The organism is Parachitinimonas caeni (assembly GCF_030129945.1).
GTDB classification, from domain to species: domain Bacteria; phylum Pseudomonadota; class Gammaproteobacteria; order Burkholderiales; family Chitinimonadaceae; genus Parachitinimonas; species Parachitinimonas caeni.
Genome location: NZ_JARRAF010000001.1, coordinates 1 through 230,686, shown reverse-complemented (window position 1 = coordinate 230,686; position 230,686 = coordinate 1). Strand labels below are relative to the sequence as shown.

Sequence of the window (230,686 nt, the reverse complement as noted above, 5' to 3'; positions counted from 1 at the left end):
CGGTTTGCTGGCCCCATACAGATTACGCACACCACAGGGCGTAACAGCCTGGGCCAGAAATTGCTCGTCATTGATGCTGATTGCCGGAGATCCACCCACCAACAGCAAGGTTTGGTGAGAAGGGAGCGTCTGATAGCGCAGCTTCAATGCCTGCCAGTCCTGAATAAACTTGCCAGCAAAGCGTTCTGCTTGCGCATCCGCGCCAACCAACCGGCCCAGCTCCTTGGCTGCGGCAGGGATCTGCTCAATTTTGCCAGGCGTACTGGCAAACACGGGTACGCCCAGATCGCGCAGGCGCTTCAAGCCGGCAGAGGAACCCGGCCCCTCCCAAGCCACCACCAGATCGGGCTTCAGCGCCACAATAGCTTCCACATTGATGGCACCGTAACTGCCCACCTTGGGTAATTTCGCCACTGCTACCGGGTAATCACTTGCGCTATCCACAGCGATCAGCTTCGACACCGCCCCAACCTCGGCCAATAACTCGGTTGCGTGGGGAGAAAGACTGACCACGCGCGCTGCCGCTTGCGGCAAGGTTAAAATCTGCCCACGGTCATCAATACCGGTCACCCCAGCCCAGGTGCAACCAAGCCACAAGAATCCCGTTGGCAGTAGGCGTCGCATCATGCTTCGTCATCATCCAGAGGCGCAATATCCGGATTTTCAACCAGATCTGGCATGGGCGGCGGATCTTCAGGCCTTTCCAGAGAGATGCGCCCCAGCTGGCCGCTTCGAAAATCCGTGAGCACCAGCTCAGAAATTTTCTGGCGATCAATCAGTCCACCCGGAAGCATCGCACCACGCCGCCGAGCCACCCGCTCGAACAGCTCATCCCCCGTGCCGGAACAGTCTTCCAGCTTGTAGCGTTGCTGCAGACCCTGAGGATAACGCGCTGCCAGCCATTCCAAGGCAAAGGTGGCAACTTCCTCTGCATCATAAGCATTGCGACCGATCGCACCGGACAAGGCAATCTTCAACCCAGCTTCCATTGACTCGATCTTCGGCCACATCAGCCCAGGGGTATCAATCAGCACCATGCCATCAGGCAACTCAACCCGCTGTTGCGATTTGGTAACTGCGGGCTGATCAGCCACATCGGCAACTTTACGTCGTACCAGGGTATTGATCAGGGTCGATTTCCCAACATTCGGAATACCTGCAATCAGGGCCCGCATCGGCTTCTCGAAGCCAGCGCGGTGGGGAGCCAATTGCAGGCATAGCGCTGCAATTTTCTTCGAGTCACGCAGCTTATTGGCCTGATCCAGCATCAAGACTGCCGTCTTGGGCTGATCAGCAAACCACTGCACCCAACGCTTGGTCACCGCCGGGTCAGCAAGATCGGTTTTGTTGAGAATTTTCAGCGCTGGCCGTTGCCGGCCCAGACGCAGAGTCTCGATCATGGGATTACTCGAGAGGCGCGGCAGGCGCGCATCGAGCACTTCGATAACGACATCGACTTTGGCAAGCGTTTCGGCGACTTTTTTACGCGCCTGATTCATATGCCCCGGAAACCACTGAATTGCCATGAAGCTACCTGCTTGATTCTGAATTAAGCAAATTATATCGCCCAAACATCAATCAATGAAAAATTAACGCAAAATCAATATAATGTGGCTTCAATTAAACCATGCTTTTCTCGAACTTTCCGTTTATTCACCGATCAAAACGACCAATACCCTTGTTCTCAGGAAATCCAGGATGAATCGCAAAATCGCTGCCAGCATCGCCGGTCTTGCCGTGGTTGCCGCCATTGGCATCATTACTGTGAGTACGAGCCACGCCCAGAAAGTACCGCAAGTGACTTACACCTCGATCAAGGGTGAGCAGCGCAGCACAGACTCATTCAAAGGCAAAGTGGTGCTGATTAATTTCTGGGCCACCAGCTGTACTGGCTGCGTCAAGGAAATGCCAAAACTGGTTGATACCTACAATAAATTTCAGGCACGCGGTTATGAAACCGTTGCGGTTGCCATGAGCTATGACTCGCCCAATTACGTTGCCAACTTTACCGAACAACGCAAGCTGCCATTTTTTGTAGCACTGGATACGACAGGCGAAATTGCCCAGAAATTTGGCGGTATTCAGCTGACGCCAACCAGTATTCTGGTTGATAAAAACGGCCAGATCATCCAGCGCTTTATCGGGGAGCCGGATTTTGCCCAGCTGGAAGCATTGATTGAACGCAAACTCAAGGAAACTGCCTGATTTTTAACGGCCTACGCCAGCGCATTCTTTAGGCGTTGGCCAAATCGCCTGCTAAGCTGAATCAACGCGTCCCGATTAGGATGAGGCATTGCCATGATCAGCTGGAAAAGCCACTACATTTATCAGATCGACTATCAGCACTGGGCAACAGATGCACTGTTTGCCAGTCTGGATAAGTTATCCGACGATGCCCGCAAGCGGGACGAGGGCTTACCCTCGAAAAGCATTCACGCCAGTTGCAACCATATGCTGGCCTTCAATCTGCTCTGGTGGGGACGGCTGAAAGGCGAGTCGCCTTCCTTGCGGCTGGATGCTGAATTACACGCCGAGTGGCGTGAATTGAAAGCAGCCATTCGCCAGACGCTGCGCCAGACCCAGCATTGGATGGAAACCCAGAATGAAGAATTCTTTGTTTCCGAAATCAAATATCTGACTTCAACGGGAAAAGAGCACAAGGGCTGGGTACATGATGTACTCACCAATCTCAGTACCCATTTTGCGCATCAACGCGGCATGATCGCAGGGGTCATCACCCGTCTTGGTGCTGCGCCACCGAATATGGATTTCATCGACTATCGACGGGATATGCAGGACAGTCTCGCGCATTTGCGCTCAAACAGTAATCTGAGCTGAAGGCGATGAGCTGTTGATGATTTCACGAATAGATTCAGCGTTTTGGGCCAAGACTGAAGGCAAATCAAAAGCCCAATAACCAGTAAAAAGGCAGATTAAAAAAACAAAAAGGGGCTTTTAGCCCCATTTTGTTTTACGGCATTCAATTCAAAGAATCAAACACGCTTCTTGAATTCATTGGTACGGGTGTCGATTTCGATTTTGTCACCGATCTCAACAAACGCAGCCACTGGCAACTCAAAGCCATTGGGCAGACGTGCAGGCTTCATGACCTTGCCGGAAGTATCGCCACGTACAGCGGGCTCGGTGTAAACCACTTCGCGGACCACGGAATTCGGCAGCTCAACCGAAATCGCCTTGCCGTCGTAGAAAGTTACTTCGCAGACATCCTGCATGCCGTCTTCGAGGTAGTTCAGCGTTTCGCCGAGGTTGTCCTTTTCCACTTCGTACTGGTTGTACTCGGTGTCCATGAACACATACATCGGATCAGCAAAATAGGAGTAGGTGCACTCCTTGCGGTCCAGCACCACAACGTCGAACTTTTCATCAGCCTTGAATACCGATTCGGTAGCAGTGCCGCTCAGCAGGTTCTTGAGCTTCATCTTTACCACGGCAGCATTACGGCCAGATTTGTTGTACTCGGTCTTTTGAACGACCATCGGGTCGTTGCCAATCATGATCACGTTACCGGACCGGATTTCTTGTGCAATCTTCATTGAATTAATTCCAGAGTTTAAGAGCGTAGCCCGATGGCCAATTTTCAATAAAACAATGGATTATAACCGACTTTGGCAAAAGTTCACCAAATTGCTGGCCAGATCAGGCTGCTGTGCCAGCTGATCTGCCCAATGGGCAGCATGAATCCGTAGCGGTTTGATTACCCTAATAAAATCGCGCCAAACCTCTTGCAGAGGCTCATCTCCACTCCAGGCCCGGCTTATCGCCTGCCAACATTGCGCCACCTCATCCGGCAGCTGCGCACAATAGCGCTGCATGAAGGCATCGAGCTTTTCCAGATGTGCGCCGTCATCTTGCCGATACGGTTGCCAAATCAATGGCACGGCCGCCCATTGCGCCCGAATCCACGAATCCTCACCCCGCACAAAATTCAGGTCACAACTCCACAACAGTTCGTCATAGGCCTGCACATTTAAAAAGGGAATGAATTGGATACTTAATGCGCCCCGTCGATAAATAGCCCGCATATCAGGCTGATCCAATTCAAGAAAACGGCAAACAGCCGGAACCATTTTTCCTGCCGGTACAATACAGCGCACGGCATTTTCGCCTTCGCGCAGACAATTCAATAAGTCTTCGACTTTGGCATAGTCATAACAAAACAGCGAAATCAGTAATTCATCCATTTGCCGGGCAATGCCCCATTGCTGCAAAAATGCCGGAGCCTGATTACCGGTTTGAAAAGACCGTCTACGACCTGGTAAATCCCGCTCACGCAACAAACCTCCCGAGGCGGAAGAAAAACCCGGAAAGAAAAAAAACTTCTGCAACGCCTGTGCAGGTTGCAAGGAAGCCAGCGCATGGCAACCATCTATCCAGCTTTCTGCCGTTAAATATTCCAGATTGATCCAAACCGGTTTTTTCGTCTGGCGCACCATCCAGCCAACCACCGCTTTGGGTAATTCGCAGGCAAAACTCTCGATGATGACATTGCTATCCGACTCGAATTCGACAAGCTCGTCCGGCCAGTGCACCACCTCGACACCCGCCAGCAGCTGGCGAGCCTGCTGGCAGTCAATCGCGGGTGCAATCGCCTGAAAGCTCGTCAGATCGTCCACCCACAAGCTCACCGAGGCATTGTGTTCGCTATGTAGCTGGCGAGCCAGACGCCAGCAAATACCAATATCACCGAAGTTATCGACGACTTTGCAGAAGATAGTGAAGTGAAGAGAGTTGGTCATATCAAGTGATTTGTATTTCAATCAAAATGCAAACTAGTATTCCCTGCTGTTGGTCACTTCAGTTGACGCGCCAATACACACGACACAAGAATAACGGGAAATCTCGGGAAATTACGAATATACAAAGATGATATCGCGCCCCATAGCAAAGAGAATTTTAATTCTTCTTACTGCGTTAGCACTAGCTTTTCTAGCTTACCTGATGGTGAAATTGCTCACACCCATTTATGAAAGAGAAAAAACTGAATTCACAATTGAAACATCCTTGGCCAATTACTTAGCCTCGCCCGATGCTGATTTGAGCAAAGGTGAACCCTATATGATCGTCATTGGCGACTCACTGGCAGAGGGTCGGCCGGGCTTGTCTGGCCAGCTGGACCACAGCGTCAACGGTACCTACAACCCCAAGCACCTGTCCTTACCCGGCCAGCTCAGCTATGAACTCTCCCGACCACTTGGCCTGCGCATCATTAATCAGGCGGTGGGTGGTCAAACCTCGTCGGGAATACGTCTACGCTGGCCACGCGATGCGCTCGGCCAGACAGTGGGTGGCCAGAAAACCGTACCGAACCATGCAGGTCAACCCAGGGTCATTTTTCTGCATGTCGGCATCAACGATATTGCCAATGGTGATGATCTGGAAAAAATAAAAGGTAATTTCCGATATTTTGCCCAATCAGCCAAAGAGCGCCGAATCTGGCTGGTGGTTGCCAATATTGGCGTCGATGCCGCTCCGAGCTGGTTTAACCCGGAAAAACAAGCCATTGCCAAACAATTCAATGTCTGGCTCGCTCAATCATTAAAACCGGAATACGATAATCTATTCCTGATCGACTATCTAAATTGGTCCAGCGCCGGCACCAATGATTTTCTACATCAGCGCCCCGGTATTTTCAGTGACGATGTGCATTTAACCAAATCTGGCTATCGGCAATATGGCCATTATATTGTCGAGCAATTAAAGCAAGCCAAAGCGCCCTTTCTGAATTAGGCGACATTTGGCGAGACCCTTGATTGTTGAAAGCACTTGGGGGGCCTCAGCCTCGGCACCCTGCCAGCAGTGCCTCCAGCTGATTGGCGTAACGCTCCAGCGCAGCGGCATCATCCGCCAACGCCTTGACCGCTGCCGCCTCGGCCAGAGGCGTTTGCGGGCGCTGTTGACCGGCGCGCATGCCGAAAGTAGGCGCCGGGCGCGACGGCATGGTGTCGACACAATGAACCGCCACAGGCAGCAAAACCTCTGTCGAAGTCGGGCTCGCACAGGCTGTGAGTAAAATTGTTGATAAGGTGATTATTTCGTCACGCATACGTGGGCCTTTCCCGGCTCAACCCGCATCAAACACTTGTCGAATGGCCTCTCCGCAATCACGGGCGGCCTGCTGTTGATAAACCTGTTGACGCGCCACAATCTGCCGGTCCAGCTCGGTCGCCAGCTGTCTGGCTTGCTGCCGGAGCGCGGCGTAAGCCTCGGCTTTGGCTGCCAGTTTTGCCATGGCCAGGTTCTGCCGGGCGAGGGTGGCCTGCGCAGCCATCAGCTCGGCCTGCGCCTGCGCAAGCTGGCCGTGTGTCTGTGCACGAACACGCCAGCCATTAAGGGTGGCCCCGGTCAGTGCTGCCAATAACAGCACGCCCAGCATCAAGCCGAGGCGGGGTTGTAGCAGCGCACTCATGCCCAACCCTCCCGCCTTTGCTGCAACCGTTGCCACAGCACCACCGCCCCCACCAGCAACAATAAAATCGCCAGCAGAAGTCCGGGCTGCACGCCGGTATCGCCGGTGGCACGCTGCAAGGGTTCTGCGATGCTGGCGGCGGCTGTAGCCGCCCCGCTGAGCAGGGTGACCACGCCGGATTGGGCAAGTGGGCTGCGATGCAAGCGGCTTTCCGGGTCAACGGCCTGGGGCATCGCCGGCGCTTCCTGTTCTTCCGGCTCCAGATACAGCGCTTTTTCACGCGCCCGACGGGCAGTCAAACCCGCACTTTCGATACCGCCAACGCGATTCCACAAGCCAAAAGCCCGTGCTGCCGCCTGCCGATTACCGGCATTGTGCTGGCGCAAGACGGTAGAACGGGCGAAGCCCGCCAGACCGATGTTGTAAGCCAGCGAGAGCATGGCGCCGAGTTCATTGGCACTGGCAGGGCGCGTCAGCAGGGCTTCGAGCTGGCGACAGAGGATTGTTAGATCGTGCAGGAGCAGTTGATCTGCAGCGGCCGCACTGTCGAGCCGGTCGCCGGGGCGCACACCGGCGGTATGGCCTCGGCCGATGGTCCAGACGCCCGCCTGACATCGATAAGCCGTCAGGCGCAGCCCTTCACTCCGGGCAATTTCGCAGATGGCGGCATAGCTGATCGGCCACGCCAGTTGAGAGTCAGGTAATTGCATGGAGTGGACTCCTCTTTGCAGTCAGCGTGTTCATTGAAAGAAGCGGCTGTAGACGCGCTCCAGCCGCAGCAAGGCGCGTGTTCCCATATGGCCGGAGATGCCAACGAGAACCGCCGTAAACGGTGCATTGACCGAAGCCGCCATGCAGAACCAGTAAGTCAGCAGGCCAACGAAGCCGCTGGTCAGCAATTCAATGGCCAGCGGCCCGAAGCGGAATTGCCGCCGCTGCTCGCGCAGATGACGAAAGTGGTTGACGGCGCCACCCACCATCGACAGCGCCACCACCCAGCCCACCGATAGCGCCTGTTTGGCGATCAGGGGCCAATCAAAATATTTTTCCAAGGTTTTCCTCCCAATGAAAAGGCCCGCATGGAGCGGGCCTTGGTTCGGGTAGTCATCTCCTGGCGGCGCACCCTACCCGTCGTGCGCCGAGTGTTATTTATTTTTAAGTCTTAAATAAAAACCTATTTAATTGGGTAAACAATATCGAAAGCGTTGGGGTTGGAAATGGCGATTTGGGGAGAAGTGGAAGAAGCAATCACCCAAAGTGAATTTACTGAGGCAATAAAGCATGAGCCATTGAACGGCAATGGCCGGTATGACCAATTCACCAAATCCTGCGAGGTATAACAAGTGTTGCCATTTGAAGCGACCACCGCATAACCACCAGCGTAGCCAAAGACAGCACGCCAGGACTGGCTAACCGGCAGAACAGGCAATGCCACCGTTTGCCAGGAGACTCCATCACTCGTAACTAGCAGTGTGTTGTTGTTATTGCTGAGCAGCAGCAGTTTGCCGCTACTCATCACCATCGAATGCGGTTCCCAATTTCCTGCCAGCGGCAACGATTTTGATACCCAGCCCGTCTTGCCATCCACCGAGGTATAGCAGGCTGAGTTTCCTGCCATGAACGCCCAGAATTGACCAAATGCATACAGAACTGCTGTGAATGACCCTGCACTTGGAAAAGCTCGCTGCACCCAGTTCACACCATCAACCGTCGTGGCGTAATTAACGCTTCCGGCAGCAGCCAAGTGAATACCCGCGCCAAAGGCACAGCTGTACCAAGTCTGGGATAGCGGCAGAGCCTGCTGGGTCCACACCTCGCCATCTGCAGAACTAATTGCGGTTGCACTCCCACTAGCAACCGCAACAAACACCCCGTTGCCATAACTCACTCGACCAGACCAGCTGGCCGAGACAGGTAGTGTCCGGGTGTTAAAGGTTTGGCCATCTACAGAACTGATCACCTGATTACCGCTGAGCATCACCAGCTTGTTATTGCCAGCCCCACCACAGAAAACGCCTGCCGATGCGCCGCTCGCCTTCACAGAGAAGGGGCTAGCCGCTGGCACCACCATCGGCGCCGCCGGATACTGCCTCGCAAAGGCGTTATCCCACACCGGCAATACCGTTGCCCCTTGCACCGGCGTGCTGCTGCCGCCCGATAAAAACTGCGTCAACATACTCATACCAAAGCCCATCCATTCGTTGCATCGACGTAGCGCAGGCCAACCCAGACGCCCGTCAGATTGATTGTCATGTCTTCTGCCTTGCCACACAGCAAGGCGCCGTTGCGGGCCAGCACCGGGTAGCCGTTGGCGATCGGGCAAGCGTTGTAGACGCTCACCAGACTGCCATTGGCCGGGTTGGCCGGCAGTGTCAGCGTCAGCGGTGTCGTCAGGGTGAGATATTCACCGGGCACGCAGCTGTCGTTGGTCGACAACGTGCGGCTGGCGGCGGGCAGATGGCGGCTATCCGCCTGTACACTGCCAGTCTGGCCATTCCAGCTGGCCACGGGCCCGTTCTGGATGCTGGCCAAAGCCTGCTGCACCTGGGTGCGCGCAGCTTCTGCCGTGGTCGCCGCTTGCGCCGCGCTGGCCGCACTGGCGACCGCCTGTAAGGCCGATTGATTCGCCGTGGTCTGGCTGACAGCGGCCGCCGTTGCCGACTGACCCACCGACTGGGCCATATCCGCCACGCCAATCCCCACATCGGCCACATTATTCAAAGCGCCGATAAAGTTGACCCGATGGCCGCCGTTATCCATGCCACCGGGGTTGGTCGGTCCCCAGGAACCACCGTTGTAAAAGCTTTTCAGCTTGTCGATTGCGTTTTGCACCGAGGCCGGGTATCCGCTCATGTGCCACTCCCTTGTATCAATTCCTCCAGTAAGAAGGATTTTTGTCGTGTATCGAAACCTACCCAGTCAATTGGTGACAGCTCGCGCAAGCGGGCTGGAAACGCCTGATGGGTAAAACTGCCGGGGTCTGCCGGATCGGCGATGTAAATCAGCTCACCCGCCAGCCCCAGCCTGCGTTCCAGATCCATCATGGCCCTTGCTTCGGTCGCGCTCAGATGCTCGAAAGCAATCTGCGCCACCCGACCCACATTGCCGCCCGACGAGTAAGGCAAACCTGCCTCCGACTTCACAATACGCTCGCTGGTCTCATGACCCAGCTTGGCGCCATAGCTGAAGTTGATGATGGGCTGCCAGCCGTCATACACCCCGGCCCGGCCGATCTTGATGGCCCCGTCCGGGTTGCTCGGGTCGTTGAGTTCACAGCGCACAAACGCCCCCAGCCGCTCATCCGGCAGCACGGTGAAGTGATGGCGCGGGTAGAAGGCCCGTCGTTCCTCATCGAGGGTGCCGCTCCACCAGTTGGCATCGGACCAGCGCATATCGGGCGTCGGCAAGGCCGGCCAGACCGGGCTCCAGCCGCTGTCGAATACGCTCTGACTGAAAGCCGCATCGAGGCTGACGCGCCAGCGCACCTGGGCCAGACTGCCCAGGTTATGCGCCAGCAGGGCCAGCACTCGTAAGGATCGCGGTTGATCCAGCGTCAGGGTGAACTGGGTGGCCGTTGGGTTCAGGCCATTGGATTGCGCCGCCTGACCATAGGGCCGGCTGGCGAGATTGGGACGGCTGCCGGCCAGCCAGTCGCCGCCGCTCAGGGTGGCGGCCTCGATCCGGTTCGGCGCCGCCAGAATGGCATTGGCCATGTGTCTTACCCCCATAGTTTCAAAGTGACGGCACCGGCCCGCAGATCCGGCGACCAGCCGATCAGGCGCAAGGCTTTGCCCGCCGCCAGACCGAAGCGCGGGTGTTGCAGCGTCAGGCTGCAACCGAGTGACAGCTGACCCAGCTCGGCCGCCGTCAGTTGCGCCTCCAGTTGCCAGGTGCGACGGACCACGCTGTATAGCGCCAGCCGGCGCGCGGCTTCGGCTTCGGCATCGATCCGCCGTCGCAGTAGCGTGGCCTGTGTCAGCTCGGCCGCCAGCGGGTGGCGGGTTTTGACGGCGGGTGCCTGTAAGGTGGCTTTGCGCGTCGCCTCCTTGGCCCAGGTCTGCATGGCTTCGCTGGCGGCGCCGATCAGCTCGGTCTGCACTGTGTCGTTGCGGTCGTATTCCAGATTCAGCGTGTGGCAAGGCAGGCCGCGATCATCGTTGCCACTGCCAATCAGCCGCAGTGAACCGGCGACGATCTGGGCCGGGCCCAGCGTCAGGATGGAATTGCTCGGCGCATCCAGCCGCCCCAGCCGGAACACATCGCGCCGGTCTGGCGCTACCCAGGCACCGATCGAGCCCGCCAGCCGGTTGATCGCCTCCAGCGCCGTCAGCTCGTCAGCGACGTACAGCCCCACCGGCGCCGGTTGCAGTGCATTCAGGGCATCGACGTCGGCTTGGCTGATGTCGCTGGCGGCAATGCCGGCCTCGCGCAGCACCTGCTGGATCAGGCTGGCGCAGCGGCTATCGGCGCTACGGGCATCAACGGTGATCTGTTGCGGGTTGCCACCGATGCGCAGATACGTCCCCGCTGGCGAAGACCAGACCCGGTAATGGCCGATGGCGGGCGCCACGCTTTCCAGATCGGCTTGCGAAGACGCTGGCGCATCGGCCAGCAGCTCGCCGCCCTTGTCGCGCACGGCGCTCACGCTGGCGGCATGGCTGCACAGCAGGTACAGGTTCTTGCTGGGGTTGACGCCAATCGGGCTGACATTGGCGACTTCGCCATAGAGCCGGGGTTTGCGCCGGTCCTTCAGCTCGGCCCGGCCTTCGACGCCATTGGGCGCGGTATCGGTGCCCAGCAGCCGTTCGGCACACAAGGGCTGATCCAGATCGACCAGCCGGTCTAGCACTTCCAGACTCAGCGTATCGGTCTCGGCCTTCAGCCGCTCCATCCGGCAGCGGAAGGCCAGGCTGGCGGCGGCAAAGGGCTGACGGGCATCGGCCAGATAGACCCGCAACGCCCGGCCGTCGATGGCGTGATCAAGCAGGCCATCGAGCCGGCCATCGGGGTTGACCAGCTTGAGCACGCCCCAGCCGATGCGGCTGGCGCCGTAGGTGGTGGCCTTGTCGAACAGGTTCGCTTCAAACGAGAAGGCCTCGGCCACCCGGGGTTCAAACCAGGCGGCCGGTGGGCTATCACTGGGCGCAGTCTGGAAACCGCCGCCGGCGGCCCAGCGTTGCACCGTGGGTTGGTTGGCGGCATCGAGGGTGTCGGCTTCAAATAACCAGATCGCGCTCATCGCCGATCCTCCTCGGCCGCTGCGGCCGTCCGTTGCAGATGACGGGTCTGCTGGCTGCGTTCGGCCGCTTCTTCGCGGTAGATGGCGGCAGCCTGACCCAGGCGGGCTTCGCTGGCATTGGCGCTGCGGGTGGCTTCGGCCTTGAGCTGAGCGACTTCGGCACGGAGTTGGCGCAGTTCAGCCACCAGCTCCACGTTGTCGCCGCGACCATAGCGTGACCAGTCGATCGAGACCGGAATGGTGCGACCATCGGGCAGCGGCACCACGGCTTCGGGGCCGGCTTCGCCGACGACCGAAGGCTCGTAAGCAATACCGCCTTGAGCCAGCAGCTGAATGCCATTGGCGCGGGCCAGTCCGATCAAATCATCCGGCGAAATCCGCTGCTTGGGGTTGGCGGTATTCCAGACATCGGCCAGATCGCTGGCGCGATAACCGAAGTTGATGCCGGTGCGAATCGCCCCCAGCACGTCGTTGGATTTGGCTTGCGCCAGAATCACCCCGTCGCGCAAAGAATCGCGGCCCGCCTTGGCGCCGCTGCCGATACTTTCCACACCCCGGATCGTGTCGCTGATCCGAGTTGGCAGATCGCGTAGCGCCTTGACGATTTCACCGCCTGCGCCCAGTGCTTCCAGCAATTTGGCTTGATCGGTTGCGGTCTTGATCGCTGCCAGCAATTTGTCATTGAGCCCAGACTGCAGCCCATCGGCCACTTGCCGGATCTGACGCAACTCGGCCAGCGTGCTGCCGGCATGGCTGTTCAGATCTTGCAGGGCGGCCAATTGCCGTTCGGCATCGCTACGGGCGTCGGCCCCCAGCGACAGCAAGTCGGCTTCACGGCCACCAAACAAATTGCCATAGCCAGTGGTATTGCCCCAGTAATCACGGCCCAGTTTCAGCTCGGTGTCGATAGCGCCCTGTACCTTGCCGCGCGCCTCCACATCGCCACCCCGAGCCTTGGTGATCAGCGCATTGGCCTGGCTGCTGGCTTCGGCCAAGCGCTGTTCAAGCGCCAGCGGCGAAAGCTCGCCGGTTTTCAGGCTCTTCAGGTAATCGCCCAGTTGCGCCGCAAACTCGCGTTGCTTCTGCAGCAAGTCCTTTTCCGCCTGATACCGTTCAAGCAGCAGGTGTTGATATTCCTGGCTGCTGTTGACGATCTCCGCCGTATTGCCACCGGCTCGCGCGGCATTCCAGACCTGACGGGCCAGCACCAGCTGGCTGGTTTGCCAGTCGGTCTTGCTGCGAGTGCCCGCGTCGATTTCGATCTGGGCAATGTCGTTATCAATGCCACGCACCAGGGTTTTGACCGATTCCAGCTCGTCGTTCAGCGCTTTCACCAGCTCCAGCTGGCTATCGAACTGGGCTTTCACGGCTTCGAGATACTGCGTCTTGGCCTCACCCGCCAGAATCACGGCTTGTTTCTGCTGGGCATTCAGCGTGGCCCAATAGCTGCCTGCCGCTTGTTCCCAGCTCTGGCCTGTCGAGAGCAACCAGGCCTGCAGACGCGCTGCATCGGCGCCAAAACTGGCCCATAAGCCCGTCATCGCCCGATCGTAACGACCCTGAGCCTGATCCCGATCGTAAGCCTGCACGCCGGTCGAATGGCCCTGCGCCCCAGCCAGCTGACGCCAGGTTTCGATACCGAGCGCATCAATCCCGGCTTGCTGCAGACGCTTGAGCTTGTCGATATTGGCTTCTGTCGCCCCGCCCAGATCAATCAGCTGACGACTGGTTTCGGCAAACTTGCGATTGATGTCCGCCAGCTTCTGCGCCGCACCGGTCTGACCCAGCGCCGCCAGTTCGCTGTCTATTTGACTCATTAACGCAGCCAGATCTTCAGCACGTTTACGGGCGTCATCAGCAGCCTGTTGCGCTGCTTGATCGGCACGGCTGTTATCGATCACTGGGGCCTTGGGGGCTTCAGCCACCTTGCTGATCTGGGCATAGCCATCAGCCAGTTTCAACAACTGGGCATAGGTGTCGCGACCCGATTCGGTGGTTAGATCCTGCGCCTCGACCAGTTTGCGAAATTCATCGCGGGTTTGCGGCAGGCCGAAACCCAGCTTGCTGAATTCGCCCGTCAACTGCTCGGTGGTTTTGGCGGTACGCTCGGCTTCGCTGTAGTAGTTCTGGTAATAGTTATTGAGTTGCTTGGTCAGACTGTCGAGGCCACCCGCCAATCCAGCCAGGGCTTCGCGGGTGTCATAGCTAAGGCCCGCTAGCTGCGGAAAGGTCAGCCCCAGCGCCAGAAATGCCTCGTTGAATTGCTTGACTGCATCCAGTGCTGCTTGCGCCGCCGTGATCTGCTCGGCAGTGGCCTGACCAATGTCGAGGCTATTGAGCACCTTGGCAAACTCCGCCGGCAGTTCGGACGCCTTGAGGCCGGCCAGCAGCATGCGCTGCATTTCCAGCTCGACCGCGGCATTGAACTGCTTGGCATCGCGGCCGACGCCTCGGTCACGCTGCTGGTAGATCTGGCGGTCGCCTGCGTAGACGGCTGAACTGATGCGGTTGTCGGATTCCCCCCCTGGGTCGAGGTCGAAACCCATGCCATAGCGTAGCGCGCTGCTACTACTCAGGCCCAAGGACTTGAGGCGTAGATTGACGCTGGCCGAGACCGAATCGGTCATCTTCTGCAGATCGGCATCGTAGCCATTGGGAGTAAACCAGCGCTCACCACCGCCCCCACTCCAGGCCGAGCCCCCCTGCTTATCGGCGTTATGGCCACCAAACACCTTCTGGATGATCGACGAGCCATCGAGCATGGCCGCCGTTTTGCCGCCGAACATGCCACCCAGCGCCTTGTTCTGCCAGCCATACACGGGTGACAGCCAAAGCTGGGCATCCGGACTGATGCTGTTGTAGTCAAAGTGGTAGCCGCGTTCGTACAGGTCTTTATTGGTCAACATGCCGGCAATCACGGCAAGCGGCCAAATATAGCCCCAGGCCGAGCCACCAGCCGCACCGCCAGCACTACTTGTGGTAACTGACCCGCCAGCCATATTGCCCAGCCCCCCGGCACCTGTGCCGAGGTAGTCAGCAGCCACCGGGCTGATACCGTTCATGCCGCCGAAGGTAGCCATTCCCTCACCGGCGAAGCCCCCCGACATCGAGCCCAGACCGCCAACACCCGTTCCGAGATAGTCAGCCGCTACGGCACTGGTGCCCATGCCGGCACTGCCGCCCCCGAACCAGCTACTGAACATCGACCAGCCTTTTTTTATCATGCTGCCCCAGCTGGCTAGATTACTTAGGCTATTACCGTCACCACCCTTGTTGTCAGAAGATGCACTGCTGATTTCGTTAAATGCTTTACCTAACCAACCGACAAAATCATGAATCGCTTTTTTTACTGTCGCATCGTATAAGGAATCAACCAGGGCTTTGGTCAAATTGGTTTTAATCGATTCGGCGAAGGATTTAAAAGCACTGGAACCTTGCGTCAAGACGTTATAAAACAGATCAGTCAACGATTGATCAACTGTTTTCAGCCATGCCTCGATTTGCTTTTGCTCTTCTTCCAGTTTCTTTTTGTTTTCATCCCATTTAGCGTAATCAAGTGCTTGCAATCTAATATCACGAATTTTTACCCAGTGTTTTATTTCCTGCTCATAACCAGCGCCTTGCTCTCTGGTCATCCTCTGGTAAATTTCCAGCTCTTTGTTTGCTTCTTCGACTGATTCTTTTGCCAGATCTAAACGGGATTTTTCGATACTGTCATATTGGTTTTTTAACGAATTCAGCCTACTTTTTTCAGCATTTATCTGCTTCTCCCGTTCTTCGTCCTGCAATTTCTGGTCTGCCAACAACTCCTTTTTCAAGTTGTTCCAGTCTTGGTTTACAGGCAGCTCCTTTTTTTCCGCCTTGCTGCGGCCCTTTTCCGGCGGTTTCCACTTTCCTACCGAATCATTCAGCCTATTCTGAACTTCTGTCGTGCTGGCAGCCGCTTTCTTATAGTCTGTCAGACTCTTTAATACTTTATTGACATGGGTATCACCGTCGGCAAACCCAGAAAAAATAGAATCTGCTAATTGATGGCCATAGGCGGGTATATCTCTGGTTAAATTGGCGGCTTTTTCATAAATCCCGGAAACGGATTGAAGAAACCCGGAAATTTGATGCTGGGCCTTTGACAATTTCTCAAGACCCAGAGAATCAGCCAGCTCAGCCCCGCTTTCCAGGAAATCACTAAATCCCTTAAACAGCTTGTGCATTAAATCGTGGCCAAGCCGAATGGGTGCTACCAGCCAATCAAACAGGTAAGCCCCTAGTTTTATGGACACGGCACTGAGAAAAATCATTGCATCCTGCATAGACGCAATAATCAGACGAACGGTCGTAAAAGCATTGGCAATGAATCCTGATTGAATCAGAAGCTCGCCTAGACCTCCGCCCACAGCGCCAAGGCTGGTACCGATATTTTTGAAAATGTCCCAAAGATCGCCACCCAAACCCTTGATCTGCTCCCAAGTGTCGAGCAAACCGTCCTTGTTCTGGTTGATCAGCTCTCCAACAGCCTGGAAAGCGGTCACCAGCCCATCTTGTACCGGTGGGATGAGCTCACGTACCAGATCTATGGCTTGGGCAATGCCATCCGTAAAACGGGTTTTGCTATTAATGGTGTCTGCGGCTTGCAGCAGGTCATTCTGGAATCGGGTAAGAGCATCGCCCGTGGCCTGCGGCATTTTGGCCAGTTCAGCGTTTAATTTGGGCAGCGCCTTCAGCATGGAATTGCCGATAAGGTCTGATGTGAGTGCCCCAGCTTTGCCCAGCTTCGTCACTTGCTCAACGGACTTGCCGGTGCCATCGGCCAGCATTTGTAAAAAACGCGGCGACGACGCGACGAGTTCGTTAAATCCTGAACTACTCAGTTTGCCTTCCTCAAAGGCTTTGGCCAGTGTCTTGGCGCCCGCAGCAGTCTGGGCTGCCGTCGCGCCATTCAGCAACATGGCCATGGTCAAAGCGTCCGTCACTTTGACAGCTTCACTCAGATTGCCACCCGCGCTTCGGATGGGACCTGCCAGCTGGGAATAGTTATCGCTGAGATCTTTGAGACCTACAGAGTTTCGCTGGGCCGACTCGAATAAAGCCGCTTGCACATCGGCAAATTGAGTCGCATTGTTGGTAGCTGCAGAAGTCTTTGCACGCAGTTGCAGCATCTGGTCAGACATGCTCGCCAGTTGCTTCAATCCATTGCCAATACCGAGCGCTGCAATGACGGCGGTGAATTTGCTGAAACCGGCTTTGAGAAAGCTCAAGGCCTGTTCTGCCTCGGACGCCGCTGCCTGGGTCTGCTGCAGCTGCTGATTTGCCTGTTGCAGGGTGATGTTGAACTGCTGGATGGCCGTGACATTAGTGACGACGGCTATCTGCGTCAGGTTTGCCATGATCGGTTTCCTTCGGTGATTTCAGGTGAACAGACAGAAACACCGCATCGATATGGGTCAGCAGCGCCGTTTCGGCCGGGGTCGGTGCTCGGTGGGTCAGGGCGGCCCAGGCAGCGATTTCAGAGTAGGTGAGCGGATTGGGGCCGAAGCCGTTGCCGCCGCGGCTGGTGGCAAGTTCCTGCCACCACAGCCACAGTTCGAGATACTCATCCGGACAATCTGCGGCGTCGGCCAGCTCGGGCGGCGCCTCGCCTGTTATGGCGGCGACGCGGGCCAAGTGCTCGGCCCGCGTGCCACCGCCTTCAAGCGCCTGACTTAGCCACGCTTCGGCTTTGACGAAGTCGAAGAGGGCTCGCTGGCGTTTCCCAGGAAGGCAGCCCGATCAAGCAAGGCAGCAAAAACCTGACCTTTAATCAGCGGGAAGCGGCGATACAGGGCACGGGCGACTTCGCGGCTGAACTTGAGTTGTTCGCCGTCGAGTTCACCGCCCAGATCTGCCGCCAGGGTGGCGTCGGCTTCGAGTTTGTCCCAGCCCGTGGTACAGGCCGCCAGCAAGCCGATATAGGCTTCTTCCAGATCGTCGCCGTCCAGTTCCTTGCCACGCTTGGTCGCCAGTTGTTTGCGTGCGTCGATGCGGCGTGATTCGTCGCGATAGATGGCCGAATCGACACCAACGATATGGACGCGAATGTCGGTTTCCACGCCGTCTGCATCACGAATGGTGACGGACATGCCTTTTTCGCAAGCGGAGATGGTGTCGAGTTGAGTCAGCTTCATGGGGTTTGCCTTTCAAGTAAGTGCAGAAAACAAAAAGCCCGCTCAAGGCGGGCTGGTGCTGGGTATTGGTGGTGCTTAGGCTGCGGTGTCGTGGATGAAGAACGACGTTTGCTCTGCGCCGCCCATCGGTACCGGTGCGGCCGAGAAATCGAATTGCTGGATGATTTCGTTGTCACCAGACAGCGAGCCGCCAGTGAGTTTGGCGCGGGGTACGGTCATGGCAATCGCGTTGCCCTGGCCGTCGTCGAGCTTCAACACCAGCGAGACCGGAACTTCGCCGGTCATGATGTCGTCGAGGGCGCCGCCAGTGAAGTAGGCCGAAATCTGGCCTTTGACGGTCACAGGGCCGACGAAGACATCGGGGGTGATGTTGGAGCCGACGACGGCCCCGGTCGTCATGCCGCCATCAATTTCCACCGAGAAGCCGGTGATGATGGCTTGCGCGACGCCGTTGACGCACAGAACGCCGCTAGGGCTCGCGACGGCACCTGTTGTGGTAGCCGCAGCCGGGCTGCTGAAATATTGAGCAGTGCCCGCCTGTCTATCCATGCCGAGCAGGTCGATATTGATGTTGGCGTTGGCATTGGGTTTGCAGTCGACCTTGATGTTGTTGACGCGGCAGCCAACAAAGCGGTGCGAAACGGCCACGGCGGAGTGCCAGTGCTCGATGGTGAAGCTCTTGGCCTGATGACCGGTTTGCGGTACGTAGGTCACCTTGCCGGGTACGGCGATATCGAGCGTGGTCGCCGCGTGCGGTGCAACGGCTTCCGCTACGGTGAGACCGGTGGCGGTAACGGCAATCACGGTGAACAGCTTGCCGGCATTGGCGCCAGCCGAGGGCTTGATCAGCATGCCGATGCGGATGCCGTCGGTCAGCCAGGAGCCGGCAGCCCGCACAAACTGGGGCGCGGTGGCGCTGGCAGTGACGCTGGCCCCGGTGACGGTAGTCACGGCGCTGAAGTCACGACGCAGCGAAGCGGCGATGAAGTCGGCGTAGGTTTTGGGCGAGAGTTCGCCCGAAATGGGCCCGCCAACTTTGCGCATGCCGTTGCGGGCTTCACCGCGCTGGTAATCCGGGCGAATTTCGCTGGAAGTGATCTGGTCAATCGACAGCGCAACGTCCGACTTGATGCGGCGTAGCGTCTGCGCACCGGCATTGCTGGCGATGGTGCCGGCGGGCGACTCCTGTTTGTAGGCAACAATGGTTGCCACGGTGGTTTGTACAGCCATGGGGTTTCCTTTCGAAAGGGCAGGGCGATACTTCCGACAGCCCGCCCAATGGAAGGCGACGGAAATTGCCAATAAAAAAGCCCGCATAAGCGGGCTGTGGAAGTGTCAGTCAGGCTGGTATGGCCTGCGACGGGTGGGCTTGGGCAGTCCCGATCAGCGCAGACTGGGTACGTGCGTCACCGGTCGCACCGGTGTAGACAAGAGCGGGCCAGATCGCTGGTGCTGGGTAGCAACCCAAATGCAAAAAGCCCGCCAGGGTGAGCTGAGCGGGCTTTTTGGACGCAACTCCCCCTGCCACCAGGGCAGAGGGAACACGGTATAAACCGGAAGTTGCGTTGCTGAAGTGAATTATACGCCAAACCTCCAACAAGTCAACAAACAAAAGAATAAAATTCCAATAATTTTAATTTTTGTGAAATTTATAGCCATGCACACTCAAATCTTCAGTGCGCCTCGTTCGCGCAGCACATTGGCCAACATCCACACGCTACGCTGACGAAAACTGGTCAGCTCCAGCCGCCCCAAGGCGTAGACGCGCCGTAACAAACCTTCCGGCTTGTTGAAGGCATACCAGTCGCGCAGAAAACGGCGACGTTCTTCAGGCAGGCTCTGTAAGGCAACTTCCACTTGATACGGATCGACCACCCGCGCCGACGCAATTTTGGGCTTGGCGCTGGCCAGGCAAGCCTGGCAGGGGTTGGGCAGTTCATAGCAGTCGAAACAACGCAGGTTGCGGGCATAGCGCCCGATCGAGTCTTTGCTGCCACGGCTACGGCTCTCGCGTAGCCAGTTGGCCCATTGCCGCATCATCATTTCAAGTTCTGCCGGCAATTCAGTTGAGGAAGTCAGTTGGGATTGGTCGGAAAGATTCATCGTCAGAATTCCTTTCTCTTGGTATAGCCCTCTGCAGTGATAGGCATGCAGAGGAGCTTCCGCCCGAGCAGAGTCAGGCAGGGTCAGCCACCGCCAACGTGTGGAGAGTCACCAATCAGGCTATGGATCCCTGCTGGCTCAGGGTTTCACATTGCGGTGTACTGGCAACTCCCGGCCAGCTCCATCGAAAGGCGTTCGAGTTGAACGAACGTGTAGAAACAGACTGGCAAGCGCTTATCGATACCGTGGTTCGATGGAAAAACCCGGTATCGCCCGCTTTATCAAAAAGAGATCAAAGAAAATCAGAAAGCCTCAGGCCGCGACGTTGCCGCGATAGCTGGACCCGATAAAGGCCACAAACTGGCCGCCGTCTTCTCGCAAACGATCAAATGTGCGTTCACCCAGATAATCACGACAGGCCTCCTGGTGAAGATGCGTCAGCAACAAGACCGAGCGACGCTGTGCATAGCGCTCGTGCAGGACATCGAAAAGGATTGCACGTTCAAGGTGGCTGGCCTCTGCCAACCCCAGCTCGTCGATGATCAGCAGATCAGGCTTGAGCAAAGCCAGCATGGCCGCCGTTTCTGTTTCGACGGCATCCGGGTGCCAGGTATCCCGCACCCGCCGGACCATCTGCCGCACCGTCTGGTAGAGCGCGGTTTTGGCATAGTCCTGCATGATTTGCAACGCAACCCCCACGGCCAGATGGGTTTTGCCGGTGCCGAAACCACCACTGAAAATGGCGCTGCGCCCCATTTCCGGATCGGAAAACTGTGCGGCAAATTGCTCGGCAAAGCACTTGACCAGTTGTTGTTCCGGGCTGTGGGCAATGAAGTGATCAAGGTGTCGATCGGCAAAACGATGGGGAATATTGGCCTGACGGAAAACCAGCTGCCATTGGCGCTCTGCATCACGCTGCTGCTGCAGCCGCTCTTCGTGAATTCTGGCAGCCTTTTTCCGAGCGCTGCATAGAGGGCAATCCGTCCAGATTTTTCGTATTAAATGGCGAGCCATATAACGGCCGTGTTCGGAACAAACCCGCATCTCATCCGGCAATCCTGCCGGTATTCCTAACCCGGCCGCCAAAGTACCCGATTTAGCCAATTGCAATGCATCCATTCAAGCAGTCCTCCTTCTGAACAGGGCCATAACCACCCAGCACCAGCCAGCAGATTCCCATCTGATACCAGCTGATTTAATTTGGGTCGAATAAAGATAAACCTCACCCGCAAAGGCTATTTAATAAAAGCTTGTTTGCCGGCAACGGTTTATCTTCCGATTAATAGGTTCTGAGCGGTGAAAAGCTGCTGCGATTTACCCGGCATGGGGCAAATAGACCAGAGTATTGGCAGCCCAGTTAGCCACATACTCCGTGGGACAATGCAATATGAAATCCTCCACCAGATCAGAATCATCGACGTTTCTGCCAGAAACTTTTGAGCACCTCGAAAAACCTCGATTTCACTATGATGCCGTATCGCTCGCAAAAGGCTTGCTCACCTACGGGCAACATTGCATTTTGCCTTCACATTCCGAATCGTTTAGAAATCAAGGCTTTTCGAGGTGCCCACTGGCTTGGCGCATGACTTGAGCCGGCATATAGCGCTGGCTGGCGCATGAAAAGAAAAACCGGGAATCTACCGGCCATGACCGGATGATTCCCTTATTATTTGTTTTATCTTACCCATATCGCCACTATTATTATTTGTTTTGGCGATATTCTGATACACATAAAAATATAAACGGTTAATGTATAAACCAGTATGTGCTTTTATATAACCGAGCAACCATCCAATATAAACAGCTACCCGGCATTTTATAACAATGACACCGGCCCGAAAATTCAGGGCGAAAAAGTCCCCGGATGCCAGTTCATGATTCAAATAGGCAAACCTGTGTCGATCTTTTCAAGAAAATACTCTGCCAGCCATGCTGGCTTATTTATTTATCAACGCAATGAGATTTCTGCATCTCTGGCGTGGCTTTATTGTTTTGCTGGCCCAGTGTGGGAGCCATTTGTTACGTAATGCAATGATAGCATGAGAACGATCGTTCTCCAAGAACTGTTTTGGGTGGCTGCCACCCTGCCTGTCCCAAACAACCGGAAACTCAAATTTCATATTGACAATCAATCGCTTAGGTAAGAAATCCTACCCAAGTAATTCGGTGATGGAAGTCGCGGTTGTGGTAAGAAGCCAACAAGCCAATCGCCCCCTGCAGCGCTGCCGTCATCCGCCTTGCTGCCATGCCCCAGACATGCGCTTAGCTGTTGAAAAGAAACCAAATTGCTTTTTCGGATGATCTAGTCTTAACGGACATAGCACTCAACATCGATCAAAACCGGACTGCGCAGAGAACGGGCCGGTCAGTCGAGAGTCAGCCAGACCCAATTCTGGCGCAGGAGGAATTTGCAGCATGCAGAGCCGATGGATCGCGCTGCCGGACGGCGCATTTGGGTCCGCGCTGACGCATTGGCGTCGCTACACACGACGACGAATGCGCAATGCCTTGAAGGAGGAATCTGTCAGCCTTCCTTTATTGCTGGCCAACGCGCCAACACCTCTGCTGGTGGTGAACAACCGGGGCATGATTCTGGCTGCCAATGAGCTGGCATCCCGTCTTTGTGGTTATTCGCCGCGTGAATTGGCCGGCCTGCGTGTCGAAGCTCTGGTACCGGAACGCTATCGCAGCGCTCACGGCCAGTTCCGGGCGGGTTATCAGCAGGCCCCTCGCACTCGTCGTATGGGTTCGGGGCGGGAATTGTTCCTGCTGCGTCGGGATGGCCGGGAAGTGCCGGTTGAAGTTGGCTTGGGCCCCCTACCTGGCGTGGCAGGAGAAAAGGTTCTGGTCTCGTTGATCGACCTGACCGAGCGCAGCAATGCAGAAGCGCGCATGCGCATGGCAATTGAGGCTTCGCCAGTCGCCATCATCATCACCGACGAACATGGACTGATCCAGCTGGTCAACAAACAGTCTGAAGATCTGTTTGGATATATGCGCAGCGAGTTGCTGGGGCAGTCGATCGAGATCCTGCTCCCCGACGAGTTGCGAACCCATCATGCCGAACAGCGCCGCAACTACGTGCAGGCCCCGCAAGCCCGACCCATGGGAAAGGGCAGGGAGTTGTACGCCCGCCATCGTCATGGCACTTGCATTCCTGTCGAGGTTGCTCTGTCGCCCCTTCATACCGGGGAGGGGGCTCTGGTGCAGGCCACCATTATTGACATCAGCACACACCGCGCCGCCCAGGCTGCCCAGCAGGAGTACGCCGAGCAGCTGGCCACGGCTTCGCGTTATAAATCGCAGTTTCTGGCCAATATGTCGCATGAGCTGCGCACACCACTCAACAGCATTCTGATCCTGAGCGAGCAATTGCTCCTGAACCGGCCGAACAATCTCAACACCAAGCAGGTCAGCCACGCCAACATCATCCACCAATCCGCCACCGATCTTCTGCACCTGATCAATGACATTCTGGATCTGGCCAAGGTGGAGTCAGGAAAGATGACGCTATCTCTGGAGCAGGTCACGGTGTCAGGTCTGGTAGACGAACTGAAACCACACTTTGAACCGCTCTGCCAATGTAAAGACATTCGCTTCCGGGTTATCTACAGCCACGCAGCCCCGCTAAGTCTGCACACCGATCGTCTGCGGCTGGCGCAAATTCTGCGCAACCTGCTAAGCAATGCGGTCAAGTTCACCGAACATGGCCATATTGAACTGGAAATCGCTGCAGAAAGCGGCCCGGCAGAGGAAGCGGGCATTTCATTTCTGGTACGGGATACGGGCATCGGCATTCCGGCGGCGCTACAAGACAAAATATTCGATGCCTTTGTTCAGGCCGATGGTTCCAGCAGCCGTCGCCACGGCGGCACCGGCCTGGGCCTGAGCATCTCACGCCAGCTGGCCATACTTCTGGGTGGCAGGCTTACCTTGAGCAGCCAGCCTGAGCAAGGCAGCACCTTCCATTTATGGTTACCGCTGGTGGACACTGACTCCACCCCCCATTCCCCGCCATTGGCACAAGCCGACGAAGCAGCGGCTTCGCCAGACCGTGCCGGGCAGATCAATCGCCAAGCTCAGACCAAGCTCTCAAATGCCAGGAAAGTTCTGCTGGTTGATGACGACATTCGCAACATTTATGCCCTGAGCAGCTTGCTGGAAGCCGCCGGCATGCAGGTTGAAGTGGCGCAAGACGGCAAGGAAGCGCTGGATCTGTTGGCAAAGTACCCCGCCGATATCGTACTCATGGATATGTCGATGCCGGTTATGGATGGGTTTGAAGCGACCGCCTTGCTACGCCGTCAGTGCCAGTACACCGGGCCGATCATTGCCTTGACAGCGCATGCGATGGCCAGTGACCGGCAACGTTGTCTGCAAGCCGGGGCTAACGATTATCTGGCCAAGCCGGTCAGTGAACAGCAATTGCTCGACATGATCGGGCACTGGTGCAAACCCTCAGAGTGAGGCGCCAATGTATACCGAAACTTCCCAGCCAACCGTCCTGCTGGTCGATGACAAGCCATCCAATCTGGTGGCACTCGAAGCTCTGCTGGATGATGGCAGCCGCAATATCATTGCTGTCACCAGTGGCAAAGAGGCGCTACGCGTACTGATCAAACAACCGGTTGCGCTGGTGCTGCTGGATGTACAGATGCCAGAACTGGACGGTATTGAAGTCGCACGCCTGATGCGCCTGAATCGGCGCACCCGTGACATCCCGGTGCTGATGATCACGGCTTACGGGGATGACATCAACCAAATGCTGCGCGGTTTGCAAGCCGGTGCCATCGACTATCTATGTAAGCCCATCACCAGCAAGATCCTCGAAGCCAAGGTGAACAATCTGCTGGGCAGCCGTCAACGCCAGATGGACCGGGAGGTCGCGCATAACGAAGCAAACAAGGCCAAGGCTTTTCTGGTGGAAATCCTCAATACCACAGGCGAAGGCATCGCCGTACTCGATAGTGGCCTGCACCTCATCTACACCAACCCGGCGGCGGCTGAAATCCTCTCGGTTCACCTGCCAGCAGAACCCAACGGCTCTCTTCCATTCTGGTGCGAAACCGGTGGGCTATACGACTTCCCCCAAACCGGAACCTCGGCCCGCACCCTGACGCATGAAGTCTGGTACGAATCAGACTCGAACCCGGCGTTTCCCCTTCAGCTCTCATGCTCACCTTTGTCGACAAACCAGGGCTGGGTGCTGGCATTTCAGGACATCAGCCGGATCAAACAATTGCAGGCCACCCTCAAGCGAATCGCCATTACCGATGCGCTGACCGGGCTGCTGAATCGCGCTGGCTTCTTTCAGGCTGTGGCAGCCGCACTCTCAAAAGCACAACGCTGGAACAAGCCACTGGCATTGATGTATCTCGACCTCGATCACTTCAAGGACGTGAACGACACCCACGGCCACCCGGTAGGGGACAAGTTGTTAACCGCCTTCTGCAAACGACTGACCACCAGCATGCGCGAATACGATGTAATCGGCCGTATCGGCGGTGACGAATTCGCGGTGCTCCTGGAAGAAGATGTCAGCGAAGAACAGGTTTCCACGATTGCCGAGAAAATCCTCAAGGCACAGACCAAACCCTATCTGATCGATGGCCATTCTCTGGTAGCCGGCGTCAGCATCGGCATTGCCTATTATCCGGATGATGGTGCCAATACCGACCAACTGCTGCAGGCAGCAGACGTGGCGATGTACCAGGCCAAACAAGATGGCCGGATGAGCTTTCGCCATCACTCGCCAGAAATGAATGCCCGTGTACGTGCGCGCAATCTGCTTATGGAAAGCCTGTATCAGGCCATGGAGCAAAATCAATTTGAATTACTGTATCAACCCCAGGTCGGTGTTGCGGACAATTGCATTCACGGTGTCGAAGCCTTATTACGCTGGCACCACCCTGATGCCGGTATGGTTTCACCAACAGTATTCATTCCCCTGCTTGAAGAAAGTGGACTGATCGTTAAAGTCAGTAGCTGGATATTAAAAGCTGCCTGCAAACAGCGCATGCTATGGAATCAATCCGTCAGTGAGAATTTGACGATAGCCGTGAATTTATCCGCCAAGCAGTTTTCAGATGAATTATTAATTCATCAGGTTGAACAATTACTGGATGAAACGGGATTACCCGCACATTGCCTGGAATTGGAAGTTACAGAGAGTACCATTATCCAGAATATTGCAACGAGCCAAAATGTTTTAAAACGCCTGCGTAGTATAGGGGTAAAAATGGCTATGGATGATTTCGGTACCGGTTATTCGTCCCTGGCTTATTTAAAGCAATTACCACTGGATGTATTGAAAATAGACAGGCTATTTGTAGCCAATTTACAGCAGGATGAACGCGACCGGGCAATAGCACGGGCCATTATTGGCCTGGCACACGAACTTGGATTAACCGTCATCGCAGAAGGTGTTGAATCAAAAGAACAATATGAACTGCTTGCGAATATGGGCTGCGAATTGATCCAGGGATTCTATTTCTCCAAACCCATCTCATCCTTGGAAATTCAAAACATTGGTTTGAAAAGAATAATACCGCAACACCCTTAAAAGTGCTGCGGTATCTATTTATAAAAATGCGAATAAATTCTATTTAAACGTCAATATTGCGAGCGATCAAGGCATTTTTCTCGATAAAATGCCGGCGAGGCTCGACATTATCCCCCATCAATGTGGTGAATATATCATCCGCTGCCATCGCATCCTCAATCTGGACTTTTAATAAACGCCTTACCGTAATATCCATGGTTGTCTCCCACAATTGCTCGGGATTCATTTCACCAAGACCTTTATAGCGTTGAATAGACATATTCTTGCGAACTTCTGCCATCAACCAATCCAATGCTTCCTTGAATTCGCCGACATTCATCTCACGCTCGCCGCGCTTGACATAAGCATCCGTTTTCAACAAACCCGACAACAACTGCGCCGTCTTTTTCAGCTGCTGATAATCACCAGATAAAACGAAATCATGGTCGATATATTGCGTGCTAAGGTTGCCATGCAGGTGTTTACGGATTTTGAGAATCGGACAATCATTGCGATCATCGTGCGCTACTTCAATTTCATAGCTGGAATCAGCCAGCGCACTAGCCAATTCCTGCCGACTATTTTCCGCGGCCGCCATGCTGGTAAAGTCGAGCGGAGAAATACGCATCAAAGCATACAGAATTGCCGGATCGACAAATCTGCTTTCTCTTTCAATCACGGCTTCCGTTGTCAAATACTGACGGGCAATTGCTTCCAATGCATCACCAGTTAGCGGTTCGCTCTGCCGATCTGGAAATAACGAAGCATCACTCAGCGCCAACTTCAATAAATACTGTTTCAGCTCATGGTCGTCCTTCAAATACTGCTCACTTTTGCCATGTTTGACTTTATACAGTGGCGGTTGAGCAATATAAACAAAGCCACGCTCTACCAGCTCCGGCATTTGTCTGTAGAAGAATGTCAGTAACAAAGTCCGGATGTGAGAACCGTCAACGTCCGCATCAGTCATGATGATAATGCGGTGATAACGTAACTTCTCCAGATTGAATTCATCTTTACCGATTCCACAACCCAATGCTGTCACCAGCGTTGCAATTTCCTGGCTCGACAATAATTTATCGAAACGGGCTTTCTCAACATTAAGGATTTTACCCTTCAACGGTAAAATCGCTTGGAATTTACGGTCACGTCCCTGTTTGGCAGATCCTCCTGCAGAATCGCCCTCTACCAGATAAAGCTCGGATAAAGCAGGATCTTTTTCTTGGCAATCTGCCAGTTTTCCTGGCAAACCCATCCCATCCATCACCCCTTTTCGCCGGGTTAATTCACGGGCCTTGCGAGCGGCTTCACGTGCTCTGGCTGCATCGACGATTTTTCCGCAAATTGTTTTTGCATCTGTTGGGTTTTCCAGCAGGAAAGTCGATAAGCCTTCATTAACGACCTCTTGAACTACAGGCCCGATTTCGCTGGAAACCAATTTGTCCTTGGTTTGACTACTGAATTTCGGATCAGGCAATTTTACGGAGAGTACGCAGGTTAATCCTTCCCGCATATCATCACCGCTCGTCTCGACTTTTGCCTTCTTTGCGTGATCTGTTTGCTCAATGTAAGTATTTAAAGTGCGGGTCATGACCTGGCGTAAAGCCGTCAAATGACTGCCACCATCTCTTTGCGGAATATTGTTGGTAAAACACTGTACCGATTCTTGGTAAGAATCATTCCATTGCATTGCCACTTCAACCGTCATGCCATCTTTTTCACCCGTGGCGTGAAAAATCTTTTGGTGCAATGCGGTTTTATTGCGATTCATGTATTCAACAAACCCGCGAACACCACCAGAAAAAGCAAAGTTCTCCTCTTTACCTGTGCGACGATCAATTAATTCAATCTGTACACCGTTATTCAGAAAAGAGAGTTCGCGAATTCGTTTCGCCAGAATCTCGTAGTGATATTCGACTTTTCCAAAGGTTTCAGCTGCAGCCATAAAGTGAACTTCAGTCCCTCTATGCTCTGTTTTGCCAACCATTTTCAAGGGTTCAACGGCTTCACCGTGATTGAATTCCATGAAATGAACATGCCCATCCCGCCGAATGGTCAGTCGTAACCACTCAGATAAGGCATTTACAACAGATACGCCTACACCATGTAAACCACCCGAGATTTTGTAGCTGTTGCTATCGAATTTTCCACCTGCATGCAGAATAGTCATAATGACTTCAGCAGCAGATCGACCTTCCTCCGGGTGAATATCTGTTGGAATTCCACGACCATTATCTTCTACAGATATTGAATTATCGGTATGGATAATGACTTTGATCAGGTTGCAATGGCCTGCAAGTGCTTCGTCAATGGCATTATCCAATACCTCAAACACCATGTGGTGTAGACCGGTTCCATCTTGCGTATCACCGATATACATTCCAGGACGTTTTCTGACTGCCTCAAGTCCCTTTAAAACTTTAATACTATCGGCGCCGTATTCTTGGTCGCTCATACTCTAATTCCTGGAAGTAGTCTCAAATGGAAAAAATCATGGCAATGCTGTTTTAGATACGCATTGGCATGACTACATATTTGAAATCGGGGTTATCAGGTATGGTGACCAAGGTGCTGGTTGTTGCCTGTTCACCAAAAGCAAACAATAGCGTTTCAGCATCTATATTGTTTAAAACATCAAGCAGATAACCGATGTTGTATCCAATATCGAGCGTGCTGTAGTCATAACTGATTTCCAGTTCTTCTTGTGCTTCTTCTTGCTCGCTGTTGTTACAAACAATTTTTAGCGAACCGGGACTGAGAAGGAAACGAACACCGCGGAATTTCTCATTTGAAAGAATGGCTGCGCGTTGTAGTGCCTGGGTTAGTTGGACACGATCCAATGCAATGATGCGTTCATTGGTTGTGGGGATTACACGATTGTAATCAGGAAACTTTCCATCCACGACTTTTGAATGGATGGTGATCGATCCAAATTTGAACTGAACCTGGTTTTTTCCAAATTCAATATGAAGCGGGTTATCGCTATCACTTAATAATTTGTAAAGCTCCGTGATTGTTTTACGCGGAAGGATAGTCTCGTGTCGATCGAGTTCAACATCCAGATTGCTTGCACAAAATGCCAGACGATGGCCGTCTGTTGCGACAAGTTTTAGGTTGTTGCCGTCAACGATAATAAACAGGCCATTCAGGTAATAACGAATATCCTGATGTGCCATTGCATACTGAACTTTTGACAGCAGGTTTTTCAATAAACTGTGCGGTAGGGTAATCGGTACTCTTGGTGAGTTTTCAATCGCAAGTTTTGGAAAATCTTCTGCTGGAAGTGTCTGTAAATTGAATCGGCTTTTTCCTGATCGGATAGTCAGACGACCATCTGCACTTTCAATGCATACGGTAGCGTGTTCTGGAATAGCACGCAGGATGTCCTGAAATTTCTTTGCTGATGCAGTGAACTGGAAATCAGGTCCATTGCCTTCGATGGCTTGTTCACAAGTAATCTGAATTTCCAAGTCTGTTGCTAGAAAAGAGAGAACATTACCTTGTTTCGAAATTAATACATTCGAGAGTATCGGCATGGTGTGCCGACGTTCAACAATTCCAGTGACGGTGGTGAGCGGTTTCAGGAGAGCGTCACGATCTGCTTGTATCAATAACATCTTGTATAGATTCCTGAAAATAAGTAATAAAGGGCGCCGGTTTCTGTGGAAAACCCAGTTTTTTTAATTTTTTCAATGGGTTATCTCACGTTTTGCGGTGTGGATAAACTACGCTGGGTGTTGTGGGTGTTTTGTTCATTGATTTTTTGGTCACCACGAAAACGGGGTTTATCCACAAACTATCAGTTCCTTAACATCTGAGTTAGTACGTTGTAGTCATGATTCAGGTTCGAATCGGTTTGTCTTAGTTGGGCAACTGTCTTGCAGGCATGCAACACGGTGGTATGGTCTCTTCCACCAAAGGCTTCGCCAATTGCAGGCAGGCTCATGTGGGTGAGGTCTTTGGCCAGAGTCATGGCTACTTGTCTTGGCCTGGCGATGTCTCGGGTACGCTTCTTCGAATGCATATCGGAGACTTTGATCTTGTAGAAATCCGCAACAATTTTCTGGATGGCTTCCACGGAGATCTGCTTGTTGCCTGCTGCCAGAATATCCTTCATTGCTTCTTTGGTCAGTTCAAGGGTGATGGGCTGACCTGTGAACCGCGAGTAGGCAAGTACCCGCTTAAGAGCCCCTTCCAGTTCACGAACATTGGAGCGGATATTTTTCGCTATGAAGAAGGCGACACCAGAATCAAGTTTGAACCCTTCGGTTTCCGCTTTTTTCATCAGGATGGCGACCCGCATTTCCAGCTCAGGAGGCTCGATAGCAACAGTCAATCCCCAGCCAAAGCGTGAAATCAGCCGATCTTCTATCCCTTCAATTTCTTTGGGATATCTATCGGAAGTGATGATGACTTGGCGATGACCTTCAATTAAGGCATTGAAAGCATAGAAGAATTCTTCTTGTGTACGGTTCTTTCCAGAAAAGAACTGTATGTCGTCAATCAGCAACAGGTCCAAGGAATGGTAGTAGCGTTTGAACTCGTCGAAGGCTTTATGCTGGTAAGCCTTTACGACATCCGCAACATAGCGCTCTGCGTGGATATAGCGGATCTTGGCTTGGCTGTTGTGTTGATGCACAAAGTTGCCAATGGCTTGAATCAAGTGTGTCTTGCCGAGGCCTGAGCCGCCATAGACAAACAGCGGGTTGTAAGCGTGGCCTGGATTTTCAGCAATTTGCAAAGCGGCTGCCCGTGCCAGCTGGTTAGCTTTGCCGGTTACCAGTGTGTCAAATGTGAAATTAGGGTTTAAGCGAGTGGTCTCGTGATTCGATGCTAGCTGCCTGAATGCGGCTGTCTTGGCTGCCAAGGGAGTTGCTTTGGCAGGCTCTACCTCAGCTTCCACTTCTGGCGTGACCGCCGATTTTTCAACAACTGGACGGCGAATTGCTGCATTGCTGCCTACTTTCAACTCAAGGCTCATCTGGTCGCCAAAGTGATCATTGGCGTACTTTTCGATTTTTGCGAAAAAACGGTCTTTCACGAACTGAAGCGTGAAATGGTTCGGTGCAAAAATTACGACAGCTTCCTCGTCAACCTGACACTGAAGTGGCTTGATCCAAGTATTGAATTGCTGGACCGATAGTTCTTTTTCGAACTTGGCCAAACAGTTCGTCCAAAATTCATCAACAGCGGACATGTGGGTAGCGTACCGTGAGAGTCAAATGACAAATAAAGCCATAAGCACCATGGAGGTGCGAGCACGGTTGGTAGAGTGAACGGTTAGTTATTCTAGTCTCTTTCCCCAGACTTATCCACAGCTGTGCAGTTGGCGGGATGGAGAGGTGCTGATGGTTTTTGTCAAGACGCGATTGACAGCTGAAATAAGTGGTTGTCTAATATCCCGTTTTTCGCATCGTAGAATCAACTGGGGTTCAGACAAATGAAGCGCACTTATCAACCATCTGTTGTTCGTCGTAAACGCACTCATGGCTTTCTGGTTCGCATGAAGACTCGCGGTGGTCGCGCAGTTATTCGTGCTCGCCGCGCCAAGGGCCGTGCCCGTATCGCTGTTTGATTTGCTGTCAGTGACCGGTAGGCCCTGCGTTACATGGCTAGCAATACCAATCGTTTCTCGCGGTTGGATCGGCTTATAAAAACGGATGAATTTTCATCCGTTTTTAATTTGAGGTACCAGGCTGGAAATGAACTTTTTCAGATCTGGGTCAAGCCCAACTCCTTAAGTCGCGGCCGTTTGGGGTTGGTTGTCTCCAAACGCGTTGATAAACGAGCGGTTGGTCGCAATCGTATCAAGCGCCAAGTGCGAGAATGGTTCAGATTGAATCCTGAAGTCACCTGCGGCTTGGATTGGGTTGTGCGTGCGAAAAAGCGTCTTGGACGAGAGGATGGGATGCTTGCCAGGGCGGCTTTAGAGCGCTTGGCCAAGCGTTTGCAACAATGTCGAAACTCCTCGTCAGCCTGATTCGGCTTTATCAGTATCTGGTGCGGCCATTATTAGGCCCCAGATGTCGATTCTATCCTTCCTGCTCCGATTATGGGCTTGAAGCACTTACGAAATACGGTGCCGTAAAGGGCTGCTGGCTTACAATGCGTCGGCTTTGCCGCTGCCATCCGTTTTGTCTCGGTGGATACGACCCCGTTCCGTGAACAATGTTTGATTGGATCTTTTGATGGATAACCGCAGACTCATCGTGTTTATCGTACTGTCGTTTGCCATTTTGTTTTTTTGGCAACAATGGGAAGAGAAACGCCATCCTAAGCCTGTAGCAACCACTCAAGCGGCTGCTACATCGAGTTCTGCTGGCAATGCCAAAGTGGCAGCGGAAGCGCAGAACGAGGGCAAGTGGTTACAGAAAGGCAATCGCCTTTTGGTGAAAACGGATGTTATTCAAGCCGAAATTGATACCATGGGGGGCGACCTGCGCAAGCTGGCTTTGCTTCGCCATGGCAGTCGTGCAAAGCCCAATCAACCCTTGCAACTGCTGGATGATGGAGCTCAGCATGTTTATGTTGCACAAACAGGTCTTCTGAACCCAGCGCTTCCGGCGTTGCCAAATCACCGCACCTTATTTACGGCAGCTGCCAATAAATTTGAATTGGATGCCGGGCAAAAGGAACTGCAAGTTCGGCTCGAAGCTGCTGAAGTTGCGGGTATCAAAGTCGCAAAAATTTACACCTTCCAGCGTGGTAGCTACCTGGTCAATGTACGGTATGAGGTGACTAGCACGGCGGACAAGCCAGTTCAGCTGTCGGCCTATTACAGATTGTTGCGTGATGGCTCTGCTGCTGAAGGTGATGGCAAGATGGTTAACACCTTTACTGGCCCCGCCGTATATACCGATGCTGAAAAGTTTCAGAAGGTCAGCTTCGAAGACATAGACAAAGGCAAAGCCAAATACGCTTCTCATGGTAACAATGGTTGGGTTGCCATGGTTCAGCATTATTTTGTCAGCGCCTGGATATTGTCACCGCAGGGCCAGCCTGCCGTTTGCCAAACGACTTCAAACTGTCGGTTTGAAGTGAAAGGTGTTGGGGATGGCTTGTATTCGGCTGGTGCAATTGTTGATTTACCTGTTCTTGCACCAGGCAAAACTGTCCAGATGTCCGTACCGCTGTACGCCGGGCCTGAAGAGACCAGGACACTGGAGTCTGTAGCACCTGGTTTTGAGTTGGTAAAAGACTATGGTTGGACAACTGTCATTGCTAAGCCACTTTTCTGGCTGCTCGACATGCTGCATAGCATGGTTGGAAACTGGGGATGGGCGATAGTATTGCTGACCATGCTGGTCAAACTGGCGTTTTTCCCTTTGGCAAATGCGCAATATCGTTCGGCTGCCAAAATGAAAAAGCTGGTGCCTCGTATGCAGCGCCTGAAGGAGCAATACGGCGATGACCGAGTGAAGTATCAACAAGCTGTCATGGAACTGTACAAACAGGAAAAAGCAAATCCATTGTCAGGTTGTTTGCCGATTCTAGTTCAGATTCCAGTATTTTTTGCCTTGTATTCCGCCCTGCTCGCTTCGGTCGAGTTGCGGCAAGCCCCTTGGCTTGGCTGGATCCATGATTTGTCTGTACCTGATCCTTACTACATTCTGCCGGTGGTCTTAGCCATCTCGAATTTTGTCCAGACCATGCTAAATCCACCTGCGACAGACCCGATGCAGGACAAGATGATGAAGATCATGCCGGTTGCGTTTAGCGTACTGTTCTTCTTCTTCCCTGCTGGTTTAGTGCTTTACTGGTTGGTGAACAATCTACTTTCCATTGCGCAACAATGGTTTATCACTCGTCAGATAGAACGTGCCGATGAGCGGGCCAAGCACTGATTTTTATCTCAAGGACACCATCGCTGCTGTTGCAACAGCCCCCGGCAGAGGTGGTGTCGGAATTGTCCGGGTTTCAGGCCCGGACTTAAGTCAATTTGCCAAAAAAATCTGTGGCAAGTCTCCCTCCCCACGAAAAGCCCATTACTGCGAATTTCAGGATTCGGCAGGTAACGCCATAGACGCTGGTTTAGCTCTCCATTTTCCTGCCCCTAACTCCTTTACCGGTGAAGATGTTCTGGAACTACAAGGACACGGGGGACCGGTAATTCTGAAAATGTTGTTAGCACGCTGCGTAGAGTTGGGTGCGCGCATCGCCAAGCCTGGTGAATTTACCCAGAGAGCGTTTCTAAACAACAAGATTGATCTGGCGCAGGCCGAGAGTGTCGCGGATCTGATTGATGCGCAGTCAGAAGCAGCCGTTCGTTTGGCATTCCAGTCATTGAGAGGTGAATTTTCAAGGCGGATCAATGCTTTGCAAGATCAACTGATTGAAATCCGGGCACTAATTGAAGCCACTTTAGACTTTCCTGAAGAAGAGGGTGTCGATTTTATCGATAGCCTGAATGCCAAGGGGCGCTTATCAGTGGTGCGTGAACACTTGTCGCAGGTGCAACGGTCTGCCAGACAAGGCAGCATTGTTCGCGAAGGAATGCGTATTGTTCTGATTGGCCAGCCCAATGTCGGTAAGTCGAGTTTATTGAATGCTTTAGCGGGCGACGATGTTGCAATTGTGACGGACATCGCGGGCACAACGCGGGACATCGTGCGCGAAACTGTCTTGGTAGACGGTATTCCTTTGCACGTGATCGATACCGCCGGCTTGCGCTCGACGGAAGATCCGATTGAAAGAATCGGCATTGAGCGTACTTGGGCCGCCATTAACAAAGCGGATATGGCTCTGATCATTGTCGATAGCCAGCATGGTTTGGGAGCGCAGGAACACCAAATTCTCGCCGCACTACCTATGCAACTGCCAAGGATTCTTGTGCATAACAAGATTGATGTCAGCGGTGAGTTGCCACGGCTGCAGTCGGATGCTGGCCAGACAGAGGTTTACCTATCGGCGAGAGAAGGGCTAGGAGTCGATTTGTTGCGCCAGTCTTTGCTGAATGCTGTTGGTTGGGCTGGAGGTGAAGAGGCCAAGTTTTTGGCACGTGAACGGCACTTGGCAGCTATTGGCGTGGCTTCCCGGCATTTGGACATCGCGGCGACGTGCTGGCAGCAGTTGGAGCTGTTTGCCGAAGAGTTGAGGCTGGCACAGCAGGCGCTGTCCGAGATTACAGGCGAGTTCACCGCTGATGACTTGCTTGGTGAGATATTTGGTCGTTTCTGTATTGGTAAGTGAACAGCCAGCTTGTTTGATAAAACCCGATAAATATATGATATTTATCGGGTTTTATTTTTTCTATTAAAGAAATCCGATGATTTTTAAGAAAGATTTTTGGAGGCAATAAAGATATCAGTTGGTTCTTATATACTACGCATTGCGCTGACAAGCACTGAAATTGCAGCAAAGATATGGTAGGTTATGCAAATTGGAAGGCAAGGTCGCTGACTTGCCTACTTGTCCAGTGGAAATACTTGTGAGAAATGGGGCTTTGCAAAATTCCAATATGCTATTAATGTTCAAGAGTTGTCGTTGTTTTCTGTTTTAACTATAGGTCGGTTGATGGTTGAATGGATCCTAGCGTCTGGTTCAACTTGCAATTAAAAATCTGAAAATTACCAACTTGAAAGGAAGCATTATGGAGTTAATCATGGCACTTATTTATCTGGTAATCATTGTTGCGACGGTTGCTGGGTGCTGGAAGGTATTTGTAAAGGCGGGTCAACCTGGCTGGGCGTGCTTGGTGCCATTCTACAACTTATACGTAATGCTTAATATGATCGGGAAACCTGTCTGGTGGCTGGTTTTGTTCTTTGTTCCAATTGTCAGTCTTGTAATGTCATTTATTGTCATGATTGAACTGGCCAAACGTTTTGGTAAGGGTGCTGGCTATGGTGTGGGACTGGCTCTGCTGCCATTTGTATTTTTCCCGATGTTGGGATTTTCAGATGCCCAATATCAGCGCTGATTAAGTGGAATAAATAGGGTTTATTCGGTTTTCCCAACTGCCTGCAGAAATTGAATTGACCTAAAATCCATTCCTCAATCATGAGTAAAAAGACCCTGGTTATCCAGGGTCTTTTTTTGACAGAGAGGCATGGACCATGCTGGAAATTCCAACGCTGATGGGGTTTGCCTTCGTTGCGGGGTTGATTGATGCTGCGGTAGGGGGGGGCGGGTTGATTCAGGTACCCGGCTTATTTGCAACGTTGCCACAAGCGGTTCCCGCCAGTTTATTGGGAACCAATAAGCTTTCATCGGTATTTGGCACGTTTGCCGCATGTTGGCGTTATGCCTGTAAATTAAGACTGAATTGGTCTTTGATATTACCGATCGCTTTTACCGCATTTGTATTTTCATTCTTGGGAGCTGGGGCGGTTAGCCTGCTTTCAAAAGATCTGGTCAGACCTCTGGTTCTGGTATTAATGATCGGGATGCTGGTTTATACCTTGTGGAAAAAGGATTTTGGTGCCAACCATTTTACTAAAGCGATAGGCAGGCGTGAGCGATTGCAGGCAATATTGATGGGAGGTGGCATCGGCTTTTATGATGGTTTTTTCGGGCCGGGAACAGGTAGCTTTCTGATTTTTTTGTTCATTCGTATATTTGGCTTTGATTTTCTACATGCATCTGCCGCTGCAAAGGTTGTTAATGCTGCTACAAATCTGGCAGCATTGGCTTATTTTGTGCCCAGTCAGCATATTATGTATCAGTATGGATTACCGATGGCTGTTGCGAATGTAGCGGGAGCAGCTGTGGGGACTCGGCTTGCTATAAAAGGTGGCGTGGGATTACTGCGCAGCTTATTTGTAGTGCTGGTGAGTGTACTGGTAGTTAAACTAATCTGGGATATAATTCATTAATTGCATGATTATTAAGTAGTTTTTTGCTTTACGGTATATGGGTTGTATAAGCGGTATGCAATAGGTAGAATAGCTTCTTTCTGCGGGTGTAGCTCAATGGTAGAGCAGAAGCTTCCCAAGCTTAAGACGAGGGTTCGATTCCCTTCACCCGCTCCAGTTTTCTTCGGCTGTAGTGTGTACAGCGGATGAAAAAATAAAGCCGGCAAACAAGCCGGCTTTATTTTTGGGTCTGGGGCCGAATTACTGGGCTGCTTTCAGCGCTTCAACCAGATCAATGTATTTCTGCATCGCTTCTTCTTTGCTCAAGCCTTTCAGACCGTCCCAAGCGTCAAACTTTGCGCGGGCAACGAAGTCGAACATACCTGGGCGTTCGCCTGAAGCATCTCCTTCGGTACCTTGTTTGTACAGTGCGTAGAGCTTCAGTTTGACTTGATTGTCAGGGGCTTCTGACAACTGAGTAACATCTTCTGCGGCTGTCTTGAATTGCGCTTCCAGATCGGACATGGCTTCCTCTTTCCAGGTTTATATTGATTGGTAAAGCATGAAGTAGATGCTTAACGCCGATAGATCACTCGGCCATCTACAATGGTGCATTGCACTTTACCACGCATTTCCATGCCGGCAAACGGCGTGTGTTTTCCTTGGCTGAGCAGGTTTTCCGGCTTTACCAACCAGGTGGCTGCTGGATCGAATACGGTTATGTCAGCCACATTGCCAACTGAGATATCACCCACATCCTTACCCAGAATCGCAGCCGGACCGGTAGTGAGCTTGGCGAGTGCATCGCCCAGAGAAAGGTGTTTTTGATCTGCCCAGCGTAAAGTTAACGGCAACAGCAATTCCAGAGCGGTTGCGCCTGGTTCCGCCTCGCCAAAAGGCAGGAGTTTGGCATCGTCATCAATGGGCGTATGGTCAGAGACAATAGCATCAATGGTGCCATCCGCCAGGCCATACAGCAGGGCATCGCGGTCTCGTGTACTGCGTAATGGAGGGGAGAGGCGAGTGTTAGCGTCGAAATAGCCGATGTCGATATCTGAGAGGTGCACGTGCTGGATGGAGACATCACACGTCAGCGGCAGGCCATACTTCTTTGCGGCGTGGATCATTTCGACCCCTTCTCGGGACGAAATGCGTTCAAGGTGAACCCGCGCACCGGTTTCCTTCATCAGAATAACAATGGTGCTGATGGCAACAGATTCCGCAAGGGTAGGAATGGACGGTAGGCCGAGTCGTGTAGCGACTTCACCATCGTGCGCAACACCATTATTGGCCAATGAGTGATCTTGGGGGCGCAGCCAGAGCGGTAGACCGAACGTTGCCGCGTACTGCATGGCACGGAACAGGATCAGGTTGTCGGTAATCGGCGCTTCGGCATGTGAAAAGGCAATGCAGCCGGATTCGCGCAACTCGGCCATTTCCGTCAGTTGTTTACCGTGCAGACCACGAGTGAGGGCGCCAACAGGGTGTACTTTGGCCAAGGCCAGACTACGGGCACGGTGCGTCAGCATTCTTACAAGCCCAGGCTCATCCAGCGTCGGGTCAGTATCAGGTGGGCAGGCCAGGCGGGTAATTCCTCCTGCAACTGCGGCTGCAAGCTCGCTCTCCAGGGTTCCCTTGTGTTCACTGCCGGGTTCACGCAGCCGGGCTGACAGGTCGATCAGTCCAGGGCAGACAATATGCCCGCTGGCGTTGATCTGTTCGTCGGCTACAAAGCCATCAGGCCGTTTTCCAATTCCTATGATGCGGCCGTCTGCAATAAACAGATCTGCCTGGTCATCAAACTGGTTGGCCGGATTGATGAGACGGCCGTTTACGATTTCTATACGTTTCATTGTTTACCCGCCAAAATTCCCATGACTGCCATTCGAACCGCAATCCCGAACGTGACTTGCGGCAGGATGACCGAGTGCGCACCATCGGCAACCGGCGAGTCGATCTCTACGCCCCGATTCATTGGACCTGGGTGCATGACGATGGCGTCTGGCTTAGCCAGTGCCAGTTTCTCCTGCGTGAGCCCGTAATGCTTGAAGAACTCCTGAGCTGAGGGTAGCAGGGCACCATTCATGCGCTCGTTTTGCAGGCGCAGCATGATCACCACATCCACATCGCGTAGCCCTTCCCTCAAATCATGAAAGACGCGGACGCCAAGTTTCTCCACACCCGTCGGCAGTAAAGTTTTCGGCCCGATGACCCGGACCTCTGGCACACCCAAGGTAGTCAGGGCATGGATCTGCGAGCGGGCAACTCGGGAATGCAATATGTCGCCCACAATGGCAACCCGCAACTGGGTGAAGTCGCCTTTGTAGTGGCGAATGGTGAACATATCGAGCAATGCCTGGGTCGGATGGGCGTGGCGGCCATCGCCTGCGTTGACCACGTGCACCCCCGGTTTGACATGGCGGGCAATCAGGAATGGAGCTCCTGATTCGGCATGGCGCACCACGAACATATCGGCGCCCATGGCTTCGAGGTTGTGGATGGTATCGAGCAGGGTCTCGCCTTTGGCGGTCGAGGAAGCATTGATGTTCAGGCTGATAACATCGGCCGACAGTCGCTTGGCGGCAATTTCGAATGTAGTGCGTGTGCGGGTCGAATTTTCGAAAAACAGATTGAATACCGAGCGCCCTGATAGCAATGGGACCTTCTTGCTATCTTGCTCCGCCATGGTGACGTATTGCTGGGCCCGGTCGAGAATCTGCCGGATGTGTGCCGCTGGCAGGCCTTCTATCGTCAGCAGGTGGTTCAGTTCACCGTGCTTGTTGAGTTGCGGGTTGTACATATTGTGCGGTCCTGAGTGTGCTATTGGGCTTACGGCTCCACGCTACGTCGAAGTGGGTCGTCAAAATAAGCTTGAAGAATGCGTTGGGCGGCGACTTGATCCAGCACGGGTTTCTGGCGACGGCCTCGCAGGCCGATGTCGTTGAGTGCACTGCTGGCATCATGTGAACTCAGTCGTTCGTCGATCATGCCGACGGGGAGCCCGAAACGCCCATGCAAGCGGCGGGCAAACCGGCGCGCCAGTCGGGACAGCTCATGTTCCTCACCATCCAGAGAGCTTGGCAGGCCAACAATCAGTTGGACGGGTTGCCATTCTTTAACCAGCTTGGCGATCTGGTCGAACCGGACTTCGGTTTCGATGGCGTCTATGGTGTGCAGGGGATGAGCGATGCCCAGCATCAGGTCGCCAGAGGCGACGCCGATGCGGCGCTCACCAAAGTCAAATCCCAGAACAGTTCCTGCCTCAGGCATGGCCGGCATCTTCCGACAACATGGCCAGATCAATGCCCAGAAGCTTTAAGGCAGCTTGATAGCGTAATTCGGCAGGGGTACTGAAAATGACTTCGGGGTCGGCGTTGACGCTTAGCCAGGCATTTTGCGCCAGCTCCGATTCCAGTTGACCGGCTTCCCAACCTGCGTAACCAAGGGTGACAAACATGCGTTGTGGCCCTTCGCCCCGGCCAACGGCGAGGAGAACGTCCTTGGAGGTGGTGAGCCCGAGCTCGTCATCCACGGCCAGGGTGGATTGCCAGTTGCCAAGTGGTTCATGGAGGACGAAACCACGATCAGTTTGGACCGGGCCGCCAAAGTAGATAGGCAAATCGGCGAGGTCTTGCCGACTCAAATCGATGTCGATCTGCTGGAAGAGCGCCCGCATATCCATGCCAAGAGGGCGGTTAACGATAATGCCCATTGCACCGTATTCGTTATGATCGCAGACATAAGTCAGCGATTTGGCGAAAATCGGGTCGGCCATATTGGGCATGGCGATCAGGAAATTACGGCTGAGGTCGATGCGATCCATAGGGTCAATTATCGCATAGTGTTTTCGGGCTCGCGCCCGGATTTCAATTGTCGATCGATTTTCGACGGGCATCTAAACGCATTTTTCTGAAGGTTCTCACCATGTCAGAGCATGACACTGCCTTGTGCTGGTTTCGCCGTGATCTGCGAATGGAAGATCATGCAGCACTGTATTCTGCCTGTCGTCAGGCAAAGCGAGTGATTGGGGTATTCATTTTCGATTCGGTCATTCTGGATCCTTTGCCGGATCGTCAGGATCGGCGCGTCGAGTTCATCTGGCGTAGCGTCGAGGCTTTGAAGCGGGAGTGGCAAGCACACGGGTCCGATCTCTTAATAAGAATAGGTGATGCACGCGACGAGATTGTGGCAATTGCCACCGAATATCGGGCGACTGCCGTTTTTGCCAGCAGAGACTATGAACCGGCTGCGGTGGCACGGGATCAAGCGGTGGCACAACGCCTGCAAGCGTTGGGTGCCTGCCTGGTCACCGTGAAGGATCAGGTGATTTTTGATACCGATGAGGTGTTGACCAAAGATGGCAGGCCGTATTCGGTGTTCACTCCTTATCGGAATGCCTGGTTGGCCAAGCTGTCACCGTTTTATGTGCAGCCCTACCCAATACAGCGCCATGTTGACCGGCTGGTCAAGCTCGCACCGGCGCCGATGCCGAGCCTGTTGCAAGTTGGTTTTGGCGAGAGCGATCTGACCCGTTTGAATATCGTGGCCGGAGAAGAGGGGGCGAGCCAGCGGTTGGCTGATTTTCTGGCGCGGATGGATCGCTATCGGGCAGAGCGGGATTACCCCGCCCGCAAAGCGCCTTCCTATCTATCGGTGCATTTGCGCTTTGGCACGGTTTCTGTGCGCAAGCTGGCGGCCTTGGCCTGGCAGCAGGGGAGTGATGGCGCACAGTGCTGGCTGGATGAACTGATCTGGCGAGAGTTTTATCAGATGATCCTGCACCATCATCCGCATGTTGTTGGGCGCGCGTTCAAGTCGGAATATGCCGGGCTGGTATATCCGGGACTGCCTGAACACTTCGAAGCCTGGAAACAAGGTGGCACCGGCTATCCGCTGGTGGATGCGGCGATGCGGCAGTTGAACTTCAGTGGCTATATGCATAACCGGCTGAGGATGGTTGCTGCCAGTTTTCTGGTGAAGGATCTGCTGGTCGATTGGCGGCTCGGTGAACAGTATTTTGCCGAGAAGCTGATTGATTTCGATCTGGCATCGAACAATGGGGGCTGGCAGTGGGCAGCCTCGACCGGCTGCGATGCGCAACCGTATTTCCGTATTTTCAACCCGGTGAGCCAGTCGCAGAAGTTTGACGAAGTGGGGCGCTTTATCCGGCGCTATGTTCCGGAACTGGCTGCCTTGCCGGACAAGCTGATCCACTCCCCCTGGCTGGCCACATCGGCACAGCTCGCTCAGGCCAATATCGTGCTCGGGCGAGACTACCCGTGGCCGGTGGTTGATCATGCGGTACAGCGACCGAAAGCTTTAGCGTTGTACGGACGGGGTTAGATTCTGTTGACGTCTTGTTTTTCAGCGAAGACAAAACCTCAGCGCAGTCTGTGTGTTGTCGAACAATTTTGGTGGTTTCGTTGCACAAACCCAGACACCCGGACTGGGCGTTGACTATAACTGAAGCAGTTCGTCGGTTTTTTTCAGGGGAAAGATGCCACTGTCTGCGCCGGTTCCTACACAACTTGCCCGTAGGGTGCTTTGGCGAATGGCGTCGCGAATCGCGATCGTCATCGTCATCGGCTCGGTGTTGGCTGGCTGGTTTCAGTACCAAGGGCTGCAGAAGACAACGCTGGAAGGGTTGCGCGATTACGTTGAGGTCCGCAGCAAGGCCGATAGTGAGCATTTCTTGCTGGCTGAAACGCAGACCCGCATGTTGGCGGATGAATTCCTGCGGCGATACCGGCTGGCGAAGCAGACGAATCCTGATGCCGAGTTTGATCGCGTGTTCAGCCGATACCCGGACGGCCTGATCCGGGTTCGGCCGGAGCTGAACGATTTTCGACATCGCGCTACCGTGTTTGTCCGGCATGATGTGCCGCTGACGGATGATCTGAAACGCCGTTTGCTGGTTGGCTACCACCTGTTGAGCGAGTGGGGACCGCTATCCACCAACCGCTTCCTCGATAGCTTCATGAACATGCCTGAGCAACTCTCGCTCAATTACGCACCGTTTGTAGACTGGAGCAACTCCGCCACGCGAGACACTGATATCTACAGCTATGAAACGGTGTGGCGCTCTACCCGCGAGAAAAATCCAAAGCGCCTGCCGTTCTGGACCGGCGTCTACTTTGATGATGGTGCCAGGAAGTGGATGGTGTCGCACGTTACGCCTGTGGATGACGACGGGCGCTGGATTGCTTCACCCGGTGAAGACATCGTGATTGATGATCTGGTTGGCCGTACCACCAACGAGCATCTGGCCGGTACTTACAACCTGATTGTGCGGCGGGATGGCCAGCTGATTGCCCACCCTGAGCTGACTCGACAGATCCAGTCTGCAGGTGGCGTGCTCGATATCGCCCGTCTGCAGAATCCCGAGCTGGCGAGCATTGTGAGTGCCGCCCGACGTACCGAAGGGATGCCTTCGGTGGTCGAGTCGGATGACGGTCGTTTCTGGCTCGGGGTAGGACGTTTACGCGGGCCGGATTGGTTGCTGATTACGGTGTATCCCAAACACCTGCTGCTGGGGCTGGCGCGGGAGTCGGCAACGATTGTGCTGGCGCTGGGGGCGCTGTCTTTACTGATTGAGTTGCTGGTGCTGCGCGCCGTGCTGCGAGCCCAGGTGGCGACGCCGCTGGCAGCCTTGCAGCAGGCTGTCTCACAGATCCGCGCCGGGCAATACGAGATCCGGCTCGATCAGCTGGGGCAGGATGAAATAGGTCATTTTGGCAAGGCTTTCAGCGAATTGGCCCAGGCATTGCGGGCCCGGGATGCGGCCTTGCAGACCGAAGTCCTGCAACGGCAGCGCGAGGCGGCGAATGCCCAGCAACTGGCAGCACGCCTCTCGGCTTTGTCTGAAGCGATACCTGACCCAGTTCTGGTGGTGGCGGCTGATGGTCATGTGCTGGAAGTGTTCGGGCACTGGTTGGCACTGTGGGATGAGTCGCCGCAGGGTTGTAATTTGCGGGATCTGTTGCCAGCATCGCAAGCGCAGCTGGCGATACAGTCGGTTGCCGATTGTCTGAGCAGTGGTAAGCCGGCACGGGTGGAATATCGTCAGGAGCTGGATGGTGATCTGCGTCAGTTTGAGGGGGTGTCGATACCACTGCCCAAGCAGTTTTCCGAAGAGTCGGCTGTTTTGTGGTTGGTGCGCGATGTCACTGAACTGAAGCGTGCAGAAGGTGCGATCCGCCAGGCGCGCGACCATCTGGAAGAAGTCGTACGCAGCCAGACTGCCGATCTGCTGGCGGCCAAGGAAAGAGCTGACGCTGCCAACCAGTCCAAGACGACCTTTGTCTCGAATATCTCGCATGAGCTACGCACCCCCATGCATGCGATCCTCAGCTTTGCGCGACTGGGTGCGGGCAAGGTAGATCAGGGCGATGCCGACAAGTTGAAGCGCTATTTCCTGAACATAGCCGAATCTGGCGAGCGCATGCTGACGCTTGTTAACGATCTGCTCGACATTACCAAGCTGGAGGCCGGAAAAATGGCCTATCGGTTTGAGCGGAATCGATTACGGCAGGTGACGGAAGTGGTGCTGGATGAGTTGGCAGAGCTGGCGGCCAAGCGTCAACTCAAGATCACTGTCGCCCAGGCTACCGTGGATGACATCGCGCAGTTTGATGCTTTGCGTATCGGTCAGGTCATCCGCAACCTGCTATCCAACGCCATCAAATTCAGCCCTGAGGGTGGGCTTATCACCGTCACCATTGGCGAGCACGATACGGACACGCTATCGCTGTCTGTTGCTGATCAGGGCCAGGGCATTCCAGAAGCCGAATGCGAGCTGATTTTCGATAAGTTCATGCAGAGCAGTCAGACGCCCGGCTTGGGTGGCACCGGGCTTGGCCTTGCTATCTGCCGTGAAATCGTCCGCCATCATGGTGGCGATATCGAGGCAAAAAATCTGGCGGTGGGTGGGGCGGTATTCAGCTTCCGCATCCCCCGCATGCCACCACAGACGGCCGGCAATGGCTCGGTTCTGGAGCCGTTGACGGGGTGAAGGGCTTCTTCTACCGCTCAGACATTGGCTTCGCGTAGATTCGGCACTTGCCGGAAGTCCTGTTCAACTTTACCGGCCGAGAGCCGGATCACACGTTCTGCCATGGCGATGGTTTCAGGGCGATGTGCAATGACCACCCGGGTCAGTCGCAGATTGCGCACCGAGTCATTCACTTCACGCTCGCGTCCTACGTCCAGATGGCTGGTTGCCTCATCCAGAAACAGGATTCTTGGCTGTTTGTAGAGCGCTCGCGCCAGCAGGATCCGCTGCTTCTGCCCACCCGAAATGGCCGTCCCCATATCGCCGATCAAGGTCTGATAGGTCATCGGCATCGCCATGATCTCAGTGTGAATGGCAGCAAGTTTGCAGGCAGCTTCGATTCGTTCCTGGTCGTGATCTGCGTTGAAGAATGCGACATTGTCGGCAATTGACCCGGCAAACAACTGGTCATCCTGCATAACTGCACCGAGCATTTCACGATAGTTGCGCAGGCCCAGTCCTTTGAGCGGACTGCCGCCGATCAGTATTTCACCTTCTGTCGGAGGGATCAGACCCAGCAGTATTTTCAGCAAGGTCGTTTTGCCGCAACCGGACTGGCCAACAATCACGACCGATTCTCCGGCCTCGATCTTGAGACTGACACCATCAATGACCCAAGGCTCGGTATCGGCATAGCGGAAGCGGATATTCCGCAATTCGATCGAGGGCTCGATCTCTCGTTGCATCTCGGGTGTGTCGAGCTGTGGCTCCGGCTCGTGCAGCACAATGTCGGCCAGCCGCTCGCTTTGCAGTCGTAGCATCTTGATATCGAAGAAGATATCAACCAGCTTGCCTACCCGGCTGCTGAATTGGGTCTTGTAGGCGGCATAGGCAAACATCATGCCGATTGAAAACTGGTTATCCATGACCAACTTGGCGCTCAGGTAGGTCACCAGAATGTTTTCGATACCAAACACCAGCCCATTGGCCGTGTGGAACAGCACATTCATCTTTTCGGTGGCCAGACCACGATTAGTCGTGTTGACGACCAGATTCAGCCACTGGGTACGTCGCTCATCTTCGCGATTGAATAATTTGATGCTCTGGATGCCGCGAATACTCTCGATGAAGTGCGTCTGCTCCTTGGCGGCATGGACGATCTGCTCTTCATTGGCGGCCTTATAGGGGCTGTAGGCGATCCAACGAATCAGGATGTACAGCGTCAGCGCGATCAAGGTCACCGTGGCGAGCTGAACGCTGTACAGCATCATCATGCCCAGCCCGACAATCGCCATCACCCCATCCAGAATGGCATCCAGGGCGGTGGTGGTCAGCACCCGGCGGATGGTCTGGATCGACCCAAACCGCGATACCACATCACCCAGATGGCGTTTCTCGAAATAGCTCATCGGCAGGCGGGTCAGCCGGGTAAACAGATTGGCGACCCATTGCAGATTAAGCGTGGTGGAAAAGTACAGCACCACCCAGGACCGCAGCGTCGAAATCGACATCTGCATCAACATCAGCATGAAAAAGCCGAAGGCCAATACCTGCAGTAGATCCCGATCTCGCGAGACGATGACGCCGTCCATCACCCATTGCTGGAAAAACGGAGACAGAATCGCCAGCACTTCCAGTGAAAACGATAGAACCAGCACCAGCAGCAGCGAGCGACGCAAGCCAACCACGGTGCCTACCAGGTTTTTCAGCTTGATCGACTGCGCTTCCTGTTTTTTTTCGAACTTGGGGGTCGGGGTCAGTTCGATGGCGATCCCGGTGTAATAGTCGGATGCCTCGGCATAAGTCATCTTGCGGATGCCAAAAGCCGGGTCATGAATGACGATGCCACGGCTATTGGCTTGTTTCAAAACCACAAAATGATTGAGACCCCAGTGCAGGATGCAAGGCACGGCGAGCATGGGCAATTGGTCCAGCTCGGTTCTCAGAGCACGGCTTGCCATATCCAGACCGTTGGCAATGCGCACCAGCTGCGCTGCTGTGGCCCCCTTTTGCGACACCGAGGAGCGCCGGCGCAGTGTCGCGACGTCCAGCCCGTGGCCGTGGTAGGTGGCGATCATGGCGAGGCAGGCCACACCGCATTCTGCGGCCTCGGTTTGCAGCAGCATCGGCAGCTTGCGGCTCATACCCCATTGCAGGGACTCAAGAATATTCATGTTGGGTGGCTTGGCGGTGTGTCATAGCTTGCCCTTGATCGACAGCAAGGGCTCAAAGATCCATTCGATCAGGCGACGGGTATCCAGCATCACGTCGGCTTCAACCGTCATGTCCGGTTGCAGCGGCATCCAGCGGCCATATGCCATCACTTGCTGCAACGCAGGCTTTACCGTAATGCGGAAGACCGGCTCGCTATTGGCTGGCTGACCAGGGCGGATGACCGCGCTGCGAGAGATGTCACTGACGATGCCTTCGGCCTGACCGAATTTTTGATAGGGGAAAGCCGGATAGCGCATCATCACCTTCTGACCGGGTTTTACAAAAGCGATGGCGCTGCTTGGCACGAAGAAATTGGCCACCAGCGATGAGCCGGACGGGATGATGGTTGCCAGGGCCTGATCACCCGTGACGGTCTGGCCTTGCTCAACCTGCAAAGTCGAGACCGTACCGGCGACCGGCGCCAGCACTGACAGCTCGCCACGCGCAGCGGTTTCTGCGGCTTCCTGTTCCAGTAGGGATAAGCTGCGTTCTGCGGCGGCTTTCTGGGTTTTTTCGCGTAAAGGCAGGCTGGCCAGCTCGGATTCGGTTGTACTGATCTGGCTCTTCAGATCGGCGGCTGCGCGGACCAGTGCAGACAACCGGCTCTGCTGATCAAGCAGCTCTTCATGCCGCTGCTGCACTTGAAGGGTTGGCACAAAGTTGGCTTTGGCCAGCTCGGTGTAGCGAGCCAGTGTCGCCTGAGAAATCTCGATGCGTCGTTTCTGACTATCGGCTTCCTGCGTCAGCTGCGCCAGCTGGGCTCGCAGTTCGATCAAGCGCTTCTGGCTGGCGGCCCGTTGCTCCGAAATCAGTAAGGCTCCATTATCGATTTCCTGGCGCAGGCTTTGTCGGCGCGATTCCAACGAGCGCATGGCCGCTGCCGTGGTTTCTCCCAGCTTGCCGACCCGCTCACCAGACAGCAGAAAGAGCGGCGATCCCGCAGCAATCTGGTCTCCTTCCCGTGCTTTGCGCGATACCACGCGGCCGGCTTGTAGCGGGTAGACCTGGACCAAACCCAGATCAGGTTCCAGTTTGCCCACCACATGGGCCCGGCTGGTGTAGTTGAAGGTAAAAAGCATGGCGACCAAGGCAACGGCAACACAGCCCGCCAGGGCGCTAAACCAGACGAAGGCTGCCGGGCTGCGCAATACCACCTTGCCAACATGCGCCCGCTTTTTGGCTTCAAAGACTTCCTGTCGAAATAGAGACACAGCTGTATTCAGCAATTCGTAAGAAATGGGTTGCGAAAAAGCTTTGCCACCACCTGTACCTCGCTTGGCACTAGGTCTGGTGGGCGGTAGCTTGCCACTGATCTTGATCGGGTAATAACAAGTGACGCATGACCATAACCATCAAACCTTGATGAAGCAGTTTGAAGTTGGTGGCGTTGATCGGCCCATCCCTGAATATTGCCAGCGATGGACGGGACAGATTGCCTAGAAGACGATCAACCTTGCGGTGCCAACTTGTCTGACCAGCTCATCATAATTGTTGCAAACTATACCACGGTCGAAAAGCATCGCCGTCTGGTGAAGTAAGATTGATTACTTATTCAAAATTACTTGACGGTCGGGACACTAAAATGTTGGGTTTAGCGATTTATGCCATTCAAGAGTTTATTTATAAAAGTCTTTGATATTCATATATAAAATATCTGGCTTGTTTTCTTGGGCGCATTATTTAGTAAGCAATAAAAAACCCGCCATGCAGGCGGGTTTGACCGATGCTCGGGCTTTACTGCATGGATCACTTGATCAGTGCCGCAAGCTCACCTTTCTTATAACGGTCTGCCATGGTCTCCATGGCAATCGGTTTGATCCGGTCGGCCTGTCCGGCACAACCAAAGGCTTCAAACCGGGCCTTACAAATATCCTTGGCCGACAGCATGGCGTCTTTCATGAATTTGCGTGGATCAAACTCACTCTTGTGCTGAGCCAGGTGACGGCGAATCGAGCCAGTCATGGCCAAGCGGATATCGGTGTCGATATTGATCTTGCGCACACCATACTTGATACCGGTCACAATCTCTTCGACTGGCACGCCGTAGGTTTCCTTCATCTCGCCGCCAAACTCGCGGATGATTTCCAGCCACTCCTGCGGCACGCTGGAGCTGCCGTGCATGACCAGATGGGTGTTGGGAATACGGGCGTGGATTTGCTTGATACGCTCGATTGCCAGAATGTCGCCGGTTGGTTTACGGGTAAATTTGTAGGCGCCGTGGCTGGTGCCAATGGCAATGGCCAGGGCATCGACTTGAGTTTTGCGAACAAAATCGGCCGCTTCATCCGGATCGGTCAGCAGCTGGTCGTGGCTGAGTACACCTTCGGCGCCGTGACCATCTTCCTTTTCACCCATGCCGCTTTCGAGCGAACCCAGGCAACCCAGCTCACCTTCTACCGAAACGCCAATGGCATGCGCCATCTCTACCACCCGACGGGTAACGTCCACGTTGTACTCGTAGGAAGAAGGTGTCTTGGCATCTTCCATCAGCGAACCATCCATCATCACGCTGGAGAACCCCGAGCGCATGGCCTGGATACAGACGGCGGGGCTGGCGCCATGGTCCTGATGCATGACAACCGGAATGTGCGGATAGGCTTCGACCGCTGCCAGGATCAGATGGCGCAGAAAGGCTTCACCCGCGTACTTACGGGCACCTGCCGAGCCTTGCATGATGACCGGGCTGTTGCATTCATCGGCCGCCTGCATGATGGCCTGTACTTGCTCAAGGTTGTTGACGTTGAACGCCGGCAGACCATAGCTGTGTTCGGCTGCGTGGTCGAGTAGCTGGCGCATGGATACGAGAGGCATGGGTCACTCCTTGTGGTGTGGGCTTGGCTGCGGTAGGTGCAGCCTGCCGGAAAGGGGCAATCGGCTCGGTTTGAACAGCCGATTATTGTAGTCAATGTAGGCGATACTACCTAATGGCCTGTCTGGCCCGTTTGCGACGACGCCACCAGATGACAATCGGGGTAAACAGCGCCAACCAGGGCAGAATGGCGGCCAGGAATTCCAGCACGGTTCCGAAGCTGGAGAAAAAGACATGGCCCAGATTGCGCCAGGCGTGGCGCAGAGGTTCCAACGCACTCGCTTCGCCAATGCTGCGTGGGGTGTGCAATGTCAGATCCAGACGGATCTTGCTGGTTTCTGCTGCCAGTACTTTGCGCTGCGAGGTCAGGCTATCGAGCTGGCTTTGGGTGTCGGTCAGGGCCTTGTCCACTTCGAGTACATCAGACAGCTTGCCGGTCTTTTCCGACTGCATGCGCCGCAGGCGGTCGCGGGCTTCGGTCAGGTTTTTCAGGCGGGCTTCGACATCGACGACTTCAATCGTCTTGTCTTCGCTGTTGGTGTGCTGGTCAACAATGGTGGCGCTACCTTCGAGCTGCTTCAGGAAGCCATCCACCCTGGTGGGTGGCAGACGCAGTGACAGTGTCGCCGTCGGGCTGCGCAGGTCGCTGCGTGACAGACGGGCGTTGATGATGTCCCCTCCCTGTTCTGCCACACGAATTTGCAGGCTACGCCACAGGGGTTCAACCTTGGCGGCATCGGTTTCCAGCTCGATTTCATGCCGGATGGCCAGGTAACGGGGAGCGGCACTGTCGGGACTGCCACCAGCGGCGCCACGCGCTTGCTGCTCGGCAGCGGCTGGTGGTGGTGCCGGTTGAGACGACTCCGCGACGGTCATTGGTGCCGTCCGCCCAACCTCGGGCATGGCTTCACTTTTTTTCTGCCCACATGCCAACAAGATTGGTAGCAGGGCGGATGACAGCAGCAGACGTCTCAGCATGGTTTAGCCCTTAGGCGCGTTGACCGAGAATTTCGACGGCGGGTAGGGTTTTGCCTTCCAGAAACTCCAGAAATGCGCCGCCTCCGGTCGAAATGTAGCCGACCTGATCGGTAATGCCATATTTGGCGACGGCGGCCAGGGTATCGCCCCCCCCGGCAATCGAGAAGCCGGGGCTGTTGGCAATGGCGTTGGCCAGAGTACGGGTGCCCTGACCAAACTGATCGAACTCGAACACGCCAACCGGGCCATTCCATACTATCGTTCCGGCTTTGCTGATCAGCTCGGCCAGTGCGGTGGCGCTATCCGGGCCAATATCAAAGATCATGTCATCACTGGCGACGTCGCTGAGTACTTTGGTGACGGCAGGCTCACTGGCATCGAATTTCTTGCCAACGACCACATCAGTCGGTAGCGGCACGTTGCCGCCACGGGCCTGGATCTTGTTGATGACGGTGCGGGCTTGTTCAACGAGGTCTGGCTCGGCCAGCGATTTGCCGATGGCCTTGCCTTCTGCCAGCAGAAAGGTGTTGGCAATGCCGCCGCCGACGATTAACTGGTCCACTTTGTCGGCCAGGGCTTCGAGAATCGTCAGCTTGGTGGAAACCTTGGAGCCGGCGACGATAGCAACCAGCGGGCGCTTTGGCTGTGCCAGCGCCTTGCCCAGGGCATCCAGTTCGGCGGCCATCAACAAGCCGGCACAGGCGGTTGGTGCAAACTTGGCCACGGCATAAGTGGAGGCTTCGGCGCGGTGTGAGGTGCCGAAAGCGTCGTGAACAAAAATGTCGCACAGGGCTGCATAAGCCTGGCCGAGTTCATCTTTGTTTTTCTTCTCGCCGACATTGCAACGGACATTTTCCAGCATGACCAGATCGCCAGCGGCAACCTGATAACCAGCCCAGTCGGCCAGTACCGGCACGTTCTTTTCCAGCAACTCGCCCAGGCGTTGTGCCACTGGCTCCAGACGGTCTTCGGCGTTGACCTGACCTTCAGTGGGGCGCCCCAGATGGGTCATGACGATCACGCCCGCACCAGCTTGCAGGCAGTGCTGGATGGTAGGAAGTGAAGCGCGGATGCGGGTATCGTCACCAATCTTGCCGTCGGCGATCGGTACATTCATATCGACACGAATCAATACACGCTTGCCAGCGAGGGAGAGGTCTGTGAGCTTTTTGAAGTTCATGGCCGGGGATCTGAACAAGGGTTGAAGGAGAGGGCTCCAAATGTAACAAGGACCGGAGCTGTAGTGCAGACGGGGCGCATACGCGCCCCGTCCCGTTAGTCTGACCGCGTGTGCAGTGCAGGGTCAGGCTGCAGCCATCATGGCTTTGGCAACGTCGAGCATGCGGCAGGAGAAGCCCCACTCGTTGTCATACCATGCGGCGACTTTAACGAGGTCGCCATCAATGACCTTGGTCAGTGTCGAGTCGAAAATCGATGATTCGTTGGTATGGTTGAAATCGACCGATACCAGCGGCAGATCGTTGTAGCCGAGTACACCTTTCAATTCGCCGCGCGAAGCATCTTTGAGGATGGCGTTGATTTCTTCCTTGCTGGTGGCGCGTGCAGCCTGGAAAGTCAGATCAACCATCGACACATTGATGGTGGGAACGCGCACAGAGTAGCCATCCAGTTTGCCTGCCAGCTCTGGTAATACCAGTCCAACGGCTGATGCCGCACCGGTTTTGGTCGGGATGATGCTCTGCGTGGCGGAGCGGGCGCGGCGCAGGTCTTTGTGTCGGACGTCGGTCAAAACCTGGTCGTTGGTATAGGCGTGAACCGTTGTCATCTGGCCCTTGAGCAGACCAATCGTCTGATGCAGCGGCTTGACCAGTGGAGCAAGGCAGTTCGTTGTGCAGGACGCATTGGAGACAACGGTCATGTTGCTACGCAGGATGTTGTGGTTGACGCCGTATACCACGGTGGCGTCCACATCCTTGTCTCCTGGGGCGGAGATCAAGACTTTTTTTGCCCCGGCATCAATATGCACCTGGCACTTGGCTTTGCTGGTAAATGCGCCAGTACATTCAAGCACGACATCAATGCCCAGATCGCCCCAGGGCAATTCCGCAGGGTTACGGGTCGAAAAGAAGCGGATGTGCTCATCATTGATGCGCAACCAGTCGCCATCTGCGCGAACATCGGCATTAAAGCGACCATGAACCGTGTCGAACTTGGTCAGATGGGCGTTGGTGGCAAGATCGCCCGTCGCGTTGATCGCGACAATCTTGAATTCTTCGGAGCGGTTGAGCTCGTACAAGGCACGCAGAACATTACGGCCGATTCGACCATAGCCGTTGATGGCAATACGGATACTCATTGACTTACGTTCTCCATTCAAGCAAATGGGCGCGAGGCGCCAGAGGTTCGACGGACTTGGGGACTTGTCCGCAAGCGCCAGAAAGCGCGCTTCGGCCGGCTGTGCCGGCTCCTCGGCTCGCTGCCTGCGTGGGCAGCGAGTCCATCTATCGACTCAAGACAACAAGGCTTTGGCCTTGGCGACAACCTGATCGACAGTAAATCCGAATTCCTTGAACAGGACGGGCGCTGGCGCAGACTCACCAAAGTGGTCGATACCGACCACATCACCTTCCAGTCCAACATATTTGCGCCAGAAGTCGCTGACACCGGCTTCGATGGCCAGTCGGGGCGCACCTGCCGGCAGTACCGACTGCTGATAGCTGCGATCTTGCCGATCAAACAGATTGGTGCAAGGCATCGAAACCACGCGGGTCGGCACGCCATCGGCTTCCAGCTGGTCTCGCGCCTTCAACGCCAGCTCGACTTCCGAGCCGGTCGCAATCAATACCAGTTTGGCGGCACCAGCCGTGGCTTCCCGCAGCACGTAGCCACCTTTGGCGATGTCGGTAATCTGTGCTGCATCGCGAGTAACGAAAGGCAGGTTTTGACGGCTCAGCACCAAGTTGCTGGGGCGGGTTTTCTGTTCAACAGCGGTAGCCCACGCAACGGCGGTTTCGGTGGTATCACACGGGCGCCAGGTGTCCATGTTTGGCACATAGCGCAAGGTGGTGGTCTGTTCGACCGGCTGGTGGGTAGGTCCATCTTCGCCCAGGCCAATCGAATCGTGGGTGAAGACAAAAATCGGATTGATTTTCATCAGCGCGGCCATACGCAGGGCATTGCGGGCGTATTCGCTGAACATCAGGAAAGTGCCGCCGTAGGGGCGCAGACCGCCATGCAAGGTCATGCCGTTCATGATGGCGGCCATGCCGAATTCACGTACACCGTAGCTGATGTAGTTGCCATTCCCGGCATTGTCGATCCATTTCGAACCAGACCAGTTGGTGAGGTTCGAGCCTGTCAGATCCGCTGAGCCGGCGACAAATTCAGGCAGCGTGGGTGACAGGGCTTCGATGGCAATCTGGCTGGCTTTACGTGTCGCAACGGTTTGTGCGGCTTCATTGATTTTGGCCAGGGCGGCTTGTTTGGTGCTGTCCCAGTCGGTGGGCAGATCACCCCGCATCCTGCGTTCGAACTCAGCGGCCAGCTCGGGGAAGGCTGCACGATAGGCGCTGAATTTTTCGTTCCAGTTGCGTTCTGCTGCGGCGCCTGTTTCCCGTGCATCCCAACCGGCATACACCTCGGCCGGGATTTCAAATGGGGCATGGCTCCAACCCAAATGAGCGCGGGCGGCGGCGATTTCGTCCTTGCCAAGCGGTGCGCCATGAACGTCATGTCCGCCCTGCTTGTTGGGAGCGCCTTTGCCGATAATCGTTTTGCAGCAGATCAGGCTGGGTTGGTCGGTGATCGATTTTGCTTCGCGGATCGCAGCTTCGACCGCTTCGACATTATGGCCATCGATATCGCGAATGACGTGCCAGCCGTAAGCCTCAAACCGCGCCGGTGTGTTGTCGGTAAACCAGCCTTCGACATGGCCGTCGATCGAAATACCATTGTCGTCCCAGAAAGCAATCAGCTTGCCCAGCTTCCAGGTGCCGGCCAAGGAACAGGTTTCGTGGGAGATACCTTCCATCAGGCAACCATCGCCCATGAATACATAGGTGTAGTGATCGACGATGTCGTGGCCGGGACGGTTGAATTGTGCGGCCAGCATTTTTTCAGCCATTGCCATACCGACAGCGTTGCTGATGCCTTGGCCCAGTGGCCCGGTGGTGGTTTCGATGCCAGGTGCGTAGCCGTATTCCGGGTGGCCGGGGGTCTTGCTGTGTAACTGGCGGAAGCGCTTGATTTCGTCGATGGGCAGGTCGTAACCGGTGAGGTGCAGCAGGCTGTAAAGCAGCATTGAGCCGTGGCCGTTACTAAGGACGAAGCGGTCACGATCAGCCCATTTTGGATTGGCGGGATTATGTTTCAGATGGCCCCCCCACAATGCGAGTGCGATTTCTGCCATGCCCATCGGGGCGCCGGGATGGCCAGAGTTGGCTTGTTGCACAGCGTCCATCGAGAGGGCGCGGATTGCATTGCTGAGTTCAGTGCGGGTTGCCATCGAGATCCTTTTCGCGAGATGCCGGGTGAGTGTCGAAACCTGCGCTGGTAGATTGGGCATCTGGCAGGTTTCGAATGCGCGGGGCGATCGCGCCTGCTTTTTGAAAGCGCGCATTATCGCCGAGCTTGCCGGGTATGGGCAAGCTAAGTCGTTGTAATGCAATTGGAACTTGCACTGATTACGTAGCTAAATTACCAATTGAATAACCATTTCAATGGCAATTAACTACTTATTTGAAATTGGCAGCGGGCGATGACATAAAAAGTCATGGAATGCCGGTTTTGAATACCTGCCGGCAAAGGGTCAAATTTCAAATACATAGGTGCCTGGTGCGTCAGACAGTTTGGGATAAGCGCGATTGGCGGCAGGGAGGGGGGAAATCATCTCGCCGCAACGGGGGCGTAGCCATTCAATCCACGAAGGCCACCAGGAACCGGGCGTTTTTGTGGTTTTTCCGAACCAGTCTTCGGGCAATGGGGTTGGCTTGGCATCGGCTTGCCAGTAGCTGCGTTTGGGTGGGTCTACCGGGGGGTTGATCATGCCCAGAATGTGGCCCGATGTAGAAAGCGTAAATTGAGCTGGGCCTTTGATTAATTGAGTGATTTTATAAGTTTCTCGCCAAGGGGTAATGTGATCTTCTTCGGCGGCGACAATAAACAGCGGTTGGCTGATTTGTCCCAAATCGATCGGATGGCCAGCCAGGACCAGGCTATCAGCTTCCACAACCCGGTTATTCAAATAGAATTCACGCAGGTAATAGCGGTGCATGGCGCGCGGCATTCGGGTCAGATCGGTATTCCAGTAAAGCACGTCCATGGCGGGAGGCGTCTCGCCCAGCAAATAACTTTTCACCCAGTAATTCCATATCAGGCTATTCGGTCGCAGCATGCGGAAACTCGATGCCATTTCCTGCCCGGATAAAAAGCCTTTGTCTTCCATTTTCCGATCAATGAAGTCCAGGCCGTCTTCGTCGATGAACACTTCGATGTCGCCGGGCTTGCCGAAGTCGACCAGCGTGGTCATCAGGGTCCAGTGCGCTACTGGTACCTTGTCCGGGTCGCGGCGATTGCACCAGGCCATGTAGATCGACAACAGGGTGCCGCCGATGCAGTAGCCGAGCGCGCCGACTTTTTCTGATTTACCGACACTGCGTGCGACTTCGACGATCTTGTCGATGCCATCGACGATGTAGTCATCAAAGGTGATGTCCGCCATCTCGGGCGTGGGGTTTTTCCAGCTGGTGATAAAAACGTTAAAGCCTTGTGCAACCAGATAACGGACCAGGCTCTTGGCGGGGGTCAGATCAAGGATGTAGTACTTGTTGATCCAGGGTGATACCAGTACCAGCGGCATGGCGTGGACTTGGGGGGTGGTCGGGCTGTAGTGAATGACTTCCAGCAAATGATTCTGGAAAACCACGGCGCCGGGAGTGGTGGCGAGATTCTCGCCCACCTTGAATGGGCTGCGATCAGTCATGCGTACGTCGCCGGTCTGCATATCGGCAGCGAAGTTCTGCAGCCCTTGCAACAGGCTGGCGCCTTGGCTTTCCCGGGCTTTGGCCAGAGCGGTTGGGTTGGTGAGCAGAAAGTTGGTGGGGGCGACAGCATTGAGCCACTGTCGAAGCCAGAAAGCTGCCATTCGCCGCTCTTTGTCGGTCAGTCCCGGTGATTCGTACAACATGTCCTGAATCCAGCGGGTGCTCATCAGATAGGACTCTTTGAGGTAGTCCCAATATGGTGACTCACTCCAGACCGGCTCAGAAAATCGTTGATCTTCGGGATTCTGCGGGAAGACGTCGGTATCTGGTTGGCCGAGCAGGCGAGCAAGACCGTGGCTGTTCAGGGTCAGCAGATCGTACTGGAGGCGGGTAACGGCCAGCGCCAGTTCCTTGGGGTGGGCGAGCCAGGCGGCCTGGGCGCGCTGCCAGATGCCGATCAGACCGAAGGGGTCATAGCGCTGGCGCAACTCGCGGCGGAGTGCAGAGAGACGGACTTCTTGTTGTTCAAGCCAGTGAGACGTAGGCATGGGGAGCTTTCAATAGCCTGGAGTTGACGGTTCAAGCCTAGCAGGCGCCGGCGAAACTGCGCGGTGTTTTGCGGTTTGTCTTGATGCAGCCTATCGCGGTGGATGCTTCAGAAGCTTGATCAAGGTCAGGCAAGTGCTTGAATCCTCGGCAGGAGCTGGCTGGCTGCGGGAATCCCTTAAAGGCTTCTCCTAATGGCGATGCGATGGGCACGGTTTGACACTGTGCCGCCTCAGATGGGTGACCTAGGTCACTCGCTGTATTTCTTATAACAAGGAGACATCGCAATGCCATTTATTCAAACCTGCCTGCGTGCCACGGCCGGACTTTGCCTGACTGTTGCCGTGCTGGTGCCCGCCTGGGCGGCAGAACGTCTGCCGAATGTCACTATTCTGGCGACAGGCGGCACCATCGCCGGTACGGGGGCCAGCAGTACCACAACGGTGGGCTATAGCGCAGCCAAGCTTGGGGTTGAGAAGTTGATTGCCTCGGTGCCTGAGTTGCAGAAGGTCGCGAATGTGCGGGGTGAGCAGGTATTCCAGATTGCCAGCGAGAACATGAATAACGACTACTGGCTCAAGCTGGCCAAGCGTGTGAATACCTTGCTGGCACAGGAGGATGTGGACGGCGTGGTGATTACCCACGGTACCGACACCATTGAAGAGACCGGGTATTTTCTCGATCTGGTGGTCAAAAGCCAGAAGCCGGTGGTGATTGTGGGAGCGATGCGGCCTGCGACGGCGCTCAGTGCCGATGGCCCGCTCAATCTCTACAACGCTGTCTTGATTGCGGGTAGCAAGGAGGCGGTCGGCAAGGGAGTGCTGGTGGCGCTGAATGACCAGATCAATGCCGCCCGGGATGTGACCAAGGCCAACACCTCCAGCCCGGATGCTTTCCGGACGGGTGAGCTGGGTTATCTGGGCTACGTGCAGGGAGGCCGGGTCGTGTTTTACCGCAGCCCGATCCGCAAGCACACCTTGCAGTCTGAATTCGACATCAGCAAGCTCGAATCCTTGCCGCAGGTCGATATCGTTTATGGCTACGCCAACATGAACCGGATAGCGCTTGATGCCTTGGTGGCTGCCGGAGCGCGGGGCATTGTGCATGCGGGGGTGGGGAATGGCAGCCTGGCCAATGCGGTCAAGCCTGGGTTGATTGAGGCCCGCAAGAAAGGCGTGCTGGTGGTGCGTAGTTCCCGCGTCGGGCAGGGTATTGTGGCCCGCAATGGCGAAGCGAATGATGATGAGCTGGATTTTGTGGCCTCGGATACGCTGAGCCCCCAGAAAGCCCGCATCCTGCTGATGCTGGCACTGACCCGTAGTAGCGACACCAAGCAGATTCAGGATTGGTTCTATCAGTACTAAGCCGATTTTTGCGCAGATTCAAAAAGAAAAGCCGGCCTCTTTTGAGGTCGGCTTTCTTTTTTCTGTAGTGCTGCGCTTACAGTGTGGCAGCGAGGCGTGTTCCTTGATTGATCGCACGCTTCGCATCCAGTTCAGCGGCCACGTCAGCACCGCCAATCAGATGCACCGGTTTGCCCAAGGCCTTGATACCCGCTTCCAGCTCGCGCAGAGGCTCCTGACCGGCGCAGATAATCACGTTATCGACGGGCAGCAGCTGGGCTTTGCCCTTGATGGTGACATGCAGCCCTTCGTCGTCGATCTTCTCGTAGCTGACCCCCGACAACATTTCCACCTGTTTCATCTTCAAGGTGGTACGGTGAATCCAGCCGGTGGTTTTGCCCAGGCCGTCACCTACTTTGCTGGTCTTGCGCTGCAATAGCCAGACCTTGCGCGGCGGGGTGTCGGCATGGGGGCCTTGTGGCAGCAGGCCGCCTTTTTCACCCAGGGATTTGTCGATACCCCATTCCTTGAGGAAAGCATCGGTATCCAGGCTGGTCGGCGTGCCCTCGGTGGTCAGGAATTCTGCGGTATCAAAGCCGATACCACCGGCGCCGATGATGGCAACCGAACGGCCAACTGGCTTGTTATGACGCAGCACATCGAGATAGCTCATCACCTTGGGGTGGTCGATCCCGGCAATCTCCACTTTTCGCGGTGCAATGCCGGTTGCCAGGACGACCTCATCAAACTCGGCCAGCATGGCGGCATCGACCCGGGTATTGAGTTGAAGGCTGACGCCTGTCAGTTCAATCTGCTTGGCGAAGTAGCGCAGGGTCTCGTGAAATTCTTCCTTGCCGGGGATGCGCTTGGCAACATTGAACTGGCCGCCGATTTCGGTGGCGGCATCAAACAGGGTCACGCTGTGACCACGCTGGGCTGCTGTGGTGGCAAAAGCCAGACCTGCCGGTCCGGCGCCGACCACGGCGAGCTTTTTCGGGGCTGCGGTCTTCTCGATTTTCAGCTCGGTTTCGTGGCAGGCGCGGGGGTTGACCAGGCAGCTGGTCATCTTGGCCTGGAAGATATGGTCAAGGCAGGCCTGGTTGCAGCCGATACAGGTGTTGATTTCATCACGCCGGCCTTGTTCTGCCTTGATGACCCAGTCGGAATCCGCGAGGAAAGGCCGTGCCATCGACACCATGTCGGCATCGCCACGCGCCAGTACCTCTTCTGCGACTTCAGGCATATTGATGCGGTTGGTCGTGATCAGCGGGATGTTGACCTGGCCTTTCAACTTGCGGGTAACCCAGGTGAAGCCAGCACGGGGCACCATGGTGGCGATGGTTGGAATGCGGGCTTCGTGCCAGCCGATACCAGTATTGATCAGCGTGGCCCCTGCTGCTTCGGCCGCTTTAGCCAGCTGAATCGTTTCATCCAGCACGCTGCCGTTGTCTACCAGATCCAGCATCGAGAGGCGGTAGATGATGATGAAATCGCTACCGACCCGTTCGCGAACCGCGCGGATGGTTTCCAGCGGGAAACGGATACGGTTTTCGAAGGAGCCGCCCCAGCGGTCGGTTCGCTTATTGGTCTTCTCGGCAATGAATTGGTTGATCAGATAACCCTCCGACCCCATGACCTCAACCCCGTCGTAGCCGGCGTCCTTGGCCAATGCGGCGCAGCGGGCAAAGTCTTCGATGGTGTCGAGGATCATCTGCTCGCTCATTTCGAGCGGTTCGTAGAAAGCGATTGGCGAGGCGATCGGCGAGGGGGCCACTGGCTTGGGCTGGAAGGAATAACGCCCGGTGTGCAGGATCTGCAGGCAGATCTTGCCGCCTTCGCGATGCACGGCGTCAGTCACTACGCGGTGGTGGGCGACCTCATCGGCGTTGGTGAGCATGGCGCCACCTTCGTAAACCCGGCCTGGCTCGTTGGGAGAGACACCTCCCGTCACAATCAGGGCTACCCCCCCTTTTGCCCGCTCGGCATAAAACGCCGCCATCCGCTCAAAGCCGTTGGGGGCTTCTTCCAGACCGGTGTGCATGGAACCCATCAGGACACGGTTCTTCAACGTGGTGAAGCCGAGGTCCAAGGGGGCAAGTAGGTGGGGGTATTGTGCGTGAGGCATGGCTGGCTCCAGATTTCAGAGTTGGCTGGCTTGGCCATGGTCGTGGCCAAACGTCAGGTTAAAGGGAAAACCTTGCATAAAGCTTAGGCGCTGTTGACGTTTTAGTTTCCGATCCGAAAACAAAGCATCCACAGAGCCTAGTTGAAGCTGGCACGGACGCGCTCCAGCACCGGTTGCACCCGGCTATGCCAGAGTGGCTCGCGGCTTTCGGGGCGGAAAAAACCAAAATGGCCGATTCGCCGCATGCCGGTAGTGTCGGGCGCAATGTGTTCTAACGCTGCCCGACTGCCGCTATACAGGGCGTGCAGGGCTTCAATTCCGGCAGGGGTCATCAGCTCGTCATCGGTAAAGGACAAGCCAGCAATCGGCAGTTGCAGCTGCTGATAACGTTGTCGCATGGGCTCGCCTTCCGCCATCAGATATTCAGGGTGCAGACACCAACGGCGCCACTGCCGGATAACGCCTGCAGGCAGATCGCCCACCATCTTCAGCCGCTTGCCGGGAAAATAGCCGCAGCTGGCGGTTAGCAGCGGGGCCAGCACATACCACAGCAGCAGCACCCGTCGCTTGAGTGGTGGCGCGTTCTGGCGCCAGTAGCCGCTACCGGAAGCAATGGTCAGTATCTGCGAAAAACGCTCAATGCCAGGCACCATGCCGGCAATCTGCCCGCCCAGGCTGTGACCAATCCAGAGCAGCGGTACGTGCGGTGCCAGCTGCTGGATGACTGCCACCATGGCTGCGCAATCTTGCGTGGCCCAGGTGCTGAGATCGGTGTCGAAGCCGCGTAGGGGGCTGCGGCGTGAAGCGCCCATCCCGCGATAGTCAAAGGTCAAGGTGAGCCAGCCCTGCTCGGCCAGCCATTCGGCAAAGGGGGCATAGAACGACTGGGCGGCTCCCATTGCTGGCACGATCAGAATTGCGCCCCGACTGGCTCCTGGTGGATCGAAGCGGGTGGCAGTCAGTGAAAAGCCATCCTGAGTCTGAACATCAAACGTCTGCATATTGGCCATGCTGACCTCCTTGCCGATCAAGCGGGGATTTGAGTGCTTGAAGGTTACTTACTGATTAGTAAGTGGTCAAGTCTGCAGGTAGACAGGGCGATGAACGGTGGCTCAAGCGGCCGGAGGTGCTTGTAGCAGTTGGCGATAAAGGCGGGTCAGCGCTTCTCCCATTGCCGCTGGCGAATAGGGAAGAATGGTTTGGCGAGCAGCTTCGGACATGACCTGCCAGTCAGCGGCGTGTGGCCGCTGTGCCAGCAGGGCGGCGAAGCCGGCGACGTCCAGTGCATCGCGCACAAAGCCATTCTGGCCTTCCCGTATGAATTCAGCGGCACCGGATTTGGTGCTGGTCAGTACCGGCAAACCACAGGCAAACGCCTCCAAGGCAACATTGGGAAAGGGGTCGTACAGCGTCGGTAGGAAGAGGGCATCCGCAGCACCATACCAATCAGCTACCTGCTTCTGTGCGCCAACAAAGTGCACGCGCTGGCTCACATTCAGTTGCTGCGCCAGCTGCTGGTACTGGCTGGATTTTTTGTCGTTCCCGACGACCAGCAGATGGGCTTTTCCTCCGGCCTGCGCCAAGGCGCGGATGCAGCAGGCGACACCTTTGCGTTCAAAACCGGCGCCCACATAGACCAAAGTGGCCACCTCGGCCGGAATGCCCAGGTTAGCGCGCAATACGTCCCGGCGCTGCCTGGCTGTTTCCGGGTGAAAGTTCGTGGCATCAATTCCGCTGTAAATCACATGCAGCTTGTCGGCAGGCAGACCAAACCAGCGCTGGATTTCGTCTTTGACCATCTGCGAATTGCAGATCACGGCTTTGAGCCGGGGACTATGGAACAACCGGCTTTCCGCCCACATCGCGTAGTGGTGATAAGGGTTGAGTTGATTCGCCAGTCGTCCCAGTGCGCTTTGCTGGCGGGTGCGCTGTGCCAGCCATTCGCGATGGACGCCATCGCCGGCACGGTACAGATCGCAATCGGGCAGTCTTTCATGCGATTGCACCAGATCGAAAGGCTGGCTGCGGACGGCCTGGGCGACGCCCCGTGCAAAACTCCAGTCCCGCCAGACTGAGCCCAGGTAGAACGGGTCTACCTTGATGGATTGATAGCCGGCATGGTCTTCCCATTTGCGGGTGATCAAGGTGACTTCCACCGATCCGGCCAGGGCTGCAATGGCGCGGCTGACAAAGCGCTCGGCGCCACCGGATGGATTGTATTTCTGGCGGACGATGGCCAGTTTCATGGTTTGACTCAAACGGGTCTCCAGACTGCAAAGCGGTGAATAGTATGACTTGCGCCAGCCAGTCGGCGCCGATGGGCGGCTGGCTGGAATCTGAACAGTGCAACGAAGTAGAGGGTAGCCAGGCGGAGCCTAGTTGGTACCAACCGAGTTGAGGTCGGCGAGCAGGCTGCGTACCCGATCGGCATCCTCGGCTTTCTGGATACGGGTTGCGATGGGGGTCACCATTGAAATATCGGTATTCAGGATGATTTGCTTGACCGTCAGCAGCTGCGCCGGGTGCATCGAAAAGCGGCGCAAGCCCAGGCCCAACAGCAAGCGCGTCATGCGCGGGTCGCCTGCCATTTCACCGCAGACGGACACCGGCACACCCGCTTTATCGGCAGAGCGGATGGTGTGGGCGATCAGGTGCAGCACGGCTGGATGCAGCGGATCATACAAATGCGAGACGGCATCATCTCCACGATCAACGGCCAGCGTGTATTGGATCAGGTCGTTGGTGCCGATGGAGACAAAGTCGAGTCGTTTCAGAAAGTGGCCAACGGTTAACGCCGCTGCCGGAATTTCGATCATCCCGCCAACCTGGATGTTGTCACCCAGTTTGACGCCTTCTTCCAGCAGGCTTTGCTTGGCCTGCTCGACGTGGAACAGGACCTGGTTGACCTCGTGCAACGAGGCCAGCATCGGCACCAGTAAGCGCAGATGGCCGTGGCTGCTTGCGCGCAGCAAAGCCCGCAGCTGGGTGCGGAACATCTGCGGCTCGGCCAGGCATAGCCTGACCCCGGTCAGGCCCAGTGCCGGATTGGGGCTATTGCTGGTGTCTGCCCACTTCGGCATCTTGTCACGGCCGAGATCGACAGTACGTATGGTGACCGGCCCGCCTTTCATACCTTCGAGTACGGCCTTGTAGGCTTCGTACTGTTCATCTTCCGGCGGCAGACCATCGCGGCCCAGGAACAGGAACTCGCTGCGATACAGGCCGATGCCATTGGCACCGTTGGCTCGCACATGCTCGATATCCGACGGCCCCTCGATATTGGCATATAGCTCGATCGGGGTGCCGCAGCGTGTGGTGGCGGCAGTCGATTTCAAGCTCTTCAGCCGCTTGCGTTCTTGAGAAATCGCAGTCTGGCGGCGTTTGTACTGGTCCAGAATGGTTTCGTCAGGATCGACAATCACGACCCCGGCAGCGCCATCGACGATGATCATTTCATCTTCGCGGATCAGCTGTCGGGCATGGTGCAGGGCCAGCACCGAAGGGATGTCGAGGCTGCGGGCGAGAATGGCGGTGTGCGAAGTCGGGCCACCCAGGTCGGTGATGAAGGCGGCGAACTCGGTGTCCTTGAACAGGATCATGTCGGCGGGCGAGAGATCATGCGCCACCAGAATATTGTTGCGTTGCCGGTCGGTAACCGGCTGGCTGGTGCTGGCCCGGCCGTCGAGAGACTTGAAGACCCGCTCAATGACCTGATTCACGTCATTGCGACGCTCGCGCAGATAGCTTTCTTCGATCTCATCAAATTGGGCCAACAGCCGGTCTTGCTGCAGCTTGAGTGCCCATTCGGCATTGCAGCCGAGCTCCTCGATGATTTCTCGCGGTTCGCGCGAGATTGTGTGGTCGTTGAGCAGCATGATGTGCAGCGAAAGAAAGGCGCCCAGTTCGGTTGGGGCATTTTCGGGGATGCTGCCCCAGAGCATTTCCAGTTCTTTGCGCGTGGCGCGGATGGCGGCATCGAAGCGGGCGATCTCGGCAGGGACTTGCTCCGGCGCGATGTCGTAGTGGTCGATATCAATATCCGCATGCGAAACGAGGTGGGCGCGGCCAATGGCGACGCCGCCGCCGATACCGATGCCATGCAAGGTAATCGCCATGTCCTGCCTCCCCGCAACCGCCCGACGGCGGCTCGCTATTCGGCCTCGTCGAACCGATTGTTGATGAGCTCCACCAGCGCTGCCAGCGCTGCCTCCTCGTCTGCGCCATTGGTCTCGATGCTGATCTTGCTGCCCTTGGCAGCGGCCAGCATCATGACCCCCATGATACTTTTGGCGTTGACCCGCTTGCCGTTGCGGGTGAGCCACACTTCACACTTGTAACGCCCGGCCAGCTGGGTCAGCTTGGATGAGGCGCGGGCATGCAAGCCCAGTTTGTTGATGATTTCGATCTCGATCTGTTGCATCACTTATCCTGTGTTGGCTGTGCCGATAGCATTTGTTTTTTCTTCATGCCGGACGGCGTTTTCGGGAGGCAGCATATACATGACGCCTTCGAGGCCACCGGTAATGGCCTTGCCGACAACGACTTCCAGTGATTCATGACTATAGGTGAGTGCCCGCACCAGCATGGGTAGATTGACCCCGGCCACCGCTTCGATATGGCCGGGCTCGATCAGGCGATAAGCAATATTCGAAGGGGTGCCGCCGTAGATGTCTGACAACACCAGCACGCCGGAGCCATCGTTGACGCTGGCAACCAGTGCTTTGGCGCGTTGCACGACTTCGTCGGGGTCATCCTGGCGACTGACCGCCAGTTGGGCCAGGTTATGCAATTCCCTGCCGAGGATGTGCTGAGCGCACTGGATCAGGCTGTCGCCCAGCGTGACGTGGGTCACGATCACAATGCCTATCATTCAGGTCTCTCGTTGCCGCTCGGGGCGGCGGGTAGGTTCAGAAGGCCAGTCGGTTGCCGCGCTGGTGGACAAGCGGTGCAGCCATACTGGTATTTTTGCCGATTCTACACCGTTTACCAGCCACTGCTGTGACAAGCAGGCGGCAGCCCAGGTTCTGTGGATGACAGGTTTTCCTGCGAAACGCGACGGTGAACCTCACGTCAACAGAACCTAACGCAGCCAATATAGATGACGCGGCGGAAGTAGCCACTTCAGTCGCGGTTGCAGGCTGGGAGTGATATAGACCGAGCCATCGTTGCTGACCAGCAGCGCATCGCGGATGCCAAAGCGGTTCGCATAGTCGCGGGCAGTGTCCAGGCCGCCGATGAACATCGGCTTGGTTGCGACATCGGATACCGTACCCGCCCGTAATCCTTTGGGGGCAATGACAGTTACGGCACGTATGCCCTGTGCGGGTCGGCCACTGCGTGGATCAATCAGGTGGCTGTAGCGTTGTCCGTCTTTTTCGAAGTAGCGCTGATAGTCGCCAGATGTACCGATGGCCTCCCCGTCCTGCAATTCGACCACAGCCATGGCTTCCGGCCGGCGCGTGTCCTGGATGCCGACTTTCCAGGCTTCGTTGCCTTTCTTGCCCAGGGCCAGCACATGGCCGCCGATATTGATCAGCGCGTTGTTGATGCGGTGTTTTTGCAGCATGGCTGCGGCATGGTCGAGCGCAAAGCCTTTGGCCATGCCCCCCAGATCTAGCTGCACGGTCGGATTGCGGCTGGATACTGTGGTGTCGCTGATGTCCAGATCACTGAGGCGTGGTTTGGCGGTGACAACACTGGTGATGACGTGTGGGTCCGGGTTGGCGGGTTTGGGTTGATCTTGATGAAACCCCCATTCCGCGACCAGCATGCCAATGGCCGGACAGAACAGTTCATCGCTGATGGTTTCGTAACGGGCGGCTTCCTGCAGGAGGCCACGCAGTTCGATGTCGATGGTGGCCGCCTCGCCAATCGAGAAAGCGGTATTGAGTCGTGTCAGATCGCTGGTTTGCCAAGCGTGCAGTTTGCGATGCAAGCGTTCCATCTCACCTAGCACGCGATCCATTTCCTGTCGGGATAGCGCTTCTGGTAATCCCCAGATGCTGATCTGGACGCGGGTGCCGAAAACATAGCGTTCCTGTTGCACCAGAGGAGGTTGCTGGCAGCCGGCCAGACAGGCTGTCAGCAGCAGGCAGCCTGTCATGCGCCACGGGGTCGGCGTTTCAGGCCAAAGCACGCTCAAGCCCATTCAGAAACAGTCCGGCAACATTGATGCCCGATTGCGCACTGATTTCCTGAAAGCAGGTCGGGCTGGTGACGTTGACTTCCGTCAGACAGTCGCCGATCACATCCAGTCCAACCAGTAACAATCCTTCAGCCCGCAACTGCGGGCCAAGTGCTTCGGCGATTTCTCGATCGCGTGCGGACAACGGCCGAGCGACGCCAGTGCCCCCCGCAGCCAGATTGCCTCGGGTTTCGCCGGCTTTGGGGATCCGCGCCAGGCACCAGTCAACGGGCTGGCCGTCAATCAGCAGCACGCGCTTGTCACCGTCTTTGATGGCGGGCAAGTAGCGTTGCACCATCACGGTCTGTTGGCCGAATCGGGTCTGGGTTTCGAGAATTACACCCAGGTTGGGGTCATTGCTGGTCAGGCGGAAAATGCCGCTGCCGCCCATGCCATCCAACGGTTTGAGGATGACGTCGCCGTGTTCCTGCAGGAAGTGGACGATATCGTCGGCTGCGCGGGTAACGATGGTCGGCGCAATGAATTCGGGAAAGCGCAGAATCGCCAGCTTCTCGTTGTAGTCACGCAAAGCCCGCGCCGCATTAAAGACCTTGGCGCCTTCGCGTTCGGCTTGTTCGAGCAGCTGGGTGGCATAGAGATATTCCAGATCGAACGGCGGGTCTTTACGCATGATCACGGCGTCGAATGCATTCAAACCGATTGTTTCAGCCTCGCCTGCCCGATACCAGTCGGGCGACGCACCTGTCAGCTGGATTGGGGTAGCGCGCGCCTGCACCCTGCCGTGCAGGCGCGCCATGTCTGTTTGCTCGAAAGCGTAGAGGGTGTGCCCACGCTGCGCGGCTTCCCGCATCATGGCGAAGGTCGTGTCTTTGTAGATCTTGAAGTGGTCGAGAGGGTCGGCGAGAAAGGCGATTTTCATGGTTTGGGTCTATGGCGGAAGGGTCAGAACTGGGCCGGAGTCGTAAAGAATGGTTCCCCAATGGTAGAGCTGGCCTGGGGCAATGACGGGTGGAATCGGATTGCCGTGGTCGCTTTCGGCTGCGGAGGTGTAAATGCTGATTGCCAGCTCCGTACAGTAGTAGCGTTCTGGCTGATTCAGTCCAATCAGGCCAGTGTAATCGTAATGCCGCCCCAGCAGTTGGTAGGCGCGGGCAACGGCGACCTCGCCACCAGACCATTGCGGGCGGATTAGCATCAGCCGGGCAGATTTGCCGATAAATTCCGGCAGTGGCGTGAGATGGACGCCACTGCCATCTGCTTCAATCACCTGCATCTGCGCAAGATCCAGTACGCCCGCATGCGACAACGCCATATTGGTCATGGAGGCAACCAGGTTATCGGTGGCGTGTACGCCACGGATGACCAGCCAATCACCCGTCTGGCCCCGTTGCCGGATCGCCACCAGCGTGGCGTGCTCTTGCTGCTGTCGGGACAGTGAAGGTTCTGCCAAGTTGACAATCGGGCGCACAGCGCAGCCTGTGAGGCTTAGCCAAAGCAGGCCGGTCAGGCTCAGGTTATGCACGATGTGGGGGCGGTGAGCGGGCATGGCAAGGGGCGGGGTGCCTGCAAGTCTTTATAGCGGGTTGCTCTGCGAGGTTTCGGTTCAGCGCCCTGCCGGCGGGTTGCCAAAAACGGCAGGGCGCATACGGCGGTCGATATCAACGACTAGCAGATTGCAAAGAACCACGGCGATGCAGATCCCGTCCGGATAAAGTCCGAAACGGCGGACTGTGCCAATCAGGGCGCCGATCAGTGCGGCATAGACAAGGCGGCCTTTGAAGGTGACTGGACTGGTGACGGGGTCGGTCGCAATGAAGAACGCTGCCAGCATCAAGCCGCCATATAACAGTTCAGTGAGAGAGTCTGCCCAGCTTTCACCGAGCGCAACGCAGGTCAGCGCACAGCTTGCCAGCAGCATCAACGGAATCTCCAGCCGGATGACCCGTAACGCTGCCAGCGCCAGTCCGCCCAGCAGATAACCAAACACCGACCAATGCACGCTGAACCCGCCTTGATAGTGATTAGCGAGCGGGGTGGCGCTCGCCATGGCGTCAAAATGCAGACGCGGTCCAATGCGCAGGATGGCTTGCCAGGCCTGGGCAAGATCAACCTGGGCCAGCCAGGGGGCGTGGGCAGAAGGGGCGGGATAAAGCAGGGTGGGAAATGCCAAGGCGACGACCATCAAGCCACCCATTGCAGGATTGATCCGGTTCTGGCCCATGCCGCCGGCGCCATGTTTGATCAGGTTGATGGCAACGATTGTCGCGAGGAGGTCCAGATAAATCGGGGTCAGCGGCGCCAGGGACAGACCCAGTAGCAGGCCCGTGGGAACCCAGCTGCAGTCGGCCAGGGTTTTTACCAGCCCGACTTGGCGATAAAAAGCCGCCGCCAGTTCGGCCAGCAGGGCTGCGACAAGACAGATGCCCACCTGTAGCCAGACGGCAGGACCAAATTGCAGACCGTGTAGCACCATGCCCGGCATGAGGGCGATGGCGACTGCCAGCATCAAGGCAGGGGTTGACTTGATTACATACATGGTGCGCTGATCCGGATGCGATCAGGCCCGGATGCGGTCGCCGCAGCAGGGGGCGCTGACCGGGGGAAAGGCTGGCAGGAAACCGTACGGCTCGCGTTTCTGCCTGGTAGTGCGGGCGGCCTGAGCCTAGCGCTTGGCCTGAGCCCGCTTCTGCTGCCGGAAGGTATCTCGCAATGGGATATTGCTCGGACAAACATAGCTGCACGCACCGCATTCGATACAGGAGTTGATCTTCAGTGTAGCCAGTAACGGCCGGTTGTCGTTGCTGCTGGCGCGGAAAAGCTCCATTGGCTGCAAGCCTACCGGGCAGGCATCGGCACAGCGACTGCAACGGATGCAAGGCGTGGGTTCAGGTCGAGGTGGCAACAGGCTGCGGGCGCCCACAATCAGACAGCTGGTGGTTTTTGCCACGACAGACATGCGGTGGGCCAGACTTTCCCCCATCATCGGCCCACCCACATGAACGCCTCGCGCATCGGGCTGGGGCAAGGCCAAGCCGATCAGTTGCCGGACCCCCATACCGATAGGTACCTCGAAATTGCCTGGTCGCTCACATAAACCGGTGACGGTGACGATACGTGAAATCAGCGGACGCCCTTCCAGTACGGCCTGTCCTACCGCGAAAGCCGTGGCGACGTTCAGTGCCGTGACGCCAATGGCGGCTGGCAGGGCCCCTTCCGGAATGGTCCGGCCGGTCAGCGCTTTGACCAGATGACGCAGGCTGCCTGCCGGATAGCGGGTTGGAATTTCGACGACCTCGATATTGGAATGAATCTGTGCACACGCTTCCTGCATACGTCGGATGGCAGTCGGCTTGTTATCTTCAATACCAATTCGCACACGGTCTACCTGCAGGGTGTTTGCCAGTACCTGCACGCCTTGCAATACGCTCAGAGCCCGTTCCCGCATCAGGCGATCATCGCAGGTGATAAAAGGCTCGCACTCGGCACCATTGACCACCAAGGTGTCGATGGTGCGATCACCCCCTTTGAGTTTGAGACCGGTCGGGAATCCTGCCCCCCCTAGCCCGACTAATCCCTTCTGCATCAGAAACGCCGAGAGGGTATCAATACTGGTTTCTTCTCGTGCCAGTGGTTCCAGCATCCCCCACTCGTCTTCTCCATCGGACTCAATGACGATGCAGGTTGGCATCTGGGTGCCCGGTGCAACGGGGACCGGCATGATGCGTTTGACGATGCCCGAGGTGGGAGCGTGCACCCATACGGCCGTACCAACACCACTGGCAATCGCCTGGCCTTTGAGAACGCGCTGACCTGGTACAACTACAGGCTGAGCTTCTCGGCCATTCCAGCCCAAAGGTACGCACAGCATGCGCGGCAAGGGGGCATGGCGGATATGCCGGCGATTGGAAAGATGCTTCTGATCAGGTAGATGTACGCCGCCACGCCAGGACTCTATCTGGGTGTCCCGTACGCTGACTCGCTGTTTCAACCAGCTAAGAACTGGCCTGACGCTCTGTTCGGCGTTCAGTTGCATGATCACTCCTGCTGGGGCTGTTATCACCCCAAATCAAGATTGGGGAAATGCCAATGAAATTATTCAGAGCATTTGAATAATGACTTCATCATTTTTCAATATGCAGTAATTTTCCAGAAAGCTTAGACGCTATCGCAGTGGTGCAAGCCTGTGTATTAGAATATTCTAATAATATAGGCCGAAAGATCTAGCTTGTCTTGCATAAATTTTTGTATTTTCTGCAGAAAATTGTGCGGCAAAATTGATATCGTGCTGTGCAATTTCCGCATGAGGTGGCGGTTATTGTTCCTGTCGGGCCAGGGTATTCTCGGTAAGGAAGAAATACTTATATTGTTATGAAACAATAATATATGACCTGAATTTTATCTGTTCCGCCATGCGGGTGGATGCAAGTGGCCAAGTCAGACGTCGCAGAGCAGACTCCATTGGGTCCGTTTCAAACGCCAAGGCAGACCTTCAATCGGTTGAAGGTCTGCCTTGGTGTGGTTACCCGGCGTGTTGCGCGGGGTTTGCTTGTCTTACATTTTTATTGTTCGCTACTGTAGAGAGAAAATACGGCGATGCCAAGACCTTTATTATTTAGTTTGATTACAAAGTAAGATAAGTATTATGATAAAAGCATGTTTTTGTAGCAAACGCAAATCAGGGTAATAATCCCGTCCCCCATGTTTTTCAGATAGGGAACGGGATGTCTAATGGCTTGGCAGAGGGTTTGCGGGTAATGTTCATGTTCGGTCATGTGATGACCATGGTGTATGCCGGCATCACCATGACGGCTTGCCACCACGCTATTTTTCGTTACGAACAGATGAGATCCGGCCTCTTACTCCGATCCGCACAGGCGACCATGATGGCGATTCTGGCTCATTGGATCAGCGGACTGTTGGTATTGGCGTTTGATACGGGGTTTTCCTGGCAGCTGATTGCGCGGCAACCATTGTTGCTGTCCAAGATCACGGTGATGGGGATTCTGACGCTAAAGACCGTGGTGTTTTACAAGTTTGCGTTGCCGCGTCTGGTTGGGATCAAGCGCGATGTACGCGGTAGCCAGGGACCGATTGCCATGCTGGGTGTCATGTCGGTATCAAGCTGGGTCTATCTGGTGTTTCTTGGCGTGGCCAAGCCTTTGCTGGGCTTGGGCTATGGGGGCTTCATGGCGCTCTATGGTGGTGTGATGCTACTGGCCGCCGGATTTGCCTGGCGCGTGGTAGGACCTCGAATCCGCTGGGCCCACCAGCATGCCAAGACCATCATCGGTTATACGATGTAAAGCACCGAGCTTGCTGCTGGCGGATGGTGGAGCTGAAGCGGCTGCACAACCCGCCAGCAAATCTGCAACAAAAGGTTGCGCAGCCAGGGTTGAAGTGGCTCAGACTGGAACGGCGACTTCTGCCGGTGTGGTTTGCTCGATTTCACGAGCGGCTGCCAGCAGGGCCAAACGGGAAACCACGCCGTAGGCATAAAAACGATTGGGTGGGGTATCTGGCAAGCCGCTGCAATCGGGCGTGGAGCAGGGGCTGGCAAAGGCGAGCGGTACAAAGTGCATGCCTGGCGCATTCAGGTTTTCGTCCGAGCCACGGCCGGTGTGTACTCGATAGAAACCGCCAACGACATAGCGGTCCATCATGTAGACAACCGGCTCCGCCACGGCGGCATTGACGGTCTCGAAGGTGTAGACCCCTTCTTGCACGATCACATCGCTGACTTCCATTCCCTCTTTGACGACGGCCATCTTGTTACGCTGCTTGCGGTTGAGGCCGACCACTTCTGCAGGGTCTTTGACGGTCATGACGCCCATGCCATAAGTGCCGGCATTGGCTTTGACGACGGCGTAGGGGGTCTCGGTGATACCCATTTCAGCGTAACGCATCCGTGTCAGGTTCAAGATCCTCTCCACCTCGGCCGCCAGCTGTTCTTCTCCTTCCCGGCTTTGAAAGTCGAGCCCGGCAACATGGCCAAAATAGGGGTTGATCAGCCAGGGGTCGATCTTGAGCAGGTTGGCAAATTCGTTGGCGACGCCGTCGTACGCGGCGAAGTGATGGGTTTTGCGGCGGACGGCCCAGCCTGCATGTAGGGGAGGGAGCAGTGTCTGCTCCAGATTCTGTAACAGGGCCGGGATCCCGGCTGACAGGTCGTTATTCAGCAGTACTACACAGGGGTCGAAGCCATCGACCATGATGCGGTTGCCGTGACGGCTGATGGGCTCAAGCAGCAACTCGCCGCCATCCGGGGTTTCGATACTGGTGGGGCGGGTGATTTCAGGGTTGAGGCTGCCCAGGCGTACCGTCAGCCCTGCCAGACGCAGGACACGGGTAATAGCGGCAACGTTTTGCAGATAAAAGGTATTGCGTGTGTGATTTTCCGGAATCAGCAACAGGCCGCGTGCGTCGGGACAGATTTTGTCGAGCGCACTCATGACCGCCTGTACACACAGTGGCGTGAAGTCAGGGTTCAGATTGTTGAATCCGCCTGGGAACAGATTCATATCCACCGGCGCCAGCTTGAACCCGGCGTTGCGTAAATCGACTGATCCGTAAAAGGGGGGCGTGTGTTCCTGCCATTGACCTCTGAACCAACACTCGATCGTGGGTTGGGCTTCAAGAATACGGCGCTCCAGCTCTAGGATGGGGCCAGTCAGGGCAGTTGCCAGGTGAGGAACGGTCATCGCAGCGGTCTCTGTTGTCAACAATTCGGAAAGTTCTATATCAGGGCGCCTTGGCTTGGCAACAAGTAGCAAATTCTTGCCTCGCATACGGACGCCATTCGGCAATCGGCGTTGCCATCCTATTCTGCGCCGATTGTGGCAGGCCGCAAGTTATAGCGGAAAACGCTATGTGCTAAACTCGGCGACCCCCACGCTCATGGTGCCGAGATGAGCCTTCCAAGCCCAGTCCCCAAGGAAAGTTTGCAGGAAAGCCTGCAGCAGGTTGTTCACCTGCTCCGTCGCCACAAACTGGTTGAAGACCTGGTCCACAAGCAGGACATGCCTCATCACGACCTGGTCGAAGGTCTGGTCCACAAACAGAACCTGACCGAACTGGCTCGCAAGCTGGAGCAACTCCACCCGGCTGACATTGCTTATATCCTCGAATCCTTGCCGCTTGATGACCGCTTGATGGTCTGGAGCTTGGTCCATAGCGACCGCGAGGGTGACATCCTGCTTGAAGTATCCGATGCGGTGCGGGAAACGCTGCTGGCGGACATGGACCAGCACGAAATTCTGGCTGCCGCCGAGCATCTGGACGCCGAAGAACTGGCAGATCTCGCGCCTGACTTACCGCAGCAGGTGGTGAATCAACTGCTGGGCAATCTTGAAGAAGAAGAGCGGGCTCAGCTGCAGTCAGCGTTGTCATTCCGTGAAGACCAGATCGGGTCTTTGATGGACTACGACATGGTGAGTATTCGCGATGACGTTCGTCTGGAGGTGGTGCTGCGCTATCTGCGCCGCTTTGACGAGCTGCCACACCATACCGACAAGTTGTTTGTGGTCGATGGTGAGCACATGCTGAAAGGGGTACTGCCAGTCAAGCGGCTGCTGGTGAACGACCCGGATTTGATGGTGCATGAAGTGATGGCGACCGACGTGGTGGTCTTTCGTCCTGACGATAAAGTAGGCGCTGCGGCGCAGGCTTTCGAACGTTATGACCTGATTTCGGCCCCGGTGGTGGATTCGGTTGGAAAAGTCATCGGCCGATTGACAGTCGATATGATGGTTGACGTAATCCGTGAAGAGTCGGAATCGGAAGTGTTGTCATTCGCGGGTTTGACCGAGGATGAAGACTTGTTCTCGTCCGTCTGGAAGTCGGCCCGCAATCGCTGGCCCTGGTTGGCGATCAATATTGTCACAGCGATCATCGTGTCGCGGGTGATTGGAGCCTTTGAAGCTACGACTGCCAGCATTGTTGCGCTGGCTGCCTTGGCGCCCATCATCTCGGGGATTGGCGGAAACTCGGGTTCGCAGACGGCTACGATTATCATTCGTGCCTTGGCGCTAGGGCAGGTGAATCTGGGGAGTACTCGCCGCCTGATTGCCAAGGAATTCGGTATTGCTTTGCTCAATGGCCTGCTATGGGGCGGGGTTCTGGGTATCGTGGCGTTAATCATCTACGGCAAGCCGGGGCTGGGACTGGTAATGGCATTGGCCATGCTGCTGAATTTCCAGGTTGCCGCCGCCGTCGGTCTGTTCGTACCCCTGACCATGCACAAGCTGGGACGTGATCCTGCCTATGGCTCAAGCGTGTTTCTTACTTTCATGACTGACGGCATGGGAAATTTGATTTTCTATGGCCTGGCCACCCTGTTTCTGTTGCGCCACATTTGAGCGCCTTTCGCGCCATTCAACCAATCTGGTTTGGTGGCCCTGAGGGCCTGAACGGGGACTTTTGATGTCTGAAAATCATTGCAACGCACTACCTACCCTCGATCGCAGCCTGAGGGCGTGTGGCCTGCCCATGTCTGAGGCGCGTATGCTGATGGAGGCGGCCAGCGGCCTGGACCGTGTTCGCCAAATTACATACCCCGAGACCGTACTGGATGCTACGTCTTTCGCACAGTTTGAAGCACTGGTGGCCCGACGCCGATTGGGCGAACCGATAGCCTATCTGCTCGGGCGGCGCGAGTTCTATGGTCTGGAATTGGCTGTTGGACCGGGCGTACTTATCCCGCGTCCGGAGACTGAATTGCTGGTTGATCTGGCTTTGGAGCGTCTACCCTTGGGCAAGCAATGCTTGGTGCTTGATCTGGGGACCGGCAGCGGTGCCATCCCGCTGGCGATTGCATCGCAACGGCCGGACTGCACCATGACAGCGGTGGATGTTTCGCCCGATGCCTTGGCGATTGCTGAGCGGAATGGGCAGTGCCTAGGGTTTGCCGTCCGCTGGTGCCTATCCGATTGGTATGACGCTTTGCAGGGTGAGCAGTTTCATCTCATCACTTCCAACCCGCCTTATATTGCGGCGGGTGACTGGCATTTATCTGAAGGCGATCTGCGTTTTGAGCCGATAGGGGCTTTAACGGATGGTGCGGATGGCTTGGCGCATATCCGGCAGATCATCAGTGAGGCAGGCGCTCATCTGTATGCCGAGGGGTGGCTGTTGTTTGAACATGGCTACGACCAGGCTGCGGCCTGTCGTCAGCTGCTGCAGTCACATGGATTTACAGCGGTGCAGTCCTGGCAGGATCTTGCCGGCATCGAACGGGTAACGGGTGGGCAGCTTGCCGCCACCGCATTGCGCTGAGTAAAATACCCGACTGAATCAATCGGATATTGGCCTATGTGGCCGGAGGAAATTTGTCATGGATATTCAGCAAGTCATTCATCAGACCGTTACCGAGAACCCTGTTGTTCTGTATATGAAAGGTACCCCGACTTTTCCGCAGTGCGGGTTCTCTGCCAATGCTGCTGCCATTCTGAAGGCTTGTGGCACCCAGTTTACGGCGGTCAATGTGCTGGAAGATGCCGATATCCGCCAAGGCATCAAGGAATATGCCAGCTGGCCGACCATTCCCCAGCTATACATCAAGGGGGAATTTGTGGGGGGGTCCGACATCATGAAAGAACTGTTCCAGTCTGGTGAGTTGCAAAAGCTGCTGGACGCCGCCAAAGGCTGATTGCCTGCCAGTAGTCTGCCGTTGACTGTTGGCTCTACGATCCAAGTAAAAAGGCCACCGCGTGCGGTGGCCTTTTGTTTTGAGTGTAGCTGGACGCTATTGCTGACGTATCTGATTGGTGAAGGAAGCCTTTGCGTTGCAGATTCAAAGGCTTCCTTGAAAATCCATTGATTATCCCGTCGAAACCCCCAGCGCCTAATCGTGCAGTGAGGTCAGCTACCGGTCTCGGGAATTGGCTCGTTGCGCGTTTTCCAGAGGGAGTACAGTACGCCAGCTGCCAGCAAGCCAAAGGTGACGGTCAGTGACAGCGGCGCCGGGATCTTGATGGCAAAGTTCACCAGGAAGATCTTGATACCGATGAACACCAATACCACCGCGAGGGCGTACTTCAGATAGTGGAAGCGATGCACCATGGCGGCCAGAGCGAAGTACAGGGCGCGCAAGCCGAGAATGGCGAAGATGTTCGACGTCATCACGATAAACGTGTCGCGGGTAATGGCGAAGATGGCCGGGACGCTATCGACGGCGAAAATCAGGTCGGTCAGTTCCACCATGATCAGGGCCAGAAACAGCGGGGTTGCCCACCAGACCTGCCGCGACGGGTTTTTCGGATCAGCTTGTTTGACGAAGAAGTGATTGCCGTGCAATTCATGAGTGAAGCGGAAGTGCCGGCGTAACCAGCCGATCATCGGGTTGGAGCCGACATCGGTTTCATCATCCTTCATGAAAAGCATCTTTATACCGGTAAACACCAGGAACGCTCCAAATATATAGAGAATCCACTGGAACTGATCAATCAGCGCTGCCCCCAGGCCGATCATGGTGCCGCGCAGGACGATTGCTCCCAGAATGCCCCAGAACAGGACTCTGTGCTGATAGACGCGCGGAACAGCAAAGTAAGTGAAGATCAGGCTGATGACAAAAACGTTGTCCATTGACAGGCTTTTTTCTACCAGGAAGCCGGTCAGGTATTCCATGCCGGCGGTTGGTCCGGCCTGATACCAGACCCAGCCGCCAAACAGCAAGCCCGCGCTGATGTAAAACGCGGACAGTTTCAGGCTCTCCTTGACCCCGATCTCATGGTCTTTCTTGTTCAATACGCCAAGATCCAGTGCAAGCAGGATCAGCACGACGGCGGCGAATATGCCCCACATCCAGAGTGGATAGTCCATTTCAATTCTCCTCTTTCAATTATCCGATTTGCCCTCTCTGCCTGTGGCCGAGAGGGCGGGTCGGTGTGTTAGCGGGACTGCTGCAACGTCGCGATACGCTGTTCCAGCGGAGGGTGACTACTAAATAGCTTGAGCATGCCGCTGCCGCTGATCCCCGCTACGGCAATATTCTTCGGCAGGTCTCCAGCCTGCATGCCGCCGAGCACCTGCAGCGCTTCTATCATCGGCTGCTTGCTACCGAGCAGCTTGGCTGCGCCGGCATCTGCCCGGAATTCACGTTGCCGTGAGAAGTACATGACGATCATGCTCGCAACGACGCCAAACAGGATTTCGAAGACAATGCTTGCCACCATGTAGCCGATTCCTGGGCCGGTTGATTCTTCATCATCCTTTCGGAAGAAGCTGTCTACGGCATAAGCGGCGATACGTGCCAGGAAGACGACGAATGTATTGACCACACCCTGAATCAAGGTGAGGGTAACCATATCGCCGTTGGCTATATGGGCAACCTCATGCGCCAGCACGGCTTCTACCTGGCGGCGGCTCATGGTTTGCAGCAGGCCCGTCGAAACCGCTACCAGAGAGCTGGATTTGCTAGCTCCCGTGGCAAAGGCATTCGGCTCTCCTTCATAGATGGCAACTTCGGGCATCGGCAAGCCAGCTTTTTCAGAGAGCTGGCGTACGGTTTCCACCAGCCACGCTTCATCTGCGGTGCGTGGCTGGGCAATGACTTCCGCACCCGTACTCCACTTGGCAATGGTTTTCGAGAGCAGCAATGAGATAAATGCACCACCAAATCCCATTACTGCAGCAAAAACCAGCAGCATGCCGTAGTTGATTCCCTTGGTTGTCAGATACTGGTCAACGCCCAGCAGCCGAACGCTGAGGGAAAGCACCAGCATGATGGCAAGGTTGGTTGCGAGAAAAAGAGCAATGCGTTTCATGAAAGACTCCGTACAGTTATTGGCCTTCGATCAAAGGCAAAACCTGCCTTCGCCCGGATTGCTGTCGGCCGAAAGCGCGGCTTGCGGCATGGGCGGCACGATGAATGGCCTTGTCGATGGCGCGATGTAGTTCACTGGCCCGCTCGGTGATGACGACGCTGGCGCGCCCAGGGAGTACCAGCAATACCTGACAGACCTTGTCGATGCCGCCTCTTGGCCCGTTTTCATCAACTAGCCTTACGGTGATGGCGCCAATTCGGTTCAGGGTTCGATTCAAGGCAAATTGCAGGCGGCGCATCACATACTCACGCGTTGCCTCATCTACATGGATTTGCCGGGCGATGATGTGCGGTCTCATGGTGTGCTCCCAGGGGTGAACAAAAGGAAGCCCCAGCATAAACGTGTCGATTATCAGGATGAATCGATCTTTTTCTGTTTAATGATTCGTATTTTTCGATTAATTAAGGCTATTTGCGTTGGAACTGAATTACAAACATCTGCACTATTTCTGGGTTGTCGCGAAGGAGGGGGGGATAACCCGGGCAGCGGAACGCTTGGGTATCAGTCCGCAAACCATCAGCGGTCAGCTCTCGACGCTGGAGCGGGAGATCGGTCGCGCCTTGTTTCATCAAGTGGGTCGGCGGCTGGAGTTGACCGAAGCCGGGCGTGAAGCATTGCGATACGCCGATGAGATTTTCATGATTGGGCGTCGCCTGCAGGCAGCGTTGGCGGACCCTGAGTTGGGGGCAACGACAACCTTGACCATTGGCGTTGTGGATTCGGTTGCCAAGTTGGTGGCTTACAAGATCCTCGAACCGTTGATGCAGCAGGACAAGCTGCGTTTGGTGTGCCATGAGGGGAGTGTGGAAGAGCTGATGCTGGCTCTGGCGCGCCACAAGCTGGATGTGGTGCTGAGCGATCGTGACCCAGGGCAAAGTCGTCAGCTCAATCTGACCTGCCGCCGGGTTGCTGGGTGTCCTGTGGGTATTTTTGCGGTGAAAAGCTTGCTGGATCGATTAGACCCCGACCGTAGTGGACGATTGCCTGAGGGGGCGCCTTTGCTGTTGCCTAGCCAGCGTAGTTCTCTGCGGGCACGTCTGGATGTCTGGCTGGATGCCCATGCCCCCACCTCAGTACGTATAGTGGGGGAGTTTGATGACAGCGCCCTACTTAAAACTTTTGGCGCTCAGGGGGCTGGCTATTTTCCAGCGGCGAGTGTGCTGAAGGATGCACTACTGGCCCAGTATGGGGCTGAGCTAGTGTGTATGGTGTCGGAGATCGGTGAAGACTATTACTTGCTGAGCTACGCGGCACGGTTGCCGAATGTGTCGGTGGAAAAATTGGTTTCGGCTTCCGCCGAGGTGATGGAAAAACTGGGCGGTTCTACCGCCCAGTGAGGGGTGCTGGGTCAATCAAGGCACCGAATGATCAACTGCGATAGACAAGGCAGCCATCGATCAGGAATTCCGAGACGTCGCCCGTTCCTTTGGGCTCAATTCGATCAAAGTCGTAGCGTTGACCATTGATCTCAATATACGCCGGGATTTCACGGTCAGCATAACGGCCAATCACTTCAGTCGCTCGACGATAGTTTTGCGGCTGAATCGGCCCTGCAGGCATGGTGCTGGTATCGGGTAGCAAGGGATGAGGGCCTGGGTCGGTTCCTGGAATCACTCTGAGCAGCAAAAGAAACAGCCAAGGGGGGGGTAACACTCGTTTGACGCGTTTTTCGCTGTCAATGACACAAGCAACACCAAACTTCAAACCGCAGGCCGGGCATTCTGCGTCGGCGGCGAGATGAATCTGATCCTGTATCAAGCGGGCGATGCCGTGCATGTCGTTGGCGTGCAGCATGTGCTTGCAACGCAGACAAGGTTTTGAAAACTGCTTGACTTTATGGCCGTTGCTGAACTGCAAAGGCAGGAAGCGAGAAAGTTTGGCTGTACGGCGCATGGTTTTCAAACATCCAATGGGCGGCATTCAAGGGTGAGATCAAGATAATCCGTCGCGATCCGTTGCAGGCGAACGGGCGTACCAGCTTCGAGTTCGGGCAGACCGGCAATGCGCATTACCAGAGGCATGCTATCGAAGCGGACCAGATTTTCTTTGATGATAGTGCCTGTTGGCTGGTCGATCTGTTCTTGCTCCAGATAACGCAGGCACCAGTAACGCTCCATTTTTTCCTGAAAGTCGGCATAGGCGTTATAGGCAGCATCAAAATCGCGCATGGCGGCGAACAACATCGCATCATTTTTGGCATAGCGTGGTTTGCTGCCCGACAGCATTGCAATGAGCTGCTGTTGATTGATGAAATCGACCGCGCGCCTTAACGGTGAGCTGGACCAGGCATATTGCGCGACACCGAGGCCCTGGTGTGGGCTTGGCGTAGTTGTCATGCGGACTTTTCCTGCCGCTTGTGCCCGGTAAATACCCGGAATACCTGCTTCGCCGAGCATTTTTCCCCATTCGCTGTTGACGAAGATCATCAGCTCGGCAACCAGCTTATCCATTGGGGAACCACGCTTACGTGGAACAATCCGCACTCGTTTGCTGCCATCGTCTTGTGGGTCGATATGGAAGCTGTAATCCAGTCTTTCCACCCGATTCGGATCTGCCTTACCCCGCCGTTCTTCGAGCTTGTTACCCAGTCGCCAGAGCAAGGTTAGCTCGTCACGGTATGGGTAGTCCCTCCCCCCTTCCTGATCCACAGTGGCCTCGTTGAAGAAGGGCTCAATCGCATCGTGGCGTAGATTGGCGGCGATGTGTACGAGCTCCGCCTGGCTGTGCGTACCTGTGATTTCCAGGTCCTGATCAAGCGTCAGGTACAAGCTGAGCGCGGGACAGGTGTGGTCAGCGGCAAGCGTGAAACGCTCTACAACCTCGTCCGGCAGCATGGTGATCTTGTTGCCCGGCATGTAAACCGTGGAGAGGCGGCTGAGTACGACTTGTTCCAGTGGGGAATCGGCGGGGATGCCAAACGTGGGGGCCGCGATATGCACGCCAATCTTGTAACCCCCATTTTCGAGCTTTGTGACCGAGAAAGCATCGTCGATCTCGGTGGTGGCTGCATCGTCGATGCTGAATGCTGAGACATCGGCTACCGGTAGTTCCGGTGCATCGGCGGGTGCAGGATAGTTGCCAAATCCCAGCCCCTTGGGAAAGTACTCGGCGATGAAGCCATCCAGAAAGTAGTTCTCGACCGAAGGAATGGCACCACAGCGTTCGAGTAGTCGTAGCGGCGATAGCTGCATGGCTTCCGCTGCGGCAGCCAAAGCCTTCCAAGGCATTGAATTCTTGTCGGGTTTGTGTAGCAGTGCTCGACTGTGTTGTGCCACTTCCGGTGGCAGTTGCCCTGTCTTGAGAGTTTCAATCCATTGCTCTATCTGCTCGGCTTCCCGTTTCTTGCGTTCGATGCCTGCCAACGCGGCCTGCAAAGTGTCTGTGGGCGCTGCTTTGTAACGGCCCTTGCCCTTGCGATAGAAGTACATGGGGGCGCCATGCAGACGCAGCAGGACAGCAACGGATTCATGGGGGCTTGGGGTATGGCCGAAATAATCTGCACCCAAGTCCAGAAAGCCGAATTCACTTTCCCCACAGCATTCCCAGAGGAAATCAATATCGATTTCTTCGGCCATATGCTGGGCCGTTGCCATGAAATCGCTGATTGATGCACGTTCGAATCGCAGTACGACATTACTGGCTTTGACTTTACTGCGTTTGCCAGATGCGGTTTCGACTTGCAGGGAGGTTTCATTGTCGGACAGGATGGTTCCAACTTTGAAACTGCCGTCCTCTTCGAAAATTACATTCATTGGATGCGATTAAGGCAGGGTAAACCGTTGATTATACCGGACACATTCAGGTGGGTCTGCATTAGATTCTACTAATGTTTGTGCAAAGTGGAAGTACCCCTGTGCTGTGAGCTACCGGCCCGCTTGGTGGGGGCATAGGCGAGTCTGAGCTTCACGTGAATGGTAGCTTTTTAACACCGGTTTCCGGAGCAAACGCTAAAATCCCGCTCCATTCTGTATTTGCGTTATCCGCCATGACCCATCCCTTGCTTGAAGGCCTTAATCCCGAGCAGCTTGCTGCTGTGACCCTGCCACCGCGTTCTGCTTTGATTCTGGCTGGAGCTGGTAGTGGTAAGACCCGGGTTCTGACCAGCCGGATTGCCTGGTTGCTTTCAACGGGCCAGGTTGGTCAGCCGGGTATTCTGGCCGTAACGTTTACCAATAAGGCGGCAAAGGAAATGCTGACGCGGATCGGGGCGCTGATGCCCATCAATCCGCGTGGCTTGTGGGTCGGCACTTTCCACGGCTTGTGTAACCGCATGCTGCGCCTGCATCACCGTGATGCAGGCTTGCCAGAAGCGTTTCAGATCATGGATAGCCAGGATCAACTTTCTGCCATCAAACGTTTGCTGAAATCACTCAATCTGGACGATGACAAGTTTCCGCCACGCGAAGTGGGCCACTACATCAACGGTAACAAGGAAGAGGGGCGGAGGCCGGCGGAGGTCGAAGCTTGGGACGAGCATTCGCGACAACTTCGCGCCATTTATGAAGAATATGATCGGCAATGCCGGCGCGAGGGCGTCGTTGACTTTGCTGAACTGTTGCTGCGTTGTTACGAGTTGCTGCGTGACCACGGTCCCTTGCGTGAGCACTACCAGGGCCGATTCCGCCATGTGCTGGTGGATGAGTTTCAGGATACCAACCGCCTTCAGTACCGCTGGCTCAAGCTGCTGGCGGGCGGCGGTGCGGCTGTGTTCGCTGTGGGGGATGATGATCAGTCGATCTACGCCTTCCGTGGCGCGAATGTCGGCAATATGTATGATTTTCAGCGTGACTTCGCTGTCGATACCGTGATCCGGCTGGAGCAGAACTATCGCTCACACGGCAATATTCTTGATGCGGCAAATGCTTTGATTGGCCGGAATCGCTCACGGCTGGGCAAAAATCTTTGGACTGCCGAAGCGGCAGGTGAGCCGATCCGGGTATTCGATGCTGCGTCCGATTTCGAAGAGGCGCATTTTTTGGTCGAGGAGGTAAGGCAGCTGGAACGAGATGGTTTGCCACTTGGCGATATCGCGGTGTTGTATCGCTCGAATGCGCAGTCCCGGGTTCTGGAGCACGCCTTGTTTACCGCCGGGATTGCATATCGGGTTTACGGGGGGCTGCGTTTTTTCGAACGCCAGGAAATCAAGCACGCATTGGCGTATCTGCGCTTGATTACCAATAGTGACGATGACAATGCACTGTTGCGGGTTATCAATTTTCCGACGCGCGGTATCGGCAATCGCACCCTGGAGACGCTGCAAGAAACGGCCCGTGTTACCGGAACCTCGGTCTGGCAGGCGGCGTGTAGCGGTGGCGCAGGTCGCAGCGCTGCCAGTGTGGCGCGTTTTGTCCAGCTGATTGAGGCAATGCGGGCGACTGCGGCAAATTTGAGCTTGCCTGACATAATTCGCTTGGTGGTCGAGCAATCCGGCCTATTGCAGCATTACCAGAGTGAGAAGGATGGCCAGGAGCGTCTGGATAACCTGGACCAGCTTGCGATCGCTGCCCTGACTTTTGTTTCCGAGAACGACGATGATGCAACGGCTTTCCTGGCGCATGCCTCGCTGGAGGCAGGCGATCACCAAGCCAATCCTGGGCAAGCTGCATTGCAGCTGATGACGGTACATGCTGCTAAGGGATTGGAATTTCACACAGTTTTTATTACAGGGCTTGAAGAAGGGCTATTTCCTCACGATAACAGTCTTAATGATCCTGCAAATCTTGAGGAAGAAAGGCGCCTCATGTATGTGGCGATTACCCGGGCGCGGCGGCGGCTTTATCTTTCTTTGGCACAGAGTCGCATGTTGCACGGTCAGACAAGATTCTCGTTGGCGTCGCGGTTTCTGGATGAGCTACCGCAGGATCTGTTGAGGTGGCTGAACCGTGGTTATCCGGCTGTTGGGGCAGTGCCTCACAGTAGTCCTTCGCAGGTAACACCAGCATCACGCCGGGCGCCTCCTGCCGAGTCGGGTCTACGGATTGGACAAACGGTAGAACATGCGAAATTTGGTGTGGGTGTGGTCGTGGACTACGAAGGGCAAGGTGCCAACCCGAACGTACAAGTGAATTTTGGTGCGGTCGGTATCAAGTGGCTGGCCTTGCAGTACGCCAAGCTCAAGCTGCTGGACTGAGCTGAGATCGCAGGGTTCACACTCCACGCCGGGTTTTCTGGTGCGGTTGAAGTTTCATCGTCGGTTGCGCCAAGCCGAGGTTAAGCGATGAGGTGATTGACGATACGGGTTGTGGCGTTGATCCCGCCAGATAGGGGGTTATATGGCGGACAAAGAAGGATTAGGTTGGCTGGAAGGCGCTTCCGCCCAGCGAGCTTCGGTGGTGATGGGGGCGGGTGGACCTGCCGCACCGGAAATTGATTACTCGAAAAAGCGGTTTTTGGTCATCGACTCGCTGCAGGAAATGCGGTCAGCCATGAATATGACGCTGACCACATTTGGCGTGACCAAGATTGAGTACGCCCTTCGTGCGACAGAAGCAATCGGCATGCTCAAGCGTAGCGAGTACGACGTGGTGCTCTGCGAATATGATCTGGGTCACGGCTACGACGGTCTGCACCTGCTCGAAGAGGTCAAGCTGCGCAACATCATCAAGCCTTCCTCAATCTTCATGGTGGTAACTGGCGAGCGGCGGGCCAAATTGGTGATTTCGGCGGTCGAGCTGGCACCGGATGACTACCTGCTCAAACCGTTTACAGGCGAACAACTCAAGCAGCGGCTGGATCGTGTCTATCGCAAAAAGCTCGAATTGCAGTGCGTAGACGATGCGATGGTCAACCAGGACTATCTGAAGGCACTCGCGGAGTGCAACAAGCGGATTGCCGAACGCGGACCGTTTGTGCTGGACTTCCTGAAGTTAAAGGGCCGGTTATCACTCATGATTGGCGATCACAGTGGCGCCAAGGCAACCTATGAGAGCGTACTGCGAGTACGCCCTATTCCCTGGGCCAAGATGGGCTTGGCCAAGGCGCTGTTCCACCTGAAAGACTACGATGCTTCCCGCTCCATCTTCGAAAACGTTCTCGCCGAGAATGATCGGGTGATGGAGGCTTACGACTGGCTATCCCGGATTCATCAGGCCGAGCATGCCTATCCCGAAGCGCAAAGCGTGTTACTTCAGGCTGTCGAGATTTCCCCTGCGATCGTTCATAGACAAAAGAAACTCGGGGAAGTCGCCATGCGTAATGGTGACTTCGAGGTGGCTGAGGCGGCGTATCAGCAGACGATCTCCTTGGCCAAGTATTCCTTCTGGCGGGATGCGGGGGACTATGCCAGCCTCAATCGTGTGCAATTGGCCAAAGGGGATGTGATGGCAGCGGCCAAAACCGCTGCAGAAGTGCGCAAGGAATTTCGCTATGACCAGCAGGCAGAAGTGCTGGCAACAGTGATGGAATGCCAGGTTAGCAAGGTTCAAGGCAACGATGATCGCGCCAATACTTTGCTCGATAAAGCCCGAACCCAGCTGAATGCGCTGGGGGGCAGGGTGCCTGATAACTACGTACTTGAAATTGCTGATGCTTGTTATCGCTTGGGGCGCGAAGAGGATGCTGGCAGTTTGGTGCAGCAGGTGCTCAAGAATCACCATGAAAATACCGAGATGCTGGAGCGGGTGAGCCTGATGTATGACGTACTCGGCCGTGCCGAGCTAGGTCAGCAGTTGATTGAAGAAAATGCCCAGAACATCGTGGAAATCAACAACCGTGCGGTGCGTGCCGCGCAAGCCGGCGATCTTGATGGTGCTGTCGAATTGTTCATGCAAGCTGTGGAAGAGATGCCGGCAAATGTGCAGGTGGCATTGAACGCCGTTAATGCGTTGCTTGCCTATGTAGCGCGGCGAGGCTGGCACGATCATTACATGGAAATTGCACGTCAGTATCTGGAGCGGATTCGAGTCATTGATCCCGCCAATGGTAAGTATCTGAAACTGTTCGAGGCGTACAAAGCGACACGCCGCCAGTTCAAAGTGGCTTGATCACGGGACGCATGCAGTAGGCGCTGTAGGCATTTTGTTTCCTGATCAAGTTTCGTCGGATTGGGGTCTGATGCAAGGCGGAAGGCGCACCGCTTAGTGAAAAACCACGCGGTTTTCTGCTTGGCTGTTAACGCGACGGCAGGCCTAATTCCGGTGAGACCCTTTATCCCCCCAAGGTTGGGTCGATTTTCGGAGCATGGCGTTGTTAGGGTTCGCCTATTTAGTTTGCTAAAACGGCCTCACCCTGTTTGCGTAGTGGTTGGCCCCTTGCTATCCATGACCTATTCCTTGTGGGTATCGCTCCCTGTTCTAGAACTTGGTGCGGCGCGACCGGAAACGTAACGTCAACAGAGCCTGAGTCTTTCAATTGTCATTCAAGCATCCGACCCGCCCCGCATTTGATCAAACAGGTGGTGTGTGCGGCTTTGGTTTGCTTGCCGACTATTCCCTTGAGATTTAGTAGGGAATTGCTGCGTGTATGTGTGCCCCTACTGACCGCGACGGGATGGCAGGGAAAATTTGATTCAATTCAACTATACCCATCATGGCGAACGCCGACTTGTTCTGTCTGAATTGGCACTCTGCGCATGGGGAGCGAATGGGGTGGGTTGAAAGCTTGAAGAAAGTTGATGATCTGGTTAATGAGGAATCAATTTAACTAATTGATAATAAAGAAAAATATTAATCATCTGCGAGAGTGTGGTGTGCCTTGCTAGAAGTGGTATCTGAGTGGCTGGTGGGTGGGGGCATTTTCCCGGTTGGTCTTCACCAAAGGTCAGGAGGTTGAATCTGTTGTTGCGGGCAGTACCAGTCCACCTTACGCAAGCACTTGTTTTCGCGTAGAATATATGCCCTTTGTAAGGCCCAAGGACAAGCAATGCGCTATCCCATATCGTTTGAAGTGATTGTGGTTGGCGGCGGCCACGCCGGCACAGAGGCTGCATTGGCTGCAGCTAGAATGGGCGCGCGCACCTTGTTGCTGACTCACAATATCGAGACGCTTGGACAGATGTCTTGCAACCCTTCGATCGGCGGCATTGGTAAAGGCCATCTGGTGCGTGAGGTGGATGCTCTGGGCGGAGCGATGGCATTGGCTACCGACATGGCGGGTATCCAGTTCCGTACTCTGAACTCATCCAAAGGGCCTGCCGTGCGGGCAACACGCGCACAGGCAGATCGCGTTCTTTACAAGGCAGCGATCCGTTCCATGCTGGAGAACCAGCCGAATCTCACCTTGTTCCAGCAGTCGGTGGATGATCTGGTGGTAGAGGGCGATCGAGTGATAGGGGTGGTCACGCAGATCGGGATTCGCTTTGATGCGCCGGCAATTGTCCTAACTGCGGGTACCTTCCTGTCTGGCAAGATCCATGTTGGGTTGGAGAGCCATGTTGGCGGTCGCGCGGCCGATCCGGCTTCCATCAGCTTGTCGCATCGCTTGCGCGAATTGCAGTTACCGGTTGGCCGTCTAAAGACCGGCACGCCGCCACGGATTGATGGGCGTACGATTAATTTTGCGGTCATGACCGAGCAGCCCGGCGATGATCCGGCCCCCGTGTTTTCGTTTCGCGGTAATCGTGCCATGCACCCAAAGCAGTTGCCCTGCTGGATTACCCACACCAATACTCAGACGCACGACATTATCCGGTCCGGCTTTGATCGCAGCCCGATGTTTACCGGGGTGATTGAGGGAGTTGGGCCGCGTTACTGCCCGAGCATAGAGGACAAAATCAACCGATTTGCGGATAAGGATTCTCACCAGATTTTTCTTGAGCCGGAAGGGCTTGAGACGAACGAGTTTTACCCTAACGGCATCTCGACTTCCTTGCCGTTTGATATCCAGTTTGCGGCCGTGCGATCGATTCGCGGTCTAGAAAACGCGCACATCCTGCGCCCAGGCTACGCCATCGAATATGACTATTTCGATCCAAGGGGGCTGAAGTCCAGTTTGGAGACGAAAGCAATCGGTGGATTGTTCTTTGCGGGACAGATTAACGGTACTACGGGTTATGAAGAAGCGGCTGCTCAGGGCCTGCTTGCAGGCGTGAATGCGGCCCTGAAAGTACGCGAGCAAGAAGCTTGGTGTCCTGCTCGTGATGAAGCGTATATGGGAGTTCTGGTCGATGACTTGATCACCCGTGGTGTAAATGAGCCATATCGCATGTTTACCAGCCGGGCAGAGTTCAGGCTTCAACTGCGAGAAGACAATGCGGATCTTCGCTTGACAGAGGTTGGGCGTAGGTTCGGTTTGGTATCTGATGCGGAGTGGACGGCGTTTTGCAGGAAGCGCGATTCAGTGGACGCGGAGCTGGCCCGGTTGGCTTCGACATGGGTCAACCCGAGAATCGTTGCGGCAGATGAGGCGATTGAGGTATTGGGACAAGCCATAGAGCGCGAATATACGCTGCATGAGTTGTTAAGACGGCCGGCAATCAATTACCAGACTTTGTCTCGTTTGCAGGGATTTGGTGAGGCGGTGAAAGATCCTGCTGTTGCTGAGCAAGTTGAAATACAGGTCAAGTATGCTGGCTATATTGATCGCCAGCGAGATGAGCAGTCTCGACGTGAGCATATGGATGGGGTCCGGTTACCGGCTGATATCGACTACGGTTTGGTGCATGGATTATCCAAAGAGATCCAGCAAAAGCTGAATCAATACCGGCCTGAGACAATAGGTCAAGCTTCGCGCATTTCCGGGGTGACTCCGGCGGCTATTGCCTTGTTGCTGGTACATCTCAAGCGCGGGTTTGCCGGTGCGAGAGAGGCGCAGCAAGCGTGATCCAAGTTAAGAGTCAAATTGAGCAAGGCGTAGCTGAGCTGGGGCTTGCATTTTCCAATGAGAAGGTAGAGCAACTCGTTGCTTATCTGCAGCTTTTGGAAAAATGGAATCGTGTCTACAGCCTATCGGCAATTCGAGAGCCATCACAGATGGCTGCTTTGCATGTGCTGGACAGCTTGGCGGCGATCATGCCTCTTGTGGATTGCAAAACTATAACTGTTCTGGATGTCGGAAGCGGGGGCGGTCAGCCTGGTATTCCGTGGGCTATAGCTAAGCCAGAGTGGCAATTTGTGCTGTGTGATAGTAATCACAAAAAAACCAGCTTTTTGCGCCAAGCAGTGGCTGAGCTCGGATTGCGGAACGTCCGTATTGAGTGTTTTCGGGTGGAGCAGCTGACTGGACAGTTTGATGTCATTACCTCCCGTGCGTTTGCAGAGTTACGGGATTTTGTAAGCCTGACCAAGCACTTGCTTGCAGAGACGGGCAGTTGGGCTGCACTCAAAGGGGTCTTTCCTCATGAGGAGATTGAGCGGCTTCCTGAAGGCGTGATCGTTAGGCAGGCGGTACCTTTGCGGGTGCCAAATCTGAGTGCTGATCGGCACTTGATATTGATGGTTTGGGAGCGTGAATGACACGCATTATTGCGGTCACTAATCAGAAGGGGGGCGTGGGCAAAACGACGACGGCTGTTAATCTGGCTGCGTCTTTGGCTCATCTGTCTCATAAGGTCTTACTCATTGATTTGGATCCTCAGGCCAATGCGACTATGGGGTGTGGCGTAGACAAATCTTTGGTTCGCGGCACTGTTTACCATGTCTTGCTTGGCGAGAAGTCAATCGCTGACGTGCGGATTTCTACCGAGTTTGGTTTCGATGTTTTGCCTGCAAATCGTGATTTGGGTGGTGCAGAAGTTGAGTTGGTGACATTCGCCAAGCGAGAAGCCAGGCTGCGCGATTGCTTGGCTGAGCTAGGCAATATTTATGATTACGTGCTCATTGATTGCCCGCCAGCCCTTAGCTTGCTGACCGTAAATGGGTTGACGGCTGCTGGTGCCGTAATCATTCCAATGCAGTGCGAGTACTTTGCATTGGAAGGCCTGTCTGACTTGATTGGCACCCTTCGTAAAATTCGTAGCTCCACCAATCCGCGCATTGAGATCGAAGGATTGCTCAGAACTCTGTATGACCCGCGTAGCACTTTGGCGCAGCAGGTTTCGGCTCAATTGCGAGAACACTTCGGTGACAAGGTTTACGAAACGGTAATACCTAGAAATATTCGTTTGGCTGAGGCGCCAAGTTTCGGGCGGCCAATTCTGGCCTATGACAAGTCGTCAAAAGGGGCGCAGGCATATTTAAGGCTTGCGGATGAACTCTTGTCACGACAAGGTTCTCGCGAGTAAAGACATTATGACAAAGTTGAAAGGTTTGGGTCGGGGGCTGGATGCTCTATTGGCTTCTTCCATAACTAGCGACGAAAGTCTGCAATATATATCCGTCAAGTATCTTCAACCGGGTAAATATCAACCTCGTAGCAAGATGAATGAAGAGGCGCTTGCGGATCTCACCGAATCAATCAAGTCCCAAGGGCTAATTCAGCCGATCCTGGCTCGCGAGATTGGCGTTGACCGCTATGAGATTATTGCAGGAGAGCGGCGGTGGCGGGCGGCGCAACGTGCAGGGTTATCGGAAGTGCCAACAGTCGTCCGTAAGGTGGCGGATGAGGCAGCTTTGGCTATGGCACTCATTGAGAACATCCAGCGAGAAGATCTCAATCCCATTGAAGAAGCGATGGGACTGCACCGCCTGATTGAAGAGTTCGAGATGACTCATGAGGCTTGCGCTCGTGCGGTCGGCAGGTCTCGTAGTGCCGTTACAAATTTGTTGCGCTTGCTGAATTTGACTGAACCGGTCCGTGATCTGCTGCTGGAAGGCAAGCTAGATATGGGGCACGCAAGAGCGCTCTTGGGATTGCCCGTGCTAAAGCAAATAGAGCTGGCATCAAAAGTAGCGGAGCTGGGGTTGTCGGTGCGAGAGGTTGAACGCTTGGTCCAGGCTCTTACCTTGCAGCCAGTACCTTTGGAAGCAAAGCCCGTCAAGCAACAGGATCCAGACTTGCTCAGATTGGAAACAGACCTCTCTGACCGTCTTGGTGCAAAAGTTGCTATCGCCAAAGGCCGGAAGGGAAACGGCCGTCTGACGATTGAGTATGCGTCCTTAGACCAGCTTGATCACCTTCTTGCGTTACTACAGCAGTAAGAACGTGATAGCTTTAGCTAATGCTCAGTAAAAATCAGCAGAAAAACAGATGATTATCGTATTAAAGAAGGCGATTTGCTTGACCTATGCGCTTGGAAAACGATAACATCCAAAAGATTTCGCGCCCTACCGATCTTCCAAGCTTGCTGCGTGAGAAGATTAATTCGGTACTACGAGTTATGGCAGTCATTGTGCTGCTTGTTGCTGGTATCGGATTAATTGTTTCCGGAAGCAAGGCCATGACAGCAGCAATAATTGGTGGCTTAGCCCATATTGCTGTGGTTGCTATTTACGGTTGGGTCGCGCAAATAAAAGGATTCCCGGCTCCGAAGACCATATTAAGCAAATTTCTATTGGCTGAAATGGTAAAAATAGTGGTTGCTGTCATATTGTTGGCAGCGGGCTTTGTTTTTTTCGGGGAAAGCGCTGTGTGGTTTGCCGCAGCGTTTTTGGCCGCTTTGGCGGCTTACTTGCTGGTATTGATTTTTAAATAAAACTTTTGATCATTCAACACCATGTCGGCTGAACAACACGCACCTAGCGCAACTGAATATATTCAGCACCATTTGATCAATCTGAGCTCTCCTCAGACAACTGGTGGTGCCTATAATTTTTGGACATTCCATCTAGACACTTTCTGGGTTGCTTTAATCCTTGGCTTTGTATTCGTGGCCTTGTTTGGATTGGTGGCTCGTCGGGTTTCGGTGGACAAACCGACCAAGTTTCAGCTGTTTATCGAGCTGATCGTCGAGTTGGTCGATAACCATGTTAAGGAAATTTTTCATGGGAAAAGCAAGCTGATTGCTCCGCTGGCGCTGACGGTGTTTGTCTGGATTGTGCTGATGAATGCCATGGACTTTCTTCCTGTTGATCTTTTGCCATTGCTTGGTCAGAAAGTCGGCCTGCATTATTTGCGTGTTGTACCAACAGCAGATATTAATCAGGGTTTGGCGATGTCATTGTCGGTCATTATTCTGTCCATTTTGTTGGGCATTCAGGCTAAAGGTGCTGGAGGATTTATCAAAGAATTCTTTACTGCGCCATTTCATGCTGAAGGTATGGGCATGAAGATTGTGTTGATGCCTGTAAATGCTGCCATGCAATGCATTGAATATGGTTCTCGTGGACTGTCCTTGGCGTTGCGGCTTGTTGGCAATATGTTTGCGGGCGAGCTGGTATTTATGCTGATCGCTCTGTTGCCTTGGTGGGGGCAATTAATTCCCGGTTCTGCATGGGCTATCTTCCACATTTTGATTGTCGTCCTGCAGGCATATATTTTCATGATGCTGACTATTGTTTATTGCAGTTTGGCAGTAGAAGAGCATTGATTTTGAATTTTGTTTTTCAGTAGAACTTTCTTAACTCACTAATCGTTACCTAGGAGTATTTTAAATGGAACATGTTGCTCTGATCGCCAACGTACAACAGTTTACGGTTTTGGCTATTGGCTTGATGATTGGCTTGGCTGGCGTTGGTGCAGCCATTGGTGTTGCTCTGGTTGGTGCGAAGTTTCTGGAAGGTGCTGCTCGTCAGCCTGAGTCTGCCGCTGCTCTGCAACCTAAGCTGTTTGTGATTGCTGGTTTGGTTGACGCTATCTTCATTATTACCGTTGCTGTTGCTCTGATGTTTGCCTTCGGTAACCCTCTGTTGGGTATGGTTAAGTAATTTGGCGCTTTGCCAAAAGAAGAAGGATTAAACCATGCAACCAAACGCATCCCTGTTTGGGCAGGCGTTGGTCTTCGCGATCCTGGTGCTGTTTACGTGGAAGTTCATTTGGCCTCCACTGATTGCAGCTCTAGAAGAGCGCGCCAAGCGCATTGCTGACGGATTGTCTGCCGCAGATAAGGCCAAGAATGATCTGGAATTGGTCGAGAAGCGGATTGCGGAAGAGCTTCGCAAGGCTAAGACTCAGGCTGCAGAAATAATTGCTCAAGCCGAAAAACGTGCTGCGCAAATTGTCGATGAAGCCAAGGATGAAGGTCGTGCTGCAGGTGAGCGTGAGAAGGCTGCTGCTCAGGCAGAAATCGAACAGCAAGCTCATCATGCTCGAGAAGAGTTGCGACAGCAGGTTTCGTTGTTGGCAATTGCAGGTGCTGAGAAAATTCTGCGTAAAGAGATCGATTCCTCTCGTCATGCAGACCTGCTGGCATCCTTAAAATCGGAGCTATAAGCACTCATGGCGGAACTTATTACTGTCGCAAGGCCGTACGCTGAAGCAGTCTTCAAACTGGCAAGTGAGACGAATAGCCTTTTGGCTTGGTCGGAAGTTTTGGCTGTGCTATCTGCATTGGCACAAGAGCCAACAGTTGCGGAATATGTGGCCAATCCGAAGTATTCATCCGAGCAGGTTAAGCAGTTGTTGGATGATGTGCTGGTAAAAATGGCAAATCCACAAGTTAGTAATTTTGTTTCTGCCATTTTGGAAAACCGGCGCTTCGCTGTTTTGCCTCAGGTTGCTCTGCTGTTTGAGGAAATGCGGGCTAAAGCGGAAGGTTCGGTAAACGCCTGTATCGAGTCGGCATTTGAGTTAAATGGTGCCCAGATTGACGAACTCAAGGCTTTGCTGACGGCACGTATTGGGAAACGGGTGGACGCTACAGTGAGTGTCGATCCGGATCTTATCGGTGGTGTCCGAATGACAATCGGAGATGATGTGATCGACGCTTCTGTGCGTGGAAAACTTGCAGCTCTCTCGGTCCGCCTTACCAGTTAGGAGTACAAACAATGCAATTGAATCCTTCCGAGATCAGTGAGCTGATCAAGAGCAAGATTCAGAATCTATCGGTTGATGCGGAGACCCGTACAACTGGTACCGTCATTTCGGTGACAGATGGCATCGTCCGCATCCACGGTCTTTCTGATGTGATGCAAGGTGAAATGCTGGAGTTTGTAGGAAATACTTTTGGCCTCGCCCTGAACTTGGAACGCGATTCGGTTGGTGCGGTTATTTTGGGCGACTACGAACACATCTCAGAGGGCTCTGAGGTAAAGTGCACCGGCCGTATTTTGGAAGTACCAGTTGGTCCAGAATTGGTTGGTCGTGTTGTAAATGCGCTGGGGCAGCCTATCGATGGCAAGGGACCGGTTGGTGCAAAACTATCAAGCCCAATTGAGGTGATTGCACCAGGCGTTATTGCACGTCAGTCGGTTTCTCAGCCGTTGCAGACCGGCATTAAAGCTATTGATTCCATGGTGCCCATCGGACGTGGTCAGCGTGAGCTGATTATTGGGGATCGCCAGACAGGAAAAACTGCCGTTGCACTGGATGCCATTATCAATCAGAAGGGTACTGGCGTAATTTGTATTTACGTTGCGATTGGTCAGAAGGCGTCCTCGATTGCTAACGTTGTGCGCAAGCTGGAAGAGCATGGCGCAATGGGGCACACAATTGTTGTAGCAGCGTCTGCATCTGAGTCAGCTGCAATGCAGTTTATTTCTGCGTATGCCGGTTGTGCAATGGGCGAATATTTCCGCGATCGTGGTCAAGATGCACTGATTGTGTACGATGACCTATCGAAACAAGCGGTTGCCTATCGCCAGATTTCTCTACTGTTACGTCGTCCTCCTGGCCGTGAGGCTTATCCTGGTGATGTTTTCTACATTCACTCCCGCCTGCTGGAGCGCGCCGCACGCGTGAACCCTGAGTATGTGGAAAAATTCACTAATGGCGAAGTAAAAGGTAAAACAGGTTCGCTGACTGCCTTGCCCATTATTGAGACTCAAGCTGGTGACGTTTCTGCGTTTGTACCGACAAACGTGATTTCGATTACAGATGGTCAGATTTTTCTGGAAACGGACTTGTTTAACGCGGGTATTCGTCCCGCGATTAATGCGGGTATTTCAGTATCTCGTGTTGGTGGTGCAGCTCAGACCAAGGTCGTCAAGAAGCTCGCTGGTGGTATTCGTACTGCGTTAGCGCAGTATCGGGAATTGGCTGCCTTTGCACAGTTTGCTTCAGATCTGGATGAAGTTACTCGTAAGCAGCTTGATCGTGGTCGTTTGGTTACCGAGTTGCTCAAGCAGGGCCAGTATGAGCCTAAGAAAGTCTCCCAGTTGTCCATAACGCTCTATGCAGTTGAAAAGGGCTTGGCAGATGATGTGCCGGTCGAGAAGGCTCTTGCCTTTGAGGCGGCCCTCTATGCATATATCAAGGCAAATTACGCTGCAGTTATTGAAGAGATGGATGGTAAGGGCGAACTTTCCGGTGAGAACGACAAGAAGTTGGCGGAAGCTATTAAGTCGTTCAAAGCTACTGGTGCTTACTGATTTGATCTAACTAGAGAAAGGTCAAGTCATGGCTGGCGGTAAGGAAATTCGTAATAAGATCAAGAGTGTACAAAATACGCGAAAGATCACCCGCGCCATGGAAATGGTGGCAGCATCAAAGATGCGTAAAGCCCAGGCAAGGATGAAAGCCGCGCGCCCATACGGAGAGAAGATTCGTAATGTATCGGCGCATTTGGCTCAAGCCTTGCAAGACTATGCCCACCCTTTCCTTACCAAGCGGGCAACTGTTAAGCGCGTTGGTTTGATTGTGGTTACCACGGATAAGGGTCTTTGTGGTGGTCTCAATACCAACGTACTGAGAACCTGTCTTAACAAGATGAAGGCTTGGCAGCAAGCTGGCGTCGAAGTTGATATCACGGCAATCGGTAACAAAGGTTTTGGCTTTATGCAACGTGCTGGGGCTAACGTGGTTTCTCACGTAACACAGCTCGGTGATACGCCGCATCTTGACCGTTTGATCGGGCCCGTCAAGCTTATGCTTGATGCCTATCTGGCGGGAAAGATTGATGAATTGCACATTGTTTATACCCGTTTCATTAACACCATGAAGCAGGAGCCTGTGTCAGAGCAGCTGTTGCCAGTTCCTGCGGATCGGATGAAACCTGTTAGCGCTCATCCATTCGAATACCTGTATGAGCCAAGTGCTCAGGCGGTAATTGATGATTTGCTGATTCGCTATATCGAAGCACTTGTTTACCAAGCGGTAGCGGAGAACATTGCTTCCGAGCAAAGCGCTCGTATGGTCGCGATGAAGGCTGCATCAGATAACGCAGGCACGGTAATTGATGAGTTGAAGCTGGTGTACAACAAAACCCGACAAGCTGCGATCACCAAAGAGTTGTCAGAAATCGTCGCAGGGGCTGCGGCAGTCTGATCGCACGGACGAAATTTACTTTTATAGGAATGCAACGATGAGCCAAGGGAAAATCGTGCAAATCATCGGCCCGGTTGTTGACGTGGAGTTTCCACGCGATTCGATGCCGAAAGTATTTGACGCGCTGACGCTCGCTAAGCCAGAGCTGACACTCGAAGTGCAGCAGCAATTAGGTGATGGTGTTGTCCGTGCGATTGCCATGGGCTCCACCGATGGTGTGAAGCGTGGGATGCCTGTTTCAAATACGGGTAATCCAATTTCCGTTCCAGTGGGCAAGGCAACACTGGGGCGGATTATGGATGTTTTGGGCAACCCGGTTGATGAGGCTGGCCCTGTTGAGTCTGACGCACGCTGGGCAATTCATCGCAAGGCGCCAAAGTTTGACGAGCTGAACCAGACCGTTGATTTGCTTGAGACGGGTATCAAGGTTATTGACTTGATTTGTCCGTTTGCTAAGGGTGGTAAGGTTGGTCTGTTTGGTGGCGCGGGTGTAGGCAAGACCGTGAATATGATGGAGCTCATCAACAACATTGCCAAGGCTCATTCAGGCTTGTCGGTGTTTGCCGGTGTGGGTGAACGTACTCGTGAGGGCAATGACTTCTATCACGAGATGAAGGACTCCAACGTTCTCGATAAAGTTGCCATGGTATATGGTCAGATGAATGAGCCGCCGGGTAACCGTTTGCGTGTGGCTCTGACTGGTTTGACAATGGCTGAATACTTCCGAGACGAGAAGGATGAAAGCGGCAAGGGACGCGATGTTTTGCTGTTTGTAGACAATATTTATCGTTATACCTTGGCAGGAACAGAGGTATCGGCTCTTCTGGGCCGTATGCCTTCTGCTGTGGGTTATCAGCCGACATTGGCCGATGAAATGGGTCGTCTGCAGGAACGGATTACATCGACTAAGTCTGGTTCGATTACCTCCATTCAGGCTGTTTACGTACCTGCGGATGACTTGACCGATCCGTCCCCCGCTACTACTTTTGCACACTTGGATGCAACAGTTGTATTGAGTCGAGATATTGCTGCACTAGGTATTTACCCTGCAGTAGATCCCCTTGATTCTACTTCCCGTCAGTTGGATCCTCAGGTAGTCGGCGAGGAGCACTATCAGGTTGCTCGTGGTGTGCAATCTACACTGCAGCGTTATAAAGAATTGCGCGACATTATTGCAATTCTGGGTATGGATGAGCTGTCGGCAGAAGATAAATTGTTGGTAGCGCGCGCTCGTAAGATCCAGCGTTTCTTGTCGCAACCTTTCCATGTAGCTGAAGTGTTTACTGGCTCTCCTGGTAAATATGTGCCGCTGAAAGAGACTTTACGCGGATTTAAAGGCATTTTGGCGGGTGAATATGATCACCTGCCAGAGCAGGCCTTCTACATGGTTGGCTCAATCGAAGAGGCTGTCGAAAAAGCCAAGACCCTGCAATAAGGCGACGAAGATATGGCCATGACGATGCATGTCGACGTAGTTAGTGCTGAGGAGCAGATTTATTCGGGCACCGCTGAGTTTGTAGCGGTACCCGGTGAACTCGGCGAGCTTGGAATTTTGCCTCGTCACGCCCCTCTGCTCACCAAGATCAAACCAGGGGCGCTTCGGATTAAGGTAGCTAATACTAATGACGAAGAAGTTTTGGTATATGTTTCTGGTGGGATCTTGGAGGTTCAGCCGCATGTAGTTACTGTGTTGGCTGATACAGCAATTCGCGGTCAGGATCTTGATGAGGCTAAGGCATTGGATGCCAAAAGGAAGGCTGAGGAAGCATTGAGTAACCGCAGTGGTTCTATGGACTACGCAAAGGCTCAAGCCGAATTGGCTGAAGCAATTGCGCAATTGGCGGCAATTCAGAAGCTTCGTAAGCGTGGGCACTGATTGCGCTACTGGTATGTGATGGAAAGTATGAGAAAGAGGGCAGCCGTTGGCTGCCCTTTTTGCTAATTCGTTCAGTCAGTGGAGAGGTGGATAAGCATGGTTGATGCGCCTTTAAATATAGTGGTGCTTGCGGCTGGTCAAGGTAAGCGTATGTGTTCGCAGAAGTCGAAAGTCTTACACGAAATTGCCGGCCGTTCCATGCTTGCACATGTGCTAGCTAGCGCTCGTAGCTTGTTACCAAATAAGTTAATTGTTGTCCACGGTTTCGATGGTGATCGGGTTAAAGCCGAAATTAGTGAAGACGATGTTATCTGGGTAGAGCAACGAGAGAGACTTGGAACTGGGCATGCTGTGCTGCAAGCAGTTCCGTATCTAGAAGGTGGTATTACACTCATATTATATGGTGATGTTCCATTTATTTCGGGTAGAACATTAAAGAATCTCGTGCAATTATGCGACGGTGATCAAATGTCGCTGCTTACTGCAATAATAAATGATCCTGCTGGATATGGCAGAATTGTGCGGGGCTTCGATGGCAAAGTTTCTCAAATTGTTGAACACAAAGATGCAAATGCCCAAATATTGGAAATCAAAGAGGTCAATACTGGCTTCATGGCAATTCCAACTTGCCGTCTAAAAGAATGGCTAGGTAAATTAAATTGCAATAATTCACAAGGCGAATACTATCTTACGGACATTATCGCAATGGCGAGCCAATCCGGACTGGGAATTGGTACTATGCACCCATCTGATTTGATTGAGATTACCGGAGTAAATGATAAGGTGCAGCTTGCGCAATTAGAGCGAGAATACCAGGAAAAAAATGCTTTTGCCCTGATGGAGTCCGGTGTTCAGTTAGCAGACCCAAATCGCATTGATGTGCGAGGAACGCTAGTTTGTGGAAAGGATGTATATATTGATGTGAATTGCGTATTTGAGGGAGAAGTTAGGCTTGGTGACGGTGTGCGCGTCGGTCCATTTAATTTAATTAAAGATGCGACTATTTTGGACAATACACGTATCGAGCCGCATTGTCATTTGGTTAAATGTTTTATTGGGAAAGATGCGGTAGTTGGGCCTTATGCACGGTTACGTCCCAATACACAAATAGAAGATTCAGTGCGCATTGGCAATTTTGTGGAAGTCAAAGCGAGCCATATCGGTCTTGGCTCAAAAGTAAATCATCTAAGCTATATAGGAGATGCGGAAATTGGAGAAGGCGTTAATGTAGGTGCTGGCACGGTTACCTGTAATTATGATGGGGTAAACAAGCATAAGACTGTAATACAGGATAAGGCATTTATCGGTTCGGGCACCATGCTGGTTGCTCCTGTGCAAGTTGGTTCGGGGGCCACGGTTGGTGCCGGTTCGACGATTACGGACTCTGTTGAGGCAGGAGACTTGGCGATCGCAAGATCAAGGCAGATCAATATTGCGCACTGGGAGAGTCCCTTTGCGCGTAAGAAGCAGTAGGTTGTTAGCCGTCTAGGCGGAATTTAGAGCCGCTTGGCGGCACTATTTGATGACACGTGTCAGTGGGCGCACGCTTAAGCGAAACCTAATATAGGTGAATGGTCATGCCTACTACTTTGCATTTAGTTTGCGCTCCAGAAGAGATTGTCGAGGATGCCGTCGTGGCTTCCTGGCACGTTCGCGATGGCCAGCTGATTGAAGTTGATGCGCCCTTGGTCCGTCTTATTTCTGAGGGCCGGAGCGTGGAAATCTCTGCGCCGGTTGGTGGCGTGTTATCTGAGTGTTGTGTTGCAGTTGGTGATTTGGTTGCTGTGAACGATCTGCTTGCAATGATTGAGGCGGAGGAAGAAGCCTTTGGCGAAGAGTTCTTGCTGGCAGAAGGAGAGTTAGTGCAGCCGAGTACCCCATCTTGCCGATTGGTCTACCCACGAGATCCGGCCTTTCTGGCAACGCACGAAGCGTTGATGTGGGCGCAGGCTCTTGGGGTGAGTGTTGAAGGCGTTGAAGGAACAGGTCCTGAAGGGCAAGTTCAGCTGATTGATGTTCAACGCCACGTGCGTCTTGCATTGGAGCAGCTTGATGCAATTCGAAGATTGTTGTGGAGGCATTGATTTGGCCGAACAAAATCATTTGTAGCGGTATGGTGGCTTTTTCTGTTCTTTCGCCGATAGCAATGCGGGGGAGGGTCTCCCCCGACTTATTTTTCACAAATTACTTATCGTTGGGCTTTTCTTCTTGCTTGTACTGCGTTAGCTAAGGTTGCTAACAAATTTTCCGTATCACCCCAACCGATACAGGCGTCTGTAATGCTTTGTCCATAGGTCAGAGGTTTTCCTGGTAGCAAGTCTTGTCTACCTTCGACTAGATGACTTTCCACCATTACTCCAAAGATGGCTCGATTTCCTGTTGCCAACTGAGCACAGACTTCGTCACATACCTCAATTTGCTTACGGTAGTCTTTGCGGCTATTGGCATGGGAGAAGTCAATCATCAACTTCTCCGGTAAACCGGCTGCAGCTAAATCCGCAACGCTGGCTCTTACATGCGGTTCATCGTAATTGGGTGTCTTGCCGCCTCTCAAAATAATATGGCAGTCTGGGTTACCTCCTGTAGCCACAATGGCAGAGTGCCCATATTTGGTGACCGACAGAAAGTGATGGGGCACGCTAGCCGCCCTGATGGCGTCGATTGCGATTTTCAGGTTGCCGTCAGTGCCGTTTTTGAAGCCAACCGGGCAAGACAGGCCAGAAGCAAGTTCTCGATGGACTTGTGACTCAGTGGTTCGCGCACCAATCGCTCCCCAGGCAATTAGGTCTGCCACGTATTGTGGCGTGATCATGTCAAGAAACTCGGTTGCTGCTGGCATGCCCAAGTTGTTCAGATCCAGCAAAAGTTTTCGAGCGAGTCTCAGTCCATTGTTGATATCGAAGCTGCCGTCTAGATGTGGGTCGTTGATTAGCCCTTTCCAGCCAACGGTGGTACGCGGCTTTTCAAAATATACACGCATGACCACAACCAGATCTTTCTCAAAGCGGTCATGCAAAGTCTTGAGTTGCCGCCCATATTCAACTGCCGCATCGGCATCATGAATTGAGCAAGGGCCGATGATGACCAGTAGACGATCATCGTCGCCGACCAGCATCTGATGAATGGCCTGGCGTGCCTTGAACGTGGTTGTGGAGGCAACTTCAGTTGCAGGATAGCGCTCCAGGGCCGCAATGGGGGGAAGAAGTTCTTTGATCTCTTTGATTCGAACGTCATCGGTTTTAAACAGCATGATGCCACCGCAGGTCGATTGGACAAGACTTCAAAGATAACTGTGGAAACTACTGGCTGCAAATAACAATGTGCAGGATGGAGTGGGTTGCCCGGTTATATATGAAAAACCCGAGCGACCATTGCTGGCGGCTCGGGTTTGTTAGCTGAGACTTAGTGAGGGGGCTTAATCCGCAAACTGTCGCTTCAAGCGCTCTCTACGTTCTTGTGCTTCGATCGTCAGTGACGCGGTCGGGCGTGCTAGCAGACGCTGTAGTCCGATCGGCTCACCTGTATCTTCACAATAGCCATAACTACCGTCCTCAATCTTCTTCAGCGTAGAGTCGATTTTCAGCAGTAGTTTGCGCTCACGATCACGGGTGCGCAGTTCCAGAGCATACTCTTCTTCCAGTGTTGCACGATCTGCCGGATCGGGGGTTGCTTCCTGTTCTTGCAAATGCTGACTGGTTGCCGTCGCGTTATTGAGCAACTCCTGCTTCATGTCAATCAGGCGCTGCTTGAAGAAAGCGAGATGGTCGGCATTCATGTAGTCCTCGCCTTTCCAGTTCAGGATATCTTCCTCGGTAAGTGTGGTAGCCATGATCCATCTTCCTCGCTATGTTTTAGGGCGGCGGAAGGAGCGCTTCCACCGGGGACGGCAGCTTACTCAACGACGCGATCTATTGCAATACGGGCCCGTACTCACATGAGTCTATAAATCGTGATTTCAGGTGGCCTAATGTCAAAAATAGGTAGTCAGATTATTGACTTAGAATCCATTTAACAATGGATTTCAATTCGTCGTCCTTGACATTTTGTGCCGGCATTGGAATATTGCCCCATACGCCTGTTCCACCCTTTTTGACCTTCTCGATTAATTTTGATTCTGCCGACTTATCTCCTTTGTATTTCGCAGCCACTTCTTTATACGACGGCCCGACTACTTTCTTGTCGATTTGGTGGCAGGCCAAGCAGTTGTTCTTGGCGGCGAGTTTGTCGGCGGAGTCAGCAGCCAAACATGCTGCATTGGTGAGTAAGCCTATTGTTGCAATTAGTCCAATATGTGCGAGGCGCATCAGGATTCTCCTATCAAAGCAGTTGGTAAATCTTATGAATGAACTTTAGGTACCCGTTAAATAACGTATGTAGATTGGATTTTCGATGCCTGACTGCCGAGCACGCGATTATCACAATGTTATATACCACTTCAGCCTTATCGCAAGCGACCTGAAGGGCTATGGTAAACTCGGCTCTGTTTATGCAGGATGCGAGTCTGGGCCTCATGTCGTCTACAACGCTTAATGTTTCCGCACGTTCCGATCAGTGGCTGATCGGAGCTGTCGCTTTCTCGATTGCTCTACATGGCTTGGTGATCTTTGGCTTGCGCTTCTCGCCGCCGGATCCTCGCAAATTGCTTGATCGGGCACCGCTGGACATCATTCTGGTGAATTCCAAGAGCCAGACCGCACCTGAAAAGCCTGATGCTCTGGCTCAGGTAAATCTTGATGGCGGTGGCAATACCGATGCGGAAAACCGGCGGGTAAAAACCCCTTTGCCTGTTGATGACAATGCTGAGCAAAGTGAGCAGGTTACACAGGTTGCAAAAAGACAGATTGAGCTAGAGCAACAACAATCTCAATTGATGACTCAGCTCAAGTTGAGCCCCAATCAGGTGTTGGTAAATGATGCAAAACCGCAACCCCATACTCAGCCGGTTGAAGGAATCAACGTCGATGCCGAGCGATTGCGGGCCCAGCAGATCGCCAAACTTGAAGGTGAAATCAGTCGAAGGATTGATGAGTACCAGACCAAACCTCGCAAGGCGTTTGTCGGTGCTCGCACTAAAGGGGTAGTTGAAGCGCGTTATGTCGATGACTGGCGAATCAAAATTGAGCGCATTGGTAATCTGAACTACCCCAAGGCCAGTAATGGTGAGCGCCTTTATGGTCAGCTGCGTATTACTGTTGAAATCCGGACTGATGGTAGCGTCAGTGCCATTGAGGTCAACCGTTCATCAGGTAATCCGGTGTTGGATGAATCCGCCAAACGCATTGTGCAATTGGCTTCTCCCTTCCCGCGTCTGCCGGCAGGAATTGTCGATAACGCTGGTAAGCCGGCAGATATCCTGAGCATCACCCGCACTTGGCGCTTTACGCGGGGAGACAACAGTCTGGATGACTAACGACGTTGTTGGTGAATGAGCAGGCGCATTAATCCGGTTTGGTGTAGGCAATCACAGCATCCACCAACGTGCGTATCTGCTTGACCGCTCTGGCGATGTTGGCTGCTGCTTTGGCTGCGTCTTCGGTAGTCAGGCTAGAGAGCGAGTTTTGCAGGGCGTTTAACGATGGCACTAGCCCGTGACTGACGTTAGCTAGCATCTGTTGCCTAATGTGGTTATCTGCTTCGAGCTGCTCTTTGGTCTGGAGCAAACGGTTCTCCCGATGCTTGTATTCGGAAATATCCACACCTACTAGTGAGTAGCCCTTGATGGCTCCCCGTTTTTTATGGGCGAGTAAATTCAGAATAACCGGGATATGGCGGCCTTCTTGGCCGACTAGCGCCAATTCTCCTCGCCAGATGCCATTTTTTGTTGCCAGCGGCAGACAAGTATGCAGAAAGAGCGGTTGTGCCCAGACCGGTAGCAGATCTGTCAGAAACAGCTTACGTACTTCGTCGGCGCGAACCCCTAACATCTCCTGCATGGCTGGATTGAGCGAGGCAATTTGACCTGCTGGATTGGCAAACCCAACAAAATCGACACTTCTGGCAATAATGTCGGCAGCGACTATTCGGGATTCGTCTTGCTGTTTGCGTGTGTCGCTGTCGCGTAGAACCGTTAACAGCAACTCTTTTCCGCCGAGATGTACGATGGTCAAGGTAATATCAACCCAGCGTGCCTGATCATGCATGGTGCGAATCTGCCAATCATAGCGCTGGATCTGCCCCTTTTTAGCGGCTTCAATCGCTTCGGCTTCGGCGGCCGAATCAAAGCCTTCCGTTCGATCCGAGAGTTCTTCCAGACGCTGGCGACAAAGCTCCGCACTGCCCATGCCAAACATCCGGATCGCAGCAGGATTTGCTTCGACGATTTTAAGTGTTGTCGGGTCTCGCAACAGCATTGCGTCGCCACAGGCGTTGAACAGTTTCTGATAGGGCTCGACGCCCGTATTGGCAGCCTTGGGTGGGTCGCAAAGTGCTACGCAGAAGTCGATGCGTTCGGCAACGCCAAAGCGGTTGTGGCCAATTTGGCTGCGATGATGTACCCACTGCACTGAGCTATCTTCTACCTGGATGCGGTAGACAAATTCAGTGTGCTCGGTTTGCATCAGGTGACTCATGCCGGACCAGACGGCGGCTTTGTCTTCGGGGTGAATGGCTTCCAGCCAGAAATTGGGGTGGTCTCTCAGAACCGAAGCCGATTCACCATATAACTGCTCGGCGGATGGCGAGAGGTAGAGGATCTTGTCGCGGCCAAGGGTCATCGACCAGATGACCTGGCGCATGGCTGCCAGAATTTGCGTCGTTGCGCGGTAACCGTACAGGGCTTCTTCGTCGGTTAGGGCTGCGTTGGCGGGGAAGAATTTGCGAACGCTCACGGCTGGGTAGCTCTCGAAAGATGGCTGCCTTGCGCCGCTTGGCGCCGGGCCGGTTTATAATCCAGCACCTTCCCGTCCGGCCTTGCGTCTTCCGTCATCAGGCAGTTTTCTGACGGTACGCGGGTTGTAGGGAACTCAGACAGCATAGCATATGGCGTCTGTCTTCAATTGTTAGCCTCCCTAAGGAATCCACTCTGCGCATCCTCGGAATTGATCCTGGCCTGCGGGTTACCGGTTTTGGGCTGATAGACTGCGTTGGTCAAAATCGCAGCTACGTTGCAAGTGGTTGCATTCGAACAGGTGATGGCGATTTGCCCTCGCGCCTCAAGACCATTCTCGATGGTATGGCTCAGATTGTTGCCACCTATCAGCCAGATTCCTCGGCCGTCGAGCAGGTATTCGTCAACGTTAACCCACAATCGACCTTGCTGCTTGGTCAGGCCCGTGGTGCTGCAATCAGTGCGCTGGTTCTGGCCGGCTTACCCGTCGCCGAATACACCGCATTGCAAGTGAAGCAATCGGTTGTCGGCAATGGCCATGCAGACAAAGTTCAGGTTGGTCATATGGTGCAACGTCTGTTGGCGCTGGAAGGTGCTCCTCAGGCGGATGCAGCCGATGCCTTGGCCTGTGCCCTGTGTCATGCGGGCCATGCGACTGGGGCGTTGGCGAAAGCGGGCATGGGGTCTCGTCGAGGGCGTTGGGTGGTGCGATGATCCGCCGGTTCCGGTTCGGTCTGTTGCTCTTGGCATGGCTACTTTCAGTACCACTGCAAATCTACGCATATGTGTCCTGGCTGGCTCAAGGCAGACACAGTGCGGACCTGAACCGGATACCCGGCAATGCAGTGGTCGTGCTATTGGGCGCACCGCGCGAAAGCCGATTGGGCGGGCCCAATCTGTATTACTGGCATCGGATCGACGCTACTGTGGCGTTGTATCGTGCAGGAAAGGTCCAGCAAATTATTGTCAGCGATGTCAGCCCTGGCTTACTGCGGCAAGATTTGGTTGCTTGTGGCGTACCGTCCGGCTTGATCAAGCTGGATGGGGCAGATCGTACGATTGATTCGGTCATCAACAACCGGCGTCATGGTTCCGTGCTTTTTGTGTCCCAGGCATTTCATAATGAACGGGCACTTTTTATGGCAGATCGTTTGGGTGTTTCGGCTCAGGGATTTGATGCCCAGGATGTCAGGTTCCCTTTGGGAATACTGATGCGCATCCGAGAGCTTGGGTCACGCATCAGGATGCTGTTCGAACTACCTTGGCAATGAACTGCAATTAATGTTTGGCGGGTAGTGCCGAAGCACCTCTGCCACTGGCCTTTTCGCCCAAAATATTGGAGTTGGTACGAGCAATGATAAGCAGACTGACCGGTAAACTTCTTGAGAAGCAACCTCCTCAAATTGTTCTGGAGGTGGGGGGCATTGGCTATGAAATCGATGTTCCAATGAGCACCTTTTTTATCCTGCCCAATCTGGGAGAGTCCGTAACTTTGTTTACGCACCTGGTGATCAGGGAGGATGCCCACTTGCTGTATGGTTTTGCTAGCCGCAGCGAGCGCGATACTTTCAGGGAGTTGATCAAGGTCTCGGGGATAGGGCCAAAAATCGGCTTGGCGGTGCTTTCCGGCATGACAGTGGACGAGTTGGGGATGGCTATTGCCGAGGGCAATGTCGCCAAGCTTTCGCGGACGCCGGGTATCGGCAAGAAAACTGCAGAGCGATTGGTGTTGGAGCTAAGAGGCAAGCTGACGACTAACGGGGCGGCAGGTATTCCTTCGGCGGCATCGCCTCAGACCCCCGCAGATAGCCGAGACGAAATTGTCCACGCCCTGCTGGCTTTGGGGTACAACGACAAGGAAGCTCAGGCTGCAGTCAAACCTTTGCCGACAGATACGACCGTGACAGAGGGGCTGCGCCTGGCTCTGCGCGGATTGGCTAAAGGCTGATCGCCACTAACTACATCGGATTTTGGCTGGCAACATGATCGAAACAGACAAACTGGCCAGTGCGCCAAGACTGGTGGCTGCTCAGCCACAATCTAATCAGGAAGAGGCGTTGGAACGCGCCTTGCGGCCCAAAGTCCTCGACGAATATGTCGGCCAGGAAAAAGCCCGTCATCAACTCTCGATATTCATTGAAGCAGCGCGTTTGCGGCGTGAAGCGCTGGATCATGTCTTGCTGTTTGGTCCACCAGGTTTGGGTAAGACGACGCTGGCACACATCATTGCCCGAGAGTTGGGGGTGAACTTGCGCCAGACGTCGGGCCCAGTGCTGGAGCGGGCCGGTGACCTAGCCGCATTGCTGACCAATCTCGAACCTCACGATGTGTTGTTCATCGACGAAATTCACCGGCTGTCGCCAGTGGTTGAGGAAATTCTCTACCCTGCGCTGGAAGACTATCAGCTCGACATCATGATTGGCGAAGGGCCAGCCGCACGCTCCGTCAAACTGGATCTTCCCCCCTTCACTCTGGTTGGTGCTACGACGCGTGCTGGCATGCTGACCAATCCGTTGCGGGATCGCTTCGGTATTGTGGCGCGGCTGGAGTTTTATACGCCTGAAGAACTGTCGCGCATCGTGGTTCGATCCGCAAGATTGCTGGAAGTGGAGATCGACGAAGCCGGAGCTTTCGAGGTGGCACGCCGATCGCGGGGGACGCCGCGTATTGCCAACCGGCTGTTGCGGCGTGTGCGCGATTACGCTCAGGTGAAAGCTGATGGCAAAGTGGGCGTGGCGGTCGCGGACGCGGCTTTGTCGATGCTGGATGTAGACCATGCCGGGTTGGACCTGATGGACCGCAAACTTCTATCGGCGGTCATTGAGAAGTTTGGTGGTGGACCGGTAGGGCTTGATAACGTTGCCGCCGCAATTGGTGAGTCTCCCGATACCATCGAAGACGTTTTGGAGCCCTATTTGATTCAACAGGGCTTGATGCAGAGAACGCCCCGTGGCCGGATGGCCACCCTGCTTGCTTATCAACATTTTGGGTTGCAACCGGCAAGGGTGCAGGGCGATTTACTGGACTGAGGGATGGCGATCCGGTTGAACTTCTGTTGATCAAAAGTGACAGATTCGCTTGTATTGTTTGCGATGGGGAGCGGTACCCTTGCAAGCAATAAATATGCTGTTGGCGTATCGACTTGTGCGGCTTGCAGGTAGAATCCGCCGCGTGCCCAAATGAGTAATAAGGAACCACTGTGGAAATCACCACGAACCAGGACTTATCAATACTGACCCTGATTGCCAATGCCAGTTTACTGGTGCAGCTGGTTATGGGTGGATTGCTTCTGCTGTCGCTCATGTCCTGGTGGCACATCTTCAACAAGATCTTCACCTTGCGAAATGCCCGGGCGCGTACCGAATCATTTGAAGCGGCGTTCTGGAGCGGCGCAGACCTCTCACGACTATTCCAGCAAGTCAGTGCTCAACCTGGTGTGGGAATGGAGCGTATCTTCGAGGCGGGCTTCAACGAATTCGTGAAGCTGCGCCGACAGAATGGCATTGATCTGTCGGCACTGATGGAAGGTACACGACGCGCCATGAAGGCGGCTTGCCAGCGTGAGCTGGACCGGCTGGATGCCCATACCTCATTTTTGGCGTCCGTTGGCTCCGTGTCACCGTATATCGGCCTGTTCGGTACGGTATGGGGCATCATGAATGCTTTTCGCAGCTTGGCAAATGTAGGGCAGGCGAGTCTGGCTCATGTAGCGCCCGGGATTGCTGAAGCCCTGGTTGCAACCGCCATTGGTCTGTTTGCTGCGATTCCGGCGGTCGTAGCATACAACCGGTTTGCACATGACATTGATCGCCTGGCCAATCGTTTCGACAGCTTTATTGAAGAGTTTTCCAATATCTTGCAGCGGCAGGCTGCCAAATGAGGGCGGTCTTGGCGAGCTGGGGGCGTCGCTTTATAGGGCTCTGCCTGATTTTGAGCAGCTTTTTGGGTGCTTCGGTTGCTCACGCCAAGCAATTCCTGTGGGAAGTGAGCGGTTCTGATGCACCGATGTATCTGCTTGGATCGGTACATGCCGGTAAGTCAGGCTTTTATCCTCTGGCTAAACCGATTGAAGATGCCTATCACCGGGCGCAGGTATTGGTGGTCGAGGCTGACGCCACGGATCAGCGCGCCGTGCAGGCGGCACTTGCTACAGCGCGCTATGCCGGTAGTGACAATCTTGAACAGAATATTCAGGCCGAGACACGCACTTTGTTGATTAAACAGCTGGTTCAGTCCGGCCAGTCCCTGGAGGCCGTACGTGGCTATCGACCATGGATGGTCGGCATGCTGCTGATGGTGCAGGAGTTCAGCAAGCTGGGTTATTCGCCCGAGTATGGTATCGATCTGCATTTTCTGCGTCGTGCCAAAGACGAAGGTAAGGTTGTCGTTGAGCTGGAGTCGATTGCACAGCAATTTGCGCTGCTCAATGATTTGTCAGCAGATGAGTCCGATGCGTTCCTGCGGCAGACCTTGTTGAGCATTCAAAGGGCTGAGATTCAACCGATGCTGAAGCAGCTGATCGCTGCGTGGCGTGCGGGAGACCCTGACAAGCTGCATGCCGTGATGGAGAAATCTTTTTCTGCTGACAAAGTGGGCAAATCGATCGAGAGAAAATTGCTGGATCTGCGTAATGATGACATGACGCGAAAGATCGACGATCTGTTGAAAACAGGCAAGAAAACTCATTTGGTAGTGGTGGGGGCTGCCCATTTAACTGGCCCTGCCGGCATCATCAATCAGCTGCGTAGCAAAGGCTACCGCGTACGCCAACTGTGATCGCGGAGAATTCCTAAATGGCACGACGTACTCGCCGGGCAATGGCTCAGATCAATGTGGTCCCTTACATTGACGTGATGCTGGTGCTGCTGGTGATTTTCATGGTGGCAGCACCGATGATGCAGCCGGGATTAGTGAATCTGCCCTCGGTTGATCGTGCGGATCGTCAGCTGTCGATTCAGCCGCTCAGGGTCGAGATTGATAAAAACGGTGGCTACTCCTTGATTGACGGGGCTGGCAAACCGCAGCCTCAGGCGGATATTGTGGCCCTGACGGCTGCCATCAAGGTCAAGCTGGAAGGTCAGGCCGACCGGCCTGTGGTGATTGCTGCGGATAAGGCCGTCCGCTATGAAGCCGTAGTGAAAACGATGGATGCGCTCAAACGCCAGCAAGTGCAGCGTGTCGGTCTTGTTGTACAGCCTGGAAAATGAACGAAGACAGGCCGGGTTTATCGTTCACGCTCGCTTTGTTGGTGCATGGCGCGCTCTTTGCATTCCTGTACTTTAGTGTTCAGTGGACGAATCAACCCATTGCACCGGTACAAGTGGAGTTATGGAGTCCACCTCCCCCTGTCAGTGCGGCTGTGCCGAAAGTGAAGCCTGCACCTAAAGCCAAGCCTGCGCCGCCCGAGGAAGAACCTGAACCCGAACCGCCGCGCAAGGCCGAGATTGAGGATGTGCCCAAGCCTCGTCCCAAGACAAAAGAGCGGCCGCCGGCAGTTAAGCCTGAACCAAAGCCTGAAAAGACTAAACCAGAGAAAAAGCCCGAGCCCAAGGTAGAGAAACTGCCTGAAAAAAAGGTGGAAAAGCTGGTTGAGAAAAAAAATCCACCCAGTGAGCGGGATAGCAAGATAGAGCGGCCGACATCCAAACCAACAGAGCAAGTGCCTAAGGTGGATACGGCGGCGCTCATCAAGCAAATGGCCGACCAGCAACATGCGGCAGAGCAGGCTGCCAACGCCAGGCTGCTGGATGGTTATATCAACGTGGTGAGACGACGCATCAAAGATGCGATGAATTTTCCTGACGATGAAACCAGTAACCCTGAAGTCATTTGTGAAGTGGCTTTGCTGCCCGATATGTCGGTACTGGATGTGACAGTCAGGAAAGCCAGTGGAAATCCCGCATTCGATGAGGCTGTGAAACGGGCTATCTTGCGATTGGGCCAATATCCGCCACTGCCGGCGGGGTTGCGTTTCAGCGACTTTCGGCGACATAGCCTGACTTACAAGATGCGTTAATTGCTGGCCTATGCCGGCTCAACTTCGACAATCTGAAATCTATGAACCGTTTGATTCGCCCCTTGTTTGTTATGGCTTTGGTGCTCTGCAATCTGGCAAACCCGGCCCATGCCGACATCAATATCGAAATTGTTGGAACCAATGCCCAACGCTTCCCCATTGCTGTATCCGGCTTTGAAGGCGAGGCTAGTCTGACGCAGGCTTTGACGCCCATCATTCGCTCGGATCTGGATCGCAGCGGCTTGTTCAAGCTGATCGAGACCGGGCCTGCACCTTTACCAAGCGATCCTGCGCAGGTCAATTTCCCTGATTGGGGGAAGCGTGGGGCGGATAGCTTGCTGATTGGCAGCGTGACCGATCAAGGGGGGCAAACTGCGATTCGCTTCCGCCTGTTTGATGTTGCCCAGAAGCGCCAGCTGGTGGGATTGGAAATGCGGGTTAAACCTGGTGAGTTGCGCCGTGCTGCACACCGGGTGGCGGATGTGGTCTACGAGGCGCTCACTGGCGACAAGGGGGTGTTCTCGACGCGCATTGCGTATGTTGTGAAGAAGGGCAAGACCGCACATGAGCTGCAAATTGCCGACGCAGATGGTGCCGGTGGTCAGACCATTCTGGCTTCACGGGAATCCATTATGTCCCCTGCCTGGTCACCGGATGGTAGCAAGCTTGCTTACGTGTCGTTTGAAGAACGCAAGCCGATTGTTTACGTCCAGGATCTGGTTACAGGAAGTCGCCGTCGTGCCGCTGCGTTCAAAGGTAGCAATAGCGCACCTGCCTGGTCGCCGGATGGAAGCAAGCTGGCAGTGGTTTTGACGCTCAATGGTTTGTCGCAAATCTATTCGGTTAATGTCGACGGCGGTAGTCCGGTGCGCCTGAGCAAAAGCCATGGCATTGATACCGAGCCGAACTATTCGCCGGATGGCCAGTCCATCGTCTTTACCTCGGATCGGGGAGGAAGTCCTCAGGTTTATCTGATGCCGGCTTCGGGAGGCGATGCGCAACGACTGACCTTTGAAGGCAGCTATAACGTGTCACCACGATTTTCGCCGGACGGGAAATCGATCACTTTTATCCGGCGGGAGGGTGGGCGCTTCAACGTGGCATCGCTTGATCTGGCTACCCGGCAAACTATGATTCTCACTACGACAGAATTAGACGAATCGCCAAGTTTCGCGCCCAATAGCCGAATGATCCTATACGCAACCGAGCAAGGTGGGCGAGGGGTTCTGGCAGCCGTATCGAGTGATGGCCGCATCAAGCAGCGTCTGTCGGTGCAGGCCGGGGATGCGCGCGAACCTGCTTGGGGACCCTTCACCAAGCAATAATGATCTGATTGCTCGGATTTTCGAATGCCTGGCAATGGCTGGGCGGAATGTTCTTGATTTGATCTAAAACCCGGGAGAAACCGATGAAAAAGCTGCTTGCCAGTCTAGTGGTCGTTAATTTTTTGGCAGCGTGTGCCAGCACCAGTCAAAAGGTGCCGGATCCTGCTCCGACGCAGACCAATACCAACCCTAGCAAACCCTATGAGCAACCCACCGCTACGCCTGTTGAGTCGAAGAAGCCTGATAGCTTCAACATGGACCCGCTGAAGGACCCGAACAACATCCTGTCCAAGCGCAGCATCTATTTCGACTACGACAAATACGATGTCCGTCCGGATTTCAGCGCAACGGTTGATGCACACTCGAAGTACCTCAACAGCAACAAGAATCGCAAGATCAAGATTGAAGGCAATGCTGACGAGCGCGGCAGCCGCGAATACAACCTGGCGCTGGGCCAGAAGCGTGCAGAGGCCGTGAAGAAGTCGATGAGCGTACTGGGTGTGTCCGAAGCGCAGATCGAGACAGTTAGCCTGGGCGAAGAGAAGCCCAAGGCGACTGGCCACGATGAGGCGGCCTGGACTGAAAACCGTCGCGCCGATATCGTTTACGACGGCGAGTAATCATCTGGCCTGTCAGGCCGCCGCAGCCAGAGTGGCGAGGGATCGTTCTCACGCTACTTGAAGCTGGCGGCGGCTTTTGCTTGTCTGTTGCGCACAACCGGATGAGGTTATCTATGCGCCTACGCTGTTTGTCTGCTCTTTTACTGGTTCTGGCTTTGCCGGCCAAGGCAGGGTTATTTGATGATGATGAAGCGCGCAAGCAGGTTGCCGAACTTCGCGTCAGACTGGAGACCTTGAATAACACCGTGAGCGACCGGCTCAACAAGGTTGAGACACAACTGCAGAATCAGAAACTGCTGGAGCTGGTCAATCAGATTGAGGGGCTCAATGGCGAGCTTGCCAAGCTGCGTGGTCAGATCGAAGTGCTGACTTTCAACATCGATAATCTGCAAAAACGACAGAAAGATTTGTATGTAGACCTTGATAGTCGCTTGCGCCAGCTCGAAACACCGCCAGCTCAGACGAATCCGCAGCCCGGTGCCACGCAGTCAACCGGGGCGGTAGATACCCCTACGACGTCAGAGCCGGCACACGGTGAGGGTGACGCCAGTGCCTACGAGGCAGCCTATAACCTGTATCGGGTTGGCAATTACAAGAACGCGGTATCCGCATTTGATGCTTTTCTGAAAAGCTATCGTGATAGCCGGCTGGTGCCGAATGCCTTGTTCTGGCAAGGCTTGTCGTATGCACAGCAGCGTGATTACAAATCTGCCATGCTGGCGCTACGCAAGGTGGTCGATAACTGGCCAGATCATCAGAAAACTCCGGATGCCATGCGCGCAATTGCTAATCTGCAGATTGAGGCTGGTGATGCCAAGGCTGCACGCAAGACGCTCAAAGATCTGATTACCAATTACCCCGGTTCAGAAGCTGCACAGCGGGCCAAACGCCAACTGGAAATGCTGTAAGAAGCGGTTTCTGCCGGTATCCTGATCTGCATCGGGAACCGGATGGTGCCATCAGGGGCTTTTCGCCATAATCCGGCACCAAGGACTGTGACCATTACCGGCCCGATCAAGGGCCGGTTTGATTTTGACAACGCATTGCGTTGCGGGAGAGTAGGAATGGCTGTCGCCGACAGTGTGCGTGTCAGTGAAATATTTTTTTCCTTGCAGGGGGAGTCAAGCCGAGTTGGTCTGCCAACCGTGTTTGTGCGCCTCACGGGTTGTCCGCTGCGTTGCGGTTACTGCGACAGCGCCTACGCATTCTATGGTGGCGAAACCATGAGTTTCGACTTGGTGCTGGAACGCGTGGCGGCTTATGGTGCTCAATATGTTTGTGTTACCGGCGGTGAGCCGCTGGCACAAAGGAACTGCTTGCCGCTGCTGCAAAAACTCTGCGATACAGGCTATTCGGTTTCGCTTGAAACCAGCGGCGCCATGCCGATTGATCCGGTTGACCCGCGTGTATCACGGATTGTTGATATCAAGACGCCGGGTTCGGGGGAGGTCGATAAGAATCATTGGCCAAATCTGGATCTGCTGAAGTCGGGCGATGAACTCAAGTTTGTTCTGACCAGCCGGGCAGACTATGAATGGGCGCGTGATCTCATTCAAACACGTCATCTGGCACAGCGTTGCCCTGTCCTGTTGTCACCGGTCTGGCAGGGTATCGATCCGGCAGATCTGGCCGCCTGGGTGCTGGAGGATCGTTTGCCAGTGCGTATGCAAGTGCAATTGCATAAGATCCTGTGGGGCGAAAAGCCTGGGGTTTAGCGCGGTGAGCCTGTCAGTAGTCGTCAGTTGATGGCGCGAGCGTCATCGTGATGCCCGCCATCCAAATTCGGGAAGTTACTGTGAAACCAAAAGCTGTTGTCCTTCTTTCCGGTGGGCTGGACTCCGCCACAGTCCTCGCGATTGCCCGTCACGAGGGCTATGCGCCGTATTGTTTGTCGTTCGATTATGGTCAGCGGCACGCCGCCGAACTGGCAGCGGCGCAGCGCGTTGCCAAAGCGTTGGGTGCCTGTGAGCATCGCGTTGCTACGATCGACTTGCGTGCTTTCGGTGGCTCGGCGCTGACGGACGATGCCATCGAGGTGCCCACCTCGCCCGCAGAGGGTATCCCTGTGACCTATGTGCCCGCGCGCAACACCATCATGCTGTCGTATGCGATGGCCTGGGCTGAAGTGTTGGGAGCGATGGACATTTTCATTGGTGTGAATGCCGTCGATTATTCCGGCTACCCCGATTGCCGACCCGAATACGTTTCCGCATTCGAAGCCATGGCTAATCTGGCGACGCGGGCGGGTGTTGAAGGCAATCGCTTGCATATCCGGGCGCCGCTGCAATTGCTGTCCAAGTCCGACATTATCCGTCGCGGGGTGGAGCTTGGTGTGGATTACGGACTCACCGTTTCCTGCTACAAGGCAGATGATGAGGGTCGAGCCTGTGGGGTTTGCGATTCCTGCCGTTTGCGCCAGGCGGGTTTTGTCTCAGCAGGTATTGCCGACCCGACGCCATACTACGGCTGATGTGAGGTGCGGCGCTGATGCCATGTCGCGCCGCTTGCGGGCAAGGTAAGCGGTTTCCCGGCTGGGCGCACAGGCTGTAAGGCTTGCGTTGCAAGCCAACAGCCTGGCAGTCAACGCGGCAGCAGGCCCAAATTCAGCGAAACGCGATCCGAAAACACAACGTCAACAGAGCTTGCAGCTACACCCCGATTTTTCTCCCATCAGTCTGGATGGCGGGCTGTGCGCGCGCCACGGATCGACGCCAAGTCTGCCATTTCCACCACAGACGTATCCCCAGTAATACAGCCAGGATGCTGCCATAGACCATCGGCTGGGTCAGGTCGCGCTTTACCAGCCACCAGTAGTGCACGATTGCCAGGATGGCAATCGGATAAACCGCATAGTGCAGGCGCTGCCAGTTGCGCTTGAGTCGGCGCAGCATGCGATCGGTTGAGGTGGCCGCCAGGGGCAGCAGCAACACAAAGGCCATGAAACCGACCGTAATAAACGGCCGTTTGCGAATGTCGCGCAGGATCGCGGCCAAATCGAAGAACTGATCGAGCCAGAGATAAGTGGTGAAATGCAGACTGGCGTAAAAGAACGCAAACAGACCCATCATCCGGCGTAGTCGTAGTGGCCAGACGGTGCCGGTCAGTCGGCGCAAGGGGGTCAGGCTGAGCGTGATCAACAGCAAGACCAGCGTCCAGGTGCCGGTGGAGCGTGTCAGAAACTCAATGGGATTGACAGGCTGTCCCCGCAGCAGAATGGAGAGGGTGCGTGCCAGAGGGAGCAGGCACAGAATGAAGACCAGAGGTTTCAGCGGCAGTTGGGCGAGCATGGTGGGTCGAACAGAGTCGTGATAACGCTTGGTCGTGGTGGTTGGGGCTAGCTTACGCGGCACGGCTTCTCTGTATTGATTTCGGGCAGGCTGCCAGTCAGCATATGCTGGTCTTCAGTTCCTTTGCTAGTGATCCATCATGCCTGTCAGTGTTGTCCAGTCATCGCAACGAATCGTCGTCAAAGTCGGCTCCAGCCTGGTTACCAATAACGGTAAGGGCCTTGATCATGCCGCCCTGAATCGCTGGGCCAGCGAGATTGCCGAGCTGATCAAGCTGGGCAAGCAGGTGATTCTGGTGTCGTCCGGCGCCATTGCCGAAGGCCTGCAGCGCATGGGCTGGGCCAAACGCCCAACCGCAGTGCATGAATTACAGGCAGCAGCGGCCGTCGGGCAGATGGGGCTGGTTCAGGCTTACGAAACCTGCTTTCGCAAGTTCAACCTGAAAACGGCTCAGATCCTGCTGACTCACGAAGATCTGGCGGATCGCACGCGCTACCTGAATGCCCGCTCAACTTTGCTGACCCTGCTGTCGCTGGGTGTGATCCCCATCATCAACGAGAACGACACGGTGGTCACGGCTGAGATCAAGGTCGGTGATAACGATACCTTAGGGGCGTTGGTTACCAATCTGGTTGATGCCGATGCCCTGATCATCCTGACCGACCAGCGCGGTCTCTATACCGCCGACCCTCGCAAACAGCCTGATGCCCGCTTTGTCGATGAAGCGCGTGCGGGCGAGCCGGAGCTTGAGGCGATGGCGGGTGGAGCGGGTTCTGCTGTGGGCACCGGTGGTATGTACACCAAGATCATTGCTGCCAAGCGGGCGGCACGCAGTGGTGCACATACCGTGATTGCCTGCGGGCGAGAGGAGCATGTCCTGCAGCGCCTCGCGCAGGGAGAAGCCATTGGCACCCAGTTGCTGGCAGGAACGAGTCGTATTGCCGCCCGCAAGCAATGGTTGGCCGATCACTTGCAGCTGCGTGGCAAGGTGGTGCTGGATGCAGGGGCGGTTCGCGCCATTACCCAGTCTGGTACCAGTTTGCTGCCAATTGGTGTCACCGCTGTCGAAGGCGACTTCCTGCGAGGGGAGGTGGTCGCCTGTGTGGATGCTGCCGGGCAGGAAATCGGCCGTGGCCTGGTCAACTATTCGTCGGATGAAGCCCGCAAGATCCTGCGGCTGGCAACCGGCCAGATCGAGGCAGTTCTTGGCTATATTGATGAACCTGAACTTATTCACCGAGACAACCTGGTGCTGCCATGACTCCCGAACAAGTCCTCGAATTCTGGTTTGGCCCACCTGCGCAGCGTGGCAGACCCCGTGCTGAGTGGTTTCGCAAAGACCCGCAGTTTGATGCGCAGATCAATCAGCAGTTTGGGGATAGCGTTGTCGCGGCGCTGAACGGCCAGTTGCCGGGCTGGACCACCACGCCGGACGGCTGCCTGGCCTGTGTGCTGCTGCTCGACCAGTTCACCCGGAATATCTACCGTAACCTGCCACAGGCCTTTGCTGGCGATGCGCAGGCGCTGGCGCTGGCCAGAAAGCTGGTTGACCTAGGGTGGGATCAGCAACTAAGCCCGCTGGAGCGGGTGTTTGCCTATCTGCCGTTTGAACATGCCGAGAGTCTGGCGGAACAGGATAGGGCGGTTGCCTTGTTCGAGGCATTGGCTGCCGCACAGCCGACCCTGGCTGACTATCTGGTATATGCCCAGCGCCACCGCGAGGTGATTGCCCGTTTTGGCCGCTTTCCGCACCGTAACGCCATTCTTGGGCGTACCAGCAGCCTGGACGAGCAGATCTATCTGCAACAACCCGGCGCCGGCTTCTAAGTCGCGTGGCGGCTTGATATTGATCAAGTTTGCAGTGGCTTGTGTGCGGGCAGTACGCAGCGATGCCGGGTGGGCTGGTAAAATCCGGCCCCTTTCCCATCCTCTGCCTGCACAGCCATGTTTGTTTCCGTTGTTGACTATCGCTCGCCAAACGCGGCGGCTGAATTTACAGAGTCCCTGCATCGCTCAGGGTTTGGTGTCCTGAAGAATCACCCGATTCCGCAAGATCTGGTCGAAACCCTCTACGCTGAATGGCTCGCGTTTTTCAACAGTGAGGAGAAATTCGGCTACAGCTTCGATCCGGAAAAGCAGGATGGTTATTTCTCCACCCAGATTTCCGAAACCGCCAAAGGGGCGCAGATCAAGGACATCAAGGAATACTTCCACATCTATCCGTGGGGGCGGATTCCCGAAGCGCTCAAGCCTAATGCCATGCGCTATTACGATCTTGCCAACCAGCTGGCATCCGAGCTGCTGGGATGGATCGAAACCTGGGCACCGGCAGAGGTCAAGGCCAAGCTGAGTGAGCCCCTGCCGAAAATGATCGAAGGTACACCCAATACCTTGCTGCGGGTGTTGCGCTATCCCCCGCTGACCGGCAACGAGCCGCCGGGAGCCTTGCGTGCTGCGGCGCACGAAGACATCAACTTGATTACCGTGCTGCCGGCTGCCAACGAGCCAGGGCTGCAGGTCAAGGATCGGGATGGCAACTGGCAGGACGTGCCATGTGACTTTGGTACTTTGGTCATCAATATCGGCGATATGCTGCAAGAGGCAACTGGCGGCTATTACCCCTCCACCAGCCATCGCGTGGTCAACCCGACCGGGGAAGGCGCATTCAAGTCGCGGGTGTCCTTACCATTGTTCCTGCATGCACGAAGCGAGGTGGTGCTGTCGGAGCGTTATACCGCCCGCCAGTATCTGGATGAGCGCTTACGCGAACTGGGTGTGAAGATGTAACAATCGACCGATGTGTCGAATCGCATGGCAACAGGGCTTAGGCGCTGTTGCCATTTTGTTTTCGGCTCGCGTTTCGTCGAATTGGGTCCTGCTGCCAATTTTTTACGCCATTGGCTTGCGTTGCAGCAGATCCCACTTATTGCCATATAAATCTGCGAAGACGACTACCCAGCCGTAGACTTCCTCGCGCGGCGCTTCCATGAACTGTACGCCTTTTTCCTTCATGGCTTGGTAGTCCTGCCAGAAGTCGTCGGTCTGCAAAAACAGAAAGACCCGGCCGCCTGTCTGGTTTCCGACCTGGGCCAGCTGTTCGGGGCTGCTGGCTTTGGCCAGGAGCAAGGCGCAGCCTTGCGAGCCGCGTGGATTGACCACTACCCAGCGTTTGCCATTGCCCATCGGGCTGTCTTCCTTCAATTCGAAGCCAAGCGAGCCGGTATAAAAGGCGATGGCTTCGTCGTAGTCGGATACCAGCAGCGAGACCAGAGAGAGGGATTGGTGCATGGAAATTCTCATTCAAGAGGGGTTGGAAATGCGCAGCCGATCGGCCAGGCCGGAGTCTCGACGGGTGGCGGTTGCCAATGCCTTGGCCAGTACTGTTGCCGGCCCCCAGATTTCGGCCCGGCGCCGTGCGCGGGTGAGGGCGGTGTACACCAGATTTCGGGTCAAAACCGGTGAGTCACTGTCCGGCAGGACCAAGGCCACGGTGTCGAATTCCGAACCCTGGCTTTTATGCACGGTCATGGCGTAAGCGGTTTCGTGAGGCGGCAGCCGTTGCGGTGCAAACGCGGCGAAGTCACCGTCACGTTCGAAATACACCCGCAAGCCCTCGGCCGTTTGCAAGGCAATACCGATGTCTCCGTTGTAGAGACGCAACCCATAGTCATTGGCTGTAATCAATACAGGGCGCCCCGCATACCAGGCCTCACGTCCTCGACGTTTGACCAGGCGTGCTTCTACCAGCCGGTTGAGGCCACTCACCCCTGCTTCGCCATCCCGATGTGCGGTCAGCAGCCGGAACCGGCCGAATTGCTGGAAGGCGGTTACCGGGTCTGCGGTCGTCACGGCCTGCCAGTATGGCTGCAGCGCAGTGGCTACATGGTCGGCCAGTGCTTCGGCGTGGTCGGCAAAGTGGCCGGGATGCCAGCCGAGGTCTGCATGGCCGGTGTCGAGCAGGTTCAGCGCAGCCTCGCTATTACCGGCATTAGCGGCACGCGCCAGGGCACCGATGCCGCTGTTGGTATCGAAGCGGTAACTGTGCCGCAGCAGAACGACCGAGTCACCCATGCGGGACTGGCCGGGCTGCGGCGGGATGGGCATTCCGGTGGCCATGGCCAGCCGTTTGGCGGCTGCAGCAGATACGCCGGTTCCTGCGCAGAGGTCGGCAAAGGCGGCCCCTGCCTCGACGGAGGCCAGCTGATCTTTATCCCCCAGCAGAATCAAACGGGCGGTGGGTGGCAGGGCGGCAACCAGTCGGGTCAACAAGGCCAAGTCGATCATCGAAGCCTCATCGACCACCAGCGTATCGTAGGGGAGCGGGTTCTCGCGATCATGGCGGAAGCTGGGGCTGTCCGGTCGGGCTCCCAGCAGCCGGTGCAGGGTCTGCGCCGTATCTGGCAACGTGGCCAGCTGCAACATATCCAATGGTAATTTGACCTTGGCCAGACGGATCGCCTCCACCATGCGGGCAGCAGCCTTGCCTGTCGGTGCTGCCAGGGCAATGCGGATATCCGGCTGCAACAGCGTCAGGGCCGCCAAGAGTTTGACTACCGTTGTGGTTTTGCCTGTGCCGGGGCCGCCTGAGATCACCGTCAGCCGGTTCAGCACCGCTGCAGCGGCAGCGGCTTTCTGCCAGTCGATGTGATGGGCGGCAGGAGGGCCGAACAGATCATCCAGTGATTTTCTCAGGAGCGTGGTTTCCACTGGCAGGGGCTCGGCCCGTGCCAGCAGGTCTGCGGCCAACTGGGTTTCAAACCGCCAGTAGCGGGCCAGGTAGAGTCGGCGCTCTTCAAGCACCAGAGGGGCGAAATCACCAGGTTTGGCGATCAGTCCGCTGGCCTGCAGCTCTGTCTGCCACTGTGCCAGAAACGGTAGAGGGAAGCCTGCATACTGCCGGCCTGCCCAGCGCCCCAGATCAACACAGACATGGCCTTCTGCCACGGCCTCGACTGCCAGGGCGGCGGCCAGCAGGGCGGATTCGCTAGCGGCAGGGGCCAGACTGGCCAGCGTCTGCACCAGTTCGGCGGCCAGTGGCGATATCTGCTCTAGCCACGGGATCTCTGCTGCAATCAGCATGCGTTCCCCTCACCGGACAGCAGCTGGCTCATCGCTTCGATCAATGCCCGCTTTGGACGATCAGCAAACACTCCCTGGCCGGGCTGATGTCGGTCCATGCCTCGCAGGAATAAATAGAAACTGCCGCCAAAATGACGATCGTAGTCAAAATCAGTGATACGAGTGCGGAGATAGCGACATAGCGCTACCACATAAAGCAATGACTGCAGGTAATAGTGTGAATCCGCCATCGCTCTGACCAGCCGATTTTCAGTGTAGTCAGCTGTGCTGTGGCCCAGCCGGTTGGATTTGTAATCGAGCACGTAATAACGACCGCCGGCCTCGAATGCCAGGTCAATAAAGCCTTTCATGAAGCCTTGGCCTATCTCGGCGGTCAGATCCTGTGCGGCAGCGATGAATTCCGGGCGCTCGCCATGGACTGCCAGCAACTGAGCCAGCGCGCCGGGGCGAATCCGTCCGGTGGCGAATGTGAATTCCAGCTCTACCAACTTCTGCCGTGGACTGACATCTGCCAGACGGACGCCGCTGGCATCCAGCGGTGTGGCCAGAGTGGTCTCGATCATGTCGATGACCGCTGGCAGCCAGACATCATCAAAGCGTTCTTTTTTCAGTTCGGCTTCGACAACGGCTTGTAGCTGGCCATCGCGGCGGGTGAAGTCGATTTTTTCGAAAATCGTGTGCCAAGTGGTACCGGTCCGTGCGCCAGCCGGAAATTGGGCAATATCGTAGCCACTGGCTGGGACGGGGGGGGCGGGTTCCTGGCGTTCATGATCGGGGCTTTCATCATGCCGGCCCTCCGTCAGCGCGGTGAAACTGCTCATCCGCCAGTCGGAAAATAGAGGCCGGCTAAGCTGGCGGGCCTGCAGGCGGTCGGCATGATCAGGTAGCGCTGGCAGGGTGATTTCCTGCTCGGGTAGCGCTGCCAGCGCCATCCGGCCTGCGCTGGCATCAAGGTGCTGTTGCAGAACGTCGAGCATTCCGGCTGGGCCGATTGCTTTGAGCCGCTCGCTGAGCCCCTGCAAGGGCTCGTCGGCGCTGGCTTCACCGTGTAGTAGCCATGCCATCGCCGAGCGCTCGACTTCGCTGACGGCCCCCCAGGTAACGATGCAACGATACCGGGCGCGCGTCAGCGCCACGTAAAGCAACCGTAGTTTTTCGGCCAGTTGTTCCTGACGGGATTGTTGTCGATGTTGCTCGATCTGATCAGACCCCCAGTCAAGCACTGCCGTATCGCCGCTGTGGCAGGCGACGGGGATGGCCTTGTCGAGCTTGATGCCATCCCACAGAAAAGGGCAGTACACAACCGGATACTCAAGCCCTTTCGACGTGTGGATGGTGACAATCTTGACCCGTGCCGCATCGCTCTCCAGCCGCAGCTGGTGGGCATCCAGACCGGCAGGTGGGTTACGCCGGCATTGCTCGAACCACGCCACCAGACTGTCCAGATCATGCTTGCGCCGGCTTTCAACCTGGGCCAGCTCGGCCAGATGCAGCAGATTGGTCAGGCGTCTTTCGCCATCGCGATAGCTGAGCAGACGTTCGGCGACGCGATGCTGGTCAAACCAGGCGCGGAAGGCGGTAATCAGTCCATGCTCACGCCACAACAGGTGATAACGCTGGAAGTCGTCGAGGATGGCTTCCCAAGCCTGGGTGTCGTCCCCAAACCGATACAGCTCGCTGCCGTGCAGCCCCATGCCAGTACCAACCAGCGCCGCTCTGACCAGAGTTTCCCGAGTGGGCTCGGCAAAAGCGGCGAGCAGGCGTTCCAGCTCTTCGGCTTCTTCGCTGCCAAACACATTGTCCTGTCCCTGACGTACGCAGGGGACCCCGCGCAACGCCAGGGCATTGGCAAGCTGCCGGGCCTGCCTGTGGTTGGCGACCAGCACGGCAATATCGCCGCCATTCAGTGGCGTGTCGCCAATCTGGCCTCCGTGATGCAGCAGGCGGGCGATGTCGCGGGCACAGGCCTCTGCGGCCAGATCCTGTGCTTTGGTCTTGGTCAGGGGCTGATCGCCCATCCAGTGCCAGATCAGAGCCGCGTCCGGGTGTGGGTCGGCGTAGAGCCGTAACGGAGGGCGTTCAGCAGGGGCTGGGGCGACCGGGTGGAATTCGAGCCCTTCCAGCAGGAAAGGCAGCGGGCGCGTGAACAGTTGGTTGACCGAGGCAATCAGCGCTGCGGTCGAACGGCGGTTGATGCCCAGCGTGTATTGCTGGCTGGTGGCATGGCGGGCGGCCAGATAGGCGTGAATGTCGGCCCCCCGGAATGCATAAATCGCCTGCTTGGGGTCGCCAACCAGAAATGCCGGCCTTTCCCCGCTGCCGTAGATCCGTTCGAAGATCCGGTACTGTAGCGGGTCGGTATCCTGAAACTCATCAATCAAGGCAGCCTGATAACGCTGTCCCAGGTGCTGTGCCAGCATCGCGCCATTGGCACCATCCAGCGCACTGGCCAGCTCTACCAGCAGATCCTGATAACCGATACTACGTTGCTGAGCTTTCAGCTGACGGAGAACCTGTTCACATTCCGGCATCAACCGGGCTTTCAGCGCCCCTAGACGGTAGTCCAGCTGCTGATGGAGGGTCTTATTGGCTGCCAGCAGCAGCTCAATGGCCTCAAACATGGGGTGTTCGGGTGTCTGCTGGCCCTTATTGGTTTTCTGGCGGAGTACGCTTTGGGCCAGATTGATCATCTTCTCCGGTAGCGCCAGTTGTGGTTTACCGGACTGAAAAAGCAGCTGGAGCTGCGCAAACCAGTTGGTTAGCCTTTCGGCACTATAACTTCTTCCATTGAGAACCTTGTCTTGGATGGCTTGCTGCAGAACCTGCCTAGCCGATTCGGCCTCCTGTTGCCAGGTCTGCAGCGCTACCGCCCAGGTATCAAGATAGGCCGACTCGCTCTCGGGCTGCCAGGGCATGGGCCGCAGATGTCGCAGAAAAGGTTTGCCGAAGTGGGTTTTGAATTCCCTGGCCCAAACATCGGGCGTCTGCTTTTTGTGCAGCAGGTAAGCCGCCCACAGCCGGCTGGCCTGCGCGGTTTCCCGGCGCCAGGTGTCGTCTACGACCTGCCCGATCAAGCCGGTATCGTCAGCTTGAAACTCCCGATCGAAGTCAACGCCGGCAGCAAAGGCATGATCTGCCAGTGCGCGCTGACAAAATCCGTGAATCGTGTAGATCGCTGCCTCGTCAAAGCCCGACACGGCGTAACGCAGGCGGCGGGCGGCGATGTCATGCTGGTCTGTGGGTAGCCGTTCGATCAGTGCGGCACAGAATTCATCTGCGGGCTCTCCTTCCAGCGCTGCCAGCATCTCGGCCAGTCGCGCCCGGATACGCTCGCGCAGTTCGGCCGTGGCCGCTTTGGTATAGGTGACGACCAGAATCTGCCCGACATGCAGGCCGGCTTCCACCACCAGCCGGCAGTACAGACCGCCGATGGTCCAGGTCTTGCCCGTGCCGGCACTGGCTTCTATCAGATTTAGCCCGGCGAGTGGCGTGGTCTGGACATCAAGGGGGTGGGGGGTACTCACGTCCGCTTCAAGGGGTCGAAACTGTAGCCGAAGCCACGGTGGGTTTGAATCGGGTCTTGATCCGGTAAAACGGTCCGCAGCTTGGCACGCAAGGTCTTGATGTGGGCATCGACACTGCGCTCGTAGCTTGCCAGGGGCTCATCCCAGGCCCGATCCATCAGCTGCGCCCGGCTGAATACCCGTTCCGGTTCCGCCAGCAAGGTTTTCAGGATACGGAATTCGTAACGGGTCAGGTCCAGTATCTGGCCATCAAAGCTGATACGTGCCTTGGTTTCATCGACCACGAAGCCGGTTTCGACTGCAGCGGGCGCGCTGGTGCTACGGCCGCGTCGCAGAATCGCCTTGATGCGGGCCACTAGCTCACGTGGGCTGAAGGGCTTGACCACGTAGTCATCGGCGCCGATTTCCAGCCCGACGACACGGTCGATTTCATCGCCGCGTGCAGTCAGGAAGATCACCGGTAGATCACAGATGGCGCGGATCTCCTTGCAGCGTTCAAACCCGCTGCCGTCAGGCAGGCCCACATCCAGAATGGCCAGCGCATGACTGCCAGGACGCACCGCAGCCACCCCCTCGCGTCCCAGTCGGTGCCAGTCGCAGCGGAAACCTTCCTGTGCCAGGGCATAGACGATGGTATCGGCGATGGGAGCTTCGTCTTCAATCAGCAGGATGGTGTCGCCCATGGCGGTAAAGGGAAAATTGACGAGAGTCCGATTGTAGCAAGCCAGACTCACTTCGATGGTGCCCAATCCCGCCAGCAAGGTAGGTTTATAGGGGCGGCATTGGCTGGTTATCCCGACTATATGACTGAATCATAAGTAGGTTTTGGGCCTTCCTGGTGGGCGGGTCGCATGTTGCTGGCAGCTTTCTGCTAATCTTGGCCCGTTTTGCCCGACTGACGGGCTTTGCAGGAGAAAGAATTGTCCATTCCCGCTATCGGTTCGCCTGAGTTTGTGCATTGGTTTCGCGAGGCTGCGCCATATATCCATGCCTTTCGTGGCCGGATATTCGTTGTCGCTTTCGGTGGCGAAGTTGTGCGCGAGGGCAAGTTTGTGACGCTGACCCACGATCTGAATACTCTGGTCAGCCTTGGCGTCAAGCTGGTGATCGTGCATGGCGCCAGAGTGCAGATCAATGCACGGGTGAAAGAAAAAGGTCTGGAGCCAAGGTTTGAACGCAATGTGCGTGTGACCGATGGTGATGCGCTGGATTGTGTGTTGCAGGCCATCGGCCAGGTACGGTTCGAGATCGAGTCCCTGTTGTCGATGGGGCTGGCCAATTCGCCGATGGCCAATGCCGATATCCGTGTAGCAGGTGGCAATTTCGTCACCGGCCAGCCGATGGGGGTGCGGGATGGGGTTGATATGCAATACACCGGCGAGGTGCGCAAAATCGACACGGCCGCCATTCTGGACCGCCTGGATTTTGGCGAAACGATTCTTCTCTCCTCGCTGGGTTATTCCCCCACCGGCGAAGTCTTTAACCTGACCCTGGAGGATGTCGCCACTTCCGTGGCGATTGCACTGGGGGCCGACAAACTGGTGTTCCTGATGGGCGAGCAGGGCGTGTTTGACCATGAAGGCGTACTGCAGAACGAGCTGACGGCTGTCGAGGCGGAGGTTGCGCTGAAGTCTGGCCGTGAAGTCAGCGAGGATGTGGCCTGCTATCTACCTTGTGCCATTCGTGCAGTGCGGCTTGGCGTGAAGCGGGCCCACCTGATCAGCCGCGAGATTGATGGTGCCTTGCTGACGGAGTTATTTACCCACGATGGTATCGGCACGATGATTTCGCGCGAACCGCTGGAAACCATGCGCGAGGCGACCATTGACGACATCGGCGGTCTGTTGCAGCTGATCGAACCGCTGGAGGAAGCCGGGATACTGGTCAAGCGCGGTCGTGAGCTGATTGAGCGTGAGATCTCGCAGTACGTGGTGCTGGAGCACGATGGAAAACTGATAGGCTGCGCGGCTTTGCGTCCCTTCCCCGATAGTGGCATGGCCGAGCTGGCCTGTCTGGCGGTTCGTCCCGATTATCGCGATGGCGGTCGGGGTGAGGCACTCCTCAAGTGGGGAGAACAAGCTGCCCGCAACCGTGGCGTGAAACGTCTGTTTGTGCTGACGACACGCACTGCCCATTGGTTTGTCGAGCGCGGTTTTGCGCCAGGTAATGTTGAAGACCTGCCCGTCGAGAAAAAACAGCTCTACAACTATCAGCGTCGTTCCAAGGTATTCGTCAAACGTCTGTAAAGACAGGGGAATTCAGATTTTCCCGACGCGCTCCCCGTAGCAATGCTTCTCTCCTATATTGGGATCATGGCTGACTCGCTACGCAGCCGGTTTGGCTGTGTGCTGGTTGGGGTTGCCTATTCAATTTGCTGCGTCGCCAAGTCCGGGTAACTACATATGTGTGCATCCCCCGAAAAGCCGTTCTGGCCCCTTCCTGGCCCAGTCACGCGACGCGCCTGGCTGGCGGCTGCGGGGTGGCTGTGCAGTGGGTTGCTGATGGCGCCAGCCTTGGCTGCCATGCCGGAGCTGCGCATCGGGGTCGAGCCATATATCAGCCCAAGAAGCTTGATTGCGGGCTATCTGCCATTGCGGCAAGCCCTGGAGCGCAACCTTGGGCGACCGGTCATGCTGTTTACCGGCGCCGACTATCGCCAATTCCTGCGCCGGGTCGAGGCGGCTGATTTTGATCTGCTGTTGCTATCGCCGCATGCCGCTCGTTTTGCGGAGACGTCTGGGGGGTATCAGGCGGTAGCCCAGTCGGCGGCGCGCTCGTCGGGCTTGCTGTTGGTGCGCAAGGAAAGCCCGATCCGGCGAATCGAAGAGTTGCGCGGCAGTACCATTGCCATGCCAGATCCGCTGACAGCTGCCACCTTGTTGGGGGAGTCGCTGCTGCGAGAGAGTGGGCTGATGACTGCCAATGCCGTTACCTTGCGTTATTACACGGTCCATAACACGGCTGCCTTGATGGTGCTGCGGGGGGGCGTGCAGGCTTGTGTCATCAACAATACTGCGTTCAGCCAGATGCCGGCTGACATCCGGCAGCACCTCAGAGTCCTGGCAGAGACGCCAACCATTGCACACGCCAGCTTGTTGGTGAGAATGGGGCTTACCCCGGCCGAGCAGAAGCGGCAGGTTGATGCCGTGATGCTTTTTGTCAATTCAACCCAGAATGGTCGCAGTATTCTGGCCAAATATGGCCTGCATGGCCTGGAACCTCTCTCCAATGCCGATCAGGCAAGACTTGAGCCAATGGAAAAAGAACTATCCCGCCGATTGACCAAGGGCCTGTGATCATGGCGGTCAAAGTCCCATTTTTTCGTACCCTGCGTGCCCGTCTGGTTCTGGCCATTCTGCTGGTTCAATTTGTGGTTTTCGGCGTGCTGCTGGCCAACGTCAGTCGTGTCTGGTCTGACATGGAGCTGCGCGCTACCGAAGTGCGCGTGCAAGAACTGGCCAGGTTGCTGAATGCGGCTCTGGCACCATCGCTGGCAACACTGGACTACGAGTCGGCGACAGAGTTGCTGGATAGCGTCCGCACGCCGGAAGGCATCGACTATCTGGTGCTATTCGATCACCAGAATAAAGTGGCTGCAGCTAGAGGCTGGGACCCTGGCGCGACCTTGCCTGCTGTGGATCGGATTGCTGATTTCTCTGGCAGCAAGCTGCCCCCGGTAGTGCATGCGCAGGCTGTCATCGAGCTGGCAGGTCAGCGTTATGGGGTGCTGCGCTTTGGGGTATCGACGGAGTTGCTGCGCGATTCAGCGAATCGACTGGTCTGGCAGAGTGCCACCGTGGTGGTGCTGGGCGCGATAATCTCGGCGGTCTTGCTGGCGATCTTTGGCGTGCTGCTGACCCGCCGCCTTTATCGGCTGATTGGCAGTGCTGAGGTGTCGTCGAATGCGGATACGGTCAAGATGTTGCCTTCCAGCGAGGCCAATGATGACGAAATCGGCCAGTTGGCAGCTCGCTTCAACCTCATGGCCGCCAGCATGCAAGAGCGGCTGGAGGCTCTGCGTCGTAGCGAAGAGAAATTCCACGCAATCGCTGATTACACCTACGGAGTCGAACTGTGGTTGTCTCCTGAGGGCCAGTTGGTGTGGATCAATGCGTCGCTCTCCCGCCTGACCGGGTATTCCGACGAGGAGTGCCACCAGATGCGCGACTTCCCGGTACCTTTGGCGGTACTGGAAGATCGGGTGGCCTTATCCGAGACCATCAAGGACGCGCTGTCTGGCACCTCTGGGCAGGACTTCGAGTTCCGGGCCGTCAAGCGCGATGGCAAGACCTTCTGGGCATCCATGTCCTGGCAGCCCATTTACGATGCGCAGGGCCAGTCTTTAGGCATTCGTGCCTCCATTCATGACAATACCCAGTCCAAAGAAGACCGCCTGGCGCTGAAACGGGCGGTGTACGAGCTACGTCAGTCCCAGACCTTGGGACAGAACTATCTATCGCGTGCCGAGCAGGAACGTGCCCGGCTATCTGCTCTGCTCTCGGCGATGCGATTCGGTGTACTGTTCGTAGACCCCAACAATATTGTCGTTTACCACAACCCCGCATTTATCGCGCTCTGGCTGATTGATGCGTCGTCAGAAGTCGTTGGCAAGCCGATTGGCCAAGTCTTGCAATCGTCGCTGAATCTGCCACTGGAGACCGATACCCTTTCGCAATACCTGCAGGAAGTTGAGTTTCAGGGGGATAGCCGGGTCAGTCTCGGTGAAATCACCATGAACGATGGCCGTATCGTGACCCAGCAGTGCTATCTGGTGCGGGACGACCAGGGCAGCCCGAGTGGACGTCTCTGGGTGTATGAGGATGTCACACAGGAGCATTTCCTGAATGAGCGTATGGCTTTCCTGGCGGAGCGCGATGGTCTGACTGGCTTGTTCAACCGCCATGCCTTCAACGAACAATTGCAGCGTATGTTGGTCGAGGCCGACCGGGGTCAGGACTCCTTGGCGGTACTGTATTTTGATCTGGACGAGTTCAAGTACGTCAATGATACGTTTGGCCATGGCGCCGGAGACGATTTGCTCAAACGCATTGCCAATGAGGTTTCTGCGCAGGTTCGCCGCCATGAATTCTTTGCACGCTTGGGGGGGGATGAATTTGCGGTACTGGTGCCGTCGTGTTCTGAACAGGAGGTCTCGCTACTGGCACAGCGCATCGTAACCACCGTGCAGCAGATCCAATTTGTTGTCGATGGCCAGACCTTAAGGCTGTCGTCGAGCCTGGGCGTCGCGATGTATCCCGCACATGCCAATTCGGCAGAAGAGCTGGTGTCCCATGCCGATACCGCCATGTATCAGGCTAAATCAGCCGGTAAATCGACATGGCGCCTCTATCAGGCTGAACAGGATGCTTCGCGCGAAATGGTCAACCGGCTGACCTGGAACGAGCGGATTCAACAAGCTCTCGCGAATGATGGTTTTGTTCTCTACTTCCAGGGCATCTACGAAACCGTCAGCCGCAAAGTATCCCATCTTGAAGCGCTGATCCGTATGCGTGATCCGAACAATAGCGGCATGGTGTTGCCGCCCGGACTGTTCATTCCACACGCTGAACGTAGCGGACGAATTCTGGAGATTGACCGTTGGGTGATACAACAGGTGATCCGGCTGCTGGCGTTACATCCAGAGATGCCACCAATCGCCATCAATATTTCGGGAAGATCATTTGATGAAGCGGGTCTGCCGGACTACATCCGCGATCTGTTGGTGAAGATGCAGGTACAGCCTTCGCGCTTGATGGTGGAGTTGACTGAAACCGCAGCATTATCTGATATGCGCGATGCGCAGCGCTTTATCGACAGCTTGCGCGCGACGGGTTGCACGGTTTGCCTGGATGATTTTGGTGCTGGATTTTCATCGTTTGCTTACCTCAAGCACCTGAAGGCGCATGTTTTGAAGATAGACGGCCTGTTTATTCGCGATCTTCCGAACGATCACGATAGCCAGGTCTTTGTTAAAGCCATGGCAGCAATGGCTCGGGATATGGGCAAGCACACGGTTGCTGAATTCGTTGAGAACGAAGAAACCATGCGCATGCTGGCCGAGTTTGGCGTGGATATGGTGCAAGGCTTTCATCTAGACCGCCCGAGCCCGGATCATCCCGCTTTTCGGGTGTTTAAGGGCGAGTAGGCCAGCAAAATGGCGCATTGGCGCGACTCTGTCAGCATCTTGTGAGATGGAAAGGGGTGTAAGTGTTCGGCATCCGTCTTGTGGCGGGTGCCGGGAGTTCTGCTGGAAATTGTCTGCAGCGGTGCTTTGGCAAATCCAAGGCTGGAATGAAAAAAGCACCTAGTCGCGAAACTAGGTGCTTTTATCTTGGTGGGTTGTGAGTGGCTCGAACACTCGACCTACGGATTAAGAGTCCGCTGCTCTACCAACTGAGCTAACAACCCGCAGCTAATTTAGCTAAAACTTTGCAAAATCAGCTTTGATTCGGAGTGGGTCGTGCGGGACTCGAACCTGCGACCAACGGATTAAAAGTCCGCTGCTCTACCGACTGAGCTAACGACCCGAAGCGCAGCATTCTACCTTAACGAAATTGGATGTCAAGTGCCTTGTGTGAAAATTGGTGGCAAAATAAGTATGCTGCTTTATTTGATGAAATAACATTGCGAGGAAATTCATTATGCGCATGTTGCATACCATGTTGCGGGTGGGGGATCTTGATCGTTCCATCGCTTTCTATTGTGAGGTTTTAGGGATGCGATTGCTTCGCCGCACAGACTACCCGGAAGGTAAGTTCACGCTGGCGTTTGTGGGGTATCAGGAAGAGAGCGAGGGCGCGGTTATCGAGTTGACCCACAACTGGGGGGTGAGTAGTTATGAGTTGGGAACTGGTTACGGCCATATCGCGTTGGAGGTGGAGGATGCTTACGCAACCTGCGATCTGGTAAGGGCGCGAGGAGGCAAGATCACGCGGGAGGCGGGTCCCATGAAGCATGGCACGACGGTAATTGCCTTTGTTGAAGACCCGGATGGTTACAAGATTGAATTTATTCAGCGCAAGACTTAAGTGAAGTCTGGTAAGTCTTCAGTGAGAAACAATGCCCGGTATAGGTACTCCAGGCTACCCAAGTTACCACCACGGGGGCGCTCAGTAATAACCGGGTACTGGCAGGAAAACTGAGCAAGGTGATTGCAGAGGAACTGAACATCGCTGTGTGCACCGTGGAAATCCACCGCGCCAATGTCTTCACCCAAAGGATGCTTTGCCATCGAGATGGCACAGCGGCTAGCCGGTCGTGATTCAAACCACGTTATGCCACCGACTGGCATAACACCTTCATTGACCCAGAAATACCCGCCCATGATTGGGCGGACTATTTCCATTTGGATAACCTTGGTTATTGATTGAACAATTGCACTTCTACCGCGCCAATATCACAGCGCCCGCCGACCGCACGGGGCTTGCCCCGCTGATCCCATTTCGCTTGACAATTGGCCTGACCGCCGTTAATCAACGGGCTATCTGCCTGTGGAGTAATCGTCAGCATGCCTCCTCCCGTGTCTGACAGCATCCCTAACTTTGGATCGCCTTTCTGGCTGGTTGAAGCAGTAATGCATGTGCCATCACTGACAAAGTTATAGCCCTGATCAGTAAGTAGTGCCCCACTACGCACCGCACAGGCAGGCCCGCCCATTGACTCCGGCATCTGGTCGATCACCGTATGTGTCAAGGTAAGTTGCGAAGGCCCACCACCCCCGCGCGTGCTCGAGAAGATTGCATTACCGGTGTCAACTGAGTCATTCCCCTTGAAGGTACTGTACGCCAGACTCAGCGATCCGCTGTTATGGATACCCCCTCCCATACCATAAAACCCTTGGGCAGAATTGTTGGCAATTGTCGCATTCAAGATCGTTGCGGTTCCCGTATTTGCAATGGCACCGCCGTAACACAAATAGCATGATGTTGAGTTATTGATCAGGCTGCTGGACTGGATCATCAGGCTACCTGCATTGTAAATGCCGCCACCTGATCCCCCATGGTTGGTCGCTTGTGTTCCAGAAGCATTATCTTCAATCGTACTGCCTGAGATAGACAACCACGCCCCTTGCGCATTTAGAATACCCGCGCCGCCCGCACCCTGATCCATCAGATTGCCGGTTTGGATCAGGTTATTTCTGACCTCAACTCGGTTGAGTGTCAGTCGCCCGTAATTGCGAATACCTGCCCCGCCAATTTTGCCACTCCCGATAAAACCACCAGTTACCGTCAACCTCGCCAATGTAACCGCTTTATCCACTGCAACATCTAGTACATGACTAAGGCGATTGGCATGCAATATCACACCTTTGATGCCACCATCGATTGCAATCGATCTATCAATATGAAGGGGACCACTTGTCAGCCAAATGGTGCGGTTATGGGCAGGCAGCTGGAACCGGATCGTCCCGCCTCCCGCCCCAGCAGGAATGCTAGCCAGTACATCACGCAACGACCCACTACCACTATCATTGGAATTGGTCACCGTATAAGTAGCAGCCTGAGCCAGTGTTGACATGAATAACGCAAAGCACCCGATAGACACCCTTCCCTGAAACCGAGCTCCCTCTCTCTTCAGCATCTCTCTCTCTCCCTGTTGTAATGAAATATCATCAACCGCCAGTATTACCGCTCAACGTAATATAGATCGAGCGTTTCTGTTTGAATCAGGGGCGATGAGTAGGCTGCGAGGGGGCAGTCAAGGCTCTGATATTTAAAATGCCCCAGTAACGAATAGGCCGCCATGCGTGCCGTCAATTTCCTTGGCATCCTGCACCCGCTGTTCGCGGCCATCTCGCTTGTACATTTTCGGTTTGAATTTCTCTGAAACAAAACGGCCGGATAGCCACCAGTTGTCGCTGACCTTGTAGCCAGCTTCCAGCAATAAGCCTACGGTGTCTTCGTAGTCGATATCCACGGTACCGCGATAGTCGAGCGAGAAGCTTGGTGAACGTACATAGCGGGCACCCAGGCCAAAACGCCATTTTTCAACGCCGGTGTAGAACAGGGTTGCCTCGATCGGGATGCGCTTGAAGCTCATATCGCCATTGGAGGCAACCGAGTTGTCGATGTGGTAGTTCATGGTGAGCTGCAGGGCCAGCGGCATGGAGGTGGGTTGGTAGACCACGCCAGCCCCGAGTTGCACCAGGCTGCCAGCGCGTGTTTCGGTGCTGCCGCCATTGGTGTACTGCGCTTCTGCCAGCTGGTCACCACCGTAGGTGAGCCCGGTTTGCATGACAAACCGGACATTGCGGGGATTGTGGGCTTCTGCAGCTAGTGTAGGGCTGGCCATGAAGAGGCCAAGTGCGGTGGCAATCGCACCTTGAATGATCTGTTTGCTCATTGTTGACTATTCCTATGCAAAAACGGATTAGGTTTTGCGCGCAGTGTCTTAGGTTCTGTTGACGTTAGGTTTGCAGTCGCTCCGGGTCGATTCTTGGGGTAGGGCGTCGTTTGGGTTCGCTTATTTCGCTCGCCAAACCGCGCTTACCCTGCCGTGCGAGGTGGTTGGGGCTTTAGCCCCTTACCATCCACGGCCTATTCCTTGCGGGTATAGCCCCGCGCCAAATCTTGACCCGGTGTGACGGCAAACCTAACGTCAACAGAACCTAAATCTAGGCGATGGTTGTAGGTGCTGTTGATATTTTATTTCCAGATCGCGTTTTGTCGGAAAACGGTCTGGAACAAGGCGCAGAGCGCGCTGCATAGTCATTCTGTGCAGGCGTTTTGCAACGCAGAGCCAGACCGTTTCCCGACGAAACACCGCGCAATGGGAAACAAAATGTCAAAAGAGCCTAATGATTGACAATCCAAAGAGGTGGCGATTATAGGGTGGCATGCGGGATATGCAAAACGAATAACGCCCCGGTTGCTGAGCAATGCCGGGGCGCCTGATCTTGTCTGGAACGGGACAGGGGTCTGTGTTTACACCAATACCACGTCAAATTGTTCCTGCGTGTATTGCGTTTCTACTTGCAGTGAAATGGGTTTGGCGATGAAGTCGGCAAGCATGGCCAGGCTGGCTGATTCTTCATCCAGAAACATTTCGATGACGGATTGGGCGGCCAGGATCCGGTATTCCTTGGCGTTGAACTGGCGGGCCTCACGCAGGATTTCACGCAGAATCTCGTAGCACACCGTCTGCGCAGTCTTGATCTCGCCGCGCCCCTGGCAGATGGGGCAGGGTTCGCACAGGACGTGCGCCAAGCTCTCACGAGTCCGCTTGCGGGTGATTTCCACCAGACCCAGGCTGGTAAAGCCCGAAACGGTGACTTTGGTACGATCTTTGGCCAAAGCTTTCTGCAGCTCGGTCAGGACCGCGAGCTTGTGCTCTTCGTTGTCCATGTCGATGAAATCGACAATGATGATGCCACCAAGATTACGCAGCCTGAGTTGGCGGGCGATAACCTGTGTGGCTTCCAGATTGGTTTTGAAAATGGTGTCGTCGAAGGAGCGTGTCCCGACAAAGCCGCCTGTATTGACGTCTATGGTCGTCATGGCTTCGGTCTGATCAATGATCAGGTAGCCGCCGAATTTCAGGTTTACTCGTCGTGCCAAGGCACGTTCAATTTCCACCTCTACGCCGTGCAGCTCAAACAGAGGACGCTCGCCCAGATAGTGTTCTACCCTCGGCAGTACGTCAGCGACAAACTGTTCGGCAAAATCGCTCATGCGCACAAAGGTTTCGCGGGAATCGACAATGACCCGGGTGGTTTGGTCGGTGACGATGTCACGCAAAACCCGCAAGGGCAGGGATAGATCCTGAAACAGCAAGGAGGCCGGAGGCATGGTCTGTGACTTGTGCTTGATATCGGCCCAGATCAGGTTCAGGTATTCGACGTCGGCTCTTAGCTCGTCATCGGTGGCGTGCTCGGCCGAGGTGCGGATGATATAGCCGTGCTGCAGGCCGTTTTCGGGCAGCAGGCTGCGCAGGCGATCGCGCAAGTGTTCACGCTCTTCGCCATCCTCAATCCGTTGCGAGATACCGATATGGTGTTCTTGTGGCAGGAAAACCAGAAAACGGCCGGCAATGCTGATCTGTGTGGATAGGCGGGCGCCCTTGCTGCCGATGGGATCTTTGATGACCTGTACCATCGTCGTCTGGCCTTCAAACATCAGACGTTCAATGCGTTGGGGTTCGCTTGGGTGCTGGCGTTGTTCGATGACGTCGGCAATGTGCAGGAAGGCAGCACGCTCCAAGCCGATTTCGATGAAGGCTGACTGCATGCCGGGCAGCACGCGCTTGACGACGCCCAGATAAATGTTGCCAACGATGCCGCGAGCTGCGGTGCGCTCGATGTGTATTTCCTGAACAACTCCTTCTTCGGTAACGGCTACTCGGGTTTCCTGCGGGGTGACATTGATAAGGATGTGCTCTTTCATGGTGAGTCCATGATGATTTTGAATTCGGTCGCCCTGTGGCGAGATGGCACAACACCTACTCCGCTGCAGCGTACTTGCAGGGGCCTGAGATCGTGTTAATCACGACAGGCACCCCTTGCTGTAGTGGTCAGTTGCTTACCAGACCAGGTTTGACGAGACGTAAACCCAGGTTGAGCAGTTCATCCCAGACGTCGCCGTGACCGACGCCTTTGACCAGCCGGTCAATGCGTGCAGCGTGAGCCAAGGCGGCTTTCAGCTGGCTGGCTTTCAGTCGCGACAGTGCGGGTTCAATCAATTTTTGCTTGTCGCCCCAGATACGACACTCACGCAGCAACTGGGGCATTGCGACGCCACGCGCCCGACCTTGGCCAATCTTCAATAGATTGCGGGCCTCTTCGGTAATGGCCCATAGCACCAGATTGGGCGCCTCGCCTTCGGCTTTCAAGCCTTCGAGCATTCTTGCATAACGCAAAGGGTCTCCCGCCAACATGGCTTCGCCCAGCTGAAACACATCGTAGCGGGCGACATTGGCGATTGCCGAGCGTACCGCAGCGAGATCCAGCTTGCCGGGAGGATGAAGCAGGGCCAGCTTGTCGATTTCCTGTCGGGCTGCCAGCAGATTGCCTTCTACTCTTTCAACCAGAAATTCCAGCGCTTCAGCATCCAGCTGTTGTGACTGTCGGTGCAACCGCTCGGTAATCCAGGCGGGCAGACCGTGGCGATCAATCGTCTGGGCGGCGAGGGTGACGCCGGCTTCGGACAGGGCTGTGAACCATTTTGAACTGGTCTGCGTCTTGTCGAGTTTGGGCAGGCTGATTACCAGCAGGGTGTCTGGAGGTGGGTCGGCCGCATAGCGGCATAGCGCTTCGCTACCCTCGGTGCCGGGCTTTCCGTTGGGGATGCGCAGTTCCAGTATCTTGCGATCGGCAAATAAGGAACCCGCATTGGCTGCCATGGCCAGGTGTGACCAGCTGAAGCCAGGCTCAACCGTCAGAACGTCGCGCTCGGTATAGCCATTGAGTCTGGCGGCGGCACGAATCGCCTCGATAGCTTCGAGTGCGATCAGTGTTTCTTCGCCATGCACCAGATAAATCGGGGCCAGACTAGTCTTTAGCCTACCCGGCAGTTCTGCGGGGCGCAGGTTCATGGTCGAACGGCAGCCAGACGTCGCAGGATCTGCTGGGCTGCATCGTTCCGCATGTCGCGGATCAACACGGCCTTTTCGGCTTCTTTCGACAGCACTTTGGTTTCATCAAAAGACAGGTCACGGCGCACGATCAGGCTGGACGGGGCTATCAGACTACGCTCACCGCTGCGCAGACTGAAGCTGGTGCGGTAGGTTAGCTGGTACTCGGCCACACGTCCGGAGCGGTTGACCGTCAGCACCTGTTCTTCGATCGATTCGGATTCGATCCGCAGTTCGGCATCGGCACCCTGCGCGGCAGGAGCCAGCTTCAGATTGGGCTGCAGCATTAAGGACTGGCGCAGGATATCTGACAAGGCCGGATTGGCTGGATTGAGGTAAAGCGTGCTGAAGGCCAGGGGTTGGCTGGCATTGAGGCCACGTAGATGGAAGCCACATCCGGCGAGCAGGACAGCGAGCAGACAAACGAAAAGGCGCATTGACGATGGGGGCGGTTCTTGGCTGGCTGTTGCCAGCCTGGTTGAAAAACAGCCCGGCGAACCGGGCTGGTGAGTGTGTCGAACCGATCAGGCTGAAGCAACAATGTTGATCAGACGCCCTGGAACGACCACGACTTTCTTGATCGACTGGCCCTCCAGGAATTTCTGGACATTGCTGTTGGCGATGGCCAGCTTCTCGATTTCGGCGCGGTCGGCAGCGGCCGGGACATGGATTTCACCGCGCAGCTTGCCATTGATCTGCACCATCAGCTTGATCTCGTCCTGAGTCAGGGCCTCGGCGGCAGGCTCTGGCCAAGCAGTGTCGAGCAGATCGCCAAACTGCTTGTCGTAGCCCAGTTCCTTCCACAATTCGTAGCAGATATGTGGGCTGGCAGGATAGAGCGTGCGCAGCAGGATGCCAAAGCCTTCACGCAACACCGCTGGCGCCTCACCCTTGAAGTCATCCAGCGCATTCAGGAGCTTCATGGCGCCGGATACCACGGTATTGAACTGTAGCCGTTCGTAATCGGCATTGATCTGCTTGAGCGTGTTGTGAACCTCGAATCGCAGTGCCTTGGCGTCCTTGTCGAGCTCGCCAACACCGCTGGCCGACCGGATGGCTTCGGCGTGCTTGTGCGCGAAGGCCCACAGGCGGCGCAGGTAGCGATATGCTCCTTCGGCACCGCTGTCGCTCCAGGCTGCACTCTGATCAGGCGGCCCGGCGAACATCGTAAACAGGCGAGCCGTATCGGCACCAAAGCGGGCGATGATCTCTTTGGGTTCTACCACGTTGTTCTTGGATTTCGACATCTTCTCGATGCCGCCCATGATGACCGGTAACCCATCTTCCTTGGCAATCGCGCTGATGGGGCGACCTTTGTCGTCATGGGTAACTTCCACTTCGCTCGGGTAGAACCAGCGCTTGGATACGCCGTCTTCCTTCAGACGGTAGTAGCAGTCACGCAGCAGCATGCCTTGGGTGAACAGGTTCTTGAACGGTTCGTCGATCTTGACCATGCCAGCATCGCGCATGGCCTTGGTCCAGAAACGGGCATACAAGAGGTGCAATACCGCGTGCTCAATCCCGCCGATGTACTGGTCCATACCGCCAGCCATCCAGTATTCGGTCCCGTCGCTTACCATCGCTTCTGCATTGTTGGGGTCACAATAGCGCATGAAATACCAGCTGGAATCGACGAAGGTATCCATGGTGTCGGTTTCGCGCTGGGCGGGTTTGCCACACTTGGGGCAATCGACATTGAGGAAGTCAGGGCGATGCTTCAGGGGATTGCCGCTGCCATCAGGGATGCAGTCCGTCGGCAGAACAACCGGCAGGTCCTGGTAGGGCACGGGAACGTCACCACAGCATTCGCAATGGATAATCGGAATCGGTGTACCCCAATAGCGCTGGCGAGAAATACCCCAGTCGCGCAGACGCCAGGTGGTTTTTTTCTCGCCAATGCTTTTAGCCGCGAGATCGGCGGCGATGGCATCAACCGCAGCTTTATAGTTCAAGCCATCGTATTTGCCTGAGTTGATGGTCTTGCCCTGCGTCTTGTCGCCATACCATTCAGCCCAGGTTGTGCTGTCGAAGCTTGCGCCATCGACGGCGATGACTTGCTTGATGGCGATGCCGTACTTGTTGGCGAAGGCAAAGTCACGCTCATCATGTGCCGGTACACCCATGACTGCGCCATCGCCATAGCCCATCAGCACATAGTTGCCGATCCAGACTTCTACTTGCTCGCCGGTCAGGGGGTGGACCACGAACAGGCCGGTTGCCATGCCCTTTTTGTCTTGGGTGGCCAGTTCAGCCTCGGTAGTACCGCCCTTCTTGCACTCCTCGATGAAGGTAACCAATTCTGGTTTCAGCTCGGCAGCGCGGGTGGCCAGCGGGTGTTCGGCGGCCACGGCGCAGAAGGTCACGCCCATGATGGTGTCGGCCCGCGTGGTGAACACCCACAGCTTGCCATCGTTGATCGGGCTGCCGTCCGCCGCCAAAATCCTGTGGTCAAAGGCAAAGCGCACGCCTTCGCTCTTGCCGATCCAGTTGCGCTGCATGGCGCGAACCATATCCGGCCAACCTTCGAGCTTGTCGATGTCGGCCAGCAGCTCTTCGGCATACTGGGTGATACCAAAGTAGTAACCCGGGATTTCGCGCTTCTCGACCAGAGCGCCAGAGCGCCAACCGCGACCATCTACCACTTGTTCGTTGGCCAGAACGGTCTGGTCAATCGGATCCCAGTTCACAATCTGGGTTTTCTTGTAGGCAACACCTTTTTCCAGCATTTTCAAGAAGAACCACTGGTTCCACTTGTAGTAGTCCGGGTCACAAGTGGCGACCTCGCGGGACCAGTCGAAGGCCAACCCCAAAGGCTGCATCTGCGACTTCATATCGTCGATATTGGCGTAGGTCCACTCGGCAGGTGGCTTGCCATAGGCAATCGCGGCGTTTTCGGCCGGCAGGCCGAAAGCATCCCAGCCCATCGGCATCAGCACATTGAAACCCTTCATCCGCAGGTGGCGGGCCAGCATGTCGTTGATGGTGTAGTTACGTACATGGCCCATATGTAGCTTGCCGGATGGGTAAGGCAGCATCGAACAGGCGTAGTACTTGGGTTTCTGTTTGTCTTCAACGACTCGATAGGCGTCGCGTGCCTGCCAGCTCTCTTGAGCGGCGGCTTCGACATCGGCGGGACGGTAGTGGTCGTGCATGGCCATCTTCCTGTTGGGTTCAATGCTGGTGAATCAGACTGTGTGAGGCATGCCAGGGTAGGTAACTAATACCGTCCTCGCATTCATCAAAAGTAAGAATTATAACCGACACATGCATAGGCGCGCCTTCCAGGGGTTGCTGGTCTGTAGATTCGCGGGCGGAATGCATGAGGAGTGTGCCCAATTTTGCGGGCTTTTCGATGTATATGGCCACTATGCGTCTGAAAAAGCCATGAAAACGGGTCTTGCATGTTCCATGCTTCCGTTGTCGCAATCGAATGCCCGGCTGGATTCTGATGGCGGTGTCTTCCTTGTGGCTCTTAGGAGAATCTATATGAAGCGAACGTCAATCATCGCCGTTTTACTGGCGCTAGGTCTAGGTTCCAGTGCCCTGGCCAAGCCGCTAGAAACCTTTGTTGCCAGTGTGCAGATGCCGGCTTGGCTGGAGCGCGGCGGCGTCAAGCGTCCGCTGGCTGCAGGCACTTCGCTGGATAGCAACGATATTGTGTCTACGGGCACTGGCGCACGACTTTTGCTGCAGCTGCCGGAAGGTAGTACGGTCAAACTCGGTGAAAACGCTGTTTTGCGGCTTGATACGCTCAGCAATGCCGATGGACAGTCATCGCCCTTCAAGGCGGCGCTGAACGTCGTGACGGGGGCTTTCCGCTTTACCACAGGGCTATTATCCAAACCGCGACGACGCGAAGTGGATATTCAGATTGCTACGATCACTGCGGGTATCCGAGGAACCGATATCTGGGGCAAGTCAAATAACGAGAAAGACCTGGTCTGTTTGCTCGAAGGCAAGATCCAGGTCAAGCATCCCCAGGCACAGCCGCTGGAAATGACGGAGCCGCTGACATTTTATGTGGCAGACAAAGGGCAAGCCCCAAAGCCGGTTTCGGGCGTACCACAGGACAAGTTGAAGGAGTGGGCTGCCGAAACGGAAATCCAGGCAGGTAACGGGGCGGGGAGTCACGAGGGGCGCTGGCGAGTGATTCTGGGCCGGTATAGCAAGCAGGCCGAGGCGTTATCACTGTACGACCAGCTGCGTGATGGGGGATATGCGGTGAAAATCAGAACGGGTCACGGCAAGGGCAAGTATTCGGTGCAGCTGACCAATCTGGCCTCAGAGGCCGATGCCAAGGCTGCAGGTAGCCACTTGCAGGCGGCGTTCATGACGCCTTTGGCGATTATCGGGCGCTAGGTTCTGTTGACGTAAGGTTTACAGTCGCGCCGGGCCGAGTTTTGGGGCAGGGCTGGGCAGGGTAAGCGCGGTTTAGCGAGCTAAATAAGCGAACCCTAACGACATACTGCCCCAAAAATCGACCCAGCCCGCAGGGTTTCACCGGAAAATGGCCTGGTCCTGTGTTGCAGAACGCTTGCATAGAATGACTATGCGGCGCGTTCTGCGCCTTGTTCCAGGCCATTTTCCGACGAAATGCGATCTGTAAACCTTACGTCAACAGAACCTGGGCGCTGTTGACACGCTTTCGGGCGCGCTGGAAATGAAATGGCAACAGAGCCTAGGCTGGGAACATGCTTGGGCTACCAGAAAAAACGCCGGGGCAAGGCTCCCGGCGTTTGTTTTTGGCAAAGCGCTGTTGAGGATGAGATCAGCGGGCGCTAGTGATGGAGGTGGCTGCCAGTGGTACGGCTGAATCGGCAGCGGTTGTCGCTTGCGCAAATTTCACCCGCCAGTCCAGCTTGATGGTGGCGTAGGTCTGGGCGTCCTTGCTGGCCAGGCTGCGTGCCAGTTCCATCGCCTTGGGCTCCAGCGCCTCTTCGCTGTGCGCCGAGCTGACAATCCCCATTGCGGCGGCTTCTTCCCCTCCTACAGCACGACCCGTCATGGCTAGTTCCCAGGCTGCCGCCGGGGCTGGCAGCAGTTGCACGGTTGCCAGCATGGTTGGCGTGAAGGCCAGCTTCAAATCCACCTCAGGAAAACAGAAACGGCCTCGATCGGCGCGCATCAGTCGGAAATCGCAAGCTGAGGCGATCAGTGCGCCACCACCATAGGCGTGGCCGGATATCGCTGCAACGGTCGGGCGACGCAGCAAGGCTAGCCTTGCCAGCATCGCGTCCACACGCGGTGCAAACTCGCGGAACAAGAACCCGTAGCCACCATTGGCCTGGATGTATTCGAGATCAAGGCCAACACTCCAGTTTTTCGGATCGCGGCTGACCAGCAGCAAGGCAGCATTGCCTGGCTCGTCCTCCACAGTGTCGAGAGCGGTCATCAGCTCATCGAGCATGTCGCCATCAATCGCATTGCCCTGAGCAGGCCGGTTGAATGTCAGAACGAATACGTCGCCATCGCGACTCAATTCAATTTTTGCCATGTTTGATAACTCCAATCACGCCCGGCCTGCAATGGGCCGGGCTTGTTGTTGATTTTAAGAGGCGGCTCTGGATCTTACCCCTGCAGGCGCCTCGGTGCTGATAGGTGTTCAAAAGTCGGTGGAGCCCTCTTTCCGGTAAAGCCAGTTCTGTAAACCTAGGCCAGGCTTCAAGGGAATGTGTGAACGAGTTGGTAACGTCGATTGCGCAACATATCCTCTGAGCTGCTGCCATACCCCGCAAATACCATGACTCCCGAGAGTCCCCGCACGTCTGTGTTCCGCAGCAACGGGAAAGTCGAGTCGCGTAGCGGGCCGCTTTTGGCGCTTGGTACGGGGCCAAATGTCCAGCGCTGCCAGGTGTTGCCATTGAAGGCGTAAATCTGCTCACCTACTCTGGCGGCTACAAACAGCGCGCCATCTTTGCTGACATCGGCAGCCGCAACACGAATCCGGACCGAGAGGTCCGTCGCTTCGGGCGTACCGCCAATCTGGGCCGTGAATTGCGGTGCTTCAGGGATTTCAGGGTTTGGATTGATGGTGATTTCGACATCATCCACGCCGGTATAGCCTTGATTGTCAGTAACTCTGACCCGGAATTTCAGGGTCTCGCTGGCAGTCAGGCCCGGTGCAATGAACTTGGGATTGACCGTGGTATTGTCAACCAGAACCACCGGGGTGCCCGACAGTTGGCGCCAGTAGTAGCTGGCGATCTTTCCCGGCGCAACGTCACTGGAGTCGATGGCGGTCAGGGTGACATCGTCACCGGCACGTACCGTCTGGTCTGGCCCGGCGCTGGCGACAGGCGGGTTCGGTGGCAGATAGTTGTAATACAGATACCCCCGCAGCGGGATGGTGGCCGAATCGCAATACTGCACAAACTCGGCAGCAAAACGATCAACTGTGCCGCCGGTTACCGCGTAATCCAGCACCGTGAAGCTGCCTTTGCTCTTGTTGCAACCTCGGCCACTGCCACTGATATCCAGTCCGGGCAGGGTGCTGGCCTGGAAGGGGTAGCGCTCGGTCCCGGCATAACTGCCAACGGCCAGTTCCGCTTTATTGATGGCGGCAAAGCTCAGATTCCACCACTTTGTTTTATCGGCGCTGTCGATCCGAAACAAAATTGCGTTATCACTGGCCTCCTTTTTCGGAGTGAAGGTGTATCCGCCTGCAAGGGTTGCTGACTGATTGATGCCACCAGTGATGTATTCACCCGTCGCACCGAACAGCATCATGCCGGTCTGGCGGGCATTTTTGCTGGTGCCGCGCACCGTGGTAAGGATGCTGCCTGTTCCCCCTGCTTCGTCGGTCGCTTCTAGCTGGAACTGCAAGTCTTCGCCCTCAGGATCGACCTGTGGCACGGTGAAGACCTGACGCGGGTTGACGGTGGATGAGTCCAACGTCACCTTGGAACCGCCGGTCTGCGTCCATTTGTACGAGGTGATTTTGCCGTTCGGCGAGAAAACGAGCGATCCATCCAGTACCGCTTGCTGACCTTCTTGGGTGGGGTCGGACACATAGACGACCATAGCCAGCTCAGTCTGGGGCGGATTATCCGAATTGAAAGCAATCGCCCCCCGAAGCGACCCAACGCCCCCGACGCAGCTCTGGGTAAAGCGCGCGCTGAGCTTGTCGATCACACCATCGCTGCGATAGCTGATCTGGTCTATCCAGAACCGGCCGGTTGCCTTGGGGCATTTGCGGCCTTCTCCAACGATATTGATGTGCGGCACGGTACTCGACTGAGTGGTGTAGCTATCCGCTCCCCAGTAGGGGCCTGAACTGAGTTGCGCCCCGTTCGGGCCGGACAATTCAATCGTCCAGCTTTGGCTGGAGGAGGTCGCAGACGTAAAGGTGACGCTGTTGGAGGTAGCTGAATAGCTTCCCGAGGACTCTGTAAAGTTGCGGGATTTGCCGATCAGGACAAAGTCGGAAGGGTCGCTGTTCAGGCTGAGCGAATTGATCGACCAGGCACTGCCTGATACCAGCAGGCTTAGCGTGAGTCCTAGCAAGCGGGCGGTCATGACTATCAACTCCTGTCAGGGGTGAGGATGTGGAGCGCGAGGCATGGCGCTCTCTGAAGTCAGCCGGTTGCAGTGATTTGCGTGACGGAAAGCGGCTGAAACGGGCATATGGGTAAGACAATAGCAGTGTACGAATGCTGATGGTGGCGCGGCGAATAGAAAGTGTCAGTTTCTTCGGTTGGCGAGATCAATCGCCAGATCAATCGCCGCATGCAGGCTGCCACCATCCGCCCGGCCTGTCGCGGCGAGATCCAGAGCTGTGCCGTGGTCCACCGAGGTGCGGATGATGGGCAGCCCCAGGGTGATGTTGATGCCATGACCGAAGCTGGCGTGTTTGAGCACCGGCAAGCCTTGGTCGTGATACATCGCCAGCACGGCATCGCCCTGTGCCAGTTGTGCCGGATTGAACAGTGTGTCGGCCGGCAAGGGGCCGATCAGGTTCATGCCCTGCTGGCGCAACTGTGCCAAGGCTGGGGAGATGACTTCAATTTCTTCACGGCCCAGATGCCCGCCCTCGCCGGCATGCGGGTTTAACCCGGCAACCAGAATGCGCGGGTGGGGAATGCCGAACTTCTGCTGCAGCTCCTGATGGATGATCTGCAGTGTGGTAATCAGGCTATCGAACTGGATGGCTGCGGGCACCTGTGCCAAGGGCAGGTGAGTGGTAGCCAGCGCCACACGCATGCCCGCCCCGGCCAGCATCATCACGACTTGCGGGGTATGGGTACGTTCTGCCAGATATTCGGTGTGCCCGGAAAACCCTTGTGGCAGTAGCGCGGCGTCATTGATGACACCCTTGTGCAGCGGTGCTGTCACCATGGCGGCAAATTCGCCGGATAGGCAGCCATCACAGGCTCTATCCAGCAACTGCAAGACTTGCGCGGCATTGGCAGTGTCCAGTACACCTGGCTGGCACGGTTTGGCCAATGGCAGGTCAAGAACCTCCAGCGAAGGTATTGGCGGCGACAGATCGCTATATGGCACCCAGGGCGGCGTCACACCGAGCTGCTGGGCGCGTGTCCGCAACATCGCCTGATCTGCCAGAAGGACCAGACGCGCCGGGTAGCGCGTCGGGTCCAGTGTGGCCAGCAAGTCCGGCCCGATGCCAGCAGGCTCGCCGGCTGTGATGGCAATGACGGGGCGGCTGCGCGTTGGCATGCTTATTTCTCGATCAGCCGGACATCGACGAATGCCCGGTCACGCAGCTGGGTTACCCAGTCTTCCTGTTGCTCATCGGCTTTACGGGCCCTGAGCTCCATGCGGACGCGCAGGCGTTCTTTTTCCACGGTCACATCTTGTGTACGTCGCTCGATGACCTGAATCAGGTGCCAGCCAAACTGCGTGCGCACAGGCTCACTGATGTCGCCGGGCTTGAGTTGGGTCATGGCACTTTCGAATTCCGGCACGGTATCGCCCGGCGACAGCCAGTCCAGATCGCCGCCTTTAGTAGCACTGCCATCTTCAGAATGGAGCTTGGCCAATTCATCGAACTTGCCGCCGCTCAATGCCCGGTCACGCAGCTGCTGAATTTTCTGGCGGGCTTCGGAATCGGAGGTGACTTCATTGACCTTGACCAGAATGTGGCGGGCATGCGTCTGCTGGATGACTTCGCGATTAGAACGCTCCCGCTTTTCAACCAGGCGGATGATATGAAAACCGTTGGCGCTCTTCAGAATCTGGGTGTTCTGGCCGGGTTTGAGTTTGCTGATGGCCTCGGTAATCAAGGGGGGCAGGCGACCGGCGCTTCGCCACCCCAGGTCACCGCCGGACAAAGCGTCGGCAGCATCGGAAAGGCTGGCGGCCACTTCGGCGAACGGCTTGCCCTTGGCAATTTCTGCCAGTGCGGACTCAGCTTTCTTGCGCCGACGCTCGATCTCATCAGGCTTGGCCTGCTCGGGGACCTGTACCAGGATATGGTTCAGGTGGAACTCCGTTTCCGCCTCGGCCGAGTCTTGCTGCGACTTCATGAAGGCATCTACTTCCGACTCGGTGATATAAATCTTGCTTTCGATTTCACGTTCTTTGAGTCGAGTCAGCAGCATCTCGCGGCGGATTTCCTCGCGGAACTGTTCGTAAGACATTCCCTGCCGGGTCAGCGTGGTACGAAACTCCGGCATGGTCAGCTTGTTGGCTTCGGCAATGCGCTGCATGCTGCGTTCCAGCTGGGCGTCGTCGATCTTCAGGCCAGTATCGTTTGCAAACTGCAGCTGCACCAGCTCATTGATCATCCTTTCCAGCACTTGAGAACGCAGGACATCGACCGGTGGAGCGTTGATCTTCTGGCGGGTCAGGTTTGCGCGGATGGCGGTGATGCGCTCATCCAATTCGCGTTCGGTAATAACCCCTTTGTTGACGACGGCCACGACACGATCAAGTGTCTTGACCTCGGCTTGGGCGGACAGGCTGGCAGCAGTTGCTGCAATGAGGAGCAAACGAGCAATCATGGTGTCTTGGTCAGTTAAGCTTGGAATAGCCAGGAATACTCTGGCGTAGCGTTTCGAGCGGATTGGAACCCAGTCGGCCAACATCGTTCAATTCCAGTTGGAAGAACAACGTAGTTGGCGCGTCCTGAGCGGAAGTTACAAAGCGTTGTCCGACCATCCGGAACGCCCAGCAGCCTGCATTGTATTCAAGGCCTAACAGGGATTCTAAAGCTTTGCGATCTTCCAGCGAGTAGTTCTGGCGGGCCATGCCATACCAGCCCTTGGCAATCGGCCACTGGCCCGAAATGTCGATTTGTTTGACCTCGGGTGTGGGCGCGCGATCGTAGCGATAGCGCACATTCAGCAAATGACCAGGCTCTGGCTGATAACGCAGATTCAGCCCGGTTTTCTGGGTACGGTGGTCGCGCTGGTTGTACTGCCAGGAACTATCTACCCACCAGTTGGGCAGTGGTTGTCCCCCGATACTGGCAATGATGTCGGAGGAGTTTTCGTTTTCCTTGCGGGCAGGTGAGGACAATGTCACCTGCTGTTTCTGAAAGTAAAAACGCTGGCCGATTGCCAATCGTAGCCGCTCGGCACCGGTATAGGTCTCAAACAGACGCGAGGTCAGTGCAACCGTCAACTGATTGGCGTCGTTGATGCGGTCGTTGCCGGTAAACCGGTTTTCCGAAAACATCTGCGCGAAGTTGAAATCGGCTTCACCAGCGTCGAAGTTCGGTAACTTGGACTGATCGCGATACGGTACCCGTACATAGTAAAGGCGAGGTTCTAGCGACTGGATCAGGTCGGTATCGAACCAATTGAGCTCGCGATCGAAGAACAAACCGCCATCCACGCTGAAGATCGGCAACGTGCGCGATTGGTGGCCACTGCTCGCTCCCTGGCTGGCATCCAGACGATAACTGGTGCTGTGCAGGCCTAGCTTGGGGGTGATGAATCCGTAGGAGGTTGCCAGAGGCATGGAAAGTGACGGATTGAAGATCATCCGGTCACCGTTTTGCTTGGTCGGGTGCCGGAAGGCCACCAGCTCGCCGCTGATATTGGCCCGGAATGGCGCCGGCAGTGCTGGCGAGGCATTCAGCGAAATATTAGGCAGCTGAGCGTACGGGGTGTCTACCGGGTTTTTCGCGTCCTGCTGCAGGGTTTGGAATTTAACGACCCGACCGCTCAGATTCCACCACGGCTGGTTGTAGCTCAGAACGGCTTCGCGTGGCAGGTAGGTCTTCGATGCCACGGCAATCCGGTCGCCAAAGTCGGCAAAGTAGCGGTCATCCGAGGCGCTTTGCAGATTCAGCAGACCCGTTAGCCCGGGGGCCAGAGCCTGCTTATGTTGCAGGTTGAAAGCCCAGCGCTTGTCGCCATAACGCCGATCATTGTTGATGTAGTCGCCCTCAATGGTTCCGGCAAATGTCGGCTCAAGGTAGCGAAATTCGTTGCTGAGCATGATGCCGCGATTGGTGATCAGTCGCGGCGAGAAGGTGGCATCCCGGTTGGGGGCGATGTTCCAGTAATAGGGCACTGTCAGCTGAATGCCATTAGAACCGCCGACTTTCAGCTCCGGCGTCAGCAAGCCACTCTTCCGGCTTCCATCAAGGCTGAAGTCGAGCCACGGGGCGTAGAGGATTGGAACCCCTTTGAATTCGATCTGGCCATCGCGCGCGGTGCCGATATTGCGGGTGTAGTCGAGATCAAGCTGGCCGGCCTTCAGAAACCAGTCATCATTGCCGGGTCCGCAAGTGGTATAGCGGGCCTGCATCAGCTTGTAACGGTCGGGACCGTCGAATAGTAACTTGAGGGCATCCCCCCGGCCGCGCCGGGTGCGAGTTGTATAAACCGGCTGTTCGAGTTCGCCTGTCCGGTCGGCTTGGTGGAGCTTGAGCTTGCCGCCCTCCAGATGATCGGGACCCGAGTCCAGGATGGTCTTATCCCCCGCCTGGATCTCGTCGGTGTCAGCAAATAACTGCATCCAGTCTGCCTGCAGGCGCTGGTTGCCTTGGGTGACGACAACGTTGCCACTTGCATTCGCATTGCGCTGGCCGACGCCATCAGCGTTGTCAGCTTCAATTTGTATGGGCAAAGCGGGGGTAGGGGCCGCCATAACGGACGGAGTGAGCGCAGCCAGGGCGGCGGCGAGCGGAGCCAAGGGGAAGCGCGGCATCGGCGGGAATCTGCAAACAAAAGGCTGGTAAAATCTCACACTTTACGCCCCCTGACAATCCAAGCCCATGCTCCGTCTGCAACAGCTCGAATCCTGGTTGACTGGTCTGTACCCAGATAGCCCCTTTAGTTTGGCACCGGCATCGGCCGACGCCAGTTTCCGCCGTTACTTCCGCGTGAGTTTTGCGGATGGTCGTAGCTTGATCGCCATGGATGCGCCGCCTCAGCACGAGGATTGCCGGCCCTTTGTGCGTATTGCTGGCCTGTTTGATTGCGTCAACGTGCCCAAAGTGATTCAGCAGGATCTCGAACAAGGCTTTCTGTTGCTCACGGATTTGGGAAGTACCACCTACCTGGCGGCCATGCATCCAGAAAAGCCGGAGGCGGCACAAGCTTTGTATCGCGATGCAATCAGTGCGCTTGTTGCCATCCAGAAAGCCAGCATGGCAGATACTTTGCCTCCTTATGATGCGGCCTTGCTGCGCCGGGAACTTCAGCTATATCCGGAATGGTATGTCGCACGGCATCTGGGCAAGTCGCTTGATGATAAGCAGCAAGCAACCTGGGATCGTGTTACAGCCTTGATTCTGGCGAATAATCTGGCTCAGCCCAAGGTTTATGTACACCGCGATTTCCACTCTCGCAATTTGATGGTGACCGAGCCGAATCCGGGCGTACTGGACTTTCAGGACGCGGTATACGGACCCATCACCTATGACCTCGTGTCCCTACTCAGAGATGCCTATATCGAATGGCCGGAAGAGTTTGTTCTGGATTTGGTGATTCGTTACTGGGAACAGGCCAGAGCGGCCCAATTGCCGGTCCCGACAGATTTTGCGGAGTTTTATCGGGATTTCGAGTGGATGGGCGTGCAACGTCAGCTCAAGGTGATTGGCATTTTTGCCCGCCTTTGCCATCGGGATGGCAAGTCGGGATATCTCAACGATATTCCCTTGGTAATGCGCTATCTGCGTAAAGCTTGTGCTCGTTATGCAGAATTACGGGCGTTGTTGCGACTGGTGGATGAGCTGGAAGGCGTCAGCCACCACACGGGTTACACCTTCTAGCCGCTGTTGCCCGGGATTGTGATGTAGCGATCACATCAACCGGACCGGATGGCTGCGAAATCGAGGGAGTACCCTGTCTGAATAAAGCAACACTGCGCCAGTGATGGGCGCAGTGTGCTTTTCACAGACGTATCTTGCTCGAGCAAGTATGGGTTCCCGCGTTGCTCCGAAGCCCGACGGAATGGCGACTATGGTGGCTGTCGTGCGACGCCACGTCTTAGAACCGATAAGCCCCTGTCAGATAAAACGCCCGACCTTGATTCGGATAGACGTTGTAAGCGCTGCCAAAGCTGCTCTTGACACCATAACTGGCATAGCGCTGGTCAGTCAGATTCTGGCCGGACAGGCTAAGCTGCCAAGGACCGCGCTGGTGGCTAAGTTTGACCCCCACTACGCCGTAGCCGGCGAGCCAGGTGGCTTGATTGGCTTGGTCGTTGTCGAGACGGCTGCGGCTGACCAGCTGCCAGTCCAGATCCAGTCGGGTACCTTCGGCTACTGGCATGCCGACGCTCAGATTGAACTTGTGACGCGGCGTTAGTGGCAGATCGTTACCGTCCAGTGAAACGGCACCGTAGCGGCCACCATCATAGCGGGAGCGGGTATAGCTGTAGTTGCCGTGCCAATCGATGGCGCCAGTCCGTAACCGGCTTTCAAGCTCCAACCCCTGGCGGCTGGAAGGGTCCAGATTGATGTTCTGGCCATATGTTCCAGCCAATGGGTTGTAGTGGATCTCGTCATTCAGCTTGATCTGGAAAACGGCGGCTCGTCCATACCAGGCGGCTGTCGTGTATTCAATACCCAATTCCACGTCGCGTCCGGTTTGCGGGCGCAGGTTAGCGTTATCGGCCAGTTCGTCAGCATTGGCGAAGCGGAAGCTTTTGCCAATACGGCCATAGGCATTGATGGCTTCGGTCAGTTGTTGGCGCAGGCCCACCTGCCAGGCGGTGAGTGAGTCTGTGTTGTCCGCAGGGGTGAATCCACGCACTTGGTGGTGGCTACGTTCGTGTCGCACGCCGAGATTGAGGCGGGTCTGGTGGCTGATTGCCGTGGTCTGGTCGATATATAGGGCGCGTGTCTTCTGTTCGCTGCCGCCGCTGGCATCCAGCTGGTCGGTGGCGCCTCCAAAGCGATCAGCGGTGGCACGGCTGATATCCAAGCCAGCGATCAGGTCGCCAGACATGCCGGCTAGCTGATGTCGCCAAGCCAGACGGGGGCTGATGCTCAGCGTGCTGATTTCTCGCCGGTCATTCCATGGGTATTGCCCCCCATAATGGATGAATCCGGTTTTGCGCCGCCAGCCGATATCCCCAAGCAGACGCACATTGTCCACACTTTTATCCACACTGATTTGTGCCCGGTCGGTATCGATCCAGGAGTGGTCATCCGGGCTGGCTGTGCCTCGTGGATCGGAGGCCATTTGATCAAGGTTTCGGCTGGAATCTATTCTGCGCGGGCCGGGTAAACGCAACCGTTCCCGTTCACTGGTGAGGTTGGCTGTCACGCGGGCAGCACCCAGTTGCAGATTGCCTTCAAGGTTGCCAGATCGAGTCTGCTCGCGGTTGTTACGGCGCCAGTGGTCGCTATCGAGGTAGTAAATGCCGGCCTTCAGGCTGTTGCCGCCATCAGCAATTTGGTAATGGGCGTTGAGCGCAGCGGTGGAAAAGCTGCCGACTTTGGCTTCAAGCAGTCCTCCTGATTGACTGCCGCGAGTAATGATATTGATGACCCCGCCTACAGCGCCGCTGCCATATAAAACAGCGCCACTGCCCCGGACGATTTCGATCTTTTCCACAGCGGATAGGGGAATCTGACCGATACGTGGGCCAGATAAATCATTCTCATTCAGCTTGATACCATTCAGCAGAATCTGGGTGTTGGACGGGCCGGCGATGCCAAAACCGCGTAGGCCGACGCTGCCGTTGTTTGTCGAATCGAGGCTTAGGGAGGTGACACCAGCCTGACCCGCCAGAAGCTCGGACAAGGAGGTAGCACTGCTGCGCTCAATGTCCTGACGGTCGATCACGCTGAGATTGACGGCCAGATTGCGTGGAGGCATCGGAACCCGGCTGGCGGTGACAACAACAGTTTCGATGGAGGACGTGTCTTCGGCAGCCAAAGCGGTGCCAGTGGCGCACAAGGCGCCGAGTGTAAAGAGAAAACGCATGGGGACTCCGGTGGGCGCTCGCACCCCGCGAGCGGAAAAAATACGCGACTTCGATCATGTGGACGTCGAATCGCACCAGCGGCAGGCCGGTCTCCGGGCTTGGTCTCTCCACCTATCGACCTTCCCACGCCCAAGGGTTTGAGACGCAGTGGTATCTGGCGATATGGCCAGGATAGTGTTTCATTGAGACTTACCGTTGCGGGGGCAGCATCGGCTTAACCGATTTCCCGTTTCACCACGCCATCCAAAATCCACCGCACGCTGTAAGCATTGGCTTGCACGAGATGCGGATGAAGTGGCTTTGAATGGTGTTGGCACCTGCCGAAGTGCGCATCATACGCAAGCTGGGCGCATTTGCAGCGAATCGCGGTAGCAAAGGCTTGCCGAGGCTGTGGGAGTGGGGTAATTCTCAATCATTGCCCGATTGGGCTGACTGGCCAGAGGGGATATCTGATATGAAGATTGTGCGCGTACTGGAAGTGTGGGAAAAGGGCATGGATGGCCACTTTATAGATCAATGGCCACTGGCAGATACCTTATCCACGGTATATCTGAGCCAACTGTTTGCGGATGAACAAGATCGGCCCGACCCCGACATGCTGCTTTCGTACTTTTTGAGTCCTGCAAAAGCCGTGCAGCTTCAGCCCTATATTGCCCAGCAACTCGATCCCGATGTGCACGACTATATCCTTGCTGCCTATGGCGTGCCTGGCAAATAGCTGGGTGTTGGGGTAACAAAGGGCGCAGATTATGCAATATTTGGCGACATTAGCCCCGATATCCCCAGTGCCAAGGCTGGTAGCCAAAGCCCAGCAGATTGTGCTTGGGATAGGTTAGTGAGAAGTCGAAGTCTCTGGCTCGTTGGCAAAGCCAGGTGAATGCAGGAGTTTCGTCAAAGCTGGCATGCAGTGGTCGGCAAGCTGTGGTACCGAGATCAATCGCTCGACCTGTGTGGTGCTCGCTGAATCCGGGTGGGGCGAATAACGCCAACAGGCTTTCCAAGGGTTCACCAAGTGCCATGCGCCGGCAGACAATTTCATACTGCCGCTCGAAGCTGCGAAAGGCAGATAACAAGCGAAGACAAACACCATCTCGTTCTGCTGCTGCTTTCATGGCAATCCAGGCCGTGGCGGCATCCGGTGTCAGTAGATGCAGTCTGCCTGTTGGTTCTATTTCGGCCACTAAAAGTTCGTCAGCCTCTCTGAATATAGGCAGGCGACGATTAGTGATGATGTCGTAGTGGATGCCGAGTGAAACCAGTGATTGCGCAATCCTCTCTGCGTATTCATCAACAACAGGGCGATGGCGTACAGCGGACTGACTAATTATGTCAGTTTCTGCCGTAAATTCTTTTGCCATACTGTTCTCCTTCCTGTTTCAATAAATCCGAAAGATTGGTGCAAGCTCCACGATTCGACATTGGTGCTGGCAACAACTGACTCCAATTTGCTTAGTCCATTTTGATGGGCCACCCTAGCGGCCTGCGACAGCATCGCTTTAGCAATACCTTGGCCTCGGCAGGTGAAGTCCACGCCAAAGCTATGAAGGCTGCCATCTTGCATGATGAGCAAGTACGCTCGGTACTTGCCATGACTATCCAGCCAGACTTGTGAGGCATTTAAGTGGACGGCGGGCGAAAGCCAAATTCGTGCCAGTTCATCAGGAGTGATCGCCGGCGCATTGGGAACATCCAGAAATGCCCGGTTGTGGAGCCTGCTGAGGGCGGTGAAGTCAATGCCAGGAATCGCAATCCTGTGCAATCCAAAGCCCATCGGGTTATTTTCAGTATTTGTGGGCAAAGCTATTTCAAGGTCAACGAATTCAAATACAGGAGAGAATCCTGAACCATGCAGGGCCGTGATCTTGCCGCTTTCTTCTGGATAAGTATTGATTCTGAGCCAGTGCGCACCTTGACGCTTCGCCTCTCCAATCAGCAGCTCTACCAATAGCAATGCGGCATTATGGTCGGCCGCGATGACAGGGAGGCCATAAAACTCCCCGTCTTGCACACCCTGATTCACCCAGCCTGCTAAGCCGACGGGCATTCCTTCTCGCCAGGCTACGCGCACCTGTCGACCATTCCCGTGTGCATGGTCCGTCAAATCATTGGAAAGATTGGCGGCTAGGTACAACTTTTGGTGTAGCGGTAGCTGCGCTTGCATTGCCAGCAGGCGGGGGAGGTCAGCCAAGTCAAACGGTAGGAGCTGCATGAGTTTCTCCGGAGCGCTCTGTGCCATTCCAGATTCTTAGCGACTGTTTTAATGGTAATTTTTACTACAGCAAAGCTAATGCCAGCTCGACATGTCTGCTGCTTGAGTCTGCGTGGATGGGGATATAGGTATCGAAGAGGAGGGGCTGTGACCCCTCCCCGGCGATAAGCTGGCACATGGAAAAGCAAAATGCGGCACCATCAAATAGACGGCACCGCATTGGCTTGACTGCATGCAACTAGGCGCGGTTGATATTTTGCTTTCGGTCGCACCAGGCCGAACTTTGGGGCAGGGTGATACTCACAAGGAGTAGGCCGTGGATGGTAGGAGTTAAAGTAAAGCCCGAACTACTACGCATGGCAGGGTGAGAGCGGTTTAGCGGGTGAAACAAGCATACCCTGACTATGCTACGCCCTAAAAATCGACCTGGCGTGAGAGTTTCGCCGGACTTGGGCCTGCTGCCCCGTTGACTAACTGGCTGTATCGCTTACATCGCAAGCCTTACAGCCAGTGCGCCCAGACGGGGAATTGCGTGGCTTACCACTAAGCGGCGCGCTTTTTGCCTCGCATCAGGCCCAAATCCGACGAAATGCGATCCGGAAGCAAAATGACAATGGAGCCTTGTTTGATCAGGCCGTGATACGTTGATCAATCAAACGCCGGATATGCTCAAGCAACTCGTCTTCTTGGTATGGCTTACCGAGGAAGACATTCACGCCCAACTCCAAAGCATAGTTGCGGTGTTTATCTGCAGTACGCGAAGTGATCATGATGATCGGAATGTCTCGGGTTTCTGCGTTGGTACGGATATTCCGTGTTAATTCAAAGCCATCCATCCGTGGCATCTCAACATCCAGCAGCATGACATCGGGTTTCGTATCTTGCAGCTGCTGTAGGGCGTCGACGCCATCTTTCGCAGTCAGTACCTGATATCCCTCGCGAGCGAGCAAGCGGCCCGTGATCTTGCGCACCGTCAGCGAATCGTCAACCACCATTACGGCAGAAGCGACATGCAAGGCTTCCTGTGCTGCTGCACTTGGTATACCCGTGGTCTGTGCGGGGCCCTTGCCTGGTACAGCAGATAGCGAACCGGCATCAACCAAGCGCTGCAGCAGCTGCAGTGGGTTGAGAATCAGCACGATATCGCCATTCCCCAGCACCGTAGCGCCGGCGATGCCGGCCACTCGAATCAGTTGTGGGCCAATGTTTTTCACCACCACTTCCTGATTCTTCATCAGGTGATCGACGTGCAGAGCGATGCGCTGCGTGCCTGAACGGAGCAGCACAATGGTGTTGTAGCGCTTCTGCTCTGCCATGGTTTCATGGTCGTTGAGCAGTCGGGGCATATAGAAGAAGGGATACTGATTACCCAGCCACTCGATATAACCGGCCTCGTAGACCCGTTCCAGCGCAGATTGCTTCAGTTCTTGCACCTGCTCCACCATCACCGAGGGGATGGCATATTGCTTGTTGCCAACCTTAACTAGTACGGCTTGGGTCACCGCCAGGGTCAGCGGCAGGTGAATCGTGAACGTTGTGCCCTTGCCAGCTTCGCTTGTGACATCGACATGACCACCAATGTCGGCAATTTCACTCTTCACGACGTCCATGCCGATACCACGGCCGGAGAGCTGGGTTACTTCGGTTGCGGTAGAGAAGCCGGCTTCGAAAATCAGCTGCATTACTTGATTATCAGACAGGTTGGAGTCTGCAGTAATCAAGTTACGTTCAATGGCTTTGGCCCGAATTTTGGATAGGTTCAGACCTGCGCCGTCATCATGCAGAGTGACCACCAGCTCGTTACCTTCTTGTCTGGCTTCAATCTGGATTTCACCGAATTCACTCTTACCCGCTGCGGCTCGCTGATCCGGGTTTTCCAGGCCGTGACCAATGGCATTGCGCAACATGTGTTCAAACGGAGAAACCATCTTCTCCAGAACGGAGCGGTCGATTTCTACTCGGCCGCCACGCAGTTCCAAGTTAACTTTCTTGCCGACTTCTTTCCCTGTCTGACGAACCAGACGATACAGGCGCTCGGAAACGCTTGAGAACGGCACCATGCGTACCCGCATCAATTCCTGCTGCAGGTCTTTGGTCATCCGACCTTGCTGCTGTAGCGCAGCGGTACTCTCATCCAGGTTCTTCAACAGGTTATGCTGAACTGTCGCGACGTCATTTACGCTTTCGGCCATGAAGCGGGTCAGTTCCTGCAAGCGGCTGAAGCGGTCAAATTCCAGCGGGTCAAAGTCCGGTTGAACTGCGGTGTGTGCCAAGCGCGACTGCATTTGCGACTCGGCTTGAATTTCAATTTCCCGCAACTGGGCTCTCAAACGACCGACGTTGTCTGTCAGGTCGAGCAAGGATTGCTTGAGTGCCTGCATTTCAGACTCAATGCGAGACCGCGCAATACTGACTTCACCGGCTTGGTTGACGAGCCGATCAAGCAGATCGGCTCGGACGCGGATGCTGGCGCGGGCGGCATCGGTGTCCACGAGCCCCAGTGCCGGCATCATGGCAGCAGTGCTGGCTTGAGCGGCTTGTTGTGCTGCAGCGGCTGCGGACGGCTTCTTCTGGCCGGTCAGTTCATCGTAGAGTTCTGTTACCAGATCAAAATCTGTGTCCAAGCCATCCAGCAATTCTTGTGGAACTCGCTCCCCGGCATTCAGCAAACGGGTTTCCATGTTATGGGTGGCTTCACCCAAGCGCATGGCGCCTGCCATCCGGGCACTGCCTTTCAGCGTGTGCAGGACTCGGCGCAGGGAGTCTGGATATTCGGTATTGGCAAGGTCACCACGCCATGAACGCAAATCCGCACTGATTTGCGGCATGAGTTCCTGTGCCTCTTCAATGAAGATGGGCAGCAGCTGGTCATCAAGATCGTCTGACACTTGAATTTCAGCAGCCTTGGTTGCCAAGCCGGGTACCGTATCGGTAGCGTCAAGCGCATCTTGGGGTACGAAGCTGGCAGTATCTGTCTCTTCAAGCGTCAATACCTCGACTGCACTGGTATCAAACTCAAGCGAGATAGGTGCTTCTTCAATCGAAATACTGGATTCTGCCTGCTGAGGAGTTTCGGGCTCTTCGTGCTCTTCCAGGGCAACCACCAGCTCTGGCTCCACACTGATCACTTCTTGAATTTGCTCAACCGGCACAATGACTTCCGGTTCATCGGTTGCCGTTACTAAGAGCGTATCAAGCTCAGGTTCGACAAGGGTTCCGTCGGTAGAAGAGGCAAACTCTCCAAGATCACTTTCTTCAAGCAAGATAGCTTCTTCAGCTAGTACTTCTTGATGTTGTGGGGCTTCCGCTAGGACTGGCTCATCTTCAACTGCTAGCAAAGCGGGCGTCTCGTCCTCAAGCTCAACAGCTTGGAGATCTGGCTCTTCGATCAGCTCGATTTGAGCAGAGGTATCAATTTCCAGCTCAAGATCGTGATCTGGACTGACGTCGATTTGCACTGCTGGCAAGGCAGGAGCTACAGGCACTTCCAAGTCTGGGCTCGCTGGCTGATCAAGCTCCAGCGACAGGTCGAGCAACTCGGCAGGTTCCTCCGCTTCAAGTTCTGGTGTGGAGTCTGGCAGGCTAAGCTCTGTCAGCTCTTCCTGAGATTCGTGCGAGCTCTGCTCAATTACTTCTGCGGACCCAAAGTCCAGATCCAACGGTGCAGCCGATTCTGCCGGTAGTGTTAGATCTAGGTCGAGATCTGCAGTCTCTTCTGCGGCGACGGGCAGGAGCGTCTCTGCCATAGCAGGAGCTTCCTCTACAACCAGCTCCTCTGCAGTGGATACATCCAGATCCAACTCCAGATCGAACGTTGGCGTAGCGAGTGCTGGCGTTTCTTCAACGGTACGGAGGTCTTGCGCTGACTCGAGAGAAAGTGCGGACTCTTCGGCTGCTTCTTGAACTTCGAGAACCGGTGGTGCGCTTGCTTCGAGTTCAAAGTCGAGGGAGATATCCAAACCCTCGCTTGGCTCGGTAGACGAGACTTCGTCCTGCAAAGTACTGCCAAAGTCGAGATTGAATGCTTCTTCTGCGTCTGGCCGGAGACTGATTTCCGTTGCCACGTGCTCCTGAGGCGCGACATCCAACTCTAGGTCGAAATCAACTTGTGGTAGGGTCAGTTCGGCACTGGCTGCTGCGGCAGCGGACTGTTTGGCCGCTACTTCGCTGGACCAGCTCAATAATTCATTGACCAATGGCTCAACAGCCTCGGGATAGTGCTTGGTGCGAATTGCAGCCAGCATCTGCTCTGCGTGCTCAATGGCTTGCTCGAACATGCTGGCAGCGGCAGCTTCTACCGGGTAACTGTGCTTGTCATGGCTCTGTGCTGCGGTCTCCAGTGCATGGCCTAATTCGCCAAGAGGGCTGAAGCCAGTGGTATTGGCAATCCCACAAAGCGTATGTGCGGCATGTACGAACTCCTTGTTCATCTGGCCGGCCGCAGAGGCGGCAACATTCGCATCACGCAATGCCGCGATATGCCGCTCGGCTTCTTCGACGAAAATACCGAATAGCGTCGGAGTAATATTGACGGAACCAATGACGAGTTCGGCAGGCGTCTCTTCGACGGCTTCAACCTGAACTGGTGGTACGGCGACAGGTTCGGACTGAGGAATCTCAGGCTCCTGACCAGATTTCAGGGTCTCAGCGAGTGTAGAAATCTTGCTGGACTCGACCAGTGCTTCCCCGGTGCTTTGCAACTGCTCGACCCAATGAGCAAAGCTGTCATGCGCCATTTGAATCAGCGTAAGCAGGCTTGGCGTGGCTGCACGCTCATCCTGCAGCCACTTGTTCATGACTTGTTCAACGGCCCAAGCAACTTCCCCAATATTGTAAAGACCGACCATGCGACCACTACCCTTGAGGGTATGGAAGCTGCGGCGGATGATGGTGAGTGCATCCCGGTCATTTGGTCGATCCCGGCAAATTGCCATCTGTTCCGAAACGCTAGCCAAGACTTCGACAGCCTCCTCCAGATAGACTTCGAGCAACTCTGCATCTATGGCGGCATCTGACACTGCAGCTGGCGTGCTTGAGGTAGTGGGTGTTGCCGAAGGGACCGGTTCCACCTTGTTTTCTTCAATAACGGTGGGGATTTCCTCTTGCGGGATGGCTGTTGCGGTAACTGGAGCGACAGCGGTCGGTGCACTGGGTGCCTGGGGCTCTTCCTGTTCCAGCACCAACTCTTCTGCTTGCGGTATGGCAATAGATGTCTCAGGCTCGCCTTTCAGTCTTCGTAGGAACGGTAGAATGATGGACTCACGATCCGCATCACCACGCTGAGTAGCTTCAATATAGAAACCAAGACTCGATAGCGCTTCGGCTAGGAGCTCAAGTTCTGCTTGCTCTGGCTCATAAGCATCGTTTTGGCATTTGGTAATGATTTCTGCGCTTGCGCCAAGTAGTTCACTGGCGGTTCGCTCATCCATCATCATTAAGGCACCTTGAATTTGGCGGATGAAGCCATCCAGAGATTTCAACTCGCTACGAGTCGAGGTGTCTCTAAAGAAGGTGTCGAGAATTTGCTCAATTTGGCGCAGGTTGGCCTGAATTTCCTGCGAGACTTGGGCCAAGAGCATTTTCTCTTGAGCCCTGCGACTGACTTCATCAAGCAATGGCAGATCAGTACTGCCCGCGCCGCCATCACGTAGCCTGGTCAGCATAGCAGCTGCTTGCTGTGGGAAATCCTCGGAGCGCTCAGGGTAGACTAATATCGCGTTTTCAATCAGCAGTAGTGCTGTCGCGATTTCCAAGGCGCTTGATTCTGAAACATTACCTTTGGTGGCTTCTGCTGCGGTACGTACCGCGGCGAGTAACTCCCCGAGTTGAGGTAAGTCGATACCTGCTTTCCGAGACTCTACCTGTTGAATGTATTCAACGAATTGGCCGATGCGATCTTGACTACCGGTACAGTAGCGCGCCCAATTATCTTTGGCGTGACCAATTAGGTCTTTAATTTCACGTGCCAATTGCTTGCGTGCAATCAGGTTTGCGTCCTCTTCGATCCCTGCCTGTGGTAGCAAGGATTTCAAGTCATAAGTTAGTTTGACGAGAGCGACATGCGGGCTTTTGGACTTGATATGTGCAACAACGAAAAGTACATCACGGAACAGGCGTTCAGCGACTTTGCCGCTGCCATCAGACAAACGACGCAGTTGTAAGTTGATTCGGGAAAGCAATTGCTGAACGTTGATGTCAATAGGCCCAGAGAAGTCTCCGAGCCCTTCGCACATTGCTCCTGCAGACCACCAGAACCCCTTCTGTAAGCTACTCGACTGGGTTCTTGATATGCCAAACAAGCCTTGTGCCATCCAAGCAGCACCTTCTGCTCGCGGACCTTTCAGCCACTTAAGCAGGCCTGCCTCAAACCGTGCGCGTGCAGACTTGATGAAATTGGCTATTTGCGCTTCCTCCATTTTCGAAGAAGCGACGCTTTGGGGAAGTTTGGCTGATAACGCAGGGAAGAAGAGATCGGACGCGGAGGTTTCGTCCAATCCTCGTGTATCGCGGAGTTTTTTGTAATGCGGATAGAGCTTAAGGGCTACGTTTGGGGAGCCATTAATCAACGATTCCAGAAAATTGGCGACTGCTTTGGCACTCGCACCAATCAGCTCGATATGTGTTTCATTTCCGGCAATCTCGTTTCGCTCAATCGCCGCAACGAACTGCTCCAACTCTTCTGAAAACCGCGCTGCACCATCAAGTCCAACCATTTCGATGGCGCCGGTAACCTGATGCAGGTGAGTCTGGCAGAACTTGAGCTGGGCTGAATCATTCTTCTCTACAAACAATTGGATGCTCTGGCGGGCTCGATCTATTGCTTGATCAATCTCGCCCTTTACCCAGATTAGGGAGCCCATGTCGAATTCGGTCTGTACGCTCATCTGCGTCACTTTTCAGTGGCGGCGGCTCGGGCGTATCAGCAGCCCGGACCGCCTAAATCAAGGCTGTAACATCCACCGCGTCGGCTCTGTCGAGCCACAGTGGGAGAAGTTACGTTTATTTCATTGCTGCGCTTCGATCTGGCTTATAGTTTAAAGCCTGATACGGACCCTTTCAGTTCTGCCGCCAGTCCGGTCAACTGACCAATAGATACGGCTGTCTGTTTGGTACCGGCAGTGGTTTGCTCGGTAATCCGCAAAATGTCTTGCATGGACTGAGAAACTTTATGAGCCAATCCCTGCTGCGCTTGGGTTGACTGGGCAATTGTTTCAATCAGACCCGCGAGCTCATTCGAAACCTGACCAATTTCAGACAGAGCTTGCCCCGCTGCATCAGACAGCTTTGCACCCTCAACTACACCATGTGTAGAGGTCTCCATAGCAGCCACCGCATCATGGGTATCGGCCTGAATGGTTTTAACAATCGCACCGATCTGCTTAGTCGCCTCTGCGGAGCGCTCTGCCAACCGCTGAACTTCTTCCGCAACCACAGTAAAGCCTCTGCCCGCTTCACCTGCAGATGCTGCCTGAATTGCAGCATTCAGCGCCAAAACGTTTGTTTGTTCAGTAATGTCTGAGATCAATTCAACGATTTCACCAATTTCCTGAGAGCTTTCACCCAATCGCTTAATACGTTTAGCGGTCTCTTGGATTTGCTCGCGAATTTCATTCATACCTGAAATGGAGTTTTGTACAGCCAAAGTTCCTTTCTCCGCAGCTTGAAGCGACTGCTGCGCAACCCTTGCTGACTCTGCTGCGTTTGCGGAAACATCAGTAATAGATTTGGCGATTCGCTGAACAACATCGTTGGTTTCAACAATTTCTTCAGACTGCCGCTGTGCCGCTTCGAGTAATTCACTGGATATGTTCTGGGCTTGCTGGGATGCTGCCGTAACTTGTTCGGTTGCCCGGTTAATCCCTATAATCAGGTTACGCAACTCGTCAATCGTATAGTTCATTGAGTCGGCGATAGCGCCAGTCAGATCTTCGGTAACCGACGCTCTAACGGTCAAGTCTCCATCTGCCAAATCGGACATTTCGTTCAGCAAACGCAAAATAGCTTCTTGGTTACGCTTGTTTTCACGTTCAATCTCAGCTCGGCGACGTTGCGAGTCAGAGTTATAGACTTTAATCAGTAACCACAGAGCAGCTAGCGCAACGACCACAGAGATGATTTCGACTGCTGTTGTCCATCCACCACCCGCAGAAGATTCATATGCATGGGTGAGCTCTTGGGAGTGCTTGAGAAGCGTCTCACTCTCTTTGTATATGGTCTGGTTGGCTAAGCGGGTGTTAACCAAGTTCTGCATGTTTCTGGAGAATGCACCTACCACTGTCTCGAAGTCCTTGAACATATCTCGGATTTCATCCAGCTTGGCTTTTACCTCGGGGTTTTTCGCCGGTGGGATTCGCAATTCTTCACTGCCGTCAATCATCCCCTGCAGGGTATCTCTAAACGTGTTGGTGTCTTTGCCAAGTAAGAACACGACTTCAGGGTTAATAATTTCACCCGCCAGCATCGCGTTAGCGTTCTTGGCCATACGTTGTGACAGCATAACTTGCTGGTTTGCTAGTTCGATTTCATGCTGCGAAGCATTGGTCTCGGTTAGCAAAGAAACCAGTTGTTGTGTTAACTCAAGCAGTTTGGCGTCATTCTGGTTAATCGCATTAACGTTTTTGGTAACAGCAATCAGGGTGTTTTGTTGATCAACAATCGTTTTGACTGTTGGTTTACGTGGATTCGGTTGGAAAAATTCGGTCCAGACCTTGTCAATCTTATTGAGGATTTCTTTAGGGTCGCCACTCGTTGCTGGCAGACTGTCATCGCCGTTTTTCAACCTAGCTAAGTCTGCATTGAATTTCTCGTAAGCTTCCTTCAGCAGCGGGAATGCGCTGGCATTCCCTTGAATGGCTTGAGCTGAAGCACGTGCCATTCGCTGCGACAACATCTGCATTTCAGTCGAAGTCGACTGGTAAATTGCACTGTGTGTAGAGTGGCGGAACGCATATGCCATCGTGATCGCGAAGATGGTCATCGAAACCACCATCGTGCCCACAAAGAATGTCATTTGCTGTCGTACAGGCCAGTTCCCGATCACTGGTAGGGGGCGTGTCATTCCTTCTTCGCCTGCAGAAGTGCGCATTCTTTCCAGGATTGACACGGTTTGGAGTGGCTGGAATTTTTTATCGTCTTTAGCTGTGGGCGATGACGCGTTCTTATTGCCACCCAGTGACAGCATAGTTTTCAGCTTGTCCATGTTAAAAGCCATGCTTAAATCTCCCTGCCCTGTGTAGTCGGGCGACCACTTACGGTCTATTTGAAAATGCCTTACTCAGTATTTTGGATCACCGAGAAAAGGTATGTATTGAATGGCGCACTATTGAGTAAAACTATTTGCCAACATTCATGTTGGTTAAGTTTTATTTAATGATAAGGGATAAATTACCAAAAGCCCTTATCTCGGAACATCGGGTTATACAGTGCCAACCTGAAGGAACTGTAACTGCTGCACGAGCAAAGGCACATTGAGTTCTCGCCAGTCTCGTCCTGACTCATCTTTATAGCCAGCACCGATCCAAGGTCTGTCAGCATCGGGTTCGGTGGTAAGTTGCATTGACTCGATGTTTCTGAGTCCAAGCATTCGATTGACCAGTAAGGCGGAATTGACAATGTGCCGGTGATGAATCAATAAGAGACGGCTGCTGAGATTGAGCCGAACAGGCTCCTCTCCCAGATAACTTGGCAGATCAACAATACTGAATAGGTTGCCACGGACGTTTGACACGCCCTTAAACCAAGAGTGGGTAAGCGGCACGCCTGCGATGGGCGGTACGGGGGCAACCTCACTGACATCCGTTAGATCAACAAGCCAGTGACCTGCGCCAACCTGAATACCCAGTTTTGACGGTGCAGCCTCCCCGCCGCCAATGGATTTCAGGCGTGCAACTACGCCTTCCTGGAACTCACGTAAGCTGATCCGCTTCGCCATTTTTTAGCTCAATGCCGCAATTTGTTCCAACAAGACGGCTGGATCAACAGGCTTAACAACGTAGCCTCTGGCTCCTTGACGCTTGCCCCATACAACATCTGTCTCTTGTCCCTTGGAGGTGCACATGATCACAGGGATATGCTTGGTTGCTTCATCCCGGGTGATTGTGCGTGTCGCCTGGAAGCCATTCAAACCGGGCATGACCACATCCATCAATATCAGGTCGGGCATGATTTCCTTTGCTCTGGCAACCGCTTCCTCGCCGCTTTCCAGTGTCATAACTTGAAAGCCGTTTTTGGTGAGCAGCTCACCTAGGAAGTGCCTCTCTGTTGGAGAGTCGTCGACAATGAGAATTTTTTTGATCGCCATGGTGAGTTCCCTGTCGCAACCGGTCGGATGAAGCCGGTGCGCTAGTACGCTAGTAAAAGTAGTTTGTGCATAAAAGCCATCGGAAAGCTAGGACGCAAGTCCCACATGCGAGCCAACGGCTTGTAGCAAACTGTCTTTGGTGAATGGTTTGGTCAAATATTCGTCGGAGCCGACCATACGGCCGCGAGCTCTGTCGAATAAACCATCCTTTGAGGACAGCATAATCACCGGAGTTGTCTTGAACTTAGGATTTTTCTTGATCAGCGAACAGGTCTGATAACCGTCCAGTCTAGGCATCATCACATCAACAAATATAACGTCGGGATGGTGGTCACTGATTTTCGACAGTGCGTCAAAACCGTCCTCGGCAAGAATTACCTGGCACCCTGCTTGGCCAAGAAAAATCTCTGCGCTGCGGCGAATGGTATTGCTGTCGTCGATGACCATAACCTTCACGCCGGATAGGTTGCTCATCGGCAGTCTCCTGTTCTTGCCCTTTGATAAACCATTAGGGCCTGCTCCGGGAAAATTATTCTGGGTGGATAACATAACACAAGCGGCGAGCCAGCTCCACGGCCAACGCAAGCGGCAGATGTCAATGAAATATCATTGCCTACTGATTGTCTAGCAGATATCGGCAGTCAAACCAAATTTGGCAATCAATAAAAAACCCCAACCTAAGGGGAAAAGGCTGGGGTCAATGCCCTTGAGACAGCACAACAGGGCCCCACTCAGGGAGGGGAGTGGGAGGCAACGCCTGTCGTATTGAGTCAATCGCGAAGTTGAAAGTTCCAGTATCAGGCTAAAGTGTCTTCGCTTGTACCAAGTGCCCGGTTAAACCAGCCTTGTATTACGTGGTCGAGCTCTTCGGTTCCTGTTTTCTTTAAACTGGAAAATAATTGGCAAGTGTGATTCGGGTAGTGCTTCAGTTCGAGTTTTGCGCTGGCAAGTGTTTGTGCGGCTTGCTGGCGGGTGAGCTTATCGGACTTGGTCAGTACGACATGAACGGGGCGGCCGGTTGAGGCAAACCAGTCGAGCATCTGTCTATCGAGTGGTTTGAACGGATGGCGCGAGTCCATCAGGATGACGAGTCCAACCAACTGCTTGCGTGTCTGCAGATATTTGCTGAGTAAGTTGATCCAGTGCTCACGTATAGCTTCGGGTACCTGAGCGTAGCCATAGCCAGGAAGATCTACCAGGAATCGGTCGTCGCCTAAAGTAAAGTAGTTGATATGCTGTGTTCGGCCGGGGGTCTTTGAGACGTAAGCTAATCGGGTGTGATTGGCCAGTGTGTTAATGGCGCTGGATTTGCCCGCATTCGAGCGCCCTGCAAACGCGACTTCCAGGCCGTTATACGGAAGAGAGTGCAGGTCGTTGACGGTAGTGAAGAATTGGAGTTTTGAAAAAAGGGACATTTTTGTTCGCGCTTTTGCGCAAATTTCGAATTGTTATAGAATATCAGGTTTGAATCGAACCGGCCTTTGACAAATGCAGCCAAAACAAGGTGATGGCGTGCAAATAGCGAATTTGTCGGCAGGTTTGGCACCCAGTTCACTAATCAAGGAGTCACCATGAAACGCAGCCTGTTGGCGGCAATCCTAGGCCTGATGACTGCATCTTCCGCTTTGGCAGCGAGCGAAGCGGCCCCAGCCAAGGCAGATCCTGCAAAAGCTAAGGCGATTGTCGAGAAGGTTTGCGCGGCTTGTCACGGACTGGATGGCAATAGTGCGGCTTCTGCCAATCCAAGTTTGGCGGGTCAGCACGCAGAGTACATTACCAAGCAGTTGGTTGAATTTAAGAAGGGAATTCGCAAGAACCCTATCATGGCGGGTCAGGTGGCAACCCTGACAGATGAAGATATGAGAAACCTGGGAGCATACTTTGCTTCCCAGCAGCCTAAGGCGCGCGGCGCAAACAATGAAAAGTTGTTGGCTGAAGGCAAGAAGATCTATCGTGGTGGCAATCAGACGTCTGGCGTACCGGCTTGTATGGCCTGCCACGGTCCGGCCGGCGCGGGGATGCCAATTCAGTACCCGCGTTTAGCGAGCCAGCATGGCGCTTACGTGTCATCTCAGCTGACCGCCTTTAAAAAGGGTGAGCGTGCAAACGATGCTAATCAGATGATGCAAGCAATTGCTGGCAAGATGACGGATAAAGAAATCGAAGCCGTTTCAGAATACATCAGTGGGCTGCGTTGATCTGGCATCTAAGGGTAATTACCTAAGTAATTGCTGATCGGTATGTGCAAATCGGGGTGGCCAAGGCCACCCCGATTTGTTTTTCGGGGTATTCCCCGGCTGCTTTAAGGTAATAAAACTGTGCGTCGTCATTCAGTTTTGCGGGTACTGTACGAGCTACTGTCCTCCATGCGGTTTGCAATCAGTCTGCTGGTAGTTTTGGCGATTGCATCGATTATCGGAACTGTACTCAAACAGAACGAACCCTATAGCAATTATGTATTCGAATTAGGCCCATTCTGGGCGGTATTTTTTGAAATTCTTGGCTTGTATGATGTCTACCATTCAACCTGGTTTCTATTTATTCTAGGGTTCGTGGTTGTCTCGACAGCTTTTTGTATCTATCGACATTTGCCGGGGATTTTGCGTGATATGCGCAGTTACCGGGATAGTGCCAGTCTTAAATCATTAAGGGCTATGGCCCACCACGCAGAGTTTCCTGTATCTGGTGCAATGGAGCCGATAAAGGCTCGCATATTGGCGAGCTTGCAAGGATCTGGATATCAGGTAAAAGTTCTGCAGCGGGAAGATGGGCTGATGTTTGCTGCAAAGCGTGGCAGCAAGCATAAGCTCGGCTATTTGCTTGCCCACAGTTCGATTGTTCTGTGTGGATTAGGTTTCATGCTGGACGGTAATCCGGTTCTGCGCTGGCAGCAATTGTTTGGCACCAAGGTTGCAGAGACTCGCGATTTACCTCAGAGCAAGATTCCTGCTGCCAGTCGGCTAGCGCCAAATAATCTTGCTTTCCGTGGCAATGTCACGGTCCCCACCAATGCGGAAGTAGATGTTATTTTTATCAATAGTGGTTCTGGGTATTTTGTTCAGGAGTTACCTTTCTCGATCAAGCTAAATAAATTCCAGGTTGAACATTACTCAACAGGGCAGCCAAAGCTATTTGCGAGTGACATTACGGTGACTGAAAAGGCTACCGGTAAATTGACCAAGGCAACGGTTTCAGTGAATCACCCTCTGGTTGTTAATGGCATTGCAATTTATCAGGCAAGTTTTGGAGATGGCGGGTCGAAGCTTGAATTGATGGCCTGGAATTTATTTGATCCCGCAGCGCGGCCGCATTTGGTTAACACCACATCTTTAAATAGTCAGCCGTATCAAATTGGCAAAGATAAATATACTCTGGAGTTGGGTGAGTTTAGGCCATTTAATATCGAGACAATGGATGAGGCCAAGGCTGTAAATAAAGAAGGTATCACGGGGATTTTGGCCGATGTCCGCTCCGTCAAGGCTGAAAGGCGGACACGGAATATGGGGCCTTCCATTCAGTTCAAGTTGCGGGATACGCAAGGACAAGCCAGGGAATTTCTGAACTATATGTCCCCAGCCCAGCTTGATGGGCGGTTTTACCTGTTGTCAGGGGTGCGGACCGAGGTGGCACAGCCATTTGGTTTTGTAAGATGGCCGTTGGATGAGAGCATGAAGATTGATGGTTTCATGCGTTTGCGAGCAGTCATGCTCGATGCTGCGGCTTACCCGGAAATTGCTCGACGCGCCGGCGTCAAGGCGCGCGCAGGCGGTGCTATCAGCGCCAGCTCGGCGGCGGACTTTGAGCGATCAGTTGTCTGGGTTTTGCAACGATTTGCGGAAGGTGGGTTTGCTGAACTTGATCGTTTCCTAAAGGCCAAAGTGCCTGAAGATAAACGCAAGACAGTCGCTGAAACGTATATCAAGATCTTGCAGGGCGCTGCTGCTGAAGCCTTGGCTTTGGCAGACGAACGGGCTGAGCTGCCATTCCGGCCGCTTGACGAGGATCGTTCCCGCTTCCTGATGGATGGCTTGGTGGCGATATCTGCCAGTTTTGATTATGGCGTGCCGGTTTATCTGCAGCCCGTTGGGTTTGAAGAAGTCAAAGCGAGTGGTTTGCAACTGACGCGAGAGCCCGGCAAATCCTTGATTTACTTGGCTGCCTTGATGATGATCTGCGGGGTATTCTGCATGTTTTACATCCGGGAAAGTCGCATATGGCTACATCTGACGACAGAGCGGGCTTTATTGGCTATCAGTTCCAATCGGCGCAACAGCGAGTTGGATCGGGAATTTGAAAAGTATCGGACCGGCCTGGCCAAAGTGCTGGATGCCGCGTCAGCTCAGGAGTGATTGCAATGCAACAGGATTCCTCAACTACGTTGGATGTCGGGGTCGAGGCCCAAGGGTGGTCCATTCGCGCTTCGGACATTGTCTTTGGGTTGCTGGTGCTCGTGGTAATGGTGCTGGCTTGGCAGAAGCTCGGTACCAAGATGGACTACTACGAACAGGCCATCCTGCTCGGTAGTGGCATCGCGGTGGTGGCCTTTGGTTGTTTCTGGCGGCCTGCACGCCAGTTCATGGTCGTGTGCGGGCTGCTGGCGCTCGGTGCCACCCAGCTCTATCAAGGGGATTTGGCCAGAGCAGGTCAGGTTTTCTGGTTGAAGTACCTGCTTGCCAGTCAGTCGGCCGTGATGTGGATGTGTGTGCTGTTTGTGTTGGCCACCTTGTTGTATTGGCTGGGACTGGCGACCCGTTCAGCGACGGCTGATCTGGTGGGGACGGGTCTGACATGGTCTGCAGCGGCTGCAGCGCTGGTGGCAAAGCTGGTTCGCTGGTATGAGAGTTATTTGATTGGTGCCGATGTCGGCCATATTCCGGTCTCAAATCTGTATGAAGTATTCATCCTGTTCTGTCTGATCACAGCGCTGATGTATCTGTACTACGAACAGAAGTTCGCCACTCGTCGTATGGGCGCTTTTGTTTTGCCGATCATTACGGCGGCAGTTGGTTTCATCCTTTGGTACAGCTTTGATCGGAGAGCGCATGAAATACAGCCTTTGATCCCGGCACTGCAATCCTGGTGGATGAAGATTCACGTCCCTGCCAACTTTGTCGGCTATGGCGCCTTCTCGCTGGCTGCGATGCTTGGAGTGGCGCAGCTGCTGGTGTCTCGTGGCATTCTGGCCAGCCGCTTACCTAGCTACGATCTGCTGGGTGAGGTCATGTATCGGGCGATTGCCGTCGGCTTCCTGTTCTTTACCATTGCGACGGTGTTAGGTGCGATGTGGGCTGCTGACGCCTGGGGTGGGTACTGGTCGTGGGACCCTAAGGAAACCTGGGCCTTGATTGTCTGGCTCAATTACGCAGTCTGGTTGCACTTGCGTCTGGTGAAGGGCTGGCGTGGCAATGTGCTGGCATGGTGGGCGGTGCTTGGCTTGCTGGTCACGACTTTTGCATTCCTTGGCGTCAATATGTTCCTGTCGGGTTTGCATTCCTATGGCACGCTGTAGCCATCTTTTCCAAACAGCATGTGGATCTGGCGGTATAGAGCCGGGAGCCTAGGAATGCACTGAATACGCCGGCCAAGCTTTGCTTGGCCGGTTTGGTTTTTGAGAAGACTATGGATGTAACTTTGCAGTGGAAGCGGGTGTTCACCCCAACTGCTGATGATATTTCGGATGTCATGACGGTGTGCCGATCAACGCCTGCCTATTGGCGGCTGACAGAGGGTCGTCTGCCTGATCAGGCAGAAGTCTGCGGCTGGTTTGGTCTGGATAATTTGCCCCAAGGTTTTACCCTGGCGGATGCCTTCAACTTCATCATTTATTGTGAGCAGGAAGTTATAGGGTTTTGCCAGATCCTGCGTGGCTGGCGTTATCCCGAGCAGAGCACCATCGGTCTGCTGCTAGTGGTGGAATCCTGGCAAGGCCGAGGGGTTGGGCGCCAGATCTACCAGCAGATTGAAGCCCTGGTGCGCGATTGGCCCGGTATGGAATGGATACGTGCCGGGGTCATCGCCACCAATTTGCCGGCCTTTCCGTTCTGGTATCGCATGGGTTTTGTGGATACCGGCGAGCGTCGTCAGGAACTGCAGTTTCTGGCTGAAACCGTCATTCTGGAAAAACGTCTCTGATGCCAACCAGCCTTGCTTATCCGGCAGTGGTGTTTATATGGTCTACCACGGCACTGGCGATTAGCTGGAGTGTCGGGGGAATGTCCTTCATGAGTGCGCTGGTCGGAAGAATGGCGTTAGGTACGCTGTTTGCCGTGCTGGCCTTGTTCCTGCTTGGGCGGTCGTTTCCAATGGGGCGGGCTGCCTGGCGCAACTATCTGATTGCCGGCGGGGCGATGGTCAGCTCCATGCTATGCACGTATTGGGCTGCACAGAGCGTGTCATCTGGCTTGATTGCGGTACTTTATGGCCTGTCACCCTTGGTGACGGCGTTATTGGCCAGCCTGATCGTTGGGGAGCGTCCTGGGCGTGGGGAGCTTGTCGGCATTGGCTTAGCCCTGCTGGGCCTATGGCTGATCTTTTCTGGCCGTCTATCGATCGGGCATGGCGGGGTGTTGGCGATTCTGGCGGTGTTGGCCGGTGTGGTACTGCAAGCGTTAGGGGCGGTGCTGACCAAAAAATACGGCAGTGAAGTACCGCCAATGGCGACAGCGGCTGGGGCTTTGCTGGTTTCTGCTGTGGGTAGCGGGCTGGTCTGGTTGTTGTTTGATCGCCAATTGCCACAAGCCGTATCGGCACGCGGCATCTGGGCCGTGGTCTATCTGGCTTCTGTTGGATCGGTGTTGGCCATGAGCCTGTACTTCCTGCTGATCCAGCGGCTACCGACCAGCCATGTTGCGCTGATTACGCTGATTACTCCCGTGACGGCGCTTTGGCTGGGGCATGTGCTGAATGGTGAGAGCGTTGAGCCGCATGTCTGGCAGGGGTCGCTGGTGATCCTGGCGGGTCTGGCGGTTCATCAACTACCCCTCTGGCTTAAGCGCCGACGCTGACCCGCGACTCAGCACAGATCTCCGTAGCGTGCCTGTAGCAGTGCCGAGATGACCGGCGCTACGGTTTCAGTTCTGAACAGGCGAGGGCCGAGCCATAAGGGCGTGAAGCCCGCATCAATCGCTCTTTGCTCTTCTGCCGCACTGAAGCCGCCCTCTGGACCAATCAGCACCGTTGCGCCACTGGCCGTTGGCGGGAGCTGATCAAGCTTGCGCGCACCCATTGGGGATAGCAGTAGACGCAAACCGCAGGGGTCTGCATTGACGATGGCGTCATCAAACTTCTGCAGAGGCTTGATGACCGGCACGGCCGTCCGGCCGCATTGTTCGCAAGCCGATACGGCCACCTGCTGCCAATGCTGCAGACGCTTGTCAGCCCGTTCGCCATGCAATTTGACCGAGCAATATTCCGACCAGATCGGCTGAACGCAACGTGCGCCACATTCTGCGGCTTTCTGCATGGTGTAGTCCATGCGATCGGAGGCCGAGAGGGCCTGGATCAAAGTGAGCGCGAACGGCGACTCCCGGTTGACCGCGCAATGTTCGGCCAGGGCAACACGTACCTTGCGCTTGCCCATCTCCTCTACGGTTGCCGGGTACTCCCCTCCATGGCCATTGAAAAGCACCAGGGCGTCACCAGCCTCCAGCCGCAGCACCTGAGCATGCCGGACCAGGTCTTCAGGTAACTCCAGCTGCTGGCCGGATGCAAGTCCTGCATCAATGTAGAAACGTGGAATCGACATACCGTGTTACCTGAAAAAAGCCAGTCGCCAGCGCAATGCAGGCGGGCGGGTTAATATGAAGGGGTAACCACCCACACGGAGGACGGGAGTCCGATGGTCAGTGTTTCTACCCCGGTTTGTGATATTGGGCGTGTCGCCCCGGATTTCATTCTGCCCGGTACCGATGGCCAGCAACATACGCTGACCTCACTTGCCGGCGAGAATGGCACGCTGGTGATGTTTATCTGCAATCACTGCCCGTTTGTAAAAGCGATTCGTGAGCGCCTGATCGTCACCTGCCGCGAGCTGGAAGCTTACGGTGTACGGAGCGTTGCCATCAGCGCGAATGATCCCTCGCTCTACCCCGAGGACTCTTTCGACTATATGAAAGCCATTGCCCAGGCCCTCGACTTCCCCTTCCCTTACCTCTACGACGAAACCCAGGCCGTAGCCAAAGCGTATGGTGCAATCTGCACCCCTGATTTTTTTGGCTTCAACAACGATATGCGTCTGCAGTATCGGGGGCGATTTGATGCGGCGGGCAAACGGCCACCAACACCGGGTATGCGCAGGGAGCTGTTTGAGGCAATGAAGCAGATTGCCATGCTGGGAGAAGGGCCTCGCGAGCAAGCACCCAGCATCGGCTGTTCGATCAAATGGCGCTGAGGCGACTTCGACAGCGAACCGCTCAGATGGCCAGCGGCTGCAGCTGATGGAAGGACGATGGCGCCTGTTCCGGTCGGCTGAACGTGACAAATTCCCAGGCATCCTGCTCGGCCAAGAGGGCTCTGAGCAGCCGGTTATTCATGGCGTGACCCGATTTGAAGCCTTCAAACGCACCAATCAAGGGATGGCCAATGATGTAGAGGTCTCCAATCGCATCCAGCACCTTGTGGCGTACAAACTCATCCTCAAAGCGCAGTCCATCACTATTCAGTACCCGATACTCATCCAGCACGATGGCGTTTTCCATACTGCCGCCCCGGCCCAGACCATTCAGGCGCATGTACTCGACTTCGTGGATAAAGCCGAAAGTACGTGCGCGCGCCACTTCCTTGATATACGAGGTATTGGCGAAGTCCAGCGCTACTTGTTGTGCTGATTTGCGAAACGCAGGGTGGTTGAATTCAATCGTCAGGGTGACCTTATAACCATCGTGGGGCAGTAAACGGACCCACTTGTCGCCATCCTGTACCTCAATAGGCCGTTTTACCCGAATAAAGCGCTTGAGCGGCCGTTGTTCTTCGATCCCTGCCTGTTGCAGCAAGTAGATGAAAGGAGCTGCACTGCCATCCATGATCGGCATCTCCGAGGCATCGACGTCCACACGAATATTGTCGATGCCCAGGCCAGCAAAGGCGGACATCAAATGCTCGATGGTCGCGACTCGAACCCCATCCTTGACCAGGGTGGAGGAGAGACGGGTGTCATTGACGAGTTCGGGGCCGACCCTGAATTCCACCGGCTCGGGCAAGTCGGAGCGACGAAACACAATTCCGGTATCCGCTGCGGCTGGCGAGAGCTTGAGTACAACCTTCTCGCCCGAATGCAGGCCGACACCGACAGCGCGAATCGCCGATTTCAGGGTTCTTTGATGGATCATGGATGGTAGACAGACAACAAGCTTGGACAGCTGATTTTGCCACAAGGGTCACAGGCGCAGGATTGAACCTCGCTATGTCCGCGATAGCTAAAACAGCGGGCGGGCGTAGCGGGCCGGGGCATCAGCGTCGGGCTGATGCCGCCGGTTCCGCAAGCCGCATGATCAGTCGGCCTGCTTGCGCAGGAAGGCTGGGATATCCATATCGACAGCAGAATGACCGCGAGCCTGTTCGGTCAGTACGGGTGCCCGGCGGCCACCACGCCAGACGGCGGGGGTATCCAGTGCCTCGTAATCGACCGTCTCGGTGACCACATCATCCGTACCGGTTTTGACCAGCGTGAAAGCTTTCTGCTGGGGCTTGGTTTCCTTGGCGCCAAGACCGGTGGCGACCAGCGTTACGCGAATGCGTTCACCCATGTTCTCATCGAAAGCCGTGCCGAAGATGATCTTGGCGTCTTCTGCTGCGTAATTGCGTACGGTTTCCATGACTTCGTGGACTTCGCGCATCTTCAAGCTGTGGTCGGCAGTGATATTCACCAGAATGCCGCGCGCGCCATTCAGCGAGACGTCTTCGAGCAAGGGGCTGGCAACGGCTTGCTCGGCGGCGGTCCGCGCCCGGTCGGCGCCTTCCGCAAAGGCCGAACCCATCATGGCCATGCCCATCTCGGTCATAACGGCCTTGACGTCGGCGAAGTCCACATTGACCAGACCGGGGCAGTTGATGATCTCGGCGATACCGGCCACGGCACCCCGCAACACATCATCGGCAGCCTTGAAGGCATCGCGGAATGACACATCATCACCCAGAACCTGCATCAGCTTGTCATTGGGGATGATGATCAGCGAATCCACATACTTCGATAGTTCGTCGATGCCCGACTGCGCAGACTTCTGACGCTTGCCCTCGAAGGCAAAGGGGCGGGTGACCACGCCCACGGTCAGAATGCCTTTTTCACGGGCGATCTGCGCAATCACCGGTGCTGCACCCGTACCGGTACCGCCACCCATGCCGGCGGTGATGAACAGCATGTCGGCGCCGCCGATCATGTCTTCAATCCGCTCGCGATCTTCCAGTGCGGCTTCGCGACCGACTTCCGGGTTGGCGCCAGCGCCAAGGCCTTTGGTCAGATCGGCGCCAATCTGCAGCAGATTGGTTGCCTTGTTGCGCTTCAAGGCTTGAGCATCGGTGTTGGCGCAGATGAACTCAACACCTTGAACATTGCAGGCGATCATGTGATCGACCGCGTTTCCACCGCACCCGCCGATGCCGATAACCTTGATGATGGCCTCGGGGGCTACGTCTTGCATGACTTCAAACGACAGAGCCATTTGCACTTCTCCTCTTTGCCCGAATGAGTACTTCTTTGCCCGAAATAAAACACACTTCAAACTGAAAAGAGCGACTGCCCGATCTCCTGTCGCGTCGCGCACTCGTGGTGCGGCCGCGCGAAGAGAAGGGTCAGAAATTACCTTGTAACCAGGCCCGCATCCGCTCGAATACGTGGCCGATGCCATTGCCCTGCAGGCGGGCGATCTGGCTGCGTTGCATCATCTGCTTGCCGATCAGCAGCAGGCCGACCACCGTTGAGTAGCGCGGATTCTTGACGACTTCCGACAGGCCGCCCACGTACTGCGGCACACCCAGCCGGACCGGCATGTGGAAGACCTCTTCTCCCAGTTCCACCATGCCTTGCATTTGCGCCGATCCGCCGGTGATGACGATCCCCGATGACAGGCGTTCTTCGAAACCAGAGCGGCGCAGTTCAGCCTGCACCAGCGAGTACAACTCCTCCACCCGAGGCTCGATCACCTCGGCCAGGGTTTGGCGCGATAGCTGACGCGGGCCGCGATCGCCAACACCAGGCACTTCCAGCAGCTGTTGTGGGTCAGCCAGCTGACGCAAGGCCACGCCGTGGGCGCGCTTGATGTCTTCGGCTTCCTTGGTGGGGGTGCGCAAGGCCATCGCGATATCGTTGGTGATCTGGTCGCCAGCGATCGGGATCACGGCGGTATGGCGGATGGCGCCTTCCGAGAACACGGCGATATCGGTGGTACCGCCACCGATGTCGATCAGGCAGACGCCCAGATCCTTTTCGTCTTCCGACAGAACTGCAGTCGCCGACGCGAGCGGCTGCAGGATCAGATCGGTCATCTCCAGCCCGCAACGGCGGACACATTTGGTGATGTTCTGGGCGGCACTGATGGCACCCGTGACGATGTGTACTTTGACTTCCAGCCGTACGCCACTCATGCCCAGTGGCTCGCGCACGTCTTCCTGACCATCGATGATGAATTCCTGGGTCAGGATGTGCAGGATCTGATGCTCGGACGGGATGTTGACGGCACGGGCGGTTTCAATCACCCGGTCCACATCGGCCTGGGTGACTTCCTTGTCCTTGATGGCCACCATGCCGTGCGAATTGAAGCTGCGGATATGGCTGCCAGCAATGCCGGTCAGCACTTCGCGAATCTTGCAATCCGCCATCAGTTCGGCTTCTTCCAACGCGCGCTGGATGGCACCAACGGTGGATTCGATATTGACGACCACGCCCTTCTTCAGGCCCTTGGAAGGCGCCTGGCCGAGGCCGACGATTTCGAGCCGGCCGTCAGGCAGAATCTCGGCTACCAGCGCGACGATCTTCGACGTGCCGATATCGAGCCCAACCAGCAGGTTCTTGTTTTCCTTGGGTTTACTCACGACCAATTCTCCAGCTTCTTTGCTGCGCCGTTGCCGGCAATCCGGTTCATCTCGGTTACCCTGTCTTTTTCGGCTTGGGTGGTACGAAGTCCGGCAGGCGGACCGCAAAGCCGTTCGGGTAACGCAAATCAACGTAATCGACAGTGCGGTTCATCACTGCCAGGGTGTTGGGGTAGGCCAGCACAAATTTCTTGACGCGGGTTTCCGCGTTATCGCGACCTACTTCCAGTACCAGTTGTTTATCCAGCTCCAGCCGCCAGGCGCGCCGCGCCGACAGCCAGACATGGGTGGGTTGCAGCTTGATCGGGGCCAGCTGCTCCTTGAAATTGATGTAGCCCGCAGCCAGATCCTTCTCGCTGCCGTCCGGCCCCTCCAGCACGGGCAGGGGGTCATTGCTGGCGGCGTCGAAACGCTCACCAAAGGTATTGAGCAGGCTGACCGAACCCCAGCGGGCCAAGGCCACATGCTCTTCCATCGTCACTTCCAGCCGGTCAGGCCAGCGACGACGTACCGACACTTGGCGGACCCAGGGTAGCTTCTCGAAAGCCTGCCGGGTTTTGTCGAGGTCCAGCGTAAAGAACGTGCCTTTCAACTCGTTGCGAATCACATACTGCAGCTGCTCCCGCGTGATGTGGCTGAGTTGCCCGTCAACCTGAATCTTGCGGACGGGGAATAGCGGCGAATGCACGGCAACGAACAAAGCCGCATACAGCAACAGCAGGACGGCAAAGCCGGTCAGCAGGTTGGCCAGCCAGAGCAGGAACTGGGGCTTATCCCACACGGCTGATCTCCCCTTGTGCGATGGCCCGCAGAGCGCACCAAGCAAAGCTTGGTGAGGCAGGCAACTGGCGGGCTTCTGCCGTGTGTCCTGATTGAACCCCACTCCCCTCGCCCTCGCCCTGCGAGGGGGCCTCGCTGGCGCTCGTGGCGTGGCGTCCGCTGTTCATTCCCAGTGGAGCGCACCAAGCAAAGCTTGGTGAGGCAGGCAACTGTCGGGCTTCTGCCGTGTGTCCTGATTGAACCCCACTCCCCCCGCCCTCGCCCCGCGAGGGGGTCTCGCTGGCGCTCGCAGTGCTGTATCCCTTGTTCTTTACGGCATGTTCGTGCTGGGCAGCGCTTGTTGAGTCAGGGCAATGTGGAAGCCTGTTTTCCAAACCGCCTGCTGGTTTGCCAACAAAACTGGCTGCTAGTTGCGGCGCGCGTGGCCATGCGCCAGCGACGTTGGCTGGTGTTGGCATGGGGCGGAGCGCTGCGGCGGGGGTCACGGCTTTTTCCTCACAGTGTGGTGTCGAGTATCTTCAGTACGATGTCGGCGTAGTCCATGCCGACGGCTCTGGCTCCCATCGGGAACAAACTGTGGCTGGTCATGCCGGGTGCGGTATTCACTTCCAGCAGATAGGGGTTGCCGGCCTCATCCATCAGAAAATCAACGCGGCCCCAGCTTTCCCCGCCAATGGCCCAGAAAGCCTTTTTCACCAAGCTGGCGATGGTGGCTTCCTTGTCGGCGCTGAGGCCGCAGGGGCAGTGGTAGACCGTGTCATCGCGGAAATACTTGGCCTGATAGTCGTAAAACTCGGTGGCCGGCTCGATCTTGATCATCGGCAAGACGGTGTAGCCATTGACGGCATCGCCAAGTACCGGTGCGGTGTACTCGCCACCGCCGACAAAGGCTTCGGCCAGAACCAGACGGTCGTACTTCCTGGCTTCTTCGTAGGCAGCCTTGAGTCCGCCAGCCGTCTTGACCTTGGTCACCCCAATGCTGGAGCCCTCGGTGGCGGGCTTTACAAACAGCGGCAAGCCAAGCTTTTGCTCGATCGCGTCAAAGTCGCTGTGCTCATCCACCAGCTCGAAAGCCGGGATCGGCAGGCCAAGCGCTTGCCAGATCAGCTTGGTGCGCAGCTTGTCCATACCCAGTGCGCTAGCCATGACACCGCAGCCGGTGTACGGCACGCCCAGAAACTCCAGTGCGCCCTGAATCGTGCCATCCTCGCCGCCGGGGCCGTGCAGGATCAGGAATACCCGGTCGAACCCTTCTTCTTTCAGGGCGGATAGCGGTTTGTCCTTCGGGTCGAAGGCGTGGGCATCGACACCGCGCGATTGCAGGGCCTCCAGCACGCCACCGCCACTCATCAGAGAGACTTCACGTTCTGCACTGTTGCCGCCCAGGATGACGGCGACTTTTCCGTACTGATTCATTGTTTTCCAACCAATCTGGCGGGAATGCCGCCGATGGAGCCTGCGCCCATCGTGACGATGACATCCCCGTCTTTTGCGTGTTCAAGAATGGCGGTGGGCAGTTCGCCGAGGGCTTCGACAAACAGCGGTTCCACTTTGGCGTGTACCCGCACGGCGCGGGTCAGGGCACGGCCATCGGCGGCCACGATGGGCGCCTCGCCGGCAGAATAGACTTCAGTCAGAACCAGGGCGTCCACGGTGGATAGCACCTTGCTGAAGTCCTCAAAGCAGTCGCGGGTACGGGTATAGCGATGCGGTTGGAAAGCCAGCAGCAGCCGGCGATCCGGGTAGGCACCACGAACGGCGGCCAATGTGGCGGCCATTTCAACCGGGTGATGGCCGTAGTCATCAATGACCAGCGCTTTGCCGCCCTGCGGCAAGGTGGCCTCGCCGTGGTGCTGGAAGCGCCGACCGACGCCACCAAACCCGGCAAGTGCGGCCTGGATGGCGGTTTCTTCGGCGCCAACTTCCAATGCCACGGCAATGGTGGCCAGTGCGTTCAGCACGTTATGGTGGCCGGCGGCGTTGAGCAGAATCTCCATCCGGCTTTCTTCGCCGTTCTTCCAGATGGCGGTGAAGCGCATCTTGCCGCCCGGCATGGCTTCGATGTTTTCGGCGCGCAACATCGCGTCCGCGCTGGTACCGTAGGTCGTAACGGGCTTGGACACCATCGGCAAAATGGCGCGCACATTCGGATCATCAATACACAGAATCGCCCGGCCATAGAAGGGCAGATGGCTGATGAAGTCGAGGAAGGCCTGCTTCAGTCGCACGAAGTCATGGCCATAGGTGTCCATGTGGTCGGCGTCGATATTGGTGATGACGGCGAGCACCGGTTGCAGCAACAGGAAGGAGGCATCGGACTCGTCGGCTTCGACCACGATGAAGTCACCGCGCCCCAGTTTGGCGCCGGTGCCTGCTGTATTGAGCTTGCCGCCGATCACATAAGTCGGGTCCAGTCCGGCCTCACTCAATACCGAGGCAATCAGGCTGGTGGTGGTGGTTTTACCGTGCGTACCGGCCACGGCGATGCCCTGGCGAAAACGCAGCAGCTCGGCCAACATCATGGCGCGAGGGATGACCGGCACGCCACGGCTGCGCGCTGCCAGCACTTCGGGGTTGTCTGCCCTGACGGCGGTCGAAGTGACGACCACATCCACGCCGGCAATGTGCGCGGCGTCATGTCCAATATGAATACGCGCACCAGCGGTTTGCAAGCTATGGGTGACAGAGGATTCACCCAGATCGGAGCCGCTGATCTCGAAGCCAAGATCCAGCAGTACGCCTGCGATGGCACTCATGCCGGCGCCGCCGATGCCTACAAAATGGATGCGTTTAACCTTATGTTTCATATGCTTTCACAGAAAAAGCGGGTCAGACTCTGACACGGTCTTGTTCAGCGTTTCCTTTAATCAGCCAGTGATTCGAGAATGTCTGCTACCACCTTGGTGGCATCGGGTTTGGCCAGACCGCGAGCGGCCTCGGCCATTGCCAGCAATTGCGGGCGGTTGTACTGCTGCAAGCGTTCGGCCAGCCATTGCACGGTCAGCTCGCGTTGCGGGACCAGCACGGCTGCACCGTTGTCGGCCAGATAGGCGGCATTGCCGGTCTGGTGGTCATCCACCGCATGCGGGAAAGGCACCAGAATCGCGCCGACGCCCGCTGCTGCCAGTTCGGCAATCGTCAGGGCCCCGGCACGACAGATCACCAGATCGGCCTCGCCATAGGCGGCAGCCATGTCGTCGATAAACGGCAGGCATTCGCCCGCAACACCTGCCGCAGCGTAGTGGCCGCGCAGTGCGTCGATCTGCTTGGCCCCGGCTTGATGTTTGACCAGTGGCCGCTGGTCGGCCGGGATCAGGGCCAGTGCCTGCGGCACGGTTTCGTTGAGTACTGCCGCACCCAGACTGCCACCGACCACCAGAATCCGCAGCGGGCCGACCCGGCCGGCAAAGCGGTCGGCAGGGGCCGGCAGGGCGGCGATTTCTGGCCGCACCGGATTTCCAACCAGCTGACCTTTCTTGGGGAAGGCGCTGGGGAAGGCCGTCAATACCCGATTGGCCAAGCGCGACAAGACTTTATTGGTGAGCCCGGCTACCGAGTTCTGCTCGTGGACCACCAGCGGCAACCAAAGAAAGCGCGCGGCAATCCCCCCGGGGAAGCCGGTGAAGCCACCAAAGCCGATGCTGACATCCGGGCGGACCTCGAAGTACACACTCAATGCCATCACAAAGGCCCGCAGCTGTTCGAAGGGCAGTGTCAACAGGCGCAACAAGCCTTTGCCACGCACGCCACCAATGGGCAGGGTGAGCAATTCAATGCCATGCTGCGGCACCAGTTTTTCTTCCATCGCCCCACGGGCACCCAGCCAGACGACTTTCCAGCCGCGTTCGCGCAGGGCGTTGGCGACGGCCAGCGCCGGGAAGATATGGCCACCGGTGCCACCGGCCATGATCAGCAAGGTACGGTGCTTCATACCGTGTACCCCCGCATCAGCTGGCGGTTTTCCCAGTCCACTCGCAGCAGGACGCCAAGGGCGATCAGGTTGGCCATGATGCCGGAGCCACCGAACGACAGCAGCGGCAGCGTCAGCCCCTTGGTGGGCAGTACGCCCATGTTCACGCCGATATTGATGATGGATTGCACTCCCAGCCAGATGCCCACACCCTGCGCAACCAGCGCAGCGTAATAGCGTTCCAGCTTGGCGGCCTGCATGCCGATGGCAAAAGCGCGCCAGGTGAGCCAGCCAAACAGCACGACCACGGTGGCAACGCCAGCAAAGCCCAGCTCTTCGGCGATGATGGCCATCAGAAAATCGGTATGCGCTTCAGGCAGGTAGGACAGCTTCTCGACCGATGCGCCCAGGCCAACGCCAAACCACTTGCCCCGGCCAAAAGCGATCAGCGAATGTGAAAGCTGGTAGCCCTTGCCGTAGGGGTCATCCCACGGGTTCATGAAGCCGATCAGCCGTTTGTAGCGGTATTCGGACGAGTAGATCAGTCCGACGAAGCCCACCACCAGCATGATGATCAGGCCGCCAAACAGTCGCCAATCAAAACCGCCGAGGAACAGGGTGCCCATGGCAATGGCGGTGATGACGGCCAGTGCGCCGAAGTCTGGCTCGGCCAGTAGCAGTGCGCCGGTCAGCAACATCACCAGAAACATCGGGAAAAAACCTTTGAGCAGGCTGTGCATGTAGGCCGCTTTGCGCACGGTGTAGTCAGCGGCGTAAAGCACCACAAAGAACTTCATGAGTTCTGAGGGCTGCAGGTTGACCACAAGCAAGCTCAACCAACGCTTCGAGCCGTTGACTTCACGGCCGACATGCGGCACCAGAACCAGAATCAGCAAGGCGGTGCCGATCAGGAATAGATAAGGTGCGTATTGCTGCCAAAGCCGGATTGGAATCTGGAATGCGGCAAAACCTGCCAGCAACGCTACAGCCAGGAAGGCGGCATGGCGTGTCAGGAAGTAGCTGTAACGAAAGCCGGTGTCGCGATCGACCTCGGCAGCGGCAATCGAGGCCGAGTACACCATGATCAGGCCGATAGCGAGCAGGATCAGCACCGCCCAGACCAGGGCAAGGTCATAGCCTGCCATGGCGGGACGACGGCGCAATGCCTGATAGAACATCTTCATCGGGCCGACTCCAGCTGCTTCACGGCAGCGATAAAGACTTCGGCGCGGTGGACATAATTGCGGAACATATCCAGGCTGGCACAGGCTGGCGAGAGCAGGACGACATCACCCGGTTGCGCCTGATGTGCGGCGGCTGCAACGGCGGCATCCATATCGGTAGCGTCGATCAGTGTGCAGCCACTGGGGGCCAACACCTCACGCAGGCGCGGAGCATCGCGGCCGATCAGGATCACGCACCGCACCTTACCCCGACAGGCCTCAATCAGCGGGCTGAAGTCCTGGCCTTTACCATCGCCGCCGGCAATCAGGACCACCGGCTGGGTCATGCCTTTCAGCGCCGCTTCGGTCGCGCCGACATTGGTGCCTTTCGAGTCGTCATACCAGCTGACGCCGTTGACTTCAGCGACCCGCTCTACCCGGTGCGGCAGTCCTTTGAACTGGCGCAAGGCGTTGACCAGAGGCAGGGTTGGCAGGCCGATGGCGCGGGTCAGGGCGAGTGCCGACAGGGCGTTGGCGGCGTTGTGCAGCCCAGCCAATGGCAGGTCGCTGGCCAGCATCAGCACGAAGTCCCCGCAAAGCAGCTCGTAATCGTCGCCGGCCTGGCGTAAACCATATTCGGTTGGGGTGCGCGGGGTGTCGAGACCAAACCAGAACACGCTGCGGCCGGGGCGGGCCATGCCCCGGCAGAAGCCATCTTCCCGATTGAGCACCATTGCACCCAGTCCGTTGAAAATGCGGGCCTTGGCCTGGGCGTAGTGCAGCATCGACGGGTAGCGGTCGAGGTGGTCTTCGCTGATATTGAGTACAGCGGCGGCATCCGGTGCCAGGCTGATGGTGGATTCCAGCTGGAAGCTCGACAGCTCCAGTACAAAGACGTCGGGACGGGGTGTCTGGCCACGCTCGATGCTGAGCAGCGCATCCAGCACCGGCAGGCCGATATTGCCGGCGACCACGGTGACTAGCCCGGCGGCTTCGCACATGGCGCCGACCATGGTGGTGACGGTCGATTTACCGTTGGAGCCGGTAATGGCAATGATCTTGCTGCCCCAGCCGCGAATGGCGCGGGCAAACAGTTCGATATCGCCGATCGCTTCCACGCCGGCGGCAACGGCTGCGGCCACGGCAGGGTCTGTCATGGCAACGCCTGGACTGACAACCAGCAGGTCGGCCGACTTGAAGCGGGTCACATCGTAGGCACCAGGCTGAAATGCCGCCTCCGGCAACTCGCGTCGCAGGTCGGCCAGACCGGGCGGCTCGGAGCGGCTGTCGGCCACGGTGACGCGGGCACCCTGCTGGCTTAACCAGCGTGCCGCCGACAGTCCTGTCGCGCCAAGACCTACCACAACCGTATGCTTGCCCTTGAGTTCCATTACGTCTCCGTCAGCGCAGTTTGAGCGTGGCCAAGCCGGCCAGAACCAGCATCATGGTGATGATCCAGAAACGAACCACCACCTGGGTTTCCTTCCAACCCTTCAGCTCGAAATGGTGATGCAGCGGTGCCATGCGGAACACTCGCTTACCCGTGAGCTTGAACGAGGCGACCTGGATCATGACCGACAGCGCCTCCATCACGAACACACCGCCCATGATGAACAGCACGATTTCCTGCCGGACGATCACAGCCACTGTGCCCAGTGCTGCGCCAAGCGCCAGCGCGCCGACATCGCCCATGAACACTTCTGCCGGATAGGCGTTGAACCAGAGAAAGCCGAGCCCGGCGCCGGCAATTGCCGCGCAGAACACCACCAGCTCACCGGCTCCGGGGATGTGCGGCAGGCCGAGGTATTTCGAGAACACCGCATGCCCGGCCACATAGGCAAAAATGGCCAGGGCACTGCTGACCAATACGGTGGGCAGGATGGCCAAGCCATCGAGACCATCGGTCAGGTTGACAGCATTGCTGGTGCCGACGATGACGCAGTAGGTCAGCAACATGAAGCCAATCGGGCCGAACGGATAAACAATGTTCTTGAAGAACGGCACGATGAATTCGGTATTGGCCGGCAAGGTAGCGGTGTTGGCCAGGTAGGCGCCGGCGGCAATAGCAATCACCGACTGCCAGAACAATTTGGCCTTGGCCGACAGGCCCTTCGGGTTTTTCAGTGCGACCTTCTTGTAGTCATCGACAAAGCCGATGATGCCGGTTGACAGGGTCACCAGCAGGACTACCCAGATGTATTTGTTGGAAAGGTCGCCCCATAGCACCGTGGTCAGACCGATCGACAGCAGGATCAGGGTGCCGCCCATGGTGGGTGTGCCAGCCTTGACCAGATGGGTTTGCGGGCCATCACTGCGTACAGCTTGCCCGACTTTGAGTTCAGTCAGCTTGCGGATCACATAAGGGCCGAGCAGGAACGACAGTCCCAGTGACGTCAGCGTTGCCAATACCGCCCGCAAGGTGATGTAGTTGAAAACGTTGAATGTGCGAACTGATTCGCCCAGCCAGTTTGCTAGCCATAGCAGCATTGATCAGTCCTCCAGCTTTCCAGTGGTCAGGGCGTCTACCACCCGTTCCATCCGCATGAATCGTGAACCCTTTACCAGAACCGTTGACTGGGCGCCTGACAGGGACTTCAGGTCGGCCAGCAAGGTGTTCAGGTCGGAATAATGGCGGGCGCCTTCGCCAAAACGGGCAACGGCATGCACCGTCTGCTCACCGAGTGCCAGCAGATGTTCGATCCCGGCGGCGCGTGCGGCCTCGCCGATTTCGGCGTGACGAGCGCTGATGTCCGCACCGATTTCACCCATATCACCCATGACGAACAGGCGAGGGGCGGCAAACTGCGCCAGCACGGCAACCGCTGCCCGCATCGAATCGGGATTGGCGTTGTAGCTGTCGTCGATCACCAGGGCGCCGCTCAGCGCCTGCTTGCGCTGCAGGCGGCCCTTGGCGCCCGTGCAAGTGGCCAGCCCTGCGGCAATCGTGGGCAAATCGATGTTGACCGAGAGCGCCAGCGTGGCCGCAGCCAGGGCATTGGCAATGTTGTGGCGGCCGGGCAAGGCCAACTCGACGGCAACGTCACCTTGCGGGCTGTGCAGCACGAAGCGGCTGCCCAGGGGCAGCAAGGCGATCTGGCTGGCGCGAATCTGGCCGCGTTCAATACCAAACGTCATCTGTGGTTGTGGGCGGGTTTGCTCGTGCCAGAAGCCGGCAAAGGCGTCGTCAGCGTTGAAACAGGCGATGCCGGCAGGGGTCAGCCCTTCAAAGATTTCACCCTTGGCGCGCGCAACGCCTTCGACCGAGCCGAGAAATTCCAGATGCGCCGCACCGGCATTGTTGACCAGTGCTGCCGTGGGCTTTGCCAGCTTGGTCAGATAACGGATCTCGCCGGCATGGTTCATGCCCATTTCGATCACGGCATAACGGTGCTGGGGGCGCAGGCGCAGCAGCATCTGCGGCACGCCCAGATGGTTGTTGAGATTGCCCGCCGTCGCCAGCACGGCATCGGGTCCGGCGTGGTAGCGCAGGACGGCGGCCAGCATTTCCTTGACGCTGGTTTTGCCGCTGCTGCCGGTAATGGCCAGCAAGGGTAGGTCAAACTGGCTGCGCCAGGCCGTGCCGAGCAGCCCCAAGGCCGCCACGGTGTCTTCAACAATGATCAGCGGGAAGTCGGCCGGAACGCGGTTGAGATCGAATGCCTGATCCACTACGGCAGCGGCAGCGCCGGCCTGCGCGGCCTGGGCGACAAACTCGTGGCCGTCGAAACGCTCGCCGCGCAAGGCGACGAACAGATCCGCCGGCTGCAGATCACGGCTGTCGGTGCTGACCCGAGCAAATACGGCCTCGGCAGGTCGAGGGCAGCTGGCGCCAAGATGGCGGGCGGCTTCGGCGACCGTCCACATTCCGCTCATTTGCCCTCCCGCTTGTGGGCGAGCGCGTGCCGGGCGGTTTCGATGTCTGAAAAATGAGTCTTCACGCCTTTGATTTCCTGATATTCCTCATGACCCTTGCCGGCAATCAGAACGATGTCGCCGGGGTGGGCGATCTGGACCGCGTGGTGAATTGCCATGCCACGGTCCGAATCAATGCTGTAATTGACGGTTTGTTCTGCCGATGAATCGACGCCGGATACGCCAGCGATGATGTCGTCGATGATGCGTTTCGGCTCTTCGCTGCGCGGGTTGTCGTTGGTGATGATCACCATATCGGCCCAGCGGCAGGCGATACGACCCATCAATGGCCGTTTGGTGCGATCGCGATCGCCGCCACACCCGAATACACAAATCAGACGTCCCCCGACCGGCAGGATCTCGCGCAGGGTGGACAGGGCTTTTTCGAGTGAATCCGGGGTGTGCGAATAGTCAACAACGACCATGGGCTGGTCCCAGCCGCCCAGGCGTTGCATGCGGCCCTTGGCCGATTCGACTTGAGACAACGCGGCCGCAGCGTCTTCCAGACTGATGCCGCTGGCCAGCAGGGCGCCCAGGCAACCCATCAGGTTGTAGGCATTGAAGCGACCAATCAGATGGGTATCGAGGCTGGCACTGCCCCAGGGGGTATCGACAGTCAGGCGAATGCCTTCATCACAGCAATCGTAGGCGCGCGCCCGGATCTCACCCTGGTTGAAGCCATAGCCGAGCTTGGTTGCGGCGGTACTGCCTGCCAGCATCTGGGCGCCAAAGGGGTCATCCAGATTGACGACGGCCGCTTTCAGTCCTTCCCAGCGGAACAGCTTGGCTTTGGCGTCGGCATAGGCGTCGAAGTTGCCGTGGTAGTCGAGGTGATCGTGGGTAAGGTTGGTAAAAACCGCGACATCGAAAGCCACGCCGTGGGCGCGAGCCTGATCCAGACCATGCGATGACACTTCCATGGCGACATGGCTGGCGCCGGCCTTGCGGTATTCGGCCAGCAGGCCCTGCAGTCTTACCGGGTCGGGCGTGGTATGCGAGGCGTCGGTCAGGGCATCCAGAAACCCGTAGCCCGTGGTTCCGATGAACGCAGCCTTGCCCCCCTGGCGGTTGAAGCATTGGGCCAGCCAGCTGGCTGTTGAAGTCTTGCCATTGGTGCCGGTCACGCCGACGACGGTCATTGACTGGCTGGGATCACCATATAAATGAGCGGCGACAACACCTGCTCCATCGCGCAGCTGGGGGAGTCCAAGGTTGGGGACATTCCAGCTGGCATCCCAAGTGAAGTTTTCCTGTTCCCACAGCACGGCCCGGGCGCCGCGCTGGATGGCGTCGGCGATATGCAGACGGCTGTCGCCGTGTTCGCCACGGCAGGCAAGGAAGACATCGCCAGGCAAGACCAGGCGGCTATCGGCCCGTACGGCGCTGCCGCCGGCCATTGCGTCGATTTGCGACCAATCGTAATCCGGTAGCTGCCAATCGGCTGGCTTCATGTTTCCTCCTTGATTTCCGGAACGTCTGGTTCCGGCAACAAGATGTTCTGGGTGGGGGCGTCAGGCGGCACGCCCAGCATGCGCAAACTGCCGGCCACTACCTGGCTGAAAACCGGTGCGGCCACGGCGCCGCCAAAGTGCTTGCCTGCACTTGGCTCATCAATCATCACGGCCACAATCAGACGGGGGTCCGAGATCGGGGCCATTCCAACAAACGACGACACATACTTATTGACGTAAGAACCCCCATCCAGCTTGTGTGAGGTACCGGTTTTGCCGCCTACCCGATAGCCGACGATCTGGGCCTTGCGCGCTGTGCCACCCGGCTGGGTGGCCATTTCCAGCATCTTGCGCAGTGCCTGCGCGGTCTCTGCGCTGATCACCCGACGGCCGGGCTGAGGCGCCACCAGCTTCTGAAAGGTAATGGGCCGAATTTCGCCATCGGTGGCGAAAATCATGTAGGCGCGGGCAATCTGCATCAGACTGACCGAGATGCCATGCCCATAGGACATGGTGGCTTGCTCAATCGGTCGCCAGGATTTCCACGGCCGCAGCCGGCCCGGCGTTTCCCCCGGAAAGCCACTGTGCGGCGGTGTACCAAATCCGACCGAGTCAAAAAACTCCCACAGATACTCGCGTTCCAGCGACAGCGCCATCTTTGAGGCGCCCACGTTGGACGACACCTGGATGACCTGTTCAACCGTCAGGGCGCCGTGGGGGTGCGCATCGTGAACCGTATTGGGGCCGATGGTCATGGAGCCGGGCGCCGTGTTGATCACCGTCAGCGGGGTGAATTTGCCAGACTCGATGGCGGCTGCGGCCGTGAACGGTTTCATGGTCGAACCGGGTTCATACACGTCAGTCAGCGCCCGGTTACGCTTGCGCGCCGGGTCCAGCTTGGCGCGGGTGTTGGGGTTGTAGCTGGGCATATTGGCCAGCGCCAGCACCTCGCCGGTCTTGGCGTCGAGCACGACAATGCCACCCGCCTTGGCACCATTTTCCTCCACCGCTTTTTTCAGCTCACGATAGGCCAGGTACTGGATGTTCTGGTCGATCGACAGCGTCAGGGTCTGACCATCCTTGGGTTGTTCCACCCCGGTGACATCCTCGACGATATAGCCGTGGCGATCACGGATCACATGACGGCTGCCGGCCTTGCCGGCCAGCATCGACTCACGGGTCAGTTCAAGCCCTTCCTGACCCTTGTTGTCGATGTCGGTGTAGCCAATCACGTGAGCCATGTGCTCTCCCGCCGGGTAATAACGCCGGTATTCGGTCTGCTTGAAGATGCCGGGAATGCGCAACTCCAGCACGCGCTGTGCTGCATCGGGGTTCATCTGCCGTTTCAGGTAGACGAAGTCCCGTTTGGTGTCTGCCAGTTTGCGTGTCAGCTCTTCCAGTGGAACCGACAATGCCTTGCTCAGCAGGGCCAGTTGGCTTGCGTGCAGCGGCTCCATATCGCTGGGACTGGCCCAGATCGACTGTACGGGGGTGCTGATCGCCAACGGGTTGCCATTGCGGTCGGTAATCGTGCCGCGATTGGCTTCCAGCTTGATCACGCGGTAGTAACGCGCCTCCCCCTGCTCACGCAAGAAGTCCTTCTGATACCCTTGCAGGTATACCGCCCGGCCGATCAGGGCCAGGAATAGCACCAGTAATGCGCCCAGCGTCAGCCAGGCTCGCCAGAACTGGAGCCGTAGCACCAGATTGGCGTTGGTTGTGTAAGCCATTGTTTACTCTTTGGTGGTCGGCGGTTTGTCGACCTTTTCTCCGCGCGGCAGGATGACCTGTACATGACCGCTGTCGGGCACCCGCATGTTCAGCCGGTTAGTGGCTTCTTTCTCGACACGCGAGTGCATTGCCCAAGTACTTTGCTCTAACTGCAGCTGCCCCCACTCAACCTCCAGCTGGGCTTTCAGCTGCTGTTCCTTCTGCAATTCGATAAACGCCTTGCGGGCTTTGTGCTGTGCAGTCACCGTGCCGAGCGCTGACAGAATCAGCACCGCCAGCAACAACAGATTCAGCCGCGTCACGCCGCGCCCGTCCTCTCGGCTACGCGCAGAATGGCGCTGCGCGATCGGGGGTTGGCGCTGACTTCAGCGGCGGATGGCCGAACCGGCTTGCCGATCACGTTCAGCCTGGGCTGTGCAATGTCGGCTGCGCGCACCGGCAACTTTTTTGGCAGCTTGTCGGCTTCGGCGGCATCGGCCATGAAACGTTTGACGATCCGGTCTTCCAGTGAATGGAAACTGATCACCGACAAACGCCCGCCGGTTGCCAGCCAGTCGAAAGCGACCGGCAGGGTCAACGCAAGCTCTTCAAGCTCGCGATTGATGAAAATCCGTATAGCCTGGAAGGTACGCGTCGCCGGGTCCTGGCCCGGCTCACGGGTGCGGACGGCCTTTGCCACGATCTGGGCAAGCTGTCGTGTCGTGGCGATTGGGTGTTCCCCCCTTGCCGCAACAATCGCTGTTGCAACCTTCCCAGCAAACCGCTCTTCGCCATAGTCTTTGATAACCTCCGCAATATGCTCCCGCGTGGCAGTGGCAAGCCATTCCGCAGCTGTCATGCCGCGAGTTGTGTCCATCCGCATGTCCAGCGGGGCGTCAAAGCGAAAACTGAAACCACGCTCCGCCTCATCAATCTGTGGGGAAGACACGCCCAGATCCATCAGCACGCCATCGACTTTTGACAGCCCCAGCGCCGATAACCGCTCGTTCAGCTCCGAAAACGGCGCATGCACTGCGGTAAAGCGCGGATCGTTGATGGTGGCGGCGTTGGCGATGGCTTGAGGGTCGCGGTCGAACGCAATCAGGCGGCCGGCCGGCCCCAGCTGAGACAGCAACAGGCGGCTATGACCACCACGGCCATAGGTGCAGTCCACATAGGTGCCATCGGGCCGAACCCTGAGGGCGGCAACCGCTTCTTCCAGCAATACGGTGATATGGGCCGGTGCTGTCGTCACAGTACAAAACCGTCCAGTTGCGCCGCTATCTCGTCTGGCGACATCGCCAGTGCGGCTTGTGTTTGTGCATTCCACTTCGCTTCGTCCCACAACTCGAATTTGCTTCCTAAACCAACCAGTGCAACCGCTTTATCGAGCGAAGCGAATTGACGCAGCGTCGGCGACACCAGGATGCGGCCGGCGCTATCCATCTCGATTTCCTCTGCATGGCCAAGAATCAGCCGTTGTAATGCGCGCGCCTGCGGATTGAACGCAGGCAGATTGTTGAGCTTTTCACGCACAGGCTCCCAGGCCGGGGCCGGGTAGATCAGCAGACACTGGCTGGGATCGACCGTGATGAACAGGCGCCCCCCGCATTGCTCGGACAGCACGTCACGGTGCTTGGCGGGAATCGCCAGGCGACCTTTGCTGTCGAGACTGAGGGTGGTAACGCCACCAAACATGGCTGCCCCAAAATGTGTCTGTAGAGTAGGAATAGTGGCACACTTTTTCCCACTTTTCCCCACGGCGCCCCACTATAAGGAAGCCGTATGTCTCGGTCAAGACGGCATATAGGGTTTTTTTGTTTTGCTACAATCACTTAAGATAAAACCAAATGCTAATATTCAAATGGAATAATCATTAATAAACAAAGAGATGTGTATTAATTCTCGCGTTAGTTGTTAATATTGCCCAGATTCACCCTGAAATGCTTTTGGCATTGATTGGAAATTGAGACATGCAATTACCACTGCGATTTTTTCCACTGGCCCTGCTAGGCCTGTCCGCGTGTGCCCAGTTACAGCAGACTGGCTCGGCTTTGCTCAACTACAACGGCGTCCTGTTGGACCATGAGGAGCAACAAGTCGGACGACAACGTTTCAGAGTACTGATCCGGGGATCGGCGGTGATGTTCGAGAATGATATCGAGCAGTTTTTCAAGCGACGGGCACAGGATTACTCGCAGGAGCTTGGCTGTCGCGGATACAAGCTCGTGCAGTATCGAGCCGGCCTGGAGAACACTTTGCTGGGCGCGCGGCGATACGCCGATGGAGTGATTGAATGCGTGACCTAAGCACTGCGGGGATTCACCTTGCCACTGCCCTGGACGGGCGATGGCTGCCTTACCTGACATCCAGCAGGCGGCATCTCGACAGCCTGGCACGATCTTCTCTGGCGGTATTGGGGTTCGTGCGGGAGAGTGGTTGGATTGTCCGGGTAAATGGATGTGCCAGGCGAAATACAACGGACTCTGGATCATGCTGAGCAAGCTGTTTTATTTGCTGCTGTTTCTGGCAGCGGTGCCGCTGGCCTGGCATTGGCTACTGCGGCCTGAACAACGTAAAGCCGGGCGCAGTGTGGTGGTCAAAGTCGCCTGGGTGCTGATTGTGGCAGCGATTGTTTCGGTGGCATGGCGTGTTGGCAGAGGTATATAAATAATATGTCTGATTGTCTGGCTGATTTGGGTCCCAATATCGTTAATCCGATTTTGTCTTGAGGGGGTTTATTGATCCTCTTGCGGTTGGCGATGGGAAATCGCGGATATTGGTCACGGGTAATCTATTTTGATAATTTGAAAGCGCGGCCGGAAATAAAACGTCAACAGAACCTAAAACAGGAAAACGCCGATTCGAAATGTAGTCAGGGCTATTCGCTACCGCCTCGGCGCGCCATCATTTGCTTTTTCATGCCTTTTCGCCGGAAATCCGCATCGTGAGCCATCGTTCGCATCCTCATTCGCCTATCAAGAAATTTTTCCCCGTCCGCAGTCATTCGGACTTGCGTCTGTCAGTAAAAGGCGTGATTGATGCCCTGGTCGAAGATGGCCATATCAGCCCGAAGGCGGCGGAAGAGTTTTTGATCCCGGCGCGAACCTCAGTCAATGGGGCGGTTCATCCGCTTACCATGATCGCCAGCCAGTGCTGGCGTAGCGAGAGTGCCCCGCACGATGTGCTGGACATCGGCTGGTTGGGGAAGTGGCTGGGTGGGCGTTGTGGCCTGGATTACATGCATATCGACCCCCTCAAGATTGATGTCGCGGCCGTGTCCGGGGTGGTGTCGCATGGCTATGCCACGCGCTACAAGATCTTGCCGGTGGGCATCGACAACGCATCCGTTACCCTGGCAACGGCCGAACCCTTTATCCGGGAGTGGGAATCGGAGCTGGAAAAGGTCTTGCGACGGGAAGTGCGACGGGTGCTGGCCGATCCAAAGGATATTGCGCGTTACCTGCCGGAGTTCTACAACCTGTCGCGCTTTGTTAAACAGGCGGTTGCGCAGTCCGGGGCTTCGACCATTGCCAACTTCGAGCAGTTGGTACAGCTGGGGCGCACCGGCAATGTCGATGCCAACGACCATCACATCGTCGCGCTGGTGGATTGGTTGTTCCAGTATGCATTCGAGCAACGTGCTTCGGATATCCATCTGGAGCCGCGCCGGGAGGTCGGCAATGTGCGCTTCCGCATCGACGGCGTACTTAACACCGTGTATCAGGTGCCGGCTTCGGTGATGGCGGCGATTGTGTCGCGCATCAAGGCGCTGGGCCGGATGGATCTGGTGGAAAAGCGCCGGCCGCAGGATGGGCGCCTGAAGACCAAGATGCCCGATGCCCGCGAAATCGAGCTGCGCTTGTCTACCTTGCCTACCGCGTTTGGCGAGAAGCTGGTGATGCGGATTTTCGATCCCGCCATCCTGATCCGCAACTTCGCCGAGTTGGGTTTCAACCCGGAAGATCACCAGCGCTGGAACGGCTTCGTCTCGCATCCGCACGGCATTGTGCTGGTGACCGGGCCGACGGGCTCTGGAAAAACCACGACGCTGTACACGACCCTGAAACAACTGGCGACGGAAGAGGTCAATGTCTGCACGGTGGAAGACCCGATCGAAATGATCGAGCCTTCATTTAACCAGATGCAGGTGCAGGCCAATATCGATCTGGACTTCGCCAACGGGGTGCGCACCATGCTGCGGCAAGACCCCGACATCATCATGATTGGTGAAATCCGGGATCGTGAAACCGCTGAAATGGCGGTGCAGGCGGCCCTGACCGGCCATCTGGTGCTGTCTACGCTGCATACCAATGATGCGCCAAGCTCCATCGTCCGCTTGCTGGATCTGGGCGTGCCGCCCTACTTGATCAGTTCGACGCTGGTAGGGGTGATGGCCCAGCGTCTGGTGCGAACCTTGTGCCCGCATTGCAAAGCACCGGGCTCGCCCGATGAGGCAGTGTGGAATGAGCTGGTCCGCCCCTGGAAAGCCCAGCTGCCACCAGGGGCTTATCAGCCCCGTGGTTGCCTCGAATGCCGGATGACCGGCTATCTGGGGCGTGTCGGGCTGTATGAGATGCTGCCGGTCAACGGTGATTTGCGCCGTTTGATTTCACAAAATGCCGGGTTGTCTGCAATTCGTGACCACGCCATGCGTGAAGGGATGAAGCCGCTCAAGATCAGTGGGGCCATGAAGGTAGCGGCAGGCATCACCACCCTGGAGGAAGTGATCAAGGTAGTCCCCAATGACCGCGATTGAATCGCGATAGTTTGACTGTATCCGGCGCTGTTCACGTATTTTGGGTGTCCCCAAAGTAGCGTGGGCAGCGCCAAGTTTGTCCGCAGAGCCAACGGGCTGGGTTTTCTCTCCAAGCGCTGTTGATGCTTTTCGGTCGCGCCAATTGATGTGCGGGCATGACGCGGTTAGGGAGCACAATCAGGCCCGCTAATCTGCGCTCCCCACTGCGACCGCCAAACAAACGTTAACAGCGCTGAATTGTCACCACCATCATCACAGAATAATCAACCGAGCGAATATCTCCATGACACTACGCCGATCCTTGTTTGCAGCCTTGGCGCTGGCAAGCTTAGCCGCCTGTACCACCACGACACCCCCGAAGCCGGAGGTGGCGACCAAACCCCTGCCCAAGCTGCGGATTGGCGTAGCGCTCGGAGGCGGCGCTGCCAAGGGCTTTGCGCATGTCGGCGTGCTCAAGATGCTCGAAGCTCAAGGGCTGACGCCTGTCGTGGTATCTGGGACTAGTGCTGGCAGCGTGGTGGGTAGCCTGTATGCGGCCGGTTATACCCCGTTTGAACTGCAGGAAAAGTCATTCGCTCTCGACGAAGACAGTATTCGGGATCTGTCGCTGGGGGGTGGTGGGCTGGTGAAGGGCGAGAAATTGCAGGATTACGTCAACAAGCTGGTCAGCAACCGTCCTATCGAGAAGCTTTCCAAGCCTTTCGCTGCCGTTGCAACCAATCTGGATACGGGCAAGCGGACCGCGTTTGTCCGGGGCAATACCGGCCAGGCGGTGCGGGCTTCTTCATCCATCCCCAGTATTTTCCAACCAGTACAGATCGGGAATCAGCGCTATGTCGATGGCGGCGTGGTCAGCCCGGTACCGGTTGATGCGGCGCGTGATCTGGGGGCTGACTTTGTGATTGCCGTTGATATTTCGACCAAACCGGAGCAAGGCAAAGGTGCGGATGGCATGGTATCGATCCTGAACCAGACCATCACCATCATGGGCCGCCAGCTCGGTGAGCAGGAATTGGCCCGCGCCGATTTTGTCATCCGGCCCCGGGTTGGCCGCATCGGCCCGGCAGACTTTGACCAGAAACACATCGCGATTCTGGAGGGGGAAAAGGCTACCCAGGCGGCTCTGCCGGCAATCAAGCAGAAAATAGAGCAGAAAATGCGCGAGCTGGCTGCTAAAAACCCGTAAAGGCGGCATCTGCGGCGAGGAAGTCGATGCCGATACCACGTTGTTTCAACTACAAGGGAGATGTTGATGAAACTGTTTTATTCGCCAGGTGCCTGTTCGTTGGCATCACATATCGTGTTGCACGAATCAGGTCTGGCATTTGAAACCGAGAAAGTGGATTTGCGCAGCCACAAAACTGCGGGTGGTGTCGATTTCTATTCGATCAACGATAAGGGCTATGTGCCAGCCTTGATGCTGAATGACGGGGAGTTGCTGACGGAAGGTCCGGCGATCGGGCAATACCTGGCCGATCTGGTTTCCAGTAAGCAACTGTTGCCACCGGCTGGCAGTCTGGCGCGCGTCAAGGTGCAAGAGTGGCTAACCTTTATCGGCACAGAAATTCACAAGAGCTTTGGTCCGCTCTGGTATCCAACCGTGCCTGAAGAAACCAAGCAGGCTGCAAGGGCGGCGCTGGACAAGCGCTTCAAGCTGGTTGAGCAGCGCCTTGCCGGGAAGGACTATCTGATGGGAGCCAGCTTTTCGGTGGCAGATCCGTATCTTTTCGTGATGCTGAGCTGGTGCAAATTCCACGCCATCTCGCTAGAAGGTTTTCCGAACCTGCAGGCATTCATGGCGCGCATGGCTGACCGCCCTGGCGTGCAGGCCGCATTGAAGGCCGAAGGGTTGATGTAAACCTCTGTCGCACACTGTTTTTGCTTTGCCATGATAAAGGGGGCACTTGCCCCCTTTATCATTATGGCTTTCGCCAAACTGAATTGTGAGCTGTCGATGCGTCTGGATATCGTCACAGAAAACCGGTTGGGGATTACGCAGGAAGTGCTGGCGGTACTGACACGGCATGGTGTCGATGTTGGTGCAGTGGAGGTCATTGCCCACCATATCTACATTGATGCACCGAGTCTGGACACCACAGCCTTCGGCCGACTGCAGGGAGATGTCTTTGCGGTGGCCGGAGTGCGTTCACTGACCCAACTCGATTTGCTGCCCGGTGCCTGGCGCCGTTTGCAGCTGGATGCCCTGTTATCGGCACTGGCCGATCCCGTGCTGGCAATTGATGAACGTGGCGCCATTGCGATCTACAACCGCGCCTTTGCGGATGCGATCGGCTGTGACGAGACCTCCTTGATCGGCCGGTCTTTGGCAGAGGCCATCGGAGACAATGATCTGGCAAGAGATCTGGGGCGCCAGCAGTTCCGTCAGGTGGCCCGCGACCTGACATTGCGAGGACGCGCCTATCTGGTCGAGGCCCGTCCGATTACTGCCGATGCAGGCACGGTGCGGGGCGGTGTCTTGATCCTGCATGCGGCCAGCCGCATCGGGGAGCGCCTGTCGGCTTTGCAGGGGGGCGAAGCACAGGGGTTTGCCGCCTTGATTGGCGAATCGGCGGTGATGCGGGACCTGCGGGCGAGGGCGCAACGGGTAGCGACTGTCGATGCGCCACTGCTGATACGCGGTGAAACCGGCACGGGTAAAGAACTGGTGGCCCGCGCCTGCCACGGCGTCAGTCATCGGCGGGATGCACCGTTTCTTGCGCTGAATTGTGCTGCTTTGCCCGAATCACTGGCAGAAAGCGAGCTCTTTGGTTATGCCGCAGGGGCGTTTACCGGTGCTCAAAAGGGCGGTAAGCCGGGTCTGTTGGAGATGGCGCAGGGCGGCACCGTATTTCTCGATGAAATTGGCGAAATGTCGCTCTACCTGCAAGCCAAGCTGTTACGGGTGCTGAACGATGGGCGATTCCGCCGCGTAGGGGGAGAAAGGGAAATCCGGGCGGATGTCCGCATCGTCTCGGCGACACATCGCCCTCTCGAAGATATGGTGCGGCAGGGGGCGTTCCGTGAAGACCTCTATTATCGGCTCAATGTGTTGCAGCTGTCGGTGCCGGCCTTGCGCGAACGTGGGGAAGACATCCTTCTGCTGGCTGAGAACTTTGTTGGCAGCGCCGCTGCCCAGATCGGCAAACCGGCGCCACGGCTGACCCCGGCGACGCGAGATGCACTGCTGACCGCGCCGTGGCCCGGCAATGTCCGACAGTTGCAGAACATGGTGTTCCGTGCAGTGACCTTGGCGGATGAACAGGCTTTGCATCCCGCTGATTTTGATCTGCATGCTGAGCAGAGCATGCCGGACGCAGGTTGCTGGCAGACTGCGCTTGATGCGTTTGAACGCGACTATCTGAGCCGCCTTTACCCACTGCATCCGTCCAGCCGCAAACTGGCAGCGGTTCTGGGGCTGTCGCACACTGCAGTCGCCAATAAATTGCGCAAGTACGGTATCGGTGGATGAGTCTCGTTGCGAGCTGCGTATCCGATGGCGTTTGGTTGAGACCTGACAGCAAACAAAAAGGGCTTCCCATTGGGAAGCCCTTTCGCATCACAGAAGCGAACGGATACGCGGATGCTTACTTGGGGGCTGCGGGCACAATGCTCAGACCAGGCCAGTAGGCGATATTGCCTGCGGAATCACGCGCCATGATGCGGAAATTGCCAAAGTGGCCGTTCGGCATGTAAGGCAGCTTGAACTCCCCCCCCCAGGTTGAGGTGGATTCGGTCGGCTTCAGCGTTGCCAGCGCGTAAGGCTGCCCGTTGCCCAGATCGTAATAGGCTTTGACTTCAACCACATCCTTGCCGTTTACGTCTGCAAAAACCTGAATCGTCGAGTTTGCTTCAACAACGGTCGGGGTCATCCAGCCCTGCTTGATCTGCAGATTGCGGCTGATTGTGGGGACTGGCAAAGAGATGGCAGCCCAGTCGATCTGCGAGCACCACTTGGTACCATTGCCAGTGCGGGTATCCATACCGTCATCCACGGTCACACGGATGGCGTTGACACCTTGCTTGAGTACCCCTTTGGGGATATTGAAGCTGTTGACGACCCAAACCTGATCGGTGCCATACAGGACGCCAACCTTGGTACCGTTGACGAAAACGGTGTCGATTTCAGGATTGTTGTGTTCGGTGTCGGCATCGACGTCCCAAACTGCCAGTTCCAGCTTGCCTTCGAAGCGTTCGACGATGGTGGTGTCGGTGATGTTGATATTGAAGTCGATGTTGCGGCCGTTGTCGTAACGGCAGCGATATTGGCCAAGGTGGCCGGCTTCCGCCATACCTGCGCGGTTGACGAAGCGGTACAGATTGTTGGCAGGTGCGGCAGGCGCGGCAACGGTTGCGGCAGCAAAGCCGTTGCGGGTGTTTTCGCCCTCACCAGCAGTTTGAGCCAGTGCCAGGGTCGAAGAAGAAATCAGGGCGCTGGCCAGCAGGCCGCGCAAGGCAGTATTTTTGAATGACTTCATGATATTCCAAATAAATATTTTCTTGGCCGTTACAAACAGGCACGATCTCAACAATATGGGCATGTTGATGACTTTTAGTCATGCACAGCCCAAACAACACCGCATTTCAAAGCCGATCTTGGATCGTTTGTTTTAAGCGCCAGAAAATACAAAGCTTTGGATCAGACTTCGACCTAGCAAAAGTGCAGCGCGGAAATGACCGGGATTGATCAGCTGCAAAGTTGAACAGCAACTGACCATAGAAATTAGCGGAGACTGATATTGTCTGTTTTTCTGAATAAATTGTCAAACATACGAACAATATCAATGTGATATGCGCAACAGCCTGTATGGGGTTCGCGCTGTCCGATCCGGCCATGTATATTGATTGGAGTCCTTATGCAGACTGACATTGCCATGCCTTCATGCTTGCTGTTCAGTGACACCTTTCCCATGCGCTGGGGGGATATGGATGCCTTGGGGCACCTAAATAACACCCTCTACTTTCGCTATTTCGAGCAAAGCCGTGTGGCTTGGCTGGAGGCTGCCGGGTTTCCGGTCAGCCTGAATGCCAGTAGCGGCCCGATCCTTGCGGCAACGCAGTGTGATTTCTTCAAGCCGCTGGTATACCCGGCGGACATCCGGGTCGATACTTGGGTGAAGCGGATTGGTCGATCGAGTTTCAGCCTTGGTCATCGCGTCATGCTGGCGTCGGTAACCGACCCGACACAGGCCGCTGCGGAAGGGGAGGCTGTCATCGTCTGGGTAGACTATGGCAGTGGGCAGTCGATGGCGCTGCCGGCCAACCTGCGGCAGCTGCTTGAAGCGACAACGGCTGCTTCAGGGGCCGATGCGGGATCAGACGCAGTCAAATAATCTCGGGGCAGGAGACGGCAATGGCACCACACTTCATCATCCGCGAAGCCTGCCAGGAAGATGCTACGGCGTTGCATCAGCTGATTTATGAACTGGCCGAGTACGAGCGCCTGACCCATCTGGTGAGTGGTAGTGTCGAGCAATTGGCTGAACACCTGTTTGGCGAGCGTCGCTTTGCCGAGGCCTTGCTGGCAGAAGTGGGGGGACGAGCGGTTGGGTTTGCGCTGTATTACCACAATTTTTCCACCTTCCTGGCTCGTCCTGGCTTGTATCTGGAAGACCTGTTCGTATTGCCCGAGTATCGGCGCAATGGCATTGGCGAGGCACTGTTTCGGCGAGTGGCCGCCTTGGCCATCACTCGTGGTTGCGGGCGCTTTGAATGGGCGGTGCTCGACTGGAACACTCCGGCGCTGAGTTTCTATCGCAAGCTGGGGGCAACGATCCTGCCGGAGTGGCAGCTGTGCCGGGTGACGGGCGATACGCTGCGCCATATCGCCAAGGGGGATTGATCGGGTAGTGCCAAGTGCTAGGCCCTGTTGACGTTTTATTTCCGGATCGAGTTTTGGGGCATGGCGTCGTTAGGGTTCGCTTATTTAGCTCGCTAAACTACTCTCACCCTGCCTCGCCCTGCCCCAAAACTCGACCCTGCGCGATCCGGAAATAAAACGTCAACAGCGCCTATTTCTGGTCGAAAAAATAGGCGGAATGCAGAACATTCCGCCTATGCTGCCGCTGCCCAGCGGTCAAAATCGGTGTTATGACTCAAAAATTTCTGCGTAAGTCCATCCCGCTGTAAAGCTTGCCGACATCGTTCACATAACCGTTGAACATCAAGGTCTTGCGCTTCAAAAATTCTCCGATGCGCCGCTCGCTGGCCTGGCTCCAGCGGGGGTGATCGACCTCCGGATTGACGTTCGAGAAAAAGCCGTATTCGCTCGGTGCCGCGCGGTTCCAACTGGTTTGGGGCATCTGCTCGACCAGACGGATACGCACCAGCGACTTGGCACTCTTGAAGCCATATTTCCAGGGTACGGCCAGGCGGATCGGCGCGCCGTTCTGATTCGGCAGCAGCTTGCCGTAGAGGCCCATGACCAGCATGGTCAGCGGGTGCATGGCTTCGTCGATGCGCAGGCCCTCGGTATAGGGCCATGCCAGTACCCGGCTGCGTACTCCCGGCATCTGGTCGGCGGCAGCCAGGCTGGTGAATTCGACGAACTTGGCCCGGCTGGTTGGCTCAACCCGCTTCAAGACTTCGGCCAGCGAGTAGCCAACCCATGGGATCACCATGGACCAACCTTCCACACAGCGCAGCCGATACACGCGCTCCTCTAATGGCGCCAGCTTCAGCAGCTCGTCCAGGTCGAAACGGCGTGGCTTCTGGACTTCGCCACCAATTTCGACCGTCCACGGCCGCGTCTTCAAGGTGTGAGCATTTTCAGCCGGGTCGGATTTGTCCGTACCAAACTCGTAAAAGTTGTTGTACTGGGTAATCTGATCGTAGCTGTTGCGGCTATCCCCTACGCTGAACGGGCTGCTGATCAGCTTGCCGAGGCTGGCGGGTTCAGCGGCGGTGGCGGTGCCTGCGGGCAAGAGCAGGCCACCGGCTGCGGCACCCGCAGCAGCCATCCACTGCCGGCGTGTCAGATAAAGCGATTCCGGCGTGATGTCCGAAGCGGGAATGGGAGGTAGATGCAGGCGTGGCATGGCGATGCTCCTGATACGGATGTGGGTTGGTCGGGCTGACACCCGATTTCTTACAACCCGATGCATCGGGTTGCTCAATGCCAACAGCACCCCTGAAAAAAAGACTGGCTGACCTGCAGACAGTTCATTGGTCCGGGTGATCTGCCGTGTGGGCAACTATGCTGATAGCGCATGCTTGGGCCGGATTACCACCAGCCACCCTGGTTGGCCGGAAGCGCGGAGCGGTACATGACATATTCCTTTCTGACCCGGATTACCCATCTACCTTTGGCGCGTAAGGTCATGCTGCTGGTGGGGGTGCTGGCTTTGTGCTTTGGCGTGTTGATTGCGGGATCAATGCAGCAGAACTGGCAGATCGTCAGCCGGTATACCGTAATCGTCGAAAGCTCCAACAAAGCCTTGCTGTCCTTGCCGCGTGCCAATCAGCAAATTCTGGAGCTATGGCGGCATGCGGCCGAAGTCCAGTACGAAGGCGATGTGGGTCGGCTGAAAGGGATTCTTTATACGGTTGGCGATGGCGAGCAAGCGTTTAACCAGAATATCGACACCGTGCTCGAAGTGGTGCTGTCGGTGGCAGAGCGGCAAAGGCTGAACGCTTTCAAGGCGTCGTTCCGGGCGCTGGCCGAAGCCACTGCGGGAGCGGTGGATGCCCGGATCAATGGCAACCCGGCCGAAGCATCAGAAATCTACACCGCGCAGTTTTTACCCCGAGTGGGGATGCTACGTTCTGAAATCAGTGCCCTGGCAAATGTGATTGCCGAGCGCCAGCAGCAGATGAGCGAAAGCATTGCCGAGCGTGCGGCTGAGAATGCCCGATATCAGATAGCCATCATGATCGGCGCTACCTTGTTCATTGTGTCGATGGGCATGGTCTACGCCCACAGCGCGATTGCGCGACCCATCGGCATCCTGAGTCTGGGGATGAGCCGGCTGGCTGCTGGCGAGGCGACCAGCTATGTCGAGGGCGAAGAGCGCCGGGATGAAATTGGCGGCATGGTGCGGGCGTTTGGCGTATTCCGGGGCAACTATCTTGAAAACTGTCGTCTGGTGCAGGAAGCCGAACAACGCGAGGCGGCACTGGCCTCTGCCCGCGACGAGCTGGAAACCCGGGTGGCGGAAGTTGCCGCGTTGTCTGAGCAAGCACAGCTGGCTCAGCTCAAACTGCGCAACATGACCGATAACGTGCCTGTGGTGGTGATGCAATTCCGCTGCGACGCTGAAAACAACTGGTGCTACGAATTTGTCAGTGATGCCGCGCGCAAGGTGCTGGGGCTCGATCCGGCGGTGCTGCTGGCCGATTTCGGCCAGATGCCCTCACTTCTGGTGGAGGGTTCGCAGGACGCGTACTGGCAGTCGCTGCATGCCGCCAATGCTCGCCTGGCGCCTTGGCATTTTGAGGGTGAGCTGCAGATTCATGGCCGCCGGGTGTATGTGCGGGCCGAAGCCCTGCCGGATCGTCAGGCGGGGGGCGCTACCTTATGGAATGGCTATTGGGCCGATGTTTCCGCCACCAAGGAACTCGAAAACGATTTGCGCGCCTCTTCGCAGCGCAGCCAGGCGATTTTGGAGGCCGCGCCGGATGGCATGCTGATTTTCGATCGGGATGGTGTGATCCGCTACGCCAATCAGCGTCTGGGTTTACTGTTCGGCTATACCTCGGCCGAACTGACCGGCCATTCGATTGAGCGCCTGCTGCCCGATCACCAACTGGTGGCGGACAATGACGAGTTTGTCGGCTGGACCTCGGCCCTGCCGGTAGGAATCGGACGGGGTCCAACCGGTCTGGCGCGGGATGGCCGCCGCTTTCCGGTCGAAGTCAGCCTCAACCCGCTACCGGCGCAGCCGGGTGAACCGGCCTTGCTCTGCGCATCGGTGCGTGATGTCACCCAGCGCCGACAGATGGAGGAACAGCTGCGCGAGAGCGAGGAATACTTCCGTTCGGTCTTTGCCGGTGCTGGCGTCGGCATTATCAGCACCTGCAAGGATGGACGGATCCTCAAGGTCAATCAGTCCTACTGCCAGTTCATCGGTTATCGCGAGGACGAGCTGATCGGTCGCGAGGCAACCGAGCTGATGCATCCTGAGGATGTTGACGAAAGTCTCTATCACAAAGACCTGTTGATGACCGGTGCCGTGGAGGAACTGCATGGCGAAAAACGCTATCTGCACCGCAACGGGCAGGTGCGCTGGGGGGATATGACCTCGCGGGTGCTGCGCTCCAAAGATGGCCAGTTCATTGCCACGCTGACCACGATCACCGACACCACCGAACGGCGTGAAGCCGAGCTGGCGTTGGCTGAAGCCAAGCGGCTGGCCGAAGAAGCCACCCGATTGAAAAGCGACTTTCTGGCCAATATGAGCCATGAGATCCGCACGCCGATGAACGCGATCCTCGGCATGACCCAGCTCTGTCTGCAGACCGAGCTGACGCTGAAGCAGCGTAACTATCTGGAAAAGGTGTTCAACTCATCCAAATCGTTGCTGGGCATCATCAACGACATCCTCGACTTCTCCAAGATCGAAGCCGGCAAGCTGACGATGGAGGAAGTGCCATTCCGGCTCGAACACGTACTCTCCAATCTGGCCGACATTGCCACCATCAAGGCACAGGAAAAAGGCATCGAGCTGCTGTTTGATCTGGCTCCCGATGTACCCACTGCGCTGGCGGGTGATCCGCTCCGTCTGGGTCAGGTGCTGATCAACCTGGTGGGCAATGCCATCAAGTTCACCGAGCGTGGTGAAGTTGTGGTCGCGGTCCGCAGGCTTGAATCCCGGGCCGACAAAGCCCGGCTACGTTTTGCGGTGCGTGATACCGGCATCGGCCTGAGTGCGGAACAGCGCGCCAGACTGTTTCAGGCTTTCATCCAGGCAGACGGCTCGACAACGCGCAAATACGGCGGAACCGGCCTGGGTCTGGCGATCTGTCGTAGCCTGATTGAACTGATGGGGGGGCAGATCGAGGTAGACAGCGAATTGGGCCGTGGCAGCGAATTTCACTTCTGCATTGAAATGACCGTGCTCGCACAGGCTGGTGCGGCAGAGCTGGCCGCCACGGAAGCCTTGGGCGAACTGGCGGTACTGGTAGTCGATGACAACCCGGTTGCACGGGAAATTTTCGAGGGCATGCTGAGTTCCTTCCAGTTCCGTGTACAGACCGTGGCCTCGGGTGAGGCGGCCCTGCGCACCATTGAACAGTCCCCGGCAGACCAGCCGTTCGATCTGGTGCTGATGGACTGGCATATGCCCGGCATTGACGGCCTGGAAGCGGCTCGCCGGATCAAGGCACTGGCTTTGCCGCGTGCGCCCGGTGTCGTGATGGTCAGCACCTATGGCAAGGAGGATTTGCTGGCCCTGGCGGGCGACGTCGGCATCGCAGGGGTGTTGACCAAGCCAGTCAATCCCTCGTCCTTGCTGGATGCCATCATGCGTGCTCTGGGCAAGCGGCCGCTCGATCTGGAGCGGGTCAGCCGCCGCGACGAGGACCATCAACAGCTCGCCAGTGCGCTACGTGGCGCCCGCCTGCTACTGGTGGAAGACAATGAAATCAATCAGGAACTGGCCCTGGAGATTCTGCATAACGCCGGAATTGAAGCCGTAGTGGCTAACAATGGTGAACAGGCGTTGGCGGTGTTGGCGCAACAGCGCTTTGATGGGGTGTTGATGGATTGCCAGATGCCGGTACTGGATGGCTTCGAGGCCACGCGCCGCATTCGCGCCAAACCCGAATTTGCCCATCTGCCGGTTATTGCAATGACGGCAAATGCCATGAGTGGTGACCGGGAGAAATGCCTGGCAGCGGGCATGAGTGACCATGTCTCCAAGCCGATTGATCTGTCACAGTTGTTTGGTGTACTGACCCAGTGGGTGAAGCCACCGTTTCTGGGTTCGGCCCCGCCGGCAGCCATCCCGCCTGGAGCGGAAGAGGAGGCTGGCTGGCCCGCCCAGCTGCCTGGAGTGGCGCTGGCGCGGGGATTGCAGCAGATCGGCGGCAACCGCCCGTTCTACCAGCGACTGCTGAGCAAGTTTGTGGCGGGCCATGCCGACTACCTGCATAGGGCCGAGGCCGCATGGCAGCAGGATGACCAGGAAGCCTTACTGCGCGAGGCCCATACGCTCAAGGGGGTGGCCGCCAATCTGGCGCTGCCCGAGCTGGAAGCGGCGGCCGGTCGCCTGGAATGCCTGGCCGATCAGGCGGCAAGTCGGGACCAGCAGCAGGCGGCATTGGTTGACATGCGGTCTGCTTTGCGGACGGTGGTGGCCAGCCTGGGCAGATGGCTGGATAACCTCACCGCCAGCCCAGAGGCCACAGCAAAACCCGGCACCGAGACGGCTGCAGCACCCCGGCTATTAGTGGTGGATGATCAGCAGATCAACCGCCAGATCATGCGCATGCAGCTGGAGACGGCAGGCTTTCTGGTGGACGATGCGGCGGACGTAACAAGTGCCATGCATCGGGTGGCCCAGCATCGCTATCTGGCAGTGTTCTCCGACTGCCAGATGCCGGGGCTGGATGGATACGAGCTGGCGCGGCGCATCAAGGCTGGTGTCGAGCCGGTACCGCGACTGATAGCGATTTCGGGTGGCGAGGCCGATACGGATCGTGATAAGGCACTGGCGGCAGGTTTTGATCACTATCTGGCCAAGCCAGCCCGGCTGGATGCCCTGCTGGCTGCACTGCAGGCGACACCCGAACCCGCTATGGCAATGCCGGCTGCTGCGACGGTCATCGACTTTGCCGGGTTGACGAGTGTTTCCAGCGACCCAGCCGTGATTGCAGCCATGTTGCGCGAATATCGCCAGTCCAATCATGCCGACTGCCAGGATCTGGCCGAAGCGGTCCGCCAGGGGGCCAGTGAACGCGTCATGCGACTGGCACATCGGGTGAAGGGCTCGGCCCGCATCGTTGGGGCGCAGGCATTGGCCGAGTTGGCGCAACAACTGGAGCTGGCCGGGCGAGACGAGCAAGTGGCGGCGTTCGAAGGAATCGCGGCCAGGCTGCAGCTTGCATTGACGCAGGTGGAGGCGGCAATCGACCAGCGCCTGAATGCTGACGGTGATGAGGCGTAATGCTCTGGACGATGTTGCGGTATTGCTCGCGCAGACAAAACGCCCGCAGCGCCGGAGTCATTGGTGTCAGTCGTGCGGGGTAGCGGTGCCCTATACTTCAAAGCGTTGGGCGGAAAAACAAAGGGTAGACCATGCAGGCGCTCAGATTACTGGTACTTGAAGATCAACCGTTTCAGCGGCTGGCGGCTGTCAGTCTGGTCAAGGCCCTGGGCGCCAGCGAGGTGCTGGAGGCGGCGGATGGGCAAGAAGCGCTGCAACGATTGCGGCAGGCCGGGGCGGTGGATGTGGTGTTGTGCGATCTGCAGATGGAAGGCATGGACGGCATTGAATTTATCCGCCATCTGGCCAGCGAACAGCTGGCTGCTGCCATCATCCTGACCAGCAGCCTGGAAGACAATCTGGTGGCAGCGGTCGAGACGATGGCGCGCGCCCACCCGATCAGGGTTTTGGGGCGAGTGGGCAAGCCGATTCCGCGAGAACAACTCGGCCAGATGCTGCACGGCTTTCTGCTGGATTTTGGCAGTGCCACCCCCGCCCATCGACAGCACGAGGCACCAATTGCTGAAGCCGAGTTGCGGGCAGCCTTGAGCAATGGCGAGTTTGTGCCTTTCTTTCAGCCCAAAGTGGCGGTGAATCACCGCCGGCTAAAAGGCTGCGAGGCGCTGGCGCGCTGGCAGCATCCCAAGCATGGCCTGGTTTCGCCAGGCCGCTTTCTGGGGGCTGTTGAACAATATGGGCTGATGGATGAGCTGACGCTGTGCATTCTGGCGGCATCGCTGGAAGCGATGGCAAGCTGGATTCAGCAAGGCTTGTCCTTGTCGGTGTCGATCAACTTCACGCCGGATCAGTTTGTCGATACCAATCTCGTTGATGAATTGAAGCAGCGGGTGCGCAGTGCCGGGGTGCCGCCCGAGCGGGTGGTGCTGGAAGTGACCGAGTCCGGGCTGGTTTCCAATCTGGCCGCCAGCCTGGAGACGCTGACCCGATTGCGCTTGGCAGGCTTCGGCCTGTCGATTGACGACTTCGGCACAGGCTTCTCCAGCCTGCAGCAACTCGCCACCGTGCCGTTCACGGAGCTCAAGATTGATCAGTCTTTTATCCGGGGTATCGACAGCCATCCCAAGAATCGCGCCATCGTTGAATCCTCTTTGCGCTTGGCGGCAGATCTTGGCTTGTCCACCGTTGCCGAAGGAGTCGAGACCGAAGCGGAATGGCAGGCGATTGCCGCAGCCGGATGTGAAGTGGTGCAAGGCTATTACATTGCCCGCCCACTGCCGCTGGCCGAATTCTGCGAGCGTTTTTGCCGAATAGGAGGCTGAGCCGTTAGGGGGTTTTGACTGTCGGTTCAGAGCCGACCTTGGATGGATCGGCATGAGTGGGCGTGATGCTGGCCTCCTGCAGATATGCATCAATCTTGCCCGCAACCTTCAACTTGGCGAGACCCCGATTGAAGTGCTCCAGCAGGCTGCGGGCTTGCGGGTGGCGCCGGCTGACCAGCAGATGCACGCTACTGCCGGCCGTCAACGGGGTTTTCGCGTAATCCAGCCCGTGCAGATTCAGGCGATTGGCCAGATACAGGCCGACTTCCGGGGTAACCAGAAACAAATCCAGTCGCCCGGCTGCCAAGCTGGTCAGATTGGCTTCATCGGTGTAATCGACTTCAGGCTTGAGGGCCTGCCGGGCCAGCAGATCAAGATAGGCATCGCCGTAGTTATAACCATGCGTGATGCCGATCTTGTAGCGCGTCAGTTGCTCTTTGCCGGTCCAGTCGAATTGGAAGCTGCTGCGTTTGAAGAAGACCACCCGCACTTGGGTAATCGGGTCACTGTGCAGAAAGTCGCGCTGCCGTTCTGGCGATAGTGTCCAGCCCGCTGTGCCTTCTACAGACACCACTTTTGCGATTTCCAGCGCCCGCTTCCACGGATACCACTCGTAGCGCACGGTAAAGCCTTCATTGGCAAAAGCTTCACTGACAATCCGGCTAAGTCCGCCACCGTGCGGCAATTGCGCCGAGGTAAAAGGCGGCCATTCGCCATTGCTGAGCCGGATGGTTGATGGCAGCTCTGGAGCTGCCGCCAGCGATAAGTTGGTCAGCAGCACTGCCAGCAGCCCAGCGTATCTCATGATGGCGCTCCCGCCTGAGGCCATCATGATCGGCCCCGCGCAATCTGCAAACCTTACGTCAACAGAGCCTAGAGTACAAAACCCGCAATGATGCTCTGCATGCGCCCCGCCAGCCCATCAACTTGTCGGGCCTGTTCGGCGGCGGTGGCGGTGGCATTGCTGTTTTCCTCGGCGCTCTGGGCGATCGACTCGACATTGCGTGCCAGCAGCTGGTTGGCCGAGCTTTGCTCCTTCAGCGCGCTGGAAACTTCGCCAATGGCGCCGATGATCTGGCTGCTCTTGTTGCGCAGCTCGGTCATCAGTTGTTCGGCTTCCACAGCATGGCCCTGACAGGTCGTGACCTTGCTTTCGACGGTCTTCATCTGGCCGACAACGGTGTGCACGCTGGACTGGATCTTGTCCATCATGCTGTGGATTTCCTCCGTCGAATGGGCTGTGCGCTCAGCCAGCTTGCGCACTTCGTCCGCTACCACGGCAAACCCACGGCCTTGCTCCCCGGCGCGCGCGGCTTCGATCGCGGCATTCAAGGCCAGCAGATTGGTCTGGTCCGCGACTTCCTTGATGACTTGCAGGACAGATGAAATCTGGTTGGAGTGCTGGCCCAGTTCATATACGTCTTTTGAGGTGGATTCGACCGAGCGGGCGATTTCGCGGATTTCGGCAACGGCGGTATCAATCACCTGCTTGCCCTGATTGGCAAGATCGCCTGAGGCATCGGACTGTTTGTGGGCATCGCCCGCGCTCTCGGCGGTATGCGCCAGACTGGTGGAAATCTGCTCCAGCGCTGCGGCCATGTTCGACACCGAGGCGCTTTGCTGGTCGGTGGACTGTGCCAGTTGTTGCGCGGCCTGCGACAGGTTCTGGGCGTTTTCGGTAACGTGGCCAGAGGCGTTGTCGATCTCCTTCAGGGCCTGCTGAATACGCTCGATGCAGACATTCAGCCCCCTGCCCAGTGAGGCGATTTCATCTTGCCCTTTCACGGCAATCCGATGAGTGAAGTCGTTACGACGGGTGATGTCTTCAAGATGGCGGGCAACATCCGTCAACGGGATGCAGACCCACTGATTAAACAGCACATAGAAGCCAACCAGACCCAGTACCGAGGCGACCAGCATGGCGATCATGCTCTGCATGATGGCACTGCCAGCCTGCTGGCTGACGGTCTGCCGCATGGTGTTGGCGTCTTTGCTGATGGTGTCGATGGATTTGGTCAGAAACTCGGTCGGGGCGCGATCTTTGCCGCTGACTTTGGCGTCACCTGCCTTGTGATCAAAGCTGGCCTGCTTGTAGGCTTCCAGCCCGGCACGATAGTCGGTGCCCAATTGTTTATGGGCGGCGACAAAATCATTGACGAGCTGTCGGGCGGGTCCATCCGGCAACTGCTTGCTCAAGGCCATGGCGCTTTCCTGTACCTTGGCTTCTTCTTTCTCGAATTCCTTCCAGTATTTGTCGAGTTTGGCCGGGTCACTGCCACGAAGCAGGACATTTTTCCATTCCTGCACCTGAGTCTTGAATGCGACCTGAATCTGCAAAATGCCCACCTGGGCATCCGACATCGCAGCGACATCGTTTCGGAAGCGGTCTATGCCCGACTTGAGGCTAAAGATGCCAAAAATGGCGGCTATCATCACCAAGCCCGCCGCAACCATGTAGGCCAACAGTATTTTTCCGCGAACCGAATTCAACATGCTTCAGCTCCAAGTGGTTTAACTGACATTTCGAGGTGCTGTTGCCATTTTTTTCTGGGAGCAAACGTCAACAGAGCCTAGTGGTTGTTATAGATCAAGTGTTTGATCTGCCCAAACCTGTAGAGGCGCAGCGGACGCTGAATGGAAGCCGGAAAAACAAAAAGCCGACGCATACGTCGGCTTTTTGCAGGATTGGCAGGCAGTCGAATCAGCCTGGCCAGCGCTCACCAAAGGCGTGCAGATAAGACTCTGCCAGCGACTCAGGTGTAAAGGTGTGGTTCTGCGCACCGCGCTCGGCAATCTTGATGGCACCCAGCAACGAGGCCAGACGACCACTGGCATGCCAGTCCCAGCCGTGGGTAATGCCATGCAGCAGGCCAGCACGATAAGCGTCGCCACAGCCGGTGGGGTCAACCACAGCGCGGGCGGGGGCTGGTGGAATGGCCAGCACTTTGCCGTCGGCGTAAATGCGCGAACCTTCGGCACCCAGCGTCACGATCAGGGCTTTGACCTCTTTGGCCAGCTCGTCAATGGTCTTGCCGGTTTTGTGCTGCATCAGTTCGGCTTCGTAGTCGTTGACCGCGAGGTAGCTGGCGCTACGAATGCAGGCCAGCAACTCTTCGCCAGTAAACAGGGGCATGGCCTGACCCGGATCGAAGATGAACGGAATATTCACCTCGGCCATTTCTTCGCAGCGGCATTGCATGCCCCGCAGACCGTCCGGCCCGACGATACCCAGGGTGACATCGGAGAGGTCCGGCTTGTTTTCATCCGAACGGCCCATGGCGCCAGGGTGGAAGGCGGTGATCTGGTTGTCGGCCACGTCGGTGGTGATAAAACACTGTGGCGTGAAGTAATCGGGCAGAACCCGGATCGCATCACTGCGGATGCCCAGCTGATCAAGGCGCTCGGAATAAGGGCCGAAGTCTTGACCGGCGGTGGCGACGATCAGCGGTTCTCCGCCGAGGAGCTTCAGGTTGTAAGCAATATTGCCGGCACAGCCGCCAAATTCTCTACGTAGTTCCGGTACCAGGAACGACACCGACAGCATGTGTACCTTGTCGGGGAGAATGTGGTTCTTGAATTGGTCTTGGAAGACCATGATCGTGTCGTAAGCGACTGAGCCCGAGACGAGAACGGACATGGAAACGTTATCTCCAGAAAGGTCAATGGCGACTGCGGCAATTCTACTCCACCAAGCATCCGAAACCTTTGACATAACACGATATTTCGGTTGATGTCGGGCCAGGCCAGATTGTCGTGCAAGCCGAGCGGATGCGCGCAGTCAATCGCGGCAGCGGGGTGTAGCGTCTGCATCGCAGCCAGCTGCTGCGATGGACATCAAACAAACCCCATCTGACCTGCGTACTGCTTGGTCAATTCGCGGGCTTGGGAGCGAGGCGCTGTGGATCTTCGCTTTGTGGGTACAAATGCAAAACGTCAACAGCGCCCAATCTGACCGGCGCGGGATCGCGGCCGGTTGGTGGTCGGCAGGGGCGGAGGATTCCCCCCCTGCGGCCGGCATTCTCGAACAAAAACCGCGCAGATTACCGCGTGATTGCGTCCGGGCCAAGTGATTGTTTTGTCGCCACCATTTTCTGTTGGAAACGTGCTTATTTTTTGGGCATTTCGGGCAGCAGGTCCGCCTCATTCAGACCGTCACGGGAGGATGCCTCGTTACCGCTATCGGTGTTGATACGGTACCAGTCAAGATGGCGGGTCAGCACCATGACCAGCGTGAGCAGACCAAACAGCAGCAGGGCGCCCATCAGCAAGGCTTGATCTTCAGACTGCAGCAGGCTGTAGAGCATGCCGTACAAGGCGGTCAGCAGCGCCCCGAAGCCGACGCCGCCCCAGCGGTGGCGCAGTACGTGGCGAACGTACAGGCTGTTTTGCAAGACGCAGGCGCTTGCTGCAACCAGATACGCCAGTACGAATGGCATGTGCTCGGCCAAGGACAGCAGCAGCAGAAAGAACAGGGCCAGCGACATGCCAACCAGCCCATACTGGACCGGGTGAACGGCCACGCGGCGCAGGACTTCGGTCAGAAAAAACGCTCCGAACGTCAGAAACACAAACAGGAAGCCATATTTCACGGCCCGGTCGGTTTTCAGATAAACATCCACCGGTTCGATCAGCTTGACCCCGAAACGTGCTTCTTCAAGTTTCTCGCAATGTCCTTCCAGGCACTCGTCAAAGCGTTCCCGGGCGTTGGTCGAGAACCAGGATGTACGCCAGCGTGCTGCAAAGCCATCGGCCGATGGTGGCGGACTGCTGCTGTCGGGCAGATAGGCGCCATAGTAGCTGGGGTGCGGCCAGCTGGAACGCAGGGCGACTTCGGTGTCCCGACCCAGCGGCAGGATCTCGATGGACCCCATGCCGTTCAATAACAGATTGAACTGGAAGGCCAGGTTGCCACCGGCCGGATCCAGTGCAGGCAGTGGCGCGTGAATGCCACTACCGAACTGGCGCATGCGGGTGCCCGGCATGAAGGCATACGATTGCCCGGCCCATTGCAATACCGGGCTTTGCTGAATGCCGCGAATATCGCGGATACCCAGGCTCAGATAGGGCGTTCCCCATTCCAGCTCGGCGCCACGGGCCAGACTGGCAAGGTTGGGAACCGTGTAGCTGCCAGCGAGTGCGATATCGGCCTTGTAGCCCAGGAAACGGTAGATGCCACGCTTGCGTTGCTCGGGATTGAGTGGGCCGCCAATCGAGAGTTTCTCGGGCAGCAAGTAGTGCGCCTTGTCGATCCACTCTTCACGCTCGGCATTGCTGTTGCGGTCGACGACTGTGCGCTTCTCGCGGTAGGGAAGGACCAGCACGGGCCCGCTGACAGTCTGGCTCCCCCCTTCGCCCAACGAAAGACTTTGCTGGGCCGATTCACGGTAGGCCATGCGTTCGGATACCAAACCACTGACGAGACTGAGGGGCACCAGCAGGATCAGCGCCAGAACGCCAATCGCCAGCATTTTCAGAACCAGAGCTTTCTGCATGGTCGCAGCTCCATAAAGATGAACATGCGACCACCTTAATCAGCGGATATGAGGGCTTGATGCGCGCAGGATGAGCTTTGTGTGAAGGCTGCTAGCGGATGCCGCCCGCGTAGAGCGGCAACCATTCGGGTTTGAGGTTGCCAAGTTCCAGGTTGCGCCGCAGGGTGATGGCGTTGTAGAGCGTCTGCGATAGCGCGGGTGGTTGGGTGCGCAGTCCATCAAGCAGGTCGATGCTGGCCTGCCAGGGGTCGGTTGCGGTGGAGGGGGGGAGGCCGGGCTGAGTCAGGGCCTGCTGAAAGCGCAACGCGCCAGCTTGCAGCGGTGGTAAGGGGACGGGAGTGGTCGGAAGCGGGGCGTTGACCAGACCGGCTAACCGGGCTTCGACATAGGCCCGGCGTTGTTGTGCGCTGACGGGCGGCCTCGTTTGCAATGCAACCGGGCTTGATGCCGCAGTGGGTAAGGCTGCCGGGGCTTGTCCGGTCAGGCGGGCCAGCAGGCGGCCTTTGATTGCCGCCCAGTCGAGGAACGGAAAAACCGTCCATGGCCGGCCACGATGAAAATAGCGGGCTTTGACATCGTGGTAACCCCAGTACGCAATCTGCGTATCGCTGATTTCATGCGCACTGAGAAATTGGCCTTGCTGATAGAAACTGGTGCCGAGCCACGGGTCCAGCAATACCCAGCGCTCTCCGAGTTTGACTTCGAGAGCGGTGTGCGGCGAGGTGCCCTCATCGTTCAGCAGTTCTAATAGTCGGACCTGATAACCCTGGGTCCAGAGCAAGGTGGCGGCGACGGCGGCTACCTGATCACAATAACCGTAACCCCGCACAACAATGCCCAGCATATTGTCGCTGACCAAAGGTTCGGCCACCGCAAACTGCGGGCGTATCTGCAGATGTGTCCAGTTGACGACATGATTGATGAACTCACTCTCATTGGCTGAGGCTTGTTTCAAGCGGCTACCCACCTGATGCAGCACCCGGACCGACATCAACCTCTGGGTGATTCCGATTACCGGATTGCTGTCTGTGGAATCGCTGGCATGCAGGGCCAGTCGATCAAGGTGCTGCTGCCCGTAAAGGGCTACCCCCAACAATACAACACTCATCAGCGAGATAAGCCTGCGCAGAATTCGGTGTTGTCCCGGCGGTCGTTGCATGCCTGTCATGAGGATACCTGTGTGCCAGTTGGTCTGAACCGGAACATCTTGCTGCCCGCATTGGCGATAAAACAAGATCAGTCTAAAGAATGATATGTAACGAATCCGGGTAAAGCGTAAACATTTGTAACGGGGGCGTTCTTGAGGCGTAACAAGCAAAAAAATGGCGCCCGAAGGCGCCAAAATGGAGGGTCAAACGATGACGGCAGGGCGTGTTGCAAAGCCCTGTCGGGATGGCACAGGTCTGTGCGGGGTTTAGCGACGGTAGCGCATGGCCTGGCGAACGGCGGCTTCGGCATTCAGAAAGCCCCAGCCGGATTTGTTGTCGAAGCTGTAATCAAACATCCAGGGCGTGGCGTAGGGGTCATCCATATCAATGGTTGAGCCGACGGTCAGCATGGTCTTGACCATGTAGGCAGGCAGATTCATACCCGCAGCACTTTGCATGAGGGCCACTACGCCCGCAGCATGGGGGGCGGCAGCCGAAGTGCCCTGGAAGTTGGGTAGGCCGTCACCGTCCCGATCAATACCGAAAAAGCTGGTGTTGGCGCGATGTGGCGAGCTGAAGTCCGGCTTGCTGGTGGGGATGGCACGAACCGGATTGCCGTTGGCGTCGCGGGTCGGGGCAAAGCCGCCGACCGCCGATTTTTCCCAGGGGCGAGGGCCGGTGGGCAGGTTGATCTGGTCGTAATTGACGGCCCCTACGCTCAGGATCTGCGGGGCATTGGCATGTCCGAGGATGGTGGCGGAATTGAAATGCGGGCGACTCAAGGTTGCCGAAGGGCCGTCTTGTTCGTAGACCAGTACCTTGAATTTGCCAGGATTGTTCCCCTTGCTGCCCGACCAGCGGCCGAGGCCGAGATAGAAGGTTTCTGACTTCTGTGCATTGCCCGGCAAAGAAGGGAACAGTGTTTCAATGGCATCACCGTTCAGGTTGCCGGTGGTGCTGGAGAACACCACATTGCGGCCCTGCGGGTCGCTGAACCAGAACATATCAAGGTCCGAACCGGCGCCTTGGCGATTCTGGCTGACCGAGGCAAAGGGCTCGTCCCACTGCAAAATAATGGCAATGGCTGAGCCAGGGTGCAGCGTAATCGGGATGGTCTTCGCGCCATTGCCCCAGTCGTGCAGACGCCAGCTGTCCCACAACCCGAAGCCGCCATCACGCAATGGGCCGTGGATTTCTGACTCGGGCAATGGATTGAACACACCTTCAGCTGAGTTATTGGCTTCATTGCCGGCAGATGTGAGGGTGACCGCATTGTTCTGACGCATCACATCGCTGGCGGCGCGGGCAATCGGGCCTTCCTGAAACCAGGGTTCGCCAAACCAGGTGAGATCATCAACGATGACGGTTGCCCCGGCCTTGGCCAGTTGCCGGATGCCTTCTGCATGGTCGAAATGGTTCTCTGCCCCATAGAAAGACAAGCTGGCGCCGGGGGCGATGTCATGCACGATTTCCAGCATGGCGCGCCCTTCATCGCTATTGATGGTGCGAGTACTTTCTTTCACTACCTTTACTGCAGTCAGATAGCCATTCGGGTTGCCAGGGCCGGGTAGTTCACCCGCGGCAATCCCCTTGCTTGCGCCTTGGTGTCGATCATAAGAGTCACTGATCACGCCGACATTGGCCCCCTTGCCATCGACCTTGAAGCGCGCGCGCGCCCGATCGCTGGCCTGGCCCGCATCTCCCTGAGACACCACGCTTTTATTGGTCTTGCCGCCAAGCGCCTGACGAACGAAGCGGGCCTGCGTCAATTTCTCAAGATTGCCCAGTGCGGCCGGTGGTATCAGCCCGGTCAGCAGATTGCCGCTCTGGCGCAGCTGAATGACGCCGGCAGCGGTCAGCTCACGCAGCAGCGCCTCGTCTCGGTCTTTGGCCATGGCTTCGATACGTACCCAGCCATTTTCCAGAGGCGGCAGATTCAGAACCACGCCAGGTGCCGGCGGCGCATCCGAAGCGATCTGGGCGGCTGCCCGGGTACGTACCGGGTTGGCTTGCTTGCTGAGCAACTGCAGATGCGTGTCCATCACTTCGCTGCGGCGGATATTGGCGAGTGATGCCGATTGTGGTGTCAGCTGAATCTGATCGGCAGCGTGGGCGCCGCTGATGCTGACGCTGAGCAGCGACAGGATCAGTGCGATACGGGTGGGGCGAAATGTCATTTTGGCTTGTCCTTCTCAATAAGAATTGTGTGTGCATTTTTGCTCACTGCTTGGTGCTGACCTCGGGCAAAGTCAGCAGCCATGTCTCGATGCGGCTTTACGTAATACTCAGTATCTTATTGTTTATTTGAAGGCAAAGTACTCAAGAGGCAGATGGCTTGCCTAGCTATACTGACATAAACGAAATGCGATTGGAATATTTTGTGAGACAAAATGTTCATTTTTGGATGAGAGGGGAGAAAACATCCAGCAATGCCAAGCCGTCAGGCGGCCCGCAATAATCGGGCCACGCATCGGTGTTTTCACAACAGCAGCAGGGGAGGCAAAGCGTCAACAGAGCCTGGCAGGAAGGGGGAGGAGCTGACGGGGCGGGGGGAGGTAGCAGGAACCAGATCAGGCGGGTTGCGAGTCATCAAGCATGAGCATTGGTTCATTCCCCATTTCGAGGTACCGGTAGATGACGCCCAGAAACACCCGGTAGTTGGCATCGGCCTTGCCCGCGTCCAGTGTCTCGAACTCGACAATCATGCGGTTGAGGTCATCCAGTATCGGCATGATCTGGTGGGTGGCGGCCAGGTAAACCTGCTGGGCGGAGGTGTGGGTCATCCGGTGCCCATAGTCACAGGAGAGCAGGCCTCTGACGGGTTGCTGATAGCTGACTTGCGGTGAGCGCTGGGCGATGCGCAGTGCCTCGTTGACCATCTGGGCGGCGATGCGCAGGGTCAGGGTTTCATCACCGCGACGCTTCAGATGACTGTTCTCATCGGTGCTGACAACGCGATCCTGATCGTCCAGCACCGCCAGCTGTAACCGCAGCCATTCATCCAGCACAGTCCGGGGCCGGACTTCCTGGCTGAGCGATTCCACCAGGGCATCCCACGAGACTTCGCCGCCGGCATGGCGGGTTCGAGGCAGGGGTTTGCGCTTGCCGTTCTCATCCAGAAACTGTGGCAACGAGGACCACTGCTGGCTGATGCGCCAGTTCAGGCTGGGCTTGGGGGGCTCGGGGGGGCCGGCTTCGCGCAGCTGACGCACATCCCGCCGTGACAGGCCCGTCAGGACAGCAATCCGGCTGTCAGAGTTCGGCTTGCCTTTGAGCGGGGCGTACTGGCGCGCTTCATCAAAAAAGGCGTGCTTGCTCATACTGGCGAACGTCTGGTGGGTGATTCCGTAGCTGATGGCGGCCCTGGCCAGGGCGCCCAGGGCTGCCTGAATGAAGTGCAAAGCTTCCGCATCGGCAACGGTGTCACCACTAGGCGTATCTGGAGAAGTTTGGGTCATGGCACTGAGGGTTGAGTTGGTGTTGAGTCGGGAGTGGTGACAGCCTATGCGATCCGCTGCGGGCCGACAAACAAGGCTTAGTCTGCCAGACGGCCAGCCAGTCCATAGTCTTCAATGAATTGCAGCAGTGCGGTCAAGGCGGCCGAGAGCTGGCTGCGGCTGGGGTAAATCGCGTAATAGTCGGTCGGCACGGGCGGGCGGTGACGCAGGACGACCTGCAGCTGCCCTGACGTCAGCTCCTGTCGGCACAGAAAGGCCGGCAACATGGCAATGCCGGCGCCTGCCACGGCAGCTTGCCGCAGATGACACAGGCTGTTGCTGCTGAGGTTGCTGGCAGGCGGGGTGAACAGGGTGGACCCGGCTTCCGAGGTCAGCATCCACTGTGACAGTGAGCTATGCAGCAGGCATTGGTGCTGGGCCAGATCGGCCGGCTCTTCAGGCTGCCCGCGCTCGGCCAGATAAGCGGGCGCGGCCACCAGTACACGCCGCACCTGGCCGATTTTGCGCGAGACAAAGCTGGAGTCGTGCAGGCGGCCGGTGCGAAAGGCGAGGTCGATCCGATCTCCGATCAGGTCGAGGTGGGTGTCGGTAACAATGCTATGCACCGAGATCTGTGGAAATTCCTTGCGGAACGCCGCCAACATTGGCGGGATCAGGGTCAGGCCGGAGGCTTCGGGCGAAGTGATGCGCAAAGCCCCTGCCGGGGCGTCCCGCAGCTGCGAGATGGCGGCATCTGCCGTACGGGCGGCTTCGAGCATGGCCTGGCAGTGTGTCAGATAGACCTGCCCGGCCTCGGTCAGCGAGAGTTTGCGGGTGCTGCGCTGCAGTAAGCGCAGATCAATGCTCTGCTCCAGCTCGGCCAATCGCTGGCTGACCGTGGACTTGGGCAGACCAAGCTGGGTCGCGGCGGCCGTAAAGCTGCCGCACTCGACAACGGTGGCAAAGATGGCCATCTGGTCCAGTTTCAGTAACGGGCTGCTCATGGTGATTGTTCGCCATTGCGGATAGTCATTCCAAATTATAGGGACTAATCACGCCAATCATGACGCTCTACACTGCGCTGCATCGAATCACCGAACAACGAATCGCAGAAAGGAAACACCATGAACGCACTGACCGTCGTCGCCACCATCATCGCTAAACCCGGCGCAGAAGCCCAAGTCGAGCAAGCATTGCTGGCGCTGATTCCTCCAACCCGTAAAGAGCCTGGCTTCATTCAATACGACCTGCATCGTCATATCGAAAACCCTGGCGTGTTTGTGTTCTACGAGAACTGGGAAAGCCGTGCGCTGCTGGAGCAGCACCTGCAATCGCCACATCTGGCCGAGTTCATCGCCAAAACCGAGGGCCTGCTCGACACCCTCGATATCAAGATGATGCATCGCATTGGAGCCTAAGGATTGCTGGGCGCGGGAACGATGGGGTCACCACCAATCCTGCGCCTTATCGACTGCCTGATTTGAACCCAGACCCGAATTTTGAATAGGAATTGCCATGAAAGCCGTTGCCCTGACCCGTTACCTGCCGATTGACCACCCTGAATCCCTGATCGATGTCGAATTGCCCAAGCCGGCAGCACCTAAGGGCCACGATATTCTGGTCAAAGTTGAGGCCATTGCCGTAAATCCGGTTGATTACAAGATTCGTGCCCCCAAAGACAAGGTCGAGCCTAGTCCCAAAGTGTTGGGCTGGGATGCGGCCGGCGTGGTGGAAGCCGTAGGGGAATCGGTGAGCCTGTTCCGTCCTGGCGACAAGGTGTATTACGCCGGGGATTTGACCCGCGCTGGCAGTAACGCCGAGTTCCAGCTGGTGGATGAGCGCATTGTCGGCCGTATGCCAACCACGCTCGATTTTGCTCAGGCAGCCGCTTTGCCGTTGACCAGCATCACCGCTTGGGAAGCATTGTTCGACCGACTCAAGATTGATCGTGCGGGTGCTCACCGTGGCAAGACTTTGCTGATCATTGGTGGTGCCGGTGGCGTGGGCTCGATTGCCATCCAGCTGGCCAAACAAGCGGGGTTGACCGTCATTGCTACAGCGGGTCGGCCGGAGTCGCGGCAGTGGGTGAAGGAGCTGGGCGCCGACCACACGGTGGCGCACGGCGATGCCTTGGTCAGCGCAACGCGTGAAGCGGGCTTCAAGCATGTGGATTATATTTTCTGCGCCAGCGACACCGAGAGCTACTTCGATGCGATGGTCGAGCTGGTGGCGCCGCAGGGTGGCATTGTTACAATTGTTGAAACCGAGCGGAATCTACCGCTGCATGGACTCAAGCTGAAAAGTGCTTTCTTTGCCTGGGAATTGATGTTCACCCGCTCAATGTTCCTGACCGACGACATGATTGAGCAGCACAAGCTGCTGAACGAAGTGGCGACTTTGGTGGATAACGGCACCTTGCGCACCACGCTGGGTGACGTGCTTGGCCCGGTCAATGCGGCCAATCTCAAGCGTGCGCATGCATTGCTGGAAGACGGCAAAGTGATCGGCAAGCTGGTGCTGCGTGGCTTCGGCGACTGATCTTCGCGGTGATTACGCATGATGCAAGCCCTTGGGAGACCAAGGGCTTGTTACCATTTGCAGCCTTTGTCGCGCACGGTATCCAGCACTAGCGGCACCACGGCCAGCAAGCCAAAGCCCGAGTAGGCCTCCTTGCAGTCGGCTCGAACTGACTTCTGAAAATCTTTGGCAAGTTTACTTTCCTGTTCCGGCTCGGCTCGGGCGAGTGCCGGGTGAGCCTTGGGCTGGCGTGCCGCCTCCTCCCGCACCAACGCGGACGCAGTTTTGCGGGCCGCATCTAAATCAATGGCGGGTGTCGCATCGGTCGTCGGCGGGGCCTCGACTGGAGGATTGCCGGTTAGGGCCGGCATGGTTGATATGGGAGCGCTGGCCTGACGGGAGGGAGGGATCTTGCTCGGTCGGCGTGGGTGCGGTGTCGGCGTTGTCAACGTCGTCGATGCAAGCCTGGCGGGCTCTGCCGGACGGCTTGCCGGCACTGCGGCTGGTTTGGGTTGTAGCATGACCTGCAGCCGCAGGGTGTCAGGGCGGCCCTGCCGCCAGCTTGGTCCTTGCCAGATCAACGCCAAGCCATGCAATAAGATGGCTGCTGTCACACCAGCAAGCAGCGGTCCTCTTCTTTCGTTCCACGCCATGCACTCCGCCCCCGTTTCTGTTGCCGATGGATTACCGCCGCTCTGGCAAGACCGGTCGTCCAGGCCAGGGTTCCCGAATCGCGTATGATCAAGCGCACGCCGCCGCGTTGTCTGTTCTTGGAACTGTTGCCTCCTCGACAGCCAGTCCACTTGAACGGGGCGTCGGCGCCAACGCGCCATTTGGAATTCGATTCGGGCGGCTTGGTCTGCTTGGTGCCAGTGGCGCTGGTCAGATTGCATGCCACCTAAGTATTTCGTGGACGACCGCGAGACCGGGTGCAGCCGCCACGGCAGACTCTCAATCTGGTCATTGATGCACTGACACCCTGCGGGCAGGGTCGGCATCAAGTGAATGCACAACGTCATGAATGAGTAAGGAATGAATAGCAAACGAGAAAATCATCAACGCACGGTCAGCAAATTTCTCAGCCTGATCCTGCGACATCAGCCGGGTTCGATCGGGTTGACACTGGACGCCCAGGGCTGGGCGGATGTGCCGCAGCTGATCAAATGTGCTGCCAGGCATGGCGTACAGCTCTCCATGCCTCTGCTGCGGGAAGTGGTCGCCAATAACGATAAACAGCGATTTACGCTGGACGAAGAAAATCAGCGGATCCGGGCCAATCAGGGGCACTCCGTCAAGGTGGATCTGGGGTTTACGCCAAAGACGCCACCAGAGTTCCTCTATCATGGCACTGCCAGCCACACGGTCGAATCCATTCGCCGTCATGGGTTATCACCGCAATCACGCCTGCATGTCCATCTTTCGGCAACCCGTGATACCGCCCGCACAGTGGGGGCTCGTCATGGTAAACCGGTGGTGCTGACCATCAAGGCGGGTGAACTTGCCCAAAGCGGCCACCTTTTTTATCTGTCCGAAAACGGTGTCTGGCTGACGGAAAATGTGCCGGCCAGTGCCATCTACTTCCCCGACCCATCAACCTAAGCCGGGTTCTGCCCCAAACGCCACCCCGGCCTGTCGAGCCTGTCTGGCCGGGCCATCCTTGCTTGCCCAGCAGGCCCTGCTTCTGCTGGACGCCTACACCATCTGGTGTTGACCAATTAAACAGACTTACAGCCAATAGAACGTGGCGAACCATTGCTGGAATGGTGCGCTGCGGCTCGCTTTGTAATCAGCGACTTGCGCCATTCCCCATCCTTTTGTCGGCGCAAATGCAAGGTCGCCTCTTGGAAATTTTCAACGCCTGAGCGTGGAATTTGTGCAATACAGATTCCCGCCCATCCGCCATATTGCGCCAACAATAATAATTTAATGTTTCTGTAGAGCTTTTGTCGGGCGTAGTGCCGAATTAAATGACGCATTCGCGTAAGCAGTAAATACAATAAGGGCAAATGCCCCCTCTACAAGGAGTGGCCTGGAGAATGGTAATTATCATCCATTCCCGGCTGCAATCATCGCAATCAGGAGAAATGAATCAGCGTATTGCGCTGCATTCATAAGGAGTATTCACATGTTCGTCAGATATAAAATGAATTTCCTTTCGTTGTGCCTGTTTTCGGCATTTTCCAGCCAATATGTAATGGCGGAGCAAATTCCACATCAATATGATACGGAAAAATTGCCTGCCCATTCTCATGGAAAGTTGAATCAGCCTGATGCGCCGCATTTGCGACAGCTAATGCCTCCCAATGAGCAGCAATCGCATTTTAGTCTACCGGAAATAAGTCGGCAGAGTTTCGCTGCGGTAGATTGTCCAGATGTAGATAAAATTGCAAGTTATAGTGGCACTGCCTTGGCAGATTATTTGGTTTCTCTACCAAACTATGAATGCACATACGGGCTGTTTTCTGCGAACTCCAGTCAGCAGGCAAAAATCTATACATTGGCAAATTATCTTGCTGTAGTGAATAGATTAGCTGCCGAGGCGGCTAGTTATAATGCGACAACCAGCGCGGTTGATAACCTGGTACTGTTCCTGCGAGCAGGATATTTCCTGGCGGATAGCAATCCGCCTTCAACCCAGGTGCGCGATGCAATCCGGCCCGCCCTCAAACAGTTGATGACCGGGTCAAATTTATTTAAACCTAATCCAGTTGCACGTTCTACTGCTCGTGAAGTCATGACACTGGTGACCAATATGCGGGATGAAGCTTATTTCCTGCCTTATGTCAGAGATCTGGTCGTGCGTTTTACCAATTCGAGCAATAACCCCAACGCAAGCGATGTATTTAAATATTACGATGGCGATGCGGGCTTCACGGGGATTCTGACCATATTTTATTATGCGCAATGGCGGGACGATGCCAAGGCTGTGCTGGTATCTGATCTGTCTTACCTCAATGCCTTAAATGGCATTCTCACCCAGAATAAATCAGCCTTGCTTGATGCCAAGAAAGCTTATCAATTGAACGATACCGCTAACGAGGCTTTCCGTTTCATGCAGTACCCCCAGACACGGAATCAAGCAAAAACCTACGTTAAACAGACGCTTGCCAGTAGCAGCATGATGGGAGTCGATTCCGATTTATGGATTGCGGCTGCACGCGCAGTGGATTATTACGACAGTGCCAATTGTGCGGAATATGGCACATGTGGCTATCGTACAAAGATTGAAGATTTGGTGTTGAAGAATCGCTATACCTGTAGCCCGTCAATCAAGATTAAAGCGCAAGATATGACGGAGGATCAATTCAAGCAGGCATGCAGTCTATTAGCGCAGGAAGAAGATTATTTCCATGCCATGCTGCAAACAAATCGCAAGCCGGTGGCGAATGATAATAATACAACGCTGGAAGTCGTTGTGTTTGATGACTATACCAATTACGACAAATGGGCTGGAACGCTATTTGATATTTCCACCGACAATGGTGGAATGTACCTGGAAGGCGATCCGGCTAAAGTAGGCAATCAAGCCAGATTTATCGCACATGAGGCATCCTGGCTGCGGCCTAAATTCAGCATCTGGAATCTTGAGCATGAATTCGTGCATTATCTGGATGGCCGATTCAATATGTATGGTGATTTCTCGAAATCTACAACCGTGCCAACGGTTTGGTGGATAGAGGGGATTGCGGAGTATCTGTCACTGAAGAATAACAATCAAAAGGCCATTGATGTTGCGAAGAAAGGGACTTATAAATTAAGTCAGATATTCCAGAATACTTATGGTATGAGTGATTATGTGCCGCGCGCATATTCCTGGGGATATATGGCGGCACGATTCATGGTTGAGAAGCATCGTGGCGACGTGAATGCGGTAATGGCAAATTTCCGCTCTGGCGATTATCAATCCTATCAGAAATATATGAGTGATATTGGCAGTCGCTACGATAGTGAGTTTGCATCCTGGGTGAGCACCGCAACAACCAGTGGTACACCGCCTTTGCCGGATGATGTCAAATGGTGTGAGAGTCAGTTTGAATTGAAAAAGGGCTGTGCGATTAAAGTGAGCGCTGATAATGTCGGTTATCTGGCACTATTTGTACCGTCGGGCGCCCGTAACTTGGTCTTTACCAGTAAAGGGGGTAACGGTGATATGGATATGTATGTTGGCCGTGGGTATTACCCGACTAATATGCGATTTGACGGTAGATCCATAGAGGATGGAAATGTCGAGAAAGTGACGATTTATTTACCAGCCGGCAATACCTGGTATTACCTTACATTGCCTGCCAAATCACCTTACGCAGAGGTCAGCGTGACCGCGACGTATGTGCAGTAAATAAGGACGGCATTTCCTGGTGTGGTGGCTGAGAACCGGGAGTGCGGTGGGACGGGGGCCTGACTCCGAATCGGGTGCCTGCTAATGCGATCGCTGACGGAGGTGGGTCGGGGATCGGATTTCTCTGTCTTGAATATGAGCCGACTACATTTCCTTGAAGTAGTCGGCCATTTTTTTGGATACAGTGAATAAGGAGGCCGGCGAGCGGGTCAGAGGGACGAAGTGGCCGCCGGATTGTGCAAGAGGCATGGCTGGAATGAATTGATCATCCAAATACAACCAGAATTTCCAGCCAAGGATGGGACTAAGGGAGATGGTGCGATGCAGATTGATCTGGAAAGCCGTTCCTTCAAGCGGCATGTGGTTTCTGATCTCAGTGATACTTTGTTTGCCCAGACATTGTTTGATCGCCTGCCGGATATTGTCTTTTCTGTCAAAGACCCGGAAGGACGGTATGTGGCGATCAGCGAAGCCTGCGTGGATCGCTGTGGCTTGCGCGACAAGCGAGATGCGCTGGGCAAGACGGCTTACGATTTGTTTCCGTCAGTCATGGCAGATCGCTATGCGGCACAGGACAAGGTGGTGTTCGCCAATGGCCGACCCGTGGTAGATAACCTCGACCTGACCATGTATCGCGACCGTCGCCCTGGCTGGTGCCTGTCGAGCAAGGAGCCGCTATATGACCGCTACGGTCGGCTTATCGGTTTGATTTGTCTGTCCAAGGATCTCACCGAGCTGAGTCGGGAGGCGTTTATTGACGAACGCTTTGCCGAAACGATTGATTTTATTCAATCCAATTATCACCGGCAGGTGTCGCTTGAGGAGTTGTCGGATATTTCGGGTTTGTCGATTGCGCGGCTTGACCGGCGGATGAAGCGGGTATTTTTGATGAGTACGGGCCAGTTCGTACGCAAAACCCGTTTGGAGGCTGCGTTGATGGCGCTCGCACAGACGAGTCATCCGATTGCCGAGGTGGCACTCGATTGCGGTTTCTTCGATCAGAGCGCGCTGACCCGCCAGGTCAGGCAGGCGACCGGGATGAGCCCGAGAGAGTATCGGCAGCTGCAACAGCGTACGGCTTAGAGCCGCCCTGCCTGCTTGGCTTGTGCAATGGCGTCATCCAGGCGGTCGTTGCCCCAATACATCTCATCTCCCACGAAAAAAGTTGGGGCGCCAAAAATTCCCAGATGCTGCGCTATGGCCACTTGTTGCCGTAGCCGCTGCTTGTTTGATTCATCTCCCGCAGCCACTACAAGGGCGTCGGCGTCGGGTACCAGTCCGTGCAGCGCGCTGACTACATTGCTGCGAAGGCTGATGTCCTGATCGGCTTCGAAGTTCTGCCGCATGATTGCCCTGCAGTAGTTGCGAATCCACGGCGTATTCTCCCCAAGCATGGCGACTCGCGTGGCGAGCAGGGCGTTCCTCGGGAAGAGTGAAGGTTTGTGGAAAGGTAATCCCTGCTTTTCGGACTGGCGTTGCATGTCCCGCCACATATAACGCCCTTTTTCTGGGTGAGCGACAAAGGGCGAGGTGTCATAACCCAGCGCCTTGAAAATCGGTCCGAGCAGAAATGGTCGGTAGATGAGCGTAAGCCCGGCCGCAGCGGTCAGCGCGTCTATCCGCATCATGCTCAAATAGCTGTAAGGACTACCAAAGTCGAACCAGAATTCGATGCAGGCTGGATTGGAAGCCATGATGATTTGGCCGCAACTGGGCGAAGGGTGATTACCTAATATATATAGCGTGCCGCAGCGACCTCAGTCAGCTGCTGGCTCATATATTGCCAGTGGATATATCGAAGGTATTTTTATTTACTTCTCACTATGCCAAACCCCCCATATGTTGGTTTGGTGCGCCTGAATCCGGCTCTTTGCCTGCGTACGATCATTGCCCGGAAACTTGCGGTGCAAGATTGAACCTTTTGCCCGAATCCCCGTATAACATCGGTGTTATAGGCCGCTACACTTTGGGTGGTCGTGTAATCGGATTCCTGGCCAAGCATATCTATTAATAAGGGAAAGAAAATGCCTAACTGGTACGAAGACAATTCACTCTCAATTGGCAAGACGCCGCTGGTGCGGCTCAATCGGGTTACTGATGGCGCCGGTGCCACCGTACTCGCCAAGATCGAAGGGCGTAACCCCGCCTATTCAGTGAAGTGTCGGATCGGTGCGGCGATGATCTGGGATGCGGAGAAGCGCGGCCTGCTCGGGCCGGGTAAAGAGCTGGTCGAGCCAACCAGTGGTAATACTGGCATCGCGCTGGCGTTTGTTGCTGCGGCCCGTGGTATTCCTTTGACTTTAACTATGCCCGAGACCATGAGCATTGAACGCCGTAAGCTGCTGTTAGCTTATGGCGCAAAGCTGGTACTCACCGAAGGCGCAAAGGGTATGAGTGGCGCGGTTGCCAAGGCGGAGGAAATTGCAGCATCCGATCCAGATCGCTATGTCCTGCTGCAGCAGTTCAAGAATCCGGCCAATCCAGCGGTTCACGAGGCGACGACAGGCCCGGAGATCTGGAATGATACCGACGGCAAGATCGACATTCTGGTGTCGGGCGTGGGGACGGGGGGGACGATCACAGGGATTTCCCGCTACATCAAGCAGACTCAGGGCAAGGCGATTCAGACGGTGGCTGTTGAACCTGCCGCCAGTCCTATCCTTACCCAGTCCCGTGCTGGGCAGCCACTCCAGCCTGCTCCACATAAAATCCAAGGCATTGGCGCCGGTTTTGTCCCTCAGGTGCTGGATCTATCTCTGGTCGACGCAGTGGAAACCGTTACGAATGACGATGCCGTTCGTTTTGCGCGTAGATTGGCCCTGGAAGAGGGGATTTTGGCCGGGATTTCCTGTGGCGCAGCAACTGCCGCAGCTGTGAAGCTGGCCCAGATGCCTGAAAACGCCGGCAAAACGATTGTGGTAATTCTGCCCGACTCTGGTGAGCGCTATCTCAGCTCCATCCTGTTTGAGGGTATGTTCGATGCAACAGGGATGCCCTTATGAGCAAACATGGATTATCCCAAGCCAGTTACCCGTCTATGGCGCATAACTGGAATCTGGATCAGGTGGTGAGTCAGCTGCGCATGGTACGTACGGCGTGGCGCGATAGCCAGCGCGGTAATTCGGAGCGGGGCGATAGGGAATTGCCTTCACCGGAAGCGCTACGCGACATCATTACTCATCTACGTGGAGCGTTGTTTCCCATGCGGCTGGGACCAGCCGATCTGCGCCGGGAAACCGAAGATTATTATGTCGGCCACACGCTGGATGCCGTATTGAATGCGCTCTGGCGCCAAGTGCGGCTGGAGTTGCGCTATACCGCAAGACAGCAGAACGACGCCACTGAGCACGAGATAGATGCTCGGGCAGTAGACCTCGTCAGACAATTTGCTGCGGCTCTACCAGATGTTCGCAGCATGCTGGATACCGATGTGCTGGCTGCCTACGCCGGCGACCCGGCTGCGCGAAGTGTTGATGAGGTCCTGTTGTGCTACCCAGGGATGCTGGCAATCGTTCATCACCGCCTGGCCCATGTGCTGTATCAGCTTGGTGTGCCAATGCTGGCGAGATTGGTTGCAGAACAAGCGCATTCCGCAACAGGAATCGACATTCATCCTGGTGCCACAATTGGACGCGGATTTTTCATCGACCACGGTACTGGCGTAGTTATAGGCGAGACAGCCATCATTGGTGAGCGTGTGCGTCTATACCAAGCCGTGACTTTAGGCGCCAAGAGCTTCCCTGCTGATGCAGAGGGGAATCTGCATAAAGGTCAGCCTCGTCACCCTATTGTTGAAGACGATGTGGTGATCTATGCCGGTGCAACAATCTTGGGGCGTATTACGATTGGTGCGGGTTCAACTATCGGGGGGAATGTCTGGCTGACTCGGAGCGTACCTTCCGGTAGCCACGTAACCCAAGCCCAGTCCTTACAGGAGCGCTTGCCGCCAGCATCTGGCGAATAACGACATATATTATTAATTGGCTGCACCCAGACCCGACTTTATGTCGGGTTTTTTTCTATCTAAACGCAGTCAGGTTGTCCGATAAGTCAGAGTTTATTGTTGGATTGCTGCTTTTTGGTAAAAATCTTCCTGATAAATTTCTTTATAAATCAGGAGTTTGATGAATTGCTGAAAGATATTTTGGTATGAGGTGTTGACGAGTTCAGGGGCGGGGCGTATAGTTCGCTTCCTCTGCTGCTGACGCAGCGAAACGAAACGGGCAACCGGGAAGTTTAGCGATAGTTAGTCAGGCCAGCAAGTGTTCTTTAACAAGATACAGTCGATAAGTGTGAGTGCT

At 55.9% G+C, this 230,686-nt stretch carries 195 protein-coding genes, 3 tRNA genes and 1 riboswitch (1 of these 199 cut by a window edge); of the genes, 85 read left to right on the top strand and 113 right to left on the bottom strand.

Annotation, left to right across the window (positions count from 1 at the left end; genetic code table 11):
• Together PZA18_RS00990 and ylqF are read right to left on the bottom strand one after the other, a co-directional pair.
• Positions 1-627, bottom strand: the 5' portion of a protein-coding gene (locus PZA18_RS00990) for an ABC transporter substrate-binding protein (RefSeq protein WP_284098902.1). It extends 240 nt beyond the left edge of the window; only the first 627 of its 867 coding nucleotides appear in the window; it begins with the start codon at positions 625-627; its stop codon lies beyond the left edge, outside the window.
• On the bottom strand, positions 624-1,526 hold the full coding sequence (ylqF, locus tag PZA18_RS00985; RefSeq protein WP_284098901.1) for a ribosome biogenesis GTPase YlqF: 903 nt from the start codon (positions 1,524-1,526) through the stop codon (positions 624-626). Before ylqF ends, PZA18_RS00990 begins: the two co-directional genes overlap by 4 nt.
• Positions 1,527-1,698: 172 nt before the next feature.
• Here ylqF and PZA18_RS00980 point away from each other — a divergent pair, with 172 nt between their 5' ends.
• A complete protein-coding gene (locus tag PZA18_RS00980) occupies positions 1,699-2,205 on the top strand; it encodes a peroxiredoxin family protein (RefSeq protein ID WP_284098900.1) in 507 nt (168 codons plus the stop codon).
• A gap of 93 nt (positions 2,206-2,298) precedes the next feature.
• A complete protein-coding gene (locus PZA18_RS00975; RefSeq protein ID WP_284098899.1) occupies positions 2,299-2,838 on the top strand; it encodes a DinB family protein in 540 nt (179 codons plus the stop codon).
• Positions 2,839-2,993: 155 nt separating this feature from the next.
• Here PZA18_RS00975 and efp read toward each other — a convergent pair whose 3' ends face one another.
• Positions 2,994-3,554, bottom strand: coding sequence for an elongation factor P (efp, locus tag PZA18_RS00970; RefSeq protein ID WP_284098898.1), 561 nt, complete (start codon positions 3,552-3,554; stop codon positions 2,994-2,996).
• Between the two features lie 60 nt (positions 3,555-3,614).
• Positions 3,615-4,757: an elongation factor P maturation arginine rhamnosyltransferase EarP gene (gene earP, locus PZA18_RS00965; RefSeq protein WP_284098897.1), complete on the bottom strand. Its 1,143-nt coding sequence runs from the start codon at positions 4,755-4,757 to the stop codon at positions 3,615-3,617.
• Positions 4,758-4,884: 127 nt separating this feature from the next.
• On the opposite strand from earP, the gene PZA18_RS00960 reads away from it, so the two are divergent.
• On the top strand, positions 4,885-5,748 hold the full coding sequence (locus PZA18_RS00960; RefSeq protein ID WP_284098896.1) for an SGNH/GDSL hydrolase family protein: 864 nt from the start codon (positions 4,885-4,887) through the stop codon (positions 5,746-5,748).
• A 46-nt stretch (positions 5,749-5,794) separates the two neighbouring features.
• On the opposite strand, the gene PZA18_RS00955 is transcribed toward PZA18_RS00960, so the two are convergent.
• The 15 genes from PZA18_RS00955 to PZA18_RS00885 form a co-directional block, all read right to left on the bottom strand.
• On the bottom strand, positions 5,795-5,959 hold the full coding sequence (locus tag PZA18_RS00955) for a hypothetical protein (protein WP_284098895.1): 165 nt from the start codon (positions 5,957-5,959) through the stop codon (positions 5,795-5,797).
• Between the two features lie 123 nt (positions 5,960-6,082).
• Positions 6,083-6,427, bottom strand: coding sequence for a hypothetical protein (locus tag PZA18_RS00950; protein WP_284098894.1), 345 nt, complete (start codon positions 6,425-6,427; stop codon positions 6,083-6,085).
• Positions 6,424-7,137, bottom strand: a complete 714-nt coding sequence (locus PZA18_RS00945) for a lysozyme (protein ID WP_284098893.1) — start codon at positions 7,135-7,137, stop codon at positions 6,424-6,426. The genes PZA18_RS00950 and PZA18_RS00945 overlap by 4 nt, the downstream gene beginning before the upstream one ends.
• A 30-nt stretch (positions 7,138-7,167) precedes the next feature.
• A complete protein-coding gene (locus tag PZA18_RS00940) occupies positions 7,168-7,479 on the bottom strand; it encodes a phage holin family protein (protein WP_284098892.1) in 312 nt (103 codons plus the stop codon).
• Between the two features lie 122 nt (positions 7,480-7,601).
• Positions 7,602-8,498, bottom strand: coding sequence for a hypothetical protein (locus PZA18_RS00935; RefSeq protein WP_284098891.1), 897 nt, complete (start codon positions 8,496-8,498; stop codon positions 7,602-7,604).
• Positions 8,499-8,605: 107 nt separating this feature from the next.
• The gene (locus PZA18_RS00930) at positions 8,606-9,280 is read right to left on the bottom strand and encodes a hypothetical protein (RefSeq protein ID WP_284098890.1); all 675 of its coding nucleotides are present in this window, start codon (positions 9,278-9,280) and stop codon (positions 8,606-8,608) included.
• Positions 9,277-10,140 (bottom strand): hypothetical protein, encoded by an 864-nt coding sequence (locus PZA18_RS00925; protein WP_284098889.1) that lies wholly within the window; start codon positions 10,138-10,140, stop codon positions 9,277-9,279. Before PZA18_RS00925 ends, PZA18_RS00930 begins: the two co-directional genes overlap by 4 nt.
• Positions 10,141-10,145: 5 nt before the next feature.
• Complete coding sequence (locus PZA18_RS00920; protein WP_284098888.1) at positions 10,146-11,666, bottom strand: hypothetical protein; 1,521 nt, start codon at positions 11,664-11,666, stop codon at positions 10,146-10,148.
• Positions 11,663-17,050: a tape measure protein gene (locus PZA18_RS00915; RefSeq protein ID WP_284098887.1), complete on the bottom strand. Its 5,388-nt coding sequence runs from the start codon at positions 17,048-17,050 to the stop codon at positions 11,663-11,665. The genes PZA18_RS00920 and PZA18_RS00915 overlap by 4 nt, the downstream gene beginning before the upstream one ends.
• Positions 17,016-17,327 carry a phage tail assembly chaperone gene (locus PZA18_RS00910; protein WP_284098886.1) on the bottom strand — a complete coding sequence of 104 codons (312 nt, stop codon included), beginning with the start codon at positions 17,325-17,327 and terminating at the stop codon, positions 17,016-17,018. Before PZA18_RS00910 ends, PZA18_RS00915 begins: the two co-directional genes overlap by 35 nt.
• Positions 17,328-17,365: 38 nt before the next feature.
• Positions 17,366-17,827, bottom strand: coding sequence for a hypothetical protein (locus PZA18_RS00905; RefSeq protein ID WP_284098885.1), 462 nt, complete (start codon positions 17,825-17,827; stop codon positions 17,366-17,368).
• A 75-nt stretch (positions 17,828-17,902) separates the two neighbouring features.
• Entirely contained in the window at positions 17,903-19,057 is a 1,155-nt protein-coding gene (locus PZA18_RS00900; protein WP_284098884.1) for a phage tail tube protein, read from the bottom strand.
• A gap of 435 nt (positions 19,058-19,492) precedes the next feature.
• Complete coding sequence (locus tag PZA18_RS00895; protein WP_284098883.1) at positions 19,493-19,930, bottom strand: hypothetical protein; 438 nt, start codon at positions 19,928-19,930, stop codon at positions 19,493-19,495.
• A gap of 312 nt (positions 19,931-20,242) precedes the next feature.
• Positions 20,243-21,049 (bottom strand): ATP-binding protein, encoded by an 807-nt coding sequence (locus PZA18_RS00890; RefSeq protein WP_284098882.1) that lies wholly within the window; start codon positions 21,047-21,049, stop codon positions 20,243-20,245.
• 518 nt (positions 21,050-21,567) lie between these two features.
• On the bottom strand, positions 21,568-21,813 hold the full coding sequence (locus PZA18_RS00885) for a hypothetical protein (RefSeq protein WP_284098881.1): 246 nt from the start codon (positions 21,811-21,813) through the stop codon (positions 21,568-21,570).
• 532 nt (positions 21,814-22,345) lie between these two features.
• Here PZA18_RS00885 and PZA18_RS00880 point away from each other — a divergent pair.
• Positions 22,346-24,397, top strand: coding sequence for a PAS domain S-box protein (locus tag PZA18_RS00880; protein WP_284098880.1), 2,052 nt, complete (start codon positions 22,346-22,348; stop codon positions 24,395-24,397).
• A 7-nt stretch (positions 24,398-24,404) separates the two neighbouring features.
• The gene (locus tag PZA18_RS00875; protein WP_284098879.1) at positions 24,405-26,492 is read left to right on the top strand and encodes a putative bifunctional diguanylate cyclase/phosphodiesterase; all 2,088 of its coding nucleotides are present in this window, start codon (positions 24,405-24,407) and stop codon (positions 26,490-26,492) included.
• Positions 26,493-26,535: 43 nt separating this feature from the next.
• On the opposite strand, the gene gyrB is transcribed toward PZA18_RS00875, so the two are convergent.
• From gyrB to dnaA, 3 genes are all read right to left on the bottom strand, one after another.
• Positions 26,536-28,926, bottom strand: a complete 2,391-nt coding sequence (gene gyrB, locus PZA18_RS00870) for a DNA topoisomerase (ATP-hydrolyzing) subunit B (protein WP_284098878.1) — start codon at positions 28,924-28,926, stop codon at positions 26,536-26,538.
• Between the two features lie 52 nt (positions 28,927-28,978).
• Positions 28,979-30,088 carry a DNA polymerase III subunit beta gene (gene dnaN / locus PZA18_RS00865; RefSeq protein WP_284098877.1) on the bottom strand — a complete coding sequence of 370 codons (1,110 nt, stop codon included), beginning with the start codon at positions 30,086-30,088 and terminating at the stop codon, positions 28,979-28,981.
• 182 nt (positions 30,089-30,270) lie between these two features.
• Positions 30,271-31,668, bottom strand: a complete 1,398-nt coding sequence (gene dnaA / locus PZA18_RS00860) for a chromosomal replication initiator protein DnaA (protein WP_284098876.1) — start codon at positions 31,666-31,668, stop codon at positions 30,271-30,273.
• Positions 31,669-31,911: 243 nt separating this feature from the next.
• On the opposite strand from dnaA, the gene rpmH reads away from it, so the two are divergent.
• The 8 genes from rpmH (at position 31,912) to PZA18_RS00820 (ending at position 37,441) form a co-directional block, all read left to right on the top strand.
• A complete protein-coding gene (rpmH, locus tag PZA18_RS00855) occupies positions 31,912-32,046 on the top strand; it encodes a 50S ribosomal protein L34 (protein ID WP_284098875.1) in 135 nt (44 codons plus the stop codon).
• A gap of 33 nt (positions 32,047-32,079) precedes the next feature.
• Positions 32,080-32,451 (top strand): ribonuclease P protein component, encoded by a 372-nt coding sequence (gene rnpA / locus PZA18_RS00850; protein ID WP_284098874.1) that lies wholly within the window; start codon positions 32,080-32,082, stop codon positions 32,449-32,451.
• Positions 32,427-32,636 carry a membrane protein insertion efficiency factor YidD gene (gene yidD / locus PZA18_RS00845; RefSeq protein WP_284098873.1) on the top strand — a complete coding sequence of 70 codons (210 nt, stop codon included), beginning with the start codon at positions 32,427-32,429 and terminating at the stop codon, positions 32,634-32,636. Before rnpA ends, yidD begins: the two co-directional genes overlap by 25 nt.
• A 23-nt stretch (positions 32,637-32,659) precedes the next feature.
• The gene (yidC, locus tag PZA18_RS00840) at positions 32,660-34,315 is read left to right on the top strand and encodes a membrane protein insertase YidC (RefSeq protein WP_284098872.1); all 1,656 of its coding nucleotides are present in this window, start codon (positions 32,660-32,662) and stop codon (positions 34,313-34,315) included.
• Complete coding sequence (gene mnmE / locus PZA18_RS00835; protein ID WP_284098871.1) at positions 34,296-35,660, top strand: tRNA uridine-5-carboxymethylaminomethyl(34) synthesis GTPase MnmE; 1,365 nt, start codon at positions 34,296-34,298, stop codon at positions 35,658-35,660. Before yidC ends, mnmE begins: the two co-directional genes overlap by 20 nt.
• Before the next feature lie 412 nt (positions 35,661-36,072).
• Positions 36,073-36,390, top strand: coding sequence for a DUF5684 domain-containing protein (locus tag PZA18_RS00830; RefSeq protein ID WP_284098870.1), 318 nt, complete (start codon positions 36,073-36,075; stop codon positions 36,388-36,390).
• Positions 36,391-36,526: 136 nt separating this feature from the next.
• Positions 36,527-37,285, top strand: a complete 759-nt coding sequence (locus PZA18_RS00825) for a sulfite exporter TauE/SafE family protein (RefSeq protein WP_284098869.1) — start codon at positions 36,527-36,529, stop codon at positions 37,283-37,285.
• A gap of 82 nt (positions 37,286-37,367) precedes the next feature.
• A tRNA-Gly gene (locus PZA18_RS00820) sits at positions 37,368-37,441 on the top strand.
• A gap of 84 nt (positions 37,442-37,525) precedes the next feature.
• Here PZA18_RS00820 and PZA18_RS00815 read toward each other — a convergent pair.
• Genes PZA18_RS00815 through PZA18_RS00795 form a run of 5 tightly spaced genes read right to left on the bottom strand, consistent with a single transcriptional unit; the run spans position 37,526 to position 41,087 of the window.
• Positions 37,526-37,789 (bottom strand): acyl-CoA-binding protein, encoded by a 264-nt coding sequence (locus PZA18_RS00815; RefSeq protein ID WP_284098868.1) that lies wholly within the window; start codon positions 37,787-37,789, stop codon positions 37,526-37,528.
• A 50-nt stretch (positions 37,790-37,839) separates the two neighbouring features.
• Positions 37,840-39,117 carry a dihydroorotase gene (locus PZA18_RS00810; protein ID WP_284098867.1) on the bottom strand — a complete coding sequence of 426 codons (1,278 nt, stop codon included), beginning with the start codon at positions 39,115-39,117 and terminating at the stop codon, positions 37,840-37,842.
• Positions 39,114-40,064, bottom strand: coding sequence for an aspartate carbamoyltransferase catalytic subunit (locus PZA18_RS00805; protein ID WP_284098866.1), 951 nt, complete (start codon positions 40,062-40,064; stop codon positions 39,114-39,116). The genes PZA18_RS00810 and PZA18_RS00805 overlap by 4 nt, the downstream gene beginning before the upstream one ends.
• Positions 40,065-40,093: 29 nt before the next feature.
• Positions 40,094-40,534: a Holliday junction resolvase RuvX gene (ruvX, locus tag PZA18_RS00800; protein WP_284098865.1), complete on the bottom strand. Its 441-nt coding sequence runs from the start codon at positions 40,532-40,534 to the stop codon at positions 40,094-40,096.
• On the bottom strand, positions 40,527-41,087 hold the full coding sequence (locus PZA18_RS00795; protein WP_284098864.1) for a YqgE/AlgH family protein: 561 nt from the start codon (positions 41,085-41,087) through the stop codon (positions 40,527-40,529). The genes ruvX and PZA18_RS00795 overlap by 8 nt, the downstream gene beginning before the upstream one ends.
• A gap of 101 nt (positions 41,088-41,188) precedes the next feature.
• Here PZA18_RS00795 and PZA18_RS00790 point away from each other — a divergent pair, with 101 nt between their 5' ends.
• Together PZA18_RS00790 and PZA18_RS00785 are read left to right on the top strand one after the other, a co-directional pair.
• Positions 41,189-42,607 (top strand): cryptochrome/photolyase family protein, encoded by a 1,419-nt coding sequence (locus PZA18_RS00790; protein WP_284098863.1) that lies wholly within the window; start codon positions 41,189-41,191, stop codon positions 42,605-42,607.
• Between the two features lie 208 nt (positions 42,608-42,815).
• Complete coding sequence (locus PZA18_RS00785; protein WP_284098862.1) at positions 42,816-45,275, top strand: ATP-binding protein; 2,460 nt, start codon at positions 42,816-42,818, stop codon at positions 45,273-45,275.
• 17 nt (positions 45,276-45,292) lie between these two features.
• Here the strand turns inward: PZA18_RS00785 and PZA18_RS00780 are convergent, their stop codons facing one another.
• From PZA18_RS00780 to PZA18_RS00745, 8 genes are all read right to left on the bottom strand, one after another.
• The gene (locus PZA18_RS00780) at positions 45,293-47,428 is read right to left on the bottom strand and encodes a peptidase domain-containing ABC transporter (protein ID WP_284098861.1); all 2,136 of its coding nucleotides are present in this window, start codon (positions 47,426-47,428) and stop codon (positions 45,293-45,295) included.
• Between the two features lie 21 nt (positions 47,429-47,449).
• A complete protein-coding gene (locus tag PZA18_RS00775) occupies positions 47,450-48,679 on the bottom strand; it encodes an HlyD family secretion protein (RefSeq protein ID WP_284098860.1) in 1,230 nt (409 codons plus the stop codon).
• 535 nt (positions 48,680-49,214) lie between these two features.
• Positions 49,215-50,279 carry a class II fructose-bisphosphate aldolase gene (gene fba / locus PZA18_RS00770; RefSeq protein WP_284098859.1) on the bottom strand — a complete coding sequence of 355 codons (1,065 nt, stop codon included), beginning with the start codon at positions 50,277-50,279 and terminating at the stop codon, positions 49,215-49,217.
• Positions 50,280-50,385: 106 nt separating this feature from the next.
• Complete coding sequence (locus tag PZA18_RS00765; RefSeq protein WP_284098858.1) at positions 50,386-51,255, bottom strand: DUF4349 domain-containing protein; 870 nt, start codon at positions 51,253-51,255, stop codon at positions 50,386-50,388.
• Positions 51,256-51,265: 10 nt separating this feature from the next.
• A complete protein-coding gene (locus PZA18_RS00760; protein ID WP_284098857.1) occupies positions 51,266-52,435 on the bottom strand; it encodes a phosphoglycerate kinase in 1,170 nt (389 codons plus the stop codon).
• A gap of 123 nt (positions 52,436-52,558) precedes the next feature.
• A complete protein-coding gene (gap, locus tag PZA18_RS00755) occupies positions 52,559-53,572 on the bottom strand; it encodes a type I glyceraldehyde-3-phosphate dehydrogenase (protein WP_284098856.1) in 1,014 nt (337 codons plus the stop codon).
• A gap of 153 nt (positions 53,573-53,725) precedes the next feature.
• Positions 53,726-55,720: a transketolase gene (tkt, locus tag PZA18_RS00750; RefSeq protein WP_284098855.1), complete on the bottom strand. Its 1,995-nt coding sequence runs from the start codon at positions 55,718-55,720 to the stop codon at positions 53,726-53,728.
• A gap of 303 nt (positions 55,721-56,023) precedes the next feature.
• Positions 56,024-57,745 (bottom strand): PHA/PHB synthase family protein, encoded by a 1,722-nt coding sequence (locus tag PZA18_RS00745; RefSeq protein WP_284098854.1) that lies wholly within the window; start codon positions 57,743-57,745, stop codon positions 56,024-56,026.
• 285 nt (positions 57,746-58,030) lie between these two features.
• Here PZA18_RS00745 and PZA18_RS00740 point away from each other — a divergent pair, with 285 nt between their 5' ends.
• Positions 58,031-59,107, top strand: a complete 1,077-nt coding sequence (locus PZA18_RS00740) for a type II asparaginase (RefSeq protein ID WP_284098853.1) — start codon at positions 58,031-58,033, stop codon at positions 59,105-59,107.
• A 76-nt stretch (positions 59,108-59,183) separates the two neighbouring features.
• On the opposite strand, the gene PZA18_RS00735 is transcribed toward PZA18_RS00740, so the two are convergent.
• The 11 genes from PZA18_RS00735 to rsxC all read right to left on the bottom strand — a co-directional run bounded on the left by PZA18_RS00735 (position 59,184) and on the right by rsxC (position 71,389).
• On the bottom strand, positions 59,184-61,211 hold the full coding sequence (locus PZA18_RS00735; protein WP_284098852.1) for an NADPH-dependent 2,4-dienoyl-CoA reductase: 2,028 nt from the start codon (positions 61,209-61,211) through the stop codon (positions 59,184-59,186).
• Positions 61,212-61,348: 137 nt separating this feature from the next.
• The gene (locus PZA18_RS00730) at positions 61,349-62,221 is read right to left on the bottom strand and encodes an alpha/beta hydrolase family protein (protein WP_284098851.1); all 873 of its coding nucleotides are present in this window, start codon (positions 62,219-62,221) and stop codon (positions 61,349-61,351) included.
• Positions 62,222-62,323: 102 nt separating this feature from the next.
• Positions 62,324-63,469, bottom strand: a complete 1,146-nt coding sequence (locus PZA18_RS00725; protein ID WP_284098850.1) for a glycosyltransferase family 4 protein — start codon at positions 63,467-63,469, stop codon at positions 62,324-62,326.
• Positions 63,470-63,586: 117 nt separating this feature from the next.
• On the bottom strand, positions 63,587-65,326 hold the full coding sequence (gene ptsP / locus PZA18_RS00720) for a phosphoenolpyruvate--protein phosphotransferase (RefSeq protein WP_284098849.1): 1,740 nt from the start codon (positions 65,324-65,326) through the stop codon (positions 63,587-63,589).
• A 35-nt stretch (positions 65,327-65,361) separates the two neighbouring features.
• Positions 65,362-65,631 (bottom strand): HPr family phosphocarrier protein, encoded by a 270-nt coding sequence (locus PZA18_RS00715; RefSeq protein ID WP_284098848.1) that lies wholly within the window; start codon positions 65,629-65,631, stop codon positions 65,362-65,364.
• A gap of 3 nt (positions 65,632-65,634) precedes the next feature.
• Positions 65,635-66,081, bottom strand: a complete 447-nt coding sequence (locus PZA18_RS00710) for a PTS sugar transporter subunit IIA (protein ID WP_284098847.1) — start codon at positions 66,079-66,081, stop codon at positions 65,635-65,637.
• 210 nt (positions 66,082-66,291) lie between these two features.
• Positions 66,292-67,347 (bottom strand): FAD:protein FMN transferase, encoded by a 1,056-nt coding sequence (locus PZA18_RS00705; RefSeq protein WP_284098846.1) that lies wholly within the window; start codon positions 67,345-67,347, stop codon positions 66,292-66,294.
• Positions 67,334-68,275 (bottom strand): glutathione synthase, encoded by a 942-nt coding sequence (gene gshB, locus PZA18_RS00700; protein ID WP_284098845.1) that lies wholly within the window; start codon positions 68,273-68,275, stop codon positions 67,334-67,336. Before gshB ends, PZA18_RS00705 begins: the two co-directional genes overlap by 14 nt.
• Positions 68,276-68,284: 9 nt before the next feature.
• Positions 68,285-68,902 carry a YiiX/YebB-like N1pC/P60 family cysteine hydrolase gene (locus PZA18_RS00695; protein ID WP_284098844.1) on the bottom strand — a complete coding sequence of 206 codons (618 nt, stop codon included), beginning with the start codon at positions 68,900-68,902 and terminating at the stop codon, positions 68,285-68,287.
• Between the two features lie 57 nt (positions 68,903-68,959).
• The gene (locus tag PZA18_RS00690; protein ID WP_284098843.1) at positions 68,960-69,892 is read right to left on the bottom strand and encodes an RnfABCDGE type electron transport complex subunit D; all 933 of its coding nucleotides are present in this window, start codon (positions 69,890-69,892) and stop codon (positions 68,960-68,962) included.
• A 126-nt stretch (positions 69,893-70,018) separates the two neighbouring features.
• Positions 70,019-71,389, bottom strand: coding sequence for an electron transport complex subunit RsxC (gene rsxC, locus PZA18_RS00685; protein ID WP_284098842.1), 1,371 nt, complete (start codon positions 71,387-71,389; stop codon positions 70,019-70,021).
• Positions 71,390-72,077: 688 nt separating this feature from the next.
• Here rsxC and PZA18_RS00680 point away from each other — a divergent pair.
• A complete protein-coding gene (locus PZA18_RS00680) occupies positions 72,078-72,659 on the top strand; it encodes a hypothetical protein (protein ID WP_284098841.1) in 582 nt (193 codons plus the stop codon).
• A 99-nt stretch (positions 72,660-72,758) separates the two neighbouring features.
• Here the strand turns inward: PZA18_RS00680 and gshA are convergent, their stop codons facing one another.
• The gene (gene gshA, locus PZA18_RS00675; RefSeq protein WP_284098840.1) at positions 72,759-74,054 is read right to left on the bottom strand and encodes a glutamate--cysteine ligase; all 1,296 of its coding nucleotides are present in this window, start codon (positions 74,052-74,054) and stop codon (positions 72,759-72,761) included.
• A gap of 207 nt (positions 74,055-74,261) precedes the next feature.
• Here gshA and mgtE point away from each other — a divergent pair, with 207 nt between their 5' ends.
• The 3 genes from mgtE to grxD all read left to right on the top strand — a co-directional run bounded on the left by mgtE (position 74,262) and on the right by grxD (position 76,999).
• Positions 74,262-75,710: a magnesium transporter gene (gene mgtE / locus PZA18_RS00670; RefSeq protein WP_284098839.1), complete on the top strand. Its 1,449-nt coding sequence runs from the start codon at positions 74,262-74,264 to the stop codon at positions 75,708-75,710.
• Between the two features lie 64 nt (positions 75,711-75,774).
• Positions 75,775-76,626, top strand: a complete 852-nt coding sequence (gene prmC, locus PZA18_RS00665) for a peptide chain release factor N(5)-glutamine methyltransferase (RefSeq protein WP_284098838.1) — start codon at positions 75,775-75,777, stop codon at positions 76,624-76,626.
• 58 nt (positions 76,627-76,684) lie between these two features.
• Positions 76,685-76,999, top strand: a complete 315-nt coding sequence (gene grxD / locus PZA18_RS00660) for a Grx4 family monothiol glutaredoxin (RefSeq protein ID WP_284098837.1) — start codon at positions 76,685-76,687, stop codon at positions 76,997-76,999.
• A 212-nt stretch (positions 77,000-77,211) separates the two neighbouring features.
• Here grxD and PZA18_RS00655 read toward each other — a convergent pair whose 3' ends face one another.
• The 3 genes from PZA18_RS00655 to PZA18_RS00645 all read right to left on the bottom strand — a co-directional run bounded on the left by PZA18_RS00655 (position 77,212) and on the right by PZA18_RS00645 (position 79,473).
• Positions 77,212-78,171 (bottom strand): TerC family protein, encoded by a 960-nt coding sequence (locus tag PZA18_RS00655; RefSeq protein WP_284098836.1) that lies wholly within the window; start codon positions 78,169-78,171, stop codon positions 77,212-77,214.
• Positions 78,172-78,239: 68 nt separating this feature from the next.
• Positions 78,240-79,115, bottom strand: coding sequence for a protease HtpX (htpX, locus tag PZA18_RS00650; protein WP_284098835.1), 876 nt, complete (start codon positions 79,113-79,115; stop codon positions 78,240-78,242).
• Positions 79,116-79,131: 16 nt separating this feature from the next.
• A complete protein-coding gene (locus tag PZA18_RS00645; protein ID WP_284098834.1) occupies positions 79,132-79,473 on the bottom strand; it encodes an HPF/RaiA family ribosome-associated protein in 342 nt (113 codons plus the stop codon).
• 118 nt (positions 79,474-79,591) lie between these two features.
• Here PZA18_RS00645 and PZA18_RS00640 point away from each other — a divergent pair, with 118 nt between their 5' ends.
• On the top strand, positions 79,592-80,512 hold the full coding sequence (locus PZA18_RS00640) for a LysR family transcriptional regulator (RefSeq protein ID WP_284098833.1): 921 nt from the start codon (positions 79,592-79,594) through the stop codon (positions 80,510-80,512).
• A 31-nt stretch (positions 80,513-80,543) separates the two neighbouring features.
• Here PZA18_RS00640 and PZA18_RS00635 read toward each other — a convergent pair whose 3' ends face one another.
• Positions 80,544-81,068, bottom strand: coding sequence for a hypothetical protein (locus PZA18_RS00635; protein WP_284098832.1), 525 nt, complete (start codon positions 81,066-81,068; stop codon positions 80,544-80,546).
• Between the two features lie 5 nt (positions 81,069-81,073).
• Positions 81,074-82,927: a ribonuclease catalytic domain-containing protein gene (locus PZA18_RS00630; protein WP_284098831.1), complete on the bottom strand. Its 1,854-nt coding sequence runs from the start codon at positions 82,925-82,927 to the stop codon at positions 81,074-81,076.
• A gap of 233 nt (positions 82,928-83,160) precedes the next feature.
• On the opposite strand from PZA18_RS00630, the gene PZA18_RS00625 reads away from it, so the two are divergent.
• From PZA18_RS00625 to PZA18_RS00545, 17 genes are all read left to right on the top strand, one after another.
• Positions 83,161-85,305 (top strand): UvrD-helicase domain-containing protein, encoded by a 2,145-nt coding sequence (locus PZA18_RS00625; RefSeq protein ID WP_284098830.1) that lies wholly within the window; start codon positions 83,161-83,163, stop codon positions 85,303-85,305.
• A 142-nt stretch (positions 85,306-85,447) separates the two neighbouring features.
• The gene (locus PZA18_RS00620; RefSeq protein ID WP_284098829.1) at positions 85,448-87,157 is read left to right on the top strand and encodes a tetratricopeptide repeat-containing response regulator; all 1,710 of its coding nucleotides are present in this window, start codon (positions 85,448-85,450) and stop codon (positions 87,155-87,157) included.
• An 877-nt stretch (positions 87,158-88,034) separates the two neighbouring features.
• A complete protein-coding gene (gene mnmG / locus PZA18_RS00615; RefSeq protein ID WP_284098828.1) occupies positions 88,035-89,933 on the top strand; it encodes a tRNA uridine-5-carboxymethylaminomethyl(34) synthesis enzyme MnmG in 1,899 nt (632 codons plus the stop codon).
• Positions 89,933-90,565 (top strand): 16S rRNA (guanine(527)-N(7))-methyltransferase RsmG, encoded by a 633-nt coding sequence (rsmG, locus tag PZA18_RS00610; RefSeq protein WP_407951170.1) that lies wholly within the window; start codon positions 89,933-89,935, stop codon positions 90,563-90,565. Before mnmG ends, rsmG begins: the two co-directional genes overlap by 1 nt.
• The gene (locus tag PZA18_RS00605; protein ID WP_284098826.1) at positions 90,562-91,332 is read left to right on the top strand and encodes a ParA family protein; all 771 of its coding nucleotides are present in this window, start codon (positions 90,562-90,564) and stop codon (positions 91,330-91,332) included. Before rsmG ends, PZA18_RS00605 begins: the two co-directional genes overlap by 4 nt.
• 7 nt (positions 91,333-91,339) lie before the next feature.
• Complete coding sequence (locus PZA18_RS00600; protein WP_284098825.1) at positions 91,340-92,188, top strand: ParB/RepB/Spo0J family partition protein; 849 nt, start codon at positions 91,340-91,342, stop codon at positions 92,186-92,188.
• Between the two features lie 92 nt (positions 92,189-92,280).
• A complete protein-coding gene (locus tag PZA18_RS00595) occupies positions 92,281-92,682 on the top strand; it encodes a hypothetical protein (RefSeq protein ID WP_284098824.1) in 402 nt (133 codons plus the stop codon).
• Between the two features lie 21 nt (positions 92,683-92,703).
• Entirely contained in the window at positions 92,704-93,516 is an 813-nt protein-coding gene (gene atpB, locus PZA18_RS00590) for a F0F1 ATP synthase subunit A (protein WP_284098823.1), read from the top strand.
• Positions 93,517-93,580: 64 nt separating this feature from the next.
• Complete coding sequence (gene atpE / locus PZA18_RS00585) at positions 93,581-93,853, top strand: F0F1 ATP synthase subunit C (protein ID WP_284098822.1); 273 nt, start codon at positions 93,581-93,583, stop codon at positions 93,851-93,853.
• A gap of 34 nt (positions 93,854-93,887) precedes the next feature.
• Positions 93,888-94,358 (top strand): F0F1 ATP synthase subunit B, encoded by a 471-nt coding sequence (locus PZA18_RS00580; protein ID WP_284098821.1) that lies wholly within the window; start codon positions 93,888-93,890, stop codon positions 94,356-94,358.
• Between the two features lie 6 nt (positions 94,359-94,364).
• Positions 94,365-94,901 carry a F0F1 ATP synthase subunit delta gene (locus PZA18_RS00575; RefSeq protein WP_284098820.1) on the top strand — a complete coding sequence of 179 codons (537 nt, stop codon included), beginning with the start codon at positions 94,365-94,367 and terminating at the stop codon, positions 94,899-94,901.
• Between the two features lie 11 nt (positions 94,902-94,912).
• Positions 94,913-96,454, top strand: a complete 1,542-nt coding sequence (gene atpA, locus PZA18_RS00570; RefSeq protein ID WP_284098819.1) for a F0F1 ATP synthase subunit alpha — start codon at positions 94,913-94,915, stop codon at positions 96,452-96,454.
• A gap of 28 nt (positions 96,455-96,482) precedes the next feature.
• Positions 96,483-97,349, top strand: a complete 867-nt coding sequence (gene atpG / locus PZA18_RS00565) for a F0F1 ATP synthase subunit gamma (RefSeq protein ID WP_284098818.1) — start codon at positions 96,483-96,485, stop codon at positions 97,347-97,349.
• A 37-nt stretch (positions 97,350-97,386) separates the two neighbouring features.
• On the top strand, positions 97,387-98,784 hold the full coding sequence (gene atpD / locus PZA18_RS00560; protein WP_284098817.1) for a F0F1 ATP synthase subunit beta: 1,398 nt from the start codon (positions 97,387-97,389) through the stop codon (positions 98,782-98,784).
• 12 nt (positions 98,785-98,796) lie between these two features.
• Entirely contained in the window at positions 98,797-99,225 is a 429-nt protein-coding gene (locus PZA18_RS00555; protein WP_284098816.1) for a F0F1 ATP synthase subunit epsilon, read from the top strand.
• 96 nt (positions 99,226-99,321) lie between these two features.
• Positions 99,322-100,698, top strand: a complete 1,377-nt coding sequence (gene glmU / locus PZA18_RS00550; RefSeq protein ID WP_284098815.1) for a bifunctional UDP-N-acetylglucosamine diphosphorylase/glucosamine-1-phosphate N-acetyltransferase GlmU — start codon at positions 99,322-99,324, stop codon at positions 100,696-100,698.
• 104 nt (positions 100,699-100,802) lie between these two features.
• Entirely contained in the window at positions 100,803-101,309 is a 507-nt protein-coding gene (locus PZA18_RS00545; RefSeq protein ID WP_284098814.1) for a biotin/lipoyl-containing protein, read from the top strand.
• 104 nt (positions 101,310-101,413) lie between these two features.
• On the opposite strand, the gene aroG is transcribed toward PZA18_RS00545, so the two are convergent.
• From aroG to PZA18_RS00530, 3 genes are all read right to left on the bottom strand, one after another.
• The gene (gene aroG / locus PZA18_RS00540; protein ID WP_284098813.1) at positions 101,414-102,475 is read right to left on the bottom strand and encodes a 3-deoxy-7-phosphoheptulonate synthase AroG; all 1,062 of its coding nucleotides are present in this window, start codon (positions 102,473-102,475) and stop codon (positions 101,414-101,416) included.
• Positions 102,476-102,640: 165 nt separating this feature from the next.
• Positions 102,641-103,054, bottom strand: coding sequence for an RNA polymerase-binding protein DksA (dksA, locus tag PZA18_RS00535; protein WP_284098812.1), 414 nt, complete (start codon positions 103,052-103,054; stop codon positions 102,641-102,643).
• 160 nt (positions 103,055-103,214) lie between these two features.
• Entirely contained in the window at positions 103,215-103,529 is a 315-nt protein-coding gene (locus PZA18_RS00530) for a c-type cytochrome (RefSeq protein WP_284098811.1), read from the bottom strand.
• 161 nt (positions 103,530-103,690) lie between these two features.
• Here PZA18_RS00530 and PZA18_RS00525 point away from each other — a divergent pair, with 161 nt between their 5' ends.
• Positions 103,691-104,635, top strand: a complete 945-nt coding sequence (locus tag PZA18_RS00525; protein WP_284098810.1) for a cell envelope integrity protein TolA — start codon at positions 103,691-103,693, stop codon at positions 104,633-104,635.
• Positions 104,636-104,663: 28 nt separating this feature from the next.
• On the opposite strand, the gene PZA18_RS00520 is transcribed toward PZA18_RS00525, so the two are convergent.
• Complete coding sequence (locus PZA18_RS00520) at positions 104,664-106,052, bottom strand: PAS domain-containing protein (protein ID WP_284098809.1); 1,389 nt, start codon at positions 106,050-106,052, stop codon at positions 104,664-104,666.
• 194 nt (positions 106,053-106,246) lie between these two features.
• On the opposite strand from PZA18_RS00520, the gene ruvC reads away from it, so the two are divergent.
• The 13 genes from ruvC to queC all read left to right on the top strand — a co-directional run bounded on the left by ruvC (position 106,247) and on the right by queC (position 116,482).
• On the top strand, positions 106,247-106,765 hold the full coding sequence (gene ruvC / locus PZA18_RS00515; RefSeq protein WP_284099049.1) for a crossover junction endodeoxyribonuclease RuvC: 519 nt from the start codon (positions 106,247-106,249) through the stop codon (positions 106,763-106,765).
• Complete coding sequence (locus tag PZA18_RS00510) at positions 106,762-107,322, top strand: SanA/YdcF family protein (RefSeq protein ID WP_284098808.1); 561 nt, start codon at positions 106,762-106,764, stop codon at positions 107,320-107,322. The genes ruvC and PZA18_RS00510 overlap by 4 nt, the downstream gene beginning before the upstream one ends.
• Positions 107,323-107,405: 83 nt before the next feature.
• Complete coding sequence (gene ruvA, locus PZA18_RS00505; protein ID WP_284099048.1) at positions 107,406-107,999, top strand: Holliday junction branch migration protein RuvA; 594 nt, start codon at positions 107,406-107,408, stop codon at positions 107,997-107,999.
• A 34-nt stretch (positions 108,000-108,033) separates the two neighbouring features.
• Positions 108,034-109,080, top strand: a complete 1,047-nt coding sequence (ruvB, locus tag PZA18_RS00500; protein ID WP_284098807.1) for a Holliday junction branch migration DNA helicase RuvB — start codon at positions 108,034-108,036, stop codon at positions 109,078-109,080.
• Between the two features lie 170 nt (positions 109,081-109,250).
• Positions 109,251-109,931 (top strand): protein TolQ, encoded by a 681-nt coding sequence (gene tolQ, locus PZA18_RS00495; protein ID WP_331488578.1) that lies wholly within the window; start codon positions 109,251-109,253, stop codon positions 109,929-109,931.
• A complete protein-coding gene (locus PZA18_RS00490) occupies positions 109,928-110,827 on the top strand; it encodes a TraB/GumN family protein (RefSeq protein ID WP_284098806.1) in 900 nt (299 codons plus the stop codon). The genes tolQ and PZA18_RS00490 overlap by 4 nt, the downstream gene beginning before the upstream one ends.
• A gap of 17 nt (positions 110,828-110,844) precedes the next feature.
• Positions 110,845-111,258, top strand: a complete 414-nt coding sequence (gene tolR / locus PZA18_RS00485; RefSeq protein WP_284098805.1) for a protein TolR — start codon at positions 110,845-110,847, stop codon at positions 111,256-111,258.
• Entirely contained in the window at positions 111,255-112,067 is an 813-nt protein-coding gene (locus PZA18_RS00480; RefSeq protein ID WP_284098804.1) for an energy transducer TonB, read from the top strand. Before tolR ends, PZA18_RS00480 begins: the two co-directional genes overlap by 4 nt.
• A 41-nt stretch (positions 112,068-112,108) precedes the next feature.
• Positions 112,109-113,392, top strand: coding sequence for a Tol-Pal system beta propeller repeat protein TolB (gene tolB, locus PZA18_RS00475; RefSeq protein WP_284098803.1), 1,284 nt, complete (start codon positions 112,109-112,111; stop codon positions 113,390-113,392).
• Between the two features lie 83 nt (positions 113,393-113,475).
• On the top strand, positions 113,476-114,012 hold the full coding sequence (pal, locus tag PZA18_RS00470) for a peptidoglycan-associated lipoprotein Pal (protein ID WP_284098802.1): 537 nt from the start codon (positions 113,476-113,478) through the stop codon (positions 114,010-114,012).
• Between the two features lie 113 nt (positions 114,013-114,125).
• Positions 114,126-114,920: a tol-pal system protein YbgF gene (ybgF, locus tag PZA18_RS00465; RefSeq protein ID WP_284098801.1), complete on the top strand. Its 795-nt coding sequence runs from the start codon at positions 114,126-114,128 to the stop codon at positions 114,918-114,920.
• Positions 114,921-115,076: 156 nt separating this feature from the next.
• Positions 115,077-115,727, top strand: coding sequence for a 7-carboxy-7-deazaguanine synthase QueE (gene queE, locus PZA18_RS00460; protein WP_284098800.1), 651 nt, complete (start codon positions 115,077-115,079; stop codon positions 115,725-115,727).
• Positions 115,728-115,807: 80 nt separating this feature from the next.
• Positions 115,808-116,482, top strand: coding sequence for a 7-cyano-7-deazaguanine synthase QueC (gene queC, locus PZA18_RS00455; RefSeq protein ID WP_284098799.1), 675 nt, complete (start codon positions 115,808-115,810; stop codon positions 116,480-116,482).
• Between the two features lie 178 nt (positions 116,483-116,660).
• Here the strand turns inward: queC and PZA18_RS00450 are convergent, their stop codons facing one another.
• On the bottom strand, positions 116,661-117,362 hold the full coding sequence (locus tag PZA18_RS00450) for a protein-methionine-sulfoxide reductase heme-binding subunit MsrQ (protein ID WP_308447310.1): 702 nt from the start codon (positions 117,360-117,362) through the stop codon (positions 116,661-116,663).
• Between the two features lie 76 nt (positions 117,363-117,438).
• Between PZA18_RS00450 and proB the strand changes: the two genes are divergently transcribed.
• The 3 genes from proB (at position 117,439) to PZA18_RS00435 (ending at position 120,086) form a co-directional block, all read left to right on the top strand.
• Positions 117,439-118,560, top strand: coding sequence for a glutamate 5-kinase (proB, locus tag PZA18_RS00445; RefSeq protein ID WP_284098798.1), 1,122 nt, complete (start codon positions 117,439-117,441; stop codon positions 118,558-118,560).
• The gene (locus PZA18_RS00440; protein WP_284098797.1) at positions 118,557-119,126 is read left to right on the top strand and encodes a DUF924 family protein; all 570 of its coding nucleotides are present in this window, start codon (positions 118,557-118,559) and stop codon (positions 119,124-119,126) included. Before proB ends, PZA18_RS00440 begins: the two co-directional genes overlap by 4 nt.
• Before the next feature lie 117 nt (positions 119,127-119,243).
• The gene (locus PZA18_RS00435; RefSeq protein WP_284098796.1) at positions 119,244-120,086 is read left to right on the top strand and encodes an isopenicillin N synthase family dioxygenase; all 843 of its coding nucleotides are present in this window, start codon (positions 119,244-119,246) and stop codon (positions 120,084-120,086) included.
• 102 nt (positions 120,087-120,188) lie between these two features.
• On the opposite strand, the gene PZA18_RS00430 is transcribed toward PZA18_RS00435, so the two are convergent.
• From PZA18_RS00430 to creB, 4 genes are read right to left on the bottom strand one after another with little or no spacing between them, the layout of a single operon-like run.
• Positions 120,189-120,587: a VOC family protein gene (locus PZA18_RS00430; RefSeq protein ID WP_284098795.1), complete on the bottom strand. Its 399-nt coding sequence runs from the start codon at positions 120,585-120,587 to the stop codon at positions 120,189-120,191.
• Positions 120,588-120,599: 12 nt separating this feature from the next.
• Positions 120,600-122,378 (bottom strand): exodeoxyribonuclease V subunit alpha, encoded by a 1,779-nt coding sequence (gene recD, locus PZA18_RS00425; protein ID WP_284098794.1) that lies wholly within the window; start codon positions 122,376-122,378, stop codon positions 120,600-120,602.
• Complete coding sequence (gene recB / locus PZA18_RS00420) at positions 122,372-125,902, bottom strand: exodeoxyribonuclease V subunit beta (protein ID WP_284098793.1); 3,531 nt, start codon at positions 125,900-125,902, stop codon at positions 122,372-122,374. Before recB ends, recD begins: the two co-directional genes overlap by 7 nt.
• Positions 125,899-126,663: a two-component system response regulator CreB gene (gene creB, locus PZA18_RS00415; protein ID WP_308447309.1), complete on the bottom strand. Its 765-nt coding sequence runs from the start codon at positions 126,661-126,663 to the stop codon at positions 125,899-125,901. The genes recB and creB overlap by 4 nt, the downstream gene beginning before the upstream one ends.
• 159 nt (positions 126,664-126,822) lie before the next feature.
• Here creB and argA point away from each other — a divergent pair, with 159 nt between their 5' ends.
• From argA to PZA18_RS00400, 3 genes are all read left to right on the top strand, one after another.
• Positions 126,823-128,148: an amino-acid N-acetyltransferase gene (argA, locus tag PZA18_RS00410; protein WP_284098792.1), complete on the top strand. Its 1,326-nt coding sequence runs from the start codon at positions 126,823-126,825 to the stop codon at positions 128,146-128,148.
• 156 nt (positions 128,149-128,304) lie between these two features.
• Positions 128,305-129,198 (top strand): phosphate/phosphite/phosphonate ABC transporter substrate-binding protein, encoded by an 894-nt coding sequence (locus PZA18_RS00405; protein ID WP_284098791.1) that lies wholly within the window; start codon positions 128,305-128,307, stop codon positions 129,196-129,198.
• Positions 129,199-129,200: 2 nt separating this feature from the next.
• The gene (locus tag PZA18_RS00400; RefSeq protein ID WP_284098790.1) at positions 129,201-132,047 is read left to right on the top strand and encodes an EAL domain-containing protein; all 2,847 of its coding nucleotides are present in this window, start codon (positions 129,201-129,203) and stop codon (positions 132,045-132,047) included.
• A 187-nt stretch (positions 132,048-132,234) separates the two neighbouring features.
• Here PZA18_RS00400 and PZA18_RS00395 read toward each other — a convergent pair.
• Positions 132,235-132,310, bottom strand: a tRNA-Lys gene (locus tag PZA18_RS00395).
• Between the two features lie 46 nt (positions 132,311-132,356).
• Positions 132,357-132,429 (bottom strand) — tRNA-Lys (locus tag PZA18_RS00390).
• Between the two features lie 114 nt (positions 132,430-132,543).
• Here PZA18_RS00390 and gloA point away from each other — a divergent pair.
• Positions 132,544-132,930 carry a lactoylglutathione lyase gene (gloA, locus tag PZA18_RS00385; RefSeq protein ID WP_284098789.1) on the top strand — a complete coding sequence of 129 codons (387 nt, stop codon included), beginning with the start codon at positions 132,544-132,546 and terminating at the stop codon, positions 132,928-132,930.
• Here gloA and PZA18_RS25745 read toward each other — a convergent pair.
• The 7 genes from PZA18_RS25745 to leuS all read right to left on the bottom strand — a co-directional run bounded on the left by PZA18_RS25745 (position 132,927) and on the right by leuS (position 141,621).
• A complete protein-coding gene (locus PZA18_RS25745) occupies positions 132,927-133,247 on the bottom strand; it encodes a hypothetical protein (protein WP_284098788.1) in 321 nt (106 codons plus the stop codon). The genes gloA and PZA18_RS25745 overlap by 4 nt on opposite strands.
• Positions 133,248-133,261: 14 nt before the next feature.
• Complete coding sequence (locus PZA18_RS00375; protein ID WP_284098787.1) at positions 133,262-134,419, bottom strand: choice-of-anchor Q domain-containing protein; 1,158 nt, start codon at positions 134,417-134,419, stop codon at positions 133,262-133,264.
• A 195-nt stretch (positions 134,420-134,614) separates the two neighbouring features.
• Positions 134,615-135,244, bottom strand: coding sequence for a hypothetical protein (locus PZA18_RS00370; protein ID WP_284098786.1), 630 nt, complete (start codon positions 135,242-135,244; stop codon positions 134,615-134,617).
• Between the two features lie 581 nt (positions 135,245-135,825).
• Positions 135,826-137,283 carry a ribonuclease G gene (gene rng, locus PZA18_RS00365; protein ID WP_284098785.1) on the bottom strand — a complete coding sequence of 486 codons (1,458 nt, stop codon included), beginning with the start codon at positions 137,281-137,283 and terminating at the stop codon, positions 135,826-135,828.
• A gap of 127 nt (positions 137,284-137,410) precedes the next feature.
• Positions 137,411-138,430: a DNA polymerase III subunit delta gene (gene holA, locus PZA18_RS00360; RefSeq protein WP_284098784.1), complete on the bottom strand. Its 1,020-nt coding sequence runs from the start codon at positions 138,428-138,430 to the stop codon at positions 137,411-137,413.
• On the bottom strand, positions 138,427-138,906 hold the full coding sequence (locus PZA18_RS00355) for an LPS-assembly lipoprotein LptE (protein ID WP_284098783.1): 480 nt from the start codon (positions 138,904-138,906) through the stop codon (positions 138,427-138,429). The genes holA and PZA18_RS00355 overlap by 4 nt, the downstream gene beginning before the upstream one ends.
• Before the next feature lie 87 nt (positions 138,907-138,993).
• Positions 138,994-141,621 (bottom strand): leucine--tRNA ligase, encoded by a 2,628-nt coding sequence (gene leuS, locus PZA18_RS00350; protein ID WP_284098782.1) that lies wholly within the window; start codon positions 141,619-141,621, stop codon positions 138,994-138,996.
• Between the two features lie 334 nt (positions 141,622-141,955).
• Between leuS and PZA18_RS00345 the strand changes: the two genes are divergently transcribed.
• Positions 141,956-142,828 carry an SPOR domain-containing protein gene (locus tag PZA18_RS00345; RefSeq protein ID WP_284098781.1) on the top strand — a complete coding sequence of 291 codons (873 nt, stop codon included), beginning with the start codon at positions 141,956-141,958 and terminating at the stop codon, positions 142,826-142,828.
• A 409-nt stretch (positions 142,829-143,237) separates the two neighbouring features.
• Here the strand turns inward: PZA18_RS00345 and PZA18_RS00340 are convergent, their stop codons facing one another.
• The 5 genes from PZA18_RS00340 to PZA18_RS00320 form a co-directional block, all read right to left on the bottom strand.
• The gene (locus tag PZA18_RS00340; RefSeq protein WP_284098780.1) at positions 143,238-143,963 is read right to left on the bottom strand and encodes an enoyl-CoA hydratase/isomerase family protein; all 726 of its coding nucleotides are present in this window, start codon (positions 143,961-143,963) and stop codon (positions 143,238-143,240) included.
• 167 nt (positions 143,964-144,130) lie between these two features.
• Positions 144,131-145,984 (bottom strand): PKD domain-containing protein, encoded by a 1,854-nt coding sequence (locus PZA18_RS00335; RefSeq protein WP_284098779.1) that lies wholly within the window; start codon positions 145,982-145,984, stop codon positions 144,131-144,133.
• A 165-nt stretch (positions 145,985-146,149) separates the two neighbouring features.
• A complete protein-coding gene (gene pdxA / locus PZA18_RS00330; RefSeq protein ID WP_284098778.1) occupies positions 146,150-147,142 on the bottom strand; it encodes a 4-hydroxythreonine-4-phosphate dehydrogenase PdxA in 993 nt (330 codons plus the stop codon).
• A 2-nt stretch (positions 147,143-147,144) separates the two neighbouring features.
• A complete protein-coding gene (locus PZA18_RS00325; protein WP_284098777.1) occupies positions 147,145-148,428 on the bottom strand; it encodes a peptidylprolyl isomerase in 1,284 nt (427 codons plus the stop codon).
• A gap of 10 nt (positions 148,429-148,438) precedes the next feature.
• Complete coding sequence (locus PZA18_RS00320; protein WP_284098776.1) at positions 148,439-150,586, bottom strand: LPS-assembly protein LptD; 2,148 nt, start codon at positions 150,584-150,586, stop codon at positions 148,439-148,441.
• 67 nt (positions 150,587-150,653) lie between these two features.
• On the opposite strand from PZA18_RS00320, the gene PZA18_RS00315 reads away from it, so the two are divergent.
• Positions 150,654-151,652, top strand: a complete 999-nt coding sequence (locus PZA18_RS00315) for an aminoglycoside phosphotransferase family protein (protein WP_284098775.1) — start codon at positions 150,654-150,656, stop codon at positions 151,650-151,652.
• Positions 151,653-151,869: 217 nt separating this feature from the next.
• Here the strand turns inward: PZA18_RS00315 and PZA18_RS00310 are convergent, their stop codons facing one another.
• Positions 151,870-153,816: a TonB-dependent receptor gene (locus PZA18_RS00310; RefSeq protein ID WP_284098774.1), complete on the bottom strand. Its 1,947-nt coding sequence runs from the start codon at positions 153,814-153,816 to the stop codon at positions 151,870-151,872.
• A gap of 67 nt (positions 153,817-153,883) precedes the next feature.
• A riboswitch (cobalamin riboswitch) is annotated at positions 153,884-154,090 on the bottom strand.
• A 31-nt stretch (positions 154,091-154,121) separates the two neighbouring features.
• Between PZA18_RS00310 and PZA18_RS00305 the strand changes: the two genes are divergently transcribed.
• Positions 154,122-154,535, top strand: coding sequence for a hypothetical protein (locus PZA18_RS00305; protein ID WP_284098773.1), 414 nt, complete (start codon positions 154,122-154,124; stop codon positions 154,533-154,535).
• 49 nt (positions 154,536-154,584) lie between these two features.
• Here the strand turns inward: PZA18_RS00305 and PZA18_RS00300 are convergent, their stop codons facing one another.
• The 8 genes from PZA18_RS00300 to yihA form a co-directional block, all read right to left on the bottom strand.
• Positions 154,585-155,175, bottom strand: coding sequence for a M15 family metallopeptidase (locus tag PZA18_RS00300; RefSeq protein WP_284098772.1), 591 nt, complete (start codon positions 155,173-155,175; stop codon positions 154,585-154,587).
• Positions 155,142-156,026 carry a GNAT family N-acetyltransferase gene (locus PZA18_RS00295; RefSeq protein WP_284098771.1) on the bottom strand — a complete coding sequence of 295 codons (885 nt, stop codon included), beginning with the start codon at positions 156,024-156,026 and terminating at the stop codon, positions 155,142-155,144. Before PZA18_RS00295 ends, PZA18_RS00300 begins: the two co-directional genes overlap by 34 nt.
• Positions 156,027-156,655: 629 nt before the next feature.
• Complete coding sequence (locus PZA18_RS00290; RefSeq protein WP_284098770.1) at positions 156,656-162,910, bottom strand: hybrid sensor histidine kinase/response regulator; 6,255 nt, start codon at positions 162,908-162,910, stop codon at positions 156,656-156,658.
• A 143-nt stretch (positions 162,911-163,053) separates the two neighbouring features.
• The gene (locus PZA18_RS00285; protein WP_284098769.1) at positions 163,054-165,237 is read right to left on the bottom strand and encodes a methyl-accepting chemotaxis protein; all 2,184 of its coding nucleotides are present in this window, start codon (positions 165,235-165,237) and stop codon (positions 163,054-163,056) included.
• A gap of 204 nt (positions 165,238-165,441) precedes the next feature.
• Positions 165,442-165,957: a chemotaxis protein CheW gene (locus PZA18_RS00280; RefSeq protein ID WP_284098768.1), complete on the bottom strand. Its 516-nt coding sequence runs from the start codon at positions 165,955-165,957 to the stop codon at positions 165,442-165,444.
• A 3-nt stretch (positions 165,958-165,960) separates the two neighbouring features.
• On the bottom strand, positions 165,961-166,326 hold the full coding sequence (locus PZA18_RS00275) for a response regulator (RefSeq protein WP_284098767.1): 366 nt from the start codon (positions 166,324-166,326) through the stop codon (positions 165,961-165,963).
• Positions 166,327-166,413: 87 nt separating this feature from the next.
• On the bottom strand, positions 166,414-166,800 hold the full coding sequence (pilG, locus tag PZA18_RS00270) for a twitching motility response regulator PilG (protein ID WP_284098766.1): 387 nt from the start codon (positions 166,798-166,800) through the stop codon (positions 166,414-166,416).
• A gap of 323 nt (positions 166,801-167,123) precedes the next feature.
• On the bottom strand, positions 167,124-167,741 hold the full coding sequence (gene yihA, locus PZA18_RS00265) for a ribosome biogenesis GTP-binding protein YihA/YsxC (protein ID WP_284098765.1): 618 nt from the start codon (positions 167,739-167,741) through the stop codon (positions 167,124-167,126).
• A gap of 156 nt (positions 167,742-167,897) precedes the next feature.
• Here yihA and PZA18_RS00260 point away from each other — a divergent pair, with 156 nt between their 5' ends.
• The 5 genes from PZA18_RS00260 to PZA18_RS00240 all read left to right on the top strand — a co-directional run bounded on the left by PZA18_RS00260 (position 167,898) and on the right by PZA18_RS00240 (position 173,330).
• Positions 167,898-168,524 carry a c-type cytochrome gene (locus tag PZA18_RS00260; protein WP_284098764.1) on the top strand — a complete coding sequence of 209 codons (627 nt, stop codon included), beginning with the start codon at positions 167,898-167,900 and terminating at the stop codon, positions 168,522-168,524.
• Positions 168,525-168,692: 168 nt separating this feature from the next.
• Complete coding sequence (locus PZA18_RS00255; RefSeq protein ID WP_284098763.1) at positions 168,693-170,675, top strand: cytochrome c biogenesis protein ResB; 1,983 nt, start codon at positions 168,693-168,695, stop codon at positions 170,673-170,675.
• Positions 170,676-170,680: 5 nt separating this feature from the next.
• The gene (gene ccsB, locus PZA18_RS00250) at positions 170,681-171,835 is read left to right on the top strand and encodes a c-type cytochrome biogenesis protein CcsB (RefSeq protein ID WP_284098762.1); all 1,155 of its coding nucleotides are present in this window, start codon (positions 170,681-170,683) and stop codon (positions 171,833-171,835) included.
• Positions 171,836-171,945: 110 nt separating this feature from the next.
• On the top strand, positions 171,946-172,458 hold the full coding sequence (locus tag PZA18_RS00245; protein ID WP_284098761.1) for a GNAT family N-acetyltransferase: 513 nt from the start codon (positions 171,946-171,948) through the stop codon (positions 172,456-172,458).
• Entirely contained in the window at positions 172,458-173,330 is an 873-nt protein-coding gene (locus PZA18_RS00240) for a DMT family transporter (RefSeq protein WP_284098760.1), read from the top strand. The genes PZA18_RS00245 and PZA18_RS00240 overlap by 1 nt, the downstream gene beginning before the upstream one ends.
• Positions 173,331-173,338: 8 nt before the next feature.
• Here PZA18_RS00240 and PZA18_RS00235 read toward each other — a convergent pair whose 3' ends face one another.
• A complete protein-coding gene (locus PZA18_RS00235; RefSeq protein WP_284098759.1) occupies positions 173,339-174,070 on the bottom strand; it encodes a 16S rRNA (uracil(1498)-N(3))-methyltransferase in 732 nt (243 codons plus the stop codon).
• A gap of 93 nt (positions 174,071-174,163) precedes the next feature.
• Between PZA18_RS00235 and PZA18_RS00230 the strand changes: the two genes are divergently transcribed.
• Positions 174,164-174,715 (top strand): thioredoxin family protein, encoded by a 552-nt coding sequence (locus PZA18_RS00230; protein ID WP_284098758.1) that lies wholly within the window; start codon positions 174,164-174,166, stop codon positions 174,713-174,715.
• 22 nt (positions 174,716-174,737) lie between these two features.
• Here PZA18_RS00230 and lpxC read toward each other — a convergent pair whose 3' ends face one another.
• The 16 genes from lpxC to mraZ all read right to left on the bottom strand — a co-directional run bounded on the left by lpxC (position 174,738) and on the right by mraZ (position 192,974).
• Positions 174,738-175,649 (bottom strand): UDP-3-O-acyl-N-acetylglucosamine deacetylase, encoded by a 912-nt coding sequence (gene lpxC, locus PZA18_RS00225; RefSeq protein ID WP_308447317.1) that lies wholly within the window; start codon positions 175,647-175,649, stop codon positions 174,738-174,740.
• A gap of 165 nt (positions 175,650-175,814) precedes the next feature.
• A complete protein-coding gene (ftsZ, locus tag PZA18_RS00220; RefSeq protein WP_284098756.1) occupies positions 175,815-176,981 on the bottom strand; it encodes a cell division protein FtsZ in 1,167 nt (388 codons plus the stop codon).
• A 130-nt stretch (positions 176,982-177,111) separates the two neighbouring features.
• A complete protein-coding gene (ftsA, locus tag PZA18_RS00215; protein WP_284098755.1) occupies positions 177,112-178,350 on the bottom strand; it encodes a cell division protein FtsA in 1,239 nt (412 codons plus the stop codon).
• Between the two features lie 55 nt (positions 178,351-178,405).
• A complete protein-coding gene (locus tag PZA18_RS00210) occupies positions 178,406-179,131 on the bottom strand; it encodes a cell division protein FtsQ/DivIB (RefSeq protein ID WP_284098754.1) in 726 nt (241 codons plus the stop codon).
• Positions 179,132-179,625: 494 nt separating this feature from the next.
• The gene (locus PZA18_RS00205) at positions 179,626-180,546 is read right to left on the bottom strand and encodes a D-alanine--D-alanine ligase (protein ID WP_284098753.1); all 921 of its coding nucleotides are present in this window, start codon (positions 180,544-180,546) and stop codon (positions 179,626-179,628) included.
• Complete coding sequence (murC, locus tag PZA18_RS00200; protein ID WP_284098752.1) at positions 180,543-181,937, bottom strand: UDP-N-acetylmuramate--L-alanine ligase; 1,395 nt, start codon at positions 181,935-181,937, stop codon at positions 180,543-180,545. Before murC ends, PZA18_RS00205 begins: the two co-directional genes overlap by 4 nt.
• A gap of 56 nt (positions 181,938-181,993) precedes the next feature.
• Positions 181,994-183,061: an undecaprenyldiphospho-muramoylpentapeptide beta-N-acetylglucosaminyltransferase gene (gene murG / locus PZA18_RS00195; RefSeq protein WP_284098751.1), complete on the bottom strand. Its 1,068-nt coding sequence runs from the start codon at positions 183,059-183,061 to the stop codon at positions 181,994-181,996.
• The gene (gene ftsW, locus PZA18_RS00190) at positions 183,058-184,224 is read right to left on the bottom strand and encodes a putative lipid II flippase FtsW (RefSeq protein WP_284098750.1); all 1,167 of its coding nucleotides are present in this window, start codon (positions 184,222-184,224) and stop codon (positions 183,058-183,060) included. Before ftsW ends, murG begins: the two co-directional genes overlap by 4 nt.
• Complete coding sequence (murD, locus tag PZA18_RS00185; RefSeq protein ID WP_284098749.1) at positions 184,221-185,594, bottom strand: UDP-N-acetylmuramoyl-L-alanine--D-glutamate ligase; 1,374 nt, start codon at positions 185,592-185,594, stop codon at positions 184,221-184,223. The genes ftsW and murD overlap by 4 nt, the downstream gene beginning before the upstream one ends.
• 10 nt (positions 185,595-185,604) lie before the next feature.
• On the bottom strand, positions 185,605-186,690 hold the full coding sequence (gene mraY, locus PZA18_RS00180) for a phospho-N-acetylmuramoyl-pentapeptide-transferase (protein ID WP_284098748.1): 1,086 nt from the start codon (positions 186,688-186,690) through the stop codon (positions 185,605-185,607).
• A 3-nt stretch (positions 186,691-186,693) separates the two neighbouring features.
• Positions 186,694-188,076: a UDP-N-acetylmuramoyl-tripeptide--D-alanyl-D-alanine ligase gene (locus tag PZA18_RS00175; RefSeq protein WP_284098747.1), complete on the bottom strand. Its 1,383-nt coding sequence runs from the start codon at positions 188,074-188,076 to the stop codon at positions 186,694-186,696.
• Positions 188,073-189,566, bottom strand: coding sequence for a UDP-N-acetylmuramoyl-L-alanyl-D-glutamate--2,6-diaminopimelate ligase (locus PZA18_RS00170; protein WP_284098746.1), 1,494 nt, complete (start codon positions 189,564-189,566; stop codon positions 188,073-188,075). The genes PZA18_RS00175 and PZA18_RS00170 overlap by 4 nt, the downstream gene beginning before the upstream one ends.
• On the bottom strand, positions 189,563-191,296 hold the full coding sequence (locus PZA18_RS00165; protein ID WP_284098745.1) for a peptidoglycan D,D-transpeptidase FtsI family protein: 1,734 nt from the start codon (positions 191,294-191,296) through the stop codon (positions 189,563-189,565). Before PZA18_RS00165 ends, PZA18_RS00170 begins: the two co-directional genes overlap by 4 nt.
• A gap of 3 nt (positions 191,297-191,299) precedes the next feature.
• Positions 191,300-191,599: a cell division protein FtsL gene (ftsL, locus tag PZA18_RS00160; protein ID WP_284098744.1), complete on the bottom strand. Its 300-nt coding sequence runs from the start codon at positions 191,597-191,599 to the stop codon at positions 191,300-191,302.
• On the bottom strand, positions 191,596-192,531 hold the full coding sequence (gene rsmH, locus PZA18_RS00155; protein WP_284098743.1) for a 16S rRNA (cytosine(1402)-N(4))-methyltransferase RsmH: 936 nt from the start codon (positions 192,529-192,531) through the stop codon (positions 191,596-191,598). Before rsmH ends, ftsL begins: the two co-directional genes overlap by 4 nt.
• Positions 192,528-192,974, bottom strand: a complete 447-nt coding sequence (gene mraZ, locus PZA18_RS00150; protein WP_284098742.1) for a division/cell wall cluster transcriptional repressor MraZ — start codon at positions 192,972-192,974, stop codon at positions 192,528-192,530. Before mraZ ends, rsmH begins: the two co-directional genes overlap by 4 nt.
• A gap of 275 nt (positions 192,975-193,249) precedes the next feature.
• Here mraZ and PZA18_RS00145 point away from each other — a divergent pair, with 275 nt between their 5' ends.
• The 6 genes from PZA18_RS00145 (at position 193,250) to PZA18_RS00120 (ending at position 199,504) form a co-directional block, all read left to right on the top strand.
• Positions 193,250-193,585, top strand: a complete 336-nt coding sequence (locus PZA18_RS00145; protein ID WP_284098741.1) for a hypothetical protein — start codon at positions 193,250-193,252, stop codon at positions 193,583-193,585.
• 40 nt (positions 193,586-193,625) lie between these two features.
• Entirely contained in the window at positions 193,626-193,946 is a 321-nt protein-coding gene (locus PZA18_RS00140; protein ID WP_284098740.1) for a protein MIGRI, read from the top strand.
• Between the two features lie 277 nt (positions 193,947-194,223).
• Positions 194,224-196,035: a GspE/PulE family protein gene (locus PZA18_RS00135; protein ID WP_284098739.1), complete on the top strand. Its 1,812-nt coding sequence runs from the start codon at positions 194,224-194,226 to the stop codon at positions 196,033-196,035.
• Between the two features lie 283 nt (positions 196,036-196,318).
• Positions 196,319-197,221, top strand: coding sequence for a patatin-like phospholipase family protein (locus tag PZA18_RS00130; protein ID WP_284098738.1), 903 nt, complete (start codon positions 196,319-196,321; stop codon positions 197,219-197,221).
• A gap of 66 nt (positions 197,222-197,287) precedes the next feature.
• A complete protein-coding gene (gene gstA, locus PZA18_RS00125; RefSeq protein WP_284098737.1) occupies positions 197,288-197,893 on the top strand; it encodes a glutathione transferase GstA in 606 nt (201 codons plus the stop codon).
• Between the two features lie 96 nt (positions 197,894-197,989).
• Positions 197,990-199,504: a sigma 54-interacting transcriptional regulator gene (locus PZA18_RS00120; protein WP_284098736.1), complete on the top strand. Its 1,515-nt coding sequence runs from the start codon at positions 197,990-197,992 to the stop codon at positions 199,502-199,504.
• A gap of 115 nt (positions 199,505-199,619) precedes the next feature.
• On the opposite strand, the gene PZA18_RS00115 is transcribed toward PZA18_RS00120, so the two are convergent.
• Positions 199,620-200,510, bottom strand: a complete 891-nt coding sequence (locus PZA18_RS00115) for a hypothetical protein (RefSeq protein WP_284098735.1) — start codon at positions 200,508-200,510, stop codon at positions 199,620-199,622.
• Between the two features lie 378 nt (positions 200,511-200,888).
• Between PZA18_RS00115 and PZA18_RS00110 the strand changes: the two genes are divergently transcribed.
• On the top strand, positions 200,889-201,365 hold the full coding sequence (locus PZA18_RS00110; protein WP_284098734.1) for an acyl-CoA thioesterase: 477 nt from the start codon (positions 200,889-200,891) through the stop codon (positions 201,363-201,365).
• Positions 201,366-201,385: 20 nt separating this feature from the next.
• A complete protein-coding gene (locus PZA18_RS00105; protein WP_284098733.1) occupies positions 201,386-201,874 on the top strand; it encodes a GNAT family N-acetyltransferase in 489 nt (162 codons plus the stop codon).
• Between the two features lie 253 nt (positions 201,875-202,127).
• Here PZA18_RS00105 and msrP read toward each other — a convergent pair whose 3' ends face one another.
• A complete protein-coding gene (gene msrP / locus PZA18_RS00100) occupies positions 202,128-203,069 on the bottom strand; it encodes a protein-methionine-sulfoxide reductase catalytic subunit MsrP (RefSeq protein ID WP_284098732.1) in 942 nt (313 codons plus the stop codon).
• A 228-nt stretch (positions 203,070-203,297) separates the two neighbouring features.
• On the opposite strand from msrP, the gene PZA18_RS00095 reads away from it, so the two are divergent.
• Together PZA18_RS00095 and PZA18_RS00090 are read left to right on the top strand one after the other, a co-directional pair.
• A complete protein-coding gene (locus PZA18_RS00095) occupies positions 203,298-208,136 on the top strand; it encodes a response regulator (RefSeq protein WP_284098731.1) in 4,839 nt (1,612 codons plus the stop codon).
• 131 nt (positions 208,137-208,267) lie between these two features.
• Complete coding sequence (locus PZA18_RS00090) at positions 208,268-209,455, top strand: EAL domain-containing response regulator (protein ID WP_284098730.1); 1,188 nt, start codon at positions 208,268-208,270, stop codon at positions 209,453-209,455.
• Positions 209,456-209,459: 4 nt separating this feature from the next.
• Here PZA18_RS00090 and PZA18_RS00085 read toward each other — a convergent pair whose 3' ends face one another.
• The 8 genes from PZA18_RS00085 to PZA18_RS00050 form a co-directional block, all read right to left on the bottom strand.
• Entirely contained in the window at positions 209,460-210,260 is an 801-nt protein-coding gene (locus PZA18_RS00085; RefSeq protein ID WP_284098729.1) for a substrate-binding periplasmic protein, read from the bottom strand.
• A gap of 68 nt (positions 210,261-210,328) precedes the next feature.
• Positions 210,329-211,948, bottom strand: coding sequence for a methyl-accepting chemotaxis protein (locus tag PZA18_RS00080; RefSeq protein WP_284098728.1), 1,620 nt, complete (start codon positions 211,946-211,948; stop codon positions 210,329-210,331).
• A gap of 208 nt (positions 211,949-212,156) precedes the next feature.
• On the bottom strand, positions 212,157-213,092 hold the full coding sequence (locus PZA18_RS00075) for a carbohydrate kinase family protein (RefSeq protein ID WP_284098727.1): 936 nt from the start codon (positions 213,090-213,092) through the stop codon (positions 212,157-212,159).
• 469 nt (positions 213,093-213,561) lie between these two features.
• On the bottom strand, positions 213,562-214,947 hold the full coding sequence (gene creD / locus PZA18_RS00070; protein ID WP_284098726.1) for a cell envelope integrity protein CreD: 1,386 nt from the start codon (positions 214,945-214,947) through the stop codon (positions 213,562-213,564).
• A gap of 91 nt (positions 214,948-215,038) precedes the next feature.
• Complete coding sequence (locus PZA18_RS00065; RefSeq protein ID WP_284098725.1) at positions 215,039-216,055, bottom strand: transglutaminase domain-containing protein; 1,017 nt, start codon at positions 216,053-216,055, stop codon at positions 215,039-215,041.
• A gap of 306 nt (positions 216,056-216,361) precedes the next feature.
• Positions 216,362-218,272, bottom strand: coding sequence for a S8 family peptidase (locus tag PZA18_RS00060; protein WP_284098724.1), 1,911 nt, complete (start codon positions 218,270-218,272; stop codon positions 216,362-216,364).
• Positions 218,273-218,665: 393 nt separating this feature from the next.
• Positions 218,666-219,553, bottom strand: coding sequence for a DUF6502 family protein (locus tag PZA18_RS00055; protein ID WP_284098723.1), 888 nt, complete (start codon positions 219,551-219,553; stop codon positions 218,666-218,668).
• A 77-nt stretch (positions 219,554-219,630) separates the two neighbouring features.
• Positions 219,631-220,536: a LysR family transcriptional regulator gene (locus PZA18_RS00050; protein WP_284098722.1), complete on the bottom strand. Its 906-nt coding sequence runs from the start codon at positions 220,534-220,536 to the stop codon at positions 219,631-219,633.
• A 120-nt stretch (positions 220,537-220,656) separates the two neighbouring features.
• Here PZA18_RS00050 and PZA18_RS00045 point away from each other — a divergent pair, with 120 nt between their 5' ends.
• Both PZA18_RS00045 and PZA18_RS00040 read left to right on the top strand, forming a co-directional pair.
• Positions 220,657-220,950 (top strand): putative quinol monooxygenase, encoded by a 294-nt coding sequence (locus PZA18_RS00045; RefSeq protein ID WP_284098721.1) that lies wholly within the window; start codon positions 220,657-220,659, stop codon positions 220,948-220,950.
• A gap of 97 nt (positions 220,951-221,047) precedes the next feature.
• Positions 221,048-222,070 carry a zinc-binding alcohol dehydrogenase family protein gene (locus PZA18_RS00040; RefSeq protein WP_284098720.1) on the top strand — a complete coding sequence of 341 codons (1,023 nt, stop codon included), beginning with the start codon at positions 221,048-221,050 and terminating at the stop codon, positions 222,068-222,070.
• A 50-nt stretch (positions 222,071-222,120) separates the two neighbouring features.
• On the opposite strand, the gene PZA18_RS00035 is transcribed toward PZA18_RS00040, so the two are convergent.
• Complete coding sequence (locus PZA18_RS00035) at positions 222,121-222,702, bottom strand: hypothetical protein (RefSeq protein WP_284098719.1); 582 nt, start codon at positions 222,700-222,702, stop codon at positions 222,121-222,123.
• 379 nt (positions 222,703-223,081) lie between these two features.
• On the opposite strand from PZA18_RS00035, the gene PZA18_RS00030 reads away from it, so the two are divergent.
• From PZA18_RS00030 to PZA18_RS00020, 3 genes are all read left to right on the top strand, one after another.
• Positions 223,082-223,648, top strand: a complete 567-nt coding sequence (locus PZA18_RS00030; protein WP_284098718.1) for an RNA 2'-phosphotransferase — start codon at positions 223,082-223,084, stop codon at positions 223,646-223,648.
• A 526-nt stretch (positions 223,649-224,174) separates the two neighbouring features.
• Entirely contained in the window at positions 224,175-226,385 is a 2,211-nt protein-coding gene (locus PZA18_RS00025; protein WP_284098717.1) for a M9 family metallopeptidase, read from the top strand.
• Positions 226,386-226,706: 321 nt separating this feature from the next.
• The gene (locus tag PZA18_RS00020; protein WP_284098716.1) at positions 226,707-227,468 is read left to right on the top strand and encodes an AraC family transcriptional regulator; all 762 of its coding nucleotides are present in this window, start codon (positions 226,707-226,709) and stop codon (positions 227,466-227,468) included.
• Here PZA18_RS00020 and PZA18_RS00015 read toward each other — a convergent pair.
• Positions 227,465-228,079, bottom strand: a complete 615-nt coding sequence (locus tag PZA18_RS00015; protein ID WP_284098715.1) for a 2-hydroxychromene-2-carboxylate isomerase — start codon at positions 228,077-228,079, stop codon at positions 227,465-227,467. The genes PZA18_RS00020 and PZA18_RS00015 overlap by 4 nt on opposite strands.
• A 330-nt stretch (positions 228,080-228,409) precedes the next feature.
• Here PZA18_RS00015 and cysK point away from each other — a divergent pair, with 330 nt between their 5' ends.
• Positions 228,410-229,387, top strand: a complete 978-nt coding sequence (gene cysK / locus PZA18_RS00010) for a cysteine synthase A (RefSeq protein WP_284098714.1) — start codon at positions 228,410-228,412, stop codon at positions 229,385-229,387.
• The gene (gene epsC / locus PZA18_RS00005; RefSeq protein WP_308447308.1) at positions 229,384-230,349 is read left to right on the top strand and encodes a serine O-acetyltransferase EpsC; all 966 of its coding nucleotides are present in this window, start codon (positions 229,384-229,386) and stop codon (positions 230,347-230,349) included. Before cysK ends, epsC begins: the two co-directional genes overlap by 4 nt.
• The last annotated feature ends 337 nt before the right edge of the window (positions 230,350-230,686 follow it).

Bases quoted from the DNA above. Each gene is read 5' to 3' on its own strand.
- PZA18_RS00740 (WP_284098853.1), top strand. From the start codon at position 58,031: ATGCCATTTATTCAAACCTGCCTGCGTGCCACGGCCGGACTTTGCCTG.
- glmU (WP_284098815.1), top strand. From the start codon at position 99,322: ATGGTTGATGCGCCTTTAAATATAGTGGTGCTTGCGGCTGGTCAAGGT.
- PZA18_RS00525 (WP_284098810.1), top strand. From the start codon at position 103,691: ATGGTAAACTCGGCTCTGTTTATGCAGGATGCGAGTCTGGGCCTCATG.
- PZA18_RS00745 (WP_284098854.1), bottom strand. From the start codon at position 57,745: ATGCCTACGTCTCACTGGCTTGAACAACAAGAAGTCCGTCTCTCTGCA.
- gap (WP_284098856.1), bottom strand. From the start codon at position 53,572: ATGAGTATCCGTATTGCCATCAACGGCTATGGTCGAATCGGCCGTAAT.
- gshA (WP_284098840.1), bottom strand. From the start codon at position 74,054: ATGACCGTTCCTCACCTGGCAACTGCCCTGACTGGCCCCATCCTAGAG.
- PZA18_RS00655 (WP_284098836.1), bottom strand. From the start codon at position 78,171: ATGGACTATCCACTCTGGATGTGGGGCATATTCGCCGCCGTCGTGCTG.
- PZA18_RS00345 (WP_284098781.1), top strand. From the start codon at position 141,956: ATGAAGCGAACGTCAATCATCGCCGTTTTACTGGCGCTAGGTCTAGGT.
- PZA18_RS00085 (WP_284098729.1), bottom strand. From the start codon at position 210,260: ATGAGATACGCTGGGCTGCTGGCAGTGCTGCTGACCAACTTATCGCTG.
- PZA18_RS00400 (WP_284098790.1), top strand. From the start codon at position 129,201: ATGGCGGTCAAAGTCCCATTTTTTCGTACCCTGCGTGCCCGTCTGGTT.
- PZA18_RS00690 (WP_284098843.1), bottom strand. From the start codon at position 69,892: ATGTATGTAATCAAGTCAACCCCTGCCTTGATGCTGGCAGTCGCCATC.
- PZA18_RS00320 (WP_284098776.1), bottom strand. From the start codon at position 150,586: ATGCCGCGCTTCCCCTTGGCTCCGCTCGCCGCCGCCCTGGCTGCGCTC.
- efp (WP_284098898.1), bottom strand. From the start codon at position 3,554: ATGAAGATTGCACAAGAAATCCGGTCCGGTAACGTGATCATGATTGGC.
- PZA18_RS00555 (WP_284098816.1), top strand. From the start codon at position 98,797: ATGGCCATGACGATGCATGTCGACGTAGTTAGTGCTGAGGAGCAGATT.
- PZA18_RS00925 (WP_284098889.1), bottom strand. From the start codon at position 10,140: ATGGCCAATGCCATTCTGGCGGCGCCGAACCGGATCGAGGCCGCCACC.
- tkt (WP_284098855.1), bottom strand. From the start codon at position 55,720: ATGGCAACCCGCACTGAACTCAGCAATGCAATCCGCGCCCTCTCGATG.
- cysK (WP_284098714.1), top strand. From the start codon at position 228,410: ATGCCTAACTGGTACGAAGACAATTCACTCTCAATTGGCAAGACGCCG.
- PZA18_RS00230 (WP_284098758.1), top strand. From the start codon at position 174,164: ATGGTCAGTGTTTCTACCCCGGTTTGTGATATTGGGCGTGTCGCCCCG.
- holA (WP_284098784.1), bottom strand. From the start codon at position 138,430: ATGAACCTGCGCCCCGCAGAACTGCCGGGTAGGCTAAAGACTAGTCTG.
- PZA18_RS00795 (WP_284098864.1), bottom strand. From the start codon at position 41,087: ATGGATCGCATCGACCTCAGCCGTAATTTCCTGATCGCCATGCCCAAT.
- ftsW (WP_284098750.1), bottom strand. From the start codon at position 184,224: ATGAAGATGTTCTATCAGGCATTGCGCCGTCGTCCCGCCATGGCAGGC.
- pilG (WP_284098766.1), bottom strand. From the start codon at position 166,800: ATGAGCAACCTATCCGGCGTGAAGGTTATGGTCATCGACGACAGCAAT.
- ruvA (WP_284099048.1), top strand. From the start codon at position 107,406: ATGATAAGCAGACTGACCGGTAAACTTCTTGAGAAGCAACCTCCTCAA.
- PZA18_RS00645 (WP_284098834.1), bottom strand. From the start codon at position 79,473: ATGAGACCGCACATCATCGCCCGGCAAATCCATGTAGATGAGGCAACG.
- PZA18_RS00680 (WP_284098841.1), top strand. From the start codon at position 72,078: ATGTCTAATGGCTTGGCAGAGGGTTTGCGGGTAATGTTCATGTTCGGT.
- PZA18_RS00635 (WP_284098832.1), bottom strand. From the start codon at position 81,068: ATGCGCCGTACAGCCAAACTTTCTCGCTTCCTGCCTTTGCAGTTCAGC.
- PZA18_RS00405 (WP_284098791.1), top strand. From the start codon at position 128,305: ATGTGTGCATCCCCCGAAAAGCCGTTCTGGCCCCTTCCTGGCCCAGTC.
- PZA18_RS00815 (WP_284098868.1), bottom strand. From the start codon at position 37,789: ATGTCCGATCTGGAAGCGCAATTCAAGACAGCCGCAGAAGATGTTACT.
- PZA18_RS00625 (WP_284098830.1), top strand. From the start codon at position 83,161: ATGACCCATCCCTTGCTTGAAGGCCTTAATCCCGAGCAGCTTGCTGCT.
- rng (WP_284098785.1), bottom strand. From the start codon at position 137,283: ATGAAAGAGCACATCCTTATCAATGTCACCCCGCAGGAAACCCGAGTA.
- PZA18_RS00760 (WP_284098857.1), bottom strand. From the start codon at position 52,435: ATGAACTTCAAAAAGCTCACAGACCTCTCCCTCGCTGGCAAGCGTGTA.
- PZA18_RS00480 (WP_284098804.1), top strand. From the start codon at position 111,255: ATGAACGAAGACAGGCCGGGTTTATCGTTCACGCTCGCTTTGTTGGTG.
- queE (WP_284098800.1), top strand. From the start codon at position 115,077: ATGGCTGTCGCCGACAGTGTGCGTGTCAGTGAAATATTTTTTTCCTTG.
- PZA18_RS00580 (WP_284098821.1), top strand. From the start codon at position 93,888: ATGCAACCAAACGCATCCCTGTTTGGGCAGGCGTTGGTCTTCGCGATC.
- PZA18_RS00255 (WP_284098763.1), top strand. From the start codon at position 168,693: ATGCGGTTTGCAATCAGTCTGCTGGTAGTTTTGGCGATTGCATCGATT.
- PZA18_RS00120 (WP_284098736.1), top strand. From the start codon at position 197,990: ATGCGTCTGGATATCGTCACAGAAAACCGGTTGGGGATTACGCAGGAA.
- PZA18_RS00035 (WP_284098719.1), bottom strand. From the start codon at position 222,702: ATGGCGTGGAACGAAAGAAGAGGACCGCTGCTTGCTGGTGTGACAGCA.
- PZA18_RS00960 (WP_284098896.1), top strand. From the start codon at position 4,885: ATGATATCGCGCCCCATAGCAAAGAGAATTTTAATTCTTCTTACTGCG.
- grxD (WP_284098837.1), top strand. From the start codon at position 76,685: ATGGATATTCAGCAAGTCATTCATCAGACCGTTACCGAGAACCCTGTT.
- PZA18_RS00245 (WP_284098761.1), top strand. From the start codon at position 171,946: ATGGATGTAACTTTGCAGTGGAAGCGGGTGTTCACCCCAACTGCTGAT.
- PZA18_RS00325 (WP_284098777.1), bottom strand. From the start codon at position 148,428: ATGATTGCTCGTTTGCTCCTCATTGCAGCAACTGCTGCCAGCCTGTCC.
- rpmH (WP_284098875.1), top strand. From the start codon at position 31,912: ATGAAGCGCACTTATCAACCATCTGTTGTTCGTCGTAAACGCACTCAT.
- PZA18_RS00915 (WP_284098887.1), bottom strand. From the start codon at position 17,050: ATGGCAAACCTGACGCAGATAGCCGTCGTCACTAATGTCACGGCCATC.
- PZA18_RS00235 (WP_284098759.1), bottom strand. From the start codon at position 174,070: ATGTCGATTCCACGTTTCTACATTGATGCAGGACTTGCATCCGGCCAG.
- PZA18_RS00435 (WP_284098796.1), top strand. From the start codon at position 119,244: ATGTTTGTTTCCGTTGTTGACTATCGCTCGCCAAACGCGGCGGCTGAA.
- PZA18_RS00165 (WP_284098745.1), bottom strand. From the start codon at position 191,296: ATGGCTTACACAACCAACGCCAATCTGGTGCTACGGCTCCAGTTCTGG.
- PZA18_RS00170 (WP_284098746.1), bottom strand. From the start codon at position 189,566: ATGAAGCCAGCCGATTGGCAGCTACCGGATTACGATTGGTCGCAAATC.
- msrP (WP_284098732.1), bottom strand. From the start codon at position 203,069: ATGCCACGCCTGCATCTACCTCCCATTCCCGCTTCGGACATCACGCCG.
- PZA18_RS00300 (WP_284098772.1), bottom strand. From the start codon at position 155,175: ATGGCAAAAGAATTTACGGCAGAAACTGACATAATTAGTCAGTCCGCT.
- atpE (WP_284098822.1), top strand. From the start codon at position 93,581: ATGGAACATGTTGCTCTGATCGCCAACGTACAACAGTTTACGGTTTTG.
- mraZ (WP_284098742.1), bottom strand. From the start codon at position 192,974: ATGTTTGGTGGCGTTACCACCCTCAGTCTCGACAGCAAAGGTCGCCTG.
- yidC (WP_284098872.1), top strand. From the start codon at position 32,660: ATGGATAACCGCAGACTCATCGTGTTTATCGTACTGTCGTTTGCCATT.
- ftsZ (WP_284098756.1), bottom strand. From the start codon at position 176,981: ATGGCTCTGTCGTTTGAAGTCATGCAAGACGTAGCCCCCGAGGCCATC.
- PZA18_RS00020 (WP_284098716.1), top strand. From the start codon at position 226,707: ATGCAGATTGATCTGGAAAGCCGTTCCTTCAAGCGGCATGTGGTTTCT.
- PZA18_RS00790 (WP_284098863.1), top strand. From the start codon at position 41,189: ATGTCAGAGCATGACACTGCCTTGTGCTGGTTTCGCCGTGATCTGCGA.
- PZA18_RS00605 (WP_284098826.1), top strand. From the start codon at position 90,562: ATGACACGCATTATTGCGGTCACTAATCAGAAGGGGGGCGTGGGCAAA.
- creD (WP_284098726.1), bottom strand. From the start codon at position 214,947: ATGCAGAAAGCTCTGGTTCTGAAAATGCTGGCGATTGGCGTTCTGGCG.
- ruvX (WP_284098865.1), bottom strand. From the start codon at position 40,534: ATGCCTGAGGCAGGAACTGTTCTGGGATTTGACTTTGGTGAGCGCCGC.
- ccsB (WP_284098762.1), top strand. From the start codon at position 170,681: ATGCAACAGGATTCCTCAACTACGTTGGATGTCGGGGTCGAGGCCCAA.
- PZA18_RS00830 (WP_284098870.1), top strand. From the start codon at position 36,073: ATGGCACTTATTTATCTGGTAATCATTGTTGCGACGGTTGCTGGGTGC.
- atpD (WP_284098817.1), top strand. From the start codon at position 97,387: ATGAGCCAAGGGAAAATCGTGCAAATCATCGGCCCGGTTGTTGACGTG.
- PZA18_RS00375 (WP_284098787.1), bottom strand. From the start codon at position 134,419: ATGTCAACACTGGCTCAGGCTGCTACTTATACGGTGACCAATTCCAAT.
- PZA18_RS00600 (WP_284098825.1), top strand. From the start codon at position 91,340: ATGACAAAGTTGAAAGGTTTGGGTCGGGGGCTGGATGCTCTATTGGCT.
- gyrB (WP_284098878.1), bottom strand. From the start codon at position 28,926: ATGAGCGACCAAGAATACGGCGCCGATAGTATTAAAGTTTTAAAGGGA.
- PZA18_RS00145 (WP_284098741.1), top strand. From the start codon at position 193,250: ATGCAATTACCACTGCGATTTTTTCCACTGGCCCTGCTAGGCCTGTCC.
- PZA18_RS25745 (WP_284098788.1), bottom strand. From the start codon at position 133,247: ATGGAAATAGTCCGCCCAATCATGGGCGGGTATTTCTGGGTCAATGAA.
- PZA18_RS00780 (WP_284098861.1), bottom strand. From the start codon at position 47,428: ATGAATATTCTTGAGTCCCTGCAATGGGGTATGAGCCGCAAGCTGCCG.
- prmC (WP_284098838.1), top strand. From the start codon at position 75,775: ATGTCTGAAAATCATTGCAACGCACTACCTACCCTCGATCGCAGCCTG.
- epsC (WP_308447308.1), top strand. From the start codon at position 229,384: ATGAGCAAACATGGATTATCCCAAGCCAGTTACCCGTCTATGGCGCAT.
- PZA18_RS00335 (WP_284098779.1), bottom strand. From the start codon at position 145,984: ATGACCGCCCGCTTGCTAGGACTCACGCTAAGCCTGCTGGTATCAGGC.
- PZA18_RS00285 (WP_284098769.1), bottom strand. From the start codon at position 165,237: ATGGCTTTTAACATGGACAAGCTGAAAACTATGCTGTCACTGGGTGGC.
- PZA18_RS00040 (WP_284098720.1), top strand. From the start codon at position 221,048: ATGAAAGCCGTTGCCCTGACCCGTTACCTGCCGATTGACCACCCTGAA.
- PZA18_RS00315 (WP_284098775.1), top strand. From the start codon at position 150,654: ATGCTCCGTCTGCAACAGCTCGAATCCTGGTTGACTGGTCTGTACCCA.
- PZA18_RS00825 (WP_284098869.1), top strand. From the start codon at position 36,527: ATGCTGGAAATTCCAACGCTGATGGGGTTTGCCTTCGTTGCGGGGTTG.
- dnaA (WP_284098876.1), bottom strand. From the start codon at position 31,668: ATGTCCGCTGTTGATGAATTTTGGACGAACTGTTTGGCCAAGTTCGAA.
- recD (WP_284098794.1), bottom strand. From the start codon at position 122,378: ATGCTGATTGCAGCAGAGATCCCGTGGCTAGAGCAGATATCGCCACTG.
- PZA18_RS00945 (WP_284098893.1), bottom strand. From the start codon at position 7,137: ATGCAATTACCTGACTCTCAACTGGCGTGGCCGATCAGCTATGCCGCC.
- PZA18_RS00930 (WP_284098890.1), bottom strand. From the start codon at position 9,280: ATGAGCGGATACCCGGCCTCGGTGCAAAACGCAATCGACAAGCTGAAA.
- mnmG (WP_284098828.1), top strand. From the start codon at position 88,035: ATGCGCTATCCCATATCGTTTGAAGTGATTGTGGTTGGCGGCGGCCAC.
- earP (WP_284098897.1), bottom strand. From the start codon at position 4,757: ATGACCAACTCTCTTCACTTCACTATCTTCTGCAAAGTCGTCGATAAC.
- PZA18_RS00905 (WP_284098885.1), bottom strand. From the start codon at position 17,827: ATGAAGCTGACTCAACTCGACACCATCTCCGCTTGCGAAAAAGGCATG.
- PZA18_RS00355 (WP_284098783.1), bottom strand. From the start codon at position 138,906: ATGCGCCTTTTCGTTTGTCTGCTCGCTGTCCTGCTCGCCGGATGTGGC.
- PZA18_RS00895 (WP_284098883.1), bottom strand. From the start codon at position 19,930: ATGAATCTTTCCGACCAATCCCAACTGACTTCCTCAACTGAATTGCCG.
- atpG (WP_284098818.1), top strand. From the start codon at position 96,483: ATGGCTGGCGGTAAGGAAATTCGTAATAAGATCAAGAGTGTACAAAAT.
- PZA18_RS00240 (WP_284098760.1), top strand. From the start codon at position 172,458: ATGCCAACCAGCCTTGCTTATCCGGCAGTGGTGTTTATATGGTCTACC.
- PZA18_RS00105 (WP_284098733.1), top strand. From the start codon at position 201,386: ATGGCACCACACTTCATCATCCGCGAAGCCTGCCAGGAAGATGCTACG.
- PZA18_RS00785 (WP_284098862.1), top strand. From the start codon at position 42,816: ATGGCGTCGCGAATCGCGATCGTCATCGTCATCGGCTCGGTGTTGGCT.
- PZA18_RS00975 (WP_284098899.1), top strand. From the start codon at position 2,299: ATGATCAGCTGGAAAAGCCACTACATTTATCAGATCGACTATCAGCAC.
- PZA18_RS00710 (WP_284098847.1), bottom strand. From the start codon at position 66,081: ATGATAGGCATTGTGATCGTGACCCACGTCACGCTGGGCGACAGCCTG.
- fba (WP_284098859.1), bottom strand. From the start codon at position 50,279: ATGCCTCTCGTATCCATGCGCCAGCTACTCGACCACGCAGCCGAACAC.
- PZA18_RS00045 (WP_284098721.1), top strand. From the start codon at position 220,657: ATGAACGCACTGACCGTCGTCGCCACCATCATCGCTAAACCCGGCGCA.
- PZA18_RS00055 (WP_284098723.1), bottom strand. From the start codon at position 219,553: ATGACCCAAACTTCTCCAGATACGCCTAGTGGTGACACCGTTGCCGAT.
- PZA18_RS00955 (WP_284098895.1), bottom strand. From the start codon at position 5,959: ATGCCGTCGCGCCCGGCGCCTACTTTCGGCATGCGCGCCGGTCAACAG.
- ylqF (WP_284098901.1), bottom strand. From the start codon at position 1,526: ATGGCAATTCAGTGGTTTCCGGGGCATATGAATCAGGCGCGTAAAAAA.
- PZA18_RS00065 (WP_284098725.1), bottom strand. From the start codon at position 216,055: ATGAGTGTTGTATTGTTGGGGGTAGCCCTTTACGGGCAGCAGCACCTT.
- PZA18_RS00050 (WP_284098722.1), bottom strand. From the start codon at position 220,536: ATGAGCAGCCCGTTACTGAAACTGGACCAGATGGCCATCTTTGCCACC.
- PZA18_RS00030 (WP_284098718.1), top strand. From the start codon at position 223,082: ATGAATAGCAAACGAGAAAATCATCAACGCACGGTCAGCAAATTTCTC.
- PZA18_RS00900 (WP_284098884.1), bottom strand. From the start codon at position 19,057: ATGGCTGTACAAACCACCGTGGCAACCATTGTTGCCTACAAACAGGAG.
- gloA (WP_284098789.1), top strand. From the start codon at position 132,544: ATGCGCATGTTGCATACCATGTTGCGGGTGGGGGATCTTGATCGTTCC.
- PZA18_RS00980 (WP_284098900.1), top strand. From the start codon at position 1,699: ATGAATCGCAAAATCGCTGCCAGCATCGCCGGTCTTGCCGTGGTTGCC.
- tolR (WP_284098805.1), top strand. From the start codon at position 110,845: ATGGCACGACGTACTCGCCGGGCAATGGCTCAGATCAATGTGGTCCCT.
- PZA18_RS00735 (WP_284098852.1), bottom strand. From the start codon at position 61,211: ATGCCTCACGCACAATACCCCCACCTACTTGCCCCCTTGGACCTCGGC.
- murC (WP_284098752.1), bottom strand. From the start codon at position 181,937: ATGAAACATAAGGTTAAACGCATCCATTTTGTAGGCATCGGCGGCGCC.
- yihA (WP_284098765.1), bottom strand. From the start codon at position 167,741: ATGTCCCTTTTTTCAAAACTCCAATTCTTCACTACCGTCAACGACCTG.
- yidD (WP_284098873.1), top strand. From the start codon at position 32,427: ATGTCGAAACTCCTCGTCAGCCTGATTCGGCTTTATCAGTATCTGGTG.
- PZA18_RS00890 (WP_284098882.1), bottom strand. From the start codon at position 21,049: ATGGATGCATTGCAATTGGCTAAATCGGGTACTTTGGCGGCCGGGTTA.
- murD (WP_284098749.1), bottom strand. From the start codon at position 185,594: ATGGAACTCAAGGGCAAGCATACGGTTGTGGTAGGTCTTGGCGCGACA.
- mgtE (WP_284098839.1), top strand. From the start codon at position 74,262: ATGAGCCTTCCAAGCCCAGTCCCCAAGGAAAGTTTGCAGGAAAGCCTG.
- PZA18_RS00260 (WP_284098764.1), top strand. From the start codon at position 167,898: ATGAAACGCAGCCTGTTGGCGGCAATCCTAGGCCTGATGACTGCATCT.
- PZA18_RS00110 (WP_284098734.1), top strand. From the start codon at position 200,889: ATGCAGACTGACATTGCCATGCCTTCATGCTTGCTGTTCAGTGACACC.
- PZA18_RS00880 (WP_284098880.1), top strand. From the start codon at position 22,346: ATGCAGAGCCGATGGATCGCGCTGCCGGACGGCGCATTTGGGTCCGCG.
- atpA (WP_284098819.1), top strand. From the start codon at position 94,913: ATGCAATTGAATCCTTCCGAGATCAGTGAGCTGATCAAGAGCAAGATT.
- PZA18_RS00015 (WP_284098715.1), bottom strand. From the start codon at position 228,079: ATGGCTTCCAATCCAGCCTGCATCGAATTCTGGTTCGACTTTGGTAGT.
- ptsP (WP_284098849.1), bottom strand. From the start codon at position 65,326: ATGGCGATTACCTTGCATGGCATCGGTATCGGCGGCGGCGTCGCCATT.
- rnpA (WP_284098874.1), top strand. From the start codon at position 32,080: ATGGCTAGCAATACCAATCGTTTCTCGCGGTTGGATCGGCTTATAAAA.
- PZA18_RS00305 (WP_284098773.1), top strand. From the start codon at position 154,122: ATGGTGTTGGCACCTGCCGAAGTGCGCATCATACGCAAGCTGGGCGCA.
- PZA18_RS00765 (WP_284098858.1), bottom strand. From the start codon at position 51,255: ATGCTGAGACGTCTGCTGCTGTCATCCGCCCTGCTACCAATCTTGTTG.
- PZA18_RS00280 (WP_284098768.1), bottom strand. From the start codon at position 165,957: ATGGCGAAGCGGATCAGCTTACGTGAGTTCCAGGAAGGCGTAGTTGCA.
- aroG (WP_284098813.1), bottom strand. From the start codon at position 102,475: ATGCTGTTTAAAACCGATGACGTTCGAATCAAAGAGATCAAAGAACTT.
- atpB (WP_284098823.1), top strand. From the start codon at position 92,704: ATGTCGGCTGAACAACACGCACCTAGCGCAACTGAATATATTCAGCAC.
- PZA18_RS00310 (WP_284098774.1), bottom strand. From the start codon at position 153,816: ATGCGTTTTCTCTTTACACTCGGCGCCTTGTGCGCCACTGGCACCGCT.
- PZA18_RS00545 (WP_284098814.1), top strand. From the start codon at position 100,803: ATGCCTACTACTTTGCATTTAGTTTGCGCTCCAGAAGAGATTGTCGAG.
- PZA18_RS00530 (WP_284098811.1), bottom strand. From the start codon at position 103,529: ATGCGCCTCGCACATATTGGACTAATTGCAACAATAGGCTTACTCACC.
- PZA18_RS00115 (WP_284098735.1), bottom strand. From the start codon at position 200,510: ATGAAGTCATTCAAAAATACTGCCTTGCGCGGCCTGCTGGCCAGCGCC.
- rsxC (WP_284098842.1), bottom strand. From the start codon at position 71,389: ATGCAACTGAACGCCGAACAGAGCGTCAGGCCAGTTCTTAGCTGGTTG.
- dnaN (WP_284098877.1), bottom strand. From the start codon at position 30,088: ATGTTATTGATACAAGCAGATCGTGACGCTCTCCTGAAACCGCTCACC.
- gstA (WP_284098737.1), top strand. From the start codon at position 197,288: ATGAAACTGTTTTATTCGCCAGGTGCCTGTTCGTTGGCATCACATATC.
- leuS (WP_284098782.1), bottom strand. From the start codon at position 141,621: ATGCACGACCACTACCGTCCCGCCGATGTCGAAGCCGCCGCTCAAGAG.
- PZA18_RS00295 (WP_284098771.1), bottom strand. From the start codon at position 156,026: ATGCAGCTCCTACCGTTTGACTTGGCTGACCTCCCCCGCCTGCTGGCA.
- PZA18_RS00490 (WP_284098806.1), top strand. From the start codon at position 109,928: ATGAGGGCGGTCTTGGCGAGCTGGGGGCGTCGCTTTATAGGGCTCTGC.
- PZA18_RS00950 (WP_284098894.1), bottom strand. From the start codon at position 6,427: ATGAGTGCGCTGCTACAACCCCGCCTCGGCTTGATGCTGGGCGTGCTG.
- proB (WP_284098798.1), top strand. From the start codon at position 117,439: ATGCCTGTCAGTGTTGTCCAGTCATCGCAACGAATCGTCGTCAAAGTC.
- PZA18_RS00175 (WP_284098747.1), bottom strand. From the start codon at position 188,076: ATGAGCGGAATGTGGACGGTCGCCGAAGCCGCCCGCCATCTTGGCGCC.
- PZA18_RS00810 (WP_284098867.1), bottom strand. From the start codon at position 39,117: ATGAAACGTATAGAAATCGTAAACGGCCGTCTCATCAATCCGGCCAAC.
- murG (WP_284098751.1), bottom strand. From the start codon at position 183,061: ATGAAGCACCGTACCTTGCTGATCATGGCCGGTGGCACCGGTGGCCAT.
- PZA18_RS00575 (WP_284098820.1), top strand. From the start codon at position 94,365: ATGGCGGAACTTATTACTGTCGCAAGGCCGTACGCTGAAGCAGTCTTC.
- PZA18_RS00075 (WP_284098727.1), bottom strand. From the start codon at position 213,092: ATGTCCGTTCTCGTCTCGGGCTCAGTCGCTTACGACACGATCATGGTC.
- tolB (WP_284098803.1), top strand. From the start codon at position 112,109: ATGAACCGTTTGATTCGCCCCTTGTTTGTTATGGCTTTGGTGCTCTGC.
- PZA18_RS00430 (WP_284098795.1), bottom strand. From the start codon at position 120,587: ATGCACCAATCCCTCTCTCTGGTCTCGCTGCTGGTATCCGACTACGAC.
- PZA18_RS00290 (WP_284098770.1), bottom strand. From the start codon at position 162,910: ATGAGCGTACAGACCGAATTCGACATGGGCTCCCTAATCTGGGTAAAG.
- pal (WP_284098802.1), top strand. From the start codon at position 113,476: ATGAAAAAGCTGCTTGCCAGTCTAGTGGTCGTTAATTTTTTGGCAGCG.
- ruvB (WP_284098807.1), top strand. From the start codon at position 108,034: ATGATCGAAACAGACAAACTGGCCAGTGCGCCAAGACTGGTGGCTGCT.
- PZA18_RS00340 (WP_284098780.1), bottom strand. From the start codon at position 143,963: ATGGCAAAAATTGAATTGAGTCGCGATGGCGACGTATTCGTTCTGACA.
- PZA18_RS00695 (WP_284098844.1), bottom strand. From the start codon at position 68,902: ATGCCCGCTCACCGCCCCCACATCGTGCATAACCTGAGCCTGACCGGC.
- PZA18_RS00935 (WP_284098891.1), bottom strand. From the start codon at position 8,498: ATGGTGGTGCCAGCGGCTAGCCCCTTCTCTGTGAAGGCGAGCGGCGCA.
- PZA18_RS00275 (WP_284098767.1), bottom strand. From the start codon at position 166,326: ATGGCGATCAAAAAAATTCTCATTGTCGACGACTCTCCAACAGAGAGG.
- PZA18_RS00080 (WP_284098728.1), bottom strand. From the start codon at position 211,948: ATGTTGAATTCGGTTCGCGGAAAAATACTGTTGGCCTACATGGTTGCG.
- PZA18_RS00920 (WP_284098888.1), bottom strand. From the start codon at position 11,666: ATGAGCGCGATCTGGTTATTTGAAGCCGACACCCTCGATGCCGCCAAC.
- PZA18_RS00510 (WP_284098808.1), top strand. From the start codon at position 106,762: ATGATCCGCCGGTTCCGGTTCGGTCTGTTGCTCTTGGCATGGCTACTT.
- gshB (WP_284098845.1), bottom strand. From the start codon at position 68,275: ATGAAAATCGCCTTTCTCGCCGACCCTCTCGACCACTTCAAGATCTAC.
- PZA18_RS00620 (WP_284098829.1), top strand. From the start codon at position 85,448: ATGGCGGACAAAGAAGGATTAGGTTGGCTGGAAGGCGCTTCCGCCCAG.
- PZA18_RS00875 (WP_284098879.1), top strand. From the start codon at position 24,405: ATGTATACCGAAACTTCCCAGCCAACCGTCCTGCTGGTCGATGACAAG.
- PZA18_RS00205 (WP_284098753.1), bottom strand. From the start codon at position 180,546: ATGAATCAGTACGGAAAAGTCGCCGTCATCCTGGGCGGCAACAGTGCA.
- mraY (WP_284098748.1), bottom strand. From the start codon at position 186,690: ATGCTGCTATGGCTAGCAAACTGGCTGGGCGAATCAGTTCGCACATTC.
- PZA18_RS00805 (WP_284098866.1), bottom strand. From the start codon at position 40,064: ATGTACAACCCGCAACTCAACAAGCACGGTGAACTGAACCACCTGCTG.
- htpX (WP_284098835.1), bottom strand. From the start codon at position 79,115: ATGAAACGCATTGCTCTTTTTCTCGCAACCAACCTTGCCATCATGCTG.
- PZA18_RS00715 (WP_284098848.1), bottom strand. From the start codon at position 65,631: ATGCAACAGATCGAGATCGAAATCATCAACAAACTGGGCTTGCATGCC.
- PZA18_RS00370 (WP_284098786.1), bottom strand. From the start codon at position 135,244: ATGAGCAAACAGATCATTCAAGGTGCGATTGCCACCGCACTTGGCCTC.
- PZA18_RS00060 (WP_284098724.1), bottom strand. From the start codon at position 218,272: ATGACATTTCGCCCCACCCGTATCGCACTGATCCTGTCGCTGCTCAGC.
- pdxA (WP_284098778.1), bottom strand. From the start codon at position 147,142: ATGCCAACGCGCAGCCGCCCCGTCATTGCCATCACAGCCGGCGAGCCT.
- PZA18_RS00730 (WP_284098851.1), bottom strand. From the start codon at position 62,221: ATGGCCAATATGCAGACGTTTGATGTTCAGACTCAGGATGGCTTTTCA.
- PZA18_RS00440 (WP_284098797.1), top strand. From the start codon at position 118,557: ATGACTCCCGAACAAGTCCTCGAATTCTGGTTTGGCCCACCTGCGCAG.
- PZA18_RS00140 (WP_284098740.1), top strand. From the start codon at position 193,626: ATGGCTGCCTTACCTGACATCCAGCAGGCGGCATCTCGACAGCCTGGC.
- PZA18_RS00130 (WP_284098738.1), top strand. From the start codon at position 196,319: ATGACACTACGCCGATCCTTGTTTGCAGCCTTGGCGCTGGCAAGCTTA.
- dksA (WP_284098812.1), bottom strand. From the start codon at position 103,054: ATGGCTACCACACTTACCGAGGAAGATATCCTGAACTGGAAAGGCGAG.
- PZA18_RS00090 (WP_284098730.1), top strand. From the start codon at position 208,268: ATGCAGGCGCTCAGATTACTGGTACTTGAAGATCAACCGTTTCAGCGG.
- PZA18_RS00630 (WP_284098831.1), bottom strand. From the start codon at position 82,927: ATGAATGTAATTTTCGAAGAGGACGGCAGTTTCAAAGTTGGAACCATC.
- ybgF (WP_284098801.1), top strand. From the start codon at position 114,126: ATGCGCCTACGCTGTTTGTCTGCTCTTTTACTGGTTCTGGCTTTGCCG.
- PZA18_RS00095 (WP_284098731.1), top strand. From the start codon at position 203,298: ATGACATATTCCTTTCTGACCCGGATTACCCATCTACCTTTGGCGCGT.
- PZA18_RS00025 (WP_284098717.1), top strand. From the start codon at position 224,175: ATGTTCGTCAGATATAAAATGAATTTCCTTTCGTTGTGCCTGTTTTCG.
- mnmE (WP_284098871.1), top strand. From the start codon at position 34,296: ATGAGCGGGCCAAGCACTGATTTTTATCTCAAGGACACCATCGCTGCT.